The sequence below is a fragment of the Stenotrophomonas sp. CASM101 genome, assembly GCF_049384845.1.
GTDB lineage: Bacteria > Pseudomonadota > Gammaproteobacteria > Xanthomonadales > Xanthomonadaceae > Stenotrophomonas > Stenotrophomonas hibiscicola.
On sequence record NZ_JBMRFR010000006.1, the window covers coordinates 1 to 230,686 of the forward strand.

190 protein-coding genes, 1 tRNA gene, 1 other RNA gene and 1 riboswitch (1 of these 193 cut by a window edge) are annotated in these 230,686 nt (G+C 66.9%); of the genes, 108 read left to right on the forward strand and 84 right to left on the reverse strand.

Features of this window, described 5'->3' with window-relative positions; genetic code table 11:
* Nucleotides 1-183: 183 nt before the first annotated feature.
* Nucleotides 184-1,008 (reverse strand): helix-turn-helix transcriptional regulator, encoded by an 825-nt coding sequence (locus tag VG543_RS10800; protein ID WP_423179206.1) that lies wholly within the window; start codon nt 1,006-1,008, stop codon nt 184-186.
* Entirely contained in the window at nt 1,005-1,709 is a 705-nt protein-coding gene (locus tag VG543_RS10805) for a VIT1/CCC1 transporter family protein (protein ID WP_019662097.1), read from the reverse strand. Before VG543_RS10805 ends, VG543_RS10800 begins: the two co-directional genes overlap by 4 nt.
* Before the next feature lie 152 nt (nt 1,710-1,861).
* Here VG543_RS10805 and VG543_RS10810 point away from each other — a divergent pair, with 152 nt between their 5' ends.
* Entirely contained in the window at nt 1,862-3,226 is a 1,365-nt protein-coding gene (locus VG543_RS10810; RefSeq protein ID WP_423179207.1) for a glutamate--cysteine ligase, read from the forward strand.
* A gap of 105 nt (nt 3,227-3,331) precedes the next feature.
* Here VG543_RS10810 and VG543_RS10815 read toward each other — a convergent pair whose 3' ends face one another.
* Nucleotides 3,332-4,390 carry an NAD(P)-dependent alcohol dehydrogenase gene (locus VG543_RS10815; protein WP_058983612.1) on the reverse strand — a complete coding sequence of 353 codons (1,059 nt, stop codon included), beginning with the start codon at nt 4,388-4,390 and terminating at the stop codon, nt 3,332-3,334.
* 107 nt (nt 4,391-4,497) lie between these two features.
* Here VG543_RS10815 and VG543_RS10820 point away from each other — a divergent pair, with 107 nt between their 5' ends.
* Complete coding sequence (locus VG543_RS10820; RefSeq protein ID WP_058983610.1) at nt 4,498-5,382, forward strand: LysR family transcriptional regulator; 885 nt, start codon at nt 4,498-4,500, stop codon at nt 5,380-5,382.
* Between the two features lie 126 nt (nt 5,383-5,508).
* Here the strand turns inward: VG543_RS10820 and VG543_RS10825 are convergent, their stop codons facing one another.
* A complete protein-coding gene (locus VG543_RS10825) occupies nt 5,509-5,925 on the reverse strand; it encodes a VOC family protein (protein WP_058983640.1) in 417 nt (138 codons plus the stop codon).
* Between the two features lie 114 nt (nt 5,926-6,039).
* On the opposite strand from VG543_RS10825, the gene VG543_RS10830 reads away from it, so the two are divergent.
* Nucleotides 6,040-6,717, forward strand: coding sequence for an SMI1/KNR4 family protein (locus VG543_RS10830; protein WP_423179208.1), 678 nt, complete (start codon nt 6,040-6,042; stop codon nt 6,715-6,717).
* A 96-nt stretch (nt 6,718-6,813) separates the two neighbouring features.
* Here VG543_RS10830 and VG543_RS10835 read toward each other — a convergent pair whose 3' ends face one another.
* Nucleotides 6,814-7,233: an Imm70 family immunity protein gene (locus tag VG543_RS10835; RefSeq protein ID WP_423179209.1), complete on the reverse strand. Its 420-nt coding sequence runs from the start codon at nt 7,231-7,233 to the stop codon at nt 6,814-6,816.
* 186 nt (nt 7,234-7,419) lie between these two features.
* Here VG543_RS10835 and frmR point away from each other — a divergent pair, with 186 nt between their 5' ends.
* The 5 genes from frmR to VG543_RS10860 all read left to right on the forward strand — a co-directional run bounded on the left by frmR (nt 7,420) and on the right by VG543_RS10860 (nt 11,710).
* On the forward strand, nt 7,420-7,695 hold the full coding sequence (frmR, locus tag VG543_RS10840; RefSeq protein WP_005411009.1) for a formaldehyde-responsive transcriptional repressor FrmR: 276 nt from the start codon (nt 7,420-7,422) through the stop codon (nt 7,693-7,695).
* A 59-nt stretch (nt 7,696-7,754) separates the two neighbouring features.
* Nucleotides 7,755-8,864, forward strand: coding sequence for an S-(hydroxymethyl)glutathione dehydrogenase/class III alcohol dehydrogenase (locus VG543_RS10845; RefSeq protein WP_423179210.1), 1,110 nt, complete (start codon nt 7,755-7,757; stop codon nt 8,862-8,864).
* Between the two features lie 8 nt (nt 8,865-8,872).
* Nucleotides 8,873-9,220, forward strand: a complete 348-nt coding sequence (locus VG543_RS10850) for a YqcC family protein (protein ID WP_100478753.1) — start codon at nt 8,873-8,875, stop codon at nt 9,218-9,220.
* A 22-nt stretch (nt 9,221-9,242) separates the two neighbouring features.
* Nucleotides 9,243-10,073, forward strand: coding sequence for an S-formylglutathione hydrolase (gene fghA / locus VG543_RS10855; RefSeq protein WP_312544156.1), 831 nt, complete (start codon nt 9,243-9,245; stop codon nt 10,071-10,073).
* Nucleotides 10,074-10,264: 191 nt separating this feature from the next.
* On the forward strand, nt 10,265-11,710 hold the full coding sequence (locus VG543_RS10860) for a GGDEF domain-containing protein (RefSeq protein WP_423179211.1): 1,446 nt from the start codon (nt 10,265-10,267) through the stop codon (nt 11,708-11,710).
* Between the two features lie 114 nt (nt 11,711-11,824).
* Here the strand turns inward: VG543_RS10860 and VG543_RS10865 are convergent, their stop codons facing one another.
* From VG543_RS10865 to VG543_RS10885, 5 genes are all read right to left on the reverse strand, one after another.
* Nucleotides 11,825-12,163: a hypothetical protein gene (locus tag VG543_RS10865; RefSeq protein ID WP_006469105.1), complete on the reverse strand. Its 339-nt coding sequence runs from the start codon at nt 12,161-12,163 to the stop codon at nt 11,825-11,827.
* A gap of 77 nt (nt 12,164-12,240) precedes the next feature.
* The gene (locus VG543_RS10870) at nt 12,241-13,182 is read right to left on the reverse strand and encodes a DegV family protein (protein WP_058983598.1); all 942 of its coding nucleotides are present in this window, start codon (nt 13,180-13,182) and stop codon (nt 12,241-12,243) included.
* A 94-nt stretch (nt 13,183-13,276) separates the two neighbouring features.
* The gene (locus tag VG543_RS10875) at nt 13,277-13,909 is read right to left on the reverse strand and encodes a 2-hydroxychromene-2-carboxylate isomerase (RefSeq protein ID WP_329848294.1); all 633 of its coding nucleotides are present in this window, start codon (nt 13,907-13,909) and stop codon (nt 13,277-13,279) included.
* A 25-nt stretch (nt 13,910-13,934) separates the two neighbouring features.
* Nucleotides 13,935-15,197 (reverse strand): amidohydrolase family protein, encoded by a 1,263-nt coding sequence (locus tag VG543_RS10880; protein WP_312544162.1) that lies wholly within the window; start codon nt 15,195-15,197, stop codon nt 13,935-13,937.
* Nucleotides 15,197-16,606 (reverse strand): amidohydrolase, encoded by a 1,410-nt coding sequence (locus VG543_RS10885; protein ID WP_423179212.1) that lies wholly within the window; start codon nt 16,604-16,606, stop codon nt 15,197-15,199. The genes VG543_RS10880 and VG543_RS10885 overlap by 1 nt, the downstream gene beginning before the upstream one ends.
* 245 nt (nt 16,607-16,851) lie before the next feature.
* Between VG543_RS10885 and VG543_RS10890 the strand changes: the two genes are divergently transcribed.
* The 3 genes from VG543_RS10890 (at nt 16,852) to VG543_RS10900 (ending at nt 21,930) form a co-directional block, all read left to right on the forward strand.
* The gene (locus VG543_RS10890; RefSeq protein WP_329848290.1) at nt 16,852-20,445 is read left to right on the forward strand and encodes an autotransporter domain-containing protein; all 3,594 of its coding nucleotides are present in this window, start codon (nt 16,852-16,854) and stop codon (nt 20,443-20,445) included.
* Between the two features lie 125 nt (nt 20,446-20,570).
* Nucleotides 20,571-21,347, forward strand: coding sequence for an AMP nucleosidase (locus VG543_RS10895; RefSeq protein ID WP_161770799.1), 777 nt, complete (start codon nt 20,571-20,573; stop codon nt 21,345-21,347).
* A 43-nt stretch (nt 21,348-21,390) separates the two neighbouring features.
* Nucleotides 21,391-21,930: a DUF924 family protein gene (locus VG543_RS10900; protein ID WP_006384394.1), complete on the forward strand. Its 540-nt coding sequence runs from the start codon at nt 21,391-21,393 to the stop codon at nt 21,928-21,930.
* Between the two features lie 108 nt (nt 21,931-22,038).
* Here the strand turns inward: VG543_RS10900 and grxD are convergent, their stop codons facing one another.
* Nucleotides 22,039-22,965 (reverse strand): Grx4 family monothiol glutaredoxin, encoded by a 927-nt coding sequence (gene grxD / locus VG543_RS10905; RefSeq protein WP_026347276.1) that lies wholly within the window; start codon nt 22,963-22,965, stop codon nt 22,039-22,041.
* 59 nt (nt 22,966-23,024) lie between these two features.
* Here grxD and VG543_RS10910 point away from each other — a divergent pair, with 59 nt between their 5' ends.
* Entirely contained in the window at nt 23,025-23,804 is a 780-nt protein-coding gene (locus VG543_RS10910; protein ID WP_019662075.1) for a polysaccharide deacetylase family protein, read from the forward strand.
* 119 nt (nt 23,805-23,923) lie between these two features.
* Here the strand turns inward: VG543_RS10910 and VG543_RS10915 are convergent, their stop codons facing one another.
* The 3 genes from VG543_RS10915 to VG543_RS10925 are packed head-to-tail and all read right to left on the reverse strand — an operon-like array spanning nt 23,924 to nt 26,543.
* Complete coding sequence (locus VG543_RS10915) at nt 23,924-24,643, reverse strand: class I SAM-dependent methyltransferase (RefSeq protein WP_021203924.1); 720 nt, start codon at nt 24,641-24,643, stop codon at nt 23,924-23,926.
* Between the two features lie 4 nt (nt 24,644-24,647).
* Entirely contained in the window at nt 24,648-25,265 is a 618-nt protein-coding gene (locus VG543_RS10920; protein WP_019662073.1) for an SGNH/GDSL hydrolase family protein, read from the reverse strand.
* Between the two features lie 3 nt (nt 25,266-25,268).
* Nucleotides 25,269-26,543, reverse strand: a complete 1,275-nt coding sequence (locus VG543_RS10925) for a pyridoxal phosphate-dependent aminotransferase (protein ID WP_058983579.1) — start codon at nt 26,541-26,543, stop codon at nt 25,269-25,271.
* 114 nt (nt 26,544-26,657) lie between these two features.
* Between VG543_RS10925 and rsgA the strand changes: the two genes are divergently transcribed.
* The 4 genes from rsgA to VG543_RS10945 all read left to right on the forward strand — a co-directional run bounded on the left by rsgA (nt 26,658) and on the right by VG543_RS10945 (nt 33,101).
* A complete protein-coding gene (rsgA, locus tag VG543_RS10930) occupies nt 26,658-27,767 on the forward strand; it encodes a ribosome small subunit-dependent GTPase A (protein ID WP_021203922.1) in 1,110 nt (369 codons plus the stop codon).
* 126 nt (nt 27,768-27,893) lie between these two features.
* Complete coding sequence (locus tag VG543_RS10935; protein WP_058983574.1) at nt 27,894-29,147, forward strand: flavohemoglobin expression-modulating QEGLA motif protein; 1,254 nt, start codon at nt 27,894-27,896, stop codon at nt 29,145-29,147.
* A gap of 514 nt (nt 29,148-29,661) precedes the next feature.
* Entirely contained in the window at nt 29,662-31,953 is a 2,292-nt protein-coding gene (locus VG543_RS10940; protein ID WP_155030097.1) for a TonB-dependent receptor, read from the forward strand.
* Nucleotides 31,954-32,105: 152 nt separating this feature from the next.
* Nucleotides 32,106-33,101, forward strand: coding sequence for a DUF4274 domain-containing protein (locus VG543_RS10945; RefSeq protein WP_021204362.1), 996 nt, complete (start codon nt 32,106-32,108; stop codon nt 33,099-33,101).
* A gap of 107 nt (nt 33,102-33,208) precedes the next feature.
* Here the strand turns inward: VG543_RS10945 and phbB are convergent, their stop codons facing one another.
* The 3 genes from phbB to VG543_RS10960 all read right to left on the reverse strand — a co-directional run bounded on the left by phbB (nt 33,209) and on the right by VG543_RS10960 (nt 36,516).
* On the reverse strand, nt 33,209-33,949 hold the full coding sequence (phbB, locus tag VG543_RS10950) for an acetoacetyl-CoA reductase (protein WP_021204361.1): 741 nt from the start codon (nt 33,947-33,949) through the stop codon (nt 33,209-33,211).
* A gap of 24 nt (nt 33,950-33,973) precedes the next feature.
* Nucleotides 33,974-35,302 (reverse strand): CitMHS family transporter, encoded by a 1,329-nt coding sequence (locus VG543_RS10955; RefSeq protein ID WP_423178596.1) that lies wholly within the window; start codon nt 35,300-35,302, stop codon nt 33,974-33,976.
* 74 nt (nt 35,303-35,376) lie between these two features.
* A complete protein-coding gene (locus tag VG543_RS10960) occupies nt 35,377-36,516 on the reverse strand; it encodes an OprO/OprP family phosphate-selective porin (protein WP_423178597.1) in 1,140 nt (379 codons plus the stop codon).
* A 232-nt stretch (nt 36,517-36,748) separates the two neighbouring features.
* Between VG543_RS10960 and VG543_RS10965 the strand changes: the two genes are divergently transcribed.
* The 4 genes from VG543_RS10965 to VG543_RS10980 are packed head-to-tail and all read left to right on the forward strand — an operon-like array spanning nt 36,749 to nt 40,559.
* A complete protein-coding gene (locus tag VG543_RS10965) occupies nt 36,749-37,438 on the forward strand; it encodes a response regulator transcription factor (protein WP_019662067.1) in 690 nt (229 codons plus the stop codon).
* Nucleotides 37,431-38,822 (forward strand): sensor histidine kinase, encoded by a 1,392-nt coding sequence (locus VG543_RS10970; RefSeq protein ID WP_031270791.1) that lies wholly within the window; start codon nt 37,431-37,433, stop codon nt 38,820-38,822. Before VG543_RS10965 ends, VG543_RS10970 begins: the two co-directional genes overlap by 8 nt.
* Nucleotides 38,819-39,874: an ABC transporter substrate-binding protein gene (locus VG543_RS10975; RefSeq protein WP_111098060.1), complete on the forward strand. Its 1,056-nt coding sequence runs from the start codon at nt 38,819-38,821 to the stop codon at nt 39,872-39,874. Before VG543_RS10970 ends, VG543_RS10975 begins: the two co-directional genes overlap by 4 nt.
* A gap of 28 nt (nt 39,875-39,902) precedes the next feature.
* Entirely contained in the window at nt 39,903-40,559 is a 657-nt protein-coding gene (locus tag VG543_RS10980) for a response regulator (RefSeq protein WP_010480821.1), read from the forward strand.
* A 45-nt stretch (nt 40,560-40,604) separates the two neighbouring features.
* On the opposite strand, the gene VG543_RS10985 is transcribed toward VG543_RS10980, so the two are convergent.
* From VG543_RS10985 to VG543_RS11000, 4 genes are all read right to left on the reverse strand, one after another.
* Nucleotides 40,605-41,963, reverse strand: a complete 1,359-nt coding sequence (locus tag VG543_RS10985) for a GlcNAc-transferase family protein (protein ID WP_423178545.1) — start codon at nt 41,961-41,963, stop codon at nt 40,605-40,607.
* Between the two features lie 58 nt (nt 41,964-42,021).
* Nucleotides 42,022-42,339, reverse strand: coding sequence for a hypothetical protein (locus tag VG543_RS10990; protein WP_143566365.1), 318 nt, complete (start codon nt 42,337-42,339; stop codon nt 42,022-42,024).
* An 874-nt stretch (nt 42,340-43,213) separates the two neighbouring features.
* Nucleotides 43,214-45,862: a PAS-domain containing protein gene (locus VG543_RS10995; protein WP_423178546.1), complete on the reverse strand. Its 2,649-nt coding sequence runs from the start codon at nt 45,860-45,862 to the stop codon at nt 43,214-43,216.
* Nucleotides 45,863-45,928: 66 nt separating this feature from the next.
* On the reverse strand, nt 45,929-47,098 hold the full coding sequence (locus VG543_RS11000) for an OprO/OprP family phosphate-selective porin (RefSeq protein ID WP_111098062.1): 1,170 nt from the start codon (nt 47,096-47,098) through the stop codon (nt 45,929-45,931).
* A gap of 328 nt (nt 47,099-47,426) precedes the next feature.
* On the opposite strand from VG543_RS11000, the gene VG543_RS11005 reads away from it, so the two are divergent.
* Nucleotides 47,427-48,770: a dicarboxylate/amino acid:cation symporter gene (locus VG543_RS11005; protein WP_021204354.1), complete on the forward strand. Its 1,344-nt coding sequence runs from the start codon at nt 47,427-47,429 to the stop codon at nt 48,768-48,770.
* A gap of 229 nt (nt 48,771-48,999) precedes the next feature.
* Nucleotides 49,000-51,291, forward strand: coding sequence for an NADP-dependent malic enzyme (locus VG543_RS11010; protein WP_423178547.1), 2,292 nt, complete (start codon nt 49,000-49,002; stop codon nt 51,289-51,291).
* Between the two features lie 423 nt (nt 51,292-51,714).
* Here VG543_RS11010 and VG543_RS11015 read toward each other — a convergent pair whose 3' ends face one another.
* A complete protein-coding gene (locus VG543_RS11015; protein ID WP_423178548.1) occupies nt 51,715-52,458 on the reverse strand; it encodes a basic secretory protein-like protein in 744 nt (247 codons plus the stop codon).
* Complete coding sequence (locus tag VG543_RS11020; protein WP_423178549.1) at nt 52,455-55,799, reverse strand: GH92 family glycosyl hydrolase; 3,345 nt, start codon at nt 55,797-55,799, stop codon at nt 52,455-52,457. Before VG543_RS11020 ends, VG543_RS11015 begins: the two co-directional genes overlap by 4 nt.
* A 418-nt stretch (nt 55,800-56,217) precedes the next feature.
* Between VG543_RS11020 and VG543_RS11025 the strand changes: the two genes are divergently transcribed.
* The 4 genes from VG543_RS11025 to VG543_RS11040 all read left to right on the forward strand — a co-directional run bounded on the left by VG543_RS11025 (nt 56,218) and on the right by VG543_RS11040 (nt 59,510).
* Nucleotides 56,218-56,415, forward strand: a complete 198-nt coding sequence (locus VG543_RS11025) for a zinc-finger domain-containing protein (protein WP_005410967.1) — start codon at nt 56,218-56,220, stop codon at nt 56,413-56,415.
* Between the two features lie 15 nt (nt 56,416-56,430).
* Nucleotides 56,431-57,546, forward strand: a complete 1,116-nt coding sequence (locus VG543_RS11030; RefSeq protein WP_423178550.1) for a glycosyltransferase — start codon at nt 56,431-56,433, stop codon at nt 57,544-57,546.
* Nucleotides 57,527-58,858 (forward strand): O-antigen ligase family protein, encoded by a 1,332-nt coding sequence (locus VG543_RS11035; RefSeq protein WP_423178551.1) that lies wholly within the window; start codon nt 57,527-57,529, stop codon nt 58,856-58,858. The genes VG543_RS11030 and VG543_RS11035 overlap by 20 nt, the downstream gene beginning before the upstream one ends.
* Before the next feature lie 202 nt (nt 58,859-59,060).
* Nucleotides 59,061-59,510 carry an REP-associated tyrosine transposase gene (locus tag VG543_RS11040; protein WP_423178552.1) on the forward strand — a complete coding sequence of 150 codons (450 nt, stop codon included), beginning with the start codon at nt 59,061-59,063 and terminating at the stop codon, nt 59,508-59,510.
* Nucleotides 59,511-59,618: 108 nt separating this feature from the next.
* Here VG543_RS11040 and VG543_RS11045 read toward each other — a convergent pair whose 3' ends face one another.
* Entirely contained in the window at nt 59,619-60,536 is a 918-nt protein-coding gene (locus VG543_RS11045; protein ID WP_423178553.1) for an LpxL/LpxP family Kdo(2)-lipid IV(A) lauroyl/palmitoleoyl acyltransferase, read from the reverse strand.
* Between the two features lie 60 nt (nt 60,537-60,596).
* On the opposite strand from VG543_RS11045, the gene waaA reads away from it, so the two are divergent.
* Together waaA and VG543_RS11055 are read left to right on the forward strand one after the other, a co-directional pair.
* Nucleotides 60,597-61,895 carry a lipid IV(A) 3-deoxy-D-manno-octulosonic acid transferase gene (gene waaA, locus VG543_RS11050; RefSeq protein ID WP_058983546.1) on the forward strand — a complete coding sequence of 433 codons (1,299 nt, stop codon included), beginning with the start codon at nt 60,597-60,599 and terminating at the stop codon, nt 61,893-61,895.
* 225 nt (nt 61,896-62,120) lie between these two features.
* On the forward strand, nt 62,121-63,347 hold the full coding sequence (locus tag VG543_RS11055; RefSeq protein WP_423178554.1) for an amino acid transporter: 1,227 nt from the start codon (nt 62,121-62,123) through the stop codon (nt 63,345-63,347).
* 66 nt (nt 63,348-63,413) lie between these two features.
* Here VG543_RS11055 and VG543_RS11060 read toward each other — a convergent pair whose 3' ends face one another.
* The 3 genes from VG543_RS11060 to VG543_RS11070 form a co-directional block, all read right to left on the reverse strand.
* A complete protein-coding gene (locus tag VG543_RS11060; protein WP_005419128.1) occupies nt 63,414-64,772 on the reverse strand; it encodes a TolC family outer membrane protein in 1,359 nt (452 codons plus the stop codon).
* A 16-nt stretch (nt 64,773-64,788) separates the two neighbouring features.
* The gene (locus VG543_RS11065) at nt 64,789-65,436 is read right to left on the reverse strand and encodes a protein-L-isoaspartate O-methyltransferase family protein (protein WP_019662052.1); all 648 of its coding nucleotides are present in this window, start codon (nt 65,434-65,436) and stop codon (nt 64,789-64,791) included.
* Nucleotides 65,437-65,571: 135 nt separating this feature from the next.
* Entirely contained in the window at nt 65,572-66,252 is a 681-nt protein-coding gene (locus VG543_RS11070) for a TetR/AcrR family transcriptional regulator (protein ID WP_019662051.1), read from the reverse strand.
* A gap of 117 nt (nt 66,253-66,369) precedes the next feature.
* On the opposite strand from VG543_RS11070, the gene VG543_RS11075 reads away from it, so the two are divergent.
* Both VG543_RS11075 and VG543_RS11080 read left to right on the forward strand, forming a co-directional pair.
* A complete protein-coding gene (locus VG543_RS11075; protein WP_019662050.1) occupies nt 66,370-67,500 on the forward strand; it encodes an efflux RND transporter periplasmic adaptor subunit in 1,131 nt (376 codons plus the stop codon).
* Nucleotides 67,501-67,504: 4 nt separating this feature from the next.
* Entirely contained in the window at nt 67,505-70,666 is a 3,162-nt protein-coding gene (locus VG543_RS11080; RefSeq protein ID WP_019662049.1) for an efflux RND transporter permease subunit, read from the forward strand.
* 127 nt (nt 70,667-70,793) lie between these two features.
* On the opposite strand, the gene VG543_RS11085 is transcribed toward VG543_RS11080, so the two are convergent.
* On the reverse strand, nt 70,794-71,699 hold the full coding sequence (locus VG543_RS11085) for a LysR family transcriptional regulator (protein ID WP_021202147.1): 906 nt from the start codon (nt 71,697-71,699) through the stop codon (nt 70,794-70,796).
* Between the two features lie 117 nt (nt 71,700-71,816).
* On the opposite strand from VG543_RS11085, the gene VG543_RS11090 reads away from it, so the two are divergent.
* A complete protein-coding gene (locus tag VG543_RS11090; protein ID WP_019662047.1) occupies nt 71,817-72,590 on the forward strand; it encodes an SDR family oxidoreductase in 774 nt (257 codons plus the stop codon).
* Between the two features lie 107 nt (nt 72,591-72,697).
* Here the strand turns inward: VG543_RS11090 and leuB are convergent, their stop codons facing one another.
* The 9 genes from leuB to ilvC form a co-directional block, all read right to left on the reverse strand.
* Nucleotides 72,698-73,759, reverse strand: coding sequence for a 3-isopropylmalate dehydrogenase (gene leuB / locus VG543_RS11095; RefSeq protein WP_021202145.1), 1,062 nt, complete (start codon nt 73,757-73,759; stop codon nt 72,698-72,700).
* The gene (gene leuD, locus VG543_RS11100; RefSeq protein WP_058983536.1) at nt 73,749-74,327 is read right to left on the reverse strand and encodes a 3-isopropylmalate dehydratase small subunit; all 579 of its coding nucleotides are present in this window, start codon (nt 74,325-74,327) and stop codon (nt 73,749-73,751) included. Before leuD ends, leuB begins: the two co-directional genes overlap by 11 nt.
* Entirely contained in the window at nt 74,327-75,745 is a 1,419-nt protein-coding gene (gene leuC, locus VG543_RS11105; protein ID WP_021202143.1) for a 3-isopropylmalate dehydratase large subunit, read from the reverse strand. Before leuC ends, leuD begins: the two co-directional genes overlap by 1 nt.
* Nucleotides 75,746-75,805: 60 nt before the next feature.
* Nucleotides 75,806-76,585 (reverse strand): class I SAM-dependent methyltransferase, encoded by a 780-nt coding sequence (locus VG543_RS11110; RefSeq protein ID WP_423178555.1) that lies wholly within the window; start codon nt 76,583-76,585, stop codon nt 75,806-75,808.
* A 10-nt stretch (nt 76,586-76,595) separates the two neighbouring features.
* Nucleotides 76,596-78,182, reverse strand: a complete 1,587-nt coding sequence (locus tag VG543_RS11115; RefSeq protein WP_305098810.1) for a 2-isopropylmalate synthase — start codon at nt 78,180-78,182, stop codon at nt 76,596-76,598.
* On the reverse strand, nt 78,179-79,270 hold the full coding sequence (locus tag VG543_RS11120) for a threonine dehydratase (protein ID WP_021202140.1): 1,092 nt from the start codon (nt 79,268-79,270) through the stop codon (nt 78,179-78,181). The genes VG543_RS11115 and VG543_RS11120 overlap by 4 nt, the downstream gene beginning before the upstream one ends.
* Nucleotides 79,271-79,366: 96 nt before the next feature.
* Nucleotides 79,367-79,618, reverse strand: coding sequence for an ACT domain-containing protein (locus VG543_RS11125; protein ID WP_005410947.1), 252 nt, complete (start codon nt 79,616-79,618; stop codon nt 79,367-79,369).
* On the reverse strand, nt 79,602-81,338 hold the full coding sequence (gene ilvG / locus VG543_RS11130) for an acetolactate synthase 2 catalytic subunit (RefSeq protein WP_058983527.1): 1,737 nt from the start codon (nt 81,336-81,338) through the stop codon (nt 79,602-79,604). Before ilvG ends, VG543_RS11125 begins: the two co-directional genes overlap by 17 nt.
* A gap of 39 nt (nt 81,339-81,377) precedes the next feature.
* The gene (gene ilvC / locus VG543_RS11135; RefSeq protein ID WP_164145202.1) at nt 81,378-82,352 is read right to left on the reverse strand and encodes a ketol-acid reductoisomerase; all 975 of its coding nucleotides are present in this window, start codon (nt 82,350-82,352) and stop codon (nt 81,378-81,380) included.
* Between the two features lie 659 nt (nt 82,353-83,011).
* On the opposite strand from ilvC, the gene ggt reads away from it, so the two are divergent.
* Nucleotides 83,012-84,730, forward strand: a complete 1,719-nt coding sequence (gene ggt, locus VG543_RS11140; protein ID WP_423178556.1) for a gamma-glutamyltransferase — start codon at nt 83,012-83,014, stop codon at nt 84,728-84,730.
* Between the two features lie 634 nt (nt 84,731-85,364).
* On the opposite strand, the gene VG543_RS11145 is transcribed toward ggt, so the two are convergent.
* Nucleotides 85,365-86,942: a BCCT family transporter gene (locus tag VG543_RS11145; protein WP_423178557.1), complete on the reverse strand. Its 1,578-nt coding sequence runs from the start codon at nt 86,940-86,942 to the stop codon at nt 85,365-85,367.
* Between the two features lie 245 nt (nt 86,943-87,187).
* A riboswitch (TPP riboswitch) is annotated at nt 87,188-87,288 on the forward strand.
* Between the two features lie 82 nt (nt 87,289-87,370).
* Between VG543_RS11145 and thiC the strand changes: the two genes are divergently transcribed.
* The 5 genes from thiC to VG543_RS11170 all read left to right on the forward strand — a co-directional run bounded on the left by thiC (nt 87,371) and on the right by VG543_RS11170 (nt 96,493).
* Complete coding sequence (gene thiC, locus VG543_RS11150; protein ID WP_134731349.1) at nt 87,371-89,215, forward strand: phosphomethylpyrimidine synthase ThiC; 1,845 nt, start codon at nt 87,371-87,373, stop codon at nt 89,213-89,215.
* Between the two features lie 93 nt (nt 89,216-89,308).
* Entirely contained in the window at nt 89,309-89,980 is a 672-nt protein-coding gene (locus tag VG543_RS11155; protein ID WP_019662036.1) for an ion channel, read from the forward strand.
* Nucleotides 89,981-90,239: 259 nt separating this feature from the next.
* A complete protein-coding gene (locus VG543_RS11160; RefSeq protein ID WP_111098779.1) occupies nt 90,240-92,564 on the forward strand; it encodes a winged helix-turn-helix domain-containing protein in 2,325 nt (774 codons plus the stop codon).
* A 115-nt stretch (nt 92,565-92,679) separates the two neighbouring features.
* The gene (locus tag VG543_RS11165; protein WP_019662034.1) at nt 92,680-93,579 is read left to right on the forward strand and encodes a helix-turn-helix transcriptional regulator; all 900 of its coding nucleotides are present in this window, start codon (nt 92,680-92,682) and stop codon (nt 93,577-93,579) included.
* 49 nt (nt 93,580-93,628) lie between these two features.
* Entirely contained in the window at nt 93,629-96,493 is a 2,865-nt protein-coding gene (locus VG543_RS11170; protein ID WP_423178558.1) for a TonB-dependent receptor, read from the forward strand.
* Between the two features lie 178 nt (nt 96,494-96,671).
* On the opposite strand, the gene VG543_RS11175 is transcribed toward VG543_RS11170, so the two are convergent.
* A complete protein-coding gene (locus VG543_RS11175; RefSeq protein WP_423178559.1) occupies nt 96,672-97,793 on the reverse strand; it encodes an HDOD domain-containing protein in 1,122 nt (373 codons plus the stop codon).
* Nucleotides 97,794-97,945: 152 nt separating this feature from the next.
* Entirely contained in the window at nt 97,946-98,482 is a 537-nt protein-coding gene (gene ppa / locus VG543_RS11180) for an inorganic diphosphatase (RefSeq protein WP_005410935.1), read from the reverse strand.
* Between the two features lie 183 nt (nt 98,483-98,665).
* On the opposite strand from ppa, the gene VG543_RS11185 reads away from it, so the two are divergent.
* The 4 genes from VG543_RS11185 to VG543_RS11200 all read left to right on the forward strand — a co-directional run bounded on the left by VG543_RS11185 (nt 98,666) and on the right by VG543_RS11200 (nt 103,893).
* Entirely contained in the window at nt 98,666-99,139 is a 474-nt protein-coding gene (locus VG543_RS11185; protein WP_423178560.1) for a hypothetical protein, read from the forward strand.
* Nucleotides 99,140-99,211: 72 nt separating this feature from the next.
* Entirely contained in the window at nt 99,212-99,712 is a 501-nt protein-coding gene (locus VG543_RS11190; protein WP_019662030.1) for an RNA polymerase sigma factor, read from the forward strand.
* Between the two features lie 104 nt (nt 99,713-99,816).
* Nucleotides 99,817-100,752 (forward strand): FecR family protein, encoded by a 936-nt coding sequence (locus tag VG543_RS11195; RefSeq protein WP_423178561.1) that lies wholly within the window; start codon nt 99,817-99,819, stop codon nt 100,750-100,752.
* Nucleotides 100,753-100,974: 222 nt separating this feature from the next.
* Entirely contained in the window at nt 100,975-103,893 is a 2,919-nt protein-coding gene (locus VG543_RS11200) for a TonB-dependent receptor (protein WP_423178562.1), read from the forward strand.
* A 108-nt stretch (nt 103,894-104,001) separates the two neighbouring features.
* On the opposite strand, the gene VG543_RS11205 is transcribed toward VG543_RS11200, so the two are convergent.
* Entirely contained in the window at nt 104,002-104,259 is a 258-nt protein-coding gene (locus VG543_RS11205) for a DUF2789 domain-containing protein (RefSeq protein ID WP_006390068.1), read from the reverse strand.
* A 105-nt stretch (nt 104,260-104,364) separates the two neighbouring features.
* Here VG543_RS11205 and VG543_RS11210 point away from each other — a divergent pair, with 105 nt between their 5' ends.
* From VG543_RS11210 to VG543_RS11235, 6 genes are all read left to right on the forward strand, one after another.
* Entirely contained in the window at nt 104,365-104,952 is a 588-nt protein-coding gene (locus VG543_RS11210; RefSeq protein WP_134731335.1) for a biliverdin-producing heme oxygenase, read from the forward strand.
* Nucleotides 104,953-104,983: 31 nt separating this feature from the next.
* A complete protein-coding gene (locus VG543_RS11215) occupies nt 104,984-105,451 on the forward strand; it encodes a YbaN family protein (RefSeq protein ID WP_021203620.1) in 468 nt (155 codons plus the stop codon).
* The gene (gene exbB / locus VG543_RS11220) at nt 105,438-106,166 is read left to right on the forward strand and encodes a tonB-system energizer ExbB (protein ID WP_329842984.1); all 729 of its coding nucleotides are present in this window, start codon (nt 105,438-105,440) and stop codon (nt 106,164-106,166) included. Before VG543_RS11215 ends, exbB begins: the two co-directional genes overlap by 14 nt.
* Before the next feature lie 9 nt (nt 106,167-106,175).
* A complete protein-coding gene (gene exbD / locus VG543_RS11225) occupies nt 106,176-106,601 on the forward strand; it encodes a TonB system transport protein ExbD (protein WP_171952675.1) in 426 nt (141 codons plus the stop codon).
* Nucleotides 106,598-107,317 (forward strand): energy transducer TonB, encoded by a 720-nt coding sequence (locus VG543_RS11230; RefSeq protein WP_423178563.1) that lies wholly within the window; start codon nt 106,598-106,600, stop codon nt 107,315-107,317. The genes exbD and VG543_RS11230 overlap by 4 nt, the downstream gene beginning before the upstream one ends.
* 117 nt (nt 107,318-107,434) lie before the next feature.
* Entirely contained in the window at nt 107,435-107,740 is a 306-nt protein-coding gene (locus VG543_RS11235; protein WP_111098772.1) for a hypothetical protein, read from the forward strand.
* A gap of 43 nt (nt 107,741-107,783) precedes the next feature.
* Here the strand turns inward: VG543_RS11235 and VG543_RS11240 are convergent, their stop codons facing one another.
* Nucleotides 107,784-109,811, reverse strand: coding sequence for a sodium-translocating pyrophosphatase (locus VG543_RS11240; protein WP_423178564.1), 2,028 nt, complete (start codon nt 109,809-109,811; stop codon nt 107,784-107,786).
* A 360-nt stretch (nt 109,812-110,171) separates the two neighbouring features.
* Between VG543_RS11240 and VG543_RS11245 the strand changes: the two genes are divergently transcribed.
* Nucleotides 110,172-110,675 (forward strand): hypothetical protein, encoded by a 504-nt coding sequence (locus tag VG543_RS11245; RefSeq protein WP_423178565.1) that lies wholly within the window; start codon nt 110,172-110,174, stop codon nt 110,673-110,675.
* Nucleotides 110,676-110,749: 74 nt separating this feature from the next.
* Here the strand turns inward: VG543_RS11245 and VG543_RS11250 are convergent, their stop codons facing one another.
* The 3 genes from VG543_RS11250 to VG543_RS11260 form a co-directional block, all read right to left on the reverse strand.
* Nucleotides 110,750-111,142 (reverse strand): DUF488 domain-containing protein, encoded by a 393-nt coding sequence (locus VG543_RS11250; RefSeq protein ID WP_111098769.1) that lies wholly within the window; start codon nt 111,140-111,142, stop codon nt 110,750-110,752.
* Nucleotides 111,143-111,263: 121 nt separating this feature from the next.
* Nucleotides 111,264-112,058 carry a hypothetical protein gene (locus VG543_RS11255; protein WP_019662018.1) on the reverse strand — a complete coding sequence of 265 codons (795 nt, stop codon included), beginning with the start codon at nt 112,056-112,058 and terminating at the stop codon, nt 111,264-111,266.
* A gap of 164 nt (nt 112,059-112,222) precedes the next feature.
* Complete coding sequence (locus tag VG543_RS11260; protein ID WP_346473592.1) at nt 112,223-113,479, reverse strand: 6-phosphofructokinase; 1,257 nt, start codon at nt 113,477-113,479, stop codon at nt 112,223-112,225.
* A gap of 136 nt (nt 113,480-113,615) precedes the next feature.
* Between VG543_RS11260 and VG543_RS11265 the strand changes: the two genes are divergently transcribed.
* The 3 genes from VG543_RS11265 to VG543_RS11275 all read left to right on the forward strand — a co-directional run bounded on the left by VG543_RS11265 (nt 113,616) and on the right by VG543_RS11275 (nt 116,450).
* Nucleotides 113,616-114,179: an adenylate kinase gene (locus tag VG543_RS11265; protein ID WP_019662016.1), complete on the forward strand. Its 564-nt coding sequence runs from the start codon at nt 113,616-113,618 to the stop codon at nt 114,177-114,179.
* A gap of 331 nt (nt 114,180-114,510) precedes the next feature.
* Entirely contained in the window at nt 114,511-115,875 is a 1,365-nt protein-coding gene (mpl, locus tag VG543_RS11270) for a UDP-N-acetylmuramate:L-alanyl-gamma-D-glutamyl-meso-diaminopimelate ligase (protein ID WP_155030070.1), read from the forward strand.
* Nucleotides 115,872-116,450: an LON peptidase substrate-binding domain-containing protein gene (locus VG543_RS11275; protein WP_021203629.1), complete on the forward strand. Its 579-nt coding sequence runs from the start codon at nt 115,872-115,874 to the stop codon at nt 116,448-116,450. The genes mpl and VG543_RS11275 overlap by 4 nt, the downstream gene beginning before the upstream one ends.
* Nucleotides 116,451-116,626: 176 nt before the next feature.
* On the opposite strand, the gene VG543_RS11280 is transcribed toward VG543_RS11275, so the two are convergent.
* Entirely contained in the window at nt 116,627-118,624 is a 1,998-nt protein-coding gene (locus VG543_RS11280; protein ID WP_423178566.1) for a VTT domain-containing protein, read from the reverse strand.
* Between the two features lie 85 nt (nt 118,625-118,709).
* On the opposite strand from VG543_RS11280, the gene VG543_RS11285 reads away from it, so the two are divergent.
* Nucleotides 118,710-119,372: a serine/threonine-protein kinase gene (locus VG543_RS11285; RefSeq protein WP_058983488.1), complete on the forward strand. Its 663-nt coding sequence runs from the start codon at nt 118,710-118,712 to the stop codon at nt 119,370-119,372.
* Nucleotides 119,369-119,875 carry a DUF2867 domain-containing protein gene (locus VG543_RS11290; protein WP_423178567.1) on the forward strand — a complete coding sequence of 169 codons (507 nt, stop codon included), beginning with the start codon at nt 119,369-119,371 and terminating at the stop codon, nt 119,873-119,875. Before VG543_RS11285 ends, VG543_RS11290 begins: the two co-directional genes overlap by 4 nt.
* Before the next feature lie 100 nt (nt 119,876-119,975).
* On the opposite strand, the gene VG543_RS11295 is transcribed toward VG543_RS11290, so the two are convergent.
* A complete protein-coding gene (locus VG543_RS11295) occupies nt 119,976-120,659 on the reverse strand; it encodes a hypothetical protein (RefSeq protein WP_021203633.1) in 684 nt (227 codons plus the stop codon).
* Between the two features lie 108 nt (nt 120,660-120,767).
* Here VG543_RS11295 and VG543_RS11300 point away from each other — a divergent pair, with 108 nt between their 5' ends.
* The gene (locus tag VG543_RS11300; RefSeq protein WP_058983483.1) at nt 120,768-121,586 is read left to right on the forward strand and encodes an SDR family oxidoreductase; all 819 of its coding nucleotides are present in this window, start codon (nt 120,768-120,770) and stop codon (nt 121,584-121,586) included.
* An 83-nt stretch (nt 121,587-121,669) separates the two neighbouring features.
* Complete coding sequence (locus VG543_RS11305; RefSeq protein ID WP_423178568.1) at nt 121,670-122,626, forward strand: DUF3829 domain-containing protein; 957 nt, start codon at nt 121,670-121,672, stop codon at nt 122,624-122,626.
* Nucleotides 122,627-122,670: 44 nt separating this feature from the next.
* Here VG543_RS11305 and VG543_RS11310 read toward each other — a convergent pair whose 3' ends face one another.
* A complete protein-coding gene (locus VG543_RS11310) occupies nt 122,671-123,543 on the reverse strand; it encodes an ion transporter (protein ID WP_171952683.1) in 873 nt (290 codons plus the stop codon).
* A 63-nt stretch (nt 123,544-123,606) separates the two neighbouring features.
* Here VG543_RS11310 and VG543_RS11315 point away from each other — a divergent pair, with 63 nt between their 5' ends.
* A complete protein-coding gene (locus VG543_RS11315) occupies nt 123,607-124,833 on the forward strand; it encodes an acetylornithine transaminase (protein WP_134731315.1) in 1,227 nt (408 codons plus the stop codon).
* Nucleotides 124,834-124,926: 93 nt separating this feature from the next.
* On the opposite strand, the gene VG543_RS11320 is transcribed toward VG543_RS11315, so the two are convergent.
* Nucleotides 124,927-125,529, reverse strand: a complete 603-nt coding sequence (locus VG543_RS11320; protein ID WP_423178569.1) for an HAD-IA family hydrolase — start codon at nt 125,527-125,529, stop codon at nt 124,927-124,929.
* Between the two features lie 123 nt (nt 125,530-125,652).
* Here VG543_RS11320 and azu point away from each other — a divergent pair, with 123 nt between their 5' ends.
* On the forward strand, nt 125,653-126,102 hold the full coding sequence (azu, locus tag VG543_RS11325; RefSeq protein ID WP_021203640.1) for an azurin: 450 nt from the start codon (nt 125,653-125,655) through the stop codon (nt 126,100-126,102).
* A gap of 72 nt (nt 126,103-126,174) precedes the next feature.
* Here the strand turns inward: azu and hemL are convergent, their stop codons facing one another.
* Entirely contained in the window at nt 126,175-127,464 is a 1,290-nt protein-coding gene (hemL, locus tag VG543_RS11330) for a glutamate-1-semialdehyde 2,1-aminomutase (RefSeq protein ID WP_019662003.1), read from the reverse strand.
* 16 nt (nt 127,465-127,480) lie between these two features.
* On the reverse strand, nt 127,481-128,107 hold the full coding sequence (gene thiE / locus VG543_RS11335; RefSeq protein ID WP_423178570.1) for a thiamine phosphate synthase: 627 nt from the start codon (nt 128,105-128,107) through the stop codon (nt 127,481-127,483).
* 67 nt (nt 128,108-128,174) lie between these two features.
* On the opposite strand from thiE, the gene VG543_RS11340 reads away from it, so the two are divergent.
* A complete protein-coding gene (locus VG543_RS11340) occupies nt 128,175-128,366 on the forward strand; it encodes a rubredoxin (protein WP_012512010.1) in 192 nt (63 codons plus the stop codon).
* 59 nt (nt 128,367-128,425) lie between these two features.
* On the opposite strand, the gene VG543_RS11345 is transcribed toward VG543_RS11340, so the two are convergent.
* From VG543_RS11345 to VG543_RS11380, 8 genes are all read right to left on the reverse strand, one after another.
* A complete protein-coding gene (locus VG543_RS11345; RefSeq protein WP_019662001.1) occupies nt 128,426-129,271 on the reverse strand; it encodes a SirB1 family protein in 846 nt (281 codons plus the stop codon).
* 157 nt (nt 129,272-129,428) lie between these two features.
* On the reverse strand, nt 129,429-129,875 hold the full coding sequence (locus tag VG543_RS11350; protein ID WP_014648292.1) for a DUF192 domain-containing protein: 447 nt from the start codon (nt 129,873-129,875) through the stop codon (nt 129,429-129,431).
* 21 nt (nt 129,876-129,896) lie between these two features.
* Nucleotides 129,897-130,544, reverse strand: a complete 648-nt coding sequence (gene rpiA / locus VG543_RS11355) for a ribose-5-phosphate isomerase RpiA (RefSeq protein WP_005419003.1) — start codon at nt 130,542-130,544, stop codon at nt 129,897-129,899.
* A 22-nt stretch (nt 130,545-130,566) separates the two neighbouring features.
* Nucleotides 130,567-131,046 (reverse strand): EVE domain-containing protein, encoded by a 480-nt coding sequence (locus VG543_RS11360; protein ID WP_005410901.1) that lies wholly within the window; start codon nt 131,044-131,046, stop codon nt 130,567-130,569.
* On the reverse strand, nt 131,043-131,636 hold the full coding sequence (locus tag VG543_RS11365) for a 5-formyltetrahydrofolate cyclo-ligase (RefSeq protein WP_021204571.1): 594 nt from the start codon (nt 131,634-131,636) through the stop codon (nt 131,043-131,045). Before VG543_RS11365 ends, VG543_RS11360 begins: the two co-directional genes overlap by 4 nt.
* Before the next feature lie 83 nt (nt 131,637-131,719).
* Nucleotides 131,720-131,905: non-coding RNA, 6S RNA (gene ssrS / locus VG543_RS11370), on the reverse strand.
* A 97-nt stretch (nt 131,906-132,002) separates the two neighbouring features.
* Nucleotides 132,003-132,299 (reverse strand): cell division protein ZapA, encoded by a 297-nt coding sequence (locus VG543_RS11375; protein WP_019661999.1) that lies wholly within the window; start codon nt 132,297-132,299, stop codon nt 132,003-132,005.
* Complete coding sequence (locus VG543_RS11380; protein ID WP_005410898.1) at nt 132,296-132,517, reverse strand: TIGR02449 family protein; 222 nt, start codon at nt 132,515-132,517, stop codon at nt 132,296-132,298. Before VG543_RS11380 ends, VG543_RS11375 begins: the two co-directional genes overlap by 4 nt.
* A gap of 153 nt (nt 132,518-132,670) precedes the next feature.
* On the opposite strand from VG543_RS11380, the gene VG543_RS11385 reads away from it, so the two are divergent.
* Together VG543_RS11385 and VG543_RS11390 are read left to right on the forward strand one after the other, a co-directional pair.
* The gene (locus tag VG543_RS11385; RefSeq protein ID WP_019661998.1) at nt 132,671-133,219 is read left to right on the forward strand and encodes a UPF0149 family protein; all 549 of its coding nucleotides are present in this window, start codon (nt 132,671-132,673) and stop codon (nt 133,217-133,219) included.
* A gap of 5 nt (nt 133,220-133,224) precedes the next feature.
* On the forward strand, nt 133,225-134,547 hold the full coding sequence (locus VG543_RS11390) for an aminopeptidase P N-terminal domain-containing protein (RefSeq protein WP_111098876.1): 1,323 nt from the start codon (nt 133,225-133,227) through the stop codon (nt 134,545-134,547).
* Nucleotides 134,548-135,112: 565 nt separating this feature from the next.
* Here VG543_RS11390 and pepQ read toward each other — a convergent pair.
* The 7 genes from pepQ to rph form a co-directional block, all read right to left on the reverse strand.
* Nucleotides 135,113-136,444, reverse strand: coding sequence for a Xaa-Pro dipeptidase (gene pepQ / locus VG543_RS11395; RefSeq protein ID WP_155030063.1), 1,332 nt, complete (start codon nt 136,442-136,444; stop codon nt 135,113-135,115).
* A gap of 75 nt (nt 136,445-136,519) precedes the next feature.
* Nucleotides 136,520-136,894, reverse strand: coding sequence for a PilZ domain-containing protein (locus VG543_RS11400; RefSeq protein WP_021203954.1), 375 nt, complete (start codon nt 136,892-136,894; stop codon nt 136,520-136,522).
* The gene (locus VG543_RS11405) at nt 136,891-139,170 is read right to left on the reverse strand and encodes a DUF1631 family protein (protein ID WP_423178571.1); all 2,280 of its coding nucleotides are present in this window, start codon (nt 139,168-139,170) and stop codon (nt 136,891-136,893) included. The genes VG543_RS11400 and VG543_RS11405 overlap by 4 nt, the downstream gene beginning before the upstream one ends.
* 195 nt (nt 139,171-139,365) lie before the next feature.
* Entirely contained in the window at nt 139,366-140,592 is a 1,227-nt protein-coding gene (hemW, locus tag VG543_RS11410; RefSeq protein ID WP_167692784.1) for a radical SAM family heme chaperone HemW, read from the reverse strand.
* A gap of 56 nt (nt 140,593-140,648) precedes the next feature.
* Nucleotides 140,649-141,245: an RdgB/HAM1 family non-canonical purine NTP pyrophosphatase gene (gene rdgB, locus VG543_RS11415; protein ID WP_005410891.1), complete on the reverse strand. Its 597-nt coding sequence runs from the start codon at nt 141,243-141,245 to the stop codon at nt 140,649-140,651.
* Nucleotides 141,242-141,631, reverse strand: a complete 390-nt coding sequence (locus VG543_RS11420; protein WP_005414366.1) for a VOC family protein — start codon at nt 141,629-141,631, stop codon at nt 141,242-141,244. The genes rdgB and VG543_RS11420 overlap by 4 nt, the downstream gene beginning before the upstream one ends.
* Nucleotides 141,628-142,353 carry a ribonuclease PH gene (gene rph, locus VG543_RS11425; protein ID WP_014648280.1) on the reverse strand — a complete coding sequence of 242 codons (726 nt, stop codon included), beginning with the start codon at nt 142,351-142,353 and terminating at the stop codon, nt 141,628-141,630. Before rph ends, VG543_RS11420 begins: the two co-directional genes overlap by 4 nt.
* A gap of 124 nt (nt 142,354-142,477) precedes the next feature.
* On the opposite strand from rph, the gene VG543_RS11430 reads away from it, so the two are divergent.
* On the forward strand, nt 142,478-143,338 hold the full coding sequence (locus VG543_RS11430) for a YicC/YloC family endoribonuclease (protein WP_005410888.1): 861 nt from the start codon (nt 142,478-142,480) through the stop codon (nt 143,336-143,338).
* A 57-nt stretch (nt 143,339-143,395) separates the two neighbouring features.
* Here the strand turns inward: VG543_RS11430 and selD are convergent, their stop codons facing one another.
* From selD to fdnG, 8 genes are all read right to left on the reverse strand, one after another.
* Nucleotides 143,396-144,475, reverse strand: coding sequence for a selenide, water dikinase SelD (gene selD, locus VG543_RS11435; protein ID WP_423178572.1), 1,080 nt, complete (start codon nt 144,473-144,475; stop codon nt 143,396-143,398).
* A gap of 26 nt (nt 144,476-144,501) precedes the next feature.
* Nucleotides 144,502-144,597: transfer RNA gene (locus VG543_RS11440), tRNA-Sec, on the reverse strand.
* A gap of 24 nt (nt 144,598-144,621) precedes the next feature.
* The gene (gene selB, locus VG543_RS11445) at nt 144,622-146,553 is read right to left on the reverse strand and encodes a selenocysteine-specific translation elongation factor (protein WP_423178573.1); all 1,932 of its coding nucleotides are present in this window, start codon (nt 146,551-146,553) and stop codon (nt 144,622-144,624) included.
* Nucleotides 146,550-147,974, reverse strand: a complete 1,425-nt coding sequence (gene selA / locus VG543_RS11450; RefSeq protein WP_423178574.1) for an L-seryl-tRNA(Sec) selenium transferase — start codon at nt 147,972-147,974, stop codon at nt 146,550-146,552. Before selA ends, selB begins: the two co-directional genes overlap by 4 nt.
* A 4-nt stretch (nt 147,975-147,978) precedes the next feature.
* On the reverse strand, nt 147,979-148,962 hold the full coding sequence (fdhE, locus tag VG543_RS11455) for a formate dehydrogenase accessory protein FdhE (protein ID WP_423178575.1): 984 nt from the start codon (nt 148,960-148,962) through the stop codon (nt 147,979-147,981).
* Between the two features lie 548 nt (nt 148,963-149,510).
* Nucleotides 149,511-150,158 (reverse strand): formate dehydrogenase subunit gamma, encoded by a 648-nt coding sequence (locus VG543_RS11460; RefSeq protein WP_423178576.1) that lies wholly within the window; start codon nt 150,156-150,158, stop codon nt 149,511-149,513.
* Nucleotides 150,155-151,072: a formate dehydrogenase subunit beta gene (gene fdxH, locus VG543_RS11465; RefSeq protein WP_251103369.1), complete on the reverse strand. Its 918-nt coding sequence runs from the start codon at nt 151,070-151,072 to the stop codon at nt 150,155-150,157. The genes VG543_RS11460 and fdxH overlap by 4 nt, the downstream gene beginning before the upstream one ends.
* Before the next feature lie 10 nt (nt 151,073-151,082).
* Nucleotides 151,083-154,151, reverse strand: coding sequence for a formate dehydrogenase-N subunit alpha (gene fdnG / locus VG543_RS11470; protein ID WP_423178577.1), 3,069 nt, complete (start codon nt 154,149-154,151; stop codon nt 151,083-151,085).
* Nucleotides 154,152-154,442: 291 nt separating this feature from the next.
* Here fdnG and gmk point away from each other — a divergent pair, with 291 nt between their 5' ends.
* The 5 genes from gmk to recG all read left to right on the forward strand — a co-directional run bounded on the left by gmk (nt 154,443) and on the right by recG (nt 160,351).
* A complete protein-coding gene (gene gmk, locus VG543_RS11475) occupies nt 154,443-155,108 on the forward strand; it encodes a guanylate kinase (protein WP_233653787.1) in 666 nt (221 codons plus the stop codon).
* A 110-nt stretch (nt 155,109-155,218) separates the two neighbouring features.
* The gene (gene rpoZ, locus VG543_RS11480; protein WP_005410877.1) at nt 155,219-155,518 is read left to right on the forward strand and encodes a DNA-directed RNA polymerase subunit omega; all 300 of its coding nucleotides are present in this window, start codon (nt 155,219-155,221) and stop codon (nt 155,516-155,518) included.
* A gap of 105 nt (nt 155,519-155,623) precedes the next feature.
* Complete coding sequence (locus VG543_RS11485; RefSeq protein ID WP_423178578.1) at nt 155,624-157,786, forward strand: RelA/SpoT family protein; 2,163 nt, start codon at nt 155,624-155,626, stop codon at nt 157,784-157,786.
* A 59-nt stretch (nt 157,787-157,845) separates the two neighbouring features.
* Complete coding sequence (locus VG543_RS11490; protein ID WP_005410875.1) at nt 157,846-158,232, forward strand: RidA family protein; 387 nt, start codon at nt 157,846-157,848, stop codon at nt 158,230-158,232.
* Nucleotides 158,233-158,239: 7 nt separating this feature from the next.
* Nucleotides 158,240-160,351 carry an ATP-dependent DNA helicase RecG gene (recG, locus tag VG543_RS11495; RefSeq protein ID WP_423178579.1) on the forward strand — a complete coding sequence of 704 codons (2,112 nt, stop codon included), beginning with the start codon at nt 158,240-158,242 and terminating at the stop codon, nt 160,349-160,351.
* A 173-nt stretch (nt 160,352-160,524) separates the two neighbouring features.
* Here the strand turns inward: recG and VG543_RS11500 are convergent, their stop codons facing one another.
* Complete coding sequence (locus VG543_RS11500) at nt 160,525-161,853, reverse strand: Fic family protein (RefSeq protein ID WP_423178580.1); 1,329 nt, start codon at nt 161,851-161,853, stop codon at nt 160,525-160,527.
* Between the two features lie 226 nt (nt 161,854-162,079).
* Between VG543_RS11500 and VG543_RS11505 the strand changes: the two genes are divergently transcribed.
* From VG543_RS11505 to VG543_RS11550, 10 genes are all read left to right on the forward strand, one after another.
* The gene (locus tag VG543_RS11505; RefSeq protein WP_197595499.1) at nt 162,080-163,018 is read left to right on the forward strand and encodes a nucleoside hydrolase; all 939 of its coding nucleotides are present in this window, start codon (nt 162,080-162,082) and stop codon (nt 163,016-163,018) included.
* An 88-nt stretch (nt 163,019-163,106) separates the two neighbouring features.
* Entirely contained in the window at nt 163,107-163,349 is a 243-nt protein-coding gene (locus tag VG543_RS11510) for a type B 50S ribosomal protein L31 (RefSeq protein ID WP_005410871.1), read from the forward strand.
* A 296-nt stretch (nt 163,350-163,645) separates the two neighbouring features.
* Nucleotides 163,646-164,923 (forward strand): citrate synthase, encoded by a 1,278-nt coding sequence (locus VG543_RS11515; protein WP_059035290.1) that lies wholly within the window; start codon nt 163,646-163,648, stop codon nt 164,921-164,923.
* Between the two features lie 437 nt (nt 164,924-165,360).
* On the forward strand, nt 165,361-166,428 hold the full coding sequence (locus tag VG543_RS11520; RefSeq protein ID WP_423178581.1) for a hypothetical protein: 1,068 nt from the start codon (nt 165,361-165,363) through the stop codon (nt 166,426-166,428).
* A gap of 519 nt (nt 166,429-166,947) precedes the next feature.
* Nucleotides 166,948-167,445 (forward strand): CS1 type fimbrial major subunit, encoded by a 498-nt coding sequence (locus tag VG543_RS11525; protein WP_423178582.1) that lies wholly within the window; start codon nt 166,948-166,950, stop codon nt 167,443-167,445.
* A gap of 61 nt (nt 167,446-167,506) precedes the next feature.
* The gene (locus tag VG543_RS11530; protein WP_423178583.1) at nt 167,507-170,236 is read left to right on the forward strand and encodes a TcfC E-set like domain-containing protein; all 2,730 of its coding nucleotides are present in this window, start codon (nt 167,507-167,509) and stop codon (nt 170,234-170,236) included.
* A 137-nt stretch (nt 170,237-170,373) separates the two neighbouring features.
* Complete coding sequence (locus VG543_RS11535) at nt 170,374-171,384, forward strand: CfaE/CblD family pilus tip adhesin (protein ID WP_414486873.1); 1,011 nt, start codon at nt 170,374-170,376, stop codon at nt 171,382-171,384.
* Between the two features lie 18 nt (nt 171,385-171,402).
* Complete coding sequence (locus tag VG543_RS11540; protein ID WP_423178584.1) at nt 171,403-172,110, forward strand: pilus assembly protein; 708 nt, start codon at nt 171,403-171,405, stop codon at nt 172,108-172,110.
* A gap of 61 nt (nt 172,111-172,171) precedes the next feature.
* A complete protein-coding gene (locus VG543_RS11545; protein WP_423178585.1) occupies nt 172,172-177,058 on the forward strand; it encodes an ESPR-type extended signal peptide-containing protein in 4,887 nt (1,628 codons plus the stop codon).
* A 69-nt stretch (nt 177,059-177,127) separates the two neighbouring features.
* The gene (locus VG543_RS11550; RefSeq protein WP_423178598.1) at nt 177,128-177,871 is read left to right on the forward strand and encodes a hypothetical protein; all 744 of its coding nucleotides are present in this window, start codon (nt 177,128-177,130) and stop codon (nt 177,869-177,871) included.
* A 216-nt stretch (nt 177,872-178,087) separates the two neighbouring features.
* Here VG543_RS11550 and VG543_RS11555 read toward each other — a convergent pair whose 3' ends face one another.
* A complete protein-coding gene (locus VG543_RS11555; protein WP_180867334.1) occupies nt 178,088-178,732 on the reverse strand; it encodes a hypothetical protein in 645 nt (214 codons plus the stop codon).
* 336 nt (nt 178,733-179,068) lie between these two features.
* Nucleotides 179,069-181,492: a penicillin-binding protein 1A gene (locus VG543_RS11560; RefSeq protein ID WP_171953534.1), complete on the reverse strand. Its 2,424-nt coding sequence runs from the start codon at nt 181,490-181,492 to the stop codon at nt 179,069-179,071.
* A gap of 219 nt (nt 181,493-181,711) precedes the next feature.
* Here VG543_RS11560 and VG543_RS11565 point away from each other — a divergent pair, with 219 nt between their 5' ends.
* The 13 genes from VG543_RS11565 to tkt all read left to right on the forward strand — a co-directional run bounded on the left by VG543_RS11565 (nt 181,712) and on the right by tkt (nt 197,562).
* The gene (locus VG543_RS11565) at nt 181,712-182,770 is read left to right on the forward strand and encodes a pilus assembly protein PilM (RefSeq protein ID WP_010484061.1); all 1,059 of its coding nucleotides are present in this window, start codon (nt 181,712-181,714) and stop codon (nt 182,768-182,770) included.
* Nucleotides 182,770-183,660, forward strand: coding sequence for a PilN domain-containing protein (locus VG543_RS11570; RefSeq protein ID WP_180877605.1), 891 nt, complete (start codon nt 182,770-182,772; stop codon nt 183,658-183,660). The genes VG543_RS11565 and VG543_RS11570 overlap by 1 nt, the downstream gene beginning before the upstream one ends.
* On the forward strand, nt 183,657-184,313 hold the full coding sequence (locus VG543_RS11575; RefSeq protein ID WP_010484063.1) for a type 4a pilus biogenesis protein PilO: 657 nt from the start codon (nt 183,657-183,659) through the stop codon (nt 184,311-184,313). The genes VG543_RS11570 and VG543_RS11575 overlap by 4 nt, the downstream gene beginning before the upstream one ends.
* Before the next feature lie 26 nt (nt 184,314-184,339).
* Nucleotides 184,340-184,846: a pilus assembly protein PilP gene (locus VG543_RS11580; RefSeq protein WP_010484064.1), complete on the forward strand. Its 507-nt coding sequence runs from the start codon at nt 184,340-184,342 to the stop codon at nt 184,844-184,846.
* A 21-nt stretch (nt 184,847-184,867) separates the two neighbouring features.
* Nucleotides 184,868-186,841 carry a type IV pilus secretin PilQ gene (locus tag VG543_RS11585; protein WP_111098865.1) on the forward strand — a complete coding sequence of 658 codons (1,974 nt, stop codon included), beginning with the start codon at nt 184,868-184,870 and terminating at the stop codon, nt 186,839-186,841.
* A 173-nt stretch (nt 186,842-187,014) separates the two neighbouring features.
* Entirely contained in the window at nt 187,015-188,040 is a 1,026-nt protein-coding gene (locus VG543_RS11590; RefSeq protein WP_021203694.1) for an AAA family ATPase, read from the forward strand.
* 8 nt (nt 188,041-188,048) lie between these two features.
* A complete protein-coding gene (locus tag VG543_RS11595; protein ID WP_312546250.1) occupies nt 188,049-188,978 on the forward strand; it encodes a DUF58 domain-containing protein in 930 nt (309 codons plus the stop codon).
* The gene (locus tag VG543_RS11600) at nt 188,975-189,424 is read left to right on the forward strand and encodes a DUF4381 family protein (protein WP_233653793.1); all 450 of its coding nucleotides are present in this window, start codon (nt 188,975-188,977) and stop codon (nt 189,422-189,424) included. Before VG543_RS11595 ends, VG543_RS11600 begins: the two co-directional genes overlap by 4 nt.
* The gene (locus tag VG543_RS11605) at nt 189,421-190,425 is read left to right on the forward strand and encodes a vWA domain-containing protein (protein WP_111103976.1); all 1,005 of its coding nucleotides are present in this window, start codon (nt 189,421-189,423) and stop codon (nt 190,423-190,425) included. The genes VG543_RS11600 and VG543_RS11605 overlap by 4 nt, the downstream gene beginning before the upstream one ends.
* On the forward strand, nt 190,422-192,260 hold the full coding sequence (locus VG543_RS11610; RefSeq protein WP_423178586.1) for a VWA domain-containing protein: 1,839 nt from the start codon (nt 190,422-190,424) through the stop codon (nt 192,258-192,260). Before VG543_RS11605 ends, VG543_RS11610 begins: the two co-directional genes overlap by 4 nt.
* Nucleotides 192,257-193,972, forward strand: coding sequence for a BatD family protein (locus VG543_RS11615; protein ID WP_423178587.1), 1,716 nt, complete (start codon nt 192,257-192,259; stop codon nt 193,970-193,972). Before VG543_RS11610 ends, VG543_RS11615 begins: the two co-directional genes overlap by 4 nt.
* Before the next feature lie 57 nt (nt 193,973-194,029).
* Nucleotides 194,030-195,349 carry a dicarboxylate/amino acid:cation symporter gene (locus VG543_RS11620; RefSeq protein ID WP_423178588.1) on the forward strand — a complete coding sequence of 440 codons (1,320 nt, stop codon included), beginning with the start codon at nt 194,030-194,032 and terminating at the stop codon, nt 195,347-195,349.
* Nucleotides 195,350-195,564: 215 nt separating this feature from the next.
* Entirely contained in the window at nt 195,565-197,562 is a 1,998-nt protein-coding gene (tkt, locus tag VG543_RS11625; RefSeq protein ID WP_423178589.1) for a transketolase, read from the forward strand.
* 125 nt (nt 197,563-197,687) lie between these two features.
* Here tkt and VG543_RS11630 read toward each other — a convergent pair whose 3' ends face one another.
* Nucleotides 197,688-199,640 (reverse strand): acetyl-CoA hydrolase/transferase C-terminal domain-containing protein, encoded by a 1,953-nt coding sequence (locus VG543_RS11630; protein WP_423178590.1) that lies wholly within the window; start codon nt 199,638-199,640, stop codon nt 197,688-197,690.
* A 34-nt stretch (nt 199,641-199,674) separates the two neighbouring features.
* On the reverse strand, nt 199,675-200,232 hold the full coding sequence (locus tag VG543_RS11635) for a flavin reductase family protein (protein ID WP_423178599.1): 558 nt from the start codon (nt 200,230-200,232) through the stop codon (nt 199,675-199,677).
* Between the two features lie 118 nt (nt 200,233-200,350).
* On the opposite strand from VG543_RS11635, the gene VG543_RS11640 reads away from it, so the two are divergent.
* The 3 genes from VG543_RS11640 to VG543_RS11650 are packed head-to-tail and all read left to right on the forward strand — an operon-like array spanning nt 200,351 to nt 202,510.
* The gene (locus VG543_RS11640; RefSeq protein WP_010484077.1) at nt 200,351-200,716 is read left to right on the forward strand and encodes a BlaI/MecI/CopY family transcriptional regulator; all 366 of its coding nucleotides are present in this window, start codon (nt 200,351-200,353) and stop codon (nt 200,714-200,716) included.
* Nucleotides 200,709-201,950, forward strand: a complete 1,242-nt coding sequence (locus VG543_RS11645) for a M56 family metallopeptidase (protein WP_423178591.1) — start codon at nt 200,709-200,711, stop codon at nt 201,948-201,950. The genes VG543_RS11640 and VG543_RS11645 overlap by 8 nt, the downstream gene beginning before the upstream one ends.
* Entirely contained in the window at nt 201,947-202,510 is a 564-nt protein-coding gene (locus VG543_RS11650; RefSeq protein WP_019660008.1) for a hypothetical protein, read from the forward strand. Before VG543_RS11645 ends, VG543_RS11650 begins: the two co-directional genes overlap by 4 nt.
* Before the next feature lie 57 nt (nt 202,511-202,567).
* On the opposite strand, the gene VG543_RS11655 is transcribed toward VG543_RS11650, so the two are convergent.
* Nucleotides 202,568-203,368: an MBL fold metallo-hydrolase gene (locus tag VG543_RS11655; RefSeq protein WP_019660009.1), complete on the reverse strand. Its 801-nt coding sequence runs from the start codon at nt 203,366-203,368 to the stop codon at nt 202,568-202,570.
* Between the two features lie 11 nt (nt 203,369-203,379).
* The gene (locus VG543_RS11660; protein ID WP_019660010.1) at nt 203,380-204,198 is read right to left on the reverse strand and encodes a S1/P1 nuclease; all 819 of its coding nucleotides are present in this window, start codon (nt 204,196-204,198) and stop codon (nt 203,380-203,382) included.
* Between the two features lie 113 nt (nt 204,199-204,311).
* Between VG543_RS11660 and VG543_RS11665 the strand changes: the two genes are divergently transcribed.
* Entirely contained in the window at nt 204,312-205,439 is a 1,128-nt protein-coding gene (locus VG543_RS11665) for a GGDEF domain-containing protein (protein WP_423178592.1), read from the forward strand.
* Between the two features lie 233 nt (nt 205,440-205,672).
* On the opposite strand, the gene VG543_RS11670 is transcribed toward VG543_RS11665, so the two are convergent.
* Entirely contained in the window at nt 205,673-206,302 is a 630-nt protein-coding gene (locus VG543_RS11670; protein ID WP_006465709.1) for an OmpW/AlkL family protein, read from the reverse strand.
* Between the two features lie 193 nt (nt 206,303-206,495).
* Between VG543_RS11670 and gap the strand changes: the two genes are divergently transcribed.
* The 8 genes from gap to VG543_RS11710 all read left to right on the forward strand — a co-directional run bounded on the left by gap (nt 206,496) and on the right by VG543_RS11710 (nt 218,266).
* Complete coding sequence (gene gap / locus VG543_RS11675; RefSeq protein WP_164145456.1) at nt 206,496-207,500, forward strand: type I glyceraldehyde-3-phosphate dehydrogenase; 1,005 nt, start codon at nt 206,496-206,498, stop codon at nt 207,498-207,500.
* Between the two features lie 125 nt (nt 207,501-207,625).
* Nucleotides 207,626-210,295, forward strand: coding sequence for a DUF2339 domain-containing protein (locus VG543_RS11680; RefSeq protein WP_423178593.1), 2,670 nt, complete (start codon nt 207,626-207,628; stop codon nt 210,293-210,295).
* Nucleotides 210,292-211,668, forward strand: a complete 1,377-nt coding sequence (locus VG543_RS11685) for a DUF3999 domain-containing protein (RefSeq protein WP_155030036.1) — start codon at nt 210,292-210,294, stop codon at nt 211,666-211,668. Before VG543_RS11680 ends, VG543_RS11685 begins: the two co-directional genes overlap by 4 nt.
* A gap of 651 nt (nt 211,669-212,319) precedes the next feature.
* A complete protein-coding gene (locus tag VG543_RS11690) occupies nt 212,320-213,495 on the forward strand; it encodes a phosphoglycerate kinase (RefSeq protein WP_423178594.1) in 1,176 nt (391 codons plus the stop codon).
* Nucleotides 213,492-214,145, forward strand: coding sequence for an HAD hydrolase-like protein (locus tag VG543_RS11695; protein WP_019660016.1), 654 nt, complete (start codon nt 213,492-213,494; stop codon nt 214,143-214,145). The genes VG543_RS11690 and VG543_RS11695 overlap by 4 nt, the downstream gene beginning before the upstream one ends.
* Before the next feature lie 210 nt (nt 214,146-214,355).
* Nucleotides 214,356-215,822: a pyruvate kinase gene (gene pyk / locus VG543_RS11700; protein WP_312546225.1), complete on the forward strand. Its 1,467-nt coding sequence runs from the start codon at nt 214,356-214,358 to the stop codon at nt 215,820-215,822.
* A 161-nt stretch (nt 215,823-215,983) separates the two neighbouring features.
* Complete coding sequence (locus VG543_RS11705) at nt 215,984-216,988, forward strand: class I fructose-bisphosphate aldolase (RefSeq protein ID WP_019660018.1); 1,005 nt, start codon at nt 215,984-215,986, stop codon at nt 216,986-216,988.
* A 129-nt stretch (nt 216,989-217,117) separates the two neighbouring features.
* Nucleotides 217,118-218,266, forward strand: a complete 1,149-nt coding sequence (locus tag VG543_RS11710; protein WP_423178595.1) for an ABC transporter substrate-binding protein — start codon at nt 217,118-217,120, stop codon at nt 218,264-218,266.
* A gap of 91 nt (nt 218,267-218,357) precedes the next feature.
* On the opposite strand, the gene VG543_RS11715 is transcribed toward VG543_RS11710, so the two are convergent.
* Both VG543_RS11715 and cysK read right to left on the reverse strand, forming a co-directional pair.
* Nucleotides 218,358-218,957 carry an O-acetyl-ADP-ribose deacetylase gene (locus VG543_RS11715; RefSeq protein ID WP_019660020.1) on the reverse strand — a complete coding sequence of 200 codons (600 nt, stop codon included), beginning with the start codon at nt 218,955-218,957 and terminating at the stop codon, nt 218,358-218,360.
* 213 nt (nt 218,958-219,170) lie between these two features.
* On the reverse strand, nt 219,171-220,130 hold the full coding sequence (gene cysK / locus VG543_RS11720) for a cysteine synthase A (RefSeq protein ID WP_164145483.1): 960 nt from the start codon (nt 220,128-220,130) through the stop codon (nt 219,171-219,173).
* Between the two features lie 206 nt (nt 220,131-220,336).
* Between cysK and VG543_RS11725 the strand changes: the two genes are divergently transcribed.
* From VG543_RS11725 to VG543_RS11755, 7 genes are all read left to right on the forward strand, one after another.
* Nucleotides 220,337-221,320 carry a LysR family transcriptional regulator gene (locus VG543_RS11725; protein ID WP_019660022.1) on the forward strand — a complete coding sequence of 328 codons (984 nt, stop codon included), beginning with the start codon at nt 220,337-220,339 and terminating at the stop codon, nt 221,318-221,320.
* 600 nt (nt 221,321-221,920) lie between these two features.
* Complete coding sequence (locus VG543_RS11730) at nt 221,921-222,352, forward strand: DUF2946 domain-containing protein (protein WP_134731273.1); 432 nt, start codon at nt 221,921-221,923, stop codon at nt 222,350-222,352.
* A gap of 72 nt (nt 222,353-222,424) precedes the next feature.
* Nucleotides 222,425-224,488: a TonB-dependent copper receptor gene (locus VG543_RS11735; RefSeq protein ID WP_423179228.1), complete on the forward strand. Its 2,064-nt coding sequence runs from the start codon at nt 222,425-222,427 to the stop codon at nt 224,486-224,488.
* 272 nt (nt 224,489-224,760) lie between these two features.
* A complete protein-coding gene (locus tag VG543_RS11740; protein WP_312546212.1) occupies nt 224,761-225,867 on the forward strand; it encodes an efflux RND transporter periplasmic adaptor subunit in 1,107 nt (368 codons plus the stop codon).
* Complete coding sequence (locus tag VG543_RS11745; RefSeq protein ID WP_019660196.1) at nt 225,864-228,989, forward strand: efflux RND transporter permease subunit; 3,126 nt, start codon at nt 225,864-225,866, stop codon at nt 228,987-228,989. The genes VG543_RS11740 and VG543_RS11745 overlap by 4 nt, the downstream gene beginning before the upstream one ends.
* Nucleotides 228,982-229,521, forward strand: a complete 540-nt coding sequence (locus tag VG543_RS11750; RefSeq protein WP_019660195.1) for a GNAT family N-acetyltransferase — start codon at nt 228,982-228,984, stop codon at nt 229,519-229,521. Before VG543_RS11745 ends, VG543_RS11750 begins: the two co-directional genes overlap by 8 nt.
* A gap of 179 nt (nt 229,522-229,700) precedes the next feature.
* On the forward strand, nt 229,701-230,686 hold the 5' portion of the coding sequence (locus VG543_RS11755; protein ID WP_423179227.1) for an alanine/glycine:cation symporter family protein. The gene runs 526 nt beyond the window's last position; the window shows 986 of its 1,512 coding nt (coding positions 1-986); it begins with the start codon at nt 229,701-229,703; the stop codon falls past the right edge of the window.

A 230,686-nucleotide genomic window follows, 5' to 3' on the forward strand; every position in this document is an offset into this window, starting at 1 on the left:
CGGTGTGGGTGGGCAGGACCGTTGGCGCCATGGATGGCGCCATCGAGCCCCCATGGATGGGTTTACGGCGTGTCCTGCCCACCCACACCGCCCCGCCATCCCACGGATAGCCCGCTGTTGCTGTTGCTTTCGCTGTTGCCGTTGCCTCTGCAGGTGCAGGGCTGCAGGCCCTGCCGAACCCCCTCAAATGTCTGTGGGAGCCAGCCCGTACTGCTCGGCGAAGCGCTTGCTGAAACTCGCCGCAGACCGATAGCCCGCGCGTGCGGCCACGGTCTTCAACGGCAGGTCCGTGGTGTAGAGCAGCTGCATGCCATGCGCCAGCCGGGCCTCGGTGAGCAGCTGGCGCAGGCTGGTGTCCTCGGCCGCCAGGCGACGGCGCAGGGTCGCGCCGCTCAGCGCGAACAGCGCTTCCACATCACGCGATTGCCAGTGCCGGGCCGGTTCGGCGGCGATGCGGTCGCGGATCTGTTCGCCCAGGCTCGGTGCCTGCGGTAGCAGCAGGTTGCCGTGGCCCTGCCGGCACAGGGTCAGTACCAGCGAGGCCAGGGCCAGCCGCGCTTCGCTGTAATGGCCGTCCTGCAGCGATTGCCGCCACTGGCGCAGCACCGCGCCATGATCGATCAACGGCAGTCGCGCCATCGCATGACCAGCGGCGGGAAGCTCCCCGCTCCACAGCGTGCGTGCGGCCGCCAGCACTTCGGCACACAGCGGCACGATGGCGCTGAGGTAGCGGCCACTGCGTGGGTCGGGGGTGTTGACTACATCGATGCGGCATCGCTGGGTCAGCAGCAGGATGTCGCCGGGGATGAACTCCAGCGACTGGTGCGCGGTACGCACCTGCTTGCGGCCTTCCAGCAGGATCGCGAACTGGGGTTGCGGAATCTCCACCGAGCTGGCGCCATGTTCGCGCCGAGCGGTGATGCACGCATAACCTTCGGCGCGTGCGCAGCCGGCCAGACTGGCCATCTCGGCCAGCAGTGCGGTAACTGGCGGCAGCATGCCGGTCATGTCACCTGGGCGCCGAACAGGCGACCGACGCCTGCAGCGGCGGCCATTGCCAGTGCACCCCAGAACATCACACGCATTGCGCCGCGTACCGGCGGGGCGCCGCCGGCCTGGGCTGCCACCGCGCCGGTCAGGCACAGGCCGAGCAGGGTACTGGCCGTGGTCATCAGTGCGACCTTGTCGACCGGCGCCAGCAGGGCGGCCAGCACTGGCAGCGCCGCACCGCAGGTGAACGCACCGGCCGAGGCCAGCGCTGCCTGCAGCGGGCGGGCGCGCAGGGTATCGGTGATGCCCAGTTCGTCGCGCGCATGCGCGCCCAGCGCATCGTGGGCGGTGAGCTGTTCGGCTACCTGCCGGGCCAATGCAGGTTCCAGGCCACGGTGGCGGTAGATCGCGGCCAGCTCTTCCAGCTCGCTGTGCGGGTTGTCGCGCAGTTCGCGCTTCTCCATCGCCAGGTCGGCTGCTTCGGTGTCGGCCTGGGTCTGCACCGACACATACTCGCCGGCAGCCATGGACATCGCGCCGGCTACGGTGCCGGCCACGCCGGTGGCCAGAATGGTTGCAGCCGAGGCGCCGCTGGCCGCCACGCCAACCACCAGCCCGGCCACCGAGACGATGCCATCGTTGGCGCCCAGCACGGCGGCGCGCAGCCAGCCGACGCGTTCGGAGCGGTGCAGTTCGGGGTGTCGTGAATGGCGGCTCATGACGTTGAGTGTACGAGGGTCAAGAGGGCGTCGGTAGGATGCTGAAACCCGTCACCGTCGCATGACGCGACGGGGTGCCACGCTATAGTGCGCCCTTGCGATGGAAGGCCGCGAGCCCCACATCCCCCGCCACCGTCCAGCGAGCCTCTCCCTTGTCGAGCCCCAGCCACGTCGCCGATACCCCCATTACCGACCGCTCGCAGCTGGTGGAGGTGATCGCCTCCGGCGAGAAGCCCCGCGCGCAGTGGCGCATCGGCACCGAGCACGAGAAGTTCGGGTTCCGCCTGGATGACCTGCGCCCGCCGACCTTCGAGGGCGAGCGCGGCATCGAAGCGCTGCTCAACGGCCTGGTCCGCTTCGGCTGGGAGCCCGTGCAGGAGAACGGCAGCACGATTGCCCTGCTGCGCGATGGCGCCTCGGTGACGCTGGAACCGGCCGGCCAGCTGGAACTGTCCGGTGCGGCGCTGGAAACCATCCACCAGACCTGCGTGGAGACCGGCACCCACCTCAATGAAGTGGCGCAGGTGGCCGGCGAACTGCAGCTGGGTTTCCTCGGCATGGGCTTCCAGCCGAAGTGGAAGCGCGATGAAATGCCGTGGATGCCCAAGGGGCGCTACAAGATCATGCGCGCGTACATGCCCAAGGTCGGTTCGCTGGGCCTGGACATGATGACCCGCACCTGCACGGTGCAGGTGAACCTGGACTACGCCACCGAGGCGGACATGGTGAAGAAGTTCCGCGTGTCGCTGGCGCTGCAGCCGATCGCCACCGCGCTGTTCGCCGATTCGCCGTTCACCGAAGGCAAGCCGAACGGCTACCTGAGCTATCGCTCGCACATCTGGACCGACACCGACGCCGACCGCACCGGCATGCTCGACTTCGTGTTCGAGGATGGATTCGGCTACGAGCGCTATGTCGATTACCTGCTCGACGTGCCGATGTACTTCTCCTACCGCGACGGCATCTACCACGACGCCAGCGGGCAGAGTTTCCGCGACTTCATGCAGGGCAAGCTGCCGGTGCTGCCGGGCGCGTTGCCGACGCTGCGCGACTGGTCGGACCACATGACCACCGCGTTCCCGGAAGTGCGCCTGAAGAAGTACCTGGAAATGCGTGGTGCCGATGGTGGCCCGTGGAGCCGCCTGTGTGCGCTGCCGGCATTCTGGGTGGGCCTGTTGTATGACGACACCGCACTGGATGCCGCCTGGGACCTGGTGCGTGACTTCACCCTGGCCGAGCGCCATGCGCTGCGTGACGGCGTGCCGAAGCATGCGATGAACCTGCCTTTCCGCAATGGCACCGTGCGTGACCTCGCCGGCGAGGCGGTCAAGATCTCGGTGGAAGGCCTCAAGCGTCGCGCCGCACGCAATGCCGATGGCCAGGACGAGAGCAAGTTCCTGGACGTGCTGCAGGAGATCGTCGAATCCGGCCTGACCCCGGCCGAGCGCAAGCTGGCGCTGTTCAATGGCCGCTGGCATGGTGACGTCGATCCGGTGTTCCGCGAATTCGCGTACTGAGTGGATTGCGGTAGTGCCGGCCGCTGGCCGGCAGCCAGGCGCCCGGCACTACCAGAAAAAAACCCCGGCATTGCCGGGGTTTTTCTTTTTCGCATCTGCCCTGGCTCAGGCCGCGTTCTTCATCGTCGCCATGTCGATCACGAAGCGGTAGCGCACATCGTTCTTCGCCATGCGTTCCCAGGCTTCGTTGACGTTCCTGATGTCGATCATCTCCACATCGCTGACGATGCCGTGCTCGGCACAGAAGTCCATCATTTCCTGGGTTTCAGCCATGCCGCCGATCGCCGAGCCGGTCAGGTGCTTGCGGCCGAAGATCACGCTGCCACCGGTCAACGGCGGGTCCAGTTCGGTCAGCACGCCGACCAGGCACATGGTGGCTTCGCGCTTGAGCAGGCCCATGTACGGATTGGTGTCATGGCTGACCGGGATGGTATTGAGCAGGAAGTCGAAGCTGCCGGCGTGCGCCTTCATCTGCGCCGCATCGCGCGAGACCAGCACCTCATCGGCGCCCAGGCGCTTGGCATCGGCGCCCTTTTCCGGGGTGGTGGTGATCATCACCACGTGCGCACCGAGCGCCTTGGCGAACTTCACGCCCATGTGGCCGAGGCCGCCGAGGCCGATCACGCCGACCTTCTGGCCCGGGCCGACCTTCCAATGGCGCAGCGGCGACCACGTGGTGATGCCGGCGCACAGCAGCGGTGCGGCCGCCTTCAGGTCGAGGGTGTCGGACACCTTCACCACGAAGCGCTGCTCGACCACCACGTGGTCGGAATAGCCGCCGTAGGTCGGTGCGCCGGTTTCGCGTTCACGGCCGTTGTAGGTCCAGGTCGCGCCCTCGGCGCAGTACTGCTCCAAGTCGTGCTGGCAGGCGTCGCAGTGGCGGCAGGAGTCGACCATGCAACCCACGCCGGCGTGGTCGCCGACCTTGAAGCGGGTGACGTTGCTGCCGACCTCGGTGACGCGGCCGATGATCTCGTGGCCCGGCACCATCGGGTAGATCGAGCCACCCCAGTCATCGCGGGCCTGGTGCAGGTCGGAGTGGCAGATGCCGCTGTAGAGGATCTCGATGCGCACATCGTCGGGACCGACCGCACGGCGTTCGAACTCAAAGGGGACCAGCGGGGCGGTATGGGAATGGGCGGCGTAACCACGGGCGAGGGACATGGGGAATCCTTGGCAGGGTTTATCGAAAGGCGCTTTACAATACGCCGCGTTCCCAATGGCAAGAAGCGTGGATATCGGCATGATTCATCAAGTAAAACTGCACAATCATGGCCACTGACAACCTTTCCCACCTGGCCGCGTTCGCGGCGGTTGCCCGCCACCGCAGCTTCCGCCGCGCCGGTGCCGAGCTGGCGCTGTCGACCTCGGCGGTGAGCTATGCGATCCGCGCGCTGGAAGAACGACTGGGCGTGGGCCTGTTCCACCGCACCACGCGCAGCGTGGCCCTGACCGAGGCCGGGCAGCGCCTGCTGGAGCGCTTGCAGCCGGCGCTGGGGCAGGTGCATGACGCGCTGGAAGAAATGAACCACTTCCGCGCGGCCCCGGCCGGCCTGCTGCGCCTCAACGCCACCCGCGCGGCGGTGGCAACCCAGCTGCGACCTCGGCTGGCGCGCTTCCTGCACGCTCACCCCGATGTGCGCGTCGAGCTGACCGAGAACGATGGCCTGGTCGACATCGTCGCCGAGGGCTACGACGCGGGCGTGCGCCTGCATGAGTTCGTGCCGGAGGACATGGTGGCGGTGCCGATGGGGCCGCCGCTGCGTGGGCTGATTGTCGGCTCGCCGGATTACCTGCGGCGGCATCCGGCGCCGCAGCATCCGCGCGACCTGGCCGCGCATGAATGCATCCGCTTCCGCTTTGCCAGCGGCCATCTGTACAAATGGCAGTTCGAGCGTAGCGGGCAAGCGCTGGAGCTCGACGTGCCGGGCCGGCTCACATTGAGCGAGCAGGGCACCGTGGTTGGCGCGGTGCTTGATGGCATCGGCCTTGCCTACGTGCTGGAAGACACCGCGCGGCCGTATATCGAATCCGGCCAGATGGTGGCGGTGCTGGAAGACTGGAGCGAACCGTTCGCCGGCTTCGCGCTGTACTATCCGAAGCAGCGGCAGATGCCCGGCGCGTTGCGCGCGTTCGTGGATATGCTGCGGGAGTGAGGTGCTTTGGTTTGCATCCACGCATGGCGTGGATCTACTGCCGAACGACAGCCTCCACGCGTTGCTTGAAGCGGATCAGTAGTTCCGCGCCATGCGTGGATTGGCGTCTGCGGCGCAGCCGGCAATTCATTCGACCAGCGCGTCGTAGCCTTCGCCACTGAACTGGATCAGGCAGAAGCCGTGCCCGAACGGATCGGCCAGCACGGCGATACGGCCCCAGCGGCGCTCGCGCACCGGTTGCTCGAGCATCGCCCCGGCCGCGACCGCACGCATCAACGCGGCATCAATGTCCTCCACCACCCAGTCCAGGTGCAGCGGGGTCCAGTGGCGCTCGTAGTCACGCACGTCGCCGTCTTCGGTGGCGGCGCTGCCAGCCTCGTTCTGCAGCAGGTAGAGCGGTGTTGGCCCACCGACCAGTTCCACCGCGCCGGTACCGAGCCGACGACCGATGTGCAATCCAAACGCGGCCAGGTAGAACGTTTCGGCGGCGGCCAGGTCGGGTACGTCGATGTTGACGATGAAGTTGCGGGCAGTCGCATTCATGGCAGTGATTTCCAGCATCCGGTGGTTGCAGTCTAGTCCCGCCACCTGCTGCTGCCGGTTCATCTCCTGCGCGGATTCGGGCAAGCTGGGCGACCTCTATCGACAAGGACATCCATGAGCGCGCTATCCGACATCGAACAGGTCACCGGCCAGGCCTTCCCGCCCCTGTTCAAGCAGTTGCATGCAGCAGGCCGGTTGAGCTGGGGCAGTCCGCATCCGGAATGGTCCGAGGTGGTGTTCCCGACGCTGCAGGCGGATCCGCCGGTGCTGCTGTACGCCCAGGACTACGAGCCATTGGAACACGACGAACTGCTGGAGGCGTGGCAGGAGCTGACCGCCGAGGATCATTACAATCCCCTGCGTCCTGACCTGCAGCTCCTGCCGTTTGCGCGGACCGGCGGCGGCGACAGCTACTGCTTCTGGAGCAACGCGCCCGGTGTTGCCGAGCCGCCCGTCGTGCTGGTGTGGCATGACGATGATCGTGCCGATGTGCTGGCCGCCAACTACCAGGATTTCCTGTTCCGCAAGATGGTTGAAGCGGTTGCCGACTACCAAGCGCCGTATACGCTGCTGTCGCACGGCGAGCTGGCCGGCAATCTGCAGCGCTGGCTGCAGTCCCACCAGTCCTTCCTGCGCGGCGACCAGTACGCAGCCCTGCAGCGGCTGTTCGCCCGTGTTGACGATATTGAGGAAGGAAACATCAGCGAAGATGATGCACAGGCCATCGTCGCTGAAGTGATCGGCTTCGAGCAATTGGACGAGTCGTTCGCGTACGTGCGCGAGGATGCCTGAGGACATGGGTCGGAGCCCCGCCTGCGGCGGGCCGATCCGGATGGGCGATCCGCGTGGCGGAGGAAGGTCTTCTGGGCTGAACGGGTTGCGCCAGTATCAATAGTTGACGATCCGAGCGACGTCATCCTCGCCATCCTGGAGCTCCTCAAACAGTTCAGTTAGAAGTGCGATCAGATCGCGTCCCCGTGCGGTGACGAAATGGGTCGCCAAGGACTCGATGTCAGGGGCGATTGCTTCCCCCCATGGCGGGCGCTGGGCGCGATCATCGAACGACCAGATGACTTGGACGGGCGGCAGCTGGGCCAGCTCGCGGCGGATGACGTGCATCTCGGACAGCGCAGTGGCCGCGTCTGATTTCTGCACGCAGCCGGCGTAAAGCTGCTTCATGATGATCGGGAAGCGGCTTCCCCATCCATCCGGTTCTAGATTGCCGGTGATCGTCGAGAAGAACGCATGCAGAAAATCGCTGCTGCCGATCTCATCGGTGATGCGCCCGAGTTGGATGCCAATGCCCATCATTTCATTCCGGATGTTGCGACCCCCAAAGATTGCCCGACACGGCCTTGCTGACCGCTGGATCGTCTCAAGTAATTGATTCGGTTGGATTCAAAGCTGCCATTCCGGAGTCTCAGGAAGCCATTTGCGTCAAACCAAGCGCTTCTATGTATACTATCCCCCAGTATAGTTCCGAACTGGCCCGCCATGCCGCACTCCCCCGAAGAGAAGAAGAAGGTCCTGGCCCGCGTGCGCCGCATCCGCGGCCAGTGCGATGCGCTTGACCGCGCGCTGGAAGCCGGCGCCGACTGCGGGCCGGTGCTGCAGCAGATCGCCGCCATCCGTGGCGCGGTCAACGGCCTGATGTCCGAGGTGATGGAGGCCCATCTGCGCGAGGAATTCGGCCAGCCCGCCGCCTCCGACGAACAACGCGCCGAACGCGTGCGCGACATGAGCGCGTTGATCCGCTCGTACCTGAAGTAAACGACGGCGCAACATGGCGCCGCCCATCCTGTCATTGCCTGTCTCTGGAGAGTCCACCCATGAAATCCCGTGCCGCCGTCGCCTTTGGTCCCGGCCAGCCGCTGCAGATCGTCGAGATCGACGTTGCCCCGCCGAAGAAGGGCGAAGTGCTGGTCAAGATCACCCATACCGGTGTCTGCCACACCGATGCGTTCACCCTGTCCGGCGATGACCCGGAAGGCCTGTTCCCGGTGGTGCTGGGCCATGAAGGCGCCGGCATCGTGGTGGAGGTCGGCGAGGGTGTGACCAGCGTCAAGCCCGGCGACCATGTGATTCCGTTGTACACCGCCGAGTGCGGCGAGTGCCTGTTCTGCAAGAGCGGCAAGACCAATCTGTGCGTGGCCGTGCGCGCCACCCAGGGCAAGGGTGTGATGCCCGATGGCACCAGCCGCTTCAGCTACAACGGCGAGCCGCTGTACCACTACATGGGTTGCTCGACCTTCAGCGAGTACACCGTCGTTGCCGAAGTCTCGCTGGCGAAGATCAACCCGGACGCCAACCCGGAACACGTCTGCCTGCTCGGCTGCGGCGTCACCACCGGCATCGGCGCGGTGCACAACACCGCCAAGGTGCAGGAAGGCGACAGCGTGGCGGTGTTCGGCCTGGGTGGCATCGGCCTGGCGGTGATCCAGGGTGCGCGCCAGGCCAAGGCCGGCCGCATCATCGCGGTGGACACCAATCCGTCCAAGTTCGAACTGGCGCGCGAATTCGGCGCCACCGACTGCATCAACCCGAAGGACTTCGACAAGCCGATCCAGCAGGTCATCGTGGAAATGACCATCTGGGGTGTGGACCACAGCTTCGAGTGCATCGGCAACGTCAACGTGATGCGCGCGGCGCTGGAATGCGCGCACCGTGGCTGGGGCCAGAGCGTGGTGATCGGCGTGGCCGGTGCCGGGCAGGAGATCTCCACCCGCCCGTTCCAGCTGGTAACCGGCCGCAAGTGGATGGGCACTGCCTTCGGTGGCGTGAAGGGCCGCAGCCAGCTGCCGGGCATGGTCGAGGACGCGATGAAGGGCGACATCGAACTGGCCCCGTTCGTCACTCACACCATGGACCTGGACAAGATCAACGACGCCTTCGACCTGATGCATGAAGGCAAGTCGATCCGTACGGTGGTCCACTACTGAGGCGCGGCGTGGGCTGGTTCGATGCCTTGCGCAGGCCGCGTGCGGAAGATCCGCGCGCGGCGCTGGTCGACCCGATCGAGCAGGCGTTGCGTGCGCTGGGCTGGGTCGACGGCGAGGTGGGGCCACCGCGTGCGGTGACTTCGGCCTTCGGCAGCGACGATGGCATGCCGTTCGAGCAGTGGCTTGCGCAGGTATTCCTGCCGCGCCTGCACGAAGCCCGCGCCGACGGCCAATGGCCACCGCGCAGCGACGTGGCGGTGGCGGCGTACCGCAATCTGGATGGCCAGCCTGGCGTCGAATCGCTTCTGCGCCTGCTGTCGCGGCTGGATGAGTTGATCAACACACGTGACGGCTGACGCCGGCACGCAGGAGAGCACCATGGAACGCATTGAACACCGCGCCTGTTTCGGCGGCTGGCAGGACGTCTACCGCCATCGTTCGACCACGCTGGGCTGCGACATGCAGTTCGCCGTGTACCTGCCGCCGCAGGCGGAAGTGCAGCCGCTGCCAGTGCTGTACTGGCTGAGCGGCCTGACCTGCACCGAGCAGAATTTCATCACCAAGGCCGGTGCGCAGCGCTATGCAGCCGAGCACGGCGTAATCATCGTCGCGCCAGATACCAGCCCGCGCGGCGATGATGTGGCCGATGCCGAAGGCTACGACCTCGGCAAGGGCGCAGGGTTCTACCTCAACGCCACCCGTGCACCGTGGGCGAAGCACTACCGCATGCACGACTATGTGGCGCAGGAGCTGCCGGCGCTGATCGAAGCGAATTTTCCGGTCACCGGCGCGCGTGCTGTCAGCGGCCATTCAATGGGCGGCCACGGTGCGCTGGTGATAGCGCTGCGCAACCCGGGGCGCTACCGCAGTGTGTCGGCGTTCTCGCCGATCGTCGCGCCCAGCCACGTACCGTGGGGGCAGAAGGCGTTCACGGCTTATCTGGGCGACAACCCGGCCGACTGGGCGCAGTGGGATACGTGCGCGCTGCTGGAGGCGGCCAGCGAGCACCTGCCATTGCTGGTCGACCAGGGCGAGGCGGACGAGTTCCTGCAGACCCAGCTGCAGCCGCAGCGCCTGCAGCAGGCCTGCGCGGCCGCCGGCCATCCGCTGACCCTGCGTCTGCAGCCGGGCTACGACCACAGCTACTACTTCATCGCCAGCTTCATCGGCGAGCACATCGCCCACCACGCCCGCGCCCTGCAGGGCTGAGCGCGTTCCGGTGGTGCCGGCCGCGGGCCGGCATCACCGGAACGCCCAGGGATTCCCCGGGATTGCCGGCCAGCGGCCGGCACTACCATGGCGGCGCACGCGGAGTGTCGTTTTGCCGCAGTGGATCACGCCGCTGTGGCGTGCTGGCGCGCTATCGTGCGCTCAGACGGCCTTGCGGATCGGGGGGATGCATGCCGGTAGTGCTGGCGCTGCTGTATGTGCTGTGCCATGGGCTGGTGCTGGCCCTGTGGCCCGGTCCCGCCGGGGCGGGCTCCTTCGTCTTTCTGACCGGCGCCCCGTTGCTGGCTGCGGTGGCCTGCCTGTGGCGGGCCCGCCGCGACCGCGCTGCACTGGGGTGGCGGGCCATGGCATTGGCGCTGCTGCTGTGGGCCGGCGGCATGGCGTTCAACATGATCGACGCGCTGGGCGCCGGGCGGGCCGATTTCACTCCCCACGCCAGCCTGCTGTTGTACGTACTGTACGGCGTGCCACTGGTGTTCATCCTGGCGCGCGCACGCCGCGAGCGGTCGGGCATCAGCCTGATCGATGCGGCAATGGCCGCGCTGCTGGGCGTGCTGTTCTTCGTGCATACCGAATCGTTTGCCGCCCGCATCGATGTCGATGCCCATGCGATGTCGAACATGCAGCGTATGTTCGACATCCAGAACCTGTGCATCGCTGGCTTTGCGGTGGTGCGCTGGCTGGCCGGTGACGTCCCCGAGCGGCGCGGTTTCTTCCGGGTGCTGGCGCTGTACGCACTGGCTTATCTGCTGGTGGCTTACTACATCAACCATTACACCTCGGAAGACGCATTCGGAGCCTTCAATGATCTGTTGATCGACCTGCCGTTCCTGCTGGCGGCGGTGCTGGCGTTGGACCGGGCGCCCGTCACGGGCGCAGTGCCGCATCCGCGGCTGTCGCGCACGGTGCAGTCTGCCGGGCCGATGATCCTGCCCTTGCTGCTGCTGGTGGTGGGTACTCTGGTGGTCGACCATGCCCGACCGCTGGCAGTGGCGGGTTTCGTGGTGGCCACGCTCGGCTTCGGCCTGCGCAGCGTCCTGCTGCAGACCGATCTTCTGGAACGCCAGGCAGCACTGGATCAACTGGCGCGGCAGGATGGCCTCACCGGCGTGGCCAATCGCCGCGAGTTCGACGCGCGGCTGACCTCCGAATGGAATCGCGCGCGGCGCAGCGGCACCGAGCTGGGCCTGCTGCTGGTGGATATCGACCACTTCAAGGCCTTCAACGACCAGCACGGCCATCCGGCCGGTGATCGTTGCCTGCAGGCGGTGGCCGGGGTGCTGAAGGCCATAGCCGGTCGCGGTGGTGACAGCGTTGCGCGTTATGGCGGTGAAGAATTCGCCGTCATCGTGCCTGGAAGCCCGTTGTCGGGCGTGCTGGCGCTGGCCGAGCGGCTGCGCGAAGCGGTCGAAGCGCTGCCATTGCCGGAAGGCGCGGTCAGCATCAGCGTCGGCGTGGGTTACCTGCATCCGCCGGCTCTGGCCAGTGCCGATCAGTTGCTGGCAGACGCCGATGCCGGCCTGTATGCCGCCAAGCGGGCTGGCCGCAACCAGGTGGTCCTGCACGCACACGTGCTGGATGACGAGGGCAACGCGCACGGAACGATGGACTGCTGAGCGGACCAGCCCATGGCGTGCCGCCCGTCCAGGAACATCGCACTGGGTAGTGCCGGTCGGTGGCCGGCATCTCCTCGGTTGCCGGCCAGCGGCCGGCACTACCACGGCGTGGCCTCAACGCACGTCGCGCAGTTCCCAGTGGTGGCCGGCCAGCAGGCGCAGGCGCTGCTTGAACACGTCACTGTCGATGCGGGTGGTGGCGACCAGGTTGATGCGCAGGTCCTTCTGCTCGCCGGTCACGGTGGCGTCCGGATCGGTCACGCCCCACTGCGGTTCCACCGCGTCCGGGTCGGGCTGCTTGGCCTTCCAGCGCTCGAACAGCGTGCCGCTGCGCAGGGCATCCTGCAGCTCTTCGGCGAAGCCGGCGGCGCCCTGCGAGTGGAAGGACAGGTCAGGGTCATTGCCACGGGCCTTGGACGGGTCGGGTAGGCTGATGTGGTACTGCGCAGGCATGAAGTTCTCCTTGAAGTGCGGCAAGACTGGCACAACCGCAGTGGAATCGATGTGCAGATTCCGGCCGTGGCCAGCGCTCATTCGAACCGATGCGGCCCATCGGCGAAGCCTACGGTGACCGCGCCCTTGCCGACGTTGACCATGCCGGTCAGGCTCATCACCGATTCGTACACGGTCACGCCATGGGTGGCGCAGACCTCTTTCAGCTGTGCGTAGCCGGGCAGCGTGCGCAGCTCGTCCAGTTCTCCGCCGTAGCTGACGCACACCGTCGGTGTCATCAGCCCGGCACGCACGCGCTGGCCGACCACCGCGAACAGCTTCTGCACGGCATTGTCGAAGCCCTTGATCTTGGCCACCGGCCCGGTCTCGCCGCGGTAGCCGTGCAGCACCGGCTTGATGTCCAGCGCGCTGCCCAGCGCCGCACTGAGCAGGCCGACACTGCGGTCGCCCTTGTGCCGTGCGCGCGCACGCATGTAGTACAGATCACGGGTGACCATATAGCCGTGCACGTTGCCGGCCAGTTCCTCCAGCCGCTCGCGGATCTGCTGCACGCTGGCGTTGCTCTCGCGCAGGCGAACCGCCTCCACCGCAGTCACCGCCTGCGCGGCGAACAGGTTCTGGGTATCGAGCACGCGCAGCGCGAACGGTGAGTTGTAGCCTGCCGCCTGGCGCACCGGCTTGTAGTCGTTGAGGATGGCGAAGCTGGCCTGCAGCGCGTTGTCATGGATCGGGCTGCGGGTCTTGGTGATGGTCATGCAGAACACGTGGTCGTAATCGATCACCAGCTGCTGCAGGAACAGGTCGCGGATCTGGTTGACGCTGAAGGGAATGGTTTCCGCCTCGGCGCCGTGTTCGGCCACGTGCGCGTGCAGGAAGCTCAGCGTGGCCTGCTCATCGCGGTGATCGGCCAGCACGGCTTCGCCGATGCGGACGGTGATCGGCAGCAGCACGATGTTGTGCTCGGCAATGAAGTCCTGCGGCAGGTCGCAGGCCGAGTCGACGACGATTCCGATGCGCATCCGCGGCTCCCCCTCCAGGGCGGTTGTAGGTTCGGAAACGTGAAATCTATCTCAAAACCAGAGCCCGCGCCCGAGGGAAAGGCGACACCCCTGTTCAGCGATCGCGCTGTACCGCCACCGGCAGGCTGTCCAGGCGTTGCCATTCGGGCTGCAGCAGCAGGGCGGGATCGGCCAGCACGGCCGCCATCAGCGGATGGGCGTCGTTGCCCCAGAACAGTTCCTGGTCGATGGCCAGGGTCGGGACCCCGAACACCCCGGCGCCGATTGCGGCCTCGGTGTTGCGCCGCAACTGTTCCTTGACCGCCGGGGCCGCGATGGCGCTGGCGACATCCTCGATCCCCAGCCGCGCAGCCGGTTCGCGCAGGGCCTCGGCGCTATCGGCGGCATTGCCGTCGCGCCAGATCCAGTCGAACAGCACGTCCACCGCCTGCACGCTGCCACCGGCGGCCAGGCACAGCCGCAGGGCAGACAACGGGTTGAACGGGTGGCCCGGCGGGAACCGCAGCGGTGTTCCTTCGGCCTGCGCAGTCCACAGCAGCTGGCGGTACATGAAGCGGCGCTTGGCCGGAATCTCGGCCGGCCCGAGGTTGCCCAGGTGATGCAGCACGGCACCGAAGGCGATCGGCACGGTCTGGATCTGTGCGAACTGGGGTAGCTGCTTCAGCTTCTGCCAATGCAGGTAGGAATAGGGCGAGACGAAGTCGAAGTACCAGCGCAGGGTGGCCATGCAGGTTTCCTTGAATAACTGGAGGTCAGGGCTGCGCATTGCGCTGCAGGTAGCGATCACGCAGTTCGGTCTGGCGCGAGCGCATCGGCATCGCACGGCCGCCCAGCCAGACCTGTTCGGCATAGTGCGCCACGTCCAGCGGGTCGCCTTCCCACAGCACCAGGTCGGCGCGCTTGCCGGGCTCGATGCTGCCGATCTGGTCGGCCACGCCGAACGCCTGTGCGGGTACCCGGGTCAGCCCGGCCAGACCGTCGGCCCAGGGCAAACCGTTGGCCACTGCATTGCCAGCCAGTTGGCGCATCTTGCGCGCGTTGTGCGAAGCATCACCACGCTGCATGAACGACACGGCCACGCCCGCACGATGCAGGCGTGCCGCATTTTCCAGGGTGGCACCGATCTGATCGAAGCTGGCCGGCAGGTTGGACAGCACGTCGACAAACACCGGCACCTGGGCAGCGGCCAGCTCCGGCGCCACCTGCCACGCTTCGCTGGCACCGGCGATGGCGATCTTCACCTTCTCGCGGGCGGCCCAGCGCAGCAGCTGGCGGATGTCGGAGGCGCGATCGACCTCCACCACGATGCGGCCGTGGCCGGCCAGGTAGCGGCTGAGCGTGCGGCGCCCGGCCGGCGTCAGCAGTGCGTGCGGCGAGTCGGCGGCAACCTGGCCGCGCGCCTCGTCCACCATCTGCTGCAGCAGCATCCATTGCGCTGCACGCGACTGCCCGGTCAGCTCCACTGCGGCCGACCCCAGGCGCAGGAACAGCGCGCGCGGCCCGAGGGGATCGGCGCTGCCGTCCAGCCGCATCACGCCACCCTGGCCTGCAACGAAGCCGCCGCCGGTGGCCGCCCCCAGGGCGGTGAAGCCGATGCCGTCCAGGCGTGCCACCGGGATCAGCACCGAGGCCGGGTTGTACGCCAGGGTGACATCGAACTCGGGGCGCAACGGTTGTTCGCCGATCTTCAACGTGCTGTCGACCGTGCTCGCTTCACCGGAGACCTCTTCGACGCCGATCTCGGTGATGCCCCCGAACAGCGCCGGTGTCAGCGGGCGGCCATCGGCCTCGACCACGCTGGCCCCGGCCGGGGCGGACAGTCCGCTGCCGACTGCGCGGATGATCCCGCCCTGCACCAGCACATCGGCGTGCTGCAGGCTGCCGCGCGTGCTGGCCGTATGCACGGTCGCGTTGCGCACCAGCAGGTCCTGCGCCTGCGCGGATGCGGAGAGGCAGGCCAGCACCATGACCGTAGCGCCGAGCCATGCCCGGCGACGCTTGTTCAACGCGCCCATCAGTGCACCTCCTGGCCAAGCTGGAAGTCGGAACGTGGCGTGGCCGCAGGTGCGCTGCGGTCGTACAGGCGGCGGCCGTCGATGAAGACCTGCTCGGCCAGCGCGTAGGAACTGAAGGGGTTGCCGTTCCAGACCACCACATCGGCCATTTTGCCCGCCTCCAGAGTGCCGGTCTGGCCTTCAATCCCCAGCGCCCTGGCGGCGTTGGCAGTCATCCAGGTGATGGCGTGCTCGGGGGTGATCTCCGGCATGTGGGCGCGGCGCGCGGCGGCGATCACCTTGGCCGCTTCCTGGTTCAGGCGCTGGATGCCTTCGGGTGAATCGGAATGGACGATGGCGCAGCTGTTCTTCGGCCGATCGACCAGGGCGATGTTCTCCGGAATACCGTCGAAGGCTTCCATCTTGAAGCCCCACCAGTCGGCCCACAGCGCGCCGCAGACGCCGTCGGCGGCCAGCCGGTCGGCCAGCTTGTAGGCCTCCACGCCGTGGTGGAAAGCGGCCACCTTGAAGCCGAATTCCTTGGCCAGGTCGAGCATGGTGGCCATCTCGTCGGCGCGGTAGCAATGGATATGCACGCGGATGTCGCCCTCGATCGCACCGGCCAGCGTGTCCAGCTTGAGATCGCGCTTGCCGCCGGCATCACCGGCGCTGTCGCCCTTGTCGCTGCCGAACCAGCCCTTGCGCTTGGCCGGCTTCGGTTTGTTCTTGGCGATGTAGTCGGCGGCATCGATGAAGGCGGCGCGGTAACCGGCAACGTTGCCCATCCGCGTGGCCGGAGCGACGCCCTTGCCTCCGCCGTACACCCGCTTCGGGTTCTCGCCGCAGGCCATCTTCAGTCCCCACGGTGCGCCGGGAAACTTCATCGCCTGGTAGGTGATGGCGGGGACGTTCTTCAGGGTCACACCACGACCACCGACCAGGTTGGCCGAGCCCGGCAGCACCTGCATGCTGGTCACGCCGCCGGCCAGTGCGGTGGCGAAACCCGGGTCCTGCGGCCACACCGAGTGCTCGGCCCAGACGTTGGCGGTGACCGGTGCGGTCATCTCGTTGCCGTCGCTGTGCGCACCGACACCCGGGCTGGGATACACGCCCAGGTGCGAATGCACGTCGATCAGGCCCGGAGTGACCCACTTGCCCTGTGCATCAATGCGGGTGACAGCGGCATCGGCCTGCAGCTGGCGGCCGACGGCAACGATGCGGCCGTCGCGCAGCAGCACGTCGGCGTTGTCCAGGCGCTGGCCGGTGCCGGTCAGCACGGTGGCGTTCTGGATCAGCACCGGCGCATCGGGATGGGCCTGGTAGGTGCTGGGGTAGGGATCGGTGACAAAGCGCGACGCCCCCACCGCAGGCGCCGTGCTCAATGAAAGCAGTGCCAGTGCCACTCCGGCGCGCAACAACGACGATGCCATGCAGTTCCCCTCGCCAGAAACATGAATCCACCGACGCTAGCCGGGGCCGGTATGGCTTGCCAAGTGACCTTGGACAGGGGCGTGGGGGGTAGGAATTTTCTGATGGAGGATTTGTGAAGGAAATATTAACGTTGGATGAAGCAATGGGCTGATTACGTCTTGCGCTGATCTGTGTCACCAGCTTACGCACCTGCTCCAACGAGGGAGCCGGGCCCGTACCTCTCATGGAATCAAGGACGCAACCGATGACTGCTGCAAAGCTCCGCCGTTCGACCGTTTCGCGCCGTTCCTTCCTCCCCTCGCCGCTGGCGTCGGCCATTGTCGGTTCGTTGCTGGTGGCCACCGCACTGCCGGTACTGGCCCAGGACAGTGACGACGCCCTGGCCCGTTACCAGCTGCAGCGCAGCCTGCAGTCGGCGTTCGCCGCGCAAAGCGGGGTGAGCGCCTCCGCTCCCGCGATGATCGCTCCCTCGGTAGCGATTCCGGTGGCGGCGCTGGCTCCCAGCGCCGGTGCTTCCGCGGAGCCGGTCATGGGCAAGCCCGGCGACGCTGCGAGCTGGCGTACCAGTGAATTCGAACTCGACTGGGGCCTGGCCGCGATCAATGCCGACGTGGCCTATGCGCGCGGGCTGACCGGTGCGGGCATCCGCCTGGGCGTATTCGACAGTGGCACGGGTCTGGACCATCCGGAATTCGCCGGCAAGGACAACCGCAGCATCCGCATCGCCGATCTGATGGCTGACGGCACGCGCTGCACCAATACCACCGCAGTGCGTGGGCCGGCGGCCTGCTTCGCCAGTGATGGCGATGACGTCCAGATCAGCTATGTCGGGTACAACGCCAACGTGCCCGACAACATCCGCAGGATCATCGAGTCGGGCCCCTATGTGCAGCCGGGGATGCAGTTCGAGATCCATGGCACGCACGTTGCTGGCACCATCGCGGCGAACCGGGACGGAAGCGGCATGCACGGTGTGTCCTTCGGTTCGGACCTGACCGTTGGCCGGCTGTTCTCCGACAGCATCCGCGAGTGGCAGCGTACGGCGACTGGCTACTCGGTCGTGACGCTGGGCGCGATCGGCCCGAAAGTCAGCGCCTTCCAGGACCTGTATGCCCAGATGAACGCGCAGGGCGTGCGTGCCATCAACCATAGCTGGGGCCTGGTCACGGAACCGACGACAGCGACGGACATGGACGCGATCTACAACGACCCGGACGACCGCCAGTACCTGAACACCTTTGCCGACGGATCGCGTGCGCGCGGGATGATCCAGGTGTGGGCGGCCGGCAATACCAGTTCGGTCATTCCGACGCCTGCGCAGAGCCCCATCGCCGGCCTCTACGCCACGCTGCCGCGCGCATTCGCCGACATCGAGCCGTACTGGTTGAGCGTGGTCAACGTCGGTACCAATCTGACCCTGAGCAATCGTTCCAACAAGTGCGGCCTGAGTGCCAACTGGTGCCTTGCCGCACCGGGTTCGGACATCGTATCGACCGCCTATGGTGATGATTCCAGCCTGGCCGGCAGCGTCGGCATCGACGCCAACGGCAACGTCAGCCTGGACATCCAGCAGCGCGTGCCTACCTATGGCTATGCGCTGCTGAGTGGAACCTCCATGGCCGCGCCCCACGTCACCGGCGCGCTGGGCCTGCTGTTTGAACGCTTCCCCTATCTGGACAGCGCTCAAGTGCGCGATGTGCTGCTGACCACGACCACCGATCTGGGCGCGCCCGGCATCGACGACATCTACGGTTGGGGCCTGTTGAACCTGGCCAAGGCCATCGAGGGTTACGGTTCGCTGCGCGTGGACACCGACGTGGTGATGAACCAGCGTGCCGGTGGCCTGAAAGTGTGGGAAGGCGATGCCTGGGACAACTGGACCAACGACATCGGCGGCCCCGGCAAGCTGACCAAGAGCGGCATCGGCTGGCTGCGCTTGAGCGGCGACAACAGCTTCAACGGTGCGCTGGTGCGCGAGGGCGTGCTCGAACTGGATGGCGTCAATACGCTCACCGGAGCGGTGGACGTGGCCGGCGGCAGCTTCCTGCTCAATGGCACGTTGAAGAACACTGCGCTGAACAGCCAGGGGGGCTCCAGCCACATCAACGCACGCGGTGTGCTGGATGGCTCCGACCTGAACGTCAACGGTGGCGTGGTCATCTTCGACGGCGTGCAGCGCGGCGCCCACACCTCGGTGGCCGCGCAGGGGACGTTCGAATTGAACGGAAGGCTGGAAAACAGCGCGTTGACCAGCCTGGGCAACAGCCGTGTGAATGCAGGCGGGTTACTCGCAGGCTCCGACCTGACCGTCAACGCTGGCGTGCTGTCGTTCAACGGCACGCAGAGCGGTGGTCACACCCTCGTTGGCCGCAACGGCACACTGAAGGGCATCGGCCAGCTGGGCGATACCACCGTGGCCGGTATCGTTGCACCGGGCAACTCGATCGGCACGCTGACCATCAACGGCGACTACGTGCAGACCGCCACCGGTGTGTACCAGGCCGAGCTGGCCCCGGGCGGGCACAGTGACCAGTTGCGCGTCACCGGTACCGCCACCCTGGGCGGCACCCTGATCGCCCTGCCGGAAGCGGGCACCTATTACCTGGGTGAGCAGTTCAACTTCATCCGTGCCGAGGGCGGAATCCGTGGCCAGTTCGCCACCACCGACTTCAGTGCGTTCTCGCCGTTCCTGAAATTCGGGCTGTCCTATGGCACCGGTGGCGCGCGCATTGAAGTCACCCGTGGCAATCCGCTCGCCAGTGCCGCCAGTACCGACAACCAGCGCGCGGTGGCCACTGTGGCCGACCGGCTGGCGGTCAACCAGGGCCTGCCGCGCCCACTGACCCTGCTGTTCCCTCAACAGGTAGGCGCTGCACTGGACGGCCTCAGCGGCGAGCTGCATGCGGCCACCGCGATGGCCCTGGTCGAGGGCAGCCGCTACGTGCGTGATGCCGCACTGTCGCGCCGCGTCGGCGTACGCGCGCCGGCAGCAGACGGCGACGCCGCCACGGGGGTCTGGGTACAGGCCATCGGTGGCAGCACCACGCTGGACGGCAATGGCAACACCGCACGCACCGAAGCCAACAGCAGCGGCCTGCTGGTAGGCGTGGACCGCGAGATCAACGGCTGGCAGGTGGGCATGCTGGCCGGTACCGGCCGTACCGATGCCAAGCAGCAGGGAGGACGCCGTGCGCGTGCCAAGGTCGACAATACGCACCTGGGGGCCTATGCCAGTCACGACTGGGGCGCCTTCGGCCTGCGGGGTGGCCTGGCCTGGAGCGAGCATGAGGTGAAGAGCACCCGCGAGCTGGCCTTCTCCGGTTACAGCGATACGCTGGCGGCACGCTATGACGGCCGCACCCGCCAGGCGTTCGTCGAGGCGAGCTACCGCTTCGGCGGCCGCGAGGCGGGGTTGGAACCTTACCTGCAGCTCGCACGTGTGGAAGTGGACATGAAGCGCGTCAACGAACGCGGCGGTGCGGCTGCACTGCAGGGTGAGGTGGACGATCTGCGTACCACCGTGGCCACGGCCGGCCTGCGTTTTGACAAGGGCCTGAAGGCTTCGTTCCAGCAGGACAGCTGGCTGCACCTGCGCGGTGGCGTCGGGTACCGCCATGCCAGCGGTGACCGCGACCCGGCGGCCCGCTTCGCCTTTGCCACCGGCAGCGACAGCTTCGTGGTCAGCGGTGCCCCGTTGGCTGACAGGACGGTGGTGGCCGAACTGGGGCTGTCGGCATGGTTGACCACACGCCAGCAGCTGGAGCTGGGCTATAGCGGCCAGTTTGGCGACGAAAGCCGTGACCACAGTGCCAACCTGCGCTGGTCGGTGCGCTTCTAAACCACTGGTTCCCGCAGGGAAACCAGGAGGGCGGCCGCAGGGCCGCCCTTCTTCGTTGCCGGCCCAGGTGTGGGTTGGCCCGTGCACGCCTACAATGGCGGCCCCCACGCCGTACCGGACCGCCCATGAAGAGCAAGCAGGAAATCGTCGACAACTGGCTGCCGCGCTACACCGGCGTGCCGCTGGACCAGTTCGGCCAGCACATCCTGCTGACCAACTTCGGCGGCTACCTGCACACCTTTTCCGAGCTGACCGGTGCGCCCGTCATCGGCCTGGACCGGCCGATGGCCAGTGCCACCATCGACGGCATCACCATGATCAACTTCGGCATGGGCAGCCCCAATGCCGCGATCATCATGGATCTGCTGTCGGCAGTGATGCCCAAGGCGGTGCTGTTTTTGGGCAAGTGCGGTGGCCTCAAGCGCAAGAACCAGCTGGGCGACCTGGTGCTGCCGATCGCAGCGATCCGTGGCGAGGGTACCTCGGGCGATTACCTGCCGCCGGAAGTCCCGGCGTTGCCGGCGTTTGCGCTGCAGCGTGCGGTGTCCACCATGATCCGCGACCGCGGCCACGACTACTGGACCGGCACCGTCTACACCACCAACCGCCGGGTCTGGGAGCACGACGAGGCCTTCAAGGAGCGGCTGCGGGCGATGCGCTGCATGGCCATCGACATGGAAACCGCCACGGTGTTCGCGGCCGGTTTCGCCAACCACATTCCCAGTGGCGCGCTGCTGCTGGTCTCGGACCAGCCGATGATCCCCGACGGGGTCAAGACCGAGGCCTCCGATGCCAAGGTCAGCTCCCAGTTCGTGGAAAACCATATCCAGATCGGTATCGAGGCGCTTAAGCTTATCCGGCGCAACGGCAAGTCGGTCCGCCACCTGCGCTTCGACGAATGATGATGAAGGCCGGACGCGGGGCGTCCGGGCCTGGGAGTAGGTAATGGACGTTGCCGCGCAAGTGGTGGAATTCTGGAAGGAGGCGGGCCCTGCGAAGTGGTTCGCCCGCGACGACGCGTTCGACGCGCAGTTCCGCCAGTTGTTTCTGGATGAGCATTTCGCCGCCGCTTCGCGTGGGCGTGAACACTGGCTGGGCAGTGCCGAGGGCGCACTGGCGCTGATGCTGCTGCTGGACCAGTTCCCGCGCAACTGCTTCCGCGGTACTGCCCATTCCTATGCCACCGATGGCCTGGCCCGGCACTACGCCATGCGCGCCATCGAGGAAGGCCTGGACCTGCAGCTGGTGCCGAAGCTGCGCGCCTTCATCTACCTGCCGTTCGAGCACTCCGAGGACCCGTTGGACCAGGACCGTTCGGTGGCGATGTTCGATGTGCTGGGCGACAAGGAATACCTGCAGTACGCCGAGCTGCACCGCGACATCATCCGTCGCTTCGGGCGCTTTCCGCACCGCAATGCCGTGCTGGGCCGCATCCCCACCCCGGAAGAACTGGATTACCTGGCCGAAGGCGGTTTCGCCGGGTAGATCCACGCCAGGCGTGAATGCAGAAAACGCCGGCGAATGCCGGCGTTTTCTGTACTGGAGTCAGAGCCGCTTCCTGCGGCAAGGGCTCTGACCCCATGCTGCGGCCGATCAGTACTTCGGCACGCCGTTGTCGACGTCTTCCGACCATGCATTGATGCCGCCGGTGACGTTGAACACCTTGGTGAAGCCCAGCGCACGGAACTGTTCGGCGGCCTGCGCGCTGCGGCCACCGTGGTGGCACATGAAGGCCAGTGCGGTGTCCTTGGGCAGGGCTTCCAGCTCGGCACGGCCGTTGCCGTCGAAGGTCTTGAACGGCACGCCCACCGCAGCGATCTCGCGCTCGTCGGCCGGGCGCACGTCCACCAGGGTGATGTTGCCGGCACGCACCAGGTCGTCGGCATCGCGCACGCTGATTTCCTGCACCGGCTTGGGCGCATTCGGGTTGTCGATGGCCAGGCCCTTGCCGCGGATGTCGTCCACCCAGTCGATGGTGATGCCGTTGGCGCGACGCGCGCTGGCCAGGTCGAACTGCACGCGCAGGCCGTTGGACTCGGCGGCGATGGCGCTTTCGTCGTGGGGGGCCAGCTGGAAGTTGGGCTGGAAGCGGGCGTCGATGGTCAGCTGCAGGGCCGCGCCCGGGGCATCGGCCAGCGCGCCCTTGAGCATTTCCACGGCCGCCGGTGTGACGGTGATGCTCGGCGGGGTACGGTCCGGTGCCGGCAGCCCCAGCACGCTGCTCAGCTCGCCGCTGGCGGCCATCTGCAGCACGATGTCGCTGCCGCCGACCAGTTCGCCGTCGATGTACAGCTGCGGAATGGTTGGCCAGTCGCCATAGGCCTTGATGCCTTCACGGATTTCCTGGTCGGCCAGCACGTTGACGTGGGCGAACTCGACGCCCAGGTCCTGCAGGGCGCCGACGGCCTTGGCCGAGAAACCACACTGCGGCATCGACGGCTGGCCCTTCATGAACAGCACGACGCGGTTGGCGTTGAGGATGGATTCGATGCGCGAACGCAGGGCGGGATCGAGGGACATGGACGTCGGGGTTCCGGGAATTCGAATCATCAATTCTACCCCTCATGGCATCATGGGGGATGAGCAACGCAGGAACATTGCATCGCATCCCGACCCGGCCCTGGCGCTGGCTGCCCTGGCTGGTGGCGTCGCAGCTGGCCGTGATCCTGGTCTGGTCGCTGGCGGGCTGGCGGTGGGGCCTGCCGCTGATGGTGACCAGCCACGCGCTCTTTCTGGTGCCGGTGTTCCTGCCCAACTGCCACTTCTACGCACCGGTGCTGAGCCGGGTACCGGAGGCCGGCAACAGCGTCTGGTTGACCATCGATGACGGTCCCGGCCCGGAGACCCGGGCCGTGCTCGATCTGCTGGATCGCCACCAGGCACGTGCCACGTTCTTCCTGGTCGGCGAGCGGGCGCTGGCGCAGCCGGAGCTGGTGCAGGAGATCCTGCGCCGGGGCCACGACCTGGGCAACCACAGCCACAGTCATCCACAGGCGCGCTTCTGGCGGCTGGGCCCGGCAGCGATGCGTGCCGAGATCGAGGGCTGCCAGCATGCGCTGCAGGCGGTGGGCGGTCGCCCGGTGCGCTGGTACCGCTCGGTGGTGGGCATGACCAATCCGTTCGTGGCGCCGGTGTTGAAGGCGCTGGGACTGGTGCGCGTGGGCTGGAGCGCCCGTGGCTACGACGGTGTCGGCTGCACGCCGGAGGGCGTGCTGTCGCGGCTGCTGCCGGACCTGCGCCCGGGCGCCATCGTGCTGCTGCATGAGGGGGCCGCCCACGGCCACAACCTGGCGATCATCGAACGCGTGCTGCAGGCGCTGGACGAGCGGGGGCTGAAGGCGCGGCTGCCGGTTCCGTAACGCCTGGTCCGGGCCGCGGGGAGCAGCCGAGCGTGGGCTCGGCTCTACGAGGGGAGACCTTCCCGTAGCGCCCGAGCCGACGCTCGGGCGGCGGTGCGCAGCACCGGAAGGGCCCAGCATTACAGCGCAGGGCGTTCGGCCACCAGCAACCAGCTGTTGAACGGCGTGCGCCCATGCAGGGGACGCGGGGGGGTCACCTGTAATCCGGCTTCGACCAGCGTTGCCTGCAGCGCCTGCGGATCCGGGTAATGACGGGGGCGGGTGCCCATCCAGCCGATCAGCCAGGCCAGCCGGTCCGCCACCCGGGTAGTGCGGTCGCGGCCATCGCCGGTAGCGAGCGGCGTGCGCAGCAGCAGGCGGCCACCGCGGGCTACCCGTGCACTGGCCTCACGCAGCAGTGCCTGCTGTGGGCCCGCGTCCAGGTACTGCAGCACATCCAGCAGCAGCACATGCCCGGCCTGCGCCGGCAGCGGCGCCTGCACGTCCAGGCAGTCGAAGCGCACAGCGGGCAGGCCGGTGGCGGCACGCTGGGCGCGGGCGATCTTGCCGGCATCCACGTCCACGCCCAGGTAGGGCTGGGAGCCACCGCGCTGGCGCAGCACGTGGGCGAACAGGCCCAGCCCGCAGCCCAGGTCCAGCACCGGTTGCCCGTCGCCAGGCAGGTGCTGCAGCACGCCGTCATACAGCGGGTCGCTGCCCAGCTTGCTGCGGGTGTAGTAGTAGTCGCGGCGGCTGGCCCAGGCGTGCGCGGGGCGGAATGCCTCGGCGATCGCACGGGCCTGCGGTGCGGCCAGGGGAGTGCAGGGCAGGGGCGGGCCGTTCCGTGGCGTGCCGTCCATCGCCTCAGTCCGTTCCGCCGAGCAGGTGGGCGGCGACCGGCAGCGCGCGCGCGCTCCACAGCGCGTACATCCGTGCTGAAGGGTGCAGGCCGTCGTCGGCGATCATCGCCGGGTTGTCGCCCTGGTCACGGCTGATATCGGTGATGTCGACGAAGGCCACGCCCTGCTGGGTGCTGATCACTTCGGCAGCGGCATTGAACTCGTCGGTCTCGATCTCGATCGCGGCCAGGTCACGGCCGCTGCCGATACCAAACGGGGTTGCACCCCAGTCGGGGAAGGACAGCACCAGCACGCGCCCGGCATCACCGCCGGCGAAGCCGATCGCCCGCTCCAACAGGGCCCGGAACTGGCTGCGGTACTCGTCCAGAGGACGCCCGCGGTACTGGTTGTTGACGCCGATCAGCAGGCTGACGAAATCGAACGGCCCCTGCGGCGCGGCCGCATCGATGCCGGCATCGAGTTCGTCGGTGGTCCAGCCGGTGGTTGCAATGGTCTGCGGATCGGACAGCTCAATGCCCTGCGCACGCAGGGCGGCGGCAAGCTGGTGCGGCCAGCGGCCTTCGACGGCAACCGCTTCTCCGATGGTGTACGAGTCGCCCAGCGCCAGGTAGGACAACGCCACGGCTCAGGCCACCGAACGGCGCGGCTTCAGGGGCACGACCTTGGTGGCGTCCTCGGCACGGCGCGCCAGCACGCGGTCGATGCGTGCGAACACATCGCGCATGACCGAGGCTTCCGGCAGCAGGGTCACGCGGAAGTGATGGCGGTAAGGCACGTTGAAGCTGGAGCCCGGTACGACCAGCACGCCTTCGTTGTTCATCAGGTCCAGGGCGAAGGTGTGGTCGTCGAAGCCCTTGGCGGCGGCACCGACCACGGCCGGGAACGCGTACAGCGCGCCGGCCGGGGCAACCAGCGACAGGTGTTCGCTGGCCTCGCAGGCCTCGATCACCGCGCGCCGGGTTTCATACAGACGGCCGCCGGGGGCGCACAGCTCGGAAATGGTGTCCGGGCCGTTCACTGCCGCGTCGATGGCGTACTGGCCAGGCACATTGGCACACAGGCGCAGCGCGCTCAGCAGGTCCAGCGCGGCGCGGAAATCGCCCAGGCGTGCGTCGTCGCCACTGAGGTGCGCCCAGCCCACGCGCCAGCCGCAGGCGCGGTGCACCTTGCTCAGGCCGCTGAAGGTCAGGCACGGATGGTCGCCGGCCAGCGGCGCGACCGGCTGGAACACCGCGTCGTCGTACAGGATCTGGTCGTAGATCTCGTCGACCAGCAGCAACAGGTTGTGGCGGCGCGCGATCTCGACCACGCGCTCCAGCAGTTCGCGCGGGTAGCTGGCGCCGCTGGGGTTGTTCGGGTTGATCAGCACGATGGCGCGGGTGCGCGAGGACACCAGCGTCTCGATCTCGGTCGGGTCGGGCTGGAAGCCGTTTTCCGGCGCGCAGCGGTAGTACACCGGGCGGCCGTCGTTGAGGATGGCCGCGGCCGACCACAGCGGGTAGTCCGGCGAGGGCACCAGCACTTCATCGCCCGGGTTCAACAGCGCCCGCAGCGACAGATCGATCAGTTCGCTCACGCCGTTGCCGACGAACACCCGGTCCGGATGCGCATCGGGCGCACCGCGGCGCGCATAGGCGGCGGCAATGGCTTCGCGTGCGACCGGCAGGCCCTGCTGGTGGGTGTAAGGGTCGGTACGGCCCATGTCATCGGCAATCGCGCGCTGCAGGTGCTCGGGCGCACGGAAACCGAAGTTGCCCGGGTTGCCGATGTTGAGCTTGATCAGCTTGCGGCCCTGCGCCTCCAGTTCCCGGGCTCGCCGCGCCAGTTCTCCGCGGATTTCGTAGCGCACTTCGGAAAGGCGCTCGCGGATGGCCAGGGGCTTGGGCGAGGTGGTGGACATGGGAGCTGGGCCGTCAAAAGGCATGGGGCTTCCATCCTACCGGAATTGCTGCACTGCATGGCAAGGGCTCCGGGCCCGCCATTGCTGGGCTGGCAGGGTGTCGGCACAGGTAGAATGGCCGCGATGACCCAGACCCCCGATTTCATCGCCCTGCAGACCATTGGCTGGCCCTGGCCGGGCCCGGCGCAGCAGGCCGACTGGCAGGCCGCGATGGCCACGCATCCGCAGGCCCGCCCGGCGCGGGTGATCGAGCAGCACCGCACCCACTACGTGGTGGCCGATGGCCCGGATGCGTCGATCAAGGCCGAGTCGCTGCCGGAATGGCAGCGCCCGCGCTTCCCCAGCCATGAACGGCCGGCGGTGGGCGACTGGGTGCTGCTCGATGGCATCCGCATCGTCGCCCTGCTGCCACGGCGCACCGCGATCAAGCGTGGTGCCGCGGGTGAGCACTACCACCAGCAGGTGATCGCGGCCAACATCGATACGGTGTTCATCGTCTGTGGCCTGGACGCTGACTTCAATCCGCGCCGCATCGAGCGCTACCTGCTGCTGGTCGGCGGTGGCGGTGCCGAACCGGTGGTGGTGCTGACCAAGGCCGACCAGACCGAATACAGCGAGGACGCGCTGGCAGTGCTGGAAGAACTGGAGATGCAGGGCATCGCCTTGCATGCGATCAACGGCCTGGACGCCGACAGCGTGGCGGTGCTGCAACCGTGGCTGGGCCCCGGCCGCACGGTGGTGCTGGTCGGCTCCTCCGGTGCCGGCAAGTCCACGTTGACCAACACGTTGCTCGGCGAGCAGCGGATGAGGACCAACGCGGTGCGTGCCAACGATTCGCGCGGGCGCCACACCACCACGCACCGCGCGCTGATGCCGCTACCGACCGGTGCCTGCCTGATCGACACCCCCGGCATGCGCGAGCTGAAGCCGACCGGTGAAGAGACGCTGTCCGAAGGCGGCTTCGCCGATATCGAAGCGCTGGCCGCACAGTGCCGCTTCAACGACTGCAAGCACCAGCAGGAACCGGGCTGTGCTGTTCGCGCAGCGATCGACGCGGGCGAGATTGAAGAGAGCCGGCTGCTGAACTACTTCAAGCTGAAGGAAGAAGTGGCCGTGGCCGCAGCGAAGCTGGCCGTACGCCAGGCCGAGACCGCGCAGGAACGCGGCGGCAGGAAGGGCAAGGGCCAGCAGTTCCGGCCGGCGGGGAAGCCGCGTAGGCGGTAACAAGGCAGCCGAGCATGGGCTCGGCTCTACAGCTGGTCCGCGGTGGAGTCATTTCATGTAGCGCCCGAGCCGATGCACGGGCGGCGGCGCACCGCGCCGGGCACGGCAGGGCGTTATAGTCCGCGCATGGAACCGACTGCGACGCTGGACCGTGACGTGGCCCACCATGCAGCGCTCGATGCGCGCCTGGTCGAGGCCGTGGGGGGCATCCGCCTGCTGGGCCTGACCAGCTGGCCGGCCACGGTGCAGGCCCCGTTCCTGGAAAGCGTGGCGCGCGGCCAGCCGGTGCTGCCGAAAGTGGATTACCCCCGGCTCGACTTCAGCGAGGAGCGCCGTGCGCTGGCCGCGATCGCCGGCGACTGCGATGACAGCCACCCGCTGGGCCACTATGTGCAGCAGTCGGCGCAGAGCTGGGATCTGGCCGCGCAGCTGTTGGAGGGGCTGGGCACTGCGGCAGTCGATACCTGTTCGGTGCAGCTGTTCGGCGCACCCGAGCAGCCGCTGCCGGGCAATGGTCCGAGCACGCGCGACGCAGCGCGCCACTTCATCCAGATCGCTACCGAACTCGATCACGAACTGCTGGCGCCGGAAGAGCAGGTGCCGGTCTCGGCCATTGCCCTGCAGCTGCAGCTGCAGAATGACCTGGATGCGTTCTTCGAATCGCGCATCATCCAGGTGCAGCTCGATCCAGAGCTGGTGTCCAAGGCCGCTGCCGGACCGACCCGCATCCGCCTGCGTACCAGCGCGCGCTTCAGCGCTTACGACCGCGCGCAGCTGTTCCACCATGAAGCGCTGGTGCATTCGCTCACCGCATTGAACGGTCGCGGCCAGCCGGTATTGCCCAGCCTGGCACTGTCCTCGCCACGGGTGACGGCGACCCAGGAAGGGTTGGCCACGTTCGCCGAGCAGATCACCGGCAGCATCGACATCGAGCGCCTGAAGCGGATCAGCCTGCGCACCGAAGCGATCGCGATGGCACGCGAAGGCGCCGACTTCATCGAAGTGTTCCGCTATTTCTGCGATGCCGGGCAGAACCCGGAGGAGAGTTTCGCCTCGGCACAGCGCGTGTTCCGTGGCGTGCCGCCCAATGGCGGCCTGGCGTTCACCAAGGACACGGTGTATCTGCGCGGGCTGGTGTCGGTGCATACCTTCTTCCGGCACATGCTGGCCGAGGACCGCCTGCAGGTCTGCCGCTGGTTGTTCGCCGGCAAGATGAGCCTGGCCGATGCGATCGCGTTCGCGCCGCTGTTCGAAGCGGGTGTGCTGAAGCCGCCGCGCTGGCTGCCGCACTGGGTGAGCCGGGCGAACGGCCTGGCCGGCATGCTGGCGTTTTCGCTGTTCGCCAACCGCATCCGCATGGACCAGCTGGCGCCGGAGTAATAGCGTTCAGAGCCGAGGTCGGATCCCCGCGAAATGTATCCACGCATGGCGAGGATCTACAGTAGATCCACGCCATGCGTGGATGAAATCTGTCAGATATCGATAAACAACATGGGGTCAGAGCCCGTTGCTACGCAACGGGATCGACCCCATGCCATTCCAACAGCTCGCGGCCAACTGTCGAAGGCGGGGTGGGTCCGGTTGCGGGGGTGTCTGCGGCATGGATGCCGCGGCCAAGCCTACACGGACGGACTTGCGGCGTCCCCCGCAACCGGGCCCCCCCCCCCCCCCCCCCCCACCCCGCCCTCCCACGGAATGCACGCTTTTGACGTTGCCGTGAGCAGGTGCAGGGCGGCAGCCCTGCCGACACACCCACCCCCACACCCACAAACGAGACGCGCGTCACCGCCCGCAACACGCGCGCCGCTTCGTAAACAACCTTTCATCTTCCATTCGCATAGTGGCGGCGCGCCGCGCGCAGACGCGCCGGTCTTCCCCCATGCAATGGACTCACATGCAGACCCGATATCTGACGATCGCCGTGGCAATTGCCCTTTCCGCCGCCGCCAGCACCCATGCCGCCGAAACCACCGACGCCAGCACCGATGCCGCGCTGAGCGCGCAGACGCTGGATACCGTCTCCGTGATCGGCCAGGGCGAGACCCGCCAGGTGCAGCGCATCACCGCGGTCGACAAGCAGGTGCTGCCTCCAGGTACCAGTGGCCAGAAGATCCTCGACCGCCTGCCGGGCGTGTCGGTGCAGTCCAACGATGCCTTCGGCGCGAACGAAGAATCGCAGACCATCAGCCTGCGCGGCTTCGACAAGAGCCGCCTCGGCTATACGCTGGACGGCATCCCGCTGGGCGACAACAGCTACGGCAACTACAACGGCCTGAGCATCGCCCGCGCGATCATCGCCGAGAATCTGGCCGGTGCCGAGTTGTCGCAGGGCATCGGTTCGCTGGGCGTGGCCTCGACCAGCAACCTGGGCGGCACCATCCAGTACTTCTCGATGGACCCGTCCACCGAGTTCGGTGGCCGCGCCAGCGTCACCGTCGGCGACGACAGCCAGCGCCGTGGCTACCTGCGCGTGGATACCGGTGACATCAACGGCTTCTCGGCCTATGTGTCCGGCGTGCACCAGGACCAGGACATGTGGGCCGCGCCCTACCAGAACCAGACCACCCGCCAGTTCAACGCCAAGGCCGTATGGAACGTGGGCGACCATCGCTTCGGTGCGTTCGTGGCGACCTCGCGCGCCAGCCAGGCCAACTATGCCTACCTGTCCAAGGACATGCTGGCGCGTGGCCTGGGCTGGGACTGGAACATCTACGCACCGGACTGGGACCGTGCTGTCGCCGCAGCCTATTGCGCGCCGGGCACCTACAACAAGGCACGCTGCAAGTTCAGCGGCGGCGTCAACAGCATCGACGATGCCTACTACCAGAGCCGCGCATTGCGCGACGACAATCTCTATTCGGTCGATGCCGACCTTCGCCTGGGCGAGCAGGGCCGCCTGAAGCTGCTGGCCTACCACCACGACAACCGTGGCCAGGGCCACTGGTGGGCACCGGGCCAGCCATCCTACCCGGGCACCGACAGGATGCTGCCGATCTCGATCCGCAGCACCAACTACACGATCAACCGCGATGGCCTGACCGCCGCATTGTCGTGGACGGTGGGCATCCACGAACTGGAAGCCGGCCTGTGGTACGAGCAGAACGACCATAACGTGTCGCGCAACTTCTACTACATCAGTGGCCCGTTCCTGGACGACCTGTACCTGAAGAACCCCGACCGCCTGCTGTTCAACCAGGACTTCGACATCCGCACGCGCCAGTTCTACGTGCAGGACCGCATGCGCTTCCTGGGCCAGCGCCTGACCGTGGATGTGGGCATCAAGAGCCCGAACACCCGCATGCGCGCCACCGCCAAGCCGGGCGTGGAAACCCGCATCGCCTCGGGCACGCTGACCGCCAAGGAATCGGTGCTGCCGCAGGTGGGCCTGGGCTTCAAGCTCAGCGCCAACAACGAGCTGTTCGCCTCCTACGCCGAGAACATCGCCGCCTTCGTCGGCGGTGGCAGCGGCGGCCCGCTGCAGGTGTCGCCGGAATCGTTCGCGGCCAGCGCCGGCCTGGAGCCGGAGAAGTCCAAGAGCCTGGAAGCCGGCTTCCGCACTTTCGGTGAGAAGTACCAGGCCTCGATCGCTGCATACAACGTCAAGTTCGACAACCGCCTGCTGTCGCTGAACCCGTGTTCGAGCATCGAAGTCGGCACGCGCCCGGAGTGCGTGACGCGCTTCATCAACGTCGGTTCGGTGAAGAGCCATGGCGCGGAACTGACCTTCATCCTCAAGCCGATTGATGGCCTGCAGTGGTACAACGCGCTGTCCTGGAACAAGACCACCTACGAGGATGACTACACCTCGGGCGGTGCGATCGTACCGGTGGCCGACAAGATCACGGTGGATACGCCGCAGCGCATGGCCTCCAGCGAGATCAGCTGGAACCGCGACGGCTTCTTCGCCAGCCTGCGTGCCAAGTACACCGGCAAGCGCTACTACACCTACACCAACGACCAGTCGGTGCCGGGCGTGACCACCTTCGACGCTGGTGCAGGCTACGACTTCGGCCCGGGCCTGGGCCTGCGCAACGTGCGGGTGTCGTTGAACGCGACCAACCTGACCAACAAGCGCTATGCCGGCCAGCTGAGTTCGTTCGCACCCACGGACCCGAACGGCACGCGCTACGCGATCCACGCCAGCGCACCGCGCCAGGTGTTCATGACCGTCGCCGCCGAGTTCTGATGCGATGGGGTCAGAGCCCTTTCGCGCGCGAAAGGGATCTGAGCCCGATTCGGGGCATGGCCGGGGTCGGATCCCTTTCGCCTGCGAAAGGGATCTGACCCCGGTGCAAGGGGCCGCTAGACTGCACGGGCACTGAGCAACGGACACCCCACGTGACCCCCGACGACTACCACGCGTCCTGCAGCCGCCTGCTGCAGGACTACCTGCACACCGCTTCGCCCGAGCAACGCCACATCTACGTTGCACGGCGCAACTACGATGACAGCCCCGACGTGCTGGCCTGGCTGGCAGAGCAACGCGATCTGGACCGTGCCACGGCACTGCTGATGCACGCATCACTGGGCGCAGGCCGGTTCGCCCAGTACGCAGACGCCAGCGAGGTGCCCGGCCACGAGCAGGCGGCGTACGCGCTGGTCCGTCGCATCGAGCAGCGGTGCCTCGATGGCTTCTACGCCGACCATGGGCTGGACTTCGATCCGTTTGCCGAGGCGGTCGATGATGCGTACGACGATGGCCTGCCGTTCCCGATCGCGCAGCAGTTGCACGATCTGGCCGCAGCCTTTGAACCCGAACGCGGCCCGGCACTCGGTGATGCCACCGCAGGTGATGTCGATATCTGGGCGGAGGTCGTGCCCCCAGCACTCTCACCCGTAGCAACCGCGTCGGATCCGGGCTGGCCGCTGCTCGTCTCGTTCCTGCAGCAGGCCACGCCGCAGCAGCGCCATCAGCTGATGCTGTTCGCCGACACCCACACCCTGTCCGATGCGCTGCAATGGCTGCTTGAACAGCCGTCGTTGGCCGCATCCAGCGCACTGGCGCTGTACTGGAACCTGGGGGCGTCCTGGTACGTGCCGTTTGCCACGGTCGACGATGTGCCTGCATCGCACCGCCACACCGCCGCGGTGCTGCGTGGCATCGAACAACGGCTGGCCGAGGGCGGCTACGCTGACCAGGGCCTGGGCTTCGACCTGGCGCAGAACCGGCCACGCTTCCCGGCCCGTTGGCCCGGCCGGCCGGTGCTGCGCGCGGTTCCCGAGGCGATGTGGTTGCCGCGCGACGGCCAGATCGTGGAGGAGTCCGACGAGGTGGATTTCATCTCCGGCCTGCCGGAGGAGGTGGCTGGCGCACTCGCGCAGGCGCGCGGATAGACCGCGGAGCGCATCGGGGTCAGAGCCCTTTCGCATGCGAAAGGGATCTGACCCCAGGGGCGACCGAGCATCCACGCATGGCGTGGATCTACTGCAACGCGCGGGGGTCAGCCCATGTACAACCCACCATTGACCGCGTAATCGGCGCCGGTCACGTACGAAGCCTCGTCCGATGCCAGCCAGCCCACCAGCCCGGCTACTTCCTCCGGCCGACCCAAGCGGCGCACCGGCACCGAGGCGGCCAGCCGGTCCAGCACATCCGGCGGGAAGCTGCTGATCGCCTGGCTGGCGATGTAGCCCGGCGACAGCGTGTTGACGGTGACCCCGCGCGACGCAACTTCGGCAGCCAGTGCACGGCTGAAGCCATGCATCGCGGCCTTGGCGGTGGCGTAGTTGACCTGGCCGATCTGGCCCTTGTGGGCGCTGACCGAGCCGATGTTGATGATGCGGCCCCAGCCGCGCGTGGCCATGCCGTCGACCACCTGCTTGGTGAGGTTGAACAGCGCGTTGAGGTTGGAGGCGATCACCGCGTTCCAGTCCTCCACCGTCATCTGGCGGAACAGCAGGTCGCGGCTGCCGCCGGAGTTGTTGACCAGTACATCGACCTCACCGACTTCGGCGCGGACCTTGGCGAACGCCGCGCTGGTCGAGGCCCAGTCGGTCGCGTTGCCTTCGGAGGCGATGAAGTCGAAGCCCTGTTCGCGCTGCTCGCGCAGCCAGTTGGCCTTGCGCGGCGAGTTCGGCGCGCAGCCGGCAACCACGGTGTGGCCGCTGCGGGCCAGGCTCTGGCAGATGGCAGTGCCGACACTGCCCATTCCACTGGTGACGTAAGCGATTCGAAGCGTCATTGCAGAAGGCTCCTTGGCAAAGGGTCAGGCGGCAAGGGGATACAGGCCGAACAGCAGGCTGCCGATCATCAGCAGCATCGAGATGGCGATGGCCCACTTCAGGGTGAACTTCTGGTGGTCGGCGAATTCGACCTTGGCCAGGCCCACCAGCAGGTAGGTGGACGGCACCAGCGGGCTGAGCAGGTGCACCGGCTGGCCGGCCAGCGAGGCGCGCGCCATTTCCACCGGGGTGATGCCGTAATTGCCGGCGGCCTCGGACAGGATTGGCAGCACGCCGAAGTAGAACGCGTCGTTGGACATGAAGAAGGTGAACGGCATCGACGCCACCGCCGTGATCACCGCCAGGTACGGGCCCCACGATTCCGGAATCACGGCCAGGAAGCTGTGCGACATCGCTTCGACCATGCCGGTGTTGTTGAGGATGCCGGTGAAAATGCCTGCGGCGAAGATCAGTGACACCACCGACAGCACGTTGCCGGCGTGGTTGACCACGCGGCGGCGCTGCTCGGCCAGGTTCGGATAGTTGATCACCAGGGCGATGGCGAAGCCGACCATGAACAGCACCGGCATCGGCAGCACGCCAATGATCAGCGCGGTCATCAGCGCCACGGTCAGCGCAAGGTTCACCCACAGCAGCTTCGGACGCTTGATGTCCTCGGCGTCTTCCATAGTCGGCAGCGGGTTGCTGTCATCGGACACGCTGTTGTCCATCCAGCTGCCGCCCTTGGGCAGGGTCACCACGCCGAGGCGACGGCGTTCCTTCAGGCCCAGGTACCAGGCCAGCAGCAGCACGCCGGCACAGGCGATCACCATCGACGGGATCAGCGGCACGAACACGTCGGCCGGGTCCACGTGCAGCGCGGTGGCCGCGCGTGCGGTCGGGCCGCCCCACGGGGTCAGGTTCATCACGCCGCCGGCAAGGATGGTCACGCAGGTCATGTTCAGCGCGTTCATGCCCAACCGCTGGTACAGCGGCAGCATCGCCGAGACGGTGATCATGTAGGTGGTCGAGCCATCGCCATCGAGCGAGATCAGCATCGCCAGCACCGCGGTGCCAAGCACGATCTTCATCGGGTCGCCCTTGACGAAGCGCAGGATCACCCGCACCAGCGGATCGAACAGGCCGGCGTCGATCATCACCCCGAAGTAGAGGATGGCGAACATCAGCATCACGCCGGTGGGTGCGATCTTCTTGATGCCCTCCAGCATCATCTCGTCGATGCCGGCACCGAAGCCACCGATCAGCGCGAACAGGATGGGGATGGTAATCAGGGCGACGAGCGGCGACAGGCGCTTGCTCATGATCAAGTACATGAACGTAATGACCATGCCAAAGCCGAGGATGCTCAGCATCATCTGCGGACTCCTTGCGAAAACAGGACGTGGGGAGTGGAAGGGGCCCGGGCGGAATGCCCGGAATGTCGGGCCTAGAAGTCGTACTGCAGGCGGCCGGTGACCGCGCGCGTGCGGTCCACCGTCACCCCGGCCAAGCGGTCGCGGTTGCGGCTTTCGATCACGTTGAGCATGAAGCGCAGGTTGTCGCGCAGGTACCAGTTGCCACCCAGCGTCCACGCCTCGGTGCTGCCGCGGCGCAGGTCCGGCGCACCATCGAGATGCTGCGCGCCCCACATCTGGTCGTAGCGCAGCGCCACTTCGAACGCGCCGGCCTTGTGGCGGATGTCCTTCACCCGCGCGAAGCGGCCGGTCTTGCGGTCGTAGGCACGGCTTTCGCCGGTGACGAACCAGCTGAGCATGCCGTAGGCCGCCATCACGTCGCCGCGTTGGGCGCCATCATCGAAGGTGGCGCCACTGAACTCGCCCTGCCACGACAGCGCGCCGCGCACCTGCGCGTATTCCAGCGACCACTTGTTGACGTCGGTATCGCGGCCGGCGGAGAAGTCGACCAGGGTCAGGCGGCTCTCGTCGGACAGGTGCCCGGCCGGGCGCGGGCGGATACGCAGGCCGGGCACGCCGTTGGCACCCGGGTTGTCGTAGGCCTCACGGGCCAGCGACAGGCCCAGGTGCAGCACGTCGCCGTCGCTGGGCGAGGGTGCCCAGGTGACGCGGCCACCCGCCGCACGGCCCTTCACCTGCCAGGCGTCGATGCTCTCCAGGCTGTAGAGGCTGGCCGCCCAGGTGAAGTCACCGGGGTTGGCCTGCCAGGACGCGCCCAGTCGGTACAGCGGCGCCAGCGTGGTGCCGGCATTGCCGCGCTCCAGGAAGCTGCCGTAGTTGGAGCTGGTGCGGTCATCCAGCGAGAAGTACTGCTTGAACTGGCCGACGGTCAGCTTGCCGGCCTTGCCGAAGCTGCGCGCCAGGTACACGTCCTTGGCCTCGACGCGGTCGCCGGAGAAATCGGCTTCCAGCTTGTAGTCGACCACGAAGAACTTGCCGGACACGTCAACCCACGCACGGCGGATTTCGGTGTCGTCCTTGTTCGGGGTGCCCCGGTTGTCATTATCGAAGGTGGCGAAGTCCAGGTGCAGGCGGCCACCCAGGGTGGCGGTGACCGGACGGTCGTCTTCGGCAGCGAAGGCCGGCGCCGACAGGACAGCCAGCGCCATCATGGCGGCAGGACGCCGCCAGGCAAACGTGAATTCCACAAACCCTCCCAGGTGCGCGCCAGGCGCGCGGCAATCGTGGGCACCGGACGGTGCGCGGCCGCAGTCTGGGTCGGGCAAGCTGTCATCGTCCTGTCAACGATTTGTGCGGTGCAGCGTAAATGGTCGCCAGGCATGGCCCGGCGGGCGGCCCCGGCGTCATGCGGTAGCATTCGCTTCCCCTCCCACCGTCGTGCCCATGCGCCTGCTGCTGGTCGAAGACAACCCGGATCTGGCCGATGCGATCATCCGTCGCATGCGTCGCAGTGGCCATGCCGTGGACTGGCAGGCCGACGGCCTGGCCGCTGCCAGCGTGCTGCGCTACCAGAGCTTCGACCTGGTGGTGCTGGATATCGGCCTGCCCAAGCTGGACGGCCTGCGCGTGCTGGCCGGCATGCGCGAGCGCGGTGACAGCACGCCGGTGCTGATGCTGACCGCGCGCGATGGCATCGAGGATCGCGTGCAGGCGCTGGATGTGGGCGCCGACGACTACCTGGGCAAGCCCTTTGACTTCCGCGAGTTCGAAGCACGCTGCCGCGTACTGCTGCGGCGCGCGCGTGGGCAGGCCAGCGAAGTGGTGCAGATTGGCGGCTTCCAGTTCGACAACGCTGCGCACCGGGTCAGCCTCGACGGGGAGCCGATCGAACTGCCCAATCGCGAGTACCGCCTGCTGGAGATCCTGGTCGGCCGTCTTGGCCAGGTGGTCGGCAAGGACGAGATCGGCAACGGCCTGTTTGGTTTCGATGACGAAGCGGGCCCGAACGCCATCGAGTTGTATGTTGGCCGCCTGCGGAAAAAGCTGGCCGGCGCACCGCTGCGCATCACCACGGTGCGCGGTGTCGGCTACCTGCTGGAAGCCAGCGATGGCAGCGCCGACGCCGATGGCTGACGCACGCGCTGCGAACGCCGCACCGGGTTCGCTGCGGCGCACGCTGCTGCTCTACCTCGGCGCGCTGCTGGCGGTATTCGCGGTGGCGCTGCTGTTCGCCGCGCGCGACTATGGCCAGCGTGCGGCAAACCGTTCCTACGATCACCTGCTGGTGTCTTCGGCGCTGTCCATCGCCGATTCGGTGGCGCTGGTCGACGGCCAGTGGCAGGTCGATCTTCCCTATGCGGCGCTGGACCTCCTGGCGATGGCCCCGGAAGACCGCGTGTTCTATCGGGTGGCCGACAGCCGCGGCAACCTGATCACAGGTTATGGCGATCTGCCGTCGCCGCCGCGCCGTCCGGGCACGCAGCCGCAACTGTTTGATGCGGCGTACAGCGGCGAGACCGTGCGCTTCGTGGTGGTCGGCCGCAGTTTCGCCGCGGCCTCGGCGCAGGGCGAGGTGCAGGTGCAGGTGGGCCAGACCCGGCGTGCGCGCGAAGCCGTCGCGCAGGACATGGTCAATCGCGCACTGCTGGCGATCGGCGTGCTGTCCGGCCTGCTGCTGGCGCTGGTGGCGTTTGGCGTGCACCGCGCGTTCCGCCCACTGGTGCGGGTGGAACGCGAGCTGTCGCGCCGCGAACCGTCCGACCTGAAGCCCCTCGACGCGCGCGTGCCGCGCGAGATGGACCAGATGGTGGCGGCGTTGAACCGCTTCATGGAACGCCTGTCCAGCAGCAACGAGACACTGCGCGCATTCATGGCCGAGGCCGCGCACCAGATGCGCACGCCGTTGGCTGCCCTGCGCGCGCAGGCACAGCTTGCGCTGGACGACGACGACCCCGAAGACATGCGGCGCAGCCTGCAGGCGATCGAGCGCAATGCTACCCACATGAGCCGGTTGCTGAACCAGCTGCTCAGCGATGCCAGTGTGATCCATCGTTCGCATCTGCAGCGCTTTGCAGCGGTGGACCTGGCCGAGACCGTGCACCAGGCCCTGCATGAAGCGCTGCCGCAGGCCGGTCCGGCGCCGCGCGTGCAGTTGGCGATGACCGCCGAACCGGCACTGGTGCACGGCGATGCGCTGCTGCTGCGCGAGGCGATCAAGAACCTGGTCGACAACGCACTGAAGTACGGCGGTGACGGCGACCTGCAGATTGCCCTTACCGTGGAAGGCGAGCAGGCCGTGCTGACCATCGCCGACCACGGCGCAGGCATCGCCCCGGCCGATGCCGAGCGCGTATTCGAGCGTTTCGCACGTGGCGAAGGCGCGCCCTCAGGTGGTGCCGGGCTGGGCCTGGCCATCGTCAAGCGCGTGGTCGACAGCCATGGCGGCCGCATTGACCTGAGCAACCGCCCGCAGGGCGGGCTGGTCGCCACCATCCGCCTGCCACGGAGCAGTCCATGATCCGCCTGTTCGCTGCTGCCGTTGCCTTGCTGCTGGCCCTGCCGGTACTGGCCGCGCCCGGCGACGTACGCCGTTTCCCGGCCCAGGCAAAGGCCACTGCGCAGCTGCGCATTCACGGCACCACCGACATCGAAGTGTTCGCGGTGGTGATCGCCGATTACCAGCGCCTGCATCCCGGCACCGAGGTGGTGTACGAGGACATCATCACCCAGGACCTGTACGCGCGTTACCTGCACGACCGCGCCGGACCGGCATCGCCGGACCTGCTGATCTCCAGCGGCATGGATCTGCAGACCAAGCTGGTCAACGATGGCCACGCGCTGCCACACCGTTCGGCGCAGACCGCCGCACTGCCGGCCTGGGCACAGTGGCGCAACGAGGCGTTCGGTATCAGCTACGAGCCGGTGGTGATGGTCTACAACACCCGCATGCTGCCGGCCGCGAAGGTGCCGCACACGCGTCGGCAGCTGCTGGACCGGCTGCGCGCCGAGGGAGCACCGCTGCGCGGCAGGGTCGGCACCTATGACATCGAGCGCAGCAGCGTCGGCTACCTGCTGTCTACCCAAGATGCGCAGCGTGGCAGCATCGCCGGTGCGTTGCTGGGCGCGCTGGGTGACAACGACGTGGTGCGCGAGGAGCGCACCGGCGTGCTGCTGGACAAGGTGGCCAGCGGACAGCTGTCGCTGGTCTACAACGTGCTCGGCTCCTACGCACAGGCGCGCGTCGACGCGGGTGCCCCGCTCGGCATTGTGGAGCCCGAGGACTACACGCTGGTGGTGCTGCGTACCGCAGTGATCCCGCGTACCGGCCCACACCCGGAAGAAGCCCGGCGCTTCCTCGACTACCTGCTGTCGCCACGCGGCCAGCAGGTGCTGTCGCGCGAGGCACGGCTGATGCCGATCGTGACCGGCAACGCGCGCGGCGATGATGCGCCGGGCCGCAGCCGCCGCCCGATCCAGCTCGGCCCGGGCCTGCTGGTGTACCTGGACGCGCTCAAGCGTCGCCAGTTCCTCGATGCCTGGCGCAGCAGCGTCGAGCCGGCCGGGCGCTGAGGCGGCGACCTGCCCGTACAATGGCGGCATGAGCGAATACACCATCCTGATCGCCGATGACCACCCGCTGCTGCGTTCGGCGGTGGTGCAGTCGTTGCGGCAGAGCCTGCCGCTGGCGCAGGTGCGCGAAGTCGCCAGCGCCGAGGCATTGGCCGAAGCGCTGGATGCCCACCCGGATGTGGACCTGGTGCTGCTGGACCTGACCATGCCCGGCGCGCACGGTTTCTCCGCGCTGCTGCACGTGCGCGGCTCGCATCCGGACATTCCGGTGGTGATCCTCTCCTCCAACGACCATCCGCGGGTGATCCGCCGTGCCCAGCAGTTCGGCGCCGCCGGTTTCATCCCGAAGTCGGCCCCGGCTGAGACCATCGGCGAGGCCGTGCAGGCGGTGCTCGACGGCGGCCTGTGGTTCCCGGCGATGGCCGCCGAACGTTCCGAGGCAGACGCGTTGCTGGCCAGCCGCCTGGCCCAGCTGACCCCGCAGCAGTTCCGCGTGCTGCTGTGCCTGGCCGATGGTCTGCTGAACAAGCAGATCGCCTACGAGCTGGGTCTGGCCGAGAACACGGTGAAGGTGCACGTCACTGCGATCCTGAAGAAGCTCGAATGCCATAGCCGCACACAGGCCGCGGTGCTGGTGAAGGCGCTGGAGCCGGAAGGCGACCCGCGGGCAGGGATGGACGGCTGATCAACGCAGGGCGTTCAGACGGAGATCTTCTGTCTGGCGCTGTTGTCAGAGAAGGACCTCTTCAACGAAGATCGAAAGCTGATGGTCCGTCAGCGCATCGTCGCTGCGCACGTGTACCAAATAGCGGACCGGCAGTTGGTCCAGCGGTGCCCTGAGTGTGTCGAAATACTGGACTTGGCCTTCTCTTGAAAGAGATTTCAGTTCGGACTTGGACAACTCGCGGGTTGACTGCCTCACGCCATCCGACGAGTAGGAAGAGACAAGCACCGAGGCCGGAAATGAAGGGCAGCGGGTTGCGCAGGAAATGTGGACTCGCATTGAGCGGAAGTAGACGAGACTCCGCTTCCATTCATTCTCTTCAATGGTCTCTGACAAGCGGACTGGCTCTTGCACAGTAAGTGATTGCTTGTGAACTGCTCGAAGTCGAAAGTTGATCCCGGTGTGTCGCTCGTACTGACGCAGTGTGCGCTGTGAGCCCAGTCCAAAAATTCCAAAGTCTTCCATCTCAGATCCCGTAGGAAGGCCGACCAGAGCGAGTGTCTTTCGTAGCGCCGCGCTGGAACGATCTTCAAGTGTCATGGAGGTGGCGGAGTTGGCTGCTGGCGGTTCTGACTGGTCGTCCCACACCTTTCGGGCATGGTTGTCGTACTGATGCCACAGCAGCGGCGCATATGGATGATAGAACTCATATCCCTTCGTGAACGCGCGTATGGATGTTGCGATTTCTTCCGTGCAGAAGAAATGGTCAGGATCGCTCATTACTTCCTGTGTGAAGGCCCCATCCGAGAAGATGAATCCGCCGGCTACGAACTTCGCCTTGAATGCAATCTCACCATGAACGGGCGCGGGGAGACGGACAGATCGAAATCTGACGACTCCGGTTGGTGAGAACGAGTCGAAGATGATGGCGGCGGTGTACTCCTGCCTCCCCAAAGGATAGGTGTCAGGATCGAAGCTGGGGGGGTATCCTGTTAGAAGTGGCCTTGGTGAGTGCACCCTCAGACGCTCGAGTAGGCTCTTCATCTTGAAGTCCCATTCACCGGAAAAGCGGTGGTGCGAGTCGATCTGAAGGTTGTAGTGCTCACCCCGGTAGCGCCGCTGGGCCAGGTTTCTGGCCCAGCCGCATCCCTTGGAGTGAATGTAATCAATGTCGATCAACTCGATGTTTGCACCATGTATCCGTAAGAAATGGACTGTAGTGCCTTCTTCGGTTGCTGTATGGGTCAATTCAAATCCGTTCGCTTCGAACGACTGGATGTCCTGTTCGGATCCGTGTTGCCAGCAGATGACAACGCGCAGCAGGAATGGCGACTTAGCATTTTCTATCATGTCCTTCAACGTGGGTAACAGCTGAGGGTCTCGATAGCTTGGTATCTGTACAAAGATGGTTCTTTCCAGATTCATCAGGGGTGCGAGCTCCTCGTGGCCTTACGCACTGGAACGCTTCAGCTTGGTTGAAGGATTAGTTGCCGCTGATCGAATTCATCACTGGATCGGTGGAGAATATGAATCTGTTCTCGTATCCAGAGCCAAGATTCTCAGACGCTTCGGCGTAGCTGTAGGTGGGAGAGGATTGGTCTGACGCAAGCCTGCGGCCCCAGGCTTCATGGTCGGCATTGCTTTTGGCCCGAGCGATGCCGATGCAGATGCTAAGGCCGCATGACAGGCGCTCCAGTTGGGCGTCCTCACCCATCGCGCGTGTTATTGAGGATCGATAGTGCTTGGCTAGATCTTGTGCCTCAGTGCTGGTTGCAGCGTCCTGGGTCATGCGGTCGATCACGTCTGATGTGCTTCTGCCGGAGCGTAGAAGGTCTGCGGCAACTTGACTTGAGATTCCGCCCTCGAAGATGAGTGCAGATTCTGATTGGAGATGCTCGAGTGAGGATGCTACGCGACGGGAGGTTGCTGTCGAGTTGTCTGTTCTTGATCGCACAACCAAGGGCTTTGTGCTGAGATCGCTCGATATGACTTGATTGATTTGTGCGTCTGCCGCGCTCGTATTGAGAGTAGTGTTGGCATCTGATGCTCTGTCATCGGTACATCCTGCGCAGCACATGCATAGTAGTGTTGCAGCGATCAGATGTGAGATATGTATGATGGAGCTGGGCACGTGATTGGAGCTCACTGTGGATCCTCGGTCGCGGGCTATGGGTGTCAATCAATAGGGCAATCAAAAGGACCATTGCAGTCCGGTGGTCGGGTTGTCTGGAATACTGTCCTTACGCGTCCGCCACAGCAATCCGTAACTTTCCAGGCGCCGGCAGAGTCAACATTGACGACACAGCTGTTGGTGCAGCGATATCTGACACCATTGAAGGTCGTTTCACTCTCCGCATTTGCTTCGCCGGTTGCCAGTGCCAGGCCAGCTGCAAGAACAACGCTACCCAGTGAATGCTTGTCCATTCTTCGCCTACGGTGTGGTCGGCCGATCGGCCGGGGAAGAAGATATTCCATGCTTCAGTAGCGCCGGTCTGTCAGGAGACTGCTTGTCTTTGCTCGGAATTTGTCCATGCTTTACGCATCTACGTCGCCCGTCTCGCTCCTTCTCACTTTGCGGATCTCACGCGAAGGGGCGTAGGCATTCGGTACGGGATCAGCCGGGAGCGACCCTGCCCGCGCACCGGCACGGCGGTGCCCCACATGGCAAAGCGGTATTACCCCCGATGCCGCAACAACATCTGCGTCATCAATGCCCGCAACGCGGGCGGTCGCACCGGCTTGAGCAGGAATCCCCAGCCTTTCTCGGCGGCATGCGCCTTCAGTGCCTCGTCACGCTCGGCGGTCACCAGGATCACCGGCGGGCGCACCTTCCACAGCGTGCACAGCGCTTCATACAGGTCCGGTCCGTGCCATTGCCCCATGCGCACGTCCAGCAGCAGCAACTGCGGTACGTTCATTGCACTGGCGATTTCCAATGCACCCTGCGGGCCATCGGCGAGTTCCACCTGGCAGCCCCAGCGTTCCAGCAGCGCACGGGTCGCCGCACAGACGTGGGGATCATCGTCGATGCTCCACACCCGGCACTTTTGCAGTGGGCTGTCATCGGAGGGTTCGCTCGCGATGACCGGCGCTGCGGCAGGTGCGATCACATCGTCGGCGCGACCGAGTGCCACGCTCACGGCGAATACGCTGCCCTTACCCAGGGTGGAACGCAGGCTGATGCAGTGGCCGAGCAGGCGGCCGATGCGTTCGACGATGGCCAGGCCCAGGCCGGCGCCACGTTCCTGCTCCACACCATCGTTCAGGCGACGAAACTCTTCGAAGATCTCACCCTGCAGGCTTTCCGGAATGCCCGGGCCCTGGTCGTGTACCTCGATGCGCAGCTGGTCGCCCGCGCGCCGACAGCCGATCAGCACGCGTCCCTGTGGTGTGTAGCGCAGCGCGTTGGACAGGAAATTCTGCAGGATACGGCGCAGCAGCGCTTCATCACTGATCACCACTGCGCGGGTGTCCACCCAGCCAAGTTGCAGGCCGCGGCTCTGTGCGGCGATGCCGAACTCACGCGCCAGGGTCTCCAGTAGCGGCGAAATCGCAAAGGCGCGCACACGTAGCTGCAACGATCCTGATTCCAGCCGCGAGATATCCAGCAGGCTGTTGAGGATCGCATCCTGCGCGGCCAATGCAGCATCGATGTGGTCGCTGGTCTGTTGCTGCGCCGGGTCACTCAGCTTGCCGCGCAGCACCGAGACGAACATGCGCGCCGCGTTGAGGGGCTGCAGCAGGTCGTGCACCGCCGAGGCGACGAAACGGGTCTTGTAGCGGTTGGCCTGTTCGGCTTCGCGGCGTGCTTCGTCCAGGTCGCGGGTGCGTTCGGCGATGCGGTGTTCCAGCGCATCGGCCAGCGAGCGTAGTTCGCGCGCGGCATTCTTGTAGCTGGTGATGTCGGCATAGCTGGTGACGAAGCCGCCGTCAGGCAGCGGATTGCCACGGATCTCCAGCACCGTGCCGTCGTCCTTCTCGCTCTCGCGCATGTGCGGGCGGCCGCTGCGCAGGTGGTTCAGGCGACGCTCGATTGCTTCATCGACGGGGCCCGGACCGAGCAGGCCACGGCGTGCGTTGAAGCGGAACAGTTCCTCGATCGGCCGGCCCACGCGGACCAGGTCTGCCGGGAACCGGAACAGTTCCAGATAGCGCGAATTCCACGCGACCAGGCGCAGTTCGCGGTCGATCACCACCACGCCCTGCGGCAGGTGTTCGAGGCTGCGGCTGAGTCCGCTGTCGGCGTCGGTGGCCGCCTGCAGCAGGCCATCCTGTGCGGTGCGCAGTTCCTGTGCGTGCTGCTTGAGCAGGGTTTCCAGTTCGCGGCGGCTGCGCAGGCGATGCTTGGCCAGGCGTCGGCGCTGCTGCACGAACAGCACCAGGAAGCCCAGCGCCAGCCACGCGGCACCGCCGGTGAGTGCGGCCGCGCGGCCGGCGGCGGTGGCGGCGCTGGCGTCGTGCAGCAGATGCAGGTTCCAGCCTTCGGCGGGCAACGGCAGGCTTTGCCACAGCATCGGCTGCGGCAGTACGGGATCGAGCAGGCGCACCATGCGGCCACCATCGGCAAGCACGTCTTCAGTACGCGCGCGCAATGGCTGCAACGCGCGGTCGGCGTATTGGCGGGCGTCCAGCATTTCGCGGCGCTCATCGGCGCCCAGCGGGCGCAGCAGGCGGTAGCGCCAGCTGTCACGGTTGGCCAGGAACACCACGTCATGGTCGTCGCTGGCCAGCACCACGTCCGGGCTGCTCAACCATTCCTGTTCCAGCGCCGACAGCTCGACCTTGATCACCACCACGCCGAGCCGCTTGCCACCTTCCTCGATGGCCTGCGACAGGTAGTAGCCGGGTACGCCGGTGGTCATGCCGATGCCGTAGAAGCGGCCGCGGCCCTGCGCCAGTGCCTGCCGGTAGTAGGGGCGGTAGCTGTAGTTCTCGCCGACGTTGCTGGTCGGCTGGTCCCAGTTGCTGGCCGCCACTGCCACGCCGTCGTGGCCGACCAGGGTCAGGGTCGAGGCACGGGTGACTTCATTGGCGCGTTGCAGCTTGAGGTTCAGCCGCTGCTGTTCGGTGGGCGAGGGCGGCACACGCAGGGCGTGCAGCAGATCCGGATCCAGCGCCAGTACCTGCGGCAACGTGCCGAAGCGGTCGATGCGCTGCTGCAGGCCCTGGCCGTACAGCTGCAGCTGGCGTTGCACCTGGCTGCTTTCCTCGCCGAGGGCGCGCCGCCAGGCGTAGTGGCCGGCGGCGACCGCACACAGCACGGTCCCACCGACCATCACCAGGAGGGTCAGCAACAGCATCCGGTGGCGGCTGAGCCAGTACATGGCGGCAGTCTACGCAGGGCCGGCGGGCGTGACGTGCACGCCCGCCGGGGTCTGACGTGGAAGGGGTCAGAAGTGCATCTGCGCGCGCAGTTCGAAGATCTCCGGCGTGCTGTGCACACCGCGACGGCTGGCGTCGACCTTCACATAGTTGGCCTGGAACTTGAAGTGGCTGGTCAGGTACCAGTTCGCGCCCAGGGTCAGGTCGTGCTGGCGGCCACCAAGGATGCTGCCATCGTCGAGGTCCAAGCGGCTGTAACGGGCCACCAGTTCCACCGCGCCGTAGTCGTGCGCCGGCTTGATGTTGGCCACGGCACCTGCGTTGTACGGGCGCGACTCGCCGGTCAGCACCCAGCTGGCCATCGCGTACTGGCCGCTGCCGGTGTAGTCGGGCTTGCCGTCATGGCGGGTGACCGTGGCGCGCAGGGCTTCGGCCTGTAGCGAGAACGGGCCGCGGATCCAGATGCCTTCCAGGCCGGTGCGGCGGATCTGGTCGGCGGTGACCAGCGCGCCGGAATCGACATAGCGGATGTCGGTCAGGCCGGCTTCCGGGCGTGCACGCAGGCGCGCGCTGGCCTCGTGGTGCACGTCACGGCCATCGCTGTAGCCGCGCGGATTCTCCTGCGAATAGGCCAGGCCCAGGTGAATCACGTCACCCGGCGCCTTCACCGGGGTCCACACCGCACGCACGGCCTGGGTGGTGCCGGGGTTGTCACCCTGCAGGTCCTTGCCGCCATAGGCGCCGGCCTGCAGCAGGTACTGCGGGCGCTCCAGCACCCATTCCACGCCGGTGCGGCGGCCGGCGTAGAAGGCCTGCACGGGCAGCGCGGTTTCCAGGAAGCTGCCGGCGCGCGAAGAGGTGTTCGCGTCCAGGCCGACCGGGGTCTTCATGTAGCCGAAGCGGAAGCGGCCGATGTCGCGGCCGAAGAAGGCCTTGCTTTCAAAGCGCACGAACACGTCCAGCCAAGTATCGGACTGGAAGTCGTAGTAGACCATCGCGTCGTAAACGCCCTTCTTCTTCAGCGTCGCACCGAACTCCTTGCGACGCACCGCGTCGTCATCCTCCAGGCCACTGCCCGAGGAGAAATCGTTGTAGTCGTAGGCGATGTTGGCGGTAGCGGCCAGTTCGGTGCCGTCGCCGAAGGCGTACTTGGTCGGCCAGTTGTCGAAATCGGCGGCCGAGGCGAAGGCGGGAAGGGCGGCCAGCGACAGGGCCAGCAAGGTGGGATTCGGGCGCATGTTGGGTGCGGCTCTCTCGGATTGCGTGTGGACAGGACAACAACGGCCGCAGGGGCCGAAACTTTCGCAAGGACGCGCCCGGCCGTTCAGCCCGGGCCACCGGCCTTCCCGTGTCTGGGCGGTGTGGCGCCAGTGTAGGCACCTGCGCCACCTGAACCGGGGGGCTAGTACCAATAGGTTATCTGCGCCGACGTGCCCAGCGCGTACAAAGGCGTCCATTGGTCGCACCTCCTGCGCGTGCAGCACAGGGCGATCAGTTTCCACGGTAGCGGTTCCCGTGCAGTCCCGGGGCCGTACGTGCCTGAAAACGCCCCTTCCGGAGTCCGCCATGCACATCCCGACCGCAGCCCCGGCGCCTGCAAAGCCGTTGCCGATCTATCGCCAGCTGTACTTCCAGGTGATCGTGGCGATCGTCCTCGGCGCCATCCTCGGCCACTACGAACCGTTGGTGGGCGAAAAGATGAAGCCGCTGGGCGATGCCTTCATCAACCTGGTGAAGATGATCATCGCACCGGTGATCTTCCTGACCATCGTCACCGGCATCGCCGGCATGACCCACCTGCGCACGGTGGGCCGGGTGTTTGCCAAGGCGATGGCGTACTTCCTGTTCTTCTCCACGCTGGCGCTGATCGTCGGCATGATCGTGGCGCACGTGGTGCAGCCCGGCGCCGGCATGAACATCAACCCGGCCGAGCTGGACCAGACCGCGGTGCACAGCTACGTCGAAAAGTCGCATGACCTGACCCTGGTCGGCTTCCTGATGGACATCATCCCGAAGACGCTGGTGAGCGCCTTCGTCGATGGCAACATCCTGCAGGTGTTGTTCATCGCGGTGCTGTTCGGCATCGCGCTGGCCTCGGTGGGCGAGAAAGGCAGGCCGATCGTGAACTTCCTGGAGGCGCTGGTCGCCCCGGTGTTCAAGCTGGTGCACATCCTGATGAAGGCCGCCCCGATCGGTGCCTTCGGCGCGATCGCCTTCACCATCGGCAAGTATGGCGTCGGCTCACTGATCAACCTGGCCTGGCTGGTGGGCTCGTTCTACCTCACCGCCTTCCTGTTCGTGGCGGTGATCCTGGGCCTGGTCTGCCGACTGTGTGGCTTCTCGGTGTTCAAGCTGGCGCGCTACCTGAAGGCCGAGCTGCTGCTGGTGCTGGGCACCTCTTCGTCGGAGTCGGCGCTGCCGTCGCTGATGGAGAAGATGGAACGCGCCGGCTGCAGCAAGTCGGTGGTGGGCCTGGTGGTCCCGACCGGCTACTCGTTCAACCTGGACGGCACCAACATCTACATGACCCTGGCGGCACTGTTCATCGCCCAGGCCACCAACACCGAACTGACCCTGGGCCACCAGATCGCCCTGCTGCTGGTCGCGATGCTCAGCTCCAAGGGCGCGGCCGGTGTCACCGGCGCCGGTTTCATCACCCTGGCCGCCACCCTGGCCGTGGTGCCGGAGGTGCCGGTGGCCGGCATGGCGCTGATCCTGGGCGTGGACCGCTTCATGAGCGAATGCCGCTCGCTGACCAATTTCATCGGCAATGCGGTGGCCACCGTGGTGGTCTCGCGCTGGGAAGGCGCGCTGGACCGCAACCGCCTGCAGCTGGCGCTGGACGGCCGCGAGAGCGAACTGCCGCCGCCGGTCGATGCGCTGCCCGAGGCGCTGCCGGCCAAGGGCTGATCCAGGTGTGTGGTACCGCGGGGCCGGCCACGACAGTGGTACGGCCCCGCGGCGTTTCAAGGCGTCCCATGACTGTCATGGGCAACGCCGATGCTGGTCTGGGGCCCCGCCGCATACGGCACGGAATTGTGCGGTCGCAGCATGGCTGCGACAGGATAGCGACAGGTCCAGACGCTCCAACGGGGGTATGATCCCCTGTCCCTTCTGCCCATTCATGTAACCCACATCGATGTCCAACGAAGATTTCAAACAGGCCGCCCTCGATTACCACCGGATGTCCCCGCCGGGAAAGATCAAGGTTTCCGCTACCAAGCCCATGCTGACGCAGCGCGACCTGTCGCTGGCGTATTCGCCGGGCGTGGCGTATGCCTGTGAAGCGATCAAGGCCGACCCGCAGCAGGCCAGCGAGCTGACCGCCCGCGGCAACCTGGTGGCGGTGATCTCCAACGGCACCGCGGTGCTGGGCCTGGGCAACATCGGCGCGCTGGCCGGCAAGCCGGTGATGGAAGGCAAGGGCGTGCTGTTCCAGAAGTTCGCCGGCATCGATGTGTTCGACATCGAAGTGGATGAAACCGACCCGGACAAGCTGGTCGACATCATCGCCTCGCTGGAGCCGACCTTCGGCGGCATCAACCTGGAAGACATCAAGGCGCCGGAGTGCTTCGTGGTCGAGCGCAAGCTGCGCGAGCGCATGAAGATCCCGGTGTTCCATGACGACCAGCACGGCACGGCGATCATCGTCGGCGCAGCGGTGCTCAACGCCATGGCGATCACCGGCAAGAAGATCGAGGACGTGAAGCTGGCGACCACGGGCATGGGCGCCGCCGGCATTTCCTGCGTGAACATGCTGGTGCAGCTGGGCCTGAAGCCGGAAAACATCCTGGCCTTCGACCGCGAGGGTGTGATCCACACCGGCCGTACCGACCTGGACCCGGAAAAGCAGCGCTATGCGCGCGATACCGGCAAGCGCACCCTGGCCGAGATCGTCGACGGCGCGGACATCTTCCTGGGGCTGTCGGCACCGGGCATCCTGACCGCCGAGATGGTCAAGACCATGGCCCCGGATCCGGTGATCTTCGCGCTGGCCAACCCGACTCCGGAAATCATGCCGGAAGTGGCGCGCGCCGCCCGTCCGGACGCGATCATCGGCACCGGCCGCTCGGACTACCCGAACCAGGTCAACAACGTGCTGTGCTTCCCGTACCTGTTCCGTGGTGCGTTGGACGTGGGCGCGACTGCGATCAACGAGGAAATGAAGATCGCCTGCGTGCGTGCCATCGCCGCGCTGGCGCGCCGCGCGGCCACCGACATGGGCTCGGCCTATGGCGGCGAGACCCCGAGCTTCGGCCGTGAATACCTGATCCCGCGTCCGTTTGACCGCCGCCTGCTGGTGGAGCTGTCGGCCGCCGTGGCCCAGGCCGCGATGGACTCGGGCGTGGCTTCGCGCCCGATCGAGGACATGGGCGCCTACCGCGACAAGCTGGCCCAGTTCGTCTACCGCACCAGCCTGATGATGAAGCCGGTGTACGACCGCGCGCGCAGCGACAAGCAGCGCGTGGTGTACGCCGAGGGCGAAGAGGAAGTGGTGCTGCAGGCGGTGCAGAACGTGGTCGATGACGGCCTGGCGCATCCGATCCTGATCGGCCGCCCGGAAGTGATCGAGTCGCGCATCGAGCGCCTCGGCCTGCGCCTGAAGATCGGCGAGAACGTTGAAGTCACCAACATCAACGACGACCCGCGCTTCAACGAGTACTGGCAGTACTACCACGGCCTGACCGGCCGCCGTGGCGTGACCGTGGCTGCGGCGAAGAACCTGATGCGTTCGCGCCCGACCCTGATCGCAGCGGTGATGGTGGCCCGTGGCGAAGCCGATGCGATGCTGACCGGCATCGTCGGCCGCTTCCACAAGAAGCTGGGCTACGTGCGCAGCGTGCTGCCGCTGGAGCCGAAGGTCACCTCGACCTCGGCAATGACCGGCGTGATCAACCAGCAGGGCGTGTTCTTCTTCGTCGATACCCACGTGCAGGAAGATCCGACCGCCGAGCAGCTGTGCGAGGCGACCCTGCAGGCGGCGTACCGCATGAAGCTGTTCGGCATCGAGCCGAAGGTGGCGCTGCTGTCGCACTCCAACTTCGGCAGCCACGATTCGAAGGATGCGCTGAAGATGCGCCAGGTGCGCGAGCTGCTGCTCAAGCGCAACCCGCGCCTGAACGTGGATGGCGAAATGCAGGGCGACACCGCATGGGATGAAGCGCTGCGCCAGAAGCTGCTGCCGGGCTCGACCCTGCAGGGCCGTGCCAATCTGTTCGTGCTGCCGAACCTGGAAGCGGCCAACATCGCCTACAACCTGGTGCGCGTGTTCACCGACGGCGTGGCGATCGGCCCGATCCTGATGGGCGTGAACAAGCCGGTGCACATCCTGACCACCAGCGCGACCTCGCGCCGGATCCTGAACATGACCGCGATTGCAGCGGTCGATGCGCAGATCAGGAAGCAGCTGGAAGCGGAAAAGAAGGCATAAGCCTTCTTTCCGGTTCGATCGCAGAAACGCGCCCTACGGGGCGCGTTTCTGTTTGCGCAAAGCGGACACGGGTAGTGCCGGCCGCTGGCCGGCAACCGCAATGATGTCCAGGCACGCGACGGCAGCCGGCCAGCGGCCGGCTCTACCCCGGTCTGTGCCACACGCGCTACGCCGCCCGGTCATTTCCCTGCAACGCCGTTGCGGCCCAATACGCCCACGCGGCCCGGCCGTGGGAAGGGACCGGACCGGCCTTCCCACCCTGGGCCCGACCAACTTTCCACGGGCGAGGGTGTCATGCGCAATCGAGTGACGCGGCGGTACTTCCAGCAACTGTTCGCGCTGTACGCCGGTTTCGTGCAGTCGCGCTGAGGCCGCGATGCGGTAACGCCGGGCAATGCCGGCGAACGTAAAGTGCGTTGGGGCTCAGCGCCGCTTGCCGCGGCGCGTTGGTGCCGGCGGCGGTGCATCCGAACGCGGCTTGGCATACTGCGTCCACAGCGCAGGCAGTGCCTTGCCGGTGTGCTTCTGCCACAGCGCCGGTGCATAGCGGCCGTCGCGAAGGGCCTTGTCCAGTGCCAGCACCAGGCCCGGATGTTCGGCGTCGGCCCATTTCAGAAACGCACCGGTGACCCGGTAGCCGCTGTCGAAGTTCTGCCCCTTCTCGACCTTGCCCGGCAGTGCCCAGCCCGCAGCGGCATTGTCCATGCCGTAGCGGTCGCGTGCGTAGTCGGCGATGCCCTCCACCAGCCAACCCGGCACCCGTGCGTCGCCATAGCCCGGATAGCCCTGCACGATGTGCATGGCCTCATGGGTGACCAGGTCGATGTCGTTGGGGTGCTGCGCAAGCCAACCCGGGTTGATGGTGATCGTTGCGGCCTGGTCCTTGTCACCGACGAAGGCGATGCCGGTGTAGGCCGGGTCGATCACGATGCGCACCATCGCCGGCGCGGCCGGGTGGAAGTCCGCACGTTCGCGCAGGTAGGCGAAGAAGAACGTATCGATCACCCGCTTGCGCTGCGGCGCGGCCAGGGCGCCACGGGCGTCCTGGTAGTTCAGCGTCACGCCGTCGCGGGTCAGCTGCGTATCGAACGCCTGGGTCTGGCCGAAACTGGAGAAGGACAGGGCAACAAGGGCCAAGGGCAGAAAACGGAAGCGCATGCCGCTCATTGTACGGTGCCGGCCGCCAGCAGTTCGATCTCCGCCAGCGGCAGTCGTCCCGGTGCCGCCAGGCGCAGGCGGTATTCGCTGTAGCGACCGGGTTTTGCAATGCGGAATGGACGGGTCTGGCGGGCGGATTCGAAGTCTTCGCCGCTGCGCTGGTCGAGCACGGCCCAGCTGCCGCTGCCGTTGCGCGCCTCCAGTGTCCACTCACCGCCCTGGATACGGCTGTCACCGCTGGTCAGCGTGTACATCGTCGGGGTGCCCTCAGCCAGGCCGGCCAGCGCGATGGTTGCACCGCCGCCCAGGCCCACCGTCGTGCCGGCATCGTCATCGACCAGCGCGGGCAGGGCGCGGCCATCGGCCAACGTCGCCTTCGCGCCGCTGCCGAGCAGGTCGTGCAGCAGCTGCGGGCGCTGGCCGCGTGAGGTCAACGAGCGCGGCACATCATCCACGCCACTGCCCCAGCGCGAGGGACGGGGGCCCATCACGAAGTCGAGGGTCGCGCCCTTGGCGATCAGCTCGTGCGGCACCCAGGTCTTCGTCCACGGTTTGCCGTTGATCGTCAGCGACTGCACGTAGACGTTCTCACGCGAGTTGTTGGCCGCGTTCACGGTCAGCACGGCACCACCCTGCAGTTCCACGCGCGCATGTTCGAAGGCTGGCGAGCCGATCACGTACTCCGGTGCGCCCATGCGCAGCGGGTACAGGCCCAGCGATGCCAGCACGTACCACGCCGAGGTCTCGCCGTTGTCCTCGTCACCGGGACAGCCCTGGCCGATCTCACTGCCCACATACAGCCGCGACAGGATCTCGCGCACATGCTGCTGGGTCTTCCACGGCTGCCCGGCGTACAGGTACATCCACGGGATGTGGTGCGCCGGCTGGTTGCTGTGCGCGTACATGCCCATGCGCACGTCGCGCGCTTCGGTCATCTCGTGGATGGTGCCGCCATAGGAGCCGGCCAGTGCCGGGTCGGCGGTTTCCGGCGTGGCGAAGAAGGCATCCAGCTTCGCCGCCAGCTTGTCGCGGCCACCGTACAGCGCGGCCAGGCCTTCGCCATCGTGGGCGGCGGTGAAGGCGAAGGTCCAGCCATTGGATTCGGTGTAGTCGTGGCCCCATACGCGCGGGTTGTAATCCTTGGCGTCCACGCGCCAGCGGCCATCGGCCTTGCGGCCCTGGAAGAAGCCGGCGGCCGGGTCGAACATGGTCGCGTAGCTGGCGGCGCGATAGCGGAAGTACTCGGCCTCGGTGCTGTAGCGCTCGCGTGCAGCCGGCGTGGTGGCGCGCTTGGCCAGTGCATCGGCCATGTTGGCGATGCCGAAGTCATTGAGCGCGCCTTCCATCGTCCATGACATGCCTTCGTGCACGTCCGCGCTGGCGTAGCCACGGAAGGTCGAACGGTCCATGCCCTTGCGGCCGACATGACGGTCGGGCGGGACCACGGTCGCGTTCTTCAGCGCGGCGGCGTAGGCCTCGGCCGGATCGAAGCCGCCGATGCCCTTCAGCCAGGCATCGGCGAAGGCCACGTCCGAGCTGGTGCCGACCATCAGGTCGGCGTAGCCCGGCGACGACCAGCGCGCGATCCAGCCGCCGGCGCGGTACTGCTCGATGAAGCCTTGCACCAGCTGGCCGGCATCGTCGGGCGTAAACAGCGCATAGGCCGGCCAGGTGGTGCGGAAGGTATCCCAGAAGCCGTTGTTGACGAAGACCTTGCCGTCGCGCACGGCCGCATAGCTGCGGGTCGCGCTGCCATCGGTGTTGTCATCGCTGGCGCTGGCCTGGTTGGCGTAGCGCCAGTCGGGTAGGGCCGCGCTGCCCACGTTTTCATGGCCGGAGTTGGGGTACAGGTACAGCCGGTACAGGCTGGAGTACAGCGTGGTCTTCTGGTCGTCGCTGGCGTTGCCGATGTCGAAACGGGCCAGGCGCGCGTCCCATGCATCCTGCGCACGGCTGGCCACGCTCTCCAGCGTATCGGCAGCGCTGATTTCCAGTGCCAGGTTGTGCCGCGCCTGCTCGACCGAGATCAGCGAGGTGGCGATGCGCATCGTCACCCGCCGGTCGCTGCCGGCGTCGAACTTGATGTAGCCGGTCGGGCGGCCGGTGTCGAGGCGGCCGCTGCTGCGCCACGGCTTGTCGAAGCTGGCCACCACGTACATGCGGCTGGCACCGTTGGACAGGCCGCTGCGCGTATCGGTGTAGCCGGACAGCGTCTGCGTGGCGGCGTCCAGGGTCAGGCCACCGCGCGCATCGACATTGTCGAACAGCAGGTTGGCGTCGCCGCCCTCGGGGAAGTCGAATCGGAACAGTGCGGCATGATCGGTCGGCGCGATGGCGGCAGCGATGCCATTGTCAAAGCGCACGTCGTAACGGTACGGGCGGGCGCTTTCGTGGCGGCGGTCGAACGACAGCGCGCGTTTGCGGCGGTCGGCGTCCGGCGCGCCACGGCTGGCCGAAGGCATCACCTGGAAGGTCTGGCGGTCGCCCATCCACGGGCTGGGCTGGTGGCTCAGTGCCAGCGCCTGCAGCTGCGGGCGGTTCTGCGCATCGTTCTGTTCGTTCCAGCGGTACAGCCAGTTCAGTGCGCCGGCGTCGGTCACCGGGGTCCAGAAGTTGAACCCGTGCGGCACCGCCGTGGCCGGGAGGTTGTTGCCGCGCGAGAACGTTCCGTTGGCCTGGGTGCCGCGTGTGGTCAGCACCCAGTCCGAGACGCGCTGCGGCTGCTGGCGCGGTTGGGCATCCAGGCGCACGTCATCAATCCAGCCAGAGACCGGCGCGCCCTCGGCACTGGCCACCTCCAGCTCGATCGCCACCACGCGGCGGCCCTTCAGCGTGGGCACGTCGCCCAGCCGCACTGCCTTGCGGGCCCATTGTTGCGGGTACAGCGTCTTCGATTCGCCCTGCGCGCGTGCGCCGATCGCCACGCCATGCTGGTCGCGTGCCGCACCGGCCGAAACGCGGCTGCCATCGTCCAGCAGCAGGTCCAGCGATACATAGGTCGAGGCGACGGTGTCCTTGCCGACGATTTCCGGCAGCACCAGCCACGACAGCGTGGTATCGGCCTCGATGGGCAGGTCGGCCTTGAACAGTTCGCGCCGCGCGCTGCCGCCTTCGCTGCTGTAGCGCAGCGCATGCAGGCCGCTGTAGCCGGCGTTGCGCTTGGCGGCGTAGGGCGCGGCTGGTCCATTGCCGATCGTGACCTGTAGCGCACCGGTGGCCTGCGCCGGTACAGGTTCGCCCGGTTCGAACGAGGTCTGCAGCCCCTGCGCCCGCGCCGGCATCGCAGTGGTCGCACAGGCCAGGGCCAGGGCGAGCGGAAGCAGGGCGCGGCGCGGATCGGACAGGGTCATGCAAGGGTCTCCCGGAAGGGCTGGCGGCGGGCGAACCCGCATCGGCGGACACCACGGACAGCATCGCTCCGCCCGCCAGGCTGGCAGTGGAAGAGGCGATGCCGGTCCGGTGGGGGCGGGCCATGCGATCGGGTTGGATTGGGTGGGTCGGGGTGCGACCTGGCCCGATCCTGCAACAGCCGCCGCGCGCTGGCAAGTGCCATTTAGTTCGATCCAAATGCGGGAAATATCGCTGGAGTCGATTCTGGCGAGCGAACCTGCCGGAACGACCGCGAAATCCCCGGAGTCGCCGCCGCCCGGCGTGCGGTGGGGAGATGCGAGGCATCGGCGGCGGCGTGCAAAGGCGCGTTGCGGGGCAATGTCGTTGCGGCCCAGATGCTAGAATCACGGGCCTCGCAACCCGTTCACCGAATCCGCCATGAGCCATACCGCCACCGCGCCCGCCAACGCCGAGAAGCGCTACACCGTGCACCGCAGCGATCTGCCGTTGAGCTGCCCGACCCCGGAAATGGCGCTGTGGAACTCGCATCCGCGCGTATACCTGCCGATCGAGGACGAGCCCAATGGCGAAGCGCAGTGCCCGTACTGCGGTTCCGTGTTCGTGCTGGCCGACTAAACGGCGGCCTTTTCGATGCGCCGATTGACCGTGGTGCAGTTGCTGCCGGCGCTGCACTCCGGCGGTGTCGAGCGCTCGACCCTGGAAATCGCTGCGGCCCTGGTCGCTGCCGGCCATCGTGCGCTGGTGGTCTCCGCCGGTGGCCGCCTGGTGCAGCCCCTGCTCGATAGCGGTGCCGAGCACCTCACCCTCGACATCGGCCGCAAATCGCTGCTGACGCTGCGCCACCTGCCGACCCTGCGCCGCCTGTTCGCTGAAGTCGGCGCGGACATCGTGCACGCCCGTTCGCGGCTGCCGGCATGGCTGGGCCTGTACGCGATCCGTGCCATGCCCGCCGCCCAGCGCCCGCACTGGGTAACCACCGTGCACGGGTTGAATTCGCCCAGTCGCTACAGCGCGGTGATGACCAGCGGTGAACGCGTGATCTGCGTGTCCAACACCGTGCGCGACTACGTGCAGCGGCACTATCCGACGGTACCCGAAGCGAAGCTGCAGGTGATTCCGCGCGGCGTCGATGTCACACAGTTTCCGCGCGTGGCCCGCGCCGACCGCCGGCCACGACTGGCGCTGGCAGCCGACTACCCGTGGCTGGCGCAGGTTGGGGGCCCGCTGCTGCTGCTGCCGGGGCGGGGCACCCGGCTGAAGGGACATGCCCATGCGCTGCAATTGCTCGCCGATGTACGTGCAGCTGGTGTGCCGGCACAGCTGTGGATGCTGGGCACCGATGAACCGGGCCGCGAAGCCTACGTGGCCGACCTGCGCCGGCAGGCCACTGCCTTGGGCGTGACCGACGCCGTGCAGATCAGCACGCCGACCGCGCGCATCGCCCAGGCCTATGCGGCCAGCGATCTGGTGCTGCAGCTGTCGGACAAACCGGAAGCGTTTGGCCGCACCGTGGTCGAGGCGCTGTCGGTCGGCCGCCCGGTGCTGGGCTGGGACCACGGTGGCGTCGGCGAACTGCTGCGGCAGCTGCAGCCCAGCGGTACGGTGCCGCTCGGCGACGCGCGCGCGCTGGGTGAACGTGCGCTGGCCCTGCTGGCGCAGCCGCCGTCCCTGCCGACCCGCATCCCGTTTACCCTGCAGGCCATGCAGCGCGATACCCTCCGCCTCTATGCCGATCTCGCCGGCTGACCCCGCTGCCATCGTGCGCGACGACCGTGCCGGGCGCTGGGCGCCCTGGTGGGTGCTGGCGTACGTGGCGATGTGGCCGCTGCCGGGCATTGCCGAAACCGTGCTGGGCCTTGGCGCGGTCTATGCTGCCGCGCGCATGGTGATGCGCCGGCTGCAGCGCCGCCCGCACCTGTTGAGCACGGCGGCGTGGGCGCTGACCTCGATCCTGTTCCTCGGCTATTGGCTGCCGCAGGCGTTCTCGGCGTTTGATGCAATCGATCCGGCAGCGTCGTGGACGAAGGCGGCTGCCGGCCTGCGCTACCTGCCCTTCATGTGGCTGGTGGCGATCGCGGTGGCCACGCCGGAACGCAGGCGGCTGACCTTCGGCGGCCTGGCCCTGATCACCGGCGCATGGACGCTGGATGCGCTGGTGCAGGCGCTGGCCGGAACCAGCCCGTGGTTCTGGTCGCTTGAGCAGCTGAAGCTTGCGGTGAGTGGTCACGCGTTGTGCCCGGCCACTGAGGCGGCCGTGGTCGATCGCCTCAGTGGCGCACTCGGGCCGTGCAACCTGAAGTTCGGCCAGGTCCTGGCCAGTCTCTCACCGTTCCTGTTGTTGCCGCTGGCGCGTCGCTTTGGCAATCCGGGTTGGGTACTGGCCGCGGCGGCGCTGGGCTGCGTGCTGCTGCTGGCCGGCTCGCGCGCGTCGTGGATCACCTTCGCGCTGGTGCTGGCCTACAGCGGCGTGCGCCAGTTCGGTGTGAAGCGGATGCTGCTGCTGGCGCTGCTCGGCGTGCTGGGCGCCGGCGTGCTCACCGCGGGCGTGCCGCAGCTGCGCGAACGCCTTGCGCGTACCGCGATGGCGTGGGATGGAAGCGAACGCGGTGTCGACGAGGCACTGTCGGGGCGCGCGCGTATCTGGGAAGCCGCCGTCTGCATGATCGAAGAACACCCGTTCAACGGCGTCGGCGCACGCGGTTTCCGCGATGCCTATCCCGCCTGCGTGGCCGAAGAGGGGCTGGCGGTATGGGGGGATGCTCCCGCCCTGCACGCGCATCAGATCGTACTGGAAATCCTGGCAGAAACCGGGGTGATCGGCCTGCTGCTGTGGCTGGCAGCCGTGGCCCAGGCCTGGCGGGCCTGGCGCTATGCACCGACGGCCGCGCGTGACCGGGCCCGCCCTGCGATGCTGGCGCTGGCGGTCACCGTGTTCCCGCTCAACACGCATCTGGCGTTCTATTCCGCGTTCTGGGGCGGCCTGACCGTGCTGCTCGCTGCCTTGTTCGCCGGCAGCCTGCTGGCGCGGGAATCGGACGACGCGCCGCCGCTGCTGTGATCGACCATCCACGCATGGCGTGGCTCTACTGCACGTACCGAACGAATGTCGCCGCGGTGGATCCACGCCATGGCGTGCATGGGACGATCATTGGGCGCATGTCGCCATAGTAGATCCACGCCATGCGTGGATGGGGCTTTCCCGACGCAAATGCGCGCCAACCTCCACTACCCGTGCCTCCCTGTGTATCGCACGCTGGGCCATGGCCAGCCCCAGACTCCGCTACGGTCGGTATTCCCGAACCGGCAACGTGTACTCATTGACCACGGCAACCCTTGGCCGTGAACCGTTATTCGCCGATGCGGCGAACATGGCGATCCTGATCGACACCCTGCGCCTCGTCGAGCGTAGGGGCTTCAGCCACAGTCTCGCCTGGGTGGTGATGCCTGACCATCTGCACTGGCTGATGGAACTGCGCGGAGGAACCCTGGCCGAGTGTATGGCCCTGCTCAAATCACGCAGCAGCCGACTGCTGAACCGGCGATTGGAGCGACGAGGGGCGCTGTGGCAGCACGGTTACCACGATCATGCCGTACGCAGCGATGAATCCCTTCATGAGAAGGCGATGTACATCCTGGCCAATCCGGTCCGTGCGGGCCTGGCCGGCACGTTGGGTGAGTACCCGCACGCATGGTGCCGTTGGCCGTTGTAGGTGCCGGCACCCGGATGTAGAGCATCCACGCATGGCGTGGATCTACTTCAGAATGCTCCGCGTCATCAAATTCACGCCATGCGTGGACGAAACCCTCCCGCCCCACCGTTACTTGTAGAAATCACTCCGACCGCCGGGCTGGCGCTTGAAGCGGCGGTGGATCCACAGGTACTGGTCGGGAGCCTCGCGCACCATCGCTTCGATGGCCTGGTTGACCCGCGTGGTATCGGCTTCCACATCCTCGCTGGGAAAGTTCTCCAGCGGCGCGCCGATCTTCAGGAAGTACTTTCCGCCCTCGCGGCGGTGGAAGTACGGAATCACCGCGCAGCCGGTCATGCGCGCCAGCTGGTGGGTGGCCGTAATAGTGGACGCGGTATGGCCGAAGAACGGGACGAACACGGTGTCCTTGCCACGCATGTCCTGGTCCGGCGCATACCAGAGAAAGCCGCCCTTCTTCAGGTGGCGCACGGTCGCGCGGATGTCCTCGTTGGCGAACATCGCCTTGGCATAGCGCAGGCGGCCGAACTTCACCGCCCACTCGTACACCGGGTTCTTGTGCTTGCGGTACATGCCTGAAAGATCGACGTAGTCGCACAGCAGGCGGCCGCACATCTCCAGGGTCATGAAATGGCCGGACACCAGCAGTACGCCGCGGCCTTCGGCCTGCATCCGCCGCAGATGTTCCAGGCCTTCGATCTGCACCTGTGGGCGGATGCGGTCGATGCTGCCCCACCACGCGCGGATGCACTCGAGCACGCCCACACCCAGTGCGTCGAAGCTGTCGCGCACCAGGCGCTGGCGCCAGGCTTCGTCCTTTTCCGGGAAACACAGCCGCAGGTTGACTTCGGCGGCGCGACGGCGGCTGCCGAGCAGGCGCCAGCTGATCCAGCCCACGCCACGACCGAGCGCACGCTGCAGCATCCACGGCAGGCGGGCGATGGCGAAGGCGCCGAGCATGGCGGCGAACATCGGCCAGTTGCGGGGATCGCGCAGCGACGGACGGACGGCGGTGGTGGCATCGGACATGGCGCCATTCTACCAACCCGGCAGCGTGTCTTTCCCGGGGGGCTCCCGTATCCTTGCCGCATGCGCAAAGACCCTGCCGAATGGATCCTGCGCGGCCTGTACTCGGCCGTGCTCTACATCCTGCTGCCGATCACCGTGTACCACCTGGTCTGGCGCGGTTTCCGGGTCCGTGAATACTTCCGGCGCTGGGACGAGCGCTATGCCTCGTATCCGCAGCCGACCGGCCAGCCGCGGGTCTGGCTGCATGCGGTCTCGGTGGGTGAGGTCAATGCCGCCGCGCCGCTGGTGAATGCCCTGCGCCAACAGCGTCCGGACATCCGCTGGGTCATCACCACCATCACGCCGACCGGTTCGGAGCGCGTGCGTGCGCTGTGGGGGGACGCGCTGGACCACGTCTATCTGCCGTACGACGTGCCGGGCAGCGTCAACCGCTTCCTCGGCCACTTCCAGCCCAGCCTGGCGCTGATCCTGGAAACCGAGCTGTGGCCGAACATGCTGTTCGGCTGCCGCGACCGCCATATTCCGGTCTATATCCTCAACGCCCGCCTGTCTGCGCGTTCGCTGCGCGGTTACCGGGTGCTGGCGGCGCTGATCCGCCGTGCGCTGCGCACGGTCACCTGCGTGGCCGCGCAGTCGCAGGACGACGCCGCGCGCTTCGTGCAGCTGGGGGCGGCGCGGGAACAGGTGCAGGCCCTGGGCAACCTCAAGTTCGATATCGCCACGCCGGATGTGCAGGGCTTCGTCGAGCAGTTCCACGCCTGCGTGCCCGCCGGGCGCCCGGTGTGGATCGCGGCCAGTACCCATGATGGCGAGGAGCAGGCGGTGATCGACCTGCATCGGCGCCTGCGCCAGCAGCACCCCGACCTGTTGTTGCTGTGGGCGCCGCGGCACCCCGAGCGCTTCCCGAAGGTGGAGGCGCTGGCGCGCGAGCAGGGCTGGAGCGTGGCGACCCGTCGTGCGAAGCAATGGCCCGAGGCCGGCACGGATGTATTCGTCATCGACACCCTGGGCGAGCTGATGCCGTTCTATGCCTGCGCGCAGGTTGCCTTCGTCGGCGGCAGCCTGCAGCCGATCGGTGGCCACAACCTGCTGGAACCGGCGGCAATGGGCACTGCGGCTGTGACCGGCCCCCACCTGCACAACTTCGCCGAGATCTCCCGCCGCATGCGTGAGGCCGGTGCCTTGCTGATCGGCGATGACGTGCAAGCGGTGGGTGACCTGCTGCAGCACCTGCTCCAGGACCCGCAGGCGCGCGAGGACATGGCGCGGGCAGGCTGCACGTTGATCAGCAATGGCCGTGGCGCTTTGCAGCGCACGCTGGCCCTGGTCGCGCCACATCTGCCGCCGCCGCGCGGCTGAGTCCACCGGCCGCACAGGCCTGCGCCCAGTCCGTCGACTGACGTGATCGACTGCATCAATTCTGCTTAGCGGGCGGAGTTCTGTCGCGACAGAACCGGGTGCGCGTCGCTGGGCGTGTCTGCGGTCACATCGCGGCGTGCACGGCAAGGATTCTGATACCGCCCTTCGGCGCAGGCTGCCAGCCTGCTGTCGACCGCGCTTGGACGGATATCAAGGGAGCTTGCGATGGATGGGGGCAGCAGGCCGGAGGGCATCGGTGATGCCCGGCCCGGCATGGAGCATCTTGCAGTGGTGGCGCTGACGCTGCTGCTGGGGGGCAATGTCGTCGCGCTGATCGGCCAGCACACGGCGGCCGAGGCTGGGCCGGCCATCGTGCTGAGCCTGTTGCTGGCCGCACTGGGTACGATGCCACTGCTGTATTGCCTGCACGCCCTCAACCAGCAGCTGCCGGCTGTCGATGGCCTGCAGGGAGTGTTGCGTGCGTGCTGGGGCCGGGCATCCGCCGGTGTGCTCGGCGGCGCGCTGTTGTTGGAACTGGTGGCGACCATGGGTGGCGTGGCGCAATCGCTGGCCCGTCATCTGCGTGCACTGCTGGCCTATTGTGGCGTCGAGGCCGACTACGCGGTGCCGGGTCCGCTGATGGCCAGCCTGGCGGTGCTTCTGATTGGTGTGGTCGGGTTGCTGCCGTGGCGACGAATGGTTCTGGTGGCGTGTGCGCTGTTGACGATGAAGATCGGGACCGGCCTGCTGCTGGTGGCACTGGCAGCCCGTTACATGCACTACGCGCACTGGATTCCCTGGCTGCCGGAGGCGACGGCTCCCTATCGCTTTGGGCTTGGTGGTGTATTGGCGGCGAGCGTGCCGCTGCTGGGTGCGTTCGCCAGCGTGGGCCTGGCGGTTGGATTTCCCGGCTTGGGCGGGCAGGTGAAGGCGCGCCAGTCGCGGCTGCTGGCGGGCATGTTGCTGCTGGCCATGCTGTTGCTGATCGTGGTCGCTGCATTGCAGGCCGGGCTGGTCGAGTTCCCTGCATTGGACAGCACGCGACCGCTGGCGGTAGCCCTGCAACCGCACCCGCAGCTGCAGTGGCTGATGCCGTTGCTGCCGCTGGCCGGCGCGGCCGGATTGGCCGCGCTGCTGCTGGTGCTGCTGCGGGTGGGCCTGAGCTTGGCGATGCAGCTGTGGCCGGCACGGCATGACGAAGCAATCGGCATGCATGTGCGGGCGGTGCCGGTCGCGTTGATTCTGTCAGCGGCGGTGCTGGCTTTCGGCGTGCCCGCGGGCATCCTGCCGGTGCTGCCCGGCCCGGTCGTGCTGGTGGTGATGGCCGCCCTGTGCCTGGCCGTACTGCGCGGGCAGTCACCGTTGGCACGTGGCCTTGCGCTGCTGGCGCCTGTGGCCGCCGGACTGTGCATGCTGGCCGCCATCGGGTGGCTGCGGGCCTGGCCCGGCTGATGGCCGTGCATCGCGCACAAAAAAGCCACCCTCGCGGGTGGCTTTTCGTTGCCGGCAGGCGACGGCTCAGTGCGTCGTCGTTGCCGGATTGCCCGCGTCCTGGGTCAGCAGGCGGTTCACGTCCTGCAGCTCGGCCACGTCCAGTGCGCCCAGCGACTGGCTCAGCAGCAGGCGGTTCTGCAGGAAGGTGTAACGGGCCTGGGCGTAGTCCAGCTGCGCCGAGAACAGGATGCGCTGGTTCTGGATCACATCCAGCACGGTACGGGTGCCGACCTCCAGGCCGACCTGCGAAGCGTCGTACGCGCTCTGCGCCGAGACCACCGCCAAGCGGCGGGCTTCCACTTCGCTGATGCCCTGCACCAGGGTCTGGTAGGCATTGCGGGTATTGCGGTCCAGGGCACGCTTCTGCTGCTCGTAGCCGTCCTGGGCGATGTCACGCTGGGCCAGCGCCTGGCGCACGCCGGACTGGGTGGCACCACCTGAGAAGATCGGCACGCTCAGGGTCAGGCCGATGCTGTTGGTGCGTGCGTCCGGCGACAACGAGCCGGCGCCGGTGCTGTCGCCCCAGGTCGCGCTCTTGCCCCAGCTGCCGCCCAGCGACAGGGTCGGGTAATGGCCACCGCGGGCAGCCTGCACGCCAGCTTCGGCCGCACTGACCTTCAGCTCCTGCGCCTTCAGCGCCGGATTCTGGGTGGTGGCCTGCTGCACCAGCTCATCGATGTTGCCGCGGTTGGCCGGCACTTCCGGGCGGAAGTCCGCCGGCAGGCCACGCAGGTTGGTCACCGGCTGGCCGGTCAGTTCGGTCAGGGCCTGGTAGTTATCGGCCAGGGTGTTCTGCGCAATGATGGTGTTGGCACGCGCCTGGTCGTACTGGGCGCGTGCTTCGTGCACGTCGGTGATCGGCGCCAGGCCCACTTCCAGGCGCTTGTCGGCGAAGTCGAACTGCTTCTTCGCGGCCGCTTCGTTGGTCTGCGCGGCGTTCAGCGATTCGATCGCCACCAGCACGTTGAAGTAGGCCGCCGAGGTGCGCACGATCAGGTTGTCGTTGGCCGATTCGAGGGTGAAGTCCGCCGCCTTGCTCAGCTCACGCTGCGAGCGCAGGTTGTTGATCTGGGTCCAGTTGAACAGCGTCTGGCTGCCGTCGATCGTGTAGGTGCGGCGCTTGTTGGTGAACGAGCCGGAGTTGGCGTCGGCGTTCGGCTCGCTGCGCGTGCGGTTCAGCGCGGCCTGGCCGTTGATCTGCGGCAGCAGGGCGGCACGCGCCTGCACGGCGCCTTCCTTGTCGTACAGCCGGGTCGATTCGGCGGCCGACAGCTGCGGATCGCCGTTGCGGGCCATTTCGTAGACCTGCAGCAGGTCGGCGGCATGGGCGGACAACGGCAGCAGGGCAGTGGCCAGCGCAACAGCGAGGGATCGGCGGATCATTGCGGCTTCCTTGGACTCAGAGGTGGAACTGGGGGGCCGGGGCGGCACCACGCAGGTAATCGATATCGGTCTCGAACAGGGACTCGGAGCTGCCGTCGGCCTTGACCAGCAGGGCCTCCATCGCCGGCGAGCGGCCGTGGATCACGAACAGGCGGCCACCCGGACGCAGCCACGAGGCGAACTGTGACGGCACCACGTCGACCGCACCAGTGACACAGATCACGTCAAAGCGGCGTTCGGTCTGCCAGGACAGGGCATCGGCCACTTCCACGCGGACGTTGCTGCCCAGGCCGGAAGCGTCCAGGCGGGCACGCGCGGCGGCGGCCAGCTCCGGGTCGATTTCCAGGCTCAGCACATCGCGCGCCAGCGCGCCGATGCAGGCGGCCAGGAAGCCGCTGCCGGTGCCGATTTCCAGCACTTCGTCACCCGGCTGCAGGTCCAGCGCCTGCAGGGTACGGCCCTCGATGACCGGCTTCATCATCTTCTGGCCGTGGCCGATCGGCAGTTCGACATCGGCGTAGGCCAGTGCCCGGTGTGCATCGGCGACAAAAGCCTCGCGCGGCAGGCGGGCCAGGACGTCGAGCACCTTGATGTCCAGCACGTCCCAGGGACGGATCTGCTGTTCCACCATCAGTTCGCGGGCGTGGGCGTAATCAATCGTCATGAGGTTCAAATCCAGCGCAGTGGGCCGGCCATTTTACCGGTCCCGGAGGCCGGCGGCGCGCCCAGAGCATCAGCTGCCGGGGGCCGGGGTCGCAGTGCCGGAAGTCATCGCGACCTCCGGTTCGTTCAGTTTTGGTTATTCAGCTGTTCCGGCCCCTCGCGGCGCGTAGGCGCGCAGGAAGAAGTCGATGCTGGCGGTCACGTGGGCAAGAGGGTCGCATTCCACCGGTGACAGTGGCATGCCGCACATCATATGCATGTGCACTTCGCCCTTGACCAGGGTCAGGAACTGCTCGCCAGCCAGCGAATAGTCGGTGATTTCCAGCTCGCCGCGCTCGGCGCGTGCCCGCAGGAAGTCAGCCAGGGCCTCGCAGGTACGTTCCGGTCCTGCCTTCCAGAACAGCTCGCGCAGGCGTTCGTCGGTCTCCGGCGCCATCATCATGCGCTGGATCGAGATCGCCGCGTCGGAGGTGATCAGTTCGAAGAAGGCCAGACCGATGCCGATCAGCTGGTCGCGCAGCGGGCCGTCCGTGTCGGCCACGAACAGGGCATCGGGCAGCATTTCAATGCACTTTGACTGCACGGCCTCGGAGAACAGGGTCTCCTTGTCGCCGAAGTGGCTGTACACGGTCAGCTTCGAGACGCCGGCCTGGGCGGCGATGGTGTCCATGCTCACGCCGGTATACCCCTGTTCGATGAACAGTACCTTGGCTGCTTCAAGGATCGCCGCGCGCTTGCCCAGATCCTTGGGGCGCCCGGGTCCGGCGGCCTTGGCAGCAGGCTTGGCCGACGGCTTGCGGGAAGTGGAAGAACTCATCGCAACAATACTAGACCAAGCGGTTCGATATTTATACTATACCGGCCGGTTTATTAAATTGGGCCGGCAGTCGCGGCTCCCCCTTGTTGCAACCCTGTGTTTTCAGGACGTTGACCGATGAAGATCGTGCGCTGGATGGGCGGTATGGTGTGGGTGGCTGCGCTGGCAGCCTGTTCGGGACAGGAACAGGCGCCGCAGGCGGCCGTGCCGGTACTGGTGGTTCACCCCGGCGAACAGGCCGGACAGGCGCCGGCGGCATTCCCGGGCACGGTGCGTGCCCGCCAGGAAAGCCCGCTGTCGTTCCGCGTCGGAGGCAACCTGGTCAAGCGCCACGTCGATGCCGGCCAGCGGGTGAAGAAGGGCGACGTGCTGGCCGAACTGGACGTGGCTGACTTCGCGCTGCAGGCCCGTGCCTCACAGGCGCAGCTGGCTGCGGCCGAGGCCGACCTGGTGCGTGCCCGCGATGACCTCAAGCGCTACCAGGTGCTGGCCGACCAGCAACTGGTCAGCCGCTCGCAGCTGGACCAGCAGTCCGCGGCGTTCAAGGCCGCGCAGGGCCAGGCCAATGCGGCCCGCGCCAACCTCGATGTGCTGCGCAACCAGGCTGACTACGCGCAGCTGCGCGCGCCGGCCGATGGCGTGATCGCCAGCCGCGAGGCCGAAGCCGGGCAGGTGGTGTCCGCCGGCCAGACCATCTTCAACCTGGCCGCCGATGGCGGCCGCGAAGTGCTGATCGACCTGCCTGAAGCCACCATCCGCGACTACGCGGTCGGCCAGCCGGTCGAGGTGGAACTGTGGAACCGCCCGGGCCAGCGCCTGCCCGGTACGATCCGCGAGATCGCCGCCGCCGCCGATCCGCAGGCACGCACCTATGCCACCCGCGTCAGCCTGGCCGCCGATGCGCTGGCCGATGTCGAACTGGGCCAGAGCGCGCGCGTCTACAGCAGCGCCGGTCGCCACGGTACCCTGCAGCTGCCGCTGGGCGCGCTGCAGCGCGGTGCCAACGGTGCCGCCAGCGTGTGGGTGGTCGATCCGGCCAACAGCACGCTGAAGGCCGCCTCGGTCACCACCGGTGCGTTTGGCAGCGAGACCGTGCCGGTGCTGTCCGGCGTGAACGCGGGTGACTGGGTGGTTGCCGCCGGTGGCCACCTGCTGCGAGCGGGCCAGCCGGTGATCGCCGTGGACCGGCAGAACCGCCCGGTGCTGAAGCCGGCCACGCCGGCCGCTGCCGCCAAGGCCAGGGAGTAAGCCGGTGCGCCGCTTCAATCTTTCCGAGTGGGCGTTGTCCAATCGCCCGCTGGTGCTGTTCGCGATGCTGGCCTTCGCGCTGATCGGCGCGTGGTCGTACAAGCACCTGGGCCAGTCCGAGGATCCACCATTCACCTTCAAGGCGATGGTGGTGCGCACGCTGTGGCCGGGCGCCACCGCCGAGCAGGTCTCGCGCCAGGTGACCGAGCCGATCGAGAAGGCGCTGATGAACACCGGCGAGTACGAGTTCATCCGCTCCTATTCGCGCCCCGGCGAATCGCAGGTCATCTTCATGGCCCGCGACAGCCTGCGTTCCAGGCAGATCCCGGACCTGTGGTACCAGGTGCGCAAGCGCGTGGGCGACATCCGTGCGACGCTGCCGCGCGAGATCGTCGGCCCGTTCTTCAACGATGAGTTCGGCGACACCTACGGCAACATCTACGCCTTGACCGGCAAGGGCTTCGACTACGCGGTGATGCGCGACTACGCCGACCGCATCCAGCTGGAACTGCAGCGCGTGCCCGATGTCGGCAAGATCGACCTGGTCGGCCTGCAGGACGAGAAGGTCTGGATCGAGCTGTCCAACACCCGCCTGGCCACGCTGGGTGTGTCGATGCAGCAGGTACAGCAGGCGCTGGCCGACCAGAATGCGGTCACCGGCACCAGCTTCTTCGAGACCGCCACCGATCGCGTGCAGCTGCGCGTGACCGGCCAGTTCAACGACATCGAAGCAATCCGCCAGTTCCCGATCCGTGCTGGCGACCGCACCGTGCACCTGGGTGACATCGCCGAGGTCAAGCGCGGCTTCGCCGATCCGGCGTCGCCGAAGATGCGCTTCATGGGCGAAGAGGCGATCGGCCTGGCGGTGGCGATGAAGGATGGCGGTGACATCCTCAAGCTCGGTGCCAACCTTGATGCCGAGTTCCAACGGCTGCAGAAGACCCTGCCGGCCGGCATGCAGCTGCGCAAGGTGTCCGACCAGCCGCAATCGGTGGAAGAGTCGGTCGGCGAGTTCGTGCAGGTGCTGACCGAGGCGGTGGTGATCGTGCTGCTGGTCAGCTTCTTCTCGCTGGGCCTGCGCACCGGCCTGGTGGTGGGCGTCACCATTCCGCTGGTGCTGGCGATGACCTTCTTCGTCATGCACTACTTCGACATCGGCCTGCACAAGATCTCGCTGGGCGCGCTGGTGCTGGCGCTGGGCCTGCTGGTGGACGATGCGATCATCGCGGTGGAGATGATGGCCACCAAGATGGAGCAGGGCTACGACCGCCTGCGCGCGGCCAGTTTTGCCTGGGAATCGACTGCGTTCCCGATGCTGACCGGTACGTTGATCACCGCAGCCGGCTTCCTGCCGATCGCCACGGCGGCATCGAGCACCGGTGAATATACGCGTTCGCTGTTCCAGGTGGTGACCATCGCGCTGGTGGTGTCGTGGATCGCGGCCGTACTGTTCATTCCCTACCTGGGTGACAAGATGCTGCCGGACCTGTTCAATCCGCAGCCGCCCAAGCCGGGCAGCCTGTCCGCGCGCTGGCATGCCAAGCGCCAGCAGTGGGCCGACCGCTACCCGGCGCTGGCCAACCTGATTGCGCCGCCGCAGCATGGGCACGACCATGATCCGTACCAGCGCCCGTTCTATCGCAGCTTCCGCCGCTTCCTCGATACCTGCCTGCGCCATCGCTGGTGGGTGATCGCCGCGACCATCGCCCTGTTCGTGTTCTCGCTGATGATGTTCCGCTTCGTGCCCCAGCAGTTCTTCCCGGACTCGACCCGGCCGGAGCTGATGGTGGACATCGAGCTGGCCGAGGGCGCCTCGCTGCGCTCGACCCAGGCCCAGGCCGAGAAGCTGGAAAAGCTGCTGTCCCGCCGCGAGGGCATTGCCAACTACGTGTCCTATGTGGGCACCGGTTCGCCGCGCTTCTATCTGCCGCTGGACCAGCAGCTGCCGGCGACCAACTTCGCCCAGTTCGTGGTGTTGGCCAAGGACATCAAGGCGCGCGAGAGCACCCGCGACTGGCTGCTGCACGAGGTGATCCCGAAGTTCCCGGACGTGCAGATGCGCGTGACCCGCCTGGAGAACGGACCGCCGGTCGGCTATCCGGTGCAGATGCGCATCTCCGGCGAGCACATCGAGAAGGTGCAGGCGATCGCGCGCCAGGTCGAGGCCAAGGTGCGGGAGAACCCGCACGTGATGAACGTCAACCTCGACTGGAGCGAGCCGAGCAAGGTGGTGCGCCTGGTGGTCGACCAGGAGCGCGCCCGTGCGCTGGGCGTTAGCAGCGCCCAGGTCAGCCAGTTCCTGTCCAGTTCGTTGGCCGGGCAGTCGGTGAGCGTGTATCGCGAAGGCAATCGCCAGATCGAGATGCTGCTGCGCGGGCCGGCCGATGAGCGCAACCAGCTGGAGCTGCTGTCCAGCCTGTCGATGCCCACCGCCAACGGTGGCAGCATCACGCTGTCGCAGGTGGCGACGATGGAGTACGGCTTCGAGGACGGCATCATCTGGCACCGCAACCGGTTGCCGACGGTGACCGTGCGCGCCGACATCAGTGATGGCATGCAGGCGCTGGACGTGGTTCATCAGATCCTGCCCACACTGGATGGCATCCGTGCCGAGCTGCCCAGTGGTTACCTGCTGGAAACCGGCGGTACCGTGGAGGATTCGGCACGTGGCCAGAACTCGATCAAGGCCGGCATGCCGCTGTTCCTGGTGGTGGTGGCCACGCTGCTGATGCTGCAGCTGCGCAGCTTCTCGCGTGCAGCGATGGTGCTGGTGACCGCGCCGCTGGGCATCATCGGCGCGACCCTGTTCCTGCTGCTGTTCCGGGCGCCGTTCGGCTTCGTCGCGCTGCTGGGCACGATCGCACTGGCCGGCATGATCATGCGCAACTCGGTGATCCTGATCGACCAGATCCAGCAGGACATCGATGCCGGGCATGACCGCTGGCATTCGATCATCGATGCCACGGTGCGCCGTTTCCGCCCGATCGTGCTGACCGCGCTGGCGGCGGTGCTGGCGATGATTCCGCTGTCGCGCAGCGCGTTCTACGGCTCGATGGCGATCTCGATCATGGGCGGCCTGATCGTCGGTACGGTGCTGACGCTGGTGTTCCTGCCGGCGCTGTATGCGGCGTGGTTCCGGGTGAAGCCGGACGAATCCGGGGCGTAACGCCGACCGGGGTCGGATCCCTTTTCCTCCGGGAAAAGGGTCTGGCCCCACCCATGCCGGTTGGTCCCTTCCCAGGTGGGGGCCAACCTTGGTTGGCACGGATGCCCCATCCACGCATGGCGTGGATCTACTGCAGCTGCAGGCCGGCCCTCAAGACCGGCAGCAGCCATTCGATGAACACCTGAACACGCTGCGCGCGGTGTTGCCGATGCGGTTGCAACAGCGTCACCGGCAAGGGCTGCGCCACGTGCTGTGGCATCACCTCCACCAACGCGCCGGATTGCAGTTCGGCCTGCACGTCGTAGCGCGGAATCTGCAGCAACCCCAACCCCGCCACACAGCACGCAATCGATGCCTCGGCGCTGTTCACCCGCACCCAGCCGGGCATCGGCAGCGTGCGCAGTTGGCCACCGTCCTGCCACTCCCACGGTTCCACCCGTGCCGTGGTCGGCGACGCGTAGTTCACCGCGCGGTGCTGCGGCAGGTCGGCAGGATGCTGCGGCATGCCGTGTTCGCGCAGGTAAGCGGGCGCGGCGACGTTGACGAAGTCGAGCTGGCCCAGCGTGCGCGCCACCAGGCTGGAATCGCCCAGTTGACCGACCCGCAGCACCGCATCGCAACCGTCCTCGATCAGGTTTACCGCGCGGTCGGTCATGCCCAGGTCCACTTCCACCTGCGGATACTGCGCGAAGAATTCGGGCAGCGCCGGTGCGATGATGCGGCGGCCGATGCGGCTGGGCACGTCGATCTTCAGCAGACCGACCGGTTGCGCATCGTCTTGACGGAACAGCGATTCGGCGTCCTCGACCTCGGCGATCAGGCGCAGGCAGCGGGCATGGAACACGTCGCCATCATGGGTGGTGGACACCCGGCGGGTCGAGCGCTGCAGCAGACGGGTGCCAAGCCGCTGTTCGAGCTCGGCCACCGCCGCCGAAACGGTCGAGCGGGGCAGGCCGAGCTGGTCGGCGGCGCGGGTGAAGCTGGCGCACTCCACGACCCGGGTGAAGATGCGGAAGCGATCGATCCGGTCCATTGTTCGCTGGCTCTGGAAAGTTAAGTCAATGTGGCGGGCTTTATCCGCTTTTTCTGCACGATATCGTCGTCAGGGCAGGGTTGCCACCCCGGGTAGCCCCCTCCCGAGACCGAAGCCATGACCGAGCATTCCCTCAAGGGCAAGACCGTGCTGATCGCCGGTGGCGCCAAGAACCTGGGCGGCCTGATCGCCCGCGACTTCGCCGCACAGGGCGCCAAAGCCATCGTCATCCACTACAACAGTGCCGCTACCCAGGCCGATGCAGAAGCGACTGTAGCCGCAGTGCAGGCCGCCGGCAGCAAGGCGGTGGCCCTGCAGGGCGACCTGACCTCGGCGGCAGCGATGGAGCGCTTGTTCGCCGATGCCGTGGCCGCAGTCGGCCGTCCCGACATCGCCATCAATACGGTCGGCAAGGTATTGAAGAAACCGCTGCTGGACATCAGCGAAGCGGAGTACGACGAGATGAGCGCGGTCAACGCCAAGGCGGCGTTCTTCTTCCTCAAGGAAGCCGGCCGCCACGTCAACGACGGTGGTCGCATCTGCACCCTGGTCACCTCATTGCTGGGTGCCTACACGCCGTTCTATTCCAGCTACGCCGGTACCAAGGCGCCAGTCGAGCACTTCACCCGTGCGGCGTCGAAGGAGTTCGGTGAGCGCGGCATCTCGGTGACTGCGATCGGGCCCGGCCCGATGGACACGCCGTTCTTCTACCCGGCCGAGAGTGCCGATGCGCAGGCGTACCACAAGACCGCGGCCGCGCTCTCGGCGTTCACCCGCACCGGGCTGACCGACATCGCCGATATCGTGCCGTGGATCCGCTTCCTGGTCACCGATGGCTGGTGGATGACGGGGCAGACCATCCTGGTCAATGGTGGGTACACCACCAAATAATGCAGCCACGCCTGGCGTGGCTGCCTGCTACCTGTAGAGTCGAGCCATGCTCGACTGCTGTTGCATGAGCCGAGCATGGCTCGGCTCTACAGGTGTTGCCCGATGGGTCAGCGCAGCTTGGCGAGCACGGCGTCGGTGGCAGCGGCGGTACTCACCGCCTGGCCCTTGGCGGCCAGATCGGCGGTGAACACGCCATCGTCCAGCACGGCGTGCACTGCAGCTTCCACCGCCGCAGCCTCGGCTTCCAGCCCCAGCGAATGGCGCAGCAGCATCGCGGCGCTGAAGATCGTCGCGTACGGATTGGCGATGCCCTTGCCGGCGATGTCCGGGGCCGAACCGTGGATCGGTTCGTAGATGCCGACCGCACCTGGCTCACCCAGCGAGGCCGACGGCAGTAGGCCGAGCGAGCCGGCCAGCATCGAGGCTTCGTCGGTGAGGATGTCGCCGAACATGTTCTCGGTGACGATCACGTCGTACTCGCGCGGCTTGGCCAGCAGGTGCATGGCCATCGAATCGACCAGCTGGTGCTCCAGCGCCACCTCCGGGAACTCCTCGCGGCCGATGCGAGCGGCCACGTCACGCCACAGGCGCGAGGTCTCCAGCACGTTGGCCTTGTCCACCGAGGTGACCTTGCCACGCCGCTGCTGGGCCAGGCGGAAGGCACTGCGCAGCACGCGTTCGATCTCGGCCACCGTGTAGCGGCACAGGTCGCTGGCGCTGTCGGCGTCGCGGGTCTTGTCGCCGAAGTAGATGCCACCGGTCAGTTCGCGTACCACCACGAAGTCCACGCCCTGCAGCAGCTCGGCCTTGATCGGCGAGGCGTGCAGCGCAGCTTCATGGGTACGCACCGGGCGCAGGTTGGCATACAGGCCCAGTGCCTTGCGGATTGCCAGCAGGCCCTGTTCCGGACGCACCTTGGCGTTGGGGTCGGACCACTTCGGGCCGCCGACCGCGCCCAGCAGCACCGCGTTGGCGGCCTGGCAGGCTTCCAGGGTCGACGCCGGCAGCGGTTCACCGTGGCGGTCGATGGCAACGCCACCGATGTCGTGCTCGCTGAAGGTGAAGGTGTGGTTGAAGCGCTCGGCGACGGCCTTCAGGACGGCCACTGCCGCGGCGGCCACTTCCGGGCCGATGCCATCACCGGGCAGGACAACAATTTCAGCGTGCATGCTCACTCTCGTAACGTTCGATTTCAGGGACACGGCCCAACAGATACCCCAACTGGTCGACGCCTTCCAGCAGGCAGGTCTGCGAGAAGCCATCCAGCGGGAAGGAATAGACGCGGCCATCGGGCGTGCGCAGTTCGCGCGCAGCCACGTCGATGGTCAGCTCATCGTCCGGGCGCTGCATCAGCGCCTGCACGTCGGCCTCGTCCAGCACGATCGGCAGCAGGCCGTTCTTCAGCGCGTTGCCGCGGAAGATATCGGCGATCTCGCTGCTGACGATGGCACGCAGGCCCAGGTCGGTCAGCGCCCACGGCGCATGTTCGCGCGAAGAACCGCAGCCGAAGTTGCGGCCCGCCAGCAGGATGCTGCGGCCGGCGTTGTGCGGCTGGTTGAAGGCGAAGTCGGCCACCGGCGAACCATCAGCCTGCCAGCGCCAGTCATTGAACGCGTTGCGGCCCAGGCCGGCACGCTCGGTGGTGGACAGGAACCGTGCCGGGATGATCTGGTCGGTGTCGATGTTGGTCTGGCGCAGCACCACGCTGGCCGAGGTCAGGGTACGGAAACCGGCCATCACGCCACCTCCTGTGCGAACAGTTCGCGGGTATCGGCCACGTGCCCGTTGACCGCGGCCCACGCCGCGCTCATCGGCGAAGCCAGCAGGGTGCGCGAACCGGGGCCTTGGCGGCCCTCGAAATTGCGGTTGCTGGTGCTCACGGCCAGCTGGCCGGGCGCGACCAGATCGCCGTTCATGGCGATGCACATCGAACAGCCCGGCTCGCGCCACTCGGCCCCGGCAGCGCGCACGATCTCGTGGATGCCCTCGGCCTCGGCCTCGCGCTTGACGATCTCCGAACCTGGCACCACCAGCATGCGCACCCGCTCAGCGACACGGCGGCCGCGCAGCACCTGCGCGACCTCGCGCATGTCACTCAGGCGGCCGTTGGTGCACGAACCGACGAACACCACGTCCACCGGCGTGCCGGCCAGTGCCTTGCCGGCCTGGAAGTGCATGTAGTCCAGGCCTTTCTGTGCGGCGGCATCGTTGGCGGCGGGAATCGGCGCATCCACCGCGATGGCGGTGCCCGGATGCGTGCCCCAGGTCAGGGTCGGGCGGATGTCGGTGGCGTCGATGCGTACTTCGCTGTCGAAGCGCGCGCCGTCATCACTGCGCAGCTGCTGCCAGCGCGCCACCGCAGCCTCGAAATCGGCGCCCTTTGGGCCGCGCGGGGTGTTGGCGACGAAGTCGAAGGTGACCTGGTCGGGCGCGACCATGCCGGCGCGTGCACCGGCCTCGATCGACATGTTGCACAGGGTCATGCGCTGTTCCATGTCCATCGCTTCGATGGTGCTGCCACGGAACTCGATGACGTGGCCGGTGCCGCCGTTGACGCCGATCACGCCGATGATGTGCAGCACCACGTCCTTGGCGCCGACGCCGGGCGCCAGCGGGCCATCGACGGTGATCGCAAAGGTCTTCGCCTTGCGCTGAAGCAGGCACTGCGTGGCCAGCACATGGCCGACTTCGCTGGTGCCGATGCCGAACGCCAGCGAACCGAAGGCCCCGTGGGTGGATGTGTGGCTGTCGCCGCAGACGATGGTCATGCCCGGCTGGGTGAAGCCCTGTTCCGGCGCGATCACGTGGACGATGCCGCGATTGTCCGAGGCCATGTCGAACAGCTCGATGCCGTGCTCGGCGCAGTTGCGTGCCAGCGTGGCGACCTGTGCCTCGGAGGCGGCGCTGGCATAGGGTAGCGTGCCGTCCGCGGCGGCCGGCAGGGTCGGCGTGGAGTGGTCCATCGTCGCCTTGGTGCGGTCCGGGCGGCGCGGCGACAGGCCGCGCTCGCGCAGCTCGGTGAACGCCTGCGGCGAGGTCACCTCGTGGATCAGGTGCAGGTCGATGTACAGCACGGCGGGCGCGCTGTCGGATTCGGGAACCACCACGTGGGCGTCCCACAGTTTGTCGTACAGGGTGCGGGGAGCGGAAGTCATGCGTATGCCTGGCAGAAGTACGAAATAGCGAACATCAGTAAAGAAGGCGGAACGGTCAAGTCAGCGACGGCGGGCGAGCACGCGCAGCCGCACATAGTCCGCCAGCGGCTGGCCGGCGGCGTTGCGCGGCAGCTCGGCCAGCAGCGCGCTCGCGGCCTCGCGCACCGTAGCGCGTGCCTCGGCTGGCAGGTCGTCCAGCAGCGGCGCGGCGAACACGCGCAGCCAGCCGGCCACGCCGGTCGGCAATGCCGTTGGGCGCGGCGTGCACTCGATCAGTTGCACCTGGAAGCCATGCTGGCGCAGGCGGTCGGCGTAGGTATCGGCCGTCGGGAAATACCACTGGAAGGTGCTGGCGCCATGGCCGTGGGCCACGCGCGCGGCCTGTACCGCCGCGATGATCGTGGCCACGTTGCCATGGCCACCGAATTCGGCGACAAAGCGGCCGCCGGGGCGCAGGGCGCGGCGCACGCCTTCCAGCACGCGGTCGGGAGTGCCCATCCAATGCAGTGCCGCGTTGCTGAACACTGCATCGAACTCGCTGTCGAACGACAGTGCGTGGCCGTCCATCACCTGGGCATCGACACCGCGCGCGCGGGCGGCGATCACCAGTTCCGGCGAGGCATCCACGCCGTGGATGCGCGCACCGCTCAGCGCCAGTTCGGTGCTGAGCACACCATCGCCACAGCCCAGGTCGAGGATGCGTTCACCCGCGCGCGGGTCGAGCAGGCGCGAGACCGCGCCGCCGAGCAGAGGCACGAAGCCGGCATCGATCGCATAGTCCTGGGCATTCCACTGCTGGCCAGCGGCGCTGGCCGGGATGGGGGTGTCGAAGGCGCTCATGGCGGGTTCCTCAGGCGGTGGCGGGGGTGGGAACGTCGGTGCTGCTGTGGGCGGCGGCCTGGCGCTGGCGCAGCAGACGATTGGCAACATCCAGCCAGGCCAGCGCGGAGGCTTCGATGATGTCCTTGCTGGTGCCGGTGCCGTCGTACTCCACGCCCTCGTGGCGCACGCTCAGGTTGGCTTCGCCACGCGCATCCGCGCCGATGCCGACGCTGTGCACGTGGTAGCTGTCCAGCATCAGCTGCACGCCGGTGGCGGCCGACAGCGCGCCGAACAGCGCATCGACCGGGCCGTCGCCCTGTGCGGTTTCGGCCACGCGGTTGCCGTCCGGGTCGGACAGTTCGACCAGCGCGTTGGCGCGGCTGCCCACATCGCTGATGGTCATCGAGGCCAAGCGGTAGCCCTGTGCATTGGAGCCGCCCTGCATCAGCGTCTGCAGGTCGGCATCGGTGACCACGCGCTGCTGTTCGCACAGGCCCTTGAACTGCTCGAACACCAGTTTCAGTTCGTCTTCGTCCAGCCAGAAGCCCAGCGCACGCAGGCGCGCTTCAACAGCGGCGCGGCCACTGTGGCGGCCCAGCACCATCTGCGAATCCTCCCAACCCACGTCTTCCGGGCGCATGATTTCGTAGGTGCCGCGATGGCGCAGCATGCCGTGCTGGTGGATGCCCGATTCGTGGGCGAACGCGTTGGCGCCGACGATGGCCTTGTTGCGCTGTACCGGCATGCCGACCAGGCGCTGCAGCAACTGCGAGGTGCCGACGATGCGCGGGGTGTTGATCGAACTGTCCTGCTCGTAGAAGGCCTGGCGCACCTTCAGCACCATCGCGATCTCTTCCAGCGAGCAGTTGCCGGCGCGCTCGCCGATGCCGTTGACGGTGCACTCGACCTGGCGCGCGCCACCTTCGATGGCGGCCAGCGAGTTGGCCACGGCCAGGCCCAGGTCGTTGTGGCAGTGCGCGCTGAAGATCACATTGGCGGCGTTCGGAACGTCGGCGACGCCGGCGATGACCTGCTGGAACATCGCGCGGATTTCTTCCGGCGTGGTGAAGCCGACGGTGTCGGGCAGGTTGATGGTGGTGGCGCCGGCGGCAATGGCCACGCGCGAGACTTCGATCAGGTAGTCCAGCTCGGTGCGGGTTGCATCCTCGGCCGAGAATTCGACATCGTCGATGTACGAGCGTGCCAGCGATACATGCTTGCGTACCGATTCCAGTACCTGCTCGCGGGTCATCCGCAGCTTGTGTTCGCGGTGCAGCGGGCTGGTCGACAGGAACACGTGCAGGCGCGGGTTGGCCGCGGCTTCCAGTGCACGTGCCGAGGTCTCGATATCGGCCTGCAGGCAGCGCGACAGCACCGCCAGGCTCAGGCTCGGTCGGCGCAGTTCGCGGCCGATCAGTGCCATCGCCTCGCGGTCGGACTGCGAGCTGGCCGGGAAGCCGGTTTCGATGATGTCCACACCCAGTTCGTCCAGCGCACGCGCCATCACCAGCTTCTGCGGCGGGCTCATGCTGCAGCCGGGGGACTGCTCGCCGTCACGCAGGGTGGTGTCGAAGATGCGGATGCGCGGGGTGGTAATTCGTTCGATGGTGGTCACAGGGAAATCTCCTCGACAGCGGGCGTTGCGGCTTGCAGGTGGGAAGGGGAAGAGGTGGGGGAGGACGGCGCGCTGGCCCTGGCGGGCGAGCGGGGTGTTTCGCTGCGCCGTCGCCGCGGTTTGCGCGGCGGGCGCGGCCGGATGTCGGTGAGCAGGCCGGCCAGCACGCCGGCATCGATGTTGCCGCCGGACACCACCGCGCACTTGCGGCGGCCGGCGACGCGGCGGCCGGCAGCCAGCGCCAGCGCGCCGGCGCCCTCGGCGATGATGTGTTCTTCCAGCGCCAGCCGCACCAGGGTTTCGCGCAGCTCGGCTTCGCGCACGATCACCACGTCGTCCAGCAGCGAGGTGCACAGGCGGCGGGTCAGGAAGCCGGGGATCTTCACTCGCACGCCATCGGCCAGCGAGGCGACGGGGGCGATCTCTCGGACATCGCCACGGATCGCGCGCGCCATCGAATCAACGCCTTCTACCTGTGCACCAACCACGCGCACGCCCTGTGATTTCAGCGCCAGGGCTACGCCGGAGGCCAGTCCACCGCCGCCGATCGGCACGATCACCACGTCAGGGGCATGCGCGGCCAGTTCGATGCCGACCGTGCCCTGGCCGGCGATCACGTCGGCATCATCGAACGCGGACAGGAAGCGGTAGCCGTGGCGCCGCGCCAGTTCGACCGCGAAGGCGTAGGCCTCGTCGTAGCTGTTGCCGTGCTGGCGCACGGTGGCGCCCCAATGGGCGACGCCGGCGATCTTGGTCGCCGGCGCGCCATGCGGCATCACCGTGATCGCCGGCACGTCCAAGCGATAGGCCGCCCACGCAACGCCCTGGGCGTGGTTGCCGGCCGAAGCGCAGATCACCGGGCGGGTGTCGCCGCGCTCGCGACCGGCCAGCAGCGCGTTCAACGCGCCGCGCACCTTGTAGGAACCGGTGCGCTGCAGGTTCTCCAGCTTCAGCCAGGTACCGAAGCGCTCGGCATGGTGCAGCGGGGTGGGCGGCAGGAAGCGGCGCAGGCGGGCCTGCGCTGCCAGAACGTCGGCAACGCTTACGTCGCCGACATCGCTTTCCTGGCTGGCATCAGCGGCCGGCATGGGCCACCAGCGCGGTGCCGAAGACCGCCGCATGCGGGCACGGGCGACGAAGAAGACGCCTCCGTACCGGCACCGTGGTCGCTACGGTACGGGTGTTCATGGCGATACTCCTTCCACGGCGGTGACCTGTACGGACACGCAGTCGTAGATCTTCTCGATCTGCCGGCACAGCGTTTCCGCCGGGCGCTGGCCATCCACGACCAGCTGCAGGTGCCAGCGGCCATCGTCGGCAGCTACCGGCGCGCCGCTGATCGCACGCGGCGCGAAGCCGCGACGTTCGGCCATGCCGATCACGCGCAGCAGCGCGCCTTCGGCCGGGTGCAGCACCAGGTCAAGCCGGTATTGCATTGGGGGTCTCCTGGCGGGCATGGGCGGGGTTGCTTTCCAGCATCGTGCTGTTGGCGGTGTTCGGCGGCACCAGCGGCCACACGTTGGCGCGTGCATCGATGGCCACGTGCAGCAGGGCCGGGCCCGGCTCGGCCAGCAGCGCGGCCAGGCCGCCTTCCACGTCGTCGCGGTTGTCGATGCGGGTGGCGGCGATGCCGAACACCTGCGCCAATGCCACGAAGTCCGGGTTGTCGGACAGGTCGATCTCGCTGTAACGCTCGGCGAAAAACAGCTCCTGCCACTGCCGCACCATGCCCAGCGAACTGTTGTCCAGCAGCACGATCTTCACCGGCAGGCGGCAGCGGGCGATGGTCGCCAGCTCCTGCACGTTCATCATGAAGCTGCCATCGCCGGACACCAGCACCACGGTGCGGTCGGGGCAGGCAAACTGCGCACCCATCGCCGCCGGCAGGCCGAAGCCCATGGTGCCCAGCGCGCCGCTGGTCAGGTGGTTGCGCGGGTGGTTGAAGCGGCAGTGCTGGGCCACCCACATCTGGTGCTGGCCGACATCGCAGGCGATCACCGCATCGGCCGGGGCCAGCTCGCTCAGGCGCTTCAGCAACGCCGGTGCGTAGATGTGCTGGCCCGGTGCGTCGTAGCGTGCGGCGAAGCGATCGCGATGCTGCGCACAGCGCTTGCGCCACGCCTCCTGGTGGGCCTTGGGGGAGGGGAAGGCCGCACGCAGGGCGCGGATGGCGTGACCGACGTTGCCAGGCACGGCGACATCGGCGCTGCGCAGCTTGGAGATCTCGTAGGCGTCCGCATCGATGTGGACCACACGGGCGAACGGAGCGAACTCGGCCAGCTTGCCGGTGGCACGGTCGTCGAAACGCGCCCCCAGCACCAGCAGCAGGTCGCTTTCCTGCACCGCCATGTTGGCCGCGCGAGTGCCGTGCATGCCCAGCATGCCCAGCGACTGCGGATGGCTGGCCGGCAGGGCACCCAGGCCGCGCAGGGTCATCACGGTGGGGATGGCACTGGCCTCGACGAAGTCGCGCAGGTCCTGCACGGCATCGCCCAGCGCGATGCCGCCACCGGCGTAGACCACCGGCTTCTCGGCTGCGGCCAGCGCGGCGATGGCCTCGGCGATGGCGGCCTCGGCCGGCGCCGGCGGCGGTTCGACGCTGCTGGGCACATGCGCCGGCAGATGGCTGGCATCGGCCAACTGCACATCCTTGGGCAGGTCGATCAGCACTGGGCCGGGGCGACCCTCACGGGCAATGCGGAACGCATCGGCCACCACGCGCGGCAGGTCATCGACGCTGCGCACCAGCCAGCTGTGCTTGACGATCGGCATCGTCAGGCCGAACACATCCAGTTCCTGGAAGGCGTCGGTGCCCAGCAGCGGCGTGCCGACCTGGCCGGTGATGCAGACCATCGGTACCGAATCGAGCATCGCATCGGCAATGCCGGTGACCAGGTTCGAGGCGCCCGGGCCGGATGTGGCCACGCAGACGCCGACCTGGTTGCTGGCGCGGGCGAAGCCGTTGGCGGCCAGCGCCGCGCCCTGCTCATGGCGTACCAGGATGTGCTTCAGCGACGAATCCACCAGCGCGTCGTAGAACGGCATGATGGTGCCACCTGGATAGCCGAACAGCGTGCGGACGCCTTCGGCCTCCAGCGCCTGGGTCAGCCAGCGCGCGCCGTTGGGCGGCGCGCTGCGATGTGTCGAAGAGTTCATGGGGGAACCTTGCAAAGCGGGTGGGGGAGGGCCGCGCGTTTACGCGGCCTGTCCTTGCAACCAGACCATCTTGGCGCGCAGTTCCTTGCCCACCTTCTCGATCGGGTGCTCCAGGTCGGCCTGCTTGAACCTGTTGTAGTTCGGCAGGCCCGCTTCGTACTCGGCCACCCAGTTCTTGGTGAAGGTGCCGTCCTGGATGTCCTTCAGTACTTCCTTCATGCGTTCCTTGGTGCCGGCATCGATCACACGCGGGCCGCTGACGTAGTCGCCGTACTGCGCGGTCTCGGAGATGAACTCCAGCATGCGCGAGATGCCACCTTCGTAGAACAGGTCCACGATCAGCTTCAGTTCGTGCAGCACTTCGTAATAGGCGATTTCCGGCTGGTAACCGGCTTCCACCAGGGTCTCGAAGCCCGCCTGCACCAGCGCCGAAGCGCCACCGCACAGCACCGCCTGCTCGCCGAACAGATCAGTTTCGGTCTCTTCCTTGAAGGTGGTCTGGATCAGGTTGGCGCGGGCGCCACCCAGGCCGGCTGCATAGGCGAGTGCGTACTCGGCGGCCTTGCCGCTCTTGTCCTGGTAGACCGCCCATATGCACGGCACGCCGCGGCCGATTTCATATTCACGACGGACCAGCGCGCCCGGGCCCTTCGGTGCGACCAGCACCACGTCGAGGTCGTCGCGCGGCTTGATCATGTCGAAATGAACGTTCAGGCCGTGCGCGAACAACAGCACCGCACCCTGCTTCATGTTCGGTGCCAGCACGTCGTCGTACAGCTTCTTCTGCACCATGTCCGGGGTCAGCACGGCAACCAGGTCGGCGTCCTTCACTGCATCGGCAGGCGCCTTGACGGCGAAGCCATCGGCCTGCGCCTTCACCTCGGTCGGGCCGCCCGGACGCAGGCCTACCACCACGTCGAAGCCGGATTCGCGCAGGTTCAGTGCGTGGGCGCGGCCCTGGCTGCCGTAGCCGATGACGGCGATCTTGGTCTGGGGCAGGTCGTTGGTGCTCATGGGGGAGGTTCCTTGCGGTGGGAAGAAAAAAGAACGGCCGGTCGTCGAAGGTGACGTGCCGGCCGGTCAGGGGAAAGCGGTGGAGGAGGCGCTGCGCATCGCACAGCCACAGCCACCACGAGGCGTGGTGGTGGTCTGGGGCCGGGCGTTGCACTGAGCGTTGGTCATGGTGGTTGCGTCTGAAACCAGGTCCTGAAATGAAAAAACCCGCACCGGGGCGGGTGCGGGTTTTGATGAGTTCCGGTGTGTTTGTTGCTTACACGCTGGCTCGTCCCGCACCTGGTGGCTGGGTAATAAGTACGAGCACAAGAATCGAACGCAGCGAGGCGGCGCCGGTGTCGGCGGCTTCAATGTGGGTTCGCAGTGGCGTGTTGTGATGCAACATGTGATCGAGAGAAACATAGCCGTTTCGGCGATGTCAACCCTCGCGACGGATTTTTTATCGGTTCCCAGTGCATCCAGCGCAATCGCTTGCGGCACAAGGATGGTTGCCGCTGAAAGTGTTTCAGTGAACCCGAATTCACTCCTTTCAGAGGAGTTTTTGCGCGGAATCCGGCGGATTTTCGCCCCCAGGATCAACGTCCATGACCTCTGCCCGATGCCGCGTGAAGGCCGCAGCGGCGAAGATCGGGGAACCACCCTTCCATCGGAACCCGACCGTGTCCCGACGCCTTGCCCGTTCCCTGCTCGCCGCCGCCGTGCTGGCTGCCGTGCCCGCGCTGTCCTTTGCCGCCGACCGCATTACCGGCCACACCTTCGCCTCCCGTTCGGAGGTGATCGCCCCGCATGCGATGGCCGCGACCTCGCAACCACTGGCCACCCAGATCGCGCTGGACGTGATGAAGGGCGGTGGCTCGGCGGTGGATGCCGCCATCGCGGCCAACGCAGCGCTGGGCCTGATGGAGCCCACCGGCAACGGCATCGGCGGCGACCTGTTCGCCATCGTCTGGGACCCGAAGACGCAGAGGCTCTATGGCTACAACGGCTCGGGGCGTTCGCCGAAATCGCTCACCCTGGCAGAGTTCCAGCGCCGTGGCCTGAAGGACATCCCGGCCACCGGCCCGCTGCCGGTGTCAGTACCTGGCGCGGTCGACGGCTGGTTCGCACTGCACGACCGCTTCGGTCGCAAGCCGATGGCCGACAACCTGGCGCCGGCCATCCGCTACGCGCGCGAGGGTCATCCGGTGGCCGAGGTGATCGCCTACTACTGGGACCGCTCGGTGCCCAAGCTGTCGCAGTACCCGGGCTTCAAGGAGCAGTTCACGATCAACGGCCACGCCCCGCGCAAGGGCGAGATGTGGAAGAACCCGAATCTGGCCAGCACGCTGCAGAAGATCGCCGATGGCGGACGCGACGCCTTCTACAAGGGTGACATCGCCCGCACCATCGGCGACTATTTCAAGGCCAACGGTGGCTACCTGAGCTATCAGGACATGGCTGACCATCATGGCGAATGGGTCGAACCGGTCAGCAGCAACTACCGTGGCTACGACGTGTGGGAACTGCCACCGAACAGCCAGGGCATTGCCGCGCTGCAGATCCTCAACGTGCTGGAAGGCTACGATTTCTCGAAGATCCCGTTTGGTTCACCGGAGCATGTGCACCTGTTCGTTGAAGCGAAGAAGCTGGCCTTCGCCGACCGTGCACGCTTCTACGCCGACATGGCGTTCCAGCCGGCACCGGTGCAGAAGCTGATTTCCAAGGAATACGCCGCGCAGCGCCGCGCGCTGATCTCGATGGAAAAGGCGTTGAAGGAAGTGCAGCCGGGCACGCCCAAGCAGCTGGAGGAGGGCGACACGATCTACATGACCGTGGCCGACGCCGACGGCATGATGGTCTCGCTGATCCAGTCCAACTACCGTGGCATGGGCAGCGGCATGGCACCGCCCGGTCTGGGTTTCATCCTGCAGGACCGCGGCGAGATGTTCGTGCTGCAGAAGAACCATCCCAACGGCTACGCACCGGGCAAGCGCCCCTTCCAGACAATCATTCCGGCGTTCATTACCAAGGGTGGCAAGCCGTATGCCAGCTTCGGCGTGATGGGCGGCGCGATGCAGCCGCAGGGCCACGCGCAGATCGTGATGAACCTGGTGGACTTCGGCATGAACCTGCAGGAAGCCGGTGATGCGCCGCGCATCCAGCACGAAGGCTCGACTGAACCGACGGGTCAGGCCACGGCGATGACCGACGGTGGTGAAGTGAATCTGGAAACCGGCTTCCCGTACGAGACGGTGCGCGCGCTGATGCGCAAGGGGCATCGCATCGTGTTCGCCGATGGCCCGTATGGCGGGTACCAGGCGATCATGCGTGATCCCGAGACCGGGGTTTACTACGGTGCTTCGGAGAGCCGCAAGGATGGGCAGGCGGCGGGGTATTGAGGTTTTCCGGCCACCGGGCCGAGCCCCCTCTGCGGTGGTGAGGGTTTCAGTGATGCTTGGTTTGGCCGGGCGGGTGGATTCTCTGGGGGCCGCTGCAAGTACGTCCATGTAAGCTCGGTCGCCGCTTGCTCGTGTGCACTGTCCTGCGCACACGGCAAGACCGGGGTTGGGCATCCGGCCCAACCCGCCCGAGGCATGCCTCGGGCCCATGCGGCTCACGCCCCCAGCCAACCCACCCGCCCGGCCACGGACAGTTTCCTGCGGCCGCCACCGCAGGAAGAGAAAGAAGAAGATCAAGAGCAAAGGCAACAGCAACAGCCGCGCGCTGTGGGTTGGGGTCGGACCCGTTTTCCGAAGGAAAACGGATCCGACCCCTTCTTGATTTCCGATACACCTGATCCACGCATGGCGTGGATCTACTGCCGTCACCGGGAAATTGTCGGAGGCGGGGAGGGGGCCGATGGCGGGACCGTCCACGGCATGGATGCCGTGGCCGAGCCTACAGGGACGTACTTGCGGCGTGTCCCGCCATCGGCCCCCTCACCGCCAGACCAGCAGAAATCCAGAGCCGCTTTTGAAGTTGTTGTTGCCGTTGCTTGAAAAAAGCGGTGCAGCCGCAGGCTGCAAAACCCCCTCAATCCTGATCGTGCGCGCGCGCTGCCTCCGCCTGGGTTTCCTCCTGCGCCGCCATCTCGCGTGCAATCCACGCATCGATCATGTGCCGCTGGCGCTGCGCCTGCCGCCGCTCCCGGGTGTATTCCTGGTCCAGCACCCGGTACAGGGACACCATCACAAGAAGCATCAGCAGCGCGAACGGCAGCGCAGCGATGGTGATCATGCCCTGCAGCGCCTCCAGTCCCCCTGCCAACAGCAAGGAACCCGCCACGAGCGCAATGCCGACACCCCACGCCACTTTGTGCTTGCGCAATGGCTCGCCCGCGTCGTCCGTGGACATGCTGGCCAGCACAAGTACCGCAGAATCAGCCGAGGTCACGAAGAAGATCATCAGTAGCACCAGCGCAATGCACGACAGCAGCAACGGCAGCGGCATGCTGTCGAACATGGTGAACAGCACCGTTTCATAGCCGTTGCCCAGTGCCTGCAGCAGGTCGGCCTGGCCGAAGATCTGCATCCAGATCGCGGTGCCACCGAACACCGAGAACCAGAAGAAGCCCAGCAGCGTCGGTGCCAGCACCACGCCGATCACGAACTCGCGCACGCTGCGCCCGCGCGAGATGCGCGCGATGAACGAACCCACGAACGGTGCCCAGGAGATCCACCAGGCCCAGTAGAAGATCGTCCAGTCCGCGACCCAGGTGCTGGACGAGAACGGTGACATGCGCAGGCTCATCGTCACCAGCTGATTGAGATAGGAGCCCAACGTCGTCGTGAAGGTGTTGAAGATCGCGCCAGTCGGGCCGAGTACCAGCACCAGCGCGAGCAGCAGTGCAGCCAATGCAAGGTTGAAGTTGGACAGCCATTTCATGCCGCGGCCGACGCCGCTGAGCGTGGACGCCATGTACAGTACGAAAGCCACTGCGATGATGGTCAGCTGCAGCGGCACGCCCGCCTGCACGCCGAACACGCGTTCCACGCCGGCCGCGATCTGTACCGTGCCGAAGCCCAGTGCTGTAGCCACGCCAACCGCGGTGGCGACGACCGCGGAGATGTTGACCATATGCCCGATCCAGCCACGATGGTGACGGCCGATGATCGGTTGCAACATATCGCTGATCTGGCCACGGCCGTTGCGGTTGAACTGGAACCAGGCCATTGCCAGGCCGATCAGCGCATAGATGGCCCAGGGGTGCAGGCCCCAATGGAAGAACACGTAGCGCATGGCAGCACGCGCGGCATCCATGCTTTCAGGTGCCAGCCCTTCCGGTGGCTTGCTGAAGTGCGAAATGGGCTCGGCCGCGCCCCAGAACACCAGACCGATGCCCATGCCAGCGGCGAACAGCATCGACATCCAGCTGGCCCGCGAGAACTCCGGTTCGGCGTCCTCTCCGCCGATGCGCAGGTTGCCGAAGCGGCCGAAGGCCAGGTACATCAGGAATACCAGGGCCAGGAACACGACCAGCAGGTAGAGCCAGCCGATGCCGCGGATGAGTTCGCCGAGGATGCTCTGCACCACGGTATTGAAGGGACCGGGTGCAACACCGGCGAGCAGCACCAGCAGCAGAACCAGTGCAATGGAAACGCGAAACACCATGAAGGGGCTTCTCCGATCAAGGGATTGAGGGGAGCGAGCAGAGCTTGCTGCGAGGGGCCGGCGACATGCAGCACAGACCGGGCAGGGGCCGCGAAGGCGGCGAGGAAACACCGGCCGCAGCGGCAGGATGCGCGTGCACGTTACTGAATGCGATGTCACGGTTCTGTTAATACAGAAACAGCGGATCCACGCCGTGCGTGGATGGAACAGCCATGGGCCGCAGCACGTTCTATGCTCTAATGCACACCAAGAAGCGGGGGTACCGGGCCATGTGGCCACGGTTGAGACAGTCCCTTGGAACCTGATCCGGCTCATACCGGCGTAGGGAAGCTTTGCAATGCAGCCGTGCCCGGACTCCGCCCAAGGACCGTCCGCGCGGGGTCGCAGTGCGCCGCCGCTTCGTCCCTGACCTTCCTGGACGATGCCCGATGAACGCACAGCTCTCCGCCCTGCAGCAACAGGCCCAGCAACTCTCCGAATCCGTGACCCGGCCCATTCCCGGATCGCGCAAGATACACGTGGCCGGCTCGCGCCCGGATCTGCTGGTGCCGATGCGCGAGATCGCGCTGACCCGCACGCCGACCCTGTTCGGCGGCGAAGAGAATGCGCCGGTCACGGTCTACGACACGTCCGGCCCCTACACTGATACGGGCGTACGCATCGATCTGTCCGAAGGCCTGCCGGCGCTGCGCCGCGGCTGGGTGGAGGAACGCGGCGATACCGAACAGCTCGAAGGACTGAGTTCTTCGTTCGGCCGCGACCGCGAGCATGACCCGAAACTCGATGCCGTGCGGTTCCCTGCGCGCAGCCTGCCACGCCGTGCGCGAGCCGGCGCGAACGTCACCCAGATGCACTATGCGCGGCGCGGCATCATCACGCCGGAAATGGAGTTCGTCGCCATCCGCGAGAACCAGCGGCTCGACGCGGTCCGCGATGCCGGCCTGCTGCAGCAGCACCCGGGCGAGTCGTTCGGTGCTTCAATCCAGAAGGTGATCACACCCGAATTCGTGCGCGACGAGATCGCACGCGGCCGCGCGGTGCTGCCCAACAACATCAACCATCCGGAAAGCGAGCCGATGATCATCGGCCGCAACTTCCTGACCAAGATCAACGCCAACATCGGCAACAGTGCCGTGTCCTCCGGCATTGCCGAGGAAGTGGAAAAGCTGGTGTGGGCGATCCGCTGGGGCGGTGACACGGTGATGGACCTGTCCACCGGCAAGCACATCCACGAAACCCGCGAGTGGATCATCCGCAATTCGCCGGTGGCGATCGGTACCGTGCCGATCTACCAGGCGCTGGAGAAGGTTGACGGCCGTGCCGAGGCGCTTACCTGGGAGATCTTCCGCGACACGCTGATCGAGCAGGCCGAGCAGGGCGTGGACTACTTCACCATCCACGCTGGCGTGCTGCTGCGTTACGTGCCACTCACCGCCAAGCGCGTGACCGGCATTGTCAGCCGTGGTGGCTCGATCATGGCCAAGTGGTGCCTGGCGCACCACAAGGAGAATTTCCTCTACACGCATTTCGAAGACATCTGCGAGATCATGAAGGCCTATGACGTGACCTTCTCGCTGGGTGACGGCCTGCGCCCGGGCTGCATCGCCGATGCCAACGACGCCGCGCAGTTCGGTGAGCTGGAAACGCTGGGTGAGCTGACGAAGATCGCCTGGAAGCATGATGTGCAGACCATGATCGAAGGCCCCGGCCATGTGCCGATGCAGCTGATCAAGGAGAACATGGACAAGCAGCTGCGCGAGTGCGGCGAGGCGCCGTTCTATACGCTGGGCCCGCTGACCACCGACATCGCGCCGGGCTACGACCACATCACCAGCGCGATCGGTGCGGCGATGATCGGCTGGTTCGGCACGGCGATGCTCTGCTACGTGACGCCGAAGGAGCACCTTGGCCTGCCCAACCGCCAGGATGTGCGCGACGGCATCATGGCCTATCGCATTGCCGCGCACGCAGCCGACCTGGCCAAGGGGCATCCGGGCGCGCAGGTGCGCGACAACGCGCTGAGCAAGGCGCGTTTCGAGTTCCGCTGGGAAGACCAGTTCCACCTCGGCCTGGATCCGGAGAAGGCCAAGGAGTTCCATGACGAGACGCTGCCGAAGGATGCGCACAAGCTGGCCCACTTCTGCTCGATGTGCGGCCCGCACTTCTGTTCGATGAAGATCACCCAGGATGTGCGTGACTACGCCGAAGCCGGCATGAAGGAGAAGTCGGCGGAGTTCCGCGCGGCCGGTGCCGAGGTCTATCGCCAGGAGTGATGCGGAAGCGGGGGTGCCGGCCAGCGGCCGGCACTACCGCTCATCACGCCGCTCCCGGCTATCCTCCGCCCATCTTCCTGGGGAAAGGACGCCATGCCTGTTGCCATCACCACCCGTTGGCTGGCCATTGCCCGCCGTCATCCTTCGGCCTGGCTGTTGGGCGCCCAGCTGATCGCGGTGCTGCTGTACCCCGCGCTGGATGACACCGCTGCGGGCCGCGCGGCGCTGGGCATGTTCGGCATGGCGGTGCTGGGCCTGGCATTGTGGGTGGTGCAACGCAGCCCGCTGGGCACCTGGCTGGCACTGCTGCTGGCCATTCCCTCGGTGGTGTTCTCGCTGGCCGGTGCACTGCTGGACCGCACTGCGCTGCTGACCACCGCGCAACTGCTGGAGAGCCTGCTGTACTTCTATACGGCCGGTGCGCTCATTGCCTACATGCTCCAGGACCATAAAGTCACCCGCGATGAACTGTTCGCCGCAGGCGCCACATTCACGCTGCTGGCCTGGGCCTTCGCATTTGCTTTTGCCGTGTGCCAACAATGGTATCCGGGCAGTTTCCAGGGCTCCGGCGGCGGTGCACAGCGCACCTGGATGGAACTGCTTTATCTGAGCTTCAGTTTGCTCTCGGGTGTTGGCTTGAGCGACGTAGTACCCCTGCATCCGCAGGCGCGTGCCCTGGTCATGCTGGAGCAGTTTTCAGGCGTGATGTACGTGGCTTTGGTGGTTTCGCGACTGGTCGGATTGACCATGCTGCGGCGCGTGTGAAAATGAACGCCAGATAAAAATTCCGCGCCCCGCAGGGCGCGAATGGTGCAGCAAATTATGTGAATGCGTCGGCGAGAGAGAGCCTGGATGTCGACCACGCGATAGGCGAGGTAACCCGCATAGGCTAGTATTCGCCCGCTTCATTGTTTTTGCGGTATGCGCCGATGCTGTGTGCGGAATCTGGCTTTTTGTTGTCCCCGGTTGGGGGCGGTATTGCTGGTGAAACCTGCCCAGGCCCGTCCCTACTGTATCCCGGAAAATGAACAGCAGCGAAATCCAGCCGCCCGAGGCTGACCGTATCCAGGTTGGCGAATGCGTCGTCACTTTGTCCTCGCGAGAGGTCGAAGTTGAAGGTGCGCGTCGTCCGCGCCGGCTGACGCCGAAAGCGCTGGGTGTGCTGCGCGTTCTGCTGCGGCAGCCCGGCCGCGTGGTCACCCGCGAGGAGCTGTTTGCCGAAGTGTGGCCCGACACGCTGCCCACCAATGACGTGCTGACCCAGGCCGTCACGCAGCTGCGCAAGGCATTCGCCAACGACGACGACAACGGCCAGACCTATATCGAGACCATCGCCAAGAGCGGTTATCGGCTGCTGGTGCCGGTGCAGGTGCTGGAGGCGCCTGAGGCTGCCGTGGACAGCGGCGAGCTGGCCGATCTTCCGTTGCCGCCCGCGGACGCCGGTGGCAGGGCCGCGGTCGGTACGGTGCCGGTGCCGGGGCTTCGCCGGGCGTGGCGACGGGTCCGGCGCCAGGCACTGTTGGCAATCGGCATATTGATGCTTGGCACGGTGATCGTGCTGACGATGCTGCTGTTGCGGCAGCCGCCGGAAGCCAGTTCACCGGTTGATGCGGCCGTGGAGAACGGCGTTCGCGTGATCGGCAGCCCGCAGCGGCCTTACCGGCTGATCACAGCGACCAGTGGTTTTGAGACGTATCCAACACTTTCGCCCGACGGTTCCCAGGTGGCCTACGAAGGGGCCAACGACGACGGGGGGGACGGCGGTGCGATCAAGGTGCAGACCTCGGGCAATGCGCCCGCGCGCCAGTTGCTGACGCCTCCGGCCGGTGCCAACGACCGTTTCCCGAGCTGGTCGCCGGATGGGCGCGAGATCGCGTTTGCACGATTCAGCGCCGGAGGCGGCTGCCAGGTGCTGATCGCCAGTGCCACAGGTGGTGCCGTGCGCCAGGCAACCCGCTGCGACGGCACCGAGCTGCTCAGTTTCGACTGGACCCCGGATGGCCGGGGGCTGGTGTTCGGCAGCATGGTCGGACGCTATGCGCATCGCGGCATCCGCGTGCTGGATCTGGCCAGTGGCCAATGGCGTGAGCTGGATTACCGCGTCGATGCCGATGATTTCGACTATGCGCCGCGCTACTCGCCAGACGGTAAGTGGCTGGTGTTCGTGCGCAATCCGCAGATGGGTGATCTGTGGCGGATGCCCGCCGGCGGCGGTACCCCCGAGCAGCTGACCAATGAAGCGGCCGAGCAGCGAGGCTGGGCCTGGCTGGGGGATGGGCGCACCATCGTGTTCGGCCGTCGCGTGGACAGTGAAGTTCGCCTGTACTACCTCGACGTCGAGCGCCGCACGCTGCGCGACGCTGGCCTGGATGATGCGCAGTGGCCTGCGGTATCCCGGCATGGCAACGTGCTGGCGTTTGTCCACCGGCGGGCGCAGTTCGGCGTGTTCAAGGTTCCGATCGAGGGAGGACGTGCGGAACGACTGTTCGCGTCCAGTGGCCGTGATGGTCAGCCGATGGCCGCGCCCGATGGCCGCCAGCTGGCCTTCACCTCCGATCGCTCCGGCAGTTTCGCCTTGTGGTGGGCTGACATGCAGCGGCCGGACTCGCTGCGGCTGATCGAAGGCCTGCGGCCGGAGGCCCGGCAGGCACCGGACTGGGCCGCCGACAGCCGGCACCTGCTGGTGGTTGGCCGCGATGACCATGGACGTACCGTGGTCTACGAAATCTCGCCGCGTGATGAGCGGCTGCAGCCACTGCCGGTGCCCGCCGAACAACCGCTGCAGGCGCTTTACGGGGCCGGCGATGACCAGCTGCTGGTGGTGGAGCGGGATGCCGACCAGCGCACGCGCTTGAGCCTGTTCGACCGCAGCTCTCACCCCTGGCGCCGGCTGGCCAGCATTGATGGGGTGTCGCAGGCACGTTTTGATCGCGCCAGCGGACGGGTGCTGTTCACGCGCCTCGCCGCTGGTGGGCTGTGGTCGGTCGATCCGGCACTGTCACCGGCCAGTGTGCGGCAGATCACTGAAGACCTGCCGAGTCGGTGGCGCTATCGCACCTGGACCGTCGTGGGGAACGGTGGCATCGGTTACCTCGGCACGTCCACGCAGTGCGGCACGACCCTGGTCCTGATCCAGGACGGTACCGAAGTGCCGGAACGCTGCCTTGATCCGCAGCGGCTCAGCGCGGGCAATGGACTCAGTGCCAGCGCCAACGGGCGCGATCTCTACGTGGCGCTGGCGGTCAGTGACGGCGCTGACATCGGTATCATGCGGCTGCCCGAGCAAGCCCCGGCGCTGTTCCCTGCCTTCTCCAGAATGTTGATTTTGAAGAAGAATTTCTCTTCGTAATTTTTTCGTGTGGTTCTCGCCACGAATTCGTGGCGATCTCGGCAGTCTTTCCTGACGAGGTCCCACCAGATTGGGCAAAACGGAGGCCTGTACTAGGCAAATCCGTGGTGCCCCCATGCGTCAACTCTCGCTGGCCGATCGCGGCCAAACCATCTCCCTCGACAAGGCCCTGGACGACGTCGCGCCGACCTGCCTGGGCGTTGCCCGGCTGGGCAGTCTGCAGACCGCAGGCAGCAGCTTCACTGTGTGGATGCAGGTGCGCGGCAGTTCCTGGGTGGAAGCCAAGGAAGGACGCTTCCGTTTGCGCCAGGGCGAGTGGATCGCCTTCGAGAAGGAATCGCGGCCGCTGGTGCAGGCCGGTCGCAACGGTTTGTGCCTGGGCCTGAACCTCACCGTCGAAGCGCTGCGCGTGCTGGCCGAGATGGCCGACTGTGGCCTGTATGCCGGGCGTGGCCGCATGAACCGCGGCGATGCACGTGTTGCGCTGCGCCTGTGGCGCGATGCGCTGGCCAGTGGCCAGCCGGCGGAGGCATTGCGCCCGCTGCTGCTGCATCTGGCGGGCCTGCAGCGCGGGCTGGCCGACAACGTGCAGCGTTGCCCGGGTCGCTCGCGCAGCCGCAAGCGCCAGGTGTTTGGCCGCATGCAGCGCGCCCGCCTGTACCTGGAAGGCAACAGCCACCGCGTGGTGCGCATCGGTGAACTGGCTGAACTGACCAACTTCTCCAGCTGGTATCTCTCCAAGACCTTCCAGAGCCTCTACGAGGAAAGTCCGCAGTCGCTTTCGGCACGGTTGCGCCTGGAACGGGCGGCCGATCTGTTGCGCGATACCGACATGATGGTGGGCGAAGTTGCTGCCGCCAGCGGTTTCGACAACTGCTGCAGCTTCGCCAGGGCCTTCCGCGCCCGTTACGGGCAGTCGGCTTCGCGCTTCCGTGAGAACGGCGGGCTGCTGCCGCCACATTCTGCAAACTCTCCGGTTGGGTCGCGCAAATGCAGCGTCGCAACGCAATCGTAACGTGCTGGGGCGTTTTAACACGCTACTAACACGTACCTTGGAGAGATTGATGAACGTTCGTATTCCTGCAGTGCGGCTCGGCTTGTTGCCGGCCGGCATTGCGCTTGCCTTGGCACCGTCCTTCGCTTCGGCGCAGGACGCAGCTGCCGGCGGCACGACCGACCTGGACCGCATTTCGGTTACCGGTTCGCGCATCCGCCAGGCGAGCATGGAAACCGCGCAGCCGGTGATCGCGCTGCAGCGCGCCGACATTGAAAAGCAGGGCTTCACCAGCGTCGGCGACATCGTGCAGAACCTGTCGGCAACCGGTTCGCCGGCGATCAGCCGCGCCGATGCCCTGAGCTCGGGCGAAGAAGTCGGCGGCCAGTACGTTGATCTGCGCGGCCTGGGCCCGGAGCGTACCCTGGTGCTGCTGGACGGCAAGCGCATGGGCGTCAGCACCGGTGGCTACACCGACCTGGCCTCGATCCCGACCTCGGTGGTCGAGCGCATTGAAGTGCTCACCGACGGCGCATCGGCCATCTACGGCTCCGACGCCATCGCCGGCGTGATCAACATCATCACCCGCAAGAACTTCGACGGTCTGGAAGCCAGCGTCTACGGCGGCCAGTACAGCAAGGGCGATGGCGAAAAGCAGGTCTACAACTTCGTCTACGGCCAGACCGGTGAGCGTGGTTCGATCACCTTCGGCGCCGAGTACAGCAAGGAAGATCCGGTCTGGGCGAAGGATCGTGCCTTCAGCCGCTACCCGAACGGCCAGTTCCACCCGAACCCGACCGACGCAGACGCCAACGGTTGGTCGCCGGCATCCAACCACGGCGTGCTGATCGACAGCAATGACAACTGGTACACCCGCGCCAACAATGGCTCGGGCAACACCATGGCCGATTTCCGCGAGTTCGGCACGGCGGACTACACCAATGCCAGCCAGGAAATGTGGCTGCAGAACAAGCTGACCCGTCGTTCGGTGTTCGCCAACGGCAACTACGACTTCACCGACAACATCCGCGGCACCGCGAACGTGCTGTACACCAAGCGTACGGCCACCCAGCAGATTGCCGGCTACCCGTACCAGTCCGAGGTCTATGAGACCCCGCTGTCGGCCAACAGCATCTACAACCCGCTGGGCACGGATGCGAATTTCATCCGTCGCACATCCGAAGTGCCGCGCCAGACCGAGTCCGAGCAGGAGACCTTCCGCTTCTCGGCCGGCCTGGAAGGTTCGTTCGAGTTCGGCGACAAGTTCTGGGATTGGGACGTGGGCTACGTCTACAACCAGAACAAGGGTGTGAAGACCGGCACCGGCAACCTGTTCATCCCGAACGTGCAGAATGCGGTCGGTCCGTCCTTCATGGACGGCGACGTTGCCCGTTGCGGCACCCCGGGCCATGTCATCGCTGGCTGCACCCCGTGGAACCCGCTGGCACCGTACGGCTCGACCGGCAACGGCTCGCTGGCCGATCCGGCCCTGCAGGCTTACCTGTACCTGCCGAGCCACGATACCTATACCAACACCACCAAGGCGTACAGCGCCAACATCGGAGGTTCGCTGTTCTCGCTGCCGGCCGGTGAGCTGGCCATCGCGGCGGGCTACGAGCACCGCGAAGAAAGCGGCGAGTACAACCCGGATGCGCTGCTGCAGTCTGGCCTGAGTACCGACCTGGCCGGCAAGCCGACCAAGGGCAGCTACAAGCTCGACGAGTTCTACGTTGAACTGAATGTGCCGGTGCTGGCCGACATGCCGTTCGCCAAGGAGCTGTCGCTCGACATGGCCGGCCGCTACTCGGACTACAACACCTTCGGCGATACCATCAACAGCAAGTTCGGCCTGAAGTGGAAGCCGATCGACGACCTGTTGGTGCGTGCAACCTACTCGACCGGCTTCCGCGCCCCGAGCATCGCCGACATGTACGGCGGTACCTCGCAGACCTTTGACGCCTACACCGATCCGTGTGACAGCAGCTTCGGCTCGGCCGCACGCAACCCCTCGGTGGCGGCAGCCTGCCAGGCGCGTGGCGTTCCGGCCAACTTCCGCCAGATCACTTCCGGCGGTGCACAGTCGACCGGCCCGGGCACCCAGTCCTACAGCGCCTTCGAGTCGGGTTCCAACCCGGAACTGAAGCCGGAAACCTCCAAGACCTGGACCGCCGGCCTGGTGTACAGCCCGAACTTCGTGCAGGGCCTGGACGTCAGCCTCGACTGGTGGAAGATCCGCATCGACAACGTGATCGCCGCCGAGTCGGTAACCTCGATCCTCAACCAGTGCTATGTGCTGGGCGTGGCGTCGGCGTGTGAGCGTTTCAACCGCGGCACCGAAGGCCGTACCGCCAACCAGGTGGTCGACGTTACCCGTACCCTGATCAACGGTGGTTACCAGGAAACCGCGGGTTACGATCTGGGCATCAAGTACCGCCTGCCGGAGTTCTCCTTCGGCAAGTTCGTCATCGACTGGAAGACCACCTACGTCGATTACCTGGAGTACAAGCGCGACAACGAAGCCGAGACCCCGGTCGAGCAGCACACCAGCTGGGCGACCGGAGACTGGGGCGCGAACTTCCGCGTCCGCTCGAACCTCAACGTCGACTGGACCTACGGCAACCTGGGCGTGAACTGGGGCGTGCGTTACTACTCGAGCATGAAGGAGCCGTGCTCCTACGATACCGAGTGCAACCTGCCTGACTTCAGCTCGGCCTACACCTTGGCGCAGCCGACCCGCAAGGTGGGTTCGAACACCTTCCACGACGTGCAGGTGCGTTACAACCTGCCGTGGGAAGCCACGGTCTCGCTGGGCGCCAACAACGTGTTCAACCACGAGGGCCCGGTCATGTACAGCCAGCCGAACTCGAGCTTCTCGTACTACGGTGGCTTCGACATCGGTCGTTTCTACTACATGAAGTACACCCAGCGCTTCTGATCCATCGAAGCGTCACAGCAGAAAGAGGAGGGCGGGCCGCAAGGTCCGCCCTTCTTGTTTGTGTGCTGCACCGACTGAGGAGATCCACGCCATGCGTGGATGGTTCTTCAGGCACAACGGAAAAGGCAGGCCACCCGGCCTGCCTTTCATTCTCTGCGAACTCGCCCTGGGCGGTGCCTCAAGCCTCGCTGGGTACCAGTCCCATCAGGCTGTTGGCATGCTCCCGCCACTGCGGCAGCCTGTTGAGAACACCTGCGCGCTGCAGGTAGTCCTCGTCCACCGGATCACCATTGACCAGTGCCAGTGCCACGTGCACTGCGCCGGTCACCCAGAAGCTGCGTGTATTGGCACGCTGCGGCTGCAGATGGAACGCGACCGCTTCGATGATCGGCATCGGCAGGCCCCACAGGCCGAGCAGATAGGCACCGGCTTCGGCGTGGCCCGGGCGGGTGTCACCGGCCAGCGATGGTTCGCTGCGCTCGTTGCGCACGCCGGGCAGCAGCAGGCCGATGTCGGCCAGCAGCGCGGCGGTCGCGCCCAGTTCGGCGCTGGATTCGGGCAGCAGGCGTGCCGCCAGCCGCGAGGCGAGCAGGGCGCGCTGCTGTAGTGAATTGCGCTCGGCCGTGGACAGTGTCGGTGCCGAGAACACCTCGCTGGCCAGTACCAGATCGCGCAGCGTCGACAGGCCGAGGCGGGTCACGGCGGTGCGCAGGTCGGCGATGGTGCGGCCCTGGCTGAAGAACGCCGAGTTCGACAGTTGCAGCACCTTGGCCGCGATGGCTGGATCGGCAGCGACCAGCTTGGCGACGTCGGCGCTGTCGGCGTCGTCGTCATGTTCCAGTGCCTGGGTCAGGCTCAGGTACAGGTGCGGCGGCGAGGGCAGCTTCTCGATACGGCCGATGGCGTCGCGCAGGCGAGGGCTGTCCAGCACTTCACGCAGCTCTTCCAGGCTGGTCAGCGCTTCCAGCAACACTTCCGGTGCCAGCGGCAACGGCAGGAAGCGGTGGGCCACGCCGATCAGGCGTGCCGGCGGCGGCCGGTTGCCGTGCTGGGCGTCCACCAGCGCAATGCGGATGGTTTCCGGGCGCAAGGTCCGGATCTGGCCCAGCAGCGTGGTGGCATTGAGATCCGGCAGTTGCGGGCAGACGATCACCGCATCCACGCCCTGCGTGGCCACCGCGGTCATCGCGGTCTGGCCATCGGTGGCGGTCAGCGGCTGCCAGTCTTCCCCAAGATCGGCAATGAATTCGGTCAGCTCGGCCGGCAGGCTGGCTGCATCCCCAACAAGCAGAATACGCACGACACATTCCCCTGGCTGTCTCGACGATGGATGTCGACGACGTGTGAAGTGACGCAATTTACCTAATACGGCGGCAAGAGTGATGTGCCGTCGTCATGAAACGTGACCCGCATCGCTCCGGCGGGGTACCGCCGGAGCGATCCGGTTCAGGCTCAGGCCTTGCTGTCGAGATGGCGCTGGTGCGCCTCGATCAGGATCTGCTTGGCCTCAGCGGCGCCGCCCCAACCGTCGAGCTTGACCCACTTGCCCTTCTCCAGGTCCTTGTAGTGCTCGAAGAAGTGGCCGATGCGCTCCAGCCAGTGGCTGGACACCTGGGCGATGTCTTCCACGTGGGCGTAGCCACTGAAGATCTTCGACACCGGCACGGCCAGGATCTTCTCGTCGCTGCCCGCCTCATCGCTCATCTTCAGCACGCCGACCGGACGGCAGCGCACGACCGAACCCGGCACCAGCGGCAGCGGCAGCACCACCAGCACGTCGGCCGGATCGCCGTCGCCGCACAGGGTGCTCGGCACGTAGCCGTAGTTGCAGGGGTAGCGCATCGGGGTGGACAGGATGCGGTCGACGAAGATCGCGCCGGTTTCCTTGTCCACTTCGTACTTCACCGGCTCCGAGTCCTTCGGGATCTCGATGATGACGTTGATTTCTTCCGGCGGGTTCTTGCCGGGCGAGACGAGTTCCAGACCCATGGTGTGCTCCAGGTGGGGGATATAGACGGATAGCCCCCCATTTTATGCCTTTGCCGGGCGCTGTGCAGGGGAGGGGGCCGACGGCAGGGCGTGGAAGGCGCCGACCCGGCGGGCCGGGGTTGACCGATGGGGCCGGGCGGCGTGCGCGCGCAGGCTGGATGCACCTACCCGAGGAGTTCCCGCATGAAACCATCCGCCCTGTCACTCGGCCTGTTCTGCGCGCTGCTGATCGCGCCCGCCGCCCAGGCCTTTCCCTACGTGGACCTGATCGACTATCCGCACCAGGAAGCCAACTGGGACCGCTTCTTTGCCCTGGAAGGGCGTCTGCAGCACGGGTTCGACGCGATCTGCGGCGACACCTTCTGCGAGGGTGAGTACAGCGACATCCGGGCGCTGCGCCTGCGCTGTTCGGTGGACGCGGTGCGCGGCACGGTGCATGAGTGCCTGTGGGCATTTGCCGCCAGTGACCTGGCCGTCTCGCGGAACGACGGTGCGATCGTAGCCCGGCAACCGACCTGGTTGTGCCCGCTGCCGCTGGTGCCTGGCACCCCGGTTGAGGACTTCCATGCGGCGCTGGCGGCCCGTAATCCGCTGCATGATCCGTTGCCCGGCACGTCGGAGAGCGTCTATGACGGGCTGACCGGCTGCATCCACTGATGCGAACGTGACTGATTCGCATTAACGGAGTAGCATGCGCGGCGCCTTCCGTCTGTCGTCCCGGTTCCGCGCATGTCCTCCAATGCCGCCTCCCTTACCGAACTGCTGATCCGTGAGCGGCCGGCACTGCTGCGCCGGGTGCAGCGCATCCTCGGCGGAGACAATGGTGCCGAGGATGTGATCCAGGCGGTGTGGTTCAAGGCCCGTGGGGTCGACGACAGCCAGGCCATCGACAACCCGCGGGCCTATCTGTACCGGCTGGCCGCCAACCTGGCCACCGACCACGGCCGCGAATCGACCCGGCGCAACCGCCTGCTGGCCGACCACTACCTGTGGGGGCCGGACGAGGTCATCTCGACCGAGGAACAGGCCATGGCGCAGGACGAGCTGCAGCGGGTGCTTGATGCGGCGGGGCACTTGCCGGAGCCGACCCGCACCATCTTCCGGCTCAACCGCCTGCAGGGCCTGACCCAGGCCGGGATCGCCCGCCGCCTCGGGGTGTCGGTGACGACCGTCGAGAACCATGTACGCACGGCGCTGCAGCGGCTGGCGTGGGCACGCAGCGGCCGATGACCGGCCCGGCTTGGGGCTGGCCCTCACTGGAACGTCTTGATCACTGGACCGTGGATGCGGTCTAGTTCCTCCGCCCGCGCTTGAATGCGCCTGTCCGCCAGCCGATGAGCCCGCCGAACACGCTGCCCGCCGCCAATGACGATGCCCTGGCCGAACAGGCCCGGGGCTGGATCGCGTGGCTGGCCTCGGGTGACATCGGCGAGGGGCGCATGCGCGAGTTCGAGCGCTGGCTGGCACAACCCGGGCACCGCCGCGCCTTCGAACACGAGCGCGCGCTGTGGCGCAGTGTCGGGCCACGCCCGCAGGTCCGGCCCGCCGAACGCCCGCGGCCGCATCGAATGCGCTGGGCAATGGCCGCTGCAGCCGCGCTGGCGATGCTGGTGGCATGGCCGGAGGCCTGGTTGCGGCTGCAGGCCGACCATCGCAGCACGCACGTCGTGCAGAACGTGCAATTGCCCGATGGCAGCCGCGCAGTGCTGCATGCGGACAGTGCGATTGCCGTGCGCTTCAATGCACATGCACGCGAGATCGAGCTGCTGCGTGGGCGTGCCTGGTTCGAGGTCAGCCCGGATGCGCAGCGACGTTTCAGCGTGCGTGCGGGCAACGGCGTGATCGAGGACATCTCGACCGCGTTCACCGTCGCGCGCGGCGATGACCAGGTTGAAACCCAGGTCGGGCAGGGCAGGGTGCGCGTGGCCAGCCCGGCCGACGGTGGCTGGACTTATCTGCAGGTGGGCCAGCGTGCGGTCTATGGCGAGCACAGCGGCGTGACGCGCCTGCGGGATGTGGCTGCCGACAGCGTCGGCGCGTGGCGGCACGGCGAGCTGCTGCTGGAGCAGGCCAGCGTCGCCGACGCCGTGCAATGGGTGGGGCGTTATCGCGCCGGCCCGACCTTCGTGCGCGGCGATCTATCGCAGCTGCCGGCGGTAAGCGCGGCGTTGCGCATCGACCGCCCGGAACAGGCGCTGGATGCGCTGGCCGCGACGGCTGGATTGCAGGTGACCCGGCTGCCGCTCGGCGTCGCCATCGTCCATCGGTAGATCCACGCCATTCCCCCGGTGCCGACCAACGGTCGGCACCCACCACTACAACCAGCCACGCAACCGTCGGCACCTGCTTCGACTGCAAATCCCCTTGGGGTTGCCACGCTTTCATCCGTCTTACTCCGCGAACGTACCCGCCGCCGCCACGTACGTCGCCGTGTCCGCCCGTGTTGCGGATGACGCCGCGTTCGCGGCACCGATTACCTGACAGGTTCCTCCATGTTCGACTCCCACCGCCCCGGCCGCGTGCTGCGCCCGTCCCGTCTGTGCATTGCCTTGCTGGCTGCCGCCCTGGCCAGTGCCACGCCGCCCGCGCTGGCACAGAGCGACCGAGCCGACCACGCCGCCGTACAGCGCTTCGACATCCAGGCGCAACCACTGGAAGAAGCGCTGCGCAGCTACATGCGCCAGTCCGGCGTGCAGGTCGTGTACCCGGCCGCTCTGGCCCGAGGGGTGACGTCGCGTGCGGTCAGCGGCAGCATGCCGGCCAGCGAGGCGCTGCAGCAGCTGCTGCAGGGCAGTGGCCTGGCAGTGCGCCGGGTCGGTTCCGATGCAGTGACCCTGGAAGCGGCGATGCCGGTGCAGGCCGACAGCGGCGTGATCGTCACCGACACGCTCAGCGTGGCCGGCGACCGCGTCGACAGTGGCGCGGGCAGCGACGAGGCACGCCTGCTCGACAGCTATCGCGGCGTCGGTTCCATCACCCCGCTCAACCGCACGCACTTGGAGCGCTTCCGTGGCACCTCCAACGGCGACATCGTCAAGGGCGTGGCCGGTGTCACCGCCGGCGATCCGCGCGTTGGCAACGGCTTCGACGTCAACATCCGCGGCATCCAGGGCCAGGGCCGCGTGCCGGTGATCATCGACGGCGGCCAGTCCAGCATGGATACCTACCGTGGCTATGCCGGCCAATCGCAGCGCACCTACCTCGACCCGGACCTGATTTCCAGCCTGACCATCACCAAGGGCCCGAGTCTGCAGGCCAATGCCTCCGGTGGCATCGGCGGCGTGGTCGAGATGGAGACGCTGAAAATCGATGACGTGCTGCGCGAGGGGCGCGACTTCGGCGTACGCGTGCGTGGCGGCCTGGCCAACGCCAGCGCCAACAACCTGCCGTCCTACAGCGCCGCGCCACGTTCCGACCGCAGCGCCACCGGCAGCCAGTTCTTCAACGTCGCTGCAGCCGGTCACTGGGACCGCTTCGATCTGGTGGCCGCCTATGCGTACCGCGACAACGGCAACTATTTCTCCGGCAAGCACGGCTACGACGATTTCCCGCAGACCCGTCGCACGCTGGCGCCGCTGAATCCGGCGCGTACCGAAGTGTTCAACACCTCGGCGCGCTCGAAGTCGGCGCTGCTCAAGGGCACCTGGCGCATCGACGATGCGCAGACGCTGGAAGCGGGCTACCGCCGCTACGAAGGCACCGCCGGCGAGATCATGGCCTCGCAGATCATCCGTGTGGATCGTGACCGCATTCCGCAGTGGGATCCGGGCCATGTCGACATGGACAGCTACAGCCTGCGCTACCGCTTCAATCCGGACAGCGAGCTGATCGATCTACGCGTCAATGCCGCATACACCGACACCGACAGCGTGATGTACAACAGCCTGACCGGCATCACCCCCTGGTACTTCGATCGCCGCACCGAGTGGTACGACGCGCCCAGCTTCAGCGGCGACCCCGGCTACAAGGATGCCTACCGCAATCCGCTGCGGCAGAAGCGCTTCGGACTGGATGCCAGCAACACCTCGATGTTCGATACCCGCGCCGGTGCGTTCACCCTCGACTACGGCCTGTCCTACAGTGACGAAGACATCGCACCGGGCAGCTCGGGCCCGGTCATGCACGATGACCTGGTCAACAACCGTTTCCTGCGCAATGCCGAGCGCAAGGAATACAGTGCCGTGGCCTCGCTGAAGTGGCAGCCCGATGAGCACTGGGAACTGCTGGCCGGCGGCCGCTGGAACCGCGTGGACGTGCACGACCGCAACCGCCTGGCCACGCCCGATGCCTATGAGGTGCAGGGCCAGTACCGCTACACCGAACTGCTCAATGGCAACCCGGCGCTGCCGTCGTGGCGGGCCAAGCGCATCGCGCTGCTGAACTGGTATCCGGATGCCAACGGCAACTTCACCCAGGAATCGCTGCTGGCCTCACCGTACAAGAAGGGCACGGTGGCCGACATCGGTGGCTGGAACTTCTACGACGCCGGCAAGGCGCAGGACCTGGAAGTGCCGGTCAGCTGGACGTGGTCGCAGCCGATCCGCCGCCGTGACACCGCGTTCTCGCCGACCGCCAGCGTGGCCTACCGCTTCAGCGAAGACACCATGGTCTACGTGAAGTACGCCGAAGGCACCAAGCTGCCGAGCCTGTTCGAGACCACGCTGGGCCTGTTCACCGCCGCCAAGCCAGTGGGCGAGTTGAAGCCGGAGCGCGCGCGCAGCTGGGAAATCGGCGCCAGCACCATCCGCTACGACCTGTTCGCCGCCGGCGACCGCCTGGCGCTGAAGCTGGCGTACTTCGATACCCGCATCGACGACCTGATCACCCGTGACTACCGCACGCTGTCGGCGGGCCTGATCCGAAACGTCGACCAGTTCAAGGTCTCGGGCATGGAGTTCCAGTCCAGCTATGACAGCGGCAAGGTATTTGCCGATCTGTCCGCGCACTACTACTTCAAGGCCAAGACCTGCGCGCCGGACATCGCCGCCGAGCGCCGTGCCTACGGGGCGCAACGCAGGAACGGCGAGCTGGCCAACACGCCCGACTGCGTGGACGGCGGCTTCGAGGGCTCGTACACCAATACCCAGAACCCGCCGCGCTACATGGTCAACCTGACCCTGGGCTCGCGCCTGTTCGAGGAGCGCCTGACCTTCGGCACCCGCGTGGTCCACAACGCCGGCCCGATCAGCACGCTGGACAAGGACTGGAACGTAGGGCTGTCGGCGATCCAGCAGCTGTACCGGCCAACCACGCTGGTGGACCTGTTCGCCAGCTGGAGCTTCAACGACCAGCTGTCGGTCGACGCCGGCGTGGACAACCTGACCGACCGCTACTACCTGGATCCGCTGGCGTTGGGCGTGATGCCGGCCCCGGGCCGCACTGCGCGGCTGGCGCTGACCTGGAAGTACTGATCGCCAGCGTATGAGCGGTGGGGTCGGACCGCCCTCGGTGGGTGCGGACCTTGGTCCGCACCGCTTCCGCCGTGCAATCGCCAGCGCCCCGCCGCGCCCGGCGTCTACTTACAGCCCGGTCGCGGCCTTCACCGCATCTTCGTGCAGCGACTCGTTCAGCTCGTCCACCACGGTGGTCCATGCCGCATCGGCCTGCAGCGACTCGGACAGGAACTGGCGCTGCGCATCGTTCCAGTACGGCGCCTCGACCACTTCCACATCGGTGGCCAGCTGGTGCTCGCGGATGAAGCGGGCGATGCCCTCGGCGCTGGCGTCCAGGCCCAGCTGCAGGAACAGGTTGGTCATGCGCGGTTCGGTGGTGATCATCGTCGGTTCCTGCGGTAAGAAGGGATGCGCCATTATCGGCGCACATAGCCTTGGGGAAAGCCCCGTGGCAAACGTCTACAGCAGGACGACCCCCTTGGCATCCCCATGAACGCACACATCGCCCCTGAAGACAGCCGCAGCCTGCGGCTCAAGGCCGCCACCCGCGACAGCCACGGTGCCCTGGACAAGCGCATCATGGCCGGCGACATCTTCGCCGACCGCAGCAATTTCGCCCGTTTCCTGCGCGTGCAGTATCGCTTCCACCGCAGCATCGATGCGCTGTATGCCAACCCTGCGCTGGACGCACTGCTGCCGGATCTGGGCGAGCGCCGCCGCCTGACCCAGGTCGCGCGCGACCTGCAGGACCTGGAGCAGACCCTGCCGGGGGCTGACATCGCGGCGTTGCCGTCCGATCTGGAACTGCCCGCCGCGTTGGGGTGGCTGTACGTGGCTGAAGGCTCCAACCTGGGCGGCACCATTCTGTACAAGATGGCCGCCAGGCTCGGCCTGGACCGTGATTTTGGCGCCCGCCACCTGGCCGCGCATCCGGATGGCGCGGCGCGCCACTGGCGTGAGTTCACCGCTGCGCTGGACGCGGTACCGCTGAGTGTCGAGCAGGAGCAGCAGGTGATCGATGCCGCCGACGCCGCGTTCCGCAGCGTGCACGGCCACGTCGAAGTGGAATTCGCCTGATGCGCGGCGCGCGCCCACAGGTGCAGCGCTGATGCGCTGGCTCTGGTTCGCGCTGGGCTGGCTGATGGTCGGGCTCGGGGTGATCGGCGCGTTGCTGCCGGTGATGCCGACCACCATCTTCCTGATCCTGGCCGTGGGCTGCTTCGCGCGCAGCTCGCCGAAGTTCGAGCAGCGCCTGTTGGCGCATCCGCGCTACGGCCCATCGCTGCGGTTGTGGCGCGAGCAGGGCGCGGTATCGCGCAAGGGCAAGGCGTTTGCCAGTGCCGGCATGGCGCTGGGCTTTGCCCTGTTCTGCTGGGGCGCGCATCCGTCCTGGCGCCTGCTGTTGGGCGTGGGCCTGTTCTTCGCGGTCAGCGCCGGCTACGTGCTGAGCCGACCGGCCCCCCGGCTGGAGCCCCATCCGGTCGTGGAAGTGGACGACGCCAATGATCCGCGCGCGGCCCGTAGTCGCGCAGCGACCCCTGATGCTGATGGAAGCCGAGATGATGCTGCCTGCTGACCTGGCCCCCGTGGCCGCCCCCGCATTGACCCCGTGGGGCATGTACCTGGCCGCCGACGTGGTGGTGAAGGCCGTGATGATCGCGCTGGCACTGGCGTCGCTGTCCACCTGGACCGTGCTGTTGGCCAAGGGCTGGGAGCTGACCCGCCAGGCCCGGCAGCTGCGCGCGGCGCGCGCGCTGTTGCTGCAGTCCGCACAGCTGCCGCCGCAGAGCGGAGAGGCAAGTCTGCAGCAGGGCACCGCACTCGCCATGCTGGACGCCGCCCGCACCGAACTGCGCCTGTCGCAGGATCTGGATAGTCGCGACGGCATCAAGGAACGCATCGCCTCGCGCCTGGACCGCATCGAACTGGAGACCGCGCGCGTGCAGCGGCGCGGCATCGGTGTGCTCGCCAGCATCGGCGCGGTGGCGCCCTTCGTCGGCCTGTTCGGCACGGTGTGGGGCATCATGAACAGTTTCATCGGCATCGCACACAGCAACACCACCAACCTGGCGGTGGTTGCGCCCGGCATCGCCGAGGCCTTGCTGGCGACCGCACTCGGCCTGGTCGCGGCGATTCCCGCGGTACTGGTCTACAACCATTTCAGCCGCGTGTTGGCCGGCCTGCGGGGCCTGCTCGGCGATCTGTCGGCGGCCGTGCAGCAGCTGGTTTCGCGCGATCTTGATCGTGCCGTGCCGCGTGCCGCAGCGGCACCGCTGCGCGCGGTGCACTGAGGCGCGACGATGGCGATCAGGACCGGGTCCGACCGTGACGACGCACCGGAAGAAGCACACGAGATCAACGTCACGCCCTTCATCGACGTAATGCTGGTGCTGCTGATCATCTTCATGGTAGCCGCACCGCTGGCCACCGTGTCAGTGCCGGTGCAGCTGCCGGCCAGCAGCGCCAGTGCCACGCCGCCCGAACAGGCGCCGGTGTATGTGACCGTGCAGGCCGATCTGTCGATGCGCGTGGGCGAGCAGGCGGTGGCGCGTGACGGGCTGGCCGCTGCATTGCAGGTAGCCACCCACGGTGACACCTCGCAACGCCTGTTCCTGCGTGCCGATACCCGCGTGCCTTACGGTGAACTGATGGCAACGCTGGATGCGCTGCGTGCGGCGGGCTACCTGAAGGTGGCACTGGTTGGACTGGAGCAGGGCGCGCGATGAGCGGACTGCGGCGCTGGGCGACCAGCCTGGCGATCGTGCTGCTGGTGCATGCGTTGCTGGTCAGCGTGGCCTGCTGGTGGGCGGCGCGCGCACCGGCGGTGGCCGCCGCAGCGCCGCCCGCTGCATTGATGCTGGAGCTGGCGCCGATGGCACAGGCGCCTCCGGTGCCGCCGCGCGAGGTTGCCACTGGGCCGCTGCAACAGCAACAGCAGCGACAGGCGCCGAAACCGGCCCTGCGTGAGCAACCCAAGGCACCGGTGCAGCCGCAGGGTGACCTGCCACCGCCGCGTACGCCGGAGCCGACGCCCTCGCCGGACACCGCCGAGGCCAATGTCGCGCAGACCAGCGCACCGCCGCAGGTGGCGGCCGACGCGGCCGCACGCTACACCGCACCGCAGACCACCGCCGGCGAGCGCAGTCGCGCCGAGGCCACCTGGGAGGGGCGCCTGCTCGGGCATCTGCAGAAGCATCGGCGCTATCCGCGCCAGGCCGAGCGGCTGCGCCAGCAGGGCGTGGTCTACGTGCGTTTTGCCGTGGCCCGGGATGGCGCGGTCTCGGGGCTGACGCTGGGCCGCAGCAGTGGCTTCGCGTTGCTCGACCAGGAGACGCTGGACACCGTGCAGCGGGCCAGCCCGGTCCCGGCGCCGCCGGCCGAGGTGCCTGGCGGCCCGGTGCAGGTGATGGTGCCGGTGTCATTCTTCCTGCGCGGGCGCTGACCGCCATCGGGGTCGGATCCCTTTCCGCAGGACAGGGCTCTGACCCGAGCCGGAATTCAAGGCAGCGCGCAGGCGTTATGCTCGCGCACGACCGTCAATGGACGCGCGGAGGTTGGCATGACGACACGGACGTTACGGGTGCTGGCCTGGTGCAGCGTGTTGCTGGCTGCATGCCTGGCCGTGCTTTCGCTGGCACCGTTCACGCCGGCGATCATCTTCGCCTGGCCCTTGCTGGTGTTCGCCGCCTTCTGCATCTGGCGTGGCGCGTGGCTGCCCGGCGCACTGTGTGCGTGGCTGGCTTCGCTCGCTTTCATCGGCAGCCCGCTCAGCCTCTTCGATGGCTGGGACCGGCCGATCTATGCCTGCTGGATGATCGTCGTGGTGCTGCTTGTCATCCGATGGATGAGGCGGTCGCGGCCGTAGCGTCGAGCCTGCTCGACGCTACGGGTTCATGCATGGCGTGGATCTACAACAGAGGCACCAGCAGCAGCGCCACGATGTTGATGATCTTGATCAGCGGATTGATCGCCGGGCCAGCGGTGTCCTTGTACGGGTCACCGACGGTGTCGCCGGTCACGGCCGCCTTGTGTGCCTCGCTGCCCTTGCCGCCGAAGTGGCCGTCCTCGATGTACTTCTTGGCGTTGTCCCAGGCGCCGCCGCCGGTGGTCATCGAGATGGCCACGAACAGGCCGGTTACGATCGTGCCGATGAGTAGACCGCCGAGTGCGCGCGGCCCCAGCAGCAGGCCGACCACCACCGGCACCACCACCGGCAGCAGCGAGGGCACGATCATTTCGCGGATCGCCGAGCGGGTCAGCATGTCCACCGCCTTGTCGTACTGCGGCTTGCCGGTGCCCTGCATGATGCCGGGGATCTCGCGGAACTGGCGCCGCACCTCTTCCACCACTGCCCCCGCCGCACGACCGACCGCTTCCATCGCCATCGCACCGAACAGGTAGGGAATCAGGCCGCCGATCAGCAGGCCGATGATCACCGTGTGGTCGCTGAGGTCGAAGCGGAATTCCTGGCCGGGGTTGGCGACCTGCAGGTTGTGGGTGTAGTCGGCGAACAGCACCAGTGCGGCCAGTGCAGCCGAGCCGATCGCATAGCCCTTGGTCACTGCCTTGGTGGTATTGCCCACCGCATCCAGCGGGTCGGTGATGTCGCGGATTTCCGAGGGCAGCTCGGCCATTTCGGCGATGCCGCCGGCGTTGTCGGTGATCGGTCCGTAGGCATCGAGCGCGACGATCATGCCAGCCATCGACAGCATCGCGGTGGCGGCGATGGCGATGCCATACAGGCCACCCAGCGCGAACGCACCCCAGATCGCAGCACACACCGCCACCACCGGCAGTGCAGTGGACTTCATCGAGATGCCGAGGCCGGCGATGATGTTGGTGCCGTGCCCGGTGGTCGAGGCCTGCGCCACGTGTTGCACCGGCTTGTACTGGGTGCCGGTGTAGTACTCGGTGATCCACACGATCAGCCCGGTCAGGACCAGGCCGATCAACGCGCAGCCGTACAGTGGCATCGGTCCATGTACGTTGTCACTCATCAGCCCGGTGGTGATCGGGTAGAACGCGATCGCGGCCAGCACGCCGGAGACGATCACGCCCTTGTACAGCGCGCCCATGATCGAGCCGCCTGGCTTCACCTTGACGAACAGCGCACCGATGATCGAGGCAATGATCGACACACCGCCCAGCACCAGCGGATACAGCACGGCATTGGCGCCCGCCTCGGCCAGCATCAGGCTGCCCAGCAGCATGGTGGCGATCACGGTGACCGCATAGGTCTCGAACAGATCGGCGGCCATGCCGGCACAGTCGCCGACGTTGTCGCCGACGTTGTCGGCGATCACCGCCGGGTTGCGCGGGTCATCCTCGGGAATGCCGGCTTCCACCTTGCCGACCAGATCGGCGCCGACGTCGGCGCCCTTGGTGAAGATGCCACCGCCCAGACGCGCGAAGATCGAGATCAGCGACGAACCGAACGCCAGACCGACCAGCGCGTGCAGCGCCTGTTCCATCGGCAGGCCCATCCGCAGCAGCAGTGCGTAATAGCCGGCCACACCCAGCAGGCCCAGGCCGACCACCAGCATGCCGGTGATCGCACCGCCGCGGAAGGCGACGTCCATCGCCGCACTGATGCCATGGCGTGCGGCCTCGGCGGTGCGCACGTTGGCGCGCACCGACACGTTCATGCCGATGTAGCCGGCGGCGCCGGACAGCACCGCGCCGACCGCGAATCCAATCGCGGTATACCAGCTGAGGAACACCCCGACCAGCACGAACAGCACCACGCCGGCGATGCCGATGGTCAGGTACTGGCGGTTGAGGTAGGCACGCGCACCTTCCTGGATCGCGGTGGCGATCGCGACCATGCGCTCATTGCCGGTGGGTTGGCGCAGGATCCAGCGCGCCGAGACGATTCCGAACAGGATCGCGAGAATGGCGCAGCCCAGCGCCAATGAAAGCCCGTGACGTTCCAGCATTAGACCCCTCCGCAGAATGGATGTAGGCATCCAGTGGCGATGAACGGCACCACGAGGGGGACGACGGGCTGCAGCCTGGAACCAACCCGTACCGACCTTGGCGGTCGTCCGACGTATGGCGGTGTTCAGCATTCCCTGGTGCCCGCAGTATGCGTGCCGCCACTTGTAGAGTCGAGCCATGCTCGACTGGCCTCTACGAGCCGCACCTCGTGATCCTGTGGGCGCCCTCAAGACGGAACGCATCGCCATGCGCGCGGGCCCTGCCGCCGGGCCATGGGCACGATTCGAGAGCCATCAGGCCTTTGCGCCCCGTTAAGCCAGTCTCTGCAAGCCTGCGCACAGTCCCGTAGGAGATCCCACATGCGCCTGTCCCTGTTGATGCTTGCCGCCCTGGTCCCGGCCCTGCCGGCATTCGCCGCGGAAACCCCGGAACTGCAGCGTGCCGTGGGCGTGCCCCAGGCGGTGGGTGCGGTGCATACGTTGCGCCAGATCCCCGAGGCCTGCGCGCGGCTGGAAGGTGTGTTCACCGGCGACGCCGCCGCGCCCTACCGCTTCTCCGCCGTGCGTACCAGCGAGCAGTGCCAGCCACGCGCGCGCTTCGTCGATTACACCAAGGCACAGCCGAGTGCCGACAAGGGCTGGAAGCTCAACGATGTGATCCGCGTGCCGAGCGCGGCGTGCCCGGCCCAACAGGCAGTGGTGCGGGTGTGGCGCCTGCCGTCGAGCAACAAGGTCGAGCTGGACGGCCAGGGCCAGTCGCGCATCTATCTGGAAGAGGCGAAGAAGCAGGCGGCTGCCGGCCAGATTCCGCAGGTGACGATGTTTGCCGCGCAGCTGCAGATGGAAGGCAAGGCCTGTAATTGATACAGGTGGGTGCCGACCGTTGGTCGGCACCGATGCCGCATCCACGCATGGCGTGGATCTACTGCGGCGCGCCATCATTCTCCGGCCAGCGTCGCCCCGCGCGCCACCAGCAGCTCGCGAAGCGCCTTGCGGTGGCAGTGCGCCTCATCCTCGCAGTAGCACCCCACGCTGAGGTCGCTGTGCTGCGACATCGCAGCCAGCAGGTCCAGCGCGTGGGCCGCATCCGGGGACTTCATCTCAGCCTTGTAGTGGCGGAAGAACGCGTTCCAGTCGGCGGCCGTTTTCGCCTCGTGCGCCTGCTTCACCAGTGCCGCGCTGGGTGACAGGGTCGGGAACCAGACGTCGTACCAGTCCTGCCGGGCGAACTCGCTGCGCGGCACGCCGCGCGGCGGGCGCCGCACGGTACCGATACGCAGCCCCTCGCCGGGTTGGCGTGGCGTTCCCAGTCGAACAACGCGCAAGGCCATGATGATCTCCAGGCGGGGCGTCCATCATCCTGCGATGCTCGTGCGCCAGGCGTGAACCGCTGTGGAAAGGAAAATGCCCGGGCGCCTGCGCACCCGGGCATTTTCCCCATGCCTGCAGCAATCAGTTGCCGCGGCAGTCCTTCAGCCACAACACACGTCCCACCTGGTCATAGCTGTCGACCACGCCGGTCAGCGTCACTTTCTCGCGCGGGCGCAGGGCCAGCGCATACGCGGCCTGGTTGGCTGCGAACGAGCAGGAAATGGCCACGCGCTCAAAGTCGATGCTGCCATCGCTGGGCAGGTCGAAGCTGGTGTTGTAGGTGCCGCCACTGCGCAGCACGGTGGTGATGCGACCGGTGATGGCGTAGGTCTTGCCCTTGTAGCGCGGCTCGATCGCGGCCGGGTTGTCCTTGTTCTGGTTGCGCAGCTGGAAGCCAAAGCGGTCGGCGGCGATCGTTACCACCGACGCCTGCGGAGTGGCCTTGGCCGCCTGTTCGCCAGCCTTGCCCGGCTTGACCTGGTTGAGCAGCTTGCACATTTCTTCGCGCACGCCATCGGCCGAGGCAATGGCGCCCTTGTTGACCTTCACCACCATGCCGACGGTACCCTGGCCGCCTTCGGAGGTGGCACTGATGATCATCGGGATCGGCTTGTGGGCCAACGATTCCGGCTCTTCGATCAGCATCGAGCCGCCTTCCACGTCCTCGCTGAGGACGTCCATGTTGGCGTTCTTGGCGATCACCCGCATCTGGCCGATGGCACTGGCCACGGTCAGGTCCGGATGGGTGACCGATGAAGTGAAGGTCGTGCCGACGAAGGGGTTGCCCTTCTTCTGGAAGTTGCTTTCGCAGGTCGCAGCGAAGGCGGGTGCGGCGGCACCGCACAGCAGCGCGGCGATCAGGATCGGGTGCTTCATGGTTACAGTCCTTGTGAAATGGCAGCACAGGCCCGGGCCACGTGGCCGGGCAGCGTCGAATCTGGCTTGCGGCGGCCCCTTTGCCCCGGGCCGGAGCCCGATTGTGGGGCGCTTCGGTGGTCTCCGCAATGCGCCCTGTGCTCCGCACAGGGCGCAGGTGCACCTCAGCCTTCGAAGGCCGGCAGCTTCTGCTTCACCGCCACGTTCTTCAGTGTGACGTACTTCGGCAGGCCATCGGTGCCATACGGAAGCGGCGCTTCGCCCTTGATCAGCGGCGACAGGTAGGCGCGCGCCTTGGCGGTGATGCCGAAGCCGTCGCGGCGGATGAAGCCGGCGGGCATCTTCTTTTCATGGTTGGCAATCTTCGACAGCGGCGCCGCTTCGATCTTCCAGCGGTAGGGCGCGTCGCCGCTGCGCACGATCACCGGCATCACGCCGTTCTGGCCCTTGAGCGCCAGCTGCACCGCAGCCTTGCCGACCGCCTGCGCCTGCTCCCAGTCGGTCCTGCTGGCCAGGTGGCGGGCCGAGCGCTGCAGGTAATCGGGCAGGGCCCAATGCACCTTCAGGCCCAGCTGGTCCTTGACCCGGCCGGCCAGGTGCGCGGCCACGCCGCCCAGCTGCGCGTGCCCGAATGAATCCTTGCCGCCGCCGGCGTCGGCAACGAAGCGGCCATCGGCGGTGGCGATGCCTTCCGATGCCACCACCACGCAGTAGCCGACGCGCTCGACCACGGCCTTGACCTTGGCCAGGAACGCCGCCTCGTCATAGGCGCGTTCGGGCAGCAGGATGATGTGCGGCGCCTCGTCATCGCCGTTGCCGGCCAAGCCGGCGGCCGCGGCCAGCCAGCCGGCGTGGCGGCCCATGGCCTCGTAGATGAAAACGCGGGTGGAGGTCTCGGCCATCGCCGCCACGTCCAGCGCCGCTTCGCGCACCGAGACGGCGGTGTACTTGGCCGCCGAGCCGAAACCGGGGCAGGTGTCGGTCACTGCCAGGTCGTTGTCGATGGTCTTGGGCACGCCGATGCAGGTCAGGTCGTAGCCGGAGGCCTTGGCCAGCTGCGAAACCTTCAGCGCGGTGTCGGCCGAGTCGTTGCCACCGTTGTAGAGGAACCAGCGCACGTCATGCGCGCGCAGCACCTCCAGCAGGCGGTCGTAGCGGGCGCGGTCGGCGTCCAGCGATTTCAGCTTGACCCGGCACGAGCCGAAGGCGCCGCCCGGGGTATGGGCCAGCGAGCGGATCGCGGCCGCGCTCTCCCTGCTGGTGTCGATCAGTTCTTCGCGCAGGGCACCGAGGATGCCGTTGCGGGCGGCCAGGACCTTGATGCCCTTGGCCCGGGCCTGCTCGATCACCGCCGCCGCCGTGGCGTTGATGACCGCAGTAACACCGCCGGACTGGGCGTAGAGGAGGGTACCGTTGCGCATGCGTCTACCTGCTCGGGGGAAAGGACATTGCAGGGACATTACCCGGATGCGGTAAAGTGGCGCTATTGCGGTGCAGCGATACCGGCCCGTCCGGGACGCGAACCTTCTTTGTTTTCAACACGTTGGAGTCAGGTCAATGCGATTGGTTCTGTTGGGACCGCCCGGTTCGGGCAAGGGGACACAGGCGACGCGCCTGAAGGAAAAGCTGGGGATCGCCCACATTTCGACCGGTGACATGCTGCGCGCGGAAATCGCCGCCGGCACGGAGCTGGGCAAGCAGGCCAAGACGGTGATGGATGCCGGCAACCTTGTGTCGGACGACATCCTGCTGGGCATGCTGGAGTCGCGCCTGACCCAGGCCGATGTCGCCAAGGGCTTCATCCTCGATGGCTACCCGCGCAATGTGGCCCAGGCCAATGCGATGGACGGCCTGCTGGCCAAGATCGGCCAGCCGCTGGACGCGGTGGTGCAGCTGGACGTGCCCACCGAACTGCTGGTGGACCGCATCGCCGGCCGCGCCAAGGAGCAGGGCCGCGCCGATGACAACCCGGAAGCGGTGCGCCAGCGCCTGCAGGTCTACAACGAGCAGACCGCCCCGGTGGTGGACTTCTACGCTGGCCGCGGCACCCTGGCCCGGGTTGACGGCGTCGGTGAGCTGGACGAGATCGAAGCCCGCATCCTGGCGGCGATCAACGCCTGACCCGGCGGGGCCGGCGTGCTGCCGGCCGCACGGGTGCAGAAAAAAACACAGGCCTGGTCCGTGAGGATCAGGCCTGTGTCGTTTGATAGGCGCCAGCAGAGGGCTTGCTCAGGGCCCCGCAGCATGAGCTCCCTTGGGGATGGCCTCTTGGGGAGTAGGACCGGTTCGGGTACTGCGGCTGGCAGTTCGAATTGTGTCCGGGTTCACAGAACATCGCTATCGGGATTTCCCTGACAGATGATTGGAGTTTCCTCACATCCTGTGTAGGACTTGTCTTACCCAAGAGCGGACATTGGCCCTATACAGCCGTCATCGGTCACAATCCTCGGTCATGAGCAGCGTACATATCCTTGCAATCGCCGGCACCTTCATGGGCGGCGTGGCCGCCCTGGCGCGGGAACTGGGCCATACGGTCAGCGGCAGTGACCAGGCCATCTATCCGCCGATGTCCACCCAGCTCGAGCAGCTGGGTATCACCCTGGACCAGGGCTACCGCGCCGACAGCGTGCCACCGGGCACCGACGACGTGGTGATCGGCAACGCACTCTCGCGCGGCAATGCCGCCGTTGAGGCCGTGCTCGACGCCGGCCAGCGCTATATCTCCGGTGCGCAGTGGCTGTCCGAGCAGGTGCTGCCGGGCCGCGACACGCTGGCCGTGGCCGGTACCCATGGCAAGACCACCACCACCACCATCCTCACCTGGCTGCTGGAAAGCGCCGGTCGTTCTCCCGGTTTCCTGATCGGCGGCGTCGCCGAGGATTTCGGCGTCTCCGCCCGCCTGGGCCAGGGCCGCGAGTTCGTGGTCGAGGCCGACGAGTACGACACCGCCTTCTTCGACAAGCGCAGCAAGTTCGTGCACTACCGGCCGCTGGTGGCCATCCTCAACAACCTCGAATACGACCACGCCGACATCTTCCCGGACGTGGCCGCGATCCAGCGCCAGTTCCATCACCTGGTGCGCACGGTGCCGGCGCGTGGCCGACTGATCGTCAATGGCGAGGATCAGCATCTGGCCGAAGTGCTGGCGATGGGCTGCTGGACCCCGGTTGAGCGTTTCGGATTCGATCCGTCGCTGGAATGGCATGCCGAGCTGCTGGCTGCCGATGGCAGCGCGTTCCGCGTGCATCACCGCGGGCAGGCACTGGGTGATGTGCAGTGGTCGTTGCTGGGCCGCCACAACGTGCTCAACGGCCTGGCGGCGCTGGCAGCCGCACATGCGGTGGGTGTTGCGCCGGCCGAGGTGATCCCGGCGCTGGCGCGCTTCCGCAGCGTCAAGCGCCGCATGGAAGTGATCGGCAGCCATGAGGGCATCACCGTCTACGACGATTTCGCCCACCACCCGACCGCAATCGCCACCACGCTGGAAGGGCTGCGCGCCAAGGTGGGCGATGCGCGCATCGTGGTCGCGATGGAGCCGCGCAGCAATTCGATGCGGCTGGGCGCACACGCGCAGGCGCTGGCACCCTCGCTGGCGCTGGCCGATGAAGTGGTGTTCCTGCATCGCCCGGAACTGGCCTGGGATGCCGCTGCGGTGATCGCCGCAGTGCGCGGCCAAGCGCACGCGGTGCCCGATACCGACGCGCTGCTGGCGCAATTGCAGGCCAGCGCGCGCAGGGGTGACCACGTGGTGTTCATGTCCAACGGTGGCTTCGACGGCGCACCGCGCCGCTTCCTTGCCGCGCTGCAGGCCCGATGAGCGTCGACGGTTCACTGCCGCTGTTTCCGCTGCACACCACGCTGGTACCAGGTGCGGCGGTGGGCCTGCGCGTGTTCGAACGGCGCTACCTGGATCTGGTACGCGACAGCGGCCGCAGTGGTGAGGGCTTTGGTGTCTGCCTGATCCTCGACGGCCAGGAAGTGGGAGCCCCGGCAACGCCGGCCGCGTATGGCGTGCAGGTGCGCATCGAAGACTTCGATGTCGGCGCCGACGGCGTGCTGCAGTTGCGTCTGCGCGGCACCCGCCGTTTCCATGTCGAGCGCACCCGTGTGCGTGACAACGGGCTGGTGGTAGCCGATGTGCGCTGGTGCGATGAAGACCCCGACGACGAACTGCGGCCGCAGCATGCGCTGCTGGCCACGGTGCTGGGGCACATCATCGAACAGGCCGGCGAGGCCTATGCACCGGCCAACCCGGCGTTGCTGGACCAGGCCAGCTGGGTCGGCTGGCGGCTGGCCGAGCTGCTGCCGCTGAGCGAGCAGCAGCGGTTGCAGCTGCTGCAGTTGGACGACCCGCACCAGCGTTTGCAGCAGTTGCTGGGCTGGATGCCGTAACAGCCTGCCCCGGGTGGCGTGCGCCCTGGTGCACACGCTGGGGTATGCGGGGAATGCCATCCACGCATGGCGTGGATCTACTGTAGAGCCGAGCCTATGCTCGGCTTGATGGTTCCCGCGAAGAGCAGCCGAGCATGGGCTCGGCTCTACAGTGGGTGGCTGCGTGCCGGTGCCGGTCAGGGCGTGGTGGTCTTCAACCGCAGCACCGGCAACCCGGTTTCGCTGTGCACATCCTCGCGCTGCGCCAGGTCCTGCACGGCGTCCTTCACCGCGTTCAATGCCGGGTCGACGCCGCGCAGTGGATGCCACATGCCGATCCATTCGAAATGGCGCTGGTAGCGCAGGGTCTGCGCACTGCCCAGCCACAGTGGCGTATTGCCCGGCTGCAACTGTGCAGGGGCTGGCCACAGGCGCAGTACGTAGCGCTCATCGCGATGTGCACCCTGGCGCACCATCAACAGCGCTTCCACGCGGGTGTCCAGCGTCGCCGGCAGCACCGGCAGGTCATCGGCGCCGGTGTTCTTGTCCAGCATCAGCAGCGCCTGCTGCCAGCCGGCCTGCTCCTGTCGCTTCCAGCCGCGCGCTTCCAGTTGCGCCTGCAGCGGTGCCAACGGACCGGCCACCTGCACGTCCAGCGGCCAGCGCTGGTCGTCGTCGAACTCGTTGCGGCGCGCCGGCAGCGTGGCCCAGTCGTGCTGCCACCAGGCCTGCGTGTCCATTGCCTGCGGGGCCGGCAGGGTCGGCTCGAAGCGTTCCAGCTTCACCGGGATGTTGCGCGGTGCGTACCACATCGCGGCGACGGCGAAGACGCCATAGAACAGCCAGGCCACCGGTTTCACCCAGAACGAGCGGTTGAAGCGGCGGCGGTAGGCGATGCCCAGCACCAGCAGCCAGAACGTGCCGAACAGCATGCCGCCGATCACGTCGCTCAGCCAATGCGCACCCAGGTACAGGCGCGAGAAGCCGATCAGGCTGACCACGATGCCCGACACCAGGTACGGCCAGACGCGGGTGCGGCCGGGCATCTCACGCGCGATCAACACTGCGAAGAAGCCGAAGGTGATGGTGGCCATGGTCACCGACACCGAAGGGAAGCCGAAGCCGCTGCTGGCGTCGACCGGGCGCACCACATCCACGGTGGCACCCAGCAGCATGGTCAGCGCCAGGCCGAAGGCGAGGGCGGCCAGCCAATGTGCGGCCGCCATCCAGCGCCGGCGCCAGATCAGGTAGCCCATCGCTGCAGCGGTGGCCGGCAGTAGTACCTGCCAGGCGCCCAGCGACGCCAGCGCGGCCATCGGGTAATCGGCCAGCGGGTTACGCAGCGCCAGCATGGCCTGGTGCACCAGCAGGTCGATCGCCAGCGGCTCGCCGTGCGCGACCACCACGGTCAACAATGCGAACCAGCCCCAGCCCAGTACCAGCAGCATCAACGCCAACATCGCCAGCGGCACCGATTCACGGCGCTTGGGATCAAGCACGCCGACGGTATAGCGGCCCAGCGTGGGGTGGCGGTTGGACCAGTCCAGCAGGCGTGCCAACCAGTTGTCCATGCGCGCGGCCGACCAGCGGTAGCCGTACAGCACGATGGCCCAGACCAGGCCGAGGATCACCGCCAGCAGGCCGACCACCACCACCAGCCGACCGGCCACCGCGGCCACCGCGTCATAGGCCTCGCTAAGAATCCAGCCGGGGGCCAGGAACAGGACCGCCCATGAAATGCTGGCGATACCACTGGCCTGTACATAGCGGCTGGCCGGCATCTTCATCATGCCCGCGATGGCGGGCACGAATGGCCGGATCGCGCCGACGTAGCGTGCCACCAGGATGCTCTTGAAGGCATTGCGGCGGAACAGGTTTTCGCCGCGGTCGAGCAGCTGCGGGTAACGGCTGAACGGCCACACGCCGCGCAGGCGGTCGCCCCAGCGGCGGCCGATCCAGTAACTGATGCCATCGCCGGCAAACGCACCCAGTGCCGCAGCCGCCACCGCGTACGGCCCGGAGATCTGGCCCAGGCCAATGAACACGCCCACCGCGAACAGCAGTGGCAGCGCCGGCACGATGGCGCCAAGAATGATGACCGCATCGCAGAAGGCGATGAGGAAGATAACGGCGCCCGCCAGCACGGGGTGAGCGGCAATCCACGCGAGCGTGGCGTCGATCCATGAAGAGTCCATTGCCCGATTATAGGGGCGTGAAGGTGACTGGTTCCCAGCCGCTTGGTGACCGTTTGCAACCAGTGCCATCGCCTAGAATGGGCCCATGCCGCATACGCCCGACGCTCAACCGCATGCTTTGAAGGCCGACAGCTTCGGCCGGATCCTCCTTGTGAATGGGCCCGATGGTCCCTTTGTGCGCCGTGATCTTGGTGCCACGCCGCTGTGGTTGCGGCTGCCTGCATGGTGGCTGGCCCGCCGCGAGGCCCGCGCGCTGCAGCACATTCACGGCATGGCCGATGTGCCGCAGCTGCTGGCCTGGAATGGCCATCACCTGGATCGCAGCTTCATGGCCGGCGACGCCATGTACCAGCGCCCACCGCGCGGCGACCTGGCCTGGTTCCGTTCCGCGCGCCGGCTGCTGCAGCAGCTGCATCGCAACGGCGTGGCCCACAACGATCTGGCCAAGGAGGCCAACTGGCTGGTCACTGAAGATGGACGGCCGGCGCTGATCGACTTCCAGCTGGCGGTGATCGGCAACCCGCGCTCGCGCTGGATGCGGCTGCTGGCGCGCGAGGACCTGCGCCACCTGCTCAAGCACAAGCGCATGTACTGCCGTGAATCGCTTACGCCGGTGGAGAAGCGGTTGCTCAAGCGCACCTCGTGGGTGCGCGAACTGTGGTTTGCTACCGGCAAGCCGGTCTACCGCTTCGTCACCCGCCGCATCCTGCATTGGGAAGACAACGAAGGGCAGGGGCCAAAGCCGTGAGCCGTGTGCAGGTGTTGACCAGCCCGCCGAGTGTGGGCAGCGTCTTGCACCCACAGCTGGCTGGCGCCGACTTCGTGCACGCCTGCCAGGCGACGACCCGTCGCGATGGGCGCTCGGCCCTGCAGGCCTACCGCGACATGGCCGCGACCATTCCCGGCTGGTTCGATGGGCTGATGGCGCTGCGCAACCACGGCATGCGCCTGCTGGGCATGAAGCATCTGGGTTCGTTGCGTGCAGTGCAGATTGTTGAAGATCCTCAACCCGGCCAGCGGCTCGGCATCTTCACCCTGCAGTCGATGGATGACGATGCCATCGTGCTGGAAGACGACGACCGCCATCTTCGCGTGCAGCTGGCGCTGCAGTGGCAGGGCGACGTGCTGGAAGTGGCGACCGTGGTGCATACGCATAACGCCTTCGGGCGCGCGTACATGCTGCCGGTTGCGCCGGTGCACCGGTTGATCGTGCCGCATCTGCTGAAGAAGCAGGTGCAGGCATACCGGTGATTCGACACTGCGTCCGCCGGGCGTGGCCCGGCGCTGCCTGGATGGCACGTTTCGCATCGGTAGCGCCGGGCCATGCCCGGCGACACGCGGCGTTTCCGGGTTACGGCGTCGCCGGTACCACCTGCTGGCCGATGAAGTTGCGCTTGGCGTCGAAGTCATAGGCGATCTGCAACTGCCCGACATCCGGGCAGGCGTGGCAGTCGCGCAGCGGTGTGCGGTACAGCAGGCGGATGCCACCATTCTCCAACGGCGAGGCGCCGGCCGACTGCGCCGGTGCGAACGGCGTGGCTTGCGGGTTGGCCTTCAGCAGTTCCTGCACAGTGGGGTCGGCACGCAAGGTGTCGTCCAACTGCACGGCATCCACATCGATGCGCTTGCCGCTGGCATCGACCAGGCGGGTACCTTCATTGGTGTTGGCGCGGAACGGATACTCGACCGTGGCAATGCCCAGTCCTTCGTTCTCGTGCCACGCGGTCACATAGGCCAACTCACCGCCGGTGGACAACTGCTCGGCGGCGGTGATGGCCTCGGCACTGGCGCCACCGGCGCGCATCGCGTCGCGAAGGCAATCCCGGGTGGCCGCGTTCTCGCCCTGGCGGCAGGCGTTGAGGTCGCCATCCCAGACCACCGCCTCGCTCCAGCGCATCTTGCCGTCGGCGGCGGCCTTCTCCGCGCTGGGCGTGTCACCGGCGGGTGGCTCCTTGCCGGGTTCCGGCGAACGGCCCTGGCAGGCAGTCAGCAGGGCAAGCCCCAAGGCAGGCAGCAACAGGCGGGAACGGCGCATGGCGTGTACCTCGTGCGTTGTCTGGAGGCCCGAGTATCGTCAAGGGCGGGTGAACTCCGCGTCGGCGCGGCATACTAGCGGCTCATTGCATACGCTGGAGTGCGGAACGTGGGCAGTCTGCAGGGCAAAACGCTTTTCATCACCGGTGCCTCGCGTGGCATCGGCCTGGCCATCGCACTGCGCGCCGCGCGCGACGGGGCCAACGTGGCGATCGCGGCCAAGTCGTCGGTGCCGAATCCGAAGCTGCCGGGCACCATCCACACCGCCGCCGAAGCGGTGACGGCTGCAGGCGGGCAGGGCCTGGCGCTGAAGTGCGACATCCGGGAGGAAGAGCAGGTGCAGGCGGCGGTGGCGGCCACGGTCGACACCTTCGGTGGCATCGACATCCTGATCAACAACGCCAGCGCGATCTGGTTGCGCGGCACGCTGGATACGCCGATGAAGCGTTTCGACCTGATGCAGCAGGTCAATTCGCGCGGCAGCTTCCTGTGCGCGCAGGCCTGCCTGCCGTACCTGCTGCAGGCGCCGAACCCGCACATCCTGACCCTGGCGCCGCCGCCGAGCCTGGAGCCGAAGTGGTGGGGCGCACATACCGGCTACACGCTGGCGAAGATGGGCATGAGCTTCGTCACCCTGGGCCTGGCCGCGGAATTCGGCCCGCAGGGCGTGGCGGTGAATGCGCTGTGGCCGCGCACCGTCATCGCCACCGATGCGATCAACATGATTCCGGGCGTGGATGCGGCTGGCTGCCGCACGCCACAGATCATGGCCGATGCCGCACACGCGGTGCTGGTGCGCGAAGCGGCCGGCTTCCATGGCCAGTTCCTGATCGACGATGACGTGCTGGCACAGGCGGGTATCACCGATCTGTCCGGCTATGCGGTGGACCCGTCGCGCGCGCTGTTGCCGGATCTGTTCCTGGATTGAGCTGGTTCCTGAAACGGGGAAGCCCTCGTCAGGATAACGCTGGTGCCGTACTGTCTCTCCCCTGTACAACATGGATGTCCCGTATGAGTCATTCCGCCGCTTGTCGCCGTCTGCTGGCGTTTCCCGTCCTTTGTCTGCTGCTGTCGGCCTGCAGCGATGCGGGAGTCGGGTCTGGCTCTGGCTCTGGCTTGCGCGAACGCAAAGCCAGCGCCTATGCAAAGTGCCGAGATGCGATGGAACTGAGCGTTCGGGGGGGATTTGAACGATATACAAGCTGGATGAAGGACGCTGACGCGGGTCCGACGGGAACGGAGACAGCCCCGCGTGGACCGGGCTGGAGTGCCAATGACGTCGAGTACGACTGTGGCAACGCGGTGACGGAGGCATTGGAGCGGCAGCCCCCCGTCACCTTCGACGCGGCAGCCCGGCAGTACCATCAGGCGCTGCTGGCCTTGCAGGCCGTCGCTGAGCCTGTTGATCGTTATTATCGTCGTGAAGAATTCCGTCGTGACGGCGGCGCAGGCATGCGCCGCCAGCACGCTGCCCTGATGCAGGCTTACGCGAGGTACTTTGCAGCGAACGAAGTGCTGGATGCTGCCCTGCATCAGCACGACCTTGCCTACCGCGCTGAGTTGCTGGCGAGGATGGAGGGATATCAGGGAAGGTCCACGGACTACTACGCACTACGTTTCGTGGGTGAAGGCCGTGATCTGGTGCGCTCGCTGCGGGGGCCGACGCCAGACCTGGTAGCTGCACGCAACCAACTGCAGCAGTATCAGACCATGCTCCAGCAAGCGCAGAACAGTGGCATCGGCAAAGATGTGGCGGCGTGGCGCCTGTTCGAGCTTTCCGCCGACACCTTGGTCAGTGAAGCCTGGCATCGCGTCGAGCGATTGGAAAAGGGCCAGCCGATTGTCGAGCAGGATCCGGCGGTGCTGTTGCCTGGTATGCGGCCCAGGGTGTATGCGTCCCCTGGCGCCCTGTCGCGACTGAACGATGCCTATGGTGACCTGGCTGCGGCAAGCGGTCGCCTTCCCTGATCCCATTCCCGGGACCATGGTCCACGCACCTGGGCATGCTGGTCTCAGCTGTTGAACGTTTCGGGAAGGATCCCACCGCACTTGCGGCAGTGCCGCGAATCCGGTTCATGCCCCTCCAGCCCGCAATGCGGGCAGCCGCGGGCATCACGGCGCGCGGCCAGTTCGGCCTCGCGCATGGTGCTGGCCAGTTCGGCGGTGTAGATGCCGGTGGGCACGGCGATGATGCTGTAGCCGATCAGGATCAGCACCGAGGTGACGAAGCGGCCGAGCACGGTCTGCGGCACGATGTCACCGAAGCCGACCGTGGCCATGGTCACCACCGCCCAGTACATGCTGGCCGGGATGTTGGTGAAGCCGTGTTCGGGGCCCTCGATCACGTACATCAGCGCACCGGCGATGATGGTGATGGTGATCACCGTGAACAGGAACACCAGCACCTTGCGCCGGCTGCGCCACAGTGACGTCATCAGGACGCCGCTTTCCTCGATGTAGCGGGTCAGCTTGAGGATGCGGAACACCCGCAGGATGCGCAGCGCGCGCACCACCAGCAGGCTCTGCGCACCCGGGATGAACATCGACAGGTAGGCGGGCAGGATCGACAGCAGGTCGATGATGCCCCAGATGCTCACCGCGTAACGCAGCGGGCGCCTGACAACCGCCAGGCGCAGCAGGTACTCGGCGGTGAAGATGATCGTGAAGCCCCATTCCAGGATGTACAGGCCGGTGGACCATTCGGCATGCAGGTGCTGCACGCTGTCGATCATCACCACCAGGATGCTGGCGACGATCGCCACCACCAGGATCAGGTCGAAATTGCGCGAAGGGCGGGTGTCATGGCGGTAGATGATGTCGAACCACCGACGGCGCCAGCCGGTCTCGGTGGCGGGGTTGAGCTGGGGGGCGGAAAACGGTCGCATGGGCGCATTGTGCCGCAGGGGTTCCGGCGCGAGAATGGGCATTCCTGAACCCTGCCGACTGCCATGACCGCCGCGACCGATCCGCTGATTTCCCTTTCACACTACTACCTGCCGGTCTACAAGCCCCGCCAGGTGGTACTGGAGCGCGGCCAGGGCGCCCGTGTGTGGGACAGCCAGGGCCGTGAGTTCATCGATCTGGCCGCCGGCATCGCCGTGTGTGGCCTCGGCCACAACGATCCGGACCTGGTGGCCGCGCTGGTCGAGCAGGCCGGCAAGCTCTGGCACACCAGCAACGTGTTCTACAGCGCGCCGCCGTTGCACCTGGCCGAGGAGCTGGTCAAGGCCAGCCGCTTCGCCGAGCGCGTGTTCCTGTGCAATTCCGGCGCCGAAGCCAACGAAGTGGCGATCAAGATGGTCCGCAAGTGGGCCTCCAGCCAGGGGCGCCCGGCCGACAAGCGGGTGATCATCACCTTCCGCGGCAGCTTCCACGGTCGCACCCTTGGCGCGGTGACCGCTACTGCCCAGCCGAAGTACCAGGAAGGCTACGAGCCGCTGCCCGGTGGCTTCCGCTACATCGATTTCAACGATGAGGTGCAGCTGGAAACCGCGATGGCCGCCGGTGACGTGGCGGCGGTGATGCTGGAGCCGATCCAGGGCGAGGGCGGTGTGATGCCGGCCAAGTCCGGCTTCCTCAAGCGCGTGCGCGAACTGTGCGACCAGCACAACGCATTGCTGGTGCTGGACGAGATCCAGGCCGGCATGGGCCGCACCGGCACGCTGTTCGCGCACTGGCAGGACGAGGTGGTGCCGGACATGGTCACCCTGGCCAAGGCACTCGGTGGCGGCTTCCCGATCGGTGCGATGCTGGCCGGCCCGAAGGTGGCCGAAACCATGCAGTTCGGTGCGCACGGCACCACCTTCGGTGGCAACCCTCTGGCCGCTGCGGTCGCACGCGTTGCGCTGCGCAAGCTGGCCTCGGCGGAGATCGCCGCCAATGTCAGCCGCCAGTCGAAGGCGCTGCGCGATGGCTTTGCGCGCATCAACGAAGAATTCGGCGTGTTCAGCGACGTGCGTGGCCGCGGCCTGATGCTGGGCGCGGTGCTGGGCAAGGACTTCGCCGGCCAGGCTGGGGCGATCCTCGACCATGCCGCCGAGCAGGGCCTGCTGACCCTGCAGGCCGGCCCGGACGTGCTGCGCTTCGTGCCGTCGTTGAACATCACCGACGAAGAAGTGGCCGAAGGCCTGAAGCGCCTGCGCGCGGCGATTGCTGCGTTCATTGCCGCGCGCTGAGGCCTGCAGAGGCATCTGTAGAGCCGAGCCTACGCTCGGCTCATCGCGATGTCAGGCAACAGGAGCCGAGCATGGGCTCGGCTCTACAGCGCGTCATGCGATCCGATAGCGCTTCAACACCTTGCCCAATCCCCGGCCATCGCGCACGGTTTCCGCGTGCAGGCCGGCAGCGCGCGCGCCACGCACATTGGCGAACAGGTCATCGACGAACAGCGTGCGCGAGGGCGCCACGCCCAGTACGTCGAGTGTGCGCATGAATACCGCGGGCGCAGGTTTGCGCAGGCCGAAATCCGCGCTGCAGAACACGCGGCCCTGCAGCGCAGGGAACAGTTCCGGTAGCAGGGTGGGCAATGCCTGCTGCATCAGCGCGCCGTTGTTGGTCAGCACCGCGATTGGCAGTTGCAGGGCCTGCAATCGTTGCAACACGGCCGCCTGAGGATGGCTGGCGGCCCGTCGCGCCGCGGTCCATGCAGCCACTTCGACAGTCGTGCCCAGAAGTTCTCCCAGCTGCGCCAGATAGGCCGGGCCATCCAGCGTGCCATTGTCATGTGCCGCTTCCAGGCCGCTGTCATACAACGCGGCCTGCACGGCCTGCGTCGGAACCTGCAGTGCTTGGGCCAGGTGCAGCACGCGCTGCGCGCGCTGGTACTGCACCAGCACGCCATCCACATCCAGCAGCAACAGATCGATCCGCATCGGCCGAGCATGCCATTGCGATGAGTGCGCGGGAAACCCTGGAGCTGCCATGCGACAGACGGTCGCAGCCGGGCGGGCATAGGCCTGCCTAGAATGGCGCTCGAATCCGCAGGAGATGCAACGATGAAGGCTTGGGTGGTGGCAGTGGGACTGGGCGCGCTGATGCTGGCGCCGTCGGCGATGGCGCGGGTGTGTGCGGTGAGCATCGACAGCACCGACCAGATGAGCTTCAGCAGCCGCGAGATCAAGGTCGCCGCCGACTGCACCGCCGTAGACCTGACCCTGCGCCACACCGGCAAGCTGGCCGCTACCGCGATGGGCCACAACTGGGTGCTGACCCGCACTGCCGATTACCAGCCGGTGGCGATGGCGGGCATGCGCATGACGCTGGCTGACAGCTACCTGCCGAAGGCCGACAAGCGCGTGCTGGCGCACACCAAGGTGATCGGCGGTGGTGAGACCACGCGTGTGCGTTTCTCTACCCAGGGCCTGCAGAAGGGCGGTGACTACACCTTCTTCTGCTCGTTCCCCGGCCACTTCGCGATGATGAAGGGCAAATTCGTCTTCGGTTGAAAAAAAGGGGACGGAGGGGATTAAGTCGTTTGTGCACAAACGACTTAATCCCCTCCGTCCCCTTTGTTGCGATCAGCCCTTGGCGGCCTTGAACGCCACGCGTGCTGCGGCCAGCGTCGCCTCGATCACGGCATCGTCGTGGGCGCTGGACAGGAAGCCGGCCTCGTACGCCGACGGGGCCAGGAACACGCCCTGCTCCAGCATCGCGTGGAAGAAGCGGTTGAACGCCGGGATGTCACAGGCGGTGGCCTGCGCATAGGTCTCCACCTTCTCGCTGGTGAAGAACAGCCCGAACATCGCACCCACGCAGGTGGTGGTCACGGCCACACCTGCGTCGGCGGCGGCCGCTTCCAGACCCGCACACAGGCGTGCGGTGCGCTCGGCCAGGTCGGCGTGGAAACCCGGCTGCTGGATCAGCTCCAGCATCGCCAGGCCAGCGGCCATTGCCACCGGATTGCCGCTCAGCGTACCGGCCTGGTAGATCGGGCCGGCCGGGGCGATCTGCTGCATCAGCTCGCGACGACCGCCGTAGGCGCCCACCGGCATGCCGCCGCCGATGATCTTGCCGAAGGTGGTCAGGTCCGGGGTGATGCCGTAGTGCGCCTGCGCACCGCCGAGGGCGACGCGGAAGCCCGTCATCACTTCGTCGAAGATCAGCAGCGCGCCATGCTTCGTGCACAGCGCACGCAGGTGTTGCAGGTAGCCCTCGCGCGGCGGGATGCAGTTGGCGTTGCCGACCACCGGTTCGATGATCAGGCCGGCGATGTCGCCACCCTGCTGTTCGAACAGGGCGGTGGCCGCTTCGAAGTCGTTGTAGGGCAGGGTCAGGGTCAGTTCGCTCAGCCCGGCCGGGACGCCCGGCGAGGTCGGCACGCCCAAGGTCAGCATGCCGCTGCCGGCCTTGACCAGGAACGAGTCGCCGTGGCCGTGGTAGCAGCCTTCGAACTTGACGATGCGGTTGCGGCCGGTGGCGCCACGCGCCAGGCGGATCGCCGACAGCGTGGCCTCGGTGCCGGAGTTGACCATGCGCACCATCTCGCACGATGGCACCAGGCGGGTGATGGTTTCGGCCATGGTGACTTCGGCCGCGCACGGCGCACCGAAGGACAGGCCGTTGTCGATCGCCTTCTTCACCGCCTGGCGCACGGCCGGGTGGTTGTGGCCGACGATCATCGGGCCCCAGGAACCGACGTAGTCGATGTAGCGGTTGCCGTCGACGTCGTACAGGTAGGCGCCATCGGCGCGTTCGACGAAGAAGGGCTCGCCGCCGACCGACTTGAACGCGCGCACCGGCGAATTGACGCCGCCCGGCAGCAGCTGCTGGGCGCGGGAGAACAGGGCGTGGGACTGGTCGTGGTTCATGGGGCTTTCCTGGGCGTTACGCGAACTGGGCGAGGAAGGCGCGCTGGGTCGCGACCGGGTCCTGCGCGGCGTAAATGCCGCTGACCACGGCCACCAGGTCGGCGCCGGCGTCGATGATGGGACCGACATTGTCCGGCGTCAGCCCGCCGATCGCCACCCGTGGCACGCCCAGTGCGGCGCTCTGCCGCAGCAGGTCGGTATCCGCGCGGCTGGTGGTGACCTTGGTAGTGGTAGGGAAGAACGCGCCGAAGGCCACGTAGCTGGCACCGGCGGCCACGGCCTTCTCGGCATTGGCCAGCTGGTCGTAGCAGGAAGCGCCGATGATGGCCTCGGCGCCGAGCAGCGCACGCGCGCTTGGGATGTCACCGTCGGTGCCGCCCAGGTGCACGCCAGCCGCGCCCACTGCCTTCGCCAGCGCCGGGTCGTCGTTGACGATCAGCGGTACGCCGTAGTGTGCGCACAGCGCCTGCAGCGCGATTGCCTGCTCCTGCCGGAGTGCGTCGCTGGCGGTCTTGTTGCGGTACTGCAGCCAGGTGGCGCCAGCGGCCAGCAGCGGCGCGGTACGGGCCAGCAGGCGCGCGGTATCGGGCTCGTCCGGGGTGATCAGGTAGACGCCGCGGGGCGCCGGGGAAGCAGAAGTCATCGATGGCTACCGGTGAGTGGACCGCGATGGGACAATGGCGGCCCGTGAATCCAGCCGTGATTATCCGATGAGCGATGCCACCCCCACCACCTTGCGCACCTGGATGTGCGTGGTCTGCGGCTTCCTTTACAGCGAAGCGGAAGGCTTGCCGGAGGAGGGCATCGCGCCGGGGACGCGCTGGGAGGACATCCCCGAGACCTGGACCTGCCCCGATTGCGGGGTGACCAAGGCCGATTTCGAGATGGTCGAAGTCGATTGACTGGAGGGCCACCCGGCCCATCCGGAGGGTGTGGACCGTTGGTCCACACACCGACGCCCTCAATGCAGCCGCGGCATCGGCCCGCCGAGATCGATCAGCTTCTCGCGCAGCCACTGCGCATCGCTGGCCTCGGGATTGCGCTTCAGGTACTGCCCCAGGTCATGGCGGGCACCGGCCAGATATTCCAGCTGCAGATAGGCCAGGCCGCGGTCACGCAGCGCATCGTCCTGCTCCGGGGCGAGCTTCAGCAGGCGGTCGGCACTGCGCGCGGCGCGATCCCATTCGCCGGCCTCGGCATACACGCCGTGCAGGTTGCGCAGCATGCGCATCAGGATCGCGCGCGCCGGCGCCGGGTCGAGAATCTGCGCCAGCACCTGGTCGTCGGGCATCTGCCCGCCCAGGTGTGACTTGGCGCGTTCGCGCAGTTCGTCCACGTCCAGCGGGCGACCACCATTGAACGGGTCCATCACCAGCACGCCGTCGTCCACCGGCAGGCGCACCAGGAAGTGGCCGGGGAAGGACACGCCGTCGAGCGGGATCCCCAGCCGTCGCGACACTTCCATCTGCACCAGCGCCAGAGAGATCGGGTTGCCCAGGCGCCGCTCGAACACCTGGTTGAGATAGCTGTTGCGCGGATCGTAGTACTTGTCGTGGTCGCCGCTGTAGCCCAGCTCGTCGAACAGGTGGCGGTTGATCGCCGCCATCTTCAATGGACTGTTGTCGATGCTCTCCACTTCCGAGCGGAGGTGGTCGACGTGGCTCTGGATCAACGCGTCGTAGGTCGACGGCTGCAGATCGGGGTATTCATCGCGCGCGATCAGCAGCGCGGTCGGCAACAGTGGCAGCGCCTCGTCTTCGAGGTCGGCCAGTGCATCCCAGTCGGGGAGTGTGATCCGGTCCTGCATGGCCACAGACTGGCGTCATTCGCAGGCGGTTTCAAGCGGTGTCGCGTGAAAAGTCCGGGGTCAGATTCCTTTCGCGAGCGAATGGGATCTGGCCCCTGCAGGGTTGCCGGCCAGCGGCCGGCACTACTGCGCGTGCCGGGCGCAGCCCGGCCGCACCTTACTTTTCGATGCCCGGGCCGAATTTCAGCTCCGTACCGTCCTTCAACTGCAGCTTCTCGGCCTGGCCGGCGTTGAGCTCCAGCACGTAACGTGCCGGGCCACCGCTGGGGTAGGGCGGGCACATGTCGCCGGCCGAGCACGGCGGCACATCACGCTGCTGGCTGACCAGCCTGCGCTGGCTGTCGAAGTACAGGATGTCCAGCGCGATCCTGGTGTTCTTCATCCAGTACGCCTGCATTTCCTCGCGGTCGTGGATGAACAGCATGCCGTGGTCGGCCGCCATCTGGTCGCGGAACATCAACCCGCGCGCGCGGGTTTCATCGTTGGTGGCCAGCTCGACCTGGTAGCGGGCGCCATCCAGTTCGACCCAGTGGCGGGCCGCGTCGGTGGCGCAGCCAGCCAGGGCCAGCAGCGGGAGCATCAGCAGCGAACGCAACAGCGACATCGTCAGGATCCTTCGAAAGGGTCAGAGCACGACCGGCGGCTCGCCGCCGACGATCACCACATCGGCGCGGCGGCGCGCGAACAGGCCCACGCAGACCACGCCCGGCAGTTGGTTGAGCTCGCGCTCCAGCTTTTCCGGATCGGTGATCTGCAGGTTGTGGATGTCCAGGATCTGGTTGCCATTGTCGGTCACCACGCCTTCGCGCCAGGTCGGCTGGCCGCCGGTCATGTCGCGGATCTGGCGGGCGACCAGGCTGCGCGCCATCGGGATCACTTCCACCGGCAGCGGGAATTTGCCGAGCACCGGCACCTGCTTGCTCGGGTCGACGATGCAGATGAAGCGCTCGCTGGCCTCGGCGATGATCTTCTCGCGGGTCAGTGCGGCGCCGCCGCCCTTGATCAGGCACTTGTTCGGATCGCACTCATCGGCGCCGTCCACGTACAGCGACAGGTTGCCGCTGTGGTTCAGCTCGATCACTTCGATGCCGTGCTGCTTCAGGCGCGCGGTGCTCTGCTCGGAGCTGGACACGGCGCCCTTGATGCGGTGCTGGATGCGGGCCAGGGCATCGATGAAATAGGCCACGGTGGAACCGGTGCCGACACCGACGATCATGCCGTCTTCAACGTACTCGATGGCTTTCTCGGCGGCCAGGCGCTTGGCTTCGGACATGGGAGAACTCTCAGGCAGGGAATCAGGATTTCTTTTCCAGCGACAGCAGCAGCTTCCACTGCGCGGCGGTCACCGGGAACACCGACAGGCGGTTGCCCTTGGCAACCAGCGGGAAGCCTTCACCGAGCTCTTCGGCGTGCAGCTTGATCTCGTCCAGCGCGATCACCTGCTTGAGCTTGCGGTCGAAGGCCACGTCCACCAGCATCCAGCGCGGGTTCTCGCGCGTGCTCTTGGGGTCGTGGTAGTCGGATTTTGGATCGAACTGGGTGTCGTCCGGATAGGCCGTGCTGGCCACCGTGGCCAGGCCGACGATGCCCGGCACCTTGGTATTGGAGTGGTAGAACAGGATGCCGTCGCCCACCTGCATGCCATCGCGCATGAAGTTGCGCGCCTGGTAATTGCGCACCCCGTTCCAGGGTTCGACCTTGACCTTGGCCAGGTCATCGATGGAGAAGGCGTCCGGTTCGGACTTCATCAGCCAGTAGCGCTTGCGGGCGGTCATGCGTTCACGGGGGCAGCGGAGGGGAACAGGGTGCCGTCTTCGGTGCAGATCGCATCCACGGGCACGTCCCACGACGCCACCGGCAAGGACTCGACCTGCTGCACCGCGAACGCAGCACCGACCAGCCAGGGCGGCGCCGGCCGGTCGTGGCGGAAGGCGAAGCTGCGATCATACCAGCCGCCCCCCATGCCCAGCCGCCGGCACTGCGTGTCGAAACCCACCAGCGGGGCCACCACCAGCGCCATCTGTGCTGGTTCCAGGGTGTCTTCCAGCGCCACGTCCGGCTCGGGAATGCCGTAACGGTTGCTGGTCAGCGGCTGCCCCGGCCGCCACGGCGCGAAGCGCAGCACGTCACCGGCCAGCACCGGCAGGCAATAGGTCAGTCCTTCGGGCAACTGCAACTGCCAGCGGTGCAGGGCGATTTCGCCATCCAGCGCCCAGTAGCCGGCCACGGCGCCTTCGCGCGGGGCAAACGGCAGGGCGAGCAGGGCATCGGCCAGCGATTCGGCGGCGGCGATGCGCGCAGCTGCGGAGAGTTCACGGCGGCGTTGCCGCAGGTCGTGGCGCAGGGCCTGGCGCGGGTCGGTCATGGCAGCGTGCGGCAAGGATCAGCCGTCATTGTGCCGGAAAGAACAAGGGCGACGCCCGAAGACGCCGCCCTTGCTGGAATATTGCATTCTCCGCAATGTCGATGCATGCGAAACGACCTTGAACCCGGGGGCTCAAGTGGGAACGCTGGAGAACCATCGGGCTTCCCGCTACAAGGCGGACCTGCACTCCCGGCGCTGTCGCGCTCCCGGTGTCGTTCTTAAGGGACAAGGCGAATGTTTGCACATGCCGTCGAGTACCGCAGAGAACGCGTGGCCATTATAGCCAGCGCGCCGGATCTGGATAGGCCGTTCGTCGGCAACAGTACGTGCCAATTCAGATATGAGAAGACGCGTTGTGCACGGTCTTCAGGTGCCGCCGTCGATGGCGCGGTCCAGCCGCCGGTTCAGGTCGGCCAGCGTCTGCTGCAGGGCCACGGCCTGGCGGGCGTTCTCGTCGCGCAGCAGCTGCAGTTCGTGGGCCAGGTTCAGCGCGGCCAGCACGGCGACACGGTCCACGGCGGCCATGCGGTTGCTGCCGCGGATCTCGCGCATGCGCGCATCGAGCAGGCGCGCAGCCGCCATCAGGCTGTCGCGTTCGTCGGCGCCGACGCCCACGGTGTATTCACGATCGAGGATGCGGACGCTGACCGGTTCGGCGCTCATGTGTGCTGCTCCAGGGATTTGAGCCGGCTGATCATCGCTTCCACCCGCGAGCGCGCCTGCTCGTTCTTGGCCAGCAGCGTCGAGCGCTCGGCCACCAGCTGTTCCTGCTGGTGGCGCAGGCTGCGGTTCTCCTCGGCCAGGCGCTGGTTGCGTTCAAGCAACGCTTCCACGCGGGCGGCGAAGTCCTGCAGCTGGGCAAGGGGGTCGGCGGGTTCCATGCAGGCACGATAGGCAAGCCGGGCAAGGGCGGTCAAGCGCTGTCGCAGCAAGGCCGGAGGGCTACCGGGAGGATGCCGCCGGGTTGCTACACTACGGGGTCTCACGGGCGCGCGCGTGCGCGCTCCGGGTTTCCTTTCCGAACGAGCCGCACGATGACCGAACTTCCCTCCGTCGACGACGTTACCCGCGCCAGCCAGGAGCTGGGCCTGGGCGCCACCGCTGCCGAGCTGCATGGTGCGCTGTGTGGCTGGCTGGCCGCCGGCGGTGCCCCCGGCAACGACTGGCCGGCGCGCGTGCTGGCCGACGACAACCTGCCGCCGGTGGCCGCCGACAGCGTGCTGGGGCAGCTGCTGCAGGCCACCATCAAGCAGCTGGAAGACCGTGACTTCGCCTTCGAGCTGTTGCTGGCTGACACCGACGAGGTGTCCGCACAGGCCGATGCCATGTTCAGCTGGACCCGTTCCTTCCTGGGTGGTTTCGGCCTGGGGAGCGGCGGCCGTCGCCCGGCCCTGTCCGAAGAGGGTGAAGAAGCGCTGACCGACATGGCCAGCCTGGCACGCGCCTCCAGCGAGGATTTCGAGGCCGGCGGCGATGATGACGACGAAGCGCTGTCGGAGATCGAGGAATTCATCCGCGTGGCGGTGCTGCTGCTGCACGGCGACGTGGTGCTGGCCTCGCGCCACCGCCAGCGCCTGAACTGATGGACATCAAGCAGCGCACCGGCATTGCGGCCGGCGAATACAAGCGTCGTCGCCGCCAGCTGATGGACATGGCCGGCGAGGACGCGATCCTGGTGCTGCCAGCCGCGGCCGAAAAGGTGCGCAGCCTCGATACCCATTACCCGTTCCGGCAGGATTCGGATTTCCAGTACCTGAGCGGCTTCCCGGAGCCGGAAGCGGTGCTGGTGCTGATTCCGGGCCGACGCCACGGCGAGGCCATCCTGTTCTGCCGCGAGCGCGATGCCGAGCGCGAAGCCTGGGATGGCAGCCGCGCCGGCCAGGAAGGCGCGGTGGCCCAGTACGGCATGGACGATGCCTACCCGATCGACGATCTGGACGACATCCTGCCGGGCCTGCTGGAAGGGCGCTCGCGCGTGTATTACCACTTCGGCCGCGACGCCGACTTCGACCTGAAGCTGATCGGCTGGGTCAACCGCGTGCGTTCGCAGGTACGCCACGGTGCGCAGCCGCCACATGAGTTCCTGGAGCTGGGCCACCTGCTGCACGAGCAGCGTCTGTTCAAGTCCGGCGCCGAAGTGGCACTGATGCACCACGCCGCACAGATCAGCGTGCGTGCGCATCTGGCGGCGATGAAGGCCGCCAGGGCCGGCATCCACGAGTACGAACTGCAGGCCGAGCTGGAACGCGTGTTCCGCGCCAACGATGCGGTGCCCGCGTACTGCAGCATCGTCGGCGCCGGCCGCAATGCTTGCATCCTGCATTACCGCGACAACAACGCGCGGTCGCGCGATGGCGAGTTGGTGCTGATCGATGCCGGTGCCGAGTACCGCGGCTACGCCAGCGACATCACCCGCACCTTCCCGGTGAACGGCCGCTTCAGTGCCGAGCAGCGCGCGCTGCACGACCTGGTCGGCGAGGCGCAGGCGGCGGCGCTGGCCCAGGCCAGGCCGGGCGTGCCCTACGAGGCCGGCCATCTGGCCGCAGTGCAGACCTTGACCGAGGGCCTGCTGCGGCTGGGCCTGCTGAAGGGCACGCTGGAAAAGAACCTGTCCGAGGGCCTGTACCAGCGCTTCTACCGGCACAAGACCGGGCACTGGATCGGCATGGACGTGCACGACGTGGGCGACTACCGCTTGGCCGGTGACTCGCGTCTGCTGGAGCCGGGCATGGCGTTCACCATCGAGCCTGGGTTGTACATCGGCGTGGATGACACGACGGTGGAGCCGCGCTGGCGCGGTATCGGTATCCGCACCGAGGATGACGTGCTGATCACCGACGATGGCCATCGCGTGCTGACCGAAGGCCTGGCGCGCAGCGCCGACGAGATCGAAGCGGTGATGGCGGGGTAAGGGGTGTCCTGCAGGGCTTGCAGCCCTGCACCCGCGGTAGTGCCGGCCGCTGGCCGGCAACCTCAACAGCAACAGCAACAGCAACAGCGGGCATTCCGTGGGATGGCGGGGTACTGTGGGTTTGCGGGGCCGCCGCAAGTACGTCCTTGTAGGCTTGGTCGCCGCATCCATGCGGCTCACACCCCGCAAACCCACAGTACCCCGCCTTCGACAGGTTCACGCGGCTGTTAATGGGTGCCGACCGTTGGTCGGCACATCTGTCAGACATCGAATGAATCATCCACGCATGGCGTGGATCTACTGGCAATTGCGGCTGTTGGGTAGGTGTCGACCGTGGTCGACACAGAGCGAGCGCAGCGAGCGACCCGCTTCTGCTTTTCTTTTTCTTTTCCGTGGTTGGACGCGCGCAGGAAACTGTCAAAGGCCGGGCGGCGTGGGTTTGCAGGACCGTTGGCGCCATGGATGGCGCCATCGAGCCCCCATGGATGGGTTTACGGCGTGTCCTGCAAACCCACCCCGCCCGGCAAAGCGCGGCTTTTGCTCCAAGCGACAAACCACGAGGGGCTCAGCCGTTGGCCGCCGCAAACGCCGGCCGCGTCAGGTTGTCCGCCTCGCCCTCAGTGCACAGCACTTCGTCTTCGATGCGGATGCCGCCATACGGACGGAAGAAGTCCACACGGTCCCAGTTGATCGCATCACCATGGCCGGCGTCCTTCACTTCGTTCAACAGCATGTCGATGAAGTACAGGCCCGGTTCGATGGTCACCACCATGCCCGGTTCCAGCACGCGGGTCAGGCGCAGGTACGGGTGGCCGGCCGGGCGTTCGATGCGGCCGCCTTCGTCGCTGGCCGCGAAGCCGGCCACGTCGTGCACCTGCAGGCCGATCAGGTGGCCGATGCCGTGCGGGAAGAACGCGGCGCTGACGCCGGTCTCCAGCGCGGTCTGCGGCGAGACCTTGATCACGCCGAAGTCCTTCAGCACGCCCATCAGCGAAAGATGCGCGTCCACGTGCAGCTGCTTGTAGTCGAAGCCCGGGCGCACCGCCGCGCACATCTGCTGCTGGGCGGCGTCGACGGCGGCGATCATCGCGGCGAATTCGTCGTGGCCCTGGGCGGCGTAGGTGCGGGTGATGTCACTGGCGTAGCCGTGCGCGCTGGCACCGGCATCGATCAGGAAGCTGCGCAGCGGTTGCGGTGCCTTGCGACCCAGCTCGGTGTAGTGCAGCACGGCGGCGTGTTCGTTCAACGCCACGATGTTGCCGTACGGCAGCTCGTTGGCGTCCTGGCCGACGGCCTGGCAATAGGCCATGTGGATGCTGAACTCGTCGGCGCCGTTGCGGAACGCGGCTTCGGCGGCGCGGTGGCCACGCACGCCCAGCACCTGCGCCTGGCGCATCAGCGCGATCTCATACGGCGTCTTGCTGCCGCGGTGCCATTCCAGGTAATTCACCACCGGCGCCGGGTTGTTCGGCACGTAGTTGCCCAGCGCGCTCTGCGGTTCGCCGAGGATCGCGCAGCGCGCCGGGTCGGCCGGCAGCAGGGCCAGTGCTTCGTCCGGCTTGCGGATGATGTGGATGTCGAAGTGCTCCACCCACCAGCCGCTGGGGGCGTCCGGCACCACGTGCCAGTAGTCGAAGGGCTGGTGGAAGATCACGGCCGGGCGCTTGCCCGGAGTAAACACGATCCAGCTGTTGGGCACGCGGGTCAGCGGCAACCAGGCCTTGAACTGAGGATTGACCGCATACGGGTAATCGCGGTCGTCGAACACCTGGTAGTGCAGGGTGCCGCTGGGCACCACCAGATGGTCGAAGCCGCCGCGGGCCAGCGCCTGTTCGGCACGTCGGCACAGCACGGCCAGGTGGTCGGAATACAGGGCGCCGGGGTCTTGCTGGATCATTGCGGTGGCTCGACACGGAAAACGGTCCTAGATTCTGCCGCATACCGCGAAAAACCGCTGTGCCGGAACCGGCACTCAGGCCGTCGAAACCGGTCCCTCGTCGCCGTCCTCGCCCACCCACTGCCGCAGCAGCTGCCGATGCTCGCGTGACAGGGTGAGGAAGCGGAAGCCGGTCCAGCTCTGCCCTGGTACGTGCGCGGGCTCGCTCCATAGCAGATGCACGCCCACGTCGATGGCCTGCTGGCGGCCATCACCCAGTGGCAACGGGAAGCGCAGCTGGTACAGCGCATCCTCGCGCAGCGGCACGCTGGCCAGCATCAGCATGCCGGTTTCGGAGACATTGCCGAGGCGCCCGACCACGCACTCGCGCATCTGGTCGGTGACCGGCACCAGGTCCGAGACCTGGCGGCGCGGCGCGCGGCGGGTGTCCTGCGGCGGTACGGCCTTCATGCGGGGGTCTCCTGTGCGCGGCCCGTGGCCAGTGCGCGCAGCGTGCCGAGGCTGGCTTCCCAGGCACGGTCGACCAGCCGGCCCTTGTCTTCGGTGACCAGCTGCGCGCGGCCGGCACTGATCTGCCGGGCCAGCGTATCAAGGTCGGTATCGGCGATCTTCTGCCCGCGCGGATTGACGAACAGGGCGTGGCCGGTCAGCAGGCTGTACCAGGACAGGCGCTGGCGTCGCAGCGTGCCATCACCGGTATCGATGTCGAACCAGCTGCCGAACGGGAGCGTGGACAGTTGCTGGTAGGCGGCTTCTTCGGCACTGCTGCGGGGCGTTGCAGGCGAGGTGCCGGTGGGTGTACCAGCGTGCTCGCCCAGGCGCGCACGTGCCTTCAGGCGTGCGCTGAGCTCGGTACGCGAGGTGCTTTCATCCTCGCCACCGGGCGTGGCCAGCCTGCGCGCGACGGCGGCGGCTTCCTCGGCGTGGTAGCCGACCTGCAGCAGGGCCGCCTCCACGTCCGCTGCCAGCGCGGTATCGGTGCCGCCGCGGGCATCGATGGCCTGGGCGGTAATGGCAGCGATGCGCTCGGTCTGTTGCAGTCGTTCCTGCCACTGCGGTGAATCGTCGCCATGGCGCAGGCGGGTGAGGGTCAGTGCATCGGCCCAGGCCTGGCGCAGCAGGGTCTGCACGAAGCGCGGCGGCGACTGCGCGTCGCAGCACTGGTCGATCTGCGCGGTGGCCTGGCGGCGGGCAAGTTCCAGCCGCTCCTTGCCGCGGGCGGCTTCCACATGGCGGCGCTCGGCCAGCTCGGCGCGATGCGCTGCGGCGCGCTGATGCTGCTGCACTTCCTCGTTCGCGCTGGCGAAGGCCTCCGGCGCCCGCGCATCCTGGCCCAGCAGGCCCTGCACGCTCTGCGCCATGCGCTGCAGCAACTGCGGGTCGACATCATCGTCGCCCAGCCAGTGGGCGCCGACTTCGGCAATCTGGTTGAGCAGTTCGCGCGCGGGGTGTTCGTCGCGCACGAAGAAGCCCGGATCGGCCATGGCGGCGCGTGCCAGGGGTACCTGCAGGCGCGCCAGCAGCGCGGCCGGCACTGGATCGGGACGCTGCTGCTGTTGCACCTGCTGCATCAGCATGCGCAGCAGGTCGAGGCTGTCGCGGTCGTGGCTGCCCAGCTGGGCCTGCGTGCCATGCTCGCTGCGCAGTTGCGCCACCACGGCCGCCTGCAGGTCGGCTACGCCGGTGGCGGCGCTGGACTGCGCCTGCAGGCGTGCGAGAACCGCATCCACGGCCGCGCTCGGCACTGCATCGCGATCCGCAGGTGCTGCGCTGGCATGGCGTGCCTGCTGCAGCAGCGCATGCAGCGCGCTGCCCGTGGAGGTGGTCAGGCCCGGCGAGGCCGCGCCGGCTGTGCTGTCATCCTGGAAAGCGTCCTGCACCAGGCTGGACCAGGAGCCGGCCGGTGCCGATCCGTTCCAGCCGGTCAGTGGCGCGGCGGCACGCTTTGCCGGCTGCGTGGCGCGACCACCGCCCACCGACTGGGTGATGATCCGCCGGGTGCTCGATGAACGCGCCAGATAGGGGGTGTAGACCAGGCCGGGCAGCACGCCGTGCTGGGCCAACAGGGCATTGGCACGGTCGAGGATGTCGCCCAGGCGTTCCAGCACCTGGCGTTCGAAGCTGCGGTACAGCGCCAGCTGAACGTCGACAGTGAGCGAATCCTGTTCGGCAATCCGGCGCAGCATGGCGCACAGTGCCTGCGGTGCCAGTGGCAGGGTGTCGGCCTCGAAGGCCGGTGCTGCCGCCAGTACGCCCAGGCGTTGGCCCAGCAAGTTGAGCGTGTTGGTCGAACGCAGCGTCTCCCGCCGCACCATCTCGGTCAGCAGCAGGTCGCGGTCCACTTCATGTTCATCGACCAGCGACAGCCCGAACATGCCGGGCAGCGGCGGTGGCGTGGAACCGGGGCTGAAGTGGGCCGTGGGTTCGCGCAGCCGTATCAGCGCATCGGCCACGGCATCAAGCATGCGGTCAGCGAAATGACCGGAAAAGGCGTGCAACTGACCACGCTGGGCCATCAGCTCGGCCTGCTGCTGCGGATTGCGTGCGCGATCGGCATCGTGCAGCAGGGTCTGCTCCAACGCTTCGACGGTCAGGATCAGCGGCGCGGCCAGCGTCTGTCGGCAGAGGCCGATCAACGCACCCAACAACTCGCGCACCCGCGGTGGCAGGTTGCTGGCGGCGAGCCGGGCTTTGTCGGCGGAGGTGAGGGAAAAGACAGCTGACATCGGCAAGCGGTATCCGGATTCCCGCGGATCGATCTTGTGAATCTACCGTGTCGGCCGCAGTCGGCGCTACTTTAGGCTGAACGGGAATCGCATCCGCCCGGTATGGCCCTGATGTGCGGTACTGCCGGCCGCTGGCCGGCAGCTCTGTCTTTACCGGAGTGCCAGTGGCCGGCACTACCCTCTGCCAAGCGAAGATCACTCCTCCAGGAACAGGCTCACCACATCGTTGGTGAATCGGCGGCCCAGCTCGGTCGGCTGCACATGGCCATCGGTCATGTCCAGCCAGCCGCGCTGCACGGCCTCGGCCAGGGGAGCGTCCAGCACGCTGCGCGGCAGCCCCGTGCGCGACTCGAAATCGCGCAGGCCAAAACCTTCGTGCAGGCGCAGCAGGTTGAGCATGTATTCGAACGGCAGGCGCTCCGGCGCGATCACGTCGTCGCCGCCGAACGAGGCGGGCGTGCCGGCGCTGTCCAGGTAGGCCTGCGGGTGCTTCAGCTTCCAACGCCGCAGCACATGCTGCTCGGCGCCGGAACTGATCTTGCCGTGCGCGCCGGCACCGATGCCCAGGTAGTCGCCGAAGCGCCAGTAGTTCAGGTTGTGCGCGCTCTGCCGGCCGGGGCGCGCATAGGCGCTGACCTCGTACTGGCCGAAACCGGCCTGTGCCAGCAATGCCTGGCAGTGTTCCTGCATGTCCCAGGCGTTGTCTTCGTCGGGAATGCCCTGCGGCGGCCGCGCGAAGAACACCGTGTTCGGTTCCAGGGTCAGCTGGTAGTGGGAGATGTGTGCCGGCTGCAGCGCGAACGCGCGTTCCAGGTCGGCCTCGGCACCGGCCAGGGTCTGTTCCGGCAGCGCATACATCAGGTCGATGTTGAAGTTGTCGTAGCCCGCGTCCTGCGCCATCTTTACCGCGCGCTCGGCTTCGCCACTGTCGTGGATGCGGCCCAGGCGCTTGAGCATCGCATCGTCGAAACTCTGGATGCCGAAGCTGAGGCGGTTGACGCCGGCCGCGCGGTAGCCGTCGAAGCGGCCATGCTCGGCGGTGCCCGGGTTGGTTTCCAGGGTGATTTCGGCGTTGGGGGCAAAGCGCAGGCGCGCGCTGGCCTGCTGCAGGAAGCGGTCGATCGCCTCCGGCGGGAACAGGCTGGGCGTGCCGCCACCGAAGAACACGCTGTGCACCACCCGGCCCCAGACCAGCGGCAGGTCCTGGTCGAGGTCGCGCAGCAGCGCATCGATATAAGCGTCGAACGGCAGCTCGCCCTTGGCCTGGTGCGAATTGAAATCGCAGTACGGGCATTTGCGCACGCACCACGGCAGGTGCACGTACAACGACAGCGGTGGCGGCACCAGCCGCGGCGGGTTGTCGTGGTCGGCGGAGCAGGCTTCGCCGGGCAGGTGGTTGCAGTGGTCGTGGGCGTGCGGCATGGGCTTCTTCGGTAGTGCCGGCCGCTGGCCGGCTTCCCAGGGTCGATCGGGTGGCGTCAGTACAGCGTCGCCAGTTGCTGCTTGAGCTGCTGCAGGGCAATGGCGCGGTGGCTGATGGCGTTCTTCAGTGCCGGCTCCATTTCCGCGGCGGTCAGGCCGTGGGTGGTGTCCAGGAATACCGGGTTGTAGCCGAAACCATTGGTGCCGCGCAGTTCGCGGATGATCTGGCCTTCCCAGCGGCCTTCGCAGATCAGCGGCTGCGGGTCGGTGGCGTGGCGCAGCAGCACGATCACCGCATAGAAGCGGGCGCTGCGCTGGCCATCGGGAATGTCGGCCATCGCGTCCAGCAGCTTGGCATTGTTGGCCGCAGCATTGGTCGGGTGGCCGGCATAGCGTGCGCTGTACAGGCCCGGCGCACCGCCGAGGGCATCGACGATCAGGCCCGAATCATCGGCCAGCGCCGGCAGGCCGGTCGCTTCGCAGGCCGCGCGTGCCTTCAGCAGCGCGTTCTCGACGAAGGTCAGGCCGGTCTCTTCCACATCGCCCAGGCCCAGTTCGGCGGCCGAGGTGATCTGCAGCGGCAGATCGGCAAGGATCTCCTGCATCTCCACCAGCTTGCCGGCGTTGTGGCTGGCCAGTACCAGTTTCTTCATTGACGGGGCTCCAGCAGGTCCCAGGTGTTGCCATACAGATCGCGGAACACCGCAACCGTTGCATAGGGTTCTTCGCGCGGCGCTTCCAGGAACTCGACGCCGGCGGCGACCATCGCCGCGTGGTCGCGGCGGAAGTCGTCGGTGTTGAGGAAGAAGCCGACGCGGCCGCCGGTCTGGTTGCCGATGCGGCTGCGCTGTTCCTCGTCGCTGGCGCGGGCCAGCAGCAGGGCGGCGGCGCTGCCGTCTGTCGGGCCGACCACCACCCAGCGCTTGTGGCCCTGGTCGATGTCCTCCAACAGTGCGAAGCCGAGCTTGCCGGTGTACCAGGCAATGGCTTCGTCATAGTCGGCCACCACCAGGGTGGTCAGGGCGATGCGGCGGTTCATGCCGACAGCGCCGCCTGCTGCGCGGCCAGCAGCTCGGCCACGCCCTTCTCGGCCAAGCCCAGCAGCGCGTCCAGTTCATCGCGACGGAAGGCGTGGCCTTCGGCGGTGCCCTGCAGCTCGATGAAGCCGCCACCGTCGTTCATCACCACGTTCATGTCGGTGTCGCAGTCGCTGTCTTCGGCGTAGTCCAGGTCCAGCACCGGGGTGCCGCGGTACACGCCTACCGACACGGCAGCCACTGCGCCCAGGACCGGGTTGCGCTTGATGTCGCCACGCTTCATCAGCACGTTCACCGCATCGACCAGCGCCACATAGGCGCCGGTGATGGCGGCGGTGCGGGTACCACCGTCGGCCTGCAGCACGTCGCAGTCGAGGGTGATGGTGCGTTCGCCCAGCGCATTGCGGTCCACGCAGGCACGCAGGCTGCGGCCGATCAGGCGCTGGATCTCCAGCGTGCGGCCGCCCTGCTTGCCACGGGCCGCTTCGCGGTCGCTGCGGGTATGGGTGGCGCGCGGCAGCATGCCGTATTCGGCGGTGACCCAGCCTTCGCCCTTGCCGCGCAGGAAGCCCGGCACGCGGTTCTCGACGCTGGCGGTGCACAGCACACGGGTTTCACCGAAGCACACCAGCACCGAACCTTCGGCGTGGCGGGTGAAGCCGCGTTGGATGACGACCGGGCGGAGCTGGTCGGGCTGGCGGCCGCTGGGGCGGGAATCGGACATGGTGCGGGTTCCGTAATGGCAAGGGAGTACGCCGCCACGCCCGCGGCCTTCACGGGGCGGGCAAGGGGGCTATGGTGAGGGCGCTAGGGTACCATTCCCCCTTTGCACGCACCGGACACAATCCATGATTCGAAGCATGACCGCCTATGCCGGCGGCGAGCGGGTCACCCCGTGGGGCACGTTGGGCTGCGAGCTGCGCTCGGTCAACCACCGTTTCCTGGAGGTCGGCACCCGCCTGCCCGAGGAACTGCGGGCGCTCGAACCGCAGCTGCGCGAGCGCATCGCCGCGCGCCTGAGCCGTGGCAAGCTGGATCTGGTGATGCGCCTGCGCGCGCCGGAAGCGGCGGCCAACCTGCAGGTGGACGAGGCCCTGCTGGGCCAGCTGGGCCGCCTGGCGCACCGCCTGACCTCCGATTTCCCCAACCTGCAGGTCAGCTTCACCGACCTGCTGCAGCTGCCGGGCGTGACCCGTGGCGAGGCCACCGACGCCGCTGCCCTGCAGGTCGAGGCGCTGGCGCTGCTGGACCAGGTGCTGGATGGCTTCGTCGAGGCCCGTGAGCGCGAAGGCGGCAAGTTGGCTGCGGCCATCAGCGAGCGTGTGGACGGCATCGAACGCATCGCCACCGAAGTCCGCACGCTGATTCCGGCCATTCGCGACGGCCAGCGCGCCAAGCTGGCCGCACGCCTGGCCGACCTGCCGCACCCGGTCGACCCCGGCCGCGCCGAGCAGGAGCTGGTGCTGTGGCTGCAGAAGCTGGACGTGGATGAGGAACTGGACCGCCTCGGCAGCCACATCGTCGAGATCCGCCGCGTGCTCAAGCAGCGCGAGCCGGTCGGCCGCCGCCTGGACTTCCTGCTGCAGGAGTTCAACCGCGAAGCCAACACGCTGGGCTCGAAGTCGGTGGACAGCCGCACGTCCAATGCCGCGGTGGAGCTGAAGGTGCTGATCGACCAGATCCGCGAGCAGGTGCAGAACATCGAATGATGTTGCATCCAGCGATACAGCAGGGGCGCCTTCGGGCGCCCTTGTCGTTCCAGCGCATCAGCGCACGCTGACGCCCGGCGCTCCTTCGGCCAGCCGCCCCACCACGGCCGCCTGGACGAGCCCTGCGTCGTGGAAACAGGCCAGCACCGCGTCCACCGCTTCCGGGGCGCACGACACCAGCAGGCCGCCGCTGGTCTGCGGGTCGGTCAGCAGCGGCTGCCAGTGGGCCGGCAACCCATCGGCGAAACGCACCTCGGCACCATACGAGGCCCAGTTGCGGTTGGAGGCGCCGGTCACGCAGCCGCGCTGCAGCAGCTCCAACGCCTGCGGCAGCAGCGGCACCTGGGTACTGTCCACTTCGGCAGCGACGCCGCTGGCGCGGCACACCTCCAGCAGATGGCCGAGCAGGCCGAAGCCGGTGACGTCGGTCATGGCATGCACGCCGTCCAGCGCGGCCAGCGGCACGCCCACGCTGTTCAGGCGGGTGGTCGACGCGATCATCTGCCGGTAGCCGTCGGCATCCAGCACTTCTTTCTTCAGTGCTGCCGAATACACGCCCACGCCCAACGGCTTGCCCAGCACCAGCACGTCGCCGGCGCGGGCATCGGCATTGCGCTTGAGTCGTTGCGGGTCGAGCACGCCGATCGCGGCCAGGCCGTAGATGGGTTCCACCGAATCGATGCTGTGGCCACCAGCGACCACGATGCCGGCATCAGCGCAGGCGCGTTCACCACCCTGCAGGATGCCGCGGATCGTGTCCTGCGGCAGCGTATTGATCGGCATGCCGACGATGGCCAGTGCGAACAGCGGGCGCGCGCCCATCGCGTACAGGTCCGACAGCGCGTTCGTGGCCGCGATGCGGCCGAAGTCGAACGGGTCGTCGACGATGGGCATGAAGAAATCGGTGGTGGCGACGATTGCCTGGCGATCATCGAGGCGGTACACCGCAGCGTCGTCGCAGGTCTCGCGGCCAACCAGCAGTTCGGCCGGTGCCGGAAGTGCTGGAACGCCGCGCAGCAGTTCGCTCAGCACGCCCGGCGCGATCTTGCAGCCGCAGCCGCCGCCATGCGCGAGAGAGGTCAGTCGTTGCGGGGCATCGGCCGTTGAAGGGGCGGGGGACTGCGCGTGCGTGGCCATGCCGACATCTCCTGCGGGAACGCGAATGGCGGAAGGCAGCAGGAGTCGAACCTACCAGGGAGCGATCGACACCCCCTACTGGGTTTGAAGCCCAGCCGCATGCCCGGATGCGCATGCCTTCCGAAAGTACGGCGGTGCCGGTGGGCTCAGTCGCGGGCTGGGTTCCATTGCAGGTCGCCGCGCGGCCGATGCTGGTCACCGACGCGTCGAGTGTAGCCAACGCGGTTGAAGAACTCCAAGATCTGGATGCTGCGTTTGCGGCCCAGGCCGATGGCGTCGCGGAACGTGGCCGCATCCACCGTGCCGCTGGCCTGTGACAGCTGCGCGACGATCGCGGCGAGTTCGGCAATGCGTGCGGGTGCATAGAACAGGTCCGGCACCACCTGGAACAGCTCGCCACGTGCGGTGGCGCGGCGCAGGACGGCGCGGACCTCGTCTTCGGCCAGGCCGATCTCGGCAGCAAGGGTGCGCACCCACGGTGGATCGAAGCCACCGGCGTGCAGTTGCGGCAGCACGCGTTCCAGCAGCAGACGCTCGCGTTCCGGTGGCGCATGGTCATGGCCGGGCAGGCGCCACCAGGCACCCACGCGTTGCACACTGCCGTCGTCCAGCAGGTCCTGCAGCAGCGCATTCCAGAGGCTCGCTGCAAGCGCGGGCAGGGTGCTGCGCTGCAGGCGGCCGCTGTCGACACCGGGTTCGTCGGGGCGTCGCTCATGCCAACTGCGCAGTGAGGTGACTACCTGCTCGCGCAGCAGCTGCCAGTGCGAGGCGAGGATGACCACCGTGTCTTCGCGGGTGATGACGCGCTGTGCGCCTGCGGGAAGAACGATCCGGTCGGCGGCGCGCCGGCAGTAGCGCTGCAGCGCGGCCATGGCAACACCGAAGGGCGCCTGCTGCAACAGTGGGCCGATTCCCGCACCCGCGGCCAGTTGCTCCAGTGCTCCCAGCCATGCGAGCCGTGCAGGACTGCGTCGGCGCCGCTGTGGCGGGTCCGGATCGAGCACGAGGCCGCCGCCCAGCGTGTGGGTGGCCGCTGAATCGCGGGCAATGAAGCGGTCGCCACACATCGCACAGACCGGAGCATCGAACACCAGCTGCACCAACTGCCCATCACCGTGGTCATGGTCCTCCAGCAGCACCACATGGGCCTGCCGGTGCATCGTGCCCCAGTGGATATGCAGCGGTGCCCAGTCGCGCAACGGTGCGGCCAACGCGGACAGCCGCAACCGCACATCAACGCGGGTGGTGGCCAGCAGTGCGCGTGCGTCGGCGATCCAGTCACCGCGGCGGATGTCATCACGGGCGATGGCCGCCAGGTTCAGCGCGCAGCGCTGCCCGGCCATCGCGTGGTCACTGGCCTGGTTCTGCGCGTGGATGCTGCGTATGCGCACTTCAGTGGCGGCCGGCATCAGCTGCAGATGCTCACCCATCGCGGCGATGCCGCCGTGCACTGCGCCGGTCACCAGCGTGCCGTGGCCGGCCAGCGAGAACACGCGGTCCACCGGCATGCGGAACAGCTCGCTGCGCAGTTCGGCCTGGCGCGTGCTGGCGTCGTCCGCCGCCCACGCGTGCAACTGGGTACGCAGCGCGTTGATGCCAGCATCGTCGGGTGCGGTGCTGTTGCAGGTGAACACAGGGGAATCCTGCAGCGGCGTGCCGGCCAGCAGGGCAGCGACCTCGATCTCGACCCGGGCCAGGCGCGCCGCATCCACACGGTCGATCTTGGTGAGCGCCACCGCACCGCGGTCCACGCCCAGCAGTTGCAGGATGGCCAGATGCTCGCGGGTCTGTGGCATCACGCCGTCGTCGGCGGCGATCACCAGCAGGGCGACATCGATGCCGGTGGCGCCGGCCACCATCGTATGCACGAAGCGCTCATGACCCGGCACATCGACGAAACCCAGCATCGCGGCGGGGCCTGTGCCGTTCGAGCTTTCCACCGGGACATAGGCATAGCCCAGTTCAATGGAGATGCCGCGCGTGCGTTCTTCCTGCAGGCGATCGGTTTCGATGCCGGTCAGTGCCCGCACCAGGCGCGTCTTGCCATGGTCGATATGCCCGGCGGTGCCGACGATCATGGTTGCAGCGTGCTCCATTGGGCGAGGAAGTCCGCTTCGTCGGCCGGTTCCAGGCAACGCAGGTCCAGCCACAATGCGTCCTCGCCGATGCGGCCCAGCACCGGTCGCGGCAGCTGGCGCAGGCGCTTGGCCAGGCGGTCCAGACCGCCACGTTGCGCAGTGGTGATGCGCAGGCCGGCACTGCCGAGCTGCGCCTGTGGCTGCGCACCACTGCCGATCTGGCTGTGCATCCGTGCCTGTTCAAGCATGTAGCCGGTCGGCAGCGCCGAGCGCAGCGGCGGCAGCAGGCGCTGGGCCTGCGCATCCATGTCCTGCTGCGTGCGCGAGAGCGTACGCAGTGTCGGCAGCCGTTGCGCCAGCAGCTCCGGCTCGCGGTACAGCGCCAGTACCGCCTCCAGCGCGGCCAGGCCCATCTTGTCCATGCGCAGCGCACGCTTGAGTGGGTTGCGGTTGATCCGCGCGATCAGGTCGGCGCGGCCGGCGATGATGCCGGCCTGGGGCCCGCCCAGCAGTTTGTCGCCACTGAACGAAACCAGATCGGCGCCGGCCGCCAGTGCTTCCTGCACGGTGGGCTCGTGCGGCAGGCCGAAGGCCGCCAGCTCGCACAGGCTGCCACTGCCCAGGTCCACCACCAGCGGCAGGCCATGTTCGTGCGCGATCGCAGCCATTGCCGCAGTGTCGACCTTGGCAGTGAATCCGGTGATCGCGTAGTTGCTGGCATGCACCCCCATCAGCAGCGCTGTGCGCGCGCCGATGGCGTTGGTGAAGTCGGCCGGATGGGTACGGTTGGTGGTACCCACTTCCAGCAGCCGCGCGCCCGCGCTGCGCATCACATCGGGGATGCGGAAGGCACCGCCGATCTCCACCAGTTCGCCGCGCGACACCACCACCTCGCGGCGGTTGGCCAAGCTGTTGAGCAGCAGCAGGACCGCCGCCGCATTGTTGTTGACCACGGTGGCGGCTTCGGCGCCGGTCAGTTCGCAGATCAATGCCTGCACCCGCGCATCGCGGTCGCCGCGACGGCCACGGATGACGTCGAACTCCAGATCCACCGGCGCGGTCATCGCGCGGGTGACTGCCTGCACCGCAGCCTCGGGCAGCAATGCGCGACCCAGGTTGGTATGCAGTACGGTGCCGGTCAGGTTGTACATCGGTTGCAGGTCCAGCCGTGCATCGGCTGCCAGTGCGGCCTCGACCGCTGCTACCAGCGCCGGGCCGTCGACCGCTTCCTGCAGCTGCGCGGTCGACAACTGGCCGGCGCTGACGCGCTCACGCAGCACCTGCAGGTGCGACCGCAGCAGCTGGGTGATGCGGCTTCGACCGTGGCCTTCGATCAGTGGCGCCAGTGCAGGCAGGCGCAGCACCCGGTCCAGCGAGGGCAGGGCGGCGGCCGATGCCGGGGCGGGGGGCATGGCTGTCATCGCCTCAGTCGCCGTCGGATTGCCACAGCAGCGGATTCTGGCTGGCACGCGCATAGCCTTCCTCGGCCAGCAGCAGATCCAGCGCCAGCGTGCCGAGGTCATCGGCCACCGGCTCCAGTGACGGGTCTTTCTCCAGATACAGGATCTTGCGGTAGCTGTGGCAGTGGTCGCAGGTCTCGGCGCGTACCGCGCTCTCGCGCACCGCGTCGCCGCTGTCGCCGTCCACATCGGCCAGGGCGCGATAGGCGATGTCCTTGCCGGCGGCACCACACTGGCTGCACTGCACGCGCACGTAGTGCCACTGGCAGGCGCACAGCGAGCACGACAGGTAACGGTAAGACGCATAGGGTGGGCGTGCCTGCACCACGCTGGTCACCGGCAACGTGCCGCACAGCGGGCACAGCCCTGGCGCATCAGCCAGCGGCTTCAGATCGGTAGGGCGGAAGCTGGCTGCGAGCACCGCCCAATAAACCTGCAGTGCGGTCATCACCAGGAGTGCAGCGACCGCATCCACCGATGGCGCGTCATCACGCTCCAGCACCGCGTGCGCCTGCGCATCCAGCCAGGCGTCGTCGGCCGCGGCGACGCGTTGCAGCTCCTGTCGGGTTTCCAGCGGCAGCCCCGTTTCGTCGGCGCAGTGATGGCACTGCGTGCGCAGCCAGTCGCGCCAGCATCCATCCAGCTGAAGCGTGTTGGCCGGCCGCAACGGCATGCCGGCGCCGGCCGCCGCACTCGACTGCTGCGCACGTGCCTGCCATTGCAGTGCCTCGCGTTGCTGTGGTGTCAGTTCGTCCAGCAGTGCCTGCTGTGCATCTGCCAACGCTGCCAGCAGCTGCAGGTAACCGCCGATGGCACTGTGCGCGGCCAGGCTGCGCAGGCGTGTCGCGCGCTCGGCGAACAGTGACTCGATATCGGGCAGGATGATACGCGGCACATCGCGCGAGGCGAGCGTCTCGATCTCACCGGGTTCAAGGATGCGTTGCGCCATGCAGGGCCAGCCAGAAGAACCAGCCTCCATCCTCGCCGTTGTCGGCGCTGGCGTCCAGCGTGTTGCCGGCCATTTGAAAGGTTGGGGTCAGATCCGTTTTCCACAGGAAAACGGATCTGACCCCATAGGCTGGTTGAAAGTGAATCCCGACCGTTGGCCGGGATTCGATCAGTGCCGACCAACGGTCGGCACCACCATCAGATCGCAGGAAACTGTCGAAGGCGGGGTGGGTCCGGTTGCGGGGGCGTGAGCCGCATGGGCCCGAGGCATGCTTCGGGCGGGTTGGGCAGGACGCCCAACCCCGGTCTTGCCGTGTGCGCAGGACAGCGCACACGAGCAAGCGGCGACCGAGCTTACATGGGTGAGGGCGCTTTGCTTGCGAAGCACTGCTTCGCAAGCGCCCGAACGCACAGCCGCCAGCGGCTGGGCCGGGCCCCGGAGGGGTACTTGCAGCGTCCCCCGCAACCGGATCCACCCCGCCATCCCACGGATAACCGCTGTTGCTGTTGCCTTGGCTTGAAGCGGGTGCAGGGCCGCAGGCCCTGCCGCTACCCCTCTTCCCGACGTCCGCGCAGGATGTCCCGGAACCACTGCCGGTGATGCTTGTACGCCCACCCATAGGTCACCTTGCCCTGGGTCATCGCCCGCACAGATCCCTTGATCCAGAGCGCTGCGTAGATGTGCACCACGATCGCGCAGACCAGCACCCAGCCGAACAGCGCGTGGGCAAGTACCGAGAAGCGGATCACCCCGATCGGGAAGAAGTCGCTGAAATACTGCCGCCAGATCACGAAGCCGGTCAGCAGCAGCGCCGACAGGCAGCCGATGATGGCCCAGAACAGCAGCTTCTGGCCCGCATTGAAACGGCCCACCGGCGGCAGCTTCTCATCTTCGTTGCGCAGCACATCGCGCATGCCGCGCATCCACGCGCGATCGTCAGCGGTCGGCAGATTGTCGCGCCACATGCGGAACGCCAGCAGTGCAAAGCCCACCACCATGGCCAAGCCGATGAACGGATGCAGGATGCGCGTCCACGGTCCACCGCCGAACAGCTGGGTCAGCGGAAACAGGGCAGGGTGGAACAGGGCCAACCCTGACAAGGCGGTCAGCACGAAGCAGATCGCCACGATCCAGTGGTTGATGCGGGTCGGCGCGCGGTAGCGGATGATCTGGCGCGGGTGCGGTGCGTACTTCATGGCCGCTGCTCCTCTTCGATCTTCTTCGCCTCGTGTTCGGCTTCCTCTTCTTCCTCGTCATTGACCGTATTGCGGCCGATGCCGATGTAATGCAGGAAGCCGGCGAAGGCGGTGGCGGCGATCGCCAGCAGGCCCAGCGGCTTGGCCACGCCCTTCCAGACCTCCACCATCGGGCTGATGCGTGGGTCCTTGGGCAGATCGGCGTACAGCTCGGGCTTGTCCACATGCTGCAGCACGTACATCACGTGGGTGCCACCCACGCCCTGCGGGTCGTACAGGCCGGCGTTCTCGTAGCCGCGCGATTTCAGGTCTTCCACACGGCCGGCCGCGTGCTCGGTCATCGCCTGCTTGCTGCCGAAGGTGATCGCGCCGGTCGGGCAGGTCTTCACGCAGGCCGGTTCCTGGCCCACCGCAACCCGGTCCGAGCACAGCGTGCACTTGTAGGCCTTGTGGTCCTTCCTGGAGATGCGCGGCACGTCGAACGGACAACCGGTCACGCAGTAGCCGCAGCCGATGCAGTTCTCTTCCTGGAAGTCGACGATGCCGTTAGCGTACTGGATGATGGCACCGGGCGACGGGCAGGCCTTCAGGCAGCCCGGATCGCTGCAGTGCATGCAGCCTTCCTTGCGGATCAGCCACTCCAGCTTGCCCTTCTCGTCCTCGTACTCGCGGAACTTCATCACCGTCCACGACTGATCGCTCAGGTCCGGTGGATTGTCATAGCTGCCAACGCAGCTGCCCACTTCGTCGCGCAGGTCGTTCCACTCCATGCAGGCGACCTGGCAGGCCTTGCAGCCGATGCACTTGCTCACATCGATGAGCTTGGCGACCTGGCCGGTGTGCGCACCACGCGCCTCCGGCGAGGGCGTGGTGGTGGCCGAGCGGCGGATGATGTCCAGCGATTGCAGTGACATGGCGTGTCTCCTACACCTTCTCGACCTTGACCAGGATGCACTTCGATTCGGGCGTCTGCGAGTTGCCGTCACCGATGGCGTTGGTCAGCGTATTGGCGATGTAGCCGGGCTTGGCCGCACCGAGGAAACCCCAGTGGATCGGCACGCCCACCTGGTGCACTGTCCGGCCATCGATCTGCAGGGCCTTGATCCGCTTGGTCACCATCGCAACGGCTTCGATATGGCCACGCTTGGAACTGACCCGCACGCGGCTGCCGTTGTTGATGCCCAGCTCGTCGGCCAATGCCGCGCCGATCTCGACGAACTGCTCGGGCTGGATGATGGCGTTGAGCTTGCCGTGCTTGGTCCAGAAGTGGAAATGCTCGGTCAGGCGGTAGGTGGTGGCCACATGCGGGAACTCGTCCGGCGAACCGATCTGTGCACGATCGCTGGCGAATACGCGGGCGGCCGGGTTGTTCAGCGTCAGTGCCTGGCCGGGGCTGAGCGGGTTGCTGCGCAGCGGGGTATCGAACGGTTCGTAGTGCTCCGGGAACGGGCCTTCGGCCATGCCGGCCTTGGCGAAGAAGCGGGCGATGCCCTCCGGGTTCATGATGAACGGGCCCATGCCACCGGCGGGATCTTCGTCGGCCTTGAAGTCCGGCACATCCACGTTGCCCCAGTTCTTCCCGTTCCAGGCCAGCAGCGTGCGGCGCGGATCGAACGGTTGGCCGGCCACGTCGCACGAGGCGCGGTTGTACATCACGCGGCGGTTGGCCGGCCACGCCCAGGCCCAGCCCAGCGTGTTGCCGATGCCGGTGGGGTCGCTGTTGTCACGCCGCGCCATCATGTTGCCGGTCGGGCCCCAGGCACCGATGTAGATCCAGCAGCCGGAGGCGGTGCTGCCGTCGTCGCGCAGGTCGCCGAATGCGGCCAGCTGCTCGCCGGACTTGCGCACCAGCCTGGTCGGGTCCTTCGGATCGAACACGTCGGCCAGCGCCTTGCCGTTGTATTCCATCGCCAGTTCTTCAGGCGTCGGCAGTTCCGGGTTGGCGTAGTTCCAGGCCAGGTCACGCACCGGCTCCCACCACGCACCGCCGTCCTTCTCGTACAGCGCTTTGATGCGATGGAACAGCTCGGACATGATCTCGATGTCGCTGCGCGCTTCGCCTGGCGGATTGGCCCCCTTCCAGTGCCACTGCAGCCAGCGCGAGGAATTCACCACCGCGCCGTTCTCCTCGGCAAAGGAGGTGGTCGGCAGGCGGAACACCTCGGTCTGGATCGTGCTCGGGTCGACGTCGTTCAACGCACCGTGGTTCTGCCAGAAGGCGATGGTCTCGGTTTCCAGCGGGTCCATGCTGACCATGAACTTCAGCTTGGAGAACGCGCTGATCAGCTTGCCCTTGTTCGGCGCCGAGGCCAGGGGGTTGAAGCCCTGGCAGATGTAGCCATGGATCTTGCCCTCGTTCATCAGCTCGTACGCCTGCAGCATGTCGTACGGCTTGTCCAGCTTGGGCAGGTAATCAAAGCACCAGTTGTTGTCGGCGGTGGCGGCGTCGCCCCACCACGATTTCATCAGGCTGACGTGGAACTTCGGGTAGTTCTGCCAGAACGACATCTGGTTGGCGCGCAGCGGCTTCTGCGTGCGCTTGGCGATGTAGGCGTCGTAGTCCTGTTCGTCCTGTTTCGGCAGGGTCAGGTAGCCGGGCAGCAGGTCGGACATCAGGCCGATGTCGGTCAGGCCCTGGATGTTGGAATGCCCGCGCAGCGCGTTCATGCCACCACCGGCCACGCCGATGTTGCCCAGCAGCAGCTGCACCATGGTGCCGGCACGCACGTTCTGCGCACCGATCGAGTGTTGCGTCCAGCCCAGCGCGTACAGGATGGTCATCGCCTTGTCCTTGCCGGAGGTGGACGCGATCATGTCCCAGATCTTGCGGATGCTGTCGGCCGGAGTGCCGCAGATGCGCTCGACCATCTCCACCGTGTAGCGCGCATAGTGCTGCTTGAGCAGGTTGTAGACGCAGCGCGGGTCCTTCAGCGTCGGGTCGGTGCGCACGAAGCCATCGTCACCGTAGGCGTAGTCCCAGCTGGAGCGGTCGTAGCTGCGCTTCTCTTCGTTGTAGCCCGAATACAGGCCGTCCTTGAAGGCGAACTCGTCCTTCACCAGGAACGACATGTCGGTGTAGTTCAGCACGTACTCGTGCTGGATGCGGTCCTCGGTCAACAGGTAGTTGATCAGGCCCCCCAGGAACACGATATCGGTACCGGTGCGGATCGGCGCGTACACGTCGGCCACCGCAGCCGAGCGGTTGAAACGCGGATCGACCACGATCAGCCGGGCCTTGTTGTGTGCCTTGGCCTCGGTCACCCATTTGAACCCGCACGGGTGTGCCTCGGCGGCATTGCCACCCATGATCAGGATCAGGTCGGCATTCTTGATGTCGACCCAGTGATTCGTCATCGCACCACGGCCTAGCGTCGGGGCAAGACCTGCCACCGTCGGGCCGTGTCAGACACGTGCCTGGTTGTCGAATGCCAACATGCCAAGGGAGCGGACGACTTTGTGGGTCAGCACCGCGGTTTCATTGCTGGTGGCCGAGGCCGCCAGCATGCCGGTGGTCAGCCAGCGGTTGACCGTCTGCCCGGCTTCGTTCTTCTGCACGAAGTTGGCATCGCGGTCTTCCTTCATCAGTCGCGCGATGCGGTCCAGCGCATCGTCCCAGCTCAGCCGCTTCCACTCGTTGGAGCCCGGCGCGCGGTACTCGGGGTAGAGCAGCCGCGACTTGCTGTGGATGATGTCGGCCAGGCCGGCACCCTTCGGGCACAGCGTGCCGCGGTTGACCGGATGGTCCGGGTCGCCCTCGATATGGAAAATGCTCGGCTCGGCGTTCCTGGCGCCATCGCCGAGGCTGTACATCAGGATGCCGCAGGCCACCGAACAGTAGGTACAGGTGTTGCGGGTCTCGGTCGCGCGGGTCAGCTTGTACTGCCTGACCTCCGCGAGCGCGATGCCGGGCGCGAAGCCCATCAATGCCAGGCTGGAGCCGACCAGGGTTGTCCCGGTCACTTTCAGGAACTGGCGGCGGCTCATCGATGGCATGCCGTTCTCCTGGGATGGCGGGGAGGCACGGGCCTCCGGGCTGTCGTTGGGTACGGCCCGGTTATAGCACAGGCACCCGCATACCCATGTGGCACAAGGCCCGGCGCCTGCCGGGCAGGCGCGCAAACGGGCGCCTCTGGTAAAGTTGCGTGCCCGCACCCCGGGGAAGCGTCTGCCGGGCCTGGTTCCAGGATGTTCCGCGCAGCCCCCGCCGTCCTGGCGCGATCCGCCGCGCCGGACCTGGAACACCGAGGAAAAAAGTTTGCGAAATCAACCCGTTGGATCCCCCGCATGAGCGCCCCGTCGAAACCGTCGGACACCGTTGCGCGCGGCACGCTGTACATCGTGGCCGCCCCGTCTGGCGCCGGCAAGAGCAGCATCGTCAATGCCACCCTGGCGCGTGACCCGCAGATCGCCCTGTCGATTTCCTTCACCTCGCGCGCAATGCGCCCCGGTGAGGTGAATGGCCAGCACTACCACTTCGTCAGTGCCGAGAAGTTCGAGCAGATGATCGCCGCCGGCGACTTCTTCGAGCACGCCTGGGTGCACGGCGACTGGAAGGGCACGGCCCGGCAGTCGGTGGAGCCGCAGCTGGCCGCCGGCCAGGACGTGCTGCTGGAGATCGACTGGCAGGGCGCGCAGCAGGTGCGCCAGCTGGTGCCGGGCACGGTCACCGTGTTCATCCTGCCGCCGTCCAAGCAGGCCCTGCAGGACCGCATGCGCAAGCGCGGCCAGGACAGCGAAGCCGTCATCGCCCAGCGCCTGGGCGCGGCCCGGGACGAGATGCTGCACTTCAACGAGTTCGACTACGTCATCGTCAACGAGGTGTTCGACACTGCCGTGGACGAGCTGTGCGCCATCTTCACCGCCAGCCGCCTGCGACGGGAGGCCCAGAAGGTCCGCCACGCCGGCCTGATCCAGGCGTTGCTGACCCCCGATCCGGGTGCAACTGACTGATTCCAAAAGAATCGGGTGGGGGTTGGCTTGATTTTGTCCAGCTCCTGCCAGTACACTCCGTCCCCTTTCCCTCATTCGACTGAGCGGCCGACCGGTCGCCGGGAGCCCGTATGGCCCGCATCACCGTAGAAGATTGCCTGGAAGTCGTTAACAACCGTTTCGAACTGGTCATGATGGCATCCAAGCGTGCCCGCCAGCTCGCCAACGGCGTGCAGGCCACGCTGGACAACAGCGAGACCGAAGACAAGCCGACCGTGCTGGCGCTGCGCGAAATCGCCGCCCGCAAGATCGACAACGCGCTGATCGACGAAGTCGAGAAGGCCGAGCGTGAGCGCGCCGAGCGCGAAGCGCTGGAGTGGGCTGCCGCCGAAGTGGTCGCCGACGAAGACATGTCCAAGAACGACGATTGACCGCATCGATCAACGTCGTTGCTGGATCGCCGAACAGCCCGCCCCGTGCGGGCTGTTTCGCATTCAGGATTTGCCGTAAACGTCGCGCTGGAATAGGCTTCGGGCATGAACCCAGGCCCCACTGCCAAGGTCGCCGCAGCCCACGCTGCCGCCGTACCCGACTACGTCCTCCAGCTTGAACGCGCCGCCCATTACCTGCCGCCGGAACAGCTGCCGCTGCTGCGCCGCGCCTGGGAAGTCGGAGCCGCCGCGCACGCCGGGCAGACGCGCAAGTCGGGCGAGCCCTATATCACCCATCCGGTGGCCGTGGCCCAGGTGCTGGCCGAGCTTGGCCTGGACGTGGAAGCGTTGATCGCGGCGATCCTGCACGACACCATCGAAGACACACCGCTGACCCGTGAGGCGCTGGCCGCCGAGTTCGGCGAAGCCGTGGCCGAGCTGGTCGACGGCGTGACCAAGCTGGACAAGCTGAAGTTCCGCGACCGCCAGGAAGCGGCCGCCGAGAGCTTCCGCAAGATGCTGCTGGCAATGTCGCGCGACCTGCGCGTGATCATGATCAAGCTGGCCGACCGCCTGCACAACATGCGCACGCTGGGCGCACAGAGCCGCGAAGCGCGCGGCCGCATCGCCCGCGAGACGCTGGAGATCTACGCGCCCATCGCCCAGCGCCTGGGCATGAGCCTGGTCAAGAGCGAACTGCAGAATCTTGGCTTCAAGGCGCTGTACCCGTGGCGCCACGCGATCCTGGAAAAGCACATCCGCAGCCAGCCGGTGGTACGCCGTGAAGCGCTGGCACAGGTGGAAGTGCAGCTGTCGCAGCGGCTGGCGAAGGAAGGTATCGAGCACCGCCTGGTCAGCCGCATCAAGACGCCGTGGAGCATCTACAACAAGATGCGCGACGAGAACAAAACCTTCGACCAGGTGATGGACGTGTTCGGCTTCCGCCTGGTGGTGCGCAGCGTGCCCAGCTGCTACCACGCGCTGGGTTCGGTGCACGCCACCTTCAAGCCGCTGGATGGCCGCTTCCGCGACTTCATCGCCATCCCCAAGGCCAACGGTTACCAGTCGCTGCACACGGTGTTGTTCGGGCCGTATGGCTCGCCGATCGAAGTGCAGATCCGTACCGAGGAAATGGACCTGATCGCCGAACGCGGCGTGGCCGCGCACTGGACCTACAAGTTCGGCGGCGATTCACCCAACAGTGCGCAGAGCCGTGCGCACGCCTGGATCGTCGAACTGATCGATTCGCAGCGTGCTGCCGGTTCCTCGCTGGAGTTCCTCGACAACGTCAAGGTCGACCTGTTCCCGGACGAGGTCTACCTGTTCACCCCGAAGGGCAAGATCCTGGCGCTGCCGCGCAATTCCACCGCGCTCGATTTCGCCTACGCCGTGCACACCGACGTCGGCAACATGGCGGTGGCCTCGCGCGTGGACAAGAAACTGGTGCCACTGCGCACCAAGCTGGTGTCGGGCCAGTCGGTGGAGATCATCACCGCACGCTCGGCCACGCCGAAACCGCAGTGGCTGGAATTCGTGGTCACCAGCAAGGCGCGCACTGCCATCCGCCACCAGCTCAAGCAGCTGGAGCACGAAGATGCCGTGCAGCTCGGCCACCGCATGCTCGACCGTGCGCTGGAGGCGATGGATTCGTCGCTGGAACGGTTGCCGAAGGGGCGCCTGGATGCGTTCCTGGCCGAGCATCGTTTCCCACGCCTGGAGGCGCTGCTGGCCGAGGTCGCACTGGGCAACTGGATGCCGACCCAGGCCGCGCAGGCGCTGATGGCCTACGCCGAACTGCGTGGCGGCCCGCATTCGCGCCACCACTCGCAGGAAAAGATCCTGATCAACGGCAGCGAGCGTGGCGTGGTCACCTTCGCCGGCTGCTGCCAGCCGATTCCCGGCGACGAGATCATGGGCTACCACACCGCCGGCAAGGGCATCGTGGTTCACCGCATGGACTGCCCGAACCTGGCCGAGCTGCGCAAGTCGCCCGAGCGCTGGGTGCCGATCGGCTGGGACACCACCGTTTCCGGCGACTACGACACTTCGCTGGTGGTGGAAGTGGAGAACGGCACCGGTGTGCTGGCGCAGCTGGCTGCTGCCATCGCGCAGAGCCATTCCAACATCGAGCGCGTGGACTACCTGGACCGCGACTTCAACGCCGCCGTGCTGGCGTTCAACATCCAGGTGCGCGACCGAAACCACCTGGCCGAAGTCATGCGCCGCCTGCGTCGCCTGTCGGTCGTGCAGTCGGTACGCCGCCAGTAGGCCCTGTGCGTACCCGGTACAATCACCGCTCTGTTTTCCCCCAAGCACCGGAGCGACCCATGTCCCGCCAGATCATCAACACCGAAAAGGCCCCCGCCGCCATCGGCCCGTACTCGCAGGCCGTGCGCGCCGGCAACACCGTGTACTTCTCCGGCCAGATCCCGCTCGACCCGGCCACCGGCGACATCGTCGGCGCCGGTGACGTCGAAGCACAGGCTCGCCGCGCCTTCGACAACCTCAAGGCCGTGGCCGAAGCCGCCGGCGGCTCGCTGGACAAGGTCGTGCGCCTGGGCCTGTACCTGACCGACCTGGGCGAGTTCGCCAAGGTCAACGCGGTCATGCAGGACTACTTCCAGGCCCCGTACCCGGCCCGTTCCACCATCGAAGTCTCCGGCCTGCCGAAGGGCGCCAACTTCGAGGTCGACGCGGTGATGGTCATCGACTGACCGCCACGTGGCACGCAAGGCGGCGGTCACCCCGGTCCTGTCACCGTCCGGCGAAGCATCCCTGGCGATGCTCGCGGGCGTCGGTCCGGCCGTGGCCGCCAAACTGCAGGCGCGTGGCCTGGCCACCCTGCAGGATCTCTGGCTTCATCTGCCACTGCGCTATGAAGACCGGACCCGGCTGACCCGCATCGAAGACCTGCGCAACGGCGTACCGGCGCAGGTGGAAGGGCGGGTGGTCGCGGTCGAGCGCGGCATGCGCTACCGGCCGATGCTGAAAGTAGCGGTGGAAGACGAAGGGCAGGGCACCCTGGTGCTGCGCTTCTTCCATTTCCGCCAGCAGCAGGTCGGTCAGTTCGCGGTCGGCAACCGGTTGCGCTGCTTCGGTACGCCCAAACCGGGCCACCTCGGCCTGGAAATCGTCCATCCCAGCTACCAGGTGCTGGGCCGCAACGACGATCCCGAACTCGGCGACCGCCTCGACCCGGTGTATCCCACCGTCGAAGGCGTCGGCCCGATGACTATGCGCAAGCTGATCGGCCAGGCGCTGGACCGCCTGCCCGAGGAAAGCGCGCTGGAACTGCTGCCCAGCGGCTGGCTCGATGGCCTCGGGCTGCCGTCACTGCGCAGCGCGCTGCTGACCGTGCACCGGCCGCCACCCGATGCCGATCTGTCCGCGCTGGCCGCCGGCACCCACCCGGCGCAGCGCCGCCTGGCGATGGAAGAGCTGCTGGCCCACCACCTCAGCCTGCGTCGCCAACGCATCGCGTTGCAGGCGCACCATGCGCCGTCGCTGGCCGGCCCCGGCAAACTGGCCAATGCGCTGCTGAAGCAGCTGCCGTTCGCCCTGACCGGCGCACAGGCGCGCGTGTTCAAGCAGATCCGCGAAGACCTCGCGCGGCCCAGCCCGATGCTGCGGCTGGTGCAGGGCGATGTGGGCTCCGGCAAGACCGTGGTCGCCGCGTTGGCGGCGATGCTGGCGGTGGAGCAGGGCAAGCAGGTTGCATTGGCTGCGCCCACCGAGCTGCTGGCCGAACAACATCTCAACAACCTGCGCGGCTGGCTGGAACCGCTCGGTGTGCGCATCGCCTGGCTGGCCGGCAAAGTCACCGGCAAGGCGCGCGCCAAGGTGATGGAGCAGGTCGCCAGCGGCGAAGCGCAGGTGGTGGTCGGCACCCACGCACTGATGCAGGAGGCCGTGGTGTTCCAGGATCTGGCACTGGCCATCGTCGACGAGCAGCATCGCTTCGGCGTGCATCAGCGACTGGCGCTGCGTGACAAGGGCGCAGGCGGCAACAGCGTGCCGCACCAGCTGGTGATGACCGCAACACCGATTCCGCGCACGCTGGCGATGTCCGAATACGCGGACCTGGATGTCTCGGCCATCGACGAACTGCCGCCGGGCCGCACCCCGGTGCAGACCGTCGCATTGAACAACGATCGTCGCCCGGAGCTGATCGAGCGCATCGCCCTGGCCTGCCAGGAAGGGCGGCAGGTGTACTGGGTGTGCACGCTCATCGAGGAAAGCGAAGAGCTGGACGCTACACCCGCGCAGGCCACCTACGAATCGCTGCAGGCGCTGCTGCCCGGCGTACGCGTGGGGCTGGTGCATGGCCGCCTGAAAGCTGCGGAAAAGCTGGCCACGATGGTGGCGTTCAAGGCCGGGCAGATCGACCTGCTGGTGGCGACCACCGTCATCGAAGTGGGCGTGGACGTACCGAACGCCTCGTTGATGGTGATCGAGAACGCCGAACGCCTCGGCCTGGCCCAGCTGCACCAGCTGCGCGGCCGCGTGGGGCGTGGTTCGGCGGTATCGCGCTGCGTGCTGCTGTACCAGGCGCCGCTCTCGCAGATGGCGCGCGAGCGCCTGCAGACCATGCGCGAAACCAACGATGGTTTCGTCATCGCCGAGAAGGATCTGGAACTGCGCGGCCCCGGTGAATTGCTGGGTACGCGGCAGACCGGCCTGGCCGGTTTCCGCATTGCCGACCTGGCCCGCGACGCCGGCCTGCTGCCCGGCGTGCATGACCTGGCCGAGCGCCTGCTGGACCAGCAACCCGCGCTGGCCGACCGCGTGGTGCAGCGCTGGATCGGCACCGCCGTGCGTTACGCCTCGGCGTGATGTCGCGTTGGTGGGGGTGGACCTTGGTCCACACATCCACGCATGGCGTGGATCTACTGTAGAGCCGAGCCCGCGCTCGGCTGCTGTTCGCGTTGCGCGCGGGAGTCGAGCATGGCTCGTCTCTACAGACGGCGCTTTCGATCATCCTCCCGTCATCCACGTATGGCGTGGATCTACAACACCAAGCGTTCCGACAGGCCTGGAAGCACCAGATATTCTGACGCTTTGCCGACGCGCTCTTTGCTGACAAGCCCAGATGCCACCAGTCCATTCAGATCCTTCAATGCGGTCGGATAGGTGATGGTGTGTGCCGCCTGGTGGCTGGCGACGGTGTAGGTCCGATCAGGATCTTTCAGCGCGTTGGCCAGCAATGCGCGCTGACGGTGATTGAGCTGCATGCCGCCAAGCCGGGCGGTTCGCAACATGCGTCGCGCTGCCTGATCCTCTGCATGCTTCCTGGCGATGTAGGCGTGCAGTCCCTGGATCGATTGCTCAATGGCCTCCAGCTGTTGCGCAACGAAGTAGCCAAGATCCCGGTTGTCACTTTCGGTGTACAGGTAGGCCCGCATGTACTTGCCTGGGGACTTCTTCAGCACGCTGGAAATGGAGAAGTACTCGGTCATCCAGTACCCGGCATTCATCATTGCCCAGTAGAACAGTGCGCGCGCCGTACGGCCATTTCCATCCACGAAAGGATGGTCATAGCCAATCTGGAAATGTAGTGCGATGGCTTTGGCGACGGGATGCACGAACGGTGTGCTTTCTTCATTGATGAACGTGCACAGCCGCTCAATCCGTGCAGGCACTTCCTCGGCTGGAGGAGGGATGTGCAGAAGCGTCGGCGGTGAGCCGCGATCGAAGATCGCAACGTTGTCTTCGGCGGTTCTGAAACGCCCGCTGTCGGTTGGCAGCTCCAGCGTGCCGTCGGTGAGGATGCTGTGCAGTTCCAGAATCTCGCCGGGAGTGATCGGGCGTATGCCGCGCTCGCGGATCACGTTCATTGCCACGTAGTTGTTGTAGATCATGCGCTCGGACTGGTCGCGCGGCGCGCGGCCCGTGCTCAACATTTCCTTTGCCACGGCCCGCGTGGTTGAGGCGCCCTCCAACTGCGATGAGGTCATCGCTTCCTCGATCAGCGAGCGGATCATGAACCGTCCTTGGCCGCTGGCAGCATCCACACCCTTCACCGAGCCTGCGGCCTCCCGGTCAATGTAGTGCAGGTGCCGCTGCATTGAATCGGTAAGTGCGAGCTTGAAGGGTTGCTGCGTCTTGTCCAGCAACAGCGGTAGCGGCTTCAGCAATGCTGCGCGCGTCCACGTGATACCCAGCCACCACTGCTCCGCGTTCAGGCCTGCCGGTGGCGCTCTGTGGCGCACCTTGTCCCAGTGCTCATAGGCGCCGTTCACCTCTGGCCCGATCCGGGCGTCCAGGATGGTACCGAGGGTCTCGACGTATTTCCGGGTGAGGGTTGCCAGATCGGGAGCTGGCATGGGCAGCTTCATGGCGGCTTTCTATAAAATATTTATCACTTTTTATAGCAAATGATGTTGAGCGCTCCAAGCGTGCCCAATCAAAATTCGTTCATGTTCGTGAGCGAGTCGGGCGGGGCCGTTAGTGGCGAGCAAAGGATCCGACGCTCTCCCCGGCACCTTTGCCGTTGGGGTAGTGCGGTATTGCAACGGTCATCAACCCGGTCCACACTTCGTTGCCGATCTGAAGACGGCAACGATGACCCACAAGATCCCGCTGTTGATCGACACCGACCCCGGTGTGGACGACGCCCTGGCCCTGCTGATGGCCTTCGCCGACGAACGGCATGACGTGGTCGCCCTGACCATCGCCGCCGGCAATGTCGGCCTGCAGTACACCGTCCGCAACGCCCTCAAGCTCTGCGACATCGTCGGCCGCGCCGACGTGCCGGTGTTTGCCGGCAGCCCGGATCCGCTGCTGCATCCCTCCGTCGACGCTGCCCACGTGCATGGCCGTGACGGCTACGGCGACGTGGACCTGCCGCCGCCCAGCCGCCAGGCCGAAGCCGAGCACGCCGCACTGGCCATCCTGCGCCTGTCGCACGAGCACGCCGGCGAACTGATGCTGGTGATGCTGGGCCCGCTGACCAACCTGGCCCTGGCACTGAAGCTGGACCCGACCCTGCCCGAGCGCATCAAGCGCATCGTGGTGATGGGCGGCGCGGTCACCTGCCACGGCAACATCACCCCGGCGGCCGAATTCAACATTGCGTTCGACCCGGAAGCGGCGCACGTGGTGTTCACCTCGTTCAAGCACCTGCTGGTGTCGGACTGGGAGGCCACCGTCGCCCATGGCCTGCCGCTGCAGGACGCCGAGAAGTGGCTGCAGGCCGATTCCGATCGCGCCCGCTTCTACGAACTGATCTCGCGCAAGACCCGTGGCCTGTCCGAAGACAGCAAGGGCGGGCGCTGGTACACCGCCGATGCGGTGGCCATGGCCTGGGCGCTGAACCCCGAAGGCCAGCTGCGGGTCGAGTCGCGCCCGCTGAACGTGGAGCTGAACGGCACGTTCAGCCGCGGCGCCACCATCGTCGACTGGAACCGCCAGACCGGCCAGCCGGACAACTGCGATCTGCTGATGGCCTACGACCAGCAGCGTTTCGAGGCCCTGGTGCGCCAGGCCCTGGGCGCGGACTGACGTCCGTGGCCCGGCACCGGTTGCCCCGGGCGGCAACCGGTGCTTATAATGCCGCTCTTGACCACCAGCCCATTTACGGTGTGAGCCCATGAAGGCCGATATCCATCCGAACTACCGCGACGTCGTCTTCCATGACGTCACCTCCGATTTCAAGATCCTGACCCGCTCCACCATGGCGACGAAGGAAACCATCCAGTGGGAAGACGGCAACGAATACCCGCTGGTCAAGGTTGAAATTTCCTCGGCTTCGCACCCGTTCTACACGGGCAAGCACAAGGTCATCGACACCTCGGGCCGTATCGACAAGTTCCAGAAGCGCTACGCGCGCTGATCTGTCGATCCAGCTTCGAACCAACGGCCGCGCTCTGCGCGGCCGTTTGTTTTTCCCCAACGCCAACCCAACGGGCGTTTGGATGGACGGAACACTGCGTTCGTGTGACAACGCTTTTGCCGATCCGGGCCGCTCAATGGCCGGCGTCTGGCTGCCTGTCGTATACGACTTCTGTCTAGCGCCGGGCAAATGCTGCTGTGCGATAATGACCTGATCCCCGGCACAGGCCGAGGACGTCATTCACGTGCCTGACCAATGCGCTTGGGCAGGCGCCTTCCCATGAAGGAGCGCACACAGTGTCCGATCTTGATCAGGTCACGCTCAACGCCGGCGACAAGTCGGTCGTTCTGCCCGTCATCAAACCCACCCTTGGCAACGACTGCGTCGACATCGCGAAGCTGACCAAGGAAACGGGGTATTTCACCTACGATTCCGGCTTCACCGCGACGGCCAGCTGCAAGTCCGCCATCACCTACATCGACGGCGACAAGGGCGTGCTGCTGTACCGCGGCTACCCGATCGAACAGCTGTCGGAAAAGTCGAGCTACGTCGAAGTGGCCTACCTGCTGATCAACGGCGAGCGCCCGAGCGCCGAGCAGCTGAAGGCCTTCACCGATGAGCTGACCGCCGAAGCCAACGTCGATGAGTCGATCAACACCCTGATCGGCAGCTTCGCCAAGGATGCCCACCCGATGGCCATCCTGGCCGCTGCGATCGCGCAGCTGTCGGCCATCTATCACGACTCGCTGGACCTGTCCGACGCCGAACAGCGCCGCCAAGCCGCCGTGCGCCTGATCGCCAAGGTGCCGACCCTGTCGGCGCTGATCTACCGCCACGGCAAGGGCCTGCCGGCCAACAAGCCGGACACCTCGCTGGACTACGTCAGCCGTTTCCTGAAGCAGACCTTCGAGTCGGCTGACGGCCAGTACGATCTGAACCCGGACGTGGTCAAGGCGCTGGACCTGCTGTTCATCCTGCACGCCGACCACGAGCAGAACGCCTCGACCTCGACCGTGCGCCTGGTCGGTTCGACCGGTGCCAACCCGTACGCGTCGGTCGCTGCGGGCGTCACCGCGCTGTGGGGTCCGGCCCACGGCGGTGCCAACGAAGCCGTGCTGAAGATGCTCGAAGAGATCGGCAGCGCCGACAATGTCGAGTCCGCCGTGGTCAAGGCCAAGGACAAGACCTCCGGCTTCCGCCTGATGGGCTTCGGCCACCGCGTCTACAAGAACTTCGACCCGCGCGCCAAGGTCATCGGCGAGATGACCAGCAAGGTGCTCAAGCAGCTGGGCGTGCAGGATCCGCTGCTGGACGTGGCCGTGAAGCTGGAGCAGGCCGCGCTGCAGGACGAGTACTTCGTCGCCCGCAAGCTGTACCCGAACGTCGATTTCTACAGCGGCATCATCTACAAGGCGCTGCAGATCCCGACCGAGATGTTCACCGTCATGTTCGCCCTGGGCCGTACCTCCGGCTGGGTGTCGCATTGGCTGGAACAGCAGGTTGATCCGGAAATGAAGATCGGCCGTCCGCGCCAGGTCTACACCGGCAGCGACGTGCGCGACTACCAGGGCTGATCGCCCCGCGTGAGTTGTGAGAAGAACGCCCCGCATCCGCGGGGCGTTTTTTTTGGAGCGGACCTGGTAGGTGCGGACCGTTGGTCCGCACGATTTCGGCGCCCGCGAAAAATCATCCACGCACGGCGTGGATCTACCACCGCAACCGCCTTCGGTAGGTGCCAACCTTGGTTGGCACGCTTTCCCATCCACGCACGGCGTGGATCTACCACCGCAACCGCCTTCGGTAGGTGCCAACCTTGGTTGGCACGCTCTCCCATCCACGCATGGCGCGGATCTACCGCCGCACCCGCCTTCGGTAGGTGCCAACCTTGGTTGGCACGCGCTTCACCGCGCCAAGACCGCGTGATTCAAGGGTCTCGCCAGCTTCACAAGCGCTCGCGCAGCCTCAGGACGCCAGCTGCATCCGCAGCACCTGAAATGGAGCGTCCATCCCGATGAGTACCCGATTCGACCCACCCGAGCGCGGCCCGCTTGGTCCCGACGTCGCCACTGTCGTCACCGCCCCGATCATCACCCCTCCCAGCGAAAGCGCCGTGTCCTGGGGCGCGATCTTCGCCGGTGCCGCCGCTGCCGCCGCACTCTCCCTCATCCTGCTCATCCTCGGTGTCGGCCTTGGCCTCTCCTCGGTGTCGCCGTGGTCGTTCGAAGGCGTCAGCAAGGAAACCTTCGGCTGGTCCAGCATCGCTTGGCTCACCTTCACCGCACTCGCCGCCTCGGGCCTGGGTGGCTACCTCGCCGGCCGCCTGCGCACCAAGTGGACGCAGATCCATGGCGATGAAACCTATTTCCGCGATACCGCGCACGGCTTCGTGTCGTGGGCGGTGGCCACGCTGCTGACTGCGGGCCTGCTGACCTCGGCCATCGGTGGCGTGCTGGGCGCCGGTGCAAAGGTGGCGGGCGCCACCGCAGGCGCTGCCGCATCCACGGCCGGTGTTGCCGCTGCGGGCGCCGGCAGCGCTGCCGCTGCGGCTCCGGAAGGCGACCTCAACTACTGGGTCGATTCGCTGTTCCGCAGCACCACCAGCGCAGGGCCGTCTGCTCCTGCAGCGCCGCCGCCGGGTGCACCGATGGATCCGAATGCCCCCCCGCCGCCGCCGGCACCGGGCGCCGGTCCACTCGACGCGCGCATCGCCCCGCCGCCGCGCCCGATGCCGGGTAATGGTCCGATGGGCGACCGCCGCGAAGTGCGTGCCGAAGTGAACCGCATCATCGTCAACAGCCTGCAGGGAGACGGCCTGGACCCGGACGACACCCAGTACCTGGCGCAGCTGATCGCGCGCGAAACCGGCATGAGCCCGGCCGAAGCGCAGGCGCGCGTGACCGATGTGCAGACGCGCATGCGTGCGGCGCTGGAAAAGGCCAGGAACACCGCCAAGCAGGCCGCCGACGATGCCCGAAAGGCGACCGCCTATGCCGCGTTGTGGCTGTTCATCACTCTGCTGATCGGTGCGTTCTTCGCCAGCCTCAGCGCCACCTGGGGCGGCCGCCGCCGCGACCTGTAACCCGCCTTCCACGCAAGGAGACCTGCAATGAAAATGATTCTGCTCTGGTTGTTGGGCGTACCGATTCCGCTGCTGATCCTGTACGCGATCTTCTTCTGATCGTGCGCCAACACGATGTGGCATCAGGCCGCCGAAAGGCGGCCTGATGCCATCCAGCAGATCCACGCCATGCGTGGATGACCCATTGTAGAGTCGAGCCGTACTCGACTCACGCGCGCAGCGCGTGTGCTTCGCGCAGTGTCGGAAGAGCAGTCGACTAACAGTCGACTCTACAAATCCAAGGCAATGAGGTTTGTTGCATTCAAGCAGTGAGGGAGTTTGCATAACCCTCAAACATTGAGCGAATTCAAGAATTCTCCTTAACGTTCAACGTTTTAGGAATCCTTGAATGGCCTGCATGGCAATGGATTTCTAACATTCTCTCCGTCGCCCGCAACCACCTCTGCGGGCGGCGCTTCCCTCCCTTTTCTCCTTGGGGAGGGGAGCTTTCAAATTCCCCCTTGTCCGAGAGAGACAACCATGCACGCCATTCTCAAGAAGGCCGCGCTCGCTGCAGCGCTGGTTACCGCTTCGCTGTCCGCGCACGCGCTGGAAACCAAGATCACCGTCTACGCCGACGTCGACCCGACCCTGGCGCTGCTGCTCGAGGACGGCACCCCGCTGCCGGATACCGTGCAGATGACCCACGATCCGCTGCGCGGCCTGCTGCCGTCGACGCAGCAGGTGCGCATCCACTCCAACGATATCGATAAGGACATCGAGGTTCGCCTCGGCCACGATCCGGTGCTGCTCAATGGCGCCACCCGCGTGCCGCTGGCCGTCAGCCTGAACACCGATGCGCTGACCACTGCGGTCACCGAGTTCAAGGCGGCTGACCTGTTCAACGGCGCCAGCTCGACGCCGGGTGCCTCCATCTCGATGCCGCTGACCATCGCCCAGGCGGGTGCCGGTGGCCCGCTTACGGTCAACGGCCGCTACGAAGGCATGGTCTACATCGTCATGAACCAGAAGCCCTGATCCACGGCTTCCCGCGCCGGCCCGCATTCCGGGCCGGCCGCTACTCCAGCGGTACTCCCCAATGACCCCACACGCCCCCGCCGTTACCCGGCTGGCGGTCGCGCTCGCCTTGGCGATGTCTGCTCCCCTGGTCGCAGCCCACGGCGTCCCCGCCGGCTTCGAGGATCTGGTCGAAGGCCAGACCGAACAACTCGACATCCAGCTGTTCGGCCGCTCGGCCGGGCTGTCGCCGGTTCGCGTGACCCTGGAGCACGTGCAGCTGGAAGACCCCGCGCACGTGCTGCAGGCGTTGGACCTGCCTGCCGAAGCACAGGCGGCGTTGCTGCCGGCGTTGTCGCAACCACTGCCGCGCAACAGCCACCTGGCCTGCCGCTTCGGTGGCGCCACGGCCGGCTGCGGTTACCTCGACCCACCTGAAGACCCCACCGCGGCGCGCGCGCTGTATGACGAAGGCGAGGGCGCCGTGCGTCTGTTCGTGGCGCGGCAGTGGATTCCGGGAGAGCCGGCAGCGGAGCGTTACCACAAGGTCACGGCCAATGCCGAGAACGCCTTCCTGCACCAGCAGACACTCAACGTCAGCGGCGGCCGCGACTATCAGGCGCTGTCCGCGCGCGGCGTGGGCACGCTGGGCCTGTTTGATCGCGGCCACCTGTCCGCCGACTGGTACTACACCCAGCAGCGCTACCGCAGCCGTGGCAGCAACGACGACTTCCAGTTCGACAACGTCTATTACCGCCATGACCTGGGCCAAGCGCATTACCTGCAGGCCGGGCGCATGGACCGCCGCAACCTGTCCAGCCCGCAGGGGGGCACCTTCAGCTTCAGCATGCTGCCGCTGGACCGCTTCCAGGGCGCGCGCGTGGGCACCACCCAGGCCTACGTGGATACCGACGCCGCCGTGCAGGCCACGCCGCTGACCGTGCTGTTGGCGCGCGATGCGCGCGTCGATGTGTTCGATGGCGAGCGGCTGCTGCAGACCTTCTACCTGCAGGCGGGCATCAACCAGATCGACACCCGCAATTTCCCGTTCGGCAACTACCTGGTGCGCATGCGCATCTATGAGGACGGTGTGCTGGTGCGCACCGAGGAGGCGCCGTTCGACAAGGGCGGCGACTGGACCAACAGCCAGTGGCAGTGGTTCGTGCAGGGCGGCCGCCGCAATGAGCGCCGCAGCGACCGCTTCGATGGTGAAAGCGTGGCAATGGCCGGCGTGCGCGTGCCGCTGGGCCGCGATGCCGCACTTACCGCGGGTGCCGCCAACCTCGGCGGCCACAGCTACGGCGAGCTGCGCCTGGACCTACGCCGCGTGCTGGCCACCCAGGAAATGCGCGCCACGCTCAGCGGCATGCGCGGCAGCGATGGCAGCAATGGCCAGCAGCACCAGCTGTCGTACCGGCGCAAGGCGTCGTGGAATCTCTACCAGCAGCGTATGCGCGGCAAGGCCTGCCAGTTCGAGGCCGATGCGCGCGACCAGCTGGGCTGCACCAACTCACTCAGCGGTTCGATGTCGCTGCCGCTGGGCGGTGGCAATGTCTACGTGGGCTATACCCGTCGCCAGACCTGGCGCACCGGCTGGCATCGGCCTGAATTCGAGCAGGACCCGTTGTTCGGGCTGGATCCCTTGCTGCCGCCCGGTCCGCTGGAACCGCGCCGCGAGCCCGTGCTCAGCCGGACCTGGCAGGCCAGCTTCAGCCGCAGCCACCGCTGGCAGGACTTCAGCGTGTCCACGCGCGTGGGGCTATGGCAGCAGCGCAGCACCGACAGCGTGCGCGGCAGCAACGAGCGTGACCGTGGCATCTACTTCAACCTCAGCCTGACCCGCCTGCAGCGCAGCCATGACAGCAGTGGTCAGCGCCGCTATGCGGTGGACGTGCGCCAGCCGCAGCATCAGCGCCCGGCCATCGACTACAGCGTGGGCCAGAGCCTGCGCCAGGACCGGGACACGCACTATCGGGAGCTGAACGCCGAACTGCGCGGCAACAACACTGACCGTTACAGCGCCTCGCTGAGCGGCCAGCTGCAGAACGGCATCGGCAACACCACCGCCAGCATCGCGCACTATCAGCAGCGCGGGCGTGGCGAGACCGGCTACAGCGGCAGCCACAGCTCCGGCTTCGCACTGGGCCGGCGTGGTTTCTACTGGAGCGGTGCCAACGGCGCCGAGGCCGGCCTGGCCGTGCAGGTGGACGGTTTCGACGATGCCGACCTGCATGGCGTGGCCGCGGAACTGCAGGTGGGTGGGCTGCGCCGACAGCGTCTGCAGATCGGCGAGCGTCGGCTGCTGCCGCTGCAGGCCTATCAGTCGCAGCGCGCCGAAGTGCAGGACGCCAGCACGCTGGACAGCATCGCCGCGATCCGCGTAACCGGCGTGGGCGGTGCACGGCCGATGTTCCTCACGCCCGGCAAGCTGATGCGCATGCCGGTGCCGATTGAAGTGACCTACACCTTCATCGGCAATGCCAAGGACCTTGCGGGGTCGCCATTGGGCGGTGCCCGCATCCTCAACGCGCCGGTGCCCGGCACCAGCGCCAACGGCAGCTTCGTTGCCGATTTCCCGCGTCGCGAAACAACGCTGTACCTGCTGCAGGACGACCGCCTGCTGCACTGCCCGTTGCAGGTGCGCGAGCGCCGCCAGGTGGTGCTGCTGGTCGGCGCCGTGCACTGCGAGCCGCTGGCCGTGGCCCAGCTGCCCCCCGAGATCCGCCAGCAGGCCCGCGTGACCCGCCTGCTGCAGGAACGCGCGTTGATCGCCGCCACGCCCCAGACCGCTGCTGCAGGAGGTACGCCATGAGCCGGCGTTGGATGTGTGTGTTGATGCTGGTGTGTGCGCTGGTGCTGGTGATGCCACGGGCGTGGGCGCAGTGGCCGCCGGAGACGCATCCGACGGACCAGAGCCGGGACATCGTGATGAGTTGGGATCGCTCGACGATGCCGGGTGATGTGGTGCTGTGGGCGCCACGGACGGTGCTGGGGTTCAGTCACGACCTGGCGTTCAAGTATGGGCAGATCCATGTGGTTTGTGGGTCTGCTTCTGATAGTGAATTTGGGCGGTGCCCGACGGAAAGTGACCTGAGCTCGTCTGGGGGAACAGGAACAACAGAGATAGCATTGCGTCTCGTCGAACTGAGGACTGGCCTGCGTACCGAGATTCGTGCAGTTGGAAACCTACAGCGAGCTATGTCGGGGTATCGCTGCACCTTAGATTACTGGGACTCAGTACCGCGTGTTCTGAATTCAGCATTCTGGTACACATGCGGCATAGGGAGCGGGGCAGATCAGCCGCTCGGAACGGGCATCGAGATGATCCTGCCTCAACGCGAGATCTCGCGACTTGTGGCAGGCCACTGGAAGGCCACGATGCGCCTGAACATCAAGGTCGATCCGGCCGCACCGCCCGTCGCCACGGCTACCTTCAACTTCGACTTCACCGTCACCGACTACGACGCGATCTCGATCTACTTCCCCGGCTTCGACGGCATCGCACCGCTGGTCAACATGGACCTGCGCTACGACCCCATCCGCAAGATGGTCGGCGGCTACAAGGAAGTGGACATGTGCCTGTACGACGGCGTGGGCTCGCAGAGCGAGTTCCTCGGCGTCACCGTGCGCGACAGCGGGCCACGGCCCCCGCCCGGAAGGGACTTCGCGGTCTGGCACGGGGACGGTGGCAGCGATGACACCCAGCGCCTCGACTACCAGGTCAGCCTGAAATACGGCGGCAACCGTCTGGCGATGAAGAACGGCGAAGAACAGCTGCTACGCGGTATCGACAGCGCGCAGTTGCGGCTGGTGATGCTGCCGGGCATCAGCCAACCCGTGTACTGCGTGCCCACGCCGCTGGTGCTGGAAACGCCGCCTACGCCCATCGCCAGCAAGCGGCCCGGTCTCTACGACGGCGAGTTGACGGTAGAGCTGCGCGTGCCGACCGCCAAACCCTGATCCCCACGGAGCCTCATCATGAAGAAGCTGCTGTTCTGCCTGTTGCCGCTGAGTGCGCTGCTGGCCCCGCCGGCGCATGCCAACCTCTCCATCCATCCGATGCGCGCGGCCGTCGATGGCAAGCACGGTACGCAGATCCGCGTCTACTCGCACTCCACACAGCCGCAGTACGTGCAGGCACGCCTGTTGCGCATCTCGAATCCTGCCCAGGTTGGCGAGGAAGAGGTGGAAATGGAGGCGGCCGATGCCGCGGTCGCCATCACCCCTGGGAAGTTCGCACTGAGTGGCGGAGGCAATCGCCTGATCCGGGTCATTCCGCTGCGTACTGTCGAGAAGGAAGCGGCCTACCGCGTCTATTTCGAGGGGGTCAGGGGCCCGGACGGGACCCTTCTCGAAGATGACGAGCAGGCTGCCCAAGCCAACGTCGGCGTCAGCCTGGTCTGGGGTGCGCTGGTGAACGTGCTGCCCACCAACGGCAGCGTGGATCTGCAACTGCAGGGCGACACCCTGCGCAATGTGGGGACCCTGCGGGTCGGCATCACCGGGCTGGCCGAATGCAGCGCCAGTGGTGCCTGTACGACCCACGACTTTGCCAAAAGCCTGTACCCGGACGCGGAGCTGAAGCTGCCGTTCCAGCCTCAACCGGGCAATACCGTGCAGCTGCATTACCGCCTGTCCAAGGACGGCTACCGCGAGCACGTAACCACCCTGGCGCCGAGCGCCTGATCGTTCTGGCCCCGCACTATTCGCGGGGCCTCATTTCCGAAGTCCTGTTAAGGGAGAGAGCATGAACCACATCTATCGTCGTATCTGGAGCAATGCAAAGCAGTGTTGGGTGGTCGTGGGCGAGCTGGTAGCAGCGCGTGGAAAGCCACGAAGCACCTTGATTCATCGTCGCGGGACCGCACTGATTGTCTTCATCGCACTGGCCGGTGCGGCGGGCAGCGCGAATGCGGGTCTCGATGTCGGTTGTTCGGGTGACAACGGGAACATCCGGCATTGCATTCCATTCATAGGTTCGTGGGACCCTCGCATGTCGACAGGCTATGCCGACATGGGTCTGGATGTGACGAACTCGATGGCGATCGGTGCGGGGTCCAGAATGTACGGAAGCTACTCGTTCGCATTCGGTCAAGGTGCGCGAGTCGAGAAGCGTAACAGTGTCGCGTTCGGCTACCACTCTACGACCTCTGACGTTGACAGCGTCGCCATCGGCTATATGTCGCGTACCGGCGCAAATGGTGGTCACAGTATTGCCATCGGGGCGAGAGCGTTTGCCGATTACATTGGCGCAACCGCTCTGGGGAACAGCTCAGCGGCTCGCGCCGAGAATGCTGTCGCCATTGGAAGCGGCGCCTCGGCGACCGCATCGAATGCGGTGGCCATTGGTGCCAACTCGGTAGCCAACGGAAGCAACACAGTATCGGTGGGAAGCAACAGCATTAAACGAAGGATCGTGAATGTCGCATCAGGTAACATTTCCTACGGTAGTGCGGACGCGGTCACCGGTGGTCAGCTGTATGAAACCAATCAGAATGTAGCCTCGGCGCGAAGCACAGCGGATTCGGCTTACTCGACCGCCAGGGCGGCCAGGACTGTTGCCGATACGGCGAAGTCCAATGCGGACAATGCCTTGTCGAAAGCCAATGTGCTTTCCGGCCTCCTGAGCCAGACGGCTGCCTCGGGGAACGTTCGCCTAGGTGCAAGTAACAGCGGAACCGTGCTGGACGTCCGCAACAGCGCCAGCGCCAATCGCAGGATCACGGGCGTGGCGGATGCCACGCTAAGCACGACGAGTACGGATGCTGTGTCTGGCAAGCAGCTCAATGCCACCAACACCAATGTAACGGCCGCACGGTCCGTCGCCGACTCCGCCAAGACCAATGCCGACAGTGCGCTGGCAAAGGCCAATACGCTCTCCGGCCTTCTGAGCCAGACGTCTGCTTCGGGAAATATCCGTATAGGCGCAAGCAACAGCGGCACCGCACTGGACGTCCGCAACAGTGCCAGCGCCAATCGCAAGATCACGGGCGTGGCGGATGCCACGCTGAGTACGTCCAGCACCGATGCTGTGTCAGGCAAGCAGTTGAATGCCACCAACACCAAGCTGGCAGATGCACAGCGCGTCGCAGACGCGGCAGCAGCGCGCCTGAACGCATCCGCCCCGGCTATCGGGCTGGCGGCAGAGGCGGAAGGGAGCGGAAGCACCGCCAGCGTAGCGATGGGGCGCTCGGCGAAGGCCTACAACACCAACAGCATCGCAGTTGGTGCAGATGCTCGGGCCGGTGTCGACGCCAACGGCGACAAGAGCGCTGCCACCGGTGCAGTTGCTCTCGGTGCTGCAACGCGCGGTGGCAATGGCGCGGTGGCGGCAGGCCTGCGTGCTTCGGCAGTGGGTGATCGCGCCGTGGCCGTAGGCAATGATGCGACGGCCGCGGCGACCCATGCCGCCGCGCTGGGCTACAAGGCAGATGCGAGCGGCAATCAGGCCGTCGCCATTGGCCGGGAGGCCGCCGCATCGGCCTTGTATTCGACGGCGCTTGGCAATCTTGCAAAGGCGGGTGCCGAAAGTGCCGTTGCGTTGGGCGACCGCGCCCTGGCATCGCACACGGGAAGTGTCGCTCTGGGCAACGGCTCCCAGACCACCGGCATCAATCAGGTCTCGGTCGGCAGCTCCAGTATCAAGCGCAAGATCGTCAACCTGGCGGATGGCGCTGTCAGCAGCAGCAGTACCGAGGCCATTACGGGCAAGCAGTTGAATGAAACCAACGGCCGGGTAACGACTGCACAGAATGCCGCCAACGGCGCGCAGACCACCGCCAATGCCGCACAGGTTGATGCCACCAAGGCCTTGGCTGAAGCCACCGTTCTGGGTGGGCTGGTCGGGCAGGTTTCGGCCACGGAGGCTGTCCGCCTGGGTGAGAAGAACAGTGGCACCGTATTGGATGTGCGCAATAGCGCGAATGCGAACCGTAAGCTGACCGGCGTGGCCGATGGCGTGGTCAGCGCCAGCAGCTACGAAGCTGTGAATGGCAGGCAGCTCAATGCCACCAATGACAAGGTGACGACGGTGGAGGGGATGGCCAAGTCTGCGGGTGCAGACGCTGCCGTGGCAAAGACGGATGCAGCCAGGGCGTTGGTCGAAACCGCAGCACTGGGCGGGCTGGTGGCGCAGGTTTCTGCGTCCGGCGATGTGCGCCTGGGCGGGAAGAATAGCGGTGCGACGTTGGATGTGCGCAACAGCGCCAATGCCAATCGGAAGATCACTGGTGTGGCAGATGGAATCTTGAGTGCCAGCAGTGCTGAGGCTGTGTCTGGTAGTCAGCTTTATTCAACCAATTCACGCGTCTCAGATCTTGAGGATCTTGCGCAGTTTGTGAGCATCGGCTCTGCGCCCTTCAGTGAACGCGCCGAAGCAGGTGTGGCAGGCGTTGCGGTGGGAAATTCAGCAAAGACGGGAATGGAGGGAGGAACCGCGGTAGGCACGTTTGCGGAGGCAATGGGGAAGAACTCCACCGCAATTGGTAGAGCGGCAACTGTCTCTGTGGATTCCGAGAATGGGTTCGCATTGGGAGTCGGTGCACAGGTAGGCGGAGACACTGGCGGTGCACGTGGAGGTGTAGCGATTGGTGCTGGCGCAAGCGTTGAAGGTGGAGCTCTCAACTCGCTAGCACTTGGAATGGGTTCCCAAGCTGATGAGGTTGGGGTTGCGTCGTTCGGGAGTGTCGGCATCCAGCGCCGCCTTGTAAACATCGCCCGAGGCACCGCCGACCACAACGCCACCACCGTCTCTCAGCTCAAGGATTCGCTCGCCACCCTCGGCGGCGGCGCAGGCATGGATGCGAACGGCAACATCATTGCCCCTACTTATGCAGTACAGAGTGGAACTCAGAGCACCGTTGAGGACGCGCTGGTGGCACTCGACGGCGCTGTGATCACCGCAGGCCGCCGGGCGGAGAAGGTGGAAGGCCAGCTCAGCTCGATCTTCCAGGAATCACCCTCGACCCGCGCCGACGGCATGAGCCAGATCGCGCTTAATGGAGTGAATGGCATGGTGCTGACCAACCTTGCTGACGGTCGAGTGGCGCCAGGAAGCCGCGATGCTGTAACCGGCAGTCAGTTGTACGCCGCCGAGCAGAAGATCTCGCAGAATCGGAACGATCTGGAGGCGATGCGCAAGGAGCGGGAGATGGGCGAGCAGGCCATGCGTGGATTGGATGCGAGCGTCATCGACTACGGCGGTGCGCGTTTGACTGGTGTGGCAGAGGCAGGGCTGTCGGCTGATAGCTCGGATGTTGTGCGCGGTAGTCAGCTCTATGAGACCAACAGCCGTGTTTCGGCCATGGAAGGAATCAGCCAGTATGTCAGTGTGGGTACGGCTCCTGAGCATGGCAGTGCTCAGGCTGGTCCGGTTGGTCTCGCCATTGGAAACTTGGCAAAGACGGGCATTGAGGGTGGCACTGCAATTGGAACTTTCGCCGAGGCAATGGGCAAAAACTCAATTGCCATCGGACGGGCGTCCACTGTCTTCCAAGGCTCAGATTCCAGCTTCGCCGTCGGGACTGGAGCTGAGGTTGGTAGGGGCGGCGAGCCCGGTGCAATCGGAGCCATTGCTTTTGGTGCTGGTTCCAGAGTCGATTCCGGGGCCGATGGTTCTATCGCGCTCGGAAGCGGCTCTTATGCAGCCGAGGCGGGGGTTGTGTCGTTTGGTAGTGTTGGTACGAAGCGCCGCCTCGTAAACATCGCCAACGGCACCGCCAACCACAACGCCGCCACCGTCGGCCAGCTGCGTGGCGCACTGTCCGCCCTCGGCGGAGAAGTCGATACCAATGGCAACATCGTCGGCCCCAGCTTCAACGTGCAGGGCCAGTCCCAATCCACGCTCAATGGTGCATTGGAAGCGCTCGACGGCGCAGTCGTCAGCACCACCTCGCGGGTGAACCAGGTCGAATCCCAGCTCCGCTCCGTGTTCCAGGAAACTCCCTCGGTGCGTGCAGACGGCACCCACCAGCTCACCCTGGCCGGTGCCAACGGCATGGTCATCTCCAACGTGGCCAACGGCCTGATCGCGGCCGGCAGGCGCGATGCGGTCAACGGCGGCCAGCTGCATTCGATGCAGCAGCAGATCAACGGCCGCATGGATGGGCTGGAGCAGCGTATCGACGGTCAGCCGCAGGCCCGCGCCACGGCGGCAGCATCCACGCCTTCGCCATCCACCGAAGAGACCGCGCCGGCGCCGGAGACCGGCGGCTCGCCGCAGATCGCCTCAACCGGTGAAGGTGACAAGCCGGCCCCGCAGCCGAAGCCGAAGCAGGACGACACGCCCAAGCCGCAGGTCGACACCGCGGACCTGGAAAAGATGCTGGCCCGTGCCAACGAGTACACCGATGGTGCCATCAGCGCTTTCGAGCGTCGCCTGGACAAGATGGACAAGCGCTTCAACCGCATGGCGGCGATGAGCAGCGCGCAGAGCGCGATGGCGATGAACACCGCAGGTCTGGCCACCTACAACCGCCTCGGTGCGGGCGTGGGCTACAGCGAGGGTGAGTCGGCGATGGCCGTGGGCTACCAGCGCGTGCTCAACGAGAAGGGTTCGGCCACCTTCAGCCTCAATGGTGCGTTCACCAACAGCGGTGAACGCAGCATGGGCGTCGGCGTGGGCATCGGCTGGTAAGCCATGCGGCCCCGGCGTGGTGCGCGTAATGAACCCCGCCGCGCCGGGGTCCTTGCCGAGGAGATGGCAATGTACAGATGGGTACGCGGAATTATCAGCTATCGCACGTTCTATATCTGGCGGGCGCGCTTTCGCTACTACACCTGGAACCTGGACCTGTGGACGCTGATGAGCGGGCTGTGCATCGCCGGTCTTCTGCTGGTGCTGTGGTACCTGTGGCAGATGCTGGGCGTGCCGCCGCCGCGCGTACACCCGAAAGCCGCGGCGCTGCGCATCGAAGGTGTCTCCAGCGAGGCGATCCATCGCATCGTGCTGGTACGCCACGCGGGCAGCACGCCGGGGGCCCCGTTCACTACGCCGGAAGAGGTGCGGGCGAGCACGTTGCGCACGATGCGGGTGCGGCAGGTGATGGACAGCGAAGTGGTGTGGCGGCTGAAAGCCGACATGCTGGCGGACATCGCCGACTACATCACCGCCACGGGTGGGTGCGTCCCGTACGACTGCCGACGGATTCGCGCTCGATTTGAGGATGTGCGCAGGGCGGGTGTTGAGAATGCGCAGATCAACACAGCACTGTCGACGATCCTGGAGGTGTCGCTGGACCAGATGCCGTCGTTGGAGTCGGTCGAGCATGAGCGTGTGAAGAGTGGGTGGTCGGATGGGTTCAACGACATCTATGACCAGATCTGGTTGCTGCGGGGCCTGCAGGTCATGCATGCACAGATGATGCGGGAGTATCCGCAGCGAGCCGCCGCGCCGTGGTTGCCGCGGTTGCTCAGCGACCCGCTGCGCGATACCCGTTTCGTCTGGTAGCGGGAGCAGGATAGGCGTCATCTGCCAGCCTGAAGCACAGTGCGGACCAACGGTCCGCACCTACCGAACACGGGTGCAACGCTCCTGTAGAGTCGAGCCGCGCTCGACTGCTCTTCGGTCGGCACTCGAAATGCCTGAAGCACGGTGCGGACCAACGGCCCGCACCCACCACTGGCAGGTACCGCTGCGCTCGCCGACCATGGGCCGGCGCTACCGTCATCCGCCGATGTACGCGGTAATCTCCGCTTCGGCCAGCAGCTGCCGCAACTGCGCCACAGACGCGCGTCGCATCGGCTTCTCATCCACCGGTGACAGTGGGGCCTGGCGCAGGGCGTCATACGGCAGTACGGCCAGGTCAAAGGTCAGTTCCTCGGCACTGAACACCCACACCGGCACGTCCAGGCTCCGTTCGCGGTCCATGCGCAGCCGACGCGTCCGCGATTCTGCGGGAATGCCGTGTTCGTCCAGGAAGCGGTGCACGGCTTCCGGGTCGTCGCTGTGCAGGTGAAGCTGCACCGGGCTGTTGGCATCGGCGGTGCCTTCCAGCACCGGGCCGGCCAGCCGTGGGGCGAAGCCGTGCAGGAACTCCAGCGCGCGCATGGCAGCCTCTCGGCGGCGCTGCAGTTCGCTGCCGTGCTGGGGGCCAGCGAACAGCCGCTGGTATTCGCGCAGGGCGTCTTCGATCTCGGTGTTGCGGGGCAGGGAGGCATCGTCGTGGATGCCGAGCCGGCTGGCGGCCTTCAACTTGGCCTGGTGGTAGTCGCGGATGCCGCCTTCGGCCATCAGGCGGGCGGCTTCGTGGGCGAGGCGGTGACGCCGCTCGCGGGTCTGGCTGGCAGCATGCTGACGGGCGCGATGCATGCGATGACTCCCTGTTGCGACCTGGCTACAGAGTAGCGCACGGATGTGACATCCGCGTGGGTATTTCACGGAGGCGAGCAAGCGGGTGCCGTTGATCCTGTAGAGCCGAGCCCATGCTCGGCTGCTCTACCGCGGACGCCCGGAGCCGAGCATGGCTCGGCTCTACAAAGGTGACACCAACCCAAGGTTGGCATCTACCGGAGCAAAAGGGTGCCGTTGATCCTGTAGAGCCGAGCCCATGCTCGGCTGCTCTACCGCCGGCGCATGGAGCCGAGCATGGGCTCGGCTCTACAAAGGGCAGTGCCAACCAACGGTTGGCACCCACCGAATCCTTCCTCAAAAGATATCGAACGCGGCGGCGTCGGCCTGCGGCGTATTGAGGTTCAGGTCGTAGTCGGTCAGGCGGTCCATGTCTTCCACCTTCACCCATTCGGTCGCGCCGTTGAGGGTGGCCTGGACCATGCCGCTGGGCGGCTCGTTCTGCGCAATCGGGGTGTCCTTCAGCGCGGTGCGCATGTAGTCGATCCAGATCGGCAGGGCGGCCTTGCCACCGTATTCGCGGTAGCCCAGCGAGCGGAAGTCGTCGCGGCCCACCCATACGGTGGTCACGTACGGGCCACCGAAGCCGGAGAACCAGGCGTCGCGGTGGTCGTTGGTGGAGCCGGTCTTGCCGCCCACGTCCTCGCGGCCGAGCACCTTGGCCTGCACGCCGGTACCGCGCTGGACGACGTCGCGCATCATCGATACCAGCTGGTAGGCGGTGCGGGCGTCGATCGCGCGCGGGGCGGTGCGGGCATCGGGGTTGACCGGCGCGGCCGGGGTCTCGGCCTTGGCTTCGGCCTTGGCCGCAGCAGCCGGGTCCACCTTCGGGGCCGGGGCGCCGAAGTTGAAGCCGTCCACCACCTGGTTGACCGGCTGGTCGCTGCTGCCGGCGCAGTCGCGGCAGGCCATCGCCGGGTTTTCCTTGAACACCAGGTTGCCGTCGCGGTCGTTCACCTGGTCGATCAGCCAGGTGTCCACGCGCGAGCCGCCGTTGGCGAACACGGCGTAGCCACGGGCCACCGACAGCGGGGTGAGCGAGGCGGTACCCAGCGACATCGACAGGTTCGGCGGCAGTTCCGATTCGGCGAAACCAAATTCGCTGATGTACTTGCGCGCGTAGTCCACGCCCATGCCATCGAGCAGACGCACCGAGACCAGGTTGCGCGACTGCACCAGCGCTTCGCGCAGGCGCATCGGGCCGCGGAAACCGCCGCCGTCGTTCTGCGGGGCCCAGGTCTTGCCGCGGCGGTCGCGGAACACGACCGGGGCGTCGAGCACGATCGAGGCCGGGTTGTAGCCCTTGTCGAAGGCCGCGGCGTAGATGAAGGGCTTGAAGCTCGAACCCGGCTGGCGGCGGGCCTGGGTGGCACGGTTGAACTTGTTGCCGGAGAAGCTGAAACCGCCCACCAGCGCCTTCAGTGCGCCGCTGTGGGCATCCAGCGAGACCAGCGCGGACTGGCCGCGCGGGAGCTGATCCAGCAGCCACTCACCTTCCTTGGCACCGGCACGCACGCGCACGATGTCACCGCGCTGCACCAGCTTGCCCGGGGTCTTGTTGGTCCACTTGGCGGCACCGGCCGGCAGCACGATCTCGCTGCGGTTGGCCAGCACCACGGTGGCGCTGCCATCGGCACCGGTGCTGGCAACGATGGCCGGCAGCAGGCCGGCCTGGCCGTACAGGCCACGCAGGTGCTCGGCCAGGGCGGCGGCGTCTTCACCGGCACCCACCTGCACCTGCTTCTCCACGCCGTGCCAGCCGTGGCGGTGGTCGTAGAGCAGCAGGCCATCACGGACGGCCAGGTTGGCGGCGGTCTGCAGGGTGGAGTCGATGGTGGTGGTGACGTGGTAGCCCTTGTTGACCACATCGCCGCCGAAGCGGGCGATCATCTCCTGGCGCACCAGTTCGGCCACGTAGGGCGCGTCGACCTGCACCGGCGGCTCATGCGCGGTGGCGTGCATCGGCACGGCCTTGGCCGCGTCGGCCTCGGCCTGGCTGACGAACTTCAGGTCGGCCATGCGCTGCAACACATAGTTGTCACGACGCTGGCGGGCGCGCTCCGGATTGGAGATCGGGTTGCCCGAGGAGGGGAACTTGGGGATGCCGGCCAGCGAGGCCATCTCGTCCAGGTCCAGCTCGTTCAGCTTCTTGCCGTAATAGAACTCGGCGGCGGCGGCCACGCCGTAGGCGCGGTTGCCGAAGAAACTCTTGTTCAGGTACAGCTCGAAGATCTCGTCCTTGCTCAGCTCGGATTCGATCTTCCGCGCCAGCAGGATCTCGGCCAGCTTGCGGGTATAGCTGTACTCGGAGCTGAGGAAGAACTGGCGGGCCACCTGCTGGGTGATGGTGGAACCACCGGGCACGCGCTTGTCGTTGGTGGTGGCCAGCAGCCACACCGCGCGGCCGATGCCCTTGTAGTCCACGCCGCCATGCTCGTAGAAGCGGGCGTCCTCGGTGGCCAGGAAGGCCTGCTTCAGCTTCTCCGGCACGTCCTTCATGGTGATCGGGGTACGCCGGGTCTCGCCGAACACCGCCATCAGCTTGCCGTCGGCGGCATAGACGTACATCGGCTCCTGCATTTCCACGTCGCGCAGGGTCTGCACGTCGGGAAGCTTGGAGGACACGGCGTAGTACAGACCGCCCACGGCGGCCGCGCCGATCAGCGCCAGGACCAGGACAATCAGGAAGATCCAGCGCAGCCAGCGGCGGAGTCGAGTCATCGGGTTCAGATTCCGATTGCGAATTTCGTGGTCGCAGAGTATAGATTACGCAAGGTGGCGGCTGGGGTCGGCACCGGGGAGCGCAAGGGGAACAGTCAGGGGCTGCATCGTGAATCCGTGAGGAACTTCACAGCAGGGCCGTTGCCATTTGCTAAGAATACGTTATTAATGCTCGGGCGCAGGTCTTGCGTCCAAGTGCCCGTCGGCAGGGGAGAAACCGTGGGGCTCATCCCAAAAAGTCAGTCGCCGCTCGTAGGCGTCGACATCAGTTCGACTGCGGTAAAGCTTTTGCAGCTGTCCCGCAGTGGCAACCGTTTTCGCGTGGAACATTACGCTGTGGAACCTCTTCCGCCGAATGCGGTGGTGGAAAAGAACATCGTGGAAGTGGAGGCCGTGGGTGAGGCCATCCGCCGCGCGATGAACCGCTCGGGGAGCAAGGCCAAGCTGGCCGCTGCCGCCGTTGCCGGTTCGGCGGTGATCACCAAGGTGATCCCGATGCCGGCCGAGCTCGACGAGAACGACATGGAAGCCCAGATCGAGCTGGAAGCGGTCAACTACATTCCGTACCCGATCGAGGAAGTGAACCTGGACTTCGAGGTGATCGGGGCGATCCCGAACAACCCGGAGATGGTCCAGGTGCTGCTGGCCGCGTCGCGTTCGGAGAACGTGGAACTGCGCCAGTCGGCCCTGGAACTGGGTGGCCTGCAGGCCAAGGTGATGGACGTGGAGGCCTTCGCGGTCGAGAACGCCTACGCCCTGGTCGCCAGCGAGCTGCCGGTGTCCATCGAGGGCGTGGTCGCGCTGGTCGATATCGGCGCCACCATGACCACCCTCAACGTTCTGCGCGGCGGCCGCAGCCTGTACAGCCGCGAACAGGTGTTCGGTGGCAAGCAGCTGACCGACGAGATCATGCGCCGTTACGGCCTGAGCTACGAGGAAGCCGGCCTGGCCAAGCGCCAGGGTGGGCTGCCGGAAAGCTACGAGATGGAAGTGCTGGAGCCGTTCAAGGAAGCCACGGTCCAGCAGATCAGCCGCCTGCTGCAGTTCTTCTATGCAGGCAGCGAGTTCAACCGCGTTGACCACATCGTGCTGGCCGGCGGCTGCGCCGTGCTCGGCGGCCTGCCGGAAATGGTCGAGGAACAGCTGGGCGTGCCGACCGTGGTCGCCAACCCGCTGGCGCAGATGACCCTGGGGCCGAAGGTGAACGCACATGCGCTGGCCCAGGATGCCCCCGCGCTGATGATCGCCACCGGTCTGGCGCTGAGGAGCTTCGACTGATGGCACGCATCAATCTATTGCCCTGGCGCGCCGAGCGGCGCAAGCAACGCCAGCGCGAGTTCTACGCAATGCTGGGCATGGCCGCGATCGGTGGCCTGCTGCTGTCGCTGGTGATCTGGTTCTATTACGACCGCCAGGTGAGCGGCCAGATGGACCGCAACGCCTATCTGGAAGCCGAGATCGAAAAGGTCAAGGAACAGAACAAGGAGATCGACCGCCTCGACGCGCAGAAGGAACGCCTGCTGGCCCGCAAGAAGGTCATTGAAGAACTGCAGGCCAAGCGCTCGCAGATGGTGCACCTGTTCGATGCGCTGGTGCGCACGATTCCCGATGGCCTGGTGCTGACCGCGCTGAAGCAGGAAGGCGACGTGCTGACCCTGGAAGGGCGCACCCAGTCCAACGCCCGTGTTTCGGCGTACATGCGCAATCTGGAAACGTCCGGCTGGATGACCAACCCGGAACTGTCGATCATCGAAGCGCGTGACCCCGAGAAGGACAAGGACGGCAAGACCGGCCCGGTTGCGGACATCAAGGCGCTGCCCTATGTGTTCGTGGTCAAGGTGAAGCTGCCGGCACAGAGTGAGGAAGTGGCCGGTACGCCAGGCCTCAACGCCGATGGTTCGGTGGCAACGCCGGCTCCGCCCGCCGTGGCCCCGCTTGCCGCCGGCCCGGATGCAGCGGCGCCTGCTGCACCGGCCGCAGGCCAGCCCGCTGCTGCTCCGGCTGCCCCCGCCCCCGCCGCCGCTCCGGTCAACGCACCTGCTGCCACCCCGGCCGCGCCGAACCAGCCGGCAGCCCCGGCTGCCAAGCCTGCGCCGAAGCCCGAGGGCAGCCGCCTGGCGCAGCCGCCGCAGGCCTTCAACGCCCCGCTGCAGGGGGATCGCGCATGAGCCAGAAAATCGATCTGAAGAACCTGGATTTCAACGACATCGGCAACTGGCCGCAGAAGGCCAAGATCGTCTTCTGCTCGCTGTTGGCGCTGGTGATCATGTTCGTTGCGTGGATGCTGCTGATCAGTGGCAAGCGCGAGGAACTGGCCGGCCTGGAATCGAAGGAAGTCGACCTGCGTGCCGAGTTCACCAAGCAGCAGGAGCGCGCGGTGAACCTGGCACCGCTGAAGCAGCAGCTGGCACAGATGGAACAGGTGCTGCAGCAGATGCTGCGGCAGCTGCCCAGCAAGACCGAAATGCCTGACCTGATCATCGACATCTCGCAGACGGCGTTGTCCAGCGGCCTGACCAACGAGCTGTTCGAGCCGGAGCAGGAGCAGGTCAAGGAGTTCTACGCCGAAAAGCCGATCAAGCTGCGCATGGTGGGCAGTTACCACCAGTTCGGTGCTTTCGTCAGTGGCGTGGCGTCGCTGCCGCGCGTGGTCATCCTGACCATGCACGACATCAACCTCAAGCCCAAGGACAAGGCCACCGGCAACGCCCGCAGCGGTGCGCTGGAACTGTCCGGCACGGTCAAGACCTATCGCTATCTGGATGAGACCGAGGTGCAGGCACAGCAGGCGGCTGACGCCGGCAAGGAGGAGAAGAAGTGATCCGTTCCCTCTTTGCGCGTTGTGGGATGGCAGCCGTCGTGCTGATGCTGGCCGCGTGCGGCCGCGATGTGACCAGCACGCCGGGTGATGCGCCCAACCTTGAAAAGTGGGTGGAAGGCGAGCGTGCCCGACCGGCGCAGCCGCTGGAGCCGCTGCCGGTGATGCAGCAGTTCGAAACCTTCGAATACTCCGCACAGGGCCTGCGCGATCCGTTCACCGATGCCTGGACCAATCCGCAGCAGGGGAATGGCGGATTGCGTCCGGATCCGAACCGGCGCAAGGAGCCGTTGGAAGGCTTCCCGCTGGATGCACTGGACATGGTCGGTACCATCGGCACCGGCGCCGCTACCGTGGCGCTGGTGATGGGGCCGGACAAGGTGACCTACCGGGTACGCCCGGGTGGGTACCTGGGGCAGAGCGACGGGCGGGTCACGGCGGTCTTCGAAGACCACGTGGAGCTGATCGAACTGGTGCCGGATGGCGCGGGCGGCTGGCTGGAACGGCCGGCAACGCTCTCGCTTGAAGATCAATGATCGTTTACTGGGGATAGCACGATGACCTTTCACCAAGCCAAGGGGCTGCGTCCCATCCGGCGCTCTACCTTGAACCGTGTCAGCGCGTTGGGAGTCGCGCTGATGCTGGCCTGCGCTCCGGCGCTGGCCGCCGCACCGGCCGAGAAGCCGGTGGGCGCCACCGTGGCTCCGGCGGCAGCGCCGGCCGGCCTGTCGGTGGCCAAGATCGATTTCAAGCGCGGCGATGATGGCGCCGGGCGCCTGATCGTCCAGTTCGACGGCCAGGGCGCGGTGCCGGATCTGCGTACGCAGGGCAACAGCGTGGTGGTCGATGTCGGTAACGCTCGGCTGCCGGCCAACCTGCAGAAGCCGATGAACGTCACCGACTTTGCCACACCGGTGCAGCGCATCGACGCCAAGCCGTCCGGTGCCGGTACGCAGCTGGTGCTCAGTACCGGTGGCGCGGTGGAGTCGCTGGCCTACCAGAGCGGCAACGAGTACGTGGTGGAGATCAGCCCGCGGCAGGCGCCCGCCGCGGTGGGCGCGGTCACCGCCGGCAGCGTCACCCAGGCCGCCAAGGCGGTGGGGCAGCGTGGCTTCACCGGCAAGCCGGTGACCTTCAACTTCCAGGACGTGCCGGTGCGCACCGTGCTGCAGTTGATCGCCGAGGAATCCAATCTCAACGTGGTGGCCTCCGATTCGGTACAGGGCAATGTGACCTTGCGCCTGGTCAACGTGCCGTGGGACCAGGCGCTGGACATCGTGCTGCGCGCCAAGGGCCTGGACAAGCGTCGCGATGGCAGCGTCATCTGGGTCGCTCCGCAGGCTGAGCTGGCCAAGTTCGAGCAGGAGAAGGAAGACGCGCGCATCGCCATCGAGAACCGCGAAGACCTGGTCACCGATTACGTCCAGATCAACTACCACAGCGCCACGCAGATCTTCAAAGCGCTGACCGAGGCCAAGGGCATCGGCGGCGGTGGTGGTGGCGGCAATGGCGGTGGCGGCGGTTCGTCGCAGGAAGACAGTGGTTTCCTGTCCTCGCGCGGCCGTATCGTGGCCGACGAGCGCACCAACACGCTGATGATCAGCGACATCCCGAAGAAGATCGCGCGCATGCGTGAGCTGATCGGTGTGATCGACCGTCCGGTTGACCAGGTGCTGATCGAAAGCCGTATCGTCATCGCTACCGATACCTTCGCCCGCGAGCTGGGTGCGAAGTTCGGCATCAGCGGCAGCCGCGACAACGTGTACTTCAGCGGCAGCCTGGATGCCAATGCCGAAACCCGCAAGTCGCAGGTCGATACGGCGCAGGCCAACGCCAAGGCGATTCGCGAGTGGCAGGCCGGCGGCAGCGTCGGCCCGGCGCCGATTCCCAGCGGCCCGACCATCAAGCGCGGCCTGAACTGGAACCTGCCGGTGGCCGCAGCCAACAACCCTGGCTCGCTGGCGCTGTCGATCCTCAACGCAGGCTACCTGCTGGACGTGGAGCTGTCGGCCATGCAGGAAGAGTCGCGAGGTGAGGTGATCTCCAACCCGCGCGTGGTTACCACCAACCAGCGCGAGGCGATGATCAAGCAGGGCAAGGAAATCGGCTACGTCACCATCAGCGGCACCGGTGCTGCCGGTGGCGCCGGCTCCACCCCGAACGTGCAGTTCAAGGAAGTGGTGCTGGAACTGCGGGTGACCCCGACCATCACCAACGACAACCGCGTGTTCCTCAACATGCAGGTGAAGAAGGATGAAGTCGACCGCCTGATCGAACTGCAGGGCTACGGCACGGTGCCGTCGATCAACCGCCGCGAGGTCAACACTGCGGTACTGGTCGAGGATGGGCAGACCGTGGTCATCGGTGGCGTGTACGAGTTCACCGACCGCAGCAGCATCAGCAAGGTGCCGTTCCTGGGCGACGTGCCGTTCCTGGGCAACCTGTTCAAGAAGCGCGGCCGCAACAAGGACAAGGCCGAGCTGCTGGTGTTCGTCACGCCGAAGGTGCTGCGCGTGGCCAAGCAGAACTGAGCCCCCGCCACCCGCGCAACGCAGAAGGGCCGCCATGCGCGGCCCTTCTGCGTTTCCACCCGTAGATCCACGCCATGCGTGGATGCGCCGTTCAGCCGTTCTTGATGCCAATCGCAGGGCACCCTGCGATGATGTCGGGAACCCGTGCCGTCCCGCGCCGGTCAAAGGCCCCCATGAACCTGCCACCGCCGATGCCCGAAACCGTCTCGCCGCCGCCCGCGCCGGCCGCCTCCCGCCTGCATGGCGCCTTCACCCAGCTGCGCGATGCCCTGTCGGCCGAGATCGTCGGCCAGGCGGCACTGGTCGAACGCCTGCTGATCGCGCTGCTGGCCGATGGCCACCTGTTGGTGGAAGGCGCTCCGGGCCTGGCCAAGACCACGGCGATCCGTGCGCTGGCCTCGCGCCTGGAGGCGGATTTCGCCCGCGTGCAGTTCACCCCGGACCTGTTGCCGGCCGACCTGACCGGCACCGAGATCTGGCGCCCGCAGGAGGGCCGCTTCGAATTCGTACCCGGCCCGATCTTCCACCCGATCCTGCTGGCCGATGAAATCAACCGCGCGCCGGCCAAGGTGCAGTCGGCGCTGCTGGAAGCGATGGGTGAGCGCCAGGTCACCGTTGGCCGCCACACCTACGCGCTGCCGCCGCTGTTCCTGGTGATGGCCACGCAGAACCCGATCGAGCAGGAAGGCACTTTCCCGCTGCCCGAAGCACAGCTGGACCGGTTCCTGATGCATGTACGCATCGGCTACCCGGACCAGGCCGCCGAATCGGAGATCCTTCGGCTGGCCCGCGACCGCGCCCGTGGCGCGCTGGGCGAAGCCGCACCGGCGGCGGAAAAGCTGCCGATGCAGGATGTGTTCGATGCCCGCCGCGAAGTGCTGGACCTGCACATGGCGCCGGCGCTGGAACGCTACCTGATCGAGCTGGTGCTGGCCTCGCGTGATCCGTCGCGCTATGACGCTGGCCTGGGCCGCCGCATTGCCTGGGGCGCCAGCCCGCGCGGTTCCATCGCGCTGGAACGCTGCGCACGTGCGCGCGCCTGGTTGGCCGGCCGCGACTTCGTCACGCCCGATGACGTGCGAGCGGTTGCCGCCGACGTGCTGCGCCATCGCGTACTGCCCAGCTACGAAGCCACCGCCGAAGGCTGGGACGGCGAACGCCTGGTGCAGGAACTGCTGGCCCGCGTGCCGGCACCCTGAGCCTGCGCATGGCCGATCCATCCCTGCACCACGCCTCTTCCGTCAGCGACGGTGACGGGCTGCGCCCGCAGCTGGCCGAACTGGTAGCGCTGCGCCGCCTTGCACAGCGACCGCCGCCGCCACGCCGTGGCCGCGCCGGCAACGCGGGGCAGGCGCCGTCGCCGCTGCGTGGGCGTGGCATGGAGTATGCCGAGTCACGCGAGTACGTGGCCGGTGATGATGCGCGCCATATCGACTGGCGGGTAACCGCACGCACAGGTCGTGCCCACACCAAACTGTTCCAGGCCGAACGCGAGCGGGTCAGCCTGATCGTGGCCGATACCTCGCCGGCCCTGTACTTCGGCACCCGCGTGCGCTTCAAATCGGTGCAGGCCGCACGTGCCGGTGCTGTCGCCGCGTGGTCGGCACAGCGTCGTGGTGATCGCATCGGCGCCCTGCGTGGCAGCGACCGTGAACCACCGATCGCACCGGCAGGTGGCCCGCGCGGCGTGCTGCGCGTGCTGGATGCGCTCACCCGGTGGTATGCGCAGCCACCGGCCGATGACCTTGGCCTGGAGCGCGCGCTGGACCATGCCGGTCGCGTCCTGCGCCCGGGTGCACGCGTGCTGGTGCTGGCCGACCCGCAGCAGGCCATCCGTATTCCGCCTGCGCGCTGGAGTGCGCTGGCCCAGCACCATGACCTCAGCCTGGTGCTGCTGGTCGATCCATTGGAACTGCAGCCTCCATCGGCCGCGCTGCAGTTCCAGACCCTGCAGCAGCGCATCGGCCTGGACCTGCGGCGCAGCGAGGTGCAGGCGCATTGGCAGGCACACTTCGTCGAACCGCTGCAGGAACTGCGGCGTCAGCTCGGCGCACGCCGTGTCGATGTGCAGGTGCTGACCACCGATGCGCCCAGCGATGCCTGGTTGGCACCATCGCCCACCGAGGTGCCGGCATGAGTGCCAACCTGCCGCTGCGCGACGTCCAAGTGCCACCGCCTCCGTCGTGGTGGCCACCGGCACCGGGCTATCTGATGATCGGCGGTGGGGTGCTGCTGTTGCTGGCGGCGATGGCCTTCGTGTGGTGGCAGCGCCGCCGACGCTGCCAACGCTGGTTGCAGCTGTTCGATCAGGAGCTGGCAACCACCGGCGATGCTGCTGCAGAACTGGCGGCGATTGCAGGACTGCTGCGTCGCGCCGCGCGCCAGGCACAGCCCGGCAGTGAATCCCTGCGCGATGATGCCTGGTGGCAGCGCGTGGATCCGGAAGGCACGCTGCCCGCGGCGCGTCGCAGCCTGCTGGCCGAAGGGGCCTATCGCCCACGCGTGGACGCCAACGATGTGGCGGCGCTGCGCAGCTGGGCGCGCGAGCGCTATCTGGCCATGCTGCTGGAGCGGCGCCGATGAACCTGCTGGCAAGTTACTGGCCGTGGCCGGAGCTGCAGCTGGCGTGGCCGCTGGCCCTGCTGGCGCTGCCGTTGCCGTTGCTGATGCGCTGGTGGAAGCGTCGTGCCGATCCCGGCGCTGCGCTGCGCGTGCCCTATGCAGCGACGGAACTGGAAGCGCTGGCCGGTGGCGGCCGCGTTGATGTGTCGTGGCTGCGCACGCTGCTGTTGTGGCTGGGCTGGTGCGCGCTGTGCGTCGCACTGGCACGCCCGCAACAGCTGGGCGAAGCAATCACCCCGCCGCAGCAGGGCCGGCAGATGATGCTGGCGATGGACGTGTCCGGCAGCATGGGCGAGGGCGACATGGTGCTGGGTGGACAGGCGGTGGATCGCCTGACCGCAGCCAAGGCCGTGTTGGCCGATTTCCTGGATCGTCGTGCCGGTGATCGCATCGGCCTGCTGATCTTCGGCGACCGCGCCTACACGCTTACGCCGCTGACGGCCGATCTGGCCAGCGTGCGCGACCAGCTGCGCGACAGCGTGGTTGGCCTGGCGGGTCGCGAGACGGCGATCGGTGATGCCATCGGCCTGGCGGTGAAGCGCCTGCGCAGCCAACCCGAAGGCCAGCGCGTATTGATCCTGCTGACCGACGGCGTCAGCAACGCCGGCGTGCTGGAACCGCTGCGCGCGGCGGAGGTGGCCCGCGCCGAGGGCGTGCGCATCCACACCGTCGCATTTGGTGGCGATGGCAGCATGCGCCTGTTCGGCATTCCCATTTCCGCCGATCAGGACCCGGTCGACGAGGCCACGTTGAAGAAGATTGCCAGCATGACCGGTGGCCAGTTCTTCCGCGCGCGTGACACCGCGCAGCTGGCCGGGATCTACGCTGAACTGGACCGGCTGGAGCCGATCGCCGCGAAGGGGCCGAGCCTGCGCCCGCGCGAAGAACGTTATGCCTGGCCATTGGGGGTGGCGTTGCTGCTGGGCGTGCTGGCGTGGCTGTGGCCGGAGCGTCGCCGATGATCGCGCTTGCTTCGAATCTTCCCGATTGGAATGCGCTGCACTTCCTGCGCCCGGAATGGCTGTGGGCCTTGCTGGCTTTGCCGGTCATTCTTGCACTGGCGCTGTACCGGCAGCGGCGCAGCGATGTGTGGCGAACAGCGGTGGATGCCCACCTGTTGCCGCATCTGCTGGCCGCGGGCACGCGCCGCCGCGTACGCCTGCCCTGGGCCGTCCTGCTGGGCTGGACGCTGGCCTCGCTGGCCATGGCCGGGCCAAGCTGGCGCCAGCAGGCACAGCCGATGTTCCAGGCCAGCGCGCCGCTGCTGGTGGTGCTGGATCTATCCAGCCGGATCAATGCCACCGACCTGCCGCCGTCGCGCCTGCTGCAGGCGCGGGCGAAAGTGGGTGAGCTGCTGCGTGCCCGCCAGGGCGGACAGGTGGGCCTGGTGGTCTACGCCGAGGACGCCTACACCGTGGCGCCGCTGACCGACGACGGCAGCAATGTGGCGCTGTATCTGGACGCGTTGTCGCCGGATGTGATGCCACGTGACGGCCAGCGTGCCGACCGCGGCATCGACTGGGCAACGCGGTTGATGCGCCAGATCGGGGCGCTGCGGGGGCAGATCCTGCTGGTCAGCGATCACGCCGATGATGAAGCGGCACTGGCCGCAGCGCAGGCGCGCAGCCTCGGCCTGCAGGTGTCGGTACTGGGCCTGGGCACCCCCGCCGGGGCGGCGTACCGGGATGGCAGTGGGCAGATCCGCCAGGCTGCGCTGGACGAAGGCAGCCTGCGTGCCGTGGCCACCGCGGGAGGTGGCCGCTATGCCCGCATCGCCGCCGATGCCAGTGATCTGCGCGCACTGGGCGTACTGGATGCACGCGAAGGCACTGCAGCGCAGCGGCCGGGCGAGGGCAAGCAATGGCGTGATGAAGGGTTCTGGCTGCTGCCACCGGTGATGCTGCTGGCGTTGCTGGCCTTCCGCCGCCGCGCGCTGCTGGCGGCAGTGCTGGCGGTGGGCCTGCTGCCATGGATGAGCGACGTGCAGGCGCAGGCGCCTGCCGCGCCCGCCGTACCGCCAGCGCAGGGCACGCTGTGGAAGCGCGCCGACCAGGTGCAGCACCAGCGCTTGGCCGAAGGTGCGCAGGCGTACCGCAATGGCGATTTCGCCGGTGCCCGCAAGCAGTTCGAGGGCATCGACAGCGATGCGGGCTGGTACAACCTGGCCAATGCACTGGCCCGCCAGGGCCACTACGACGAAGCCATTGCCGCCTACGACCGCGCGCTGGCGCTGCATCCCGGCATGGCCGATGCGGTCGCCAACCGTGCCGTGGTCGATGCCGCGCGCAAGCGCAAGCAGTCCGGTGGCAAAGGCCAGGATCAGCAGAAACCACCGCAGAACGGGCAGCAGAAGCCACCGCAGAACGGCCAGGGGCAGCAGAATCCGCAGGGCCAGAAGCCGCAGCAGGGCCAGCAGGATCCTGGCCAGGGCCAGCCGCAACCGGGCCAGCAGGGGCAGCCCAAGCCCGGTGACGACAAGAACCCGTCGAGCCCGCAGCCCGGCGAGCGCGGGCGCGATGGACAGCAGGCGCCACCACAGGTGGAGGATGCCAAGGCACAGGCCCGGGCCGATGAGCAGCAGCGCCAGCGCATGCAGCAGGCAATGCAGCAGGCACGTGAGGGCAAGGGCGAGCAGGATGGCAAGCCCGTGCCAGGCAGCGACGGCACCACCCCGCGCCAACGCGAGGAGCAACAGGCGGTGGAGGCGTGGATGCGGCGCGTACCGGATGATCCGGGCGCATTGCTGCGGGCCAAGTTCCAGCTGGAAAACCAACGCAGGAAGAGGGAAGGGCGATGACGCGGGCGATCAACATGCACAGGCACTGGCCCCGACAGGTACTGGCGGCGTTGCTGCTGTGGCTGCCGCTGCTGGCCTGGGCGCAGCCGCGCGCGTGGCTGGACCGCGACCGCATCGCGTTGGGTGACACGGTCATGCTCAATGTCGAGAGCGACCAGGGCGCGCCGGACTTCACGCCGTTGCGTACCGACTTCGATCTCAGCGGGCAGACCAGCAGCCGTCAGGTGGAGTGGAGCAATGGCAGCATGCAGCAGCGCACTCTGTATGGCGTGGCACTCACGCCGCGGCGTAGCGGCGCGCTGGTGGTGCCGGGCCTGCAGGTGGGCAGCGTACGTACCGCGCCGCTGACCCTTCAAGTGGATGCCGCTGCCGTGGCCGGCCCCGACAGCAACGCGGTGGCCTTCATCGAAACCGTTGTCGATGACGAGACGCCGTACGTGCAGCAGAGCGTGGGCGTGGTGGTGCGGCTGTATTTCGCCTCGCAGCTGGCGTCCGGCGAACTGGTGCTGGATACCCCGGCAGGCGCGTCGTTGCAGCGGGTGGGCGATGACCGCACCGATGTGCGGCAGGTCAATGGCCGTCGCTACAACGTGGTCGAGCGGCGCTTCCTGCTTGTTCCCGAGCGCAGCGGTGCACTCCGGCTGGCCGGTGCGCGCTTCAGTGGGCGCAGTGCCGGTGGCTTCTTCGACGATTTCTTCGGCGGCGGCGACGGGCGCATGAATGCCACCGGCGCCGACCGCACGTTGCAGGTACAGGCACAGCCGGCGCAGGCGCCGCAGCCATGGTTGCCGCTGCAGGGCCTGCAGCTGCGCTACACCAGTGCACCGGCCCGCGCCCATGCCGGTGAGGCGGCCAACGTGGTGGTCGAGGCGATTGCCGAAGGTGCCACCCGCGCGCAGTTCACCGACCTGCCGGTGCCCGATGTCGGCAACGCCGCACAGGTGTTCGCCGAACCCGCACAGTACGAAGAGAGCTTCAACGGCAGCACGCCGCGCCTGAAGATCACCCGCCGCTATTCGATCGTGCCGCGCCAGCCGGGTTCGCTGGTGGTGCCGGGGCCGCGCCTGCCGTGGTGGGATGTTCGTGCGGGCAAGCCACAGGAAGCGAAGCTGCCGGACCTGACACTCGCCGTCGCAGCCGGTAATGGCGGTGGCAGTGCTTCACCTGCGCCGCTGCCGCCGATCGACACCGATGCTGCGCTGCCGGGGGGCGATGGCCAGGACAGCCGTATCGCGGCCACCGATCCGCGCGCCAGCGGCCTGGCCGAGCGTCCGTGGCCATGGATGGGCGCCGCTATCGGCCTGGCGCTGCTGTGGCTGCTGACCCTGCTGTGGGGCTGGCAGCGTGGCCGTCGCCCGCGCGTGGCGCCGCCTGAGGCGGGCAGGGGGGCTGTGCCGGCTGTGGCGACTGGACGTGCCGGCCTGGCCGAACTGCGCCGCGCGCTGGATGGTGAAGGCTTCGATCAGGTAGAAGCTCAGCTATGCGCGATGGCCGGCGTTGAACGCATCGAGCAGGTCATCGCCCGGTTGGATGACCCGGCCCAGCGCCAGGTGCTGCAGGACCTGCAACAGGCCCGCTGGGGCGGGCAGGGTGATCTGGCGACCTTGCGTACGCGCCTGCGCGAGGTCTTCCGTGACGGACCGCACTGGTCGAGCGTTGTCGACGCCGCCAACACTGGGCTGCCGCCGCTGTACCCGCCGCGGCGAACCTGAACCGGCGCCGCTTGCGCGCTTTGTTAGAGTGCATTCATTTTTCGAGGAAACCCGCGCATGACAGCAGCTGCTGCCGACAAGAAGAAGTTGCCCCTGCATTGGAAGATGGGCATCGGCTTTGCGATCGGCTTGGTCCTGGGATTGATCGTGCACGCCCTGGGTGGCAGCGTCGATGGTCTGCAGGCCGGTGCCAAGTGGGTAATGGACTACATCACCACCCCGGCGTCGGGCCTGTTCCTCAACCTGATCTTCATGCTGATCGTGCCGCTGATCTTCTCGGCGCTGATCATGGGCGTGTCGGAGATGGGCGACATCCGCGCCCTTGGCCGCATCGGCTGGAAGACCCTGGCCTATACCGTGCTGTTGTCCGGCATTGCCGTGGGCATCGGCCTGGTGCTGGTCAACCTGCTCAAGCCAGGCGCCGGCGTCGATCCGCAGGTCGCCGCCATGATGCTTTCGGAGAACGCCGAGCGCAGCAAGGAAATCGTTGCCGGCATCCATGGCACGCCGAAGGGCATGGACATGCTGTTGTCGATCGTGCCGAGCAACGTGCTGCAGGCCGCGTCCGACAACGGCGCGATCCTGTCGCTGATGTTCTTCGCGCTGATGTTCGGCATCGGCATGGTGTTGACCGACAACGAGAAGGTCGCACCGCTGCGCCGCGCCATCGAAGGCGTGTTCGAAATCTCGATGACCCTGATCAACCTGGTCATCCGCCTGGCCCCGTATGCGGTGGCTTGCTTCATGTTCAACCTGGCCGCGCTGTTCGGCTTCGAACTGATCATCCGCCTGGGCGCCTACGTGGGCGTGGTGGTGCTGGCGCTGGGCCTGCACATGATCGTGACCTACGGCACCGCCGTGTGGCTGTCCGGCCGCTCGCCGCTGTCGTTCTTCCGCGATACCCAGGAAGCGACGGTGATGGCGTTCTCCACCGCCTCCAGCAACGCCACCCTGCCGACCGCGCTGCGCGTGGCCGACCAGATGGGCCTGCCGCAGCGCGTGTCGCGCTTCGTGCTGACCGTGGGCGCCACCGCCAACCAGAACGGCACTGCGCTGTTCGAGGGCGTGACGGTGATCTTCCTGGCCCAGTTCTTCGGCGTGGACCTGAGCATCGGCCAGCAGATCATGGTGATGGCGGTCTGCATCCTCGGTGGCATCGGCACGGCCGGCGTGCCCTCGGGCTCGCTGCCGGTGGTGGCGATGATCTGCGCGATGGTGGGCGTGAACCCGCTGGGCATCGGCCTGATCCTGGGCGTGAACCACTTCCTGGACATGTGCCGTACCGCCCTGAACGTGACCGGCGACCTGGCCCTGACCACCCTGGTGGCCAAGGGCGAGTCCCACGACGGCCCGGCGCTGACGCCCCACCAGGACTGAGTCCAAGGCCACTGCTGGCGACCTGATCGGGGTCGGATTCCTTTCCGCAGGGAAAGGTATCCGACCCCTCTTCACATGCGGAATCCAGCGGAGATCACGACGCTGCCGGCCAGCGGCCGGCACGACCGGACAAGGTTAACCGACCCCCCGCCCGGCGACTATGGGACAATAGGCCGCCCGCACGTCCGCGGCCGCCTCCCGATTCCGACAGAACCATGACGCAGCCTACCCGTCGCCAGTTGGCCAACGCCATCCGCTTCCTTGCCGCCGATGCGGTTGAAACCGCAAAGTCCGGCCACCCCGGCATGCCCATGGGCATGGCCGACATCGCCGAAGTCCTCTGGAACGACTACCTCCGCCATAACCCGAGCAACCCGCACTGGTTCAACCGCGACCGTTTCGTGCTGTCCAACGGCCATGGTTCGATGCTGCAGTACGCGCTGCTGCACCTGAGCGGTTACGACCTGCCGATCGAGCAGCTCAAGCTGTTCCGCCAGCTGGGCAGCCACACCGCCGGCCACCCTGAGCGCCATGAGACCCCGGGCGTGGAAACCACCACCGGCCCGCTGGGCCAGGGTTTCGCCAACGCCGTGGGCTTCGCCCTGGCCGAGAAGCTGCTGGCACAGCGCTTCAACCGCCCGGAGCTGGAAGTGGTCGACCACCGCACCTGGGTGTTCATGGGCGATGGCTGCCTGATGGAAGGCGTATCGCATGAAGCGGCGTCGCTGGCCGGTACCTGGGGCCTGCACAAGCTGGTGTGCTTCTGGGACAACAACCACATCTCCATCGACGGCAACGTCGAGGGCTGGTTCACCGACAACACCCCGGAGCGTTTCGAAGCCTATGGCTGGAACGTGGTCCGTGACGTTGATGGCCACGACCCGGAAAGCATCAAGGCCGGCATCGAGGCCGCGCTGTCGCAGAGCGACAAGCCGACCCTGATCTGCTGCCGCACCACCATTGGTTTTGGTTCGCCGAACAAGGCGGGCAAGGAATCCAGTCACGGCGCACCGCTGGGCAAGGACGAACTGGAAGCCACCCGCAAGCAGCTGGGCTGGGAGTACGGTCCGTTCGAGATCCCGCAGGCGATCTACGACGGCTGGCGCGCCAATGGCGCCGGCACCCTGCGCCAGGCCGAGTGGGAACAGCTGTTCGACAAGTACGCCAGCCAGTACCCGGGCGAGGCCGCCGAACTGACCCGTCGTTCGCACGGCGAACTGCCGGCCGACTTCGTTGCCAAGGCCGATGCCTACATCGCCCAGGTGGCGGCTGAAGGCCCGACGATCGCCTCGCGCAAGGCCTCGCAGCTGGCCATTGAAGCCTATGCTCCGCTGCTGCCGGAAATCGTCGGCGGCTCGGCCGACCTGGCGCACTCCAACCTGACCCTGTGGAAGGGCAGCAAGTCCGTTGCCAGCGACGACGCCAACGCCAACTACGTGTACTACGGCGTGCGCGAGTTCGGCATGACCGCCATTGCCAATGGCCTGGCCCTGCACGGTGGCTTCATTCCGTTCGACGCCACCTTCCTGGTGTTCAGCGACTACGCCCGCAACGGCGTGCGCATGAGCGCGCTGATCCCGGCCCACGCCATCCACGTCTATACCCACGACTCGATCGGCCTGGGCGAAGACGGCCCGACCCACCAGCCGGTGGAGCACCTGGCTTCGCTGCGCTACATCCCGAACAACGACGTGTGGCGTCCGTGCGATGCGGTCGAGTCGGCGGTGAGCTGGAAGGCCGCGATCACCCGCCAGGACGGCCCGAGCTGCCTGGTGTTCAGCCGCCAGAACCTGCCGCACCAGCCGCGCAGCGCCGAGCAGATTGCCCAGATCGAGCGCGGCGGTTATGTGCTGGCCGATGCTGCCGGTACCCCGGACGTGATCCTGATCGCCACGGGCTCGGAAGTCTCGCTGGCCACCGAAGCCAAGGCCCAGCTGGACGCGGCCGGTATCAAGGCCCGCGTGGTCTCGATGCCGTCCACCGACGTGTTCCTGCGCCAGGATGCGGCCTACCGTGAATCGGTGCTGCCGAACGCCGTGCGCAAGCGCGTGGCCGTGGAAGCCGGCGTCACCGGCTTCTGGCGCCAGTTCGTCGGCCTGGACGGTGCTGTGGTCGGTATCGACACCTTCGGTGCCTCGGCGCCGGCCGACCAGCTGTACAAGCACTTCGGCATCACCACCGCCCACGTGGTGGAAGCGGCCAAGTCGCTGTAAGCAGCTTCGCGACGTAATGAGAAAAGGCCGGCGCACGCCGGCCTTTTCTTTGCCGCAGGAAAAAGGGGACGGAGGGGATCAAGTCGTTTGTGCACATGCGACTTAATCCCCTCCGTCCCCTTTTCTCAGGCGGTGCGCGCCAGTGCCAGCCGCAGGAGGCGCGCGTCCAGCCGTTCGGCGAAATCCTTCGGGGCGTGCAGGCCCATGCGCTGCAGGTACACCGCATCGCCGTCGCCGGCCGGTTGCCGCAGAGCCGCCCAGACCGTGCGCAGCTTGTCGCCGCGGGTCTGCGTGTTGGCCTTCAGCCAACCCAGCGCTTTCACCAGCACCTGCTCGATCTCGTTGAAGTCGCTGCCCAGCGGATAGTCGGGCAGGCTGCCATCGGCGCGGAACGGGGCCAACGCCGCTGCCAGCGCCTGCGGCGTATTGCGCTGCTGGCGCGCCGGGTCCGGTTGCGCGGCCGCCAGCAGCTTGCGCGAGGCCTGCGCCTGCTGCAGCAGCTCATCCTGGAACGGCGCCTCGGTGATCGCGGTCATTGCGTGCACGCAGTCCTCGTCGGTCAGCCCGCGCAGGTCGGCGATGCCGTATTCGTTGAGGTAGATGTCGCGCAGGTGGCGGGGGATGGTGGTGTGCCCGTAGTTCCAGCGCACGTTGGATGCGCGCTGGCCCTTGTCATCGCGCGCGGCGCGGAACATCAGCACGCTGCGCGCTTCCGGCAGCGCATGTGCCATCGCCACGAAGTTGTATTGGCCGCCCACACCGGATACCACGCGTCCATCGTCCAGCGCGTCCGACACCGCCGCGCCCAGCGCGGTGGCGATCATGCAGGAGTTGAAGAAGCGCGCATGGCGGCGCTGCAGGCGTTCCAGCGTTTCGTTGCCGCCGTACAGCTGGTTGATCTCGCTGATGCGGCGCATGCCGATCGCGCGGCATTCGTCTTCCGGCAACGTGCGCAGCCATTCGTAGAATTCCGGCGAGCCCAGGTAGAACGCGCCGTGCAGGTACTCACCCTCGGCGGCCAAGGTGGCGTGGTCGATCGACAACGTGCTGCCGTTCTCGATGCGCTGCATCAGCGCCAGGTCGTCGTGCACCTTGCGCTTGATCACCCCGGTCTGCACCAGCCGCCGGAAGCCTTCGTTGAGCATCTCGCTGCAGCCGTACAGGCCCACCTCGAACGGATCCAGTCCGCCGATTTCCTGCACCAGCGGGTGGCTGGCCAGCTGCGGGTCCAGCGCGTGCAGTACGCGGCGGTAGCGGGCGTTGTCGGTATGGCGCAGCACCAGCGCGTGGCTGAGTGCATCGGCCAACGTGCCGATACCGATCTGCAGGGTGCCGCCGTCGCGCACCAGCGTGCTGGCGTACAGGCCAATGGCGTAGTCGGCATCGCCGACCGGCTGCCGCGGCAGCCCGAACAGCGCCGGGTACGGCGGTGGCGGGGTGATCACCAGATCGAAGAACGACACATCGACCGTGGCCGAGCCGCCCATATAGGGCAGTTGCGGATCGATCTCGGCGATCAGCAGCGGACGCGGCAGGCCACGCCCGGTCATTGCATCCAGCGTGTCCTGGGTGATGTCGTTGTTGCACGACAGGGAAAGCCGGCGGTCGTTCGGGCGCATCGCCACCTTCTGCACGATCACCTGCGGTGCGCGCTGCGCCACCGCGTCGGCGGCATGGGTGTAGTTCAGGCTGGTATAGCTGGATTGTGCCTGCCGCGACCCGAGCAGGGCGCCGGACTGCATGTAGAACTCTTCCACCTGCACATGTGCCGGCAACGCGTCGCGCGCGATCGCATCGGCATAGGCCAGTCGCGGGAAATCGTCGCCGAAATGGCGCTGCGCGAACGGCGCCAGGAAGCGCGCTTCCAGACCGTTGCCGCGCGCCTTCGGCGGGTTCAGCGACAGCGCGGTATACAGCTGCAGCGGCCGCGAAGGGTCGTGCTCGACGCGTGCGTAGAGGGCATTGAGCAGCCGGTGTGGCTTGCCCAGTGCCAGCGGTGCCCCGATCCGCAGCGGCCCGTCCACGCGCGCAAACAACCAGTCGACAGCGGCGTCCAGGTCGGTGAGGTGTTCGGTCATGCGGGGCGGTCCTGCGTGTGGGGGAGTGCGGGCATTACAGCATGTCGGGCTTGAACCGCCGTCGACGCGACACTTCGGTGCCGGCCACCATGAACTGCCCGTCGCCGCGGTAGTGCACCGTGCGCGGCAGTTTCGGCCGGGGCGCAACATGGGCGCGCACGATTTCCCAGACAAACAGATTGCTCGACGCCACCTGGCTGTCGTCGTACAACCGGCATTCGAAGCACGAATGGCATTGGCCGACCAGCGGCGCGCCGACCTCGCTTGCGGGCAGCGCGTCGAGCCCGAACCGGGCGAACTTGTCGACCTCGCGACCGCTGCAATTGCCGATGTCGACCACGGTATCGAGCAGCTCCACGCCGGGTACGTTGATCACGCACTCGCCACTGCCGACGGCCAGGGCATGGCTGTGGTTTTCATTCCAGAGGTAGGTGGCGACCAACGACGGCGAAAAGCCCATCACCATGTGCCAGCCCATCGTCATCAGGTTGCGCTGGCCCTGCCACGCGGTACTGACCAGCACGATCGGGCCGGGTTCGAGGAAGCGGCGCGCCTGCTCGACCGGGAAATCCTTCTTGGGCAGCGCTTTCATCCGGGGCCTGGGGCGGGAGGAATCGATGCTGGCGCAGCCGGGATGAACCCGGAGTCGAGGGGCTTGACAGATGATTCGATTACGCGCGTAATCGAGATGTCGATTACGGATGTAAACCATGACCCCGATCAGCGAAGCCGAAGCCGTTGTGATGGAGGTGCTGTGGCAGCAGGCACCACGGAGTGCCGATGACGTGGTGGCCGCGCTGGCCCATCGCGACTGGGCCGAGCCGACCATCAAGACCCTGCTCAACCGCCTGCTGACCAAGGGCGCGATTGCCGCCGAGCGCGATGGACGGCGTTACCTGTATCGGCCGCTGCTGCAGCGCCAGGCTTGGGTGGAGGCGCAGAGCCAGGACTTCATCGGGCGTGTCTTCGAGGGGCGCGTGGCGCCGCTGGTCGCGCACTTCAGCGAACGTGGCCAGTTGAGCGCACAGGACATCGCCGAACTGAAGAAGCTGATCCAGGAGCTGGACCATGACTGAGCTGCTCGACGGACTGTGGCAGGCCAGCCTGTGGCTGGCGGTGGGCGTGATCCTGCTGGCAGTAATGCGACCGCTGCTGGTGCGGATGGGCGGCGCGGGGCTGGCCTACCGCAGCTGGTGGCTGCTGCCGATGCTGCTGGTGGCACTGATGCTGCCGTTGCCGCAGGTTGCGCTGTTGCAGCAGGTGCCCACGCTGCCGCTGAAAGTGATGCCCGGTGCGCTTGATAGCGTGGCCGGGCATTCGCTTTCATGGGCCGGGCTGTTGTTCACGCTGTGGGCACTGGGCGCGGGTATCTGCCTGCTGCGCGACCTGCACGCACAACGTCGTTTCGAACGGCGCATGGGGCCACTGAAGCTGCGCACCGATGGAAGCTGGCAGGCCAGCGGCGATCCAGGCCTGCCCGCGCTGGTGGGCCTGTGGCTGCCGCGCATCGTGGTCGGCCCGGCATTCGACCAGCAGTTCAGTGCACAGGAGCAGGGCCTGATCCTGCAACACGAGCGCAACCACCGTCGCAACGGCGATCACTGGGCCAACGGCGCGCTGCTGCTGGCGCGCGCGGTGTTCTGGTTCCACCCGCTGCTGCCATGGGCCGCACGCCGCTTCCTGCGCGATCAGGAATTGGCCTGCGATGCCCGCACCATCGGTCCGCAGCCTGCGCTGCGCGGCCTGTATGCCAGCACGCTGCTGAAGGCGCAGCTGGTCCACCCGGTTGCGCCCGCGGTTTGCCATTGGCGCAGCCAACCCGTGTTGAAGGAGCGTATCGCCATGTTGAAGCAGTCCAAGCGGAAGGCATTGCCGTGGGTGTCCGGGCAGGTGCTGGTGGTCGGGTTGTGTGTGGGCATGGGGGCGGTGGCATGGGCCAGCCAGGGCGGTGCGGTCGGTGGCACCCGGATCGGTGTCGAGCCGTTCGAACATGCGCAGGACGATGCGGCCAAGGCGGGGTTGGACCGGCCGATCCAGGTGGACAAGATGCCGCCGCCGTCCTATCCGAAGTCCGCCGTCGAGCAACGCCAGGTAGGTGTGGTCAATCTGCGCATCGAAGTGGATGCACAGGGCCATCCGACCGATGTGCGGGTACTCAGTGCGACCAATCCGGGGGTGTTCGACGCCGTCTCCGTCGCCGCCGCGCGCAGCTGGACCTATCGTCCCGCGGTGAAGAACGGCAAGCCGGTGGCCGGTGCCGTACGCATTCCGATCACCTACGCCATGGATGACACCGAGGACGCGAAGTGAAGTCCGCGCCGCTGTTGATGATGGCAGCGCTGCTGGTGGGGTGTGCAACCCAGGATCGCCTGACCACCGTCGATACCCGCAGCGAGAATGTCGGTCACCAGCGCCTGCAGCCGCAGGCGGGCGGCGGCAGTGGGCAGCTGCAGGTGTATTCGCTGGGTGCGACCGAGGGCTACCGGATGCCGCAACTGTACGCGGCACCGGACCCGGAGGTCGGGGATAGCGACCCGCGCGCGGAACTGGCGCCGACCACCATCTGCCTGCAGGTGGTGGTTGATGCCAACGGCGACGTCGAGCGCAGCCTGCCATTGACCGATCGCCCGGAGTGCGCGGCAGGGGCTGCACGCGAGAACGCGCCCCTGCTGCAGGCTGCGCAGGAAGCCGTGGCGATGTGGAAGTACTCGTCCGCAGCGGTCTGCCACTTCGCGGCCGGCAAGGTGCCTGCCGACCGCGGCGACTGCCGCGGCGCCGAGCGCGTCGAGCCGGTAGCGGTCACCCTGCAGTACGCCTTCACGTTCGAGATCGTGAAGGGACGGCACGTGGTGCGCACGCAGGGAAAATGACTGCTCGCGATGACCAGGATAGCGCCGGTCCACACCCGGCGGGCGCAGTGGCGTGGATCAGGCCCCGCCCTGGATGTTGGCCTTCACCGCTGGCTGCATCAGCTTCGGTTCTTCCAGCGTCGCATCGCGGGCCTGGCGCACGCTGACGAACTCCGCCTCGGCCACGCCGTCGTGCACGTGGATATTGTGCGCGCGCTGTTCGCCGATGGTGGTTTCGTTGGCGAACCCGCGGCCACCCGGGCCGTAGTCGTGGCAGACGAATACGCGCGTCGCATCGGGCAGGGCCAGCAGACGCTGGATCGAGCGGTACAACTGCGCGGCATCGCCGCCCGGGAAATCGCAGCGGGCGGTGCCGCCATCGGGCATGAACAGCGAGTCGCCGGTGAACAGCGCATCGCCGATCAGATAGGCGATGCTGTCGCTGGTGTGGCCGGGCACGGCGATGACCTGACAGCGCAGTTCGCCCAGAGCGAAGGTCTCGCCATCGCTGAACAGGCGATCGAAGATCTCATCGGCGGCCGGAAGCTGCAGGCCGTAGCGCGGCGCAAAAGTGGCCTGCACCGCACGGATGCCTTCGCCGATGCCCAGCGTGGCCTGCGGAAAGCGGTGCTTGAGCCGGCGCCCTGCCGACACATGATCGGCGTGGGCATGCGTCTCCAGCAGCCAGCGCAGCTGCAGGCCTTGTTGTTCGATGGCATTCAGCACGTCGCGCAGCGGTGCTTCGCTGCTGGCGTCGGTATCCGGGTCGTAGTCCAGTACCGGGTCGATCAGCGCTGCCTCGCCACTTGCCGGGTCGCTGACCAGATAGCTGAAGGTGTTGCTGTCACGGTGGAAGAACGACTGCACCTGGACCGACATTGGAACGCTCCTCAGCGCGTGCCGAGCACGCGGTTCAGCAACTGCGCCAGGTTCTCGCCGGCCAGTCGCAGCTGCGCTTCGGCCAGCGGCCGGTAGCGCTCGGTGTATTCGTCACCGATCTTACGCGTGGCCGGATAAACGCCAGCTTGCATGGAAATGCGGCAGCTGGCCTCGGCCCAGGCCTGGGGGTCGCGCTGCGGGTTGGACTGGCGTGCCAGCTTCGGCGCGCGCTGGCTCTGCAGCAGCGGCAGGTAGCCGGCATCGTCCAGCTTGCGGGTGTTGAGCATGCCGCTGTCCCACAGCGAGTGCAGGTTCGTACCGCGGTTGCCGAACTGCAGCTGGAAATCGTTGCCGCCCTTGTCATGGGCGTAGCCGGCGTGCATCGGCTGGTGGATGTCACCCACCAGGTGCACGACGAACTTCAGCGCCTGCAGGCGCTCGCCGTCGGTCAGGCTGCGGTCGCCGAGGATGGCACTCTGTGCTTTCAGTGCCTCGACAATGCAGTTGCCGCTTTTGCAGTGCTTCGGTGCTTCGTAGTGGCAGTTGTCTTCGGCGATGTTGACGTAGTGCCAACCGGCCGAGCGACGGCCCAGGCCGGGGTCCTTGGCGCGCAGCTGATCGGCCCAGGGCGCGATGCTGGCCAGGGTGGCGTCTGGCTCGGTGGCCAGCAGACGGTCCACTTCGGCGCGGGCGGCGGGGTTGAGGCGGGCGTCGGCGACTTCGGCAACCAGGCGGTGGCCTTGTGCGCCCCAGGCATGGGCCGGGGCGGAAGCGGACAGCAGGGCCGGCGCCAGGGCGGCGGCGAGGAACAGGGAGTGCAGGGCTTTCATGCGCACATTCTAGCGGGCCTCGGCAGGCCCGGGCTTGATCACGCCTGGTGTTCGCCACGCGGCCTTGATGCGGCGGCCGCTAGGGTGGCCCGTGCACATGCGGGGAGGGGCCGATGGCGATCACGGACAGGCGCATCATGGCCGGGCATCCCGATGACGACGGGTTCGCTGCCGCGTTCGATGCCCAGGTGGTCTGGCGCATGCGCTGGGCCTGCGCCGTGGCCGGGGCGTTCTCGCTGGGCTTTGCCGTGCTCGATACCTACTGGTTGCCGCCGGACGTGCACGCGCCGGTGCTGCGCTGGCGGCTGGGCGTTCTGCTGCCGGCACTGCTGCTCGGCGTCGCGCTGACCTTCGTGCCGGTGCTGCGGCGCCACCTGCAGTGGCTGGGCGGCAGCGTCGTGCTGGTCAGCGGGCTGGCGCTGGTGACCATGATCTGGACCGCGCACCGTGCCGGCGTGGACTACCCCTACGAAGGCATCAGCCTGTTCCTGTTGTTGAACTACTTTCTGTGCGGGCTGCGCTTCGGGGTAGCGACGCTGACCGGAACCCTGATCGCGCTGGCCTTCGTGCTGGCCGAGCTGCAGGTGGGCCGGCACTGGGCGCAGATGCTGCAGAGCGTGATGTTCGTGCTGGCCAGCAACCTGGCCGGCATTGTCGGCAGCTACATTTCCGAACGGCAGGCGCGTGCAACGTGGCGGGCCGAGCAACGCCTGGATGCATTGGCCAACCACGATGGGCTGACCGGCCTGCTGAACCGGCGCGCCTTCGATCGCCAGGCCAACCAGATCTTCCAGCGCTATCTGCGTACACCGCATGCGCGTGGCGCACTGCGCATCGCCATGATCGATATCGACTACTTCAAGCGCTACAACGACCACCACGGCCATCCCGCCGGTGACACCGTGCTGCATGCGGTGGCGACGACCCTGGCTGCTCAGCTGCGTGGTAGCGACTCGGTGGTGGCACGCTACGGCGGCGAAGAGTTTGTGGCGCTGGGGCACTGGGCGCCGGGACAACCGGAATCAGCGCCGTTCGAGCAGCTTCGGCAACAGGTGCAGGCGCTGGCGATCGCACATGCCGATTCGGATGCGGCCCCGGTGGTGAGCGTGAGCATCGGTGTGGCACGCTGGCATGATGATGGTGGCGATACGCTGGAACAGGCATTGGCGCGGGCCGATGCAGCGCTGTGCCGCGCCAAGGAAGGCGGCCGCAACCGGGTGGAAGTGGCGCCGGATCAATAATCGACTGAAAGGCGGCCCGTTCATGCTTCTGTAGAGCCGAGCCATGCTCGGCTGATCTTCTTCGGGTACCTGCGCGCTCCGCGCGATAGCCGAGCATGGCTCGGCTCTACAGAAGAGCGCGCCTCTGCATGCTTTCCAAAAAAAGGCCCCGGCAAAGACCGGGGCAACATGCTGCGAGGGTTTCGCGTGCAGCGGGGGAGCGGGGGCGAAGCCCCCGCGCCCAACACACCGCTTTAGAACTTGAAGACGTACGACGCGCCGTAGACCAGCGGATCGATGTTGACTGTGCCGATCTTCTCGCCGTTCAACTTCACCTTGCTGTCGATGTCGATCCAGCGCATGTCCACGCGCAACGCGCCCTTCTCGCCGATCGCGAAGTCCACGCCCGCATGCGCGGCCAGGCCCCACGAATCCTGCAGCTTCAGGCGGCTGTCCTTCAGTGCACCGGTGGTGTCTTCGCTGAAGAAGGTGGTGTAGTTCACGCCCGCGCCAATGAACGGCGACACCTTGCCCTTGCTGTTGAAGTGGTACTGCAGGGTGACCACCGGCGGCAGCTGCTTGGTGCTGCCGACGCGGCCCAGGCCGTTGATGTTGATGTCGTGCTTGAACGGCAGCGCGGCCAGCACTTCGATGCCCAGGTTGTCGGCGATGAAGTATTCACCGGTGATGGTCGGCTTCACGTCGTTGTCGACGTCGACCTTCAGGGTGCCGCCGGCCAGCCAGCCGTTGTTCGACTTCGGCGCCACCTGGTGGACGCCGGCCGAGACGGTCCAGTCACCCTTGGACTGGGCCATGGCCGGGGCGGCGGCGAGGGACAGGGCGGCGGCTAGGCCGGCCAGGATCAGGGGGGAGGTCTTGCGCATGGGGGTGATCTCGTTGCTGGGTGGATGGCGACAGTCTCGGCCTCACGCCGTGCTAACGCTTTGATCCGGATCAAATCCTGTCCGTGGGCCCGCCGGCGGCCCCCGACTGGCCCACGGTGGCCAGCGGCGGTTTGCTAGACTTGTGGGCCCTATCCATCCCGCCGCACCTGTCGCGGCCGCAGGAGCTTGAGAAATGGCAATCAAGGTTGGTATCAACGGTTTCGGTCGCATCGGGCGTAACGTCCTGCGCTCGGCGGTGCTGAACTTCGGCGACGACATCGAAATCGTGGCCATCAACGATCTGCTGGAGCCGGACTACCTGGCGTACATGCTCAAGTACGACTCCGTGCACGGCCGCTTCCAGGCCGACGTGGCGGTGCAGGGCAACGACCTGCTGGTCAACGGCAAGAAGATCCGCCTGACCCAGGAACGCGACCCGGCCAATCTGAAGTGGAACGAGGTGGACGTGGACGTGGTGATCGAGTCCACCGGCCTGTTCCTGACCAAGGAAACCGCGCAGAAGCACATCGATGCCGGCGCGAAGAAGGTCATCATGTCGGCACCGTCGAAGGACGATACGCCGATGTTCGTCTACGGCGTGAACGACAAGACCTACGCCGGCCAGGCGATCGTCTCCAATGCTTCGTGCACCACCAACTGCCTGGCCCCGCTGGCCAAGGTCATCAATGACAAGTGGGGCATCAAGCGCGGCCTGATGACCACCGTGCATGCGGCTACTGCCACCCAGAAGACCGTCGATGGCCCGTCCAACAAGGACTGGCGCGGTGGCCGTGGCATCCTGGAAAACATCATTCCGTCGTCCACCGGTGCGGCCAAGGCCGTCGGTGTGGTCATCCCGGAACTGAACAAGAAGCTGACCGGCATGAGCTTCCGTGTCCCGACCTCGGACGTGTCGGTGGTCGACCTGACCGTCGAGCTGGAAAAGGAAGCCACCTACGCCGAGATCTGCGCTGAAGTGAAGGCACAGAGCGAAGGCCCGCTGAAGGGCATCCTGGGCTACACCGAAGACAAGGTGGTGGCCACCGATTTCCGCGGCGAGACCTGCACCTCGGTGTTCGACGCCGAGGCCGGCATCGCCCTGGACGGCACCTTCGTCAAGCTGGTCACCTGGTACGACAACGAGTGGGGCTACTCGAACAAGTGCCTGGAAATGGCCAAGGTCGTCGCCGCCAAGTAAGGCCGGCGAAGATCGCACGCGGACCCCGGCCTGGCCGGGGTTCGTCGTTTATGGGGCCAGCCCTGTCGTAGCATGGGCCGGTCGACCGCTGCCGCTGGGGCGCGGGATTGCAATGGAAGCATGCAATGGAAGCACTCATAGCCCTGGTGGTACTGGTTCTGCTGGCCATCCCGCTGCTGCTGGTGGTGGCGCTGGTGATGATTGCCGGCCTGCGCCGCCGTGTGGCCGCGCTGGAGGCCGCCATGGCTGCCGCGCCGGCCGCCCGGCCGGTTGCAGCCGAGCCTGCGCCGGAACGGTCTGCGCCCCTGCCTGTGGCCGGCGCCGATCCGCCGTTCCTGCGGCCGGTGGCAGCCGCCGCACCGCCTCCGCCCCAGCCAACGCCGGTGCGCAAAGCGGTGTCTGCGGCAGTGGAGACGCCGCGCCCGGTCGCACCACCGCCGGTGCCACCCGCGCCGGTGCAGCCGCCGTTGCCCCCCGAACCGGCACTGCCCAACTTCATCGAGCGCGGCATTGGCGCGGTCAAGCGTTGGTTCACCGAGGGCAACGTGCCGGTCAAGATCGGCATGCTGGTACTGCTGGCCGGTGTTGCTGCGCTGTTGAAGTACGTCAGCGACCAAGGCTGGCTGGTGTTGCCGATCGAGCTGCGCCTGGCCGGCGTCACGGTGGGTGCGCTGGGCCTGTTGGCGTTCGGCTGGCATCAGCGCGAGCGCCGGCGCCTGTTCGCGCTGGCGCTGCAGGGCGGTGCCATCGGCGTGCTGCTGTTGACCATCTTCGCCGCGTTCAAGCGGTTCGAGCTGCTAAACCCCGGGTTTGCCTTCGCCAGTTCGATCGCGCTGGTGGCCGGCCTGTGCGTGCTGGCGGTGGTGCAGAACTCGCGCACGTTGGCGGTGCTGGGCATCCTCGCCGGCTTCATGGCACCGCTGTGGCTGTCCACCGGCAGTGGCAACCACGTGGGGCTGTTCAGCTACTACGCGGTGCTCAACGCTGGCATCTTCGCCATCGCCTGGTTCCGTCCGTGGCGTGCGCTGAACCTGCTTGGCTTCGCTTTTACCTTCGGCATCGGTACGTTCTGGGGCGTGTTGCAGTACGCGCCGGACAAGTTCAGCAGCACCGAGCCGTTCCTGCTGCTGTTCTTCGCCTTCTACCTGTTGATCCCGCTGCTGTACGCGCGCCGGCAGCCCGCCGGGCGACGTGACCTGGTCGACGGCAGCCTGGTGTTCGGCACGCCCCTGGTTGCCTTCTCGATGCAGGCGGGCATGCTGCACGAGCAGCCGATGACGCTGGCGCTGTGCGCGCTGGGCCTGGCGGCGATCTACGCCGTACTGGCGCGGGCACTGATCGCGCGCGCATCTTACACCGTGCTGGCGCAGTCGCATGCGGTGCTGGCGGTGGGCTTCGCCACGCTGGCGGTGCCGCTGGCATTGTCTGCGCGTGCCACCGGCGCGGTGTTCGCGCTGGAAGGTGCGGGCCTGGCCTGGCTGGGCCTGCGCCAGAAACGCTGGCTGCCGCAGGTGTCCGGCGCGTTGCTGCAGATCGGTGCTGCGTTCGCCTTTGTGGCCGGCGCCGACCACTGGCTCGAAGACGCACGCTTCCTGCTCAACCCGACCGCCATCGGCGCGTTGCTGCTGGCCATTGCCGGCTTCGCGTCGGCGTGGAGTTACCAGCGCAGGGAGCGCCATGAGATCGCACTGGTCTACTACCTGTGGGGCCTGCTGTGGTGGCTGGGCGGTCTGGTGCACGAGATCTTCCGCTTCTTCCCGCACCGCACGCAGGCCGATGCGCTGCTTGTGCTGGTCGCTGCCACGGCCTGGCTGGCGGCTGAAATGCAGCGCCGCCAGCCGGCACGCGCGCTGGGCGTAACCGCCCTGGCGATGCTGGCCCTGGGCTTCCCGCTGGCGCTGATGCAGAGCGATGCGCACCAGCAGCCGTTCGCCGGCTATGGCGCACTGGCCTGGGCGGTGTTCGCGGCGCTGGGCGTACGTACGTTGCTGTGCCTGCGCCAGGGCGGCAACACCGTGGCACGCATCGCGCAGTTCCTGTGGTGGCTGCTGTGGCCGTCGCTGCTTTCGTTGCTGGCCCTGTGGGGCGGCGGCGAGGCCGGGCTGGCACAGGGCTGGACGCTGCTGTTGTTCACGCTGCCGTGGCTGCTGATGGCGGCGCTGTCGTTGTGGCGCTGGGATGCACTGCGCTGGCCGTTGGGGGCTGCCTTCGACAGCGTGCGCCTGCCGTTGCAGTGCGTGCTGTTCGGCCTGCTGTCCGCAGGCTGGCTGTTCGGCCAGTTGCTGCCGGGTGACGCAGCGCCGCTGCCGTGGCTGCCGGTGTTGAACCCGGCCGAGCTGGAGCAGTGGTTGAGCCTGGCGCTGCTGGCGCGCTGGCTGTACAGCGGGCAGGCGCCGCAGGCACTGGTGAAGATCCGGCTGCCGCTGTTGGCATTGGCCACCTTCGTCGCGCTGACCAGCCTGGTGCTGCACGGCGTGCATCAGTGGGGCGGCCTGTCGTGGAGTTCGTCGATGATGCGTTCCAGCCTGGCGCAGACCAGCCTGACCGTGCTGTGGAGCGTGCTCGGCGTGATCGCCTGGGTATGGGGTTCGCGCCGCGGCCAGCGCGTGTTGTGGATGGTCGGTGCCGTGCTGATGGGTGTGGTACTGGCCAAACTGGTCATTGTTGATCGCCAGCACCTGGGCAACCTGCTGGGCATTGCATCGTTCATCGCCTACGGCCTGCTGTGCACGGTCGTGGGTTATCTGGCACCGGCACCGCCGAGCGCGGCGCCGACCGTGGAGGAAAAACAATGAAGACGTGGAGCAGGGCGCTGCTGCCGGCGATGTTCGGCATGCTGGCCGCCGTCACCGCACAGGCTGCCGATTACCGTACCCAGTACGCCGAACAGTGGCCGCTGACGTTGTCCAGCGCACAATCGGGTGCCTACCGTGTCGTGCTGGAACCGGCGATCTACCGTCGCTCCGGTAGCGCAGACCTGGGTGACGTGCAGGTGTTCAATGCCGCCGGCCAATCGTTGCCGTCGGCATTGCTCGCGCCGGACCAGCCGCTGGCACAACCGCCGGTGCAGCGGGAACTGCCGTGGTTCGCGTTGCCGCCGCTGGCCGAAGCACAGCGTAACGACCTGCAGTTGCTGACCGAGCGCGATACCGATGGCCGTGTCCGTCGCGTGGAAGCACGTGTGACTGGCGGTGCAAGGGCCAACGGGCAGGGCGGCTGGCTGATCGACGCCAGTGTGCTGGGCCAGCAGCCGCTGGCGGCGCTGGTACTGGATTGGGCCGACAGTGGCCAGCCGTTGCAGGCTCAGGTGCAGCTGGACGTCAGCGACGACCTGCAGCATTGGCGTGCACTTGGCCGCGACATTCCGCTGGTGGACCTGCAGCGCGCCGGCAAGCGCCTGCTGCAGCGCCGCCTGCAGGTGGATGGGGAAGCGCGCTATCTGCGCGTGCTGGCGCAGGGCGATGCCCGTCTGCCAACGTTGCGCAGCGTACTGGCCGAGCTGCCGCCGGCACCGGCCACACTGCCATGGGAGTGGTTGTCGCTGGCACCGACCTCGAAGGGCAAGGGCGAGTACACCTTCGAGATGGATGGCCGCTTCCCGGCGGCGCGTGCCGACGTGGCCAGCACTGACAACAGCCTGGTGCAGTGGACATTGTTCAGTCGCGATGACGAGAGTGCAGAGTGGCAGCGGCGCAGTGCGCCGTGGATTGCCTATCAGCTGCAGCAGGGCGCGCAGGGCCAACGGCAGCAATCGGCCGCGCAACCGCTGGGCGGCGTGCACCGCGATCGTTACTGGAAGCTGGTGGCGAACCCCGCCGAAACGGCAACCGCACCCACCCTGCGCCTGGGTTATCAACCCGAAGTGCTGGTGTTCCTGAGCCAGGGAGCAGCGCCATATGCACTGGCAGTGGGCAGCGCGACCGCGCGCCGAATGGAAGCGCCGATCGGCGTGCTGATTGAAGAGCTGCGCCAGCGTAATGATCCGTCGTGGCAGCCGACGCTGGCGCGCCTGGAAGGCAGTCCGGAACCGCTGGCCGGCGATGCGGCGCTGAAGCCGCAGCACGATTGGAAGGCGTGGTTGCTGTGGGCGCTGCTGGGGCTGGGTGTGTTGGTTGTTGGCGGCCTGGCGGTCAGCCTGCTTCGGCAGAAGCCGGCGCCTTCGGCGTAGGTTCCGGCAAACGGCGCAGCCCCTCGTGGGTGGGCGGTTGGTCGCGTAAAGCAAAAGCCGTGCTTGGCCGGGCGGGGTGGGTTCGCGGGAGACGCCGTGAACCCGTCCCTGGGGGCTTGGCCGCGGCATCCATGCCGCGGACACTCCCGCGAACCCACCCCGCCCGGCCTCTGACAATTTCCGTGTGCGTCCACCCACGGAAAGAAAAAAAGAAGAGCAAAAGCTGCTTGGCAGGGCGCTCTTTGTAGAGCCGAGCCCACGCTCGGCTGCTGTTCGCGATAGACCCAGCCGAGCACGGGCTCGGCTCTACATTTTTCTCCGACATCAGAAACCGCTCTTGCCTTTGCCATCCGCTCCGTCACATGAACCTGTCGAGGCCGGGGCGGTGTGGGTTGGCAGGGGTGTCAGCCGCATGGATGCGGCTGCCAAGCCTCCATGGACGGATTCACGGCGCCCCCTGCCAGCCCACACCGCCCCGGCCCACCCCCAGCATCATGAAGCGTCAGCGCTCTGGCAGTTGCTGTTGCTGTTGCCGTTGCCGTTGCCGTGCGCCTCTGCCTGCCGCAGGCATCGACCCTCCCACCACCCGCACCCGATACAATGGCCGTCTGCCGTATCCCGGCATCCCGTCCCTGAGCCAAAGAGTTGCCCATGTCCATCGTCCGCATGACCGACCTCGACCTCTCCGGCAAGCGCGTGCTGATCCGCGAGGATCTGAACGTGCCGATCGAGAATGGCCGCATCACTTCCGAACAGCGCATCACCGCTTCGCTGCCGACGCTCAAGCGTGCGCTGGAGCAGGGCGCGGCGGTGATGGTCACCTCGCACCTGGGGCGCCCGAAGGAAGGCGTGTGGAGCGAAGCCGATTCTCTGGCGCCGGTGGCCCAGCGCCTGTCCGAACTGCTCGGCCGCGAGGTTCCGCTGGTGCGTGACTGGGTCGACGGCGTCGAGGTGCAGCCGGGCCAGCTGGTGCTGCTGGAAAATTGCCGCATGAATGTCGGCGAGGGCAAGGACGATGAAGCCCTGTCGAAGAAGTACGCGGCGCTATGCGATGTGTTCGTGATGGATGCCTTCGGCACCGCGCACCGTGCGCAGGCCTCCACCCATGGTGTCATCCGCTTCGCACCGGTCGCGGCCGGTGGCCCGCTGCTGATGGCCGAGCTGGACGCGCTGGCGCAGGCGCTGGATGCACCGGCCAAGCCGTTGCTTGCCATCGTCGCCGGCAGCAAGGTCAGCACCAAGCTGGAACTGCTGGCCAACCTGGTCGGCAAGGTCGATCAGCTGATCGTGGGTGGCGGCATCGCCAATACTTTCATTGCTGCCGCTGGCCATAACGTCGGCAAGTCGCTGTATGAACCGGACCTGCTGGACACGGCGAAGAAGATCGTGGCCGATGCGAAGGCGCGTGGCGCCGACATTCCGTTGCCGGTGGACGTGGTCACCGCCAAGCAGTTCCTGCCCGACGCTGCCGCGGAAGTGAAGGCGGTCGATGCCGTTGCCGAAGACGACCTGATCCTGGACATCGGCCCGCAGACCGCCGCGCAGTACGCGCAGCTGATCGAGAAGGCCGGCACCGTGGTCTGGAACGGCCCGGTCGGCGTGTTCGAGTTCGAAGCCTTCAGCAAGGGCACCGAAGCGCTGGCCCGCGCCATCGCCAGCTCGAGGGCATTCTCCATCGCCGGTGGCGGCGACACCCTGGCCGCGGTCGACAAGTTCGACATCGCCCAGCAGGTCAGCTACATCTCCACCGGCGGCGGTGCGTTCCTGGAGTTCCTGGAAGGCAAGACCCTGCCGGCGGTGGCCGCACTCGACGCGCGCGGCGCATGAGTGGCGAGCGCGGCAAGGATGTGCTGTTCTTCGACCTGGACGGCACGCTGATCGATTCGCAGGTGGGCATCACCGCCTGCATCGCCTATGCGCTGCAGAAGATGGAGTACCCGGTGCCGCCGCAGGACACCCTGCGGGGCTGGATCGGTCCGTCGCTGCGTACCACCTTCATGCCGCTGTTCGGTGAACCGGCGCGGGTGGAACAGGCAGTGGGCTACTACCGGGAGCGCTTCGATGTCGAAGGCTGGCGCGAGCACACGGTGTACCCGCAGGTGGAGGACACCCTGCGCACGTTGCATGGTCGCGGCCACCGCCTGGCGGTGGTCACGGCCAAGAACGAGCCGCATGCGCGCCGCATCCTTGCCCACCTGCCGTTCGGCGGGCTGTTCGAGGAGATCGTCGGTTCGACCCTGGACGGCTCGCGCAGCCACAAGCCGGAACTGGTCGGCGAGGCGTTGCGTCGGCTGCAGGTGCAGCCTGCGCAGTGCTGGATGATCGGCGACCGCCGCATGGACATCGAAGGCGCGCGCCACCACGGCCTGCGCAGTGTGGGCGTGCTGTGGGGCTTTGGCGGTGAGGCCGAACTGACCGAAGCCGGCGCGGGCCAGCTGGCCCGTGAGCCGGCGCAGCTGACGACGCTGTTGGCCTAGGCTCCTGTAGAGCCAAGCCCATGCTCGGCTGCTTCGGCCTATGCCCAGCCGAGCATGGGCTCGGCTCTACAGAACTGCCTGCGCCGGCGTATGTCCGGGTGATGTCCGTTCCATGACCCGCGAAGACAAGCGGCACAAGGCTGTAACCGTATACATGCGACGTGAAGGATGTGCTAATTTCCGTCCTTTACCGGGAGAGGCCCATTCACCATGTTCGAGCGTCAGCGTCGCACCAAGATCCTTGCCACCCTCGGTCCGGCCACTGATCCGCCGGGCGTGCTGGAGGATCTGTTCCGCGCCGGCGTCAACGTGGTACGCCTGAACTTCAGCCATGGCGACCCCTCCGGCCAGGCCAAGCGTGCCGCCGAAGTGCGTGCCGCCGCTGCCCGCGTGGGCGTGGAAGTGGGCATCCTGGCCGACCTGCCGGGCCCGAAGATCCGCATCGAGCGCTTCGCCGAAGGCAAGGTGCAGCTCAAGGCGGGTGACCGCTTCGACCTGATCGCCAGCACCAACGCCGGCCCCGGCGATGCGGCCCAGGTAGGCGTCAGCTACCTCGGCCTGCCGCAGGACGTCGGCCCGGGCGATGTCCTGCTGCTCGATGATGGCCTGATGCAGCTGCAGGTGGTGGAGGTGCAGGGCGAGCGCATCATCAGCACCGTGCTCAACGACGGCGCGCTGTCTGATCGCAAGGGACTGAACAAGCAGGGCGGTGGCCTCTCGCTGGGCGCACTGACCGAGCGCGACAAGGAACTGATCGGCATCGTCGCCAAGATCGGTGTCGACTTCATCGCCGTGTCGTTCTGCCGCAACGCGCAGGACATGAACGACGCGCGCGAGATCGCCCGCTCGCACGGCTGCGATGCCGCGCTGGTGTCGAAGATCGAGCGCACCGAGGCGATCGAGAACCTGGAAGAGATCGTCGAGGCCAGTGACGTTGTGATGGTCGCCCGTGGCGACCTCGGCGTGGAAATCGGCGATGCCGAGCTGCCCGGCCTGCAGAAGAAGATCATCAAGGCCTCGCTTGCGCAGAACAAGGTGGTGATCACCGCCACGCAGATGCTGCAGTCGATGGTTGAAAGCCCGATCCCGACCCGCGCCGAAGTGCTGGACGTGGCCAACTCGGTCATCGATGGCACCGACGCGGTGATGCTGTCTGCCGAGACCGCTGCCGGTGCCTGGCCGGTCAAGGCGGTGGAAGCGATGGCGCGTATCTGCCTGGGTGCCGAGCGCCAGTTCCAGACCGAGACCGACTTCAACGCCTCGCCGCGTAATCTGGAACGTGCCGACCAGGCGATTGCCATGGCCACCATGTTCCTGTCGCAGCACGTGGGCGTGCGTGCGATCGTGGCGATGACCGAATCCGGTGGCACCGCCCGCTACCTGTCGCGGTTCCGCGCCAAGGCGCCGGTGTTCGCAGTCACCCGCCACGACGGCGCGCGCCGCCAGATGGCCCTGATGCGCGATGTGTTCCCGATCAACTTCGACAGCCGCGGCCTGACCCCGCGTGAAGCCGCGCGCGGCAGCATCCGCCTGCTGGTGGAAGCCGAACTGCTGCAGGCCGGTGACCGCGTCGTGTTCACCAGTGGCGAGCACATGGAAACCCACGGTGCCACCAATACCCTGCGCCTGCTGGAAGTGGGAGAGGACGGCCGCGCCATCGGCCTGGGCGACCTCTGAGGCCCGCCGGGGTCGGATCCCCGCAAGGGCTCTGACCCCGTGTCGCAGGACATCGCTTGTCCTGCGCCGACATTGGAATCGTTTCCATTCTGGCCTGCACGCCGGCGCAACGGGCGGCGGGGCTATACTTGTGTTTTTCCCGCACCCGCCACAGGAAGTACATGAGCATCGAACAGCTGGCTGAAACCGCCCAGGCCATGGTTGCCCCGGGCAAGGGCATCATCGCGATCGACGAATCCACCGCTACCATCGCCAAGCGTTTCGCTGGCGTCGGTATCGAGAACACCGAGGAGAACCGTCGTGCCTACCGCGAACTGCTGCTGACCACGCCGAAGCTCAACGAGCACATCTCCGGCGCCATCCTGTTTGACGAAACCATCCGCCAGTCGACCAAGGACGGCGTGCCGTTCGCCAAGTACATGGCCGACCACGGCATGATTCCGGGCATCAAGGTGGACAAGGGCGCGCACCCGCTGGCCGGCTGCCCGGGCGAGCTGGTGACCGAAGGCCTGGATGGCCTGCGCGAGCGCCTGCAGGAGTACTACAAGCTGGGCGCGCGGTTTGCCAAGTGGCGTGCTGTGATCAACATCGGCGAGAGCATCCCGTCGGGTACCTGCATCGAGTCCAACGCCCATGCGCTGGCCCGCTACGCAGCGCTGTGCCAGGAATGCGGCCTGGTGCCGATGGTCGAGCCAGAAGTGATCATGGACGGCGACCACGACATCGAGACCTGCTACGAAGTCACCGAAGCGACCCTGCGTTCGCTGTTCGACGCCCTGTACCAGCAGAACGTGCTGCTGGAAGGCACCATCCTGAAGGCTTCGATGGTCATCTCGGGCAAGGACTGTGAAGAGCAGGCCGACGTCGAGGAAGTGGCCGAGTCGACCGTGATGTGCCTGAAGAGCACCGTGCCGGCCATCCTGCCGGGCGTGGTGTTCCTGTCCGGTGGCCAGAGCGACGAGCAGTCCACCGAGCACCTGAACGCGATGAACCAGCTGGGCAACCTGCCGTGGCCGCTGAGCTTCTCCTACGGCCGTGCCATGCAGCAGGCCGCGCTGAAGCTGTGGGCCAAGGACATGAAGGGCAACTACGCTGCTGCCCAGAAGACCGTGTACGAGCGCGCCAGGGACAATGGCCTGGCCGCGCTGGGCAAGTGGAACGGGTGATCGGTCCCATCGCTGGATGAACAAGGCAGCGCCGGCATCACGCCGGCGTTTGCTTTTGCGGGTATCTTTTCCGCCCCCATGCGCCCGGCCGGTGCGTGGGAACCACATGGAAGGCCAAGGAGAAACAACATGCGTTTGGCAGCAATCACAATGGCCGTAGCCACGGTCCTGGTCGCCGGCGGGTGCAACCGCATCGGTGGCGGCGGTGCCGAGGCAGGCAAGGCCGCGTCGCTCGATTTCGACAAGCCGGTCTCCGGCGAGATCACCTCGCGCAGCGGCATCAACTTCAATGACGGCAGCCATCACCAGCTCTACCAGATCAAGCTGGAAGACAGGGATCTGGTCGGCCTGAAGCTCACTGGTGCCCTCAGCGGCTCGATTGCGGTGTTCAACAACGGCAGCCTGGTATCCACCAGCAACACAGGCTATGAGCGCGAGGGGGACGTCTCGCTGGCTTTCCGTGCCAACGGCAGTGGTACCTACCAGGTGGCAGTCAACGCCGATGGCCCGACCGCGTTCGGCCCTTATCGCCTTCGCGCCGAGAAGCTGAAGCCGTACGACGGCAAGCCGCTGGCGGGCAGTGGCGAGATCGTCGATATGCTGGCCAGCAACTCGCAGGACTACACGTTGCAGGTGGACAAGGCGGGCCTGTACGAGATCCGGCTGGTCTCGGACGCCTTCGACCCGGTGCTGAAGCTGTCCGGGCAGGGCGTGGATGCCGAGAATGACGACGGCGGGGACAGCACCAACTCGCGCCTGACCCTGTCGCTGAAGCCGGGCAAGTACACGCTGACCGCGCGTGGCCTCGGCGACGGCGTCAGTGGCATGTTCACCTTGTCGGCCAATCGGATCGAGCTGCCGGGCAACCTGGTCGATCGCGATGGCACCGCACTGCCGAAGTCCGGCAGCGTGTACACGATGCTCGATAACGATGGCGTCCGCCGCTTCCTGCTGACGCTGGACCGTCCGACCAATGTGCGGCTGGATGCAATCTCCGGCCAGGTCGATACCGTGCTGCGCGTGGTTGGCGGCGATGTCGAACTGACCGACGATGACGGTGGCAACGATACCAACGCACGCCTGGAAGAAGCGTTGCCTGCCGGTCATTACACCGTCGAGGTGTCCAGCCTCAGCAACGGCGCGGGCATGGTGGAAGTGCGTGTGCAGGTGGACGGCGCCAGCGCCGATGGGGCTGCTGCTTCGGCGGCAAGTGCCGCTGCCGACGCGGCCGCTGCTGCGGCCGATGATGCCGCCGCGGTGGAAGCTGCCAGCCGTTGAGCGTGTTCCACACTCCGTGGGAGTGTGGACAACGGCGCAACAGGAAAGGCCGGGCAATGCCCGGCCTTTTCCTTGACGCTGACCGCCGGATTCAGTGCGCGGCGGCGAAGCCCGCATCACCCAGCGGCGACAGCATCGAGCCGCGCGGTTCGCCGTCTGCGCCTTGCCCGGCGGCGCTCAACGCTTGCTGGTACGCCTTGGCCGTCGCGGTATTGAACGCCACCAGCACGATGCGCATCGGCTGCGCATGGCTGCGCTGCCAGGCCAGTGTCTCGGTCACGGCGATCTGCGCCGCCTGGTACAGCGGATAGCCATACACACCGCAGCTGATCGCCGGGAAGGCGATCGACTGCACCCCCAGCGACTCGGCCAGCTGCAGCGATTTCCAGTAGCAGTTGGCGAGCAATGCCGGCTCGTCGCGCTGGCCGTCGTGCCAGACCGGGCCCACCGTGTGCAGTACATGCCGTGCCGGCAAGGCGTAAGCGCCGGTAGCACGCACTTCGCCGGTCGGGCAACGCACGCCGGGGCGCAGCTCGGGCAACCGCTCGCACTCGGCCCGCAATGCGGGGCCGGCCGCACGATGGATCGCGCCGTCCACACCACCCCCGCCGAGCAATGTTTCGTTGGCCGCGTTGACGATCGCATCCACCGCCAGGGTCGTGATGTCACCCTGCCAAACTTCGATCTTCATGCGTCCGTCTCCTGCCTGTGAGGTGTTCCGCGCAGCCTCTGCGCCGGCTGTACCCCACGGTAGGGGACAGGGCATCGATACTGCGTCATGACCGTCTCACGTGCTGCGATCCGACGGCCTTCACGCACGATGGCGGTCGTTGCCTTCACGCAGGCTGAAGCGGTCACGGATTCGCGGCAGGCGGTGGCGCCAGGCAATGCCCGGCGGCTTGCGTCATGGCAGGCCAGCCAGCCAGTCGTCGTCGGAACCCTCGTTCACATCGGCGAACAGCGGCGTGGAGAAATAGCGTTCACCGGTGTCCGGCAGCATCGCCAGGATCACCGAGCCCGGCTCAGCGCGGGCTGCCACGTCCAGCGCGCTGGCCACGGTGGCGCCGGCGGAGATGCCGACGAAGATCCCTTCCTCCGCCGCCAGTCGGCGCGCGGTGGCGATGGCGCGGTCGTCCTCTACCGACACCAGTTCATCCACCACATCGCGGTTGAGCACGTCCGGCACGAAATCCGGGGTCCAGCCCTGGATCTTGTGCGGTTTCCAATCATCGCCCTTGAGCAGGGCGGCGCCGGCGGGTTCGGTAGCAATGACGCGGGTCTGCGGGCGCGCGACCTTCAACACTTCGCCCACGCCGGTGAGCGTGCCGCCGGTGCCCCAGCCACTGACGAAGTAATCCAGCCGCTTGCCGGCGAAGTCGCGCAGGATCTCGGCGGCCGTGGTGTTGCGGTGATAAGCCGGATTGGCCGGGTTGGCGAACTGGCTGGCCAGGAACCAGCCATGCTGCTCGGCCAGTTCGCGCGCCTTGCGCACCATGCCGCTGCCACGCTCGGCGGCCGGGGTCAGGATTACCTTCGCGCCATAGGCGCGCATCAGTTTGCGACGCTCCACCGAAAAGGTCTCGACCATCGTGGCCACGAATTTGTAGCCGCGCGCGGCAGCGACCATCGCCAGCGCCACGCCGGTGTTGCCCGAGGTGGCCTCCACGATCGTGTCGCCTGGCTTGAGCAGGCCACGCGCTTCGGCGTCGAGGATGATTGCCAGCGCCAGGCGGTCCTTGACCGAGCCGCCCGGATTGAATGACTCGACCTTGGCGTAGACGCTGACCTGTGGCGGTGCCAGGCGCTGCAGCTTGACGATGGGGGTGTTGCCGACGGTATCGAGGATGGACTCGTACAGGGCCATGGAAGCGCTCCGGAAACGGGGCCGCGCCGGGCTTCGGCGGGCAAAGGGGAGGGCTGGCTGTTCAGGCCAGCGGCTGCCGGCTGACCGTAGCGCCGGCATATGACGCCCGGAAATGACCAGATACCTTTCTTAAACAACCTTTGGTTATAAGCTGGTGACGGCAATTGACCCTAGAGTGGACCTCCGCCCCACGCCGCCTGCCTCCCATGACGCTGACCCAGCTGCGCTACCTGGTTGCCATTGCCGATGCCGAGCTGAACATCACGCTCGCTGCCTCGCGCGTGCACGCCACCCAGCCCGGCCTGTCCAAGCAGCTCAAGCAGCTGGAAGACGAGCTCGGCTTTCTGTTGTTCGTGCGCAAGGGCCGCAGCCTGGAGTCGGTCACCCCAGCCGGCACCGAGGTCATCGCCCGCGCCCGCGCGGTGCTGGCTGAGGCCAACAACATCCGCACCTACGCGGCAAACCAGCGTCGCGAGAGCCAGGGTCAGCTGATCCTGACCACCACGCACACCCAGGCGCGCTTCGTGCTGCCGCCGGCGGTGGCGGCGATCAAGCAGGCCTACCCGCAGGTCAGCGTGCACCTGCAGCAGGCCGGTGAAGCCGACGCGCTGGACCGCTTGAACCAGGGTGATGCCGATATTGCGATCATCAGCACCGCAGGCGGTGAGCCCACCGATGGCATCGCAGTGCCGCTGTTCCGGTGGCGGCGCCTGGTGGTGGTGCCCAAGGGCCATCCGCTGGACCGCGCCGGCCGCGCACCGGACCTGGCCGCGCTGGCCCGCCAGCCATTGATCAGCTACGAATCCTCGACCCGACCGAACTCATCCCTGCAACGCGCCTTCGCCGCCAATGGGCTGGTGCCCGATCTGGCACTGACCGCGCTGGATGCGGACCTGATCAAGACCTACGTGCGCACGGGTCTTGGCGTAGGCCTGCTGGCCGAGATGGCGGTCAGTTCCAACGATGAAGACCTGCGTTCGTGGCCGGCCCCGGACCCGATCGCCGAGTGCATCGCCTGGGCGGTGTTGCCGCGCGACCGGGTGCTGCGTGATTACGCGCTGGAACTGGTGCACGTGCTGGCACCGCAGATTGATCCGCGTGACCTGCGCAGGGTGCTGGATGGCAACCAGGCGGCGGCGTGGCCGGTGCCACCGACGTGGGAGTCACTGACCCAGACCATCACGGTGTGAGGGGTTGGTCGAGCAGGGCTTGCAGCCCTGCACCCGCCGAATCAATGGCAACAGCCGAAGCAACAGCAACAGCTGGCTTCCGTGGGGGGCGGGGCGGTGTGGGCAGGCAGGACACGCCGTAAACCCATCCCTGGGGGCTCGATGGCGCCATCCATGGCGCCAACGGTCCTGCCTGCCCACACCGCCCCACCTCTGACAGATTTAGATGGCTGTTGGTAGGTGTCGACCTTGGTCGACACGGTAGATCCACGCCATGCGTGGATGAATCTCCATCGAAATCGAATATTTCGAATTGAAATCGAAAAGCATCCACGCATGGCGTGGATCTACTGCAGATCGCGGAGATCTGTCGAAGGCGGGATGGGTCCGGTTGCGGGAGTGTCCGCGGCATGGATGCCGCGGCCAAGCCCCCATGGATGGGTTTACGGCGTCTCCCGCAACCGGACCCACCCCGCCTACCCTCAGGAAACCGCTTTTGCTGTTGCTTCGGCTCTTGCCGTGGTCCGCAGCAGCTGCAGGGCTGCAAGCCCTGCCGATAAACTCCCTCCTGCGACGGTTCGTCGCACAGGGCAACCCTGGACCCGCCTCTACACTAGCGCGGTGACCCGCCTGTCCCGCCCGCAGCGCCTTCTGCTCCAGCTCGCCGTCCTGGCGACGCTGCTGATGGTGCTTGCGCCGCTGGTCAGCCGCGCGCTGCAGGCGCCGCCGATGGACCACACCGCAATGGCGGGCATGGACCACGCCGCCATGGGCCATGGCATGCACGACATGACCATGGCCGGGCACGACCCGCATGGCGCTTCGCAGGCAGCACCCAACCGCCCAGCCGACCCCCACGCCATGCATGGCGAAGTCTGCGAATACTGCGTGCTGGCCATGCGCCTGCTGCCGTGGCTGGCGGTGCTGGTGCTGCAGTTGCCGCTCCTGTGGCGGCCGCGCCTGGTGTTCCCGTGGTCGCAACAGGTGCTGCCGGCACTGCGCTGGCCGGCGCATGCCGCACGTGGACCACCACGCTCCTCCATCGTCCGCTGATGTCCCTATCGAATCTGCCGCACGACGCCTGACCGGGCGCCGTGCGCGCGTGCGTACCTTGGAGCTGTTCCGATGAAAATGACTTCCCGCCCCGCGGGCGCCTGCGCGCGCCTGCCGGTTGCCCTTGGCCTGGCCGTGGCCGCGTCACTGGCCCACGCTGCGCCTGCTGAAGAAGCGCGCACCCTCGACACGATGGTGGTCACTGCCGCCGCGCCTTCGTCGCCACTGCACTGGGTGACCGATCCGCGCCTGCCGCGGCAGCCGGTCCCCGCCAGTGATGGCGCCGATTACCTGAAGACCGTGCCTGGCTTCTCCGCCATCCGCAACGGCGGCACCAACGGTGACCCGGTGCTGCGCGGCATGTTCGGTTCGCGGCTGAACATCCTCAGCAACGATGGCAACCTGATCGGTGCCTGCCCGTCGCGCATGGACAATCCGCTTTCCTATATCGCGCCGGAGAGCTTCGACCGGCTGACCATCATCAAGGGCCCGCAGAGCGTGCGCTGGGGCGCAGGTGCCTCGGCCGGCACCATCCGTTTCGAACGCGATACGCCGCGCTTCGAGGAACCCGGCCTGCGTGCCGATGCCAGTGGACTGGTCGGCTCGCGCAACCGCAACGACCAGGTGCTGGACCTGACGCTGGGCAATCCGGCCGGTTACGTGCGTGCCAGCGGCAATCGCTCGGAAGCGGACGACTACAAGGATGGTCATGGTGACGTGGTGCCGTCGAAGTGGCGCAAGTGGAACGGCGACGTGGCCATCGGCTGGACGCCAGACGCCGATACGCTGCTGGAAATCTCCGCCGGTGCCGGCGATGCTATCGCGCGCTATGCCGGGCGTGGCATGGACGGCGCCGCGTTCGAGCGCACCAGCTACGCGGCACGCTTCGAGAAGCGCAACCTGCCGGGCGCGTGGGAAACGTTGCAGGCCAACGTGTACTACAACGAAGCCGACCATGTGATGGACAACTACACGCTGCGCACGCCGAATCCCAACAGCATGATGCCCATGCCGATGGCTTCGAATGTGGACCGCCGAACCCAGGGCGGCCGGGCCAGTTCCGAGTGGCGCTGGCAGGAGGTGCAGCTGGTGGCCGGTGTGGACGGTGAGGACAGCCGCCACCGTGGCCGCAACGGCATGGGCCGCGGTACTTACCGCCAGGCCGCGTGGCAGACCGATGCGAACTTCCACCGCTATGGCGTGTTCACCGAGTTGACCCTGGGTGCCGGCACGGACCAGCGCTGGATCAGTGGCCTGCGCATCGACCGTGCCAGCGCCCGCGATGAGCGGCAATCGATCGGCGGCATGATGGGCAACCGGCCCAATCCCAGCGCCGGGCAGACGCGCAAGGAATGGCTCGGCAGCGGGTTCCTGCGCTACGAGCAGGACCTTGCCGACGGCCTGACCTGGTACGCCGGCCTCGGCCACAGTGAACGCATGCCCGACTACTGGGAACTGTTCTCGCCCGATCATGGCCCGTCGGGCGCAGTGAACGCGTTCACCGGCGTGCAGCCCGAGCGCACCACCCAGCTCGACGTGGGCCTGCAGTTCAAGGGACCGCGCGTACAGGCGTGGGTTTCGGCGTACGCCGGGCAGATCCAGGACTACATCCTGTTCACCTACCATGGCAGCGGCATGATGGGCATGAGCCAGGCCAACAACGTCGATGCGCGCATCGCCGGTGCCGAAGCCGGGCTGGAAGTGAGCCTGGCTGCGCAGTGGAAGCTGGGTGGCACGCTGGCCTATGCCTGGGGCGAGAACCGCGACCAGCAGCGTCCGCTGCCGCAGATGCCGCCGTTGGAAGCGCGCCTGAGCGCGAACTGGGAAGGCCAGCGCTGGAGCGCCGGTGCGCTGCTGCGCGCGGTGACCCACCAGCATCGTGTCGCAGATGGCCAGGGTACTGTGGTCGCGCAGGACCTGGGGCCGAGTGCCGGCTTCGCTACCTTCGCGCTCAATGCCGCTTACCGCTTCAGTTCGCAGCTGCAGCTCAGTGCGGGCGTCGACAATCTGTTCGACCGCGCCTACAGCGAGCACCTGAACCTGGCCGGCAGCGCCGACTTCGGCTTCCCGGCCGACCCGGTGCGCATCAACGAGCCCGGGCGCAGCCTGTGGATGAAGGTGAACTACCGGTACTGATCGGCCGGGTAAAAAAAACGGGGCCGGATCCCCGCCAGGATCCGTCCCCGCCCGACGCCCTCTGTCGGGCAGCTTCGACTCTACGATGACAACGCCTGCGGCGCACGGCGGGATACACCTCGACACATGCCGACACCGCTGCTGCGAGCCTTGCACGGAACAGGTTCACGGCGCTATCGCGCCGCCGGTGCCACGCCAGTAAACGCTTGGCACATATCGCTTCCACGGGTGCTTGCCTACACTCGGCGGCCGTGGATCTATCAGGACCGTTCATGTTGGCTCGCATTGCTTCGACCCTGGCCCTTGGCCTCAGCCTGGCCCTTCTGGCCGGGTGCGGGGGCAAACAGGAGGCCGCCGCCCGTCGGCAGGGCGAAGCGGTGCCGGTGACCGCGCAGGTCGTGCAGTCCTCGCAGTGGAATGACACGCTGCAGGCGCTGGGCACGGCCAAGGCGCGCGAGTCCATCAGCGTGACGGCCAAGGTCAGCGAAATCGTCGAGAAGGTGCACTTTGAAAGTGGCCAGCAGGTGGCCGCCGGTGCGCCGATCGTGACCCTGCGCGGGCAGGCCCAGGAGGCCGCGCTGGTGCAGGCGCAGGCCACCTTCCACGAAGCCGACCAGCTGTACAGGCGCCAGCGCGAGCTGGCCTCCCAGCGGCTGGTGTCCAGCGCCACGCTGGATACGCAGAAGTCGATCCGCGATGCGGCCGAGGCGCGCGTGATGCAGATGCAGGCCGATATCGGTGACCGCCGCGTGCGCGCGCCGTTCGCTGGCGTGCTCGGCATCCGCCAGGTCAGCCCCGGCTCGCTGGTGACCCCGACCACGGTCATCGCCACGCTCGATGACATCGAGCACATGCACGTCGATTTCCAGGTGCCGGAAGTAGAACTGGCTGCGCTGGGCGTCGGTGACAAGGTCAGCGCCACCAGCGTGGCGTGGCCGGGCCGCACCTTCGAGGGTGAGGTCAGCACCATCGATGCGCGCATCGATCCGGTCACCCGTGCGGTGACCGTGCGCGCCGACTTCGCCAACGGCGATCATGCGCTGCGCCCGGGCATGCTGCTGGACGTGCGGCTGTTCCGCCCCGAGCGCCCGGCGCTGGTGGTCCCGGAAATCGCCGTGGTGCAGGTCGGCCGCGATACCTTCGTGTACCGCGTCAAGGCCGACGACAGCGTCGAGCGCGTGGACGTGGTCACCGGTGCGCGCCGCGCCGGCGTGGTCGAGATCAAGCAGGGGCTGGAAGCGGGCCAGCGCATCGTGGTTGATGGCACCGGCAAGCTGCGCCCGGGCCTGAAGGTCGCGGCCAGGGATGCGGCACCGGCCAGCGGCGCGAAACCGGATGCCGCGCCGGCACCGGCCGCGGCCGAGGGGCACGGCGGATGAAACTGTCCGACATCTCCATCCAGCGGCCGGTGTTCGCCGTGGTGATGAGCCTGCTGCTGCTGGTGCTGGGCGTGATGTCCTTCACCCGCCTGACCCTGCGCGAGCTGCCTGCCATCGACCCGCCCATTGTTTCGGTGTCGGTGGATTACACCGGTGCCTCGGCGGCGGTCATCGAAAGCCGCATCACCCAGGTGCTGGAAGATGCGCTGGCCGGCATCGAAGGCATCGATACGATCAACGCGCGCAGCACCAACGGCCGCTCGCAGGTCAGCATCGAGTTCACCTCCAACCGCGATATCGAAGCGGCGGCCAACGACGTGCGCGATGCGGTCAGCCGCGTCGCCGACCGCATGCCGGAAGAAGCGCGGCCGCCGGAAATCGCCAAGGTCGAAAGCGATGCCGACCCGATCATCTGGTTCAACATGGTCTCTTCGACCATGGACACGCTGGAACTGAGCGATTACGCCGACCGCTATGTGGTCGACCGCTTCTCCAGCCTCGACGGCGTGGCCCAGGTCCGCATCGGCGGCCGCCAGCGCTATGCGATGCGCATCTGGCTGGACCGCGACCAGCTGGCCGCACGTGGGCTGACCACCGGCGACGTGGAAACCGCACTGCGCAACGAGAACGTGGAACTGCCGGCCGGCCGCATCGAGTCGACCGACCGTGATTTCACCCTGCGCGTGGAGCGCAACTACATCAAGCCCGAGGATTTCGCCACCATCCCGCTGGGCAAGGGCCGCGACGGCTACGTGGTGCGCATGGGCGACGTGGCGAAGATCGAACTGGCCTCGGCCGAGCGCCGCGCCTACTACCGCAGTAACGGCGAGCCGGGCATCGGCCTGGGTATCGTCAAGACCTCCACCGCCAACTCGCTGGACGTGGCGCGCACCGCGCGCGCTGAAGCCGAGCGGGTTGCACTGACCCTGCCCAAGGGCACGCAGATCTTTGTTGCGTTCGACAACACCACCTTCATCGAAGCCGCCGTTGACCGCGTCTACGCCACGCTGGTGGAGGCAATGATCCTGGTGCTGGCGGTGATCTGGCTGTTCCTCGGCAGCTTCCGTGCCGCACTGATTCCGGCGGTGACCGTGCCGGTCTGCCTGGTGGCCGCGTTCATCGCACTGTACGCGTTCGACTTCTCGATCAACCTGCTGACCCTGTTGGCACTGGTGCTGTGCATCGGCCTGGTGGTGGACGATGCGATCGTGGTGGTGGAAAACGTGCAGCGCCGCATCGACCTGGGCGAGCCCCCACTGGTGGCCTCCAAGCGCGGTACCACGCAGGTTGCCTTCGCGGTGATCGCCACCACCGCCGTGCTGGTGGCGGTGTTCCTGCCGGTCGGTTTCCTGGAAGGCAATACCGGGCGCCTGTTCCGCGAGCTGGCGGTGGCGCTGGCGGCAGCGGTGGCGCTGTCCGCATTCGTAGCGCTGACGCTGACGCCGATGATGGCGTCCAAGCTGCTCAAGCCGCACACAGGGCAGGCACCACGTGGCCTGCATGGCTTCATCAACCGCAATCTGGAGCGCCTGGCCTCGGGCTATGGCCGCGTGCTCGACCACCATGTCGACCGCACCTGGATCTACCTGCTGGTGATGGTGGCCGCACTGGCTGCCAGCTGGGGCCTGCTCAAGCTGCTGCCGTCGGAACTGGCGCCGGCCGAAGACCGCGGTTCGTTCCAGATCATGATCGACGGCCCGGAAGGCGCCGGCTACGACTACACCGTGCAGCAGGTGCAGCAGGTAGAAGCGCTGCTGGCGCCGCATGTCGGCCCGGACAAGCCGATCGTGCGCGCCAACCCGCGCGTGCCGGGCGGCTGGGGTGCCAGCGAGGAGATGCACACCGGCCGCGTCAGCATCTTCCTGCAGCCGTGGCGCCAGCGCAGCGAGGGGACGCCTGAAGTGGCCGACGCGCTGCAGAAAGAACTGGACACCATCCGCGGCGTGCGCGTGCGCACGCAGGTGGGCGGTGGCCTGGTGCGCAGTGGCGGGCAGCCGTTCCAGATCGTGCTGGGCGGCCCCGAATATGCCGAGATCGCGCAGTGGCGCGACCGCATCCTGCTGCGCATGGCCGACAATCCCGGCCTGGTCGGCCCCGACTCGGACTACAAGGAAACCCGGCCGCAGATGCGGGTGAACATCGACCGCCAGCGCGCGGCCGACCTCGGCGTGCCGGTCACCGCGATCGGATCGGCGCTGGAAACCATGATGGGTTCGCGCCGCGTCACCACCTTCGTCGACAACGGCGAGGAGTACGACGTGCTGGTGCAGGCCGGGCGCGATGGCCGTGCCAGCCCGGCCGACCTGGCCGCGATCCGCGTGCGTGCCACCTCCGGCGAGCTGGTGCCGCTGTCCAACCTGGTCACGCTGAGCGAAGTGGCCGAGGCCGGAACCCTGAACCGCTTCAACCGACTGCGCTCGATCACCATCAGTGCCGGCCTGGCGCCAGGCTATCCGTTGGGCGAGGCCATTGCCTGGGCACAGAACGTGGCCCGGGAAGAGCTGCCGCAGTACGCACAGGTGAACTGGAAGGGTGAGTCGCGTGAGTACCAGAGTGCCGGCGGTGCGGTGCTGCTGACCTTCGCGATGGCCCTGCTGGTGGTGTACCTGGTGCTGGCCGCGCAGTTCGAAAGCTTCATCCACCCGCTCACCATCATGCTGACCGTGCCGCTGGGTGTGCTCGGTGCGCTGGTCGGCCTGTGGGTGAGTAGCGGCACGGTGAACCTGTTCAGCCAGATCGGCATCGTGATGCTGGTTGGCCTGGCCGCGAAGAACGGCATCCTCATCGTCGAATTCGCCAACCAGCTGCGCGATGACGGGCGCACGGTGCGCGAGGCGATCATCGAATCGGCGATGGTGCGCCTGCGCCCGATCCTGATGACCTCGATCGCCACCGTGGTCGGCGCGATCCCGCTGGTGGTGGCCGGTGGCCCCGGCTCGGCCAGCCGTGGCACGATCGGCATCGTGATCATCTTCGGCGTAACCCTTTCGACCTTCCTGTCGCTGTTCGTGGTGCCGGCGTTCTACGCACGGCTGGCCCCGTACACCCGCTCGCCGGAAGCGGTGAAGCGCGAGCTGGAGAAGCAGGAAGCGGAATCACCGTCGGTGGGTGGCCATGCCTGACCCGACCACCGTGCTGCGAGGTGAAGGCTTCCAATTGCGTCCCTGGCGCCCGGATGATCTGGAATCGCTGCTGCACCACGCCAACGACGCCGAGGTGTCGCGGGGCCTGCGTGATCGCTTTCCGTACCCGTACACGCGCGGGGATGGCGAGGCCTTCCTCGCCGGCCGCGTGCTGGCTCCCGGCACCCTGAACCTGGCCATCGAGATCGACGGCCAGGCCTGCGGCAGCGTCGGTGCCCAGCAGGGCGTGGCCGAGCGTGGGCATACCGCCGAACTGGGTTACTGGCTGGGCCGGGCCTACTGGGGCCAGGGCCTGATGACCCGGGTGGTCGGTGTGTTTGCGCCTTGGGTGATGGACGAGCTGCGCCTGTTCAGGCTGCAGGCCACGGTAGTCGACTTCAACCTCGGCTCGGCGCGGGTGCTGGAGAAGAACGGCTTCCAGGAAGAGGGCGTGGAGCGCTGCGCGGTCTACAAGCGCGGCGTGCTGCACGACCTGCGCCGCTTCGCCCGGGTACGCACGCAGCTGCCCTGAACGCGCGGGCTGGCCGCTGTAGCGCCGAGCCCATGCTCGGCTGATCCCGGCGCCCAAGCCGGGCATGGACTCGGCGCTACAAGACAGCGCTACCGCAGCGGCCTTCGATCAGGGAGAATCGACCGGTCCCCTCCAGCCGACGGGACGTCCTTACAACCCGCCGACTGGAGAGAGCGCGCGTGGAAGCAACCGTACACTTCATCAACAGCATCATCTGGAGCAAGGCACTGATCTTCGTGTGCCTGGGCGCCGGCCTGTTCTTCAGCCTGCGCACGCGCTTCATGCAGATCCGCGGCTTCTTCGAGATGTGCCGCCTCACCGTCAGGGGTGAGAAATCCGACGCCGGCGTGTCCTCGTTCCAGGCCCTGGCCATGTCGATGGCCGGCCGCATGGGCATCGGCAACATCGCCGGCGTGGCCACGGCCATCGCCTTCGGCGGCCCCGGTGCGATCTTCTGGATGTGGGTGATGGGCTTCCTTGGCGCGTCCACCTCGTACGTGGAATGCACCCTGGCGCAGATCTACAAGACCAAGGACGCCGAAGGCCGCTACCGCGGTGGCCCGGCGTACTACATCGAAAAGGCCATGGGCCTGAAGTGGTATGCGCTGGCCTTCGCCATCGCCACGATCATCGCCGCAGGCTTCCTGATGCCGGGCGTGCAGGCCAACGCCATCGCCGACAGCATCATCAACGCCTGCCGTGGCACCGCGCTGTGCGGTCCGCTCGATGGCCAGGCCTTCGGCATGGAATCGGTGCAGGCGCTGAAGCTGGGGATCGGCATCGTGGTGGCGCTGCTGCTGGGCGTGGTGATCTTCGGTGGCGTCAAACGCATCGCCAACTTCGCCGAAGTGGTGGTGCCGTTCATGGCTGCCGGCTTCATCCTGATGGCCATCGTCATCATGATCATCAACTACGACCGCGTGCCGGAAATGTTCGGCATCATCTTCAAGAGTGCCTTCGGCACGCATGCCGCATTCGGCGCGATGATGGGCCTGGCGGTGGAGTGGGGCATCAAGCGCGGCATCTACGCCAACGAAGCCGGCCAGGGTTCGGGCCCGCATGCAGCGGCCGCCTCGGAAGTCTCGCACCCGGCCAAGCAGGGCTATGTGCAGGCGTTCGCCATCTACTTCGACACCATGATGGTGTGCACCGCCACCGCGTTCCT

Bases quoted from the DNA above. Each gene is read 5' to 3' on its own strand.
- VG543_RS10800 (WP_423179206.1), bottom strand. From the start codon at position 1,008: ATGACCGGCATGCTGCCGCCAGTTACCGCACTGCTGGCCGAGATGGCC.
- VG543_RS10805 (WP_019662097.1), bottom strand. From the start codon at position 1,709: ATGAGCCGCCATTCACGACACCCCGAACTGCACCGCTCCGAACGCGTC.
- VG543_RS10815 (WP_058983612.1), bottom strand. From the start codon at position 4,390: ATGTCCCTCGCCCGTGGTTACGCCGCCCATTCCCATACCGCCCCGCTG.
- VG543_RS10820 (WP_058983610.1), top strand. From the start codon at position 4,498: ATGGCCACTGACAACCTTTCCCACCTGGCCGCGTTCGCGGCGGTTGCC.
- VG543_RS10825 (WP_058983640.1), bottom strand. From the start codon at position 5,925: ATGAATGCGACTGCCCGCAACTTCATCGTCAACATCGACGTACCCGAC.
- VG543_RS10830 (WP_423179208.1), top strand. From the start codon at position 6,040: ATGAGCGCGCTATCCGACATCGAACAGGTCACCGGCCAGGCCTTCCCG.
- VG543_RS10835 (WP_423179209.1), bottom strand. From the start codon at position 7,233: ATGGGCATTGGCATCCAACTCGGGCGCATCACCGATGAGATCGGCAGC.
- frmR (WP_005411009.1), top strand. From the start codon at position 7,420: ATGCCGCACTCCCCCGAAGAGAAGAAGAAGGTCCTGGCCCGCGTGCGC.
- VG543_RS10845 (WP_423179210.1), top strand. From the start codon at position 7,755: ATGAAATCCCGTGCCGCCGTCGCCTTTGGTCCCGGCCAGCCGCTGCAG.
- fghA (WP_312544156.1), top strand. From the start codon at position 9,243: ATGGAACGCATTGAACACCGCGCCTGTTTCGGCGGCTGGCAGGACGTC.
- VG543_RS10860 (WP_423179211.1), top strand. From the start codon at position 10,265: ATGCCGGTAGTGCTGGCGCTGCTGTATGTGCTGTGCCATGGGCTGGTG.
- VG543_RS10865 (WP_006469105.1), bottom strand. From the start codon at position 12,163: ATGCCTGCGCAGTACCACATCAGCCTACCCGACCCGTCCAAGGCCCGT.
- VG543_RS10870 (WP_058983598.1), bottom strand. From the start codon at position 13,182: ATGCGCATCGGAATCGTCGTCGACTCGGCCTGCGACCTGCCGCAGGAC.
- VG543_RS10875 (WP_329848294.1), bottom strand. From the start codon at position 13,909: ATGGCCACCCTGCGCTGGTACTTCGACTTCGTCTCGCCCTATTCCTAC.
- VG543_RS10880 (WP_312544162.1), bottom strand. From the start codon at position 15,197: ATGGGCGCGTTGAACAAGCGTCGCCGGGCATGGCTCGGCGCTACGGTC.
- VG543_RS10885 (WP_423179212.1), bottom strand. From the start codon at position 16,606: ATGGCATCGTCGTTGTTGCGCGCCGGAGTGGCACTGGCACTGCTTTCA.
- VG543_RS10890 (WP_329848290.1), top strand. From the start codon at position 16,852: ATGACTGCTGCAAAGCTCCGCCGTTCGACCGTTTCGCGCCGTTCCTTC.
- VG543_RS10895 (WP_161770799.1), top strand. From the start codon at position 20,571: ATGAAGAGCAAGCAGGAAATCGTCGACAACTGGCTGCCGCGCTACACC.
- VG543_RS10900 (WP_006384394.1), top strand. From the start codon at position 21,391: ATGGACGTTGCCGCGCAAGTGGTGGAATTCTGGAAGGAGGCGGGCCCT.
- grxD (WP_026347276.1), bottom strand. From the start codon at position 22,965: ATGTCCCTCGATCCCGCCCTGCGTTCGCGCATCGAATCCATCCTCAAC.
- VG543_RS10910 (WP_019662075.1), top strand. From the start codon at position 23,025: ATGAGCAACGCAGGAACATTGCATCGCATCCCGACCCGGCCCTGGCGC.
- VG543_RS10915 (WP_021203924.1), bottom strand. From the start codon at position 24,643: ATGGACGGCACGCCACGGAACGGCCCGCCCCTGCCCTGCACTCCCCTG.
- VG543_RS10925 (WP_058983579.1), bottom strand. From the start codon at position 26,543: ATGTCCACCACCTCGCCCAAGCCCCTGGCCATCCGCGAGCGCCTTTCC.
- rsgA (WP_021203922.1), top strand. From the start codon at position 26,658: ATGGCCGCGATGACCCAGACCCCCGATTTCATCGCCCTGCAGACCATT.
- VG543_RS10935 (WP_058983574.1), top strand. From the start codon at position 27,894: ATGGAACCGACTGCGACGCTGGACCGTGACGTGGCCCACCATGCAGCG.
- VG543_RS10940 (WP_155030097.1), top strand. From the start codon at position 29,662: ATGCAGACCCGATATCTGACGATCGCCGTGGCAATTGCCCTTTCCGCC.
- phbB (WP_021204361.1), bottom strand. From the start codon at position 33,949: ATGACGCTTCGAATCGCTTACGTCACCAGTGGAATGGGCAGTGTCGGC.
- VG543_RS10955 (WP_423178596.1), bottom strand. From the start codon at position 35,302: ATGCTGAGCATCCTCGGCTTTGGCATGGTCATTACGTTCATGTACTTG.
- VG543_RS10960 (WP_423178597.1), bottom strand. From the start codon at position 36,516: ATGATGGCGCTGGCTGTCCTGTCGGCGCCGGCCTTCGCTGCCGAAGAC.
- VG543_RS10965 (WP_019662067.1), top strand. From the start codon at position 36,749: ATGCGCCTGCTGCTGGTCGAAGACAACCCGGATCTGGCCGATGCGATC.
- VG543_RS10970 (WP_031270791.1), top strand. From the start codon at position 37,431: ATGGCTGACGCACGCGCTGCGAACGCCGCACCGGGTTCGCTGCGGCGC.
- VG543_RS10975 (WP_111098060.1), top strand. From the start codon at position 38,819: ATGATCCGCCTGTTCGCTGCTGCCGTTGCCTTGCTGCTGGCCCTGCCG.
- VG543_RS10980 (WP_010480821.1), top strand. From the start codon at position 39,903: ATGAGCGAATACACCATCCTGATCGCCGATGACCACCCGCTGCTGCGT.
- VG543_RS10985 (WP_423178545.1), bottom strand. From the start codon at position 41,963: ATGAATCTGGAAAGAACCATCTTTGTACAGATACCAAGCTATCGAGAC.
- VG543_RS10995 (WP_423178546.1), bottom strand. From the start codon at position 45,862: ATGTACTGGCTCAGCCGCCACCGGATGCTGTTGCTGACCCTCCTGGTG.
- VG543_RS11000 (WP_111098062.1), bottom strand. From the start codon at position 47,098: ATGCGCCCGAATCCCACCTTGCTGGCCCTGTCGCTGGCCGCCCTTCCC.
- VG543_RS11005 (WP_021204354.1), top strand. From the start codon at position 47,427: ATGCACATCCCGACCGCAGCCCCGGCGCCTGCAAAGCCGTTGCCGATC.
- VG543_RS11010 (WP_423178547.1), top strand. From the start codon at position 49,000: ATGTCCAACGAAGATTTCAAACAGGCCGCCCTCGATTACCACCGGATG.
- VG543_RS11015 (WP_423178548.1), bottom strand. From the start codon at position 52,458: ATGAGCGGCATGCGCTTCCGTTTTCTGCCCTTGGCCCTTGTTGCCCTG.
- VG543_RS11020 (WP_423178549.1), bottom strand. From the start codon at position 55,799: ATGACCCTGTCCGATCCGCGCCGCGCCCTGCTTCCGCTCGCCCTGGCC.
- VG543_RS11025 (WP_005410967.1), top strand. From the start codon at position 56,218: ATGAGCCATACCGCCACCGCGCCCGCCAACGCCGAGAAGCGCTACACC.
- VG543_RS11030 (WP_423178550.1), top strand. From the start codon at position 56,431: ATGCGCCGATTGACCGTGGTGCAGTTGCTGCCGGCGCTGCACTCCGGC.
- VG543_RS11035 (WP_423178551.1), top strand. From the start codon at position 57,527: ATGCCGATCTCGCCGGCTGACCCCGCTGCCATCGTGCGCGACGACCGT.
- VG543_RS11040 (WP_423178552.1), top strand. From the start codon at position 59,061: ATGGCCAGCCCCAGACTCCGCTACGGTCGGTATTCCCGAACCGGCAAC.
- VG543_RS11045 (WP_423178553.1), bottom strand. From the start codon at position 60,536: ATGTCCGATGCCACCACCGCCGTCCGTCCGTCGCTGCGCGATCCCCGC.
- waaA (WP_058983546.1), top strand. From the start codon at position 60,597: ATGCGCAAAGACCCTGCCGAATGGATCCTGCGCGGCCTGTACTCGGCC.
- VG543_RS11055 (WP_423178554.1), top strand. From the start codon at position 62,121: ATGGATGGGGGCAGCAGGCCGGAGGGCATCGGTGATGCCCGGCCCGGC.
- VG543_RS11060 (WP_005419128.1), bottom strand. From the start codon at position 64,772: ATGATCCGCCGATCCCTCGCTGTTGCGCTGGCCACTGCCCTGCTGCCG.
- VG543_RS11065 (WP_019662052.1), bottom strand. From the start codon at position 65,436: ATGACGATTGATTACGCCCACGCCCGCGAACTGATGGTGGAACAGCAG.
- VG543_RS11070 (WP_019662051.1), bottom strand. From the start codon at position 66,252: ATGAGTTCTTCCACTTCCCGCAAGCCGTCGGCCAAGCCTGCTGCCAAG.
- VG543_RS11075 (WP_019662050.1), top strand. From the start codon at position 66,370: ATGAAGATCGTGCGCTGGATGGGCGGTATGGTGTGGGTGGCTGCGCTG.
- VG543_RS11085 (WP_021202147.1), bottom strand. From the start codon at position 71,699: ATGGACCGGATCGATCGCTTCCGCATCTTCACCCGGGTCGTGGAGTGC.
- VG543_RS11090 (WP_019662047.1), top strand. From the start codon at position 71,817: ATGACCGAGCATTCCCTCAAGGGCAAGACCGTGCTGATCGCCGGTGGC.
- leuB (WP_021202145.1), bottom strand. From the start codon at position 73,759: ATGCACGCTGAAATTGTTGTCCTGCCCGGTGATGGCATCGGCCCGGAA.
- leuD (WP_058983536.1), bottom strand. From the start codon at position 74,327: ATGGCCGGTTTCCGTACCCTGACCTCGGCCAGCGTGGTGCTGCGCCAG.
- leuC (WP_021202143.1), bottom strand. From the start codon at position 75,745: ATGACTTCCGCTCCCCGCACCCTGTACGACAAACTGTGGGACGCCCAC.
- VG543_RS11110 (WP_423178555.1), bottom strand. From the start codon at position 76,585: ATGAGCGCCTTCGACACCCCCATCCCGGCCAGCGCCGCTGGCCAGCAG.
- VG543_RS11120 (WP_021202140.1), bottom strand. From the start codon at position 79,270: ATGCCGGCCGCTGATGCCAGCCAGGAAAGCGATGTCGGCGACGTAAGC.
- VG543_RS11125 (WP_005410947.1), bottom strand. From the start codon at position 79,618: ATGCAATACCGGCTTGACCTGGTGCTGCACCCGGCCGAAGGCGCGCTG.
- ilvG (WP_058983527.1), bottom strand. From the start codon at position 81,338: ATGAACTCTTCGACACATCGCAGCGCGCCGCCCAACGGCGCGCGCTGG.
- ilvC (WP_164145202.1), bottom strand. From the start codon at position 82,352: ATGAGCACCAACGACCTGCCCCAGACCAAGATCGCCGTCATCGGCTAC.
- VG543_RS11145 (WP_423178557.1), bottom strand. From the start codon at position 86,942: ATGGTGTTTCGCGTTTCCATTGCACTGGTTCTGCTGCTGGTGCTGCTC.
- thiC (WP_134731349.1), top strand. From the start codon at position 87,371: ATGAACGCACAGCTCTCCGCCCTGCAGCAACAGGCCCAGCAACTCTCC.
- VG543_RS11155 (WP_019662036.1), top strand. From the start codon at position 89,309: ATGCCTGTTGCCATCACCACCCGTTGGCTGGCCATTGCCCGCCGTCAT.
- VG543_RS11160 (WP_111098779.1), top strand. From the start codon at position 90,240: ATGAACAGCAGCGAAATCCAGCCGCCCGAGGCTGACCGTATCCAGGTT.
- VG543_RS11165 (WP_019662034.1), top strand. From the start codon at position 92,680: ATGCGTCAACTCTCGCTGGCCGATCGCGGCCAAACCATCTCCCTCGAC.
- VG543_RS11170 (WP_423178558.1), top strand. From the start codon at position 93,629: ATGAACGTTCGTATTCCTGCAGTGCGGCTCGGCTTGTTGCCGGCCGGC.
- ppa (WP_005410935.1), bottom strand. From the start codon at position 98,482: ATGGGTCTGGAACTCGTCTCGCCCGGCAAGAACCCGCCGGAAGAAATC.
- VG543_RS11185 (WP_423178560.1), top strand. From the start codon at position 98,666: ATGAAACCATCCGCCCTGTCACTCGGCCTGTTCTGCGCGCTGCTGATC.
- VG543_RS11190 (WP_019662030.1), top strand. From the start codon at position 99,212: ATGTCCTCCAATGCCGCCTCCCTTACCGAACTGCTGATCCGTGAGCGG.
- VG543_RS11195 (WP_423178561.1), top strand. From the start codon at position 99,817: ATGAGCCCGCCGAACACGCTGCCCGCCGCCAATGACGATGCCCTGGCC.
- VG543_RS11200 (WP_423178562.1), top strand. From the start codon at position 100,975: ATGTTCGACTCCCACCGCCCCGGCCGCGTGCTGCGCCCGTCCCGTCTG.
- VG543_RS11205 (WP_006390068.1), bottom strand. From the start codon at position 104,259: ATGATCACCACCGAACCGCGCATGACCAACCTGTTCCTGCAGCTGGGC.
- VG543_RS11210 (WP_134731335.1), top strand. From the start codon at position 104,365: ATGAACGCACACATCGCCCCTGAAGACAGCCGCAGCCTGCGGCTCAAG.
- VG543_RS11215 (WP_021203620.1), top strand. From the start codon at position 104,984: ATGCGCTGGCTCTGGTTCGCGCTGGGCTGGCTGATGGTCGGGCTCGGG.
- exbB (WP_329842984.1), top strand. From the start codon at position 105,438: ATGCTGCCTGCTGACCTGGCCCCCGTGGCCGCCCCCGCATTGACCCCG.
- exbD (WP_171952675.1), top strand. From the start codon at position 106,176: ATGGCGATCAGGACCGGGTCCGACCGTGACGACGCACCGGAAGAAGCA.
- VG543_RS11230 (WP_423178563.1), top strand. From the start codon at position 106,598: ATGAGCGGACTGCGGCGCTGGGCGACCAGCCTGGCGATCGTGCTGCTG.
- VG543_RS11235 (WP_111098772.1), top strand. From the start codon at position 107,435: ATGACGACACGGACGTTACGGGTGCTGGCCTGGTGCAGCGTGTTGCTG.
- VG543_RS11240 (WP_423178564.1), bottom strand. From the start codon at position 109,811: ATGCTGGAACGTCACGGGCTTTCATTGGCGCTGGGCTGCGCCATTCTC.
- VG543_RS11245 (WP_423178565.1), top strand. From the start codon at position 110,172: ATGCGCCTGTCCCTGTTGATGCTTGCCGCCCTGGTCCCGGCCCTGCCG.
- VG543_RS11250 (WP_111098769.1), bottom strand. From the start codon at position 111,142: ATGGCCTTGCGCGTTGTTCGACTGGGAACGCCACGCCAACCCGGCGAG.
- VG543_RS11255 (WP_019662018.1), bottom strand. From the start codon at position 112,058: ATGAAGCACCCGATCCTGATCGCCGCGCTGCTGTGCGGTGCCGCCGCA.
- VG543_RS11260 (WP_346473592.1), bottom strand. From the start codon at position 113,479: ATGCGCAACGGTACCCTCCTCTACGCCCAGTCCGGCGGTGTTACTGCG.
- VG543_RS11265 (WP_019662016.1), top strand. From the start codon at position 113,616: ATGCGATTGGTTCTGTTGGGACCGCCCGGTTCGGGCAAGGGGACACAG.
- mpl (WP_155030070.1), top strand. From the start codon at position 114,511: ATGAGCAGCGTACATATCCTTGCAATCGCCGGCACCTTCATGGGCGGC.
- VG543_RS11275 (WP_021203629.1), top strand. From the start codon at position 115,872: ATGAGCGTCGACGGTTCACTGCCGCTGTTTCCGCTGCACACCACGCTG.
- VG543_RS11280 (WP_423178566.1), bottom strand. From the start codon at position 118,624: ATGGACTCTTCATGGATCGACGCCACGCTCGCGTGGATTGCCGCTCAC.
- VG543_RS11285 (WP_058983488.1), top strand. From the start codon at position 118,710: ATGCCGCATACGCCCGACGCTCAACCGCATGCTTTGAAGGCCGACAGC.
- VG543_RS11295 (WP_021203633.1), bottom strand. From the start codon at position 120,659: ATGCGCCGTTCCCGCCTGTTGCTGCCTGCCTTGGGGCTTGCCCTGCTG.
- VG543_RS11305 (WP_423178568.1), top strand. From the start codon at position 121,670: ATGAGTCATTCCGCCGCTTGTCGCCGTCTGCTGGCGTTTCCCGTCCTT.
- VG543_RS11310 (WP_171952683.1), bottom strand. From the start codon at position 123,543: ATGCGACCGTTTTCCGCCCCCCAGCTCAACCCCGCCACCGAGACCGGC.
- VG543_RS11315 (WP_134731315.1), top strand. From the start codon at position 123,607: ATGACCGCCGCGACCGATCCGCTGATTTCCCTTTCACACTACTACCTG.
- VG543_RS11320 (WP_423178569.1), bottom strand. From the start codon at position 125,529: ATGCGGATCGATCTGTTGCTGCTGGATGTGGATGGCGTGCTGGTGCAG.
- azu (WP_021203640.1), top strand. From the start codon at position 125,653: ATGAAGGCTTGGGTGGTGGCAGTGGGACTGGGCGCGCTGATGCTGGCG.
- hemL (WP_019662003.1), bottom strand. From the start codon at position 127,464: ATGAACCACGACCAGTCCCACGCCCTGTTCTCCCGCGCCCAGCAGCTG.
- thiE (WP_423178570.1), bottom strand. From the start codon at position 128,107: ATGACTTCTGCTTCCCCGGCGCCCCGCGGCGTCTACCTGATCACCCCG.
- VG543_RS11340 (WP_012512010.1), top strand. From the start codon at position 128,175: ATGAGCGATGCCACCCCCACCACCTTGCGCACCTGGATGTGCGTGGTC.
- VG543_RS11345 (WP_019662001.1), bottom strand. From the start codon at position 129,271: ATGCAGGACCGGATCACACTCCCCGACTGGGATGCACTGGCCGACCTC.
- VG543_RS11350 (WP_014648292.1), bottom strand. From the start codon at position 129,875: ATGTCGCTGTTGCGTTCGCTGCTGATGCTCCCGCTGCTGGCCCTGGCT.
- rpiA (WP_005419003.1), bottom strand. From the start codon at position 130,544: ATGTCCGAAGCCAAGCGCCTGGCCGCCGAGAAAGCCATCGAGTACGTT.
- VG543_RS11360 (WP_005410901.1), bottom strand. From the start codon at position 131,046: ATGACCGCCCGCAAGCGCTACTGGCTGATGAAGTCCGAACCGGACGCC.
- VG543_RS11365 (WP_021204571.1), bottom strand. From the start codon at position 131,636: ATGACCGACCCGCGCCAGGCCCTGCGCCACGACCTGCGGCAACGCCGC.
- VG543_RS11375 (WP_019661999.1), bottom strand. From the start codon at position 132,299: ATGAGCGCCGAACCGGTCAGCGTCCGCATCCTCGATCGTGAATACACC.
- VG543_RS11380 (WP_005410898.1), bottom strand. From the start codon at position 132,517: ATGGAACCCGCCGACCCCCTTGCCCAGCTGCAGGACTTCGCCGCCCGC.
- VG543_RS11385 (WP_019661998.1), top strand. From the start codon at position 132,671: ATGACCGAACTTCCCTCCGTCGACGACGTTACCCGCGCCAGCCAGGAG.
- pepQ (WP_155030063.1), bottom strand. From the start codon at position 136,444: ATGATCCAGCAAGACCCCGGCGCCCTGTATTCCGACCACCTGGCCGTG.
- VG543_RS11400 (WP_021203954.1), bottom strand. From the start codon at position 136,894: ATGAAGGCCGTACCGCCGCAGGACACCCGCCGCGCGCCGCGCCGCCAG.
- VG543_RS11405 (WP_423178571.1), bottom strand. From the start codon at position 139,170: ATGTCAGCTGTCTTTTCCCTCACCTCCGCCGACAAAGCCCGGCTCGCC.
- hemW (WP_167692784.1), bottom strand. From the start codon at position 140,592: ATGCCGCACGCCCACGACCACTGCAACCACCTGCCCGGCGAAGCCTGC.
- rdgB (WP_005410891.1), bottom strand. From the start codon at position 141,245: ATGAAGAAACTGGTACTGGCCAGCCACAACGCCGGCAAGCTGGTGGAG.
- VG543_RS11420 (WP_005414366.1), bottom strand. From the start codon at position 141,631: ATGAACCGCCGCATCGCCCTGACCACCCTGGTGGTGGCCGACTATGAC.
- rph (WP_014648280.1), bottom strand. From the start codon at position 142,353: ATGTCCGATTCCCGCCCCAGCGGCCGCCAGCCCGACCAGCTCCGCCCG.
- VG543_RS11430 (WP_005410888.1), top strand. From the start codon at position 142,478: ATGATTCGAAGCATGACCGCCTATGCCGGCGGCGAGCGGGTCACCCCG.
- selD (WP_423178572.1), bottom strand. From the start codon at position 144,475: ATGGCCACGCACGCGCAGTCCCCCGCCCCTTCAACGGCCGATGCCCCG.
- selB (WP_423178573.1), bottom strand. From the start codon at position 146,553: ATGATCGTCGGCACCGCCGGGCATATCGACCATGGCAAGACGCGCCTG.
- selA (WP_423178574.1), bottom strand. From the start codon at position 147,974: ATGACAGCCATGCCCCCCGCCCCGGCATCGGCCGCCGCCCTGCCCTCG.
- fdhE (WP_423178575.1), bottom strand. From the start codon at position 148,962: ATGGCGCAACGCATCCTTGAACCCGGTGAGATCGAGACGCTCGCCTCG.
- VG543_RS11460 (WP_423178576.1), bottom strand. From the start codon at position 150,158: ATGAAGTACGCACCGCACCCGCGCCAGATCATCCGCTACCGCGCGCCG.
- fdxH (WP_251103369.1), bottom strand. From the start codon at position 151,072: ATGTCACTGCAATCGCTGGACATCATCCGCCGCTCGGCCACCACCACG.
- gmk (WP_233653787.1), top strand. From the start codon at position 154,443: ATGAGCGCCCCGTCGAAACCGTCGGACACCGTTGCGCGCGGCACGCTG.
- rpoZ (WP_005410877.1), top strand. From the start codon at position 155,219: ATGGCCCGCATCACCGTAGAAGATTGCCTGGAAGTCGTTAACAACCGT.
- VG543_RS11485 (WP_423178578.1), top strand. From the start codon at position 155,624: ATGAACCCAGGCCCCACTGCCAAGGTCGCCGCAGCCCACGCTGCCGCC.
- VG543_RS11490 (WP_005410875.1), top strand. From the start codon at position 157,846: ATGTCCCGCCAGATCATCAACACCGAAAAGGCCCCCGCCGCCATCGGC.
- VG543_RS11500 (WP_423178580.1), bottom strand. From the start codon at position 161,853: ATGAAGCTGCCCATGCCAGCTCCCGATCTGGCAACCCTCACCCGGAAA.
- VG543_RS11505 (WP_197595499.1), top strand. From the start codon at position 162,080: ATGACCCACAAGATCCCGCTGTTGATCGACACCGACCCCGGTGTGGAC.
- VG543_RS11510 (WP_005410871.1), top strand. From the start codon at position 163,107: ATGAAGGCCGATATCCATCCGAACTACCGCGACGTCGTCTTCCATGAC.
- VG543_RS11520 (WP_423178581.1), top strand. From the start codon at position 165,361: ATGAGTACCCGATTCGACCCACCCGAGCGCGGCCCGCTTGGTCCCGAC.
- VG543_RS11525 (WP_423178582.1), top strand. From the start codon at position 166,948: ATGCACGCCATTCTCAAGAAGGCCGCGCTCGCTGCAGCGCTGGTTACC.
- VG543_RS11530 (WP_423178583.1), top strand. From the start codon at position 167,507: ATGACCCCACACGCCCCCGCCGTTACCCGGCTGGCGGTCGCGCTCGCC.
- VG543_RS11535 (WP_414486873.1), top strand. From the start codon at position 170,374: ATGCCGGGTGATGTGGTGCTGTGGGCGCCACGGACGGTGCTGGGGTTC.
- VG543_RS11540 (WP_423178584.1), top strand. From the start codon at position 171,403: ATGAAGAAGCTGCTGTTCTGCCTGTTGCCGCTGAGTGCGCTGCTGGCC.
- VG543_RS11545 (WP_423178585.1), top strand. From the start codon at position 172,172: ATGAACCACATCTATCGTCGTATCTGGAGCAATGCAAAGCAGTGTTGG.
- VG543_RS11550 (WP_423178598.1), top strand. From the start codon at position 177,128: ATGTACAGATGGGTACGCGGAATTATCAGCTATCGCACGTTCTATATC.
- VG543_RS11555 (WP_180867334.1), bottom strand. From the start codon at position 178,732: ATGCATCGCGCCCGTCAGCATGCTGCCAGCCAGACCCGCGAGCGGCGT.
- VG543_RS11560 (WP_171953534.1), bottom strand. From the start codon at position 181,492: ATGACTCGACTCCGCCGCTGGCTGCGCTGGATCTTCCTGATTGTCCTG.
- VG543_RS11570 (WP_180877605.1), top strand. From the start codon at position 182,770: ATGGCACGCATCAATCTATTGCCCTGGCGCGCCGAGCGGCGCAAGCAA.
- VG543_RS11575 (WP_010484063.1), top strand. From the start codon at position 183,657: ATGAGCCAGAAAATCGATCTGAAGAACCTGGATTTCAACGACATCGGC.
- VG543_RS11580 (WP_010484064.1), top strand. From the start codon at position 184,340: ATGGCAGCCGTCGTGCTGATGCTGGCCGCGTGCGGCCGCGATGTGACC.
- VG543_RS11585 (WP_111098865.1), top strand. From the start codon at position 184,868: ATGACCTTTCACCAAGCCAAGGGGCTGCGTCCCATCCGGCGCTCTACC.
- VG543_RS11590 (WP_021203694.1), top strand. From the start codon at position 187,015: ATGAACCTGCCACCGCCGATGCCCGAAACCGTCTCGCCGCCGCCCGCG.
- VG543_RS11595 (WP_312546250.1), top strand. From the start codon at position 188,049: ATGGCCGATCCATCCCTGCACCACGCCTCTTCCGTCAGCGACGGTGAC.
- VG543_RS11600 (WP_233653793.1), top strand. From the start codon at position 188,975: ATGAGTGCCAACCTGCCGCTGCGCGACGTCCAAGTGCCACCGCCTCCG.
- VG543_RS11605 (WP_111103976.1), top strand. From the start codon at position 189,421: ATGAACCTGCTGGCAAGTTACTGGCCGTGGCCGGAGCTGCAGCTGGCG.
- VG543_RS11610 (WP_423178586.1), top strand. From the start codon at position 190,422: ATGATCGCGCTTGCTTCGAATCTTCCCGATTGGAATGCGCTGCACTTC.
- VG543_RS11615 (WP_423178587.1), top strand. From the start codon at position 192,257: ATGACGCGGGCGATCAACATGCACAGGCACTGGCCCCGACAGGTACTG.
- VG543_RS11620 (WP_423178588.1), top strand. From the start codon at position 194,030: ATGACAGCAGCTGCTGCCGACAAGAAGAAGTTGCCCCTGCATTGGAAG.
- tkt (WP_423178589.1), top strand. From the start codon at position 195,565: ATGACGCAGCCTACCCGTCGCCAGTTGGCCAACGCCATCCGCTTCCTT.
- VG543_RS11630 (WP_423178590.1), bottom strand. From the start codon at position 199,640: ATGACCGAACACCTCACCGACCTGGACGCCGCTGTCGACTGGTTGTTT.
- VG543_RS11635 (WP_423178599.1), bottom strand. From the start codon at position 200,232: ATGAAAGCGCTGCCCAAGAAGGATTTCCCGGTCGAGCAGGCGCGCCGC.
- VG543_RS11640 (WP_010484077.1), top strand. From the start codon at position 200,351: ATGACCCCGATCAGCGAAGCCGAAGCCGTTGTGATGGAGGTGCTGTGG.
- VG543_RS11645 (WP_423178591.1), top strand. From the start codon at position 200,709: ATGACTGAGCTGCTCGACGGACTGTGGCAGGCCAGCCTGTGGCTGGCG.
- VG543_RS11655 (WP_019660009.1), bottom strand. From the start codon at position 203,368: ATGTCGGTCCAGGTGCAGTCGTTCTTCCACCGTGACAGCAACACCTTC.
- VG543_RS11660 (WP_019660010.1), bottom strand. From the start codon at position 204,198: ATGAAAGCCCTGCACTCCCTGTTCCTCGCCGCCGCCCTGGCGCCGGCC.
- VG543_RS11665 (WP_423178592.1), top strand. From the start codon at position 204,312: ATGGCGATCACGGACAGGCGCATCATGGCCGGGCATCCCGATGACGAC.
- VG543_RS11670 (WP_006465709.1), bottom strand. From the start codon at position 206,302: ATGCGCAAGACCTCCCCCCTGATCCTGGCCGGCCTAGCCGCCGCCCTG.
- gap (WP_164145456.1), top strand. From the start codon at position 206,496: ATGGCAATCAAGGTTGGTATCAACGGTTTCGGTCGCATCGGGCGTAAC.
- VG543_RS11680 (WP_423178593.1), top strand. From the start codon at position 207,626: ATGGAAGCACTCATAGCCCTGGTGGTACTGGTTCTGCTGGCCATCCCG.
- VG543_RS11685 (WP_155030036.1), top strand. From the start codon at position 210,292: ATGAAGACGTGGAGCAGGGCGCTGCTGCCGGCGATGTTCGGCATGCTG.
- VG543_RS11690 (WP_423178594.1), top strand. From the start codon at position 212,320: ATGTCCATCGTCCGCATGACCGACCTCGACCTCTCCGGCAAGCGCGTG.
- VG543_RS11695 (WP_019660016.1), top strand. From the start codon at position 213,492: ATGAGTGGCGAGCGCGGCAAGGATGTGCTGTTCTTCGACCTGGACGGC.
- pyk (WP_312546225.1), top strand. From the start codon at position 214,356: ATGTTCGAGCGTCAGCGTCGCACCAAGATCCTTGCCACCCTCGGTCCG.
- VG543_RS11705 (WP_019660018.1), top strand. From the start codon at position 215,984: ATGAGCATCGAACAGCTGGCTGAAACCGCCCAGGCCATGGTTGCCCCG.
- VG543_RS11710 (WP_423178595.1), top strand. From the start codon at position 217,118: ATGCGTTTGGCAGCAATCACAATGGCCGTAGCCACGGTCCTGGTCGCC.
- VG543_RS11715 (WP_019660020.1), bottom strand. From the start codon at position 218,957: ATGAAGATCGAAGTTTGGCAGGGTGACATCACGACCCTGGCGGTGGAT.
- cysK (WP_164145483.1), bottom strand. From the start codon at position 220,130: ATGGCCCTGTACGAGTCCATCCTCGATACCGTCGGCAACACCCCCATC.
- VG543_RS11725 (WP_019660022.1), top strand. From the start codon at position 220,337: ATGACGCTGACCCAGCTGCGCTACCTGGTTGCCATTGCCGATGCCGAG.
- VG543_RS11735 (WP_423179228.1), top strand. From the start codon at position 222,425: ATGAAAATGACTTCCCGCCCCGCGGGCGCCTGCGCGCGCCTGCCGGTT.
- VG543_RS11740 (WP_312546212.1), top strand. From the start codon at position 224,761: ATGTTGGCTCGCATTGCTTCGACCCTGGCCCTTGGCCTCAGCCTGGCC.
- VG543_RS11745 (WP_019660196.1), top strand. From the start codon at position 225,864: ATGAAACTGTCCGACATCTCCATCCAGCGGCCGGTGTTCGCCGTGGTG.
- VG543_RS11750 (WP_019660195.1), top strand. From the start codon at position 228,982: ATGCCTGACCCGACCACCGTGCTGCGAGGTGAAGGCTTCCAATTGCGT.